The sequence below is a fragment of the Aquisalimonas sp. 2447 genome, assembly GCF_012044895.1.
GTDB lineage: Bacteria > Pseudomonadota > Gammaproteobacteria > Nitrococcales > Aquisalimonadaceae > Aquisalimonas.
Window position 1 is genome coordinate 3,066,961 of record NZ_CP050695.1, and the last position, 226,727, is coordinate 3,293,687.

Consider the following 226,727-nt stretch of genomic DNA (forward strand, 5'->3'; position numbering starts at 1 on the left):
AGCAGGTCGATGACCGAATCCAGAAAACGCTGCAGGGCATCGAGTTCGCCGTTCAGGGCGATCCGGATGGCCTGGAACGTCCGCGTGGCCGGGTGCTTGTGCCGGTCCGGGTACGGCACCGCCGCAGCCACCAGGGCGGCCAGCTCGCCGGTGGTCCCGGGCAAATCGCCGGCCTCCCGCGCCTTCACGAGGGCACGGGCAATGCGCTTGGCGAACCGCTCCTCACCGTAGATGCGCAGCACCCGCACCAGGTCCTTTTCCGCCACCCGCGCCAGCCACTCCCGGGCGGTTTCACCGGCGGAGGTATCCATACGCATATCCAGCGGGCCGTCATGGCGGAAGCTGAAGCCACGGTCGGCGTCGTCCAGCTGCGGCGACGACATACCGAGATCCAACAACACGCCATCCAGGGCGTGGACGCCGTCCTTCCGCAGGACGTCGACCGCGTCACCGAAGGAGGCGTGCCGGACACGAGCACGCCCATCGCCGGCAAAGCGCTGCTCGGCGGCATCAATGGCCTCCGGGTCGCGATCCAGGAGCCACAGCCGCCCCGCTGGGCCGAGCCGCTCCATGATCGCGGCGGCATGTCCGCCGCGCCCGAAGGTGCCATCCATGTAGACGCCGCTCTCCTGCACGTTGAGCGCCTCCACTGCTTCGGCCAGCAGTACCGGCCGGTGTTGGTCTTCGGCGATCATGGCCAGATCCGGATCACAGGGACAGCTGCTGCAGCTCGTCCGGCATCCCCTCCTTGTCCGCCGCCGACGACAGCCACTGATCGAACCGCTCGTTCCACGTGCCTTCGTCCCAGAGCTCGAACCGCTTGCCCTGACCCACCAGCACCACCCGCTTGTCCAGGCCGGCGAACTCCCGCAACGGCGGCGGCAGCAGCACCCGGCCACTGCCGTCCAGCTGTGCCTCGGTGGCATGACCGAGATACACGCGTTGCAGTGAGCGCGCGTGGGCGTTCAGAGACGGCAGTGACATGAGCTTCTCCTCGATCTCTTCCCACTCCGGCAGGGGATAGACCAGCAGACAGCGCTCGGGATCCGCGGTCACCACGATCTCGCCCTCGCAGAAACTCATGAGCTTGTCGCGGAAGCGACTGGGAAAGCTCATGCGCCCCTTGCCGTCGAGATTGAGATTGGCGACCCCCCGAACTCTAAACACGTTCTACCCCTGATGCCCCCGGATATTCCATTTTGTGCCACTTCATCCCACTTCGTCACACTATAGGGAGCCTGTCTCCCACCTGTCAAGGAAACGGACAGGGATTCTTTCTTGTGTGACAAGAACTTAAGAATCCCCGGGTGTCGCTGCCACGCGACGGCAGCAAGCGAATGGAATCGAGACTCAAATCAGCGCGTTAAGAAGTGTTTCTGGAATTGGCTGCAAGAAAGACCATCGGGCGGGGCCGACAAAAAGGGACAACCGACGGCGGGAGGAGACGGTCGACATTCACCCGTCGGCGCGGGATTGCGCCGACGGGTGATTCCGGAAAAGAGAAGGAGTCAGCCGGTAAGCCGGGTTCTGTCGATGGGCAACCATTCCTCTGGGACGCGCGTCACCGCGCGCCTCAAGCGACCTACCCGGGAGCGATGCGGGCCACATCATGGCTCCCCTATTTGGTCTTGCTCCGGGTGGGGTTTACCGTGCCGCGGCGTGTTGCCACCCGCGCGGTGCGCTCTTACCGCACCTTTTCACCCTTGCCTGTGCCCTGACGGGCCATCGGCGGTCTGTTTTCTGCGGCACTTTCCGTAGGCTCACGCCTCCCAGGTGTTACCTGGCACCCTGCCCTGTGGAGCCCGGACTTTCCTCCGCCGGTGGAAACACCGGCAGCGATTGCCTGGCCGACTCCACGAACAGGGTAACACGGTGACGGGCCGTCAATCGCGCTGCAGTTCCAGCAAGCGCTGATAACAGGCATTGCGGGGCAGCCCCAGGATACGGGCACCCAGCGCCGCGGCCTGCTTGACGGGCAGCTCCGCAAGAAGCACGCCGAGGACGCGGTCGCGCTCGGCGTCGTTCACCGTCGTCGGCGGCGCACCGGCAACCACCAGGACGAACTCGCCACGGCGCTGATCCGGATCGTCCCGGACCAGCGTCAGCAAATCAGCCAGGGAGCTGGCGCGGACGGTTTCATACGCCTTCGTCAACTCCCGGGCCATGACCGCCTGGCGCTCACCGCCCAGGGCAGCAACCATGGCCTCCAGGGTCGCCTCGATGCGGTGGGATGACTCCAGGAACACCAGTGTCCTGGCCTCGCCGGCCAGCCCCTCCAGCTGACGGGCCCGCGGCCCGGAGCGTGCCGACAGGAAGCCCTCGAAGCAGAAGCGATCCGTGGGCAGACCGGAGACCGACAGCGCGGCCACGGGGCTGCTCGCCCCGGGCACCGGAATCACGCGAATGCCCTCCCGGTGGGCCCGGCGCACCAGCTGATAGCCGGGATCACTCACCAGCGGCGTGCCGGCGTCACTGATCAGCGCCACACTCTCACCACCGAGGAGGCGCCGGATGATGACCTCTACCCGCTCGTCCTCGTTGTGCTCATGGAGGCTCAGCAAATCGCAGGCACGCACGCCAAAGTGTGCCAGAAGCCGGCCGCTGTGCCGGGTATCCTCCGCGGCCACGACGTCCACCGCCCCCAGGACCTCCAGCCCCCGCGGGGTCATGTCCCCGAGATTGCCGATGGGCGTCGCCACGATATGAAGTGTGCCTGCTGACGGCGACACGTTCCCCCCTGAATCCGGTACCTGCTAGACTCGTTCGACCTTTTCCAGGTTGTTGCGGGCGCCATGACGGCCCCACCCGACCTGGCGTTGAGACAGGCCGCCATAGTGACGGAATCCTCATGCCGATGCACCACCCGCTCCCGCGGCACCTGCGCCGCCTCCTGCTGATCGCCGCCATTGCCCTCACGGCGGCCTGTGCGCCCACACCTGAGGAACCGGAGCGCCACCCGGCGGTGGACACCGCCGAAGAGGCGCTTGCCGAGGGTGACTACGACAGCGCGGTGGACGCGTTCCTGGAGGCGGCGGAGGCAGAGGAACCGCCCTTGCGGCACGAATACGTGCTGCGCGCCAGCTCCGCGCTCGTCGACGCCGGGGATCTGGGGCGCGCGGAGCAACTCGCCGGGGACGTACCCATCGACGAGGACACACCCGCATCGCTGGTGGATTTCCGCACCGCGGTACTGGCCCGGATCGCCCTGGAACGGGGGGAGTACGAACGGGCGCTGGAACAGGTGAGTGATCGCCTGCCCAGCGATACGCGCCGTGCGGCGGACCTGATCGAAGTGCGTGCCGACGCCGAGTACCGCCTGGGGCGGCTGCTGGACAGTGCCGAAACCCGGGCAAGCCTGGAAGCCCTGCTCCCGGAGGGCCCACGACTGGACCGGAACCGGAATCAGTTACGGCAGAGCCTGGCCGAAGTCCCCATGCAGAGGCTGCGGGAAATCATGCCACCGGCCCCGGATATCTTCGGTGGCTGGGTGGAGCTGACCTTCCTGATCCGCAACTACCGGCTGGACCCGGCCGAAATGGAAGAAGCGGTGGCGCTCTGGCGGGACCGCTACCCCGATCACCCGGCAGTCGGCGAGATCGCCGACGACATCATGGCCCAGTATCGCGAGGAGGTTCTGCGCCCGGAAAAGGTGGCGTTACTGTTGCCGCTGTCCGGCTCGCTGGCGGATTCCGGCCGCGCCGTCCGTGATGGCTTTCTCGCGGCGAGGCTGAGCGCCGCGGACGACGGCACCGAGGTCACCATCCACGACATCGGCGAGGACGGTGACGATCCCTGGGCCGCATACATGACCGCCGTCCAGGCCGGTGCCGACCTGGTGGTGGGCCCGCTGACCCGTCCGGCGGTGTCCGTGTTTGCCGACACCGGCTCACTTCCGGTCCCCATGCTGGCCCTGAACAGTGCCTCCGCTGATGCCTCCCTGCCCGGCAACCTGTTCCGCTTCGGCCTGCTGCCAGAGCACGAGGCACGCCAGGCGGCTCGCCATGCCCTTGCCAGCGGCCAGCGGCACGCCGTGGTCCTCGTCCCGGGAAACGATTGGGGCGAGCGTGTCGCCACCGCGTTCCAGGAGCAGTATGAATCGGGTGGCGGGGCGGTGCTGGCCCGCGAGCGCTACCGCGACGATCAGAGTGACTTTTCCCTGCCCATCCGGCGAATGCTCGGTCTGGACCGCAGCAGCCAGCGTGAACAGCGCCTGCGTCGCACCATCAACCGGTCGGTGGAGTTCGAACCTCGCCGTCGCCAGGACGTGGACGTGGTGTTCGTCGGCGCTTTCCCGCGCCAGGCACGGCTGATCCGCCCGCAACTGCGTTTCCATCACGCCCTGGACCTCCCGGTCATGGCCACTTCTCACGCCTGGGGCGGCCGGGATGAGGTCGCGGCCGACAGGGACATGGCCGGCGTGGTCTTTTTCGACATGCCGTGGATGCTCGGCGAAGGGGACCGACTGGCACCGCGGCGCTCCGAACTCGCCACCATCTGGGATGGCGAACTCGACCGCAATGCGCCCTTGTATGCCCTCGGGGCCGATGCCTACCGGCTGATCCCCTATCTCGCCACCATGCGCACCAACGAGGGTGAGCGCCTGGAGGGCGCCACCGGACTACTGCGCATCGACGACACCGGTGCAGTGCAGCGGGAGGTTCTGCCGGCGCGCTTCCACCGTGGCCGCGTGGAACGACTGGAGCCCGACGAGGACCGGCAGCAACTGCCCGGACTGGACAGCGCGGCTGACGAGACGGAGGCGAACGAACGGTGACGGACAGCAGCCGCAGGGAACGCGGCCGGACTCAGGAAGAGCGGGCACGGCGATATCTGGAAGGCCAGGGCCTGCACCTGCGCGAACGCAATTTCCTCGCCCGCGGTGGTGAACTCGACCTGATCATGGACCACGGTGACACACTGGTGTTCGTCGAGGTGCGGTTTCGCGCCGACGCACGCCACGGGGGCGCCCTGGCCAGCATTGGCCGGGGCAAGCAGCAACGGATTATCCGTGCAGCGCTCGCCTACCTGCAGCAGCGACGCCTGGACCGACCGTGCCGCTTCGACGTGGTGGCCCTGGATGACGATAACCTGGAGTGGATTCGCGACGCGTTTCAGGCAGACTGAGCGTGGACGAGTGCGGGGCGGCGTGGCCCGCCGCCGACGGACCAGGCTCGTCCCAGTCATTCGACCCTAGCCCAGAGAGACAGGATGGACTCCCACGATCGCGTGATTCAGCACTTCCACGAGAGCATCCGCGCCAAGCAGATGGCCATGGACACCCTTGCCCCGGCCATCGTAGCCGCCGGGGAACGCATGGTGGCGTGCCTTGGTCGCGACGGCAAGATCCTGACCTGCGGTAACGGCGGCTCCGCTGCGGACGCGCAACACTTCTCCTCGGAGCTACTCAACCGCTTCGAAATGGAGCGCCCGGGGCTGCCGGCGGTCGCCCTGACCACGGACAGCTCCACCCTCACCTCCATCGCCAACGACTACAGCTACGAGGACGTGTTCTCCAAGCAGGTGCGAGCCCTGGGTCAGGCAGGGGACGTGCTGCTGGGCATCAGCACCAGTGGGCAGTCACCCAACGTGGTAGCGGCCATTCAGGCTGCTCACGATCGCGGCATGCATGTCGTGGCTTTCACCGGCAAGGATGGCGGCCCCATGGCGGCGATGCTCGGCGAGGACGACGTGGAGATTCGCGTTCCCGCCAACGTCACCGCGCGGATCCAGGAGATCCACCTGCTCCTGATCCACTGCCTCTGCGACCAGATCGACCGCTCGCTGTTCGGCATGGAGTAGGCGGTGGCGGCAAGAGCGCGTGACCTGGCCGTGACACTGGTGCTCGGACTCGCCCTGGGTGCATGTGCCGGGCCCACAGGCAACGGCGATGACAACGCGGCGTCCGCCCTGGAAAGCCGCTCCCTGAACGAGCGCCTGGCCGATCAGCGCATCCGTTCCGCGATCATGGCGGAACTGCTGAGTGACGAAGAACTGCGCCACGAGTCCAACATCTCCGTGACGGTCTTCGACGGCATCGTGCTGCTCACGGGGGAAGTGCCCGATCGCGAGGCGGGGCAACGCATGGCCCGCCTCGCACGCGACGAGAGCGACGCGCGCCACGTCTTCAACGAACTGGTGATCGCGCAACTGAGTTCCGTCTTCTCACGCACCCGGGACCGCATGCTCGTCGGCCGGGCCGCGACCCGGCTGCTACCGCTGGACGATCCGGAAACCCTGGATCGGGCGCGTTTCCACATCGTCGCCGAGCGGCAGCGGCTCTACCTCATGGGCCGGGTCACCCGGGAGGAGGCCGAAGCCATTACCGAAGAGGTCCGGCGCATCAGCGGTGTTCGCGAAGTGGTTCGGCTGTTCGAGTACCTGGAGTAGCAGGTCGCTGAAGCAGCAACCGGAGCGATCGTAGGGTGGACCTTCAGGTCCACCATTTCAGGCTCGACCAAGCCGCCTTGGCCTGCACAGCGGGGACGGCGGACCTGAAGGTCCGCCCTACGCCTGAAAAGTTAGTCACGTGGCTCCGTGCCCAGCGCCCCTCAGGACGCGAATTGTTCCGCCTACCCTACTTCACCACCCGGAGGTTCGGCCGGCGGGAGGTCTGCGCCTGGTTATCCGTGGACTGCTCACCATCTCCACCGGACGGCGGCGGATCATCGTCGGTGTCGTTGAACAGCATGCCCTGACCGTTTTCCCGGGCGTAGATGGCCATCACCGCACGCACGGGAACCTCCACATCCAGGGCGTTACCGCCGAACCGCCCACTGAAGGCGATGATGTCATTGCCCAGTTCCAGGGCACGCACCGCCCGCTGGGAGATGTTGAGCACCAGCCGCCCGTTGTCGGCATACTCCATGGGGGCGTAGATCCCCTCCTTGCTGACGTCCACCAGCAGATAAGGGGTCAGTCCGTTATCGATGATCCAGTCGTACAGTGCCCGGATGAGGTAGGGACGACTTGAGGTCATCGGGGCATCCATCACGCTCATAACTCCCCGGTGCAGCTCTGATTGAGTGTGTCACGGCTTCAGCCGCGCATGGTACGTTCCACGTCGGTGAGGCTCGCCTGAAAGGCGTCCAGGGCGAACAGCCGTTCGCTGTAGGACTGCAGCGCCGGAGCCTGTTCCCCGGGATCGGCGCCGAAACGGTTCAAGCGCCACAAAAGGGGACCGAGGGCGATATCCATCACCGTGCGCTCCTCGCTCAGGAACCACTGATCCTGGGCGAACAGTTCATCCGCGGCAATGAGTTCCTCCCGCAGGCGAGCACCGGCGGAGTCACGCACGCCGGGATCCCCGGCTTCCAGTTCCCCCAGCAGCCCGTACCAGTCACGCTCGATGCGATACTGGACCAGCCGCGCCTTGGCCCGGGACACCGGATCCACGGGCATCATGGGCGGATGCGGAAAACGCTCGTCCAGATACTCGACGATGATCTTCGGCTCGTACAGGCACAGATCCCGGTCCACCAGGGTCGGCACTCCGCCGTACGGATTGAGCTCCATCAAGTCTTCCGGGATGGCATCGGCATCCACGTTGTGGACTTCTGCCTGGATCCCCTTCTCGGCGAGAACAAAGCGTACCCGATGGCTGAAGGGGCAGTGCGCCCCGGAGAAAAGAGTCATGATGGAGCGCTTGTTCACTGAGGCCATTCGGCACTCCCGCTTGCAGCGGGTTGCCGGACAGCGCCCGGCAACCCGCGGATCAATGCACGTCCTTCCAGAACTCTTTCTTGAGGAAGTAGGCAAGCACCGTGAAGATGATGAAGAACAGAATCACCCACTTGCCAAGACGCTGCCTTTCGCCCTTGACGGGCTCTGCAACGTAATCGAGGAAATTGGTGAGATCCCGCGTCGCCGCCTGATACTCGCTCGGGCTCATGGTGCCGGTGCCTTCCTCGATCTCGAAGTCCACCAGCACCTGTTCGCCGTTGCGCTCCTCGTAGACCGGGTGCTGGCGCCCCTGCAGGACCTCCAGCACATGCGGCATAGCGGTCCCGCTGATCACCGTGTTATCGAACCCGGTGGCGGCGTCTTCGTCCACGTGGTAACGGTTCAGGAAGGTATAGATGTACTCGGGACCATGACGGCGCGCCGTGAGTGACAGATCCGGAACCGGCACCCCGAACCATTGTTCGGCATCGGCCTCGGTCATGGCATTGGTCATCGTCTCATGCACCTGGGTCTCGGGCTTGAAGATCAAGTACTCCTCGACCAGATCCTCATCGATACCCAGATCCTGAGCGATGCGGTTGTAGCGGATCAGCGATGCTTCGTGGCACGCCATGCAGTAATTGGCGAACAGTTGCGCACCACGTTGCAGCGAATTCTTGTCATGCGGATCCGTATCCACATCCATGCGATCCGGCAAACCGCTCCAGGCCACCGCCGGCAGAAGTGACAGCGCCAGTATCAGTGCAATTTTTCTCATCAGGACGTCACCCTCTCCGGAACCGGCTTGGTTCGCTCCAGCCCGAAAGCCGTGTAGACGAACAGGAAGATGAAGTAGCCGAAGTACAGCACGGAGCCAAGCCGCGACAGGATCACGTTCCAGTCCGTGGCCGGCTGCGTGCCCAGATACGTCAGCAGGACGAACCCGGCCGCGAACAGCCCCAGGGCGATCTTGAAGCTCAGCCCACGGTAGCGGATGGAGCGGACCTTGCCGCGGTCGAGCCACGGCAGGACGAACAGGATCATCACCGCCAGCCCCATCATCAGGACGCCGCCAAAGGTGTCAGGCACCGCCCGGAGGATGGCGTAGTAGGCCGCGAAGTACCACACCGGGGCAATGTGGTCCGGCGTCACCTGCGGGTTCGCTTCCTCGAAATTCGGGTGTTCGATGAACAGACCCCAGAAATCCGGAATGTAGAACACCACCACCGAGAACAGGATGAAGTAGACGCCGACACCGATGAGGTCCTTCACCGTGTAGTACGGGTGGAAGCGAATGCCATCCTTCGGCAGGCCATTGGCATCCTTGTTCTTCTTGATGTCGATGCCGTCGGGATTATTGGACCCCACCTCATGCAGCGCCAGGATGTGCGCCACCACCAGGAAGATGATCACCAGTGGCACCGCCACCACATGCAGGGCGAAGAACCGGTTCAGGGTCACCTCGGAGATGACGAAGTCACCGCGGATCCACAGCGCCAAATCCGGGCCGATCACAGGGATGGCGCCGAACAGCGAGATGATCACCTGGCCGCCCCAATAGGACATCTGCCCCCAGGGCAGCATGTAGCCCATGAAGGCCTCGGCCATGAGTGCGACGAAGATCAGGCAGCCGAAGATCCACAGCAGCTCCCGCGGCTTCTGGTAGGAGCCGTACATGAGCGCCCGGAACATGTGCAGATATACCACCACGAAGAACGCCGAGGCGCCGGTGGTGTGAATGTACCGGATCAGCCACCCCCAGTTGACGTCGCGCATGATGTACTCGACGGACTCGAACGCGCGATCCCCGGAGGGGATGTAGTTCATGGTGAGGAAAATTCCCGTCACCACCTGGATAACCAGTGTGAGCAGCGCCAGTGACCCGAAGTAGTACCAGAAGTTGAAATTCTTGGGCGCGTAGTACTCGCCGACGTGCTCATTCCACATCTTGGTGAGCGGGAAACGGTCATCGATCCAGCCGACCAGCCCCCCTGATCTGGTCTCGCTCATCAGGCTGCTCCTTCTTCGTCTTCGCCCACCAGGACGGTGTCGTCATCGATGAAGTAATAGGGCGGCACTTCCAGGTTCAGGTTGGCGGGCACCCCCTGATACACCCGGCCCGCGAGGTCGAAATACGACCCGTGACAGGGGCAGAAGAAGCCCCCGACCCATTCACCACCGAAACCCTGCGGCGTGCTGTCCGGCCGGAACAGCGGCGAGCAGCCCAGGTGGGTACAGATGCCGACCATGACCATGACCTCGGGCTTGATGGAGCGATGCCGGTTGCGGGCATACTCCGGCTGCTGCGGATCGCTGGAATCCGGATCGCGGAGACGGTCCTCGATGCGCTCCAGATCCTCCAGGTTCTCCTCCGTACGCCGGAACAGCCATACCGGGTTGCCGCGCCACTTGACGTTGATCAGCTGCCCTTCCTCAAGTCTGGATACGTCCACTTCCACCGGGGCGCCCGCCGCCTGGGCGCGGGCGCTGGGCCGCCAGTAGGAGATGAAAGGTACCGCCAGAAACGCGGCGCCAACACCGCCCACCACGGTGGTTGCCGCGGTCAGAAAGCGGCGCCTGCTGTTGTCCGCACCTTCCTGATTCATTCCTGCCCCCTGTTGGGTTACACCAACCGACTCGGTGATTTCCTGCGAATATGACGTGCCTGAGCGTCGTGGTCGGCGGCAACGCCTGATCAGGCGCACTCCGCGCATTACCGGAACCCGGCCCGGGGCAGCGTTTCCAGAATGCATCCCACCAACGCGCAGACATCGCGCACCCCGGCTGGCACGGCGCACAAGGATCGGACATCCGGCCGGTCAGGTCAAGGCCGAACCCCCTCGTGGCGCCGGGCTCCGGGGTCTGCCGACCACCCGGGCAATGTCGACACAATGTTGGACAACAAGCGTTTAGCAGAGTGTCACCACCCTGCACCGTTCCGGCTTCAGGCAGGGCTGTTGATATCGACGAACGTATGCTCCAGGCCGAACCGGTGGGCCAGGTGCTCACCAACGGCCTGAACGCCTCCGCGCTCGGTGGCATGATGACCGGCTGCGAGATAGTGCAGCCCGCACTCGCGGGCCGTGTGCACGGTGGGCTCGGAGATCTCGCCGGAGAAGTAGAGATCCACGCCCAGGGTGGCGACGTGATCGATGAACCCCTGGGCACCACCGCTGCACCACGCCAGGCGGCCCACGGCATGATCGCCCCCGGGCACCGTCACCGGTTCCCGCCCCAGCGCCACGCCCAGGCGGGTGGCGAACGCCTGCAGCGGCTCCGGCTCAGGCAACTCGCCCAGCATGCCCAGGGGGCGATGGGTCCCGGTCTCGAAACTGCCCGTCACGGCAATACCCAGCGCCCGCGCCAGGGCAGCGTTATTGCCCAGTTCCGGGTGAGCGTCCAGGGGCAGGTGGTAGGCAAACAGACTCATGTCGTGCCCCAGGAGCACCCGCAGCCGATCGGCCTTCATGCCGTCAATACGGGGATCCTCGTTCTTCCAGAAGTAACCGTGATGCACCAGTACGGCGTCGGCGTCACGGCGCACCGCCTCGTCCAGCAGCGCCCGGCAGGCAGTGACTCCGGTCACCAGCCGCCGGACCGGGCGCCGTCCGGCCACCTGCAGACCGTTGGGGGCATAGTCCGTAAATGCCGGGGATTCCAGCAGTTCATCCAGATATCGCCTCAGTTCCACGGGTTGCATGACTGTCGCCTCCGGCGAACGTGCGTAGAATGGGGTTTTCGGGCAGCATTCTACACGTGCGGAGATCACGACCGACATGCAGACACGACGCGCCCTGCGCTTCCTGCTGACGTACGCTCTCATCGGCGTCGCCGCGGCGGTGGCCATCATCTGGTTCTTCCCCGGTGTCCTTGGCATCGCCGACCAGGAACCCCGCGTGGTCACCATCGAACAGGCCCCGGAAAACGGCGCAGCGGGCGACGCTGCCGCGCCGGAGCGCGAGCATGGCCCGGTGTCCTACGCCGACGCCGTGGATGCGGCGGCGCCGGGCGTGGTGAACATTTTCACCGCGACCCGGGTCACCCGGGGCGAACACCCGCTGTACGACGACCCGTTCTTCCGGGACTTCTTCGGCGGCTCCGAGCGCGAGCGGGACCGTACCGAGACCAACCTGGGCAGCGGCGTAATCATCGCTGACGGCGGCTACGTGCTCACCAGCAACCACGTCATCGAAGGTGCCGACGCCATCCAGGTCTCTCTCAACGACGGGCGGGCAGGCGAGGCACAGGTGGTGGGGACGGATCCGGAAACCGATCTGGCTGTGCTGGAGATCGACATGGACGAGCTCCCCACCATCACCATCGGCCGCTCCGACCAGGTGCGCGTGGGCGATGTGGTCCTGGCCATCGGCAACCCCTTCGGCGTCGGCCAGACAGTGACCCAGGGCATCGTCAGCGCCACCGGACGCAGCCGCCTGGGGCTGACCACCTTCGAGAACTTCATCCAGACCGACGCCGCCATCAACCCGGGCAACTCCGGCGGCGCCCTGATCAACGCCCACGGCGACCTGATCGGCATCAACACCGCTATCTTCAGCCGCTCCGGCGGCTCCCACGGCATCGGCTTCGCCATCCCCGCGGTGCTGGCCCGCAGCGTCATGGAAAGCATCATCGAGGAAGGGCGGGTCATCCGGGGCTGGGCCGGAGTCGAGATCCAGGACATCACGCCATCACTGGCAGAGTCGTTCGACCTGGAGACCCGCGACGGCGTGCTGATCGCCGGCATCATGCGGGGTGGGCCCGCCGACGAGGCGGATCTGTCCCCGGGAGACGTGGTCCACGCGGTGGACGGCGAGCGGATCCGTAACAGCCAGGATCTGCTCATGCGCATCACGGAGCGGGAGCCCGGCTCCCGCGTCACCCTCTCCGGCGTCCGTGAGGGTTCGCCCTTCGAACGCGAACTCACCGTTCAGGAGCGCCCGGCTGCCGGGGAACTGGGACGGTGACGCCTAGACCGACGCCAGCGCGTTATCCAGGGCGTCCAGGAAACGGGTGTTCTCGTCCGGAGTGCCCACGGTGACCCGCAGGCAATCCCCCAGCATGGGGTGGCTGCCGTCCAGGCACTTGATCAGCACGCCCTGCTCCCGCAGCGAGGCGTGAATGGACCGCGCCCGTCCGGCGGGCGTCCGGAAGGTGATGAAGTTGGCATCGCTGGGCCAGACGGTGAGTCGGGAGCGCGCAATCAGGGCGTCGAACAGCCGGCCGCGCTCGGCCCGTAGTGCCTCGGTCTGCCGGTGTAGCAGGTCCGCGTGATCCAGGGCGAACGCCGCGCTGACCTGGGTGAGCACGTTGATGTTGTACGGCAGCCGGCACTTCTCGAACTGCTCCAGCCAGTCCGGGTGGCCGGCCAGGTACCCCAGCCGCAGGCCCGCCAGACCCATCTTGGAGACAGTCCGCATGACCAGCAGGTGGTCGTAGTCCGCCAGCGCGGCCATCCAGGTGCGGCCGCAGAAGGGCGCGTAGGCCTCGTCCACCACCACCAGCCCCGGCGCGGCCTCGATCACCGCGCGCACGGCGGCATCGTCAAAGGCGTTGCCGGTAGGGTTGTTGGGATAGGCCAGATAGATCAGCGCCGGCTCATGCTGCGCGATGGCCGCCAGCACGGCCCCCTCGTCCAGCGCGAAATCACCGTCCCGCAGCGGCACCTCGTGGAAGGCCATGCCGGTGAACCCGGCGATCAGGCGGTACATGACAAAGCCGGGTCCCGGCGCCAGCACGGTGCGGTCCGCCCCGCCCAGCGCCAGCCCCAGCAGCTGGATGAGTTCGTCCGAACCGTTGCCCAGCAGGAGTTCGGCCCCGTCCGGCACGTCCGCCTCCCGGCGCAGCCGCTCTTTCACCGCGCCGGCAGTCGGGTCCGGGTAACGGTTGGCATGGACGTCGCCCAGGCACTGCAGCCACGCTTCCCGCAGCTCGCCCGGCCAGGGATAGGGATTCTCCATGGCGTCCAGCTTGACCATGCCGCTGGCCGGCGGCACGTGGTAGGCCTGCATGGCCTGCACCGCCGGACGCACCAGACGCCGGATCAGCGCCTCGCGATCATCCGTCCTGGTCATGGTCGCGAATACGGTAGCTGGCCGACTCGGCATGGGCGGTGAGACCTTCGGCGTGGGCCATGGCGGCGGCGACACGGCCATGCCGCGCCGCACCCTCCGGCGTGGCATGGATCAGGCTGCTGCGCTTCTGGAAGTCGTACACCCCCAGCGGCGAGGCGAACCGGGCGGTTCGCGATGTCGGCAACACGTGATTGGGGCCGGCGCAGTAGTCACCCAGGACCTCGGGGGTGTGGCGGCCAAGGAAGATGGCCCCGGCATGGCGAATGCGTTCCGCCATCTTGCGCGGCTGCGCCACGGACAGCTCCAGGTGCTCGGGGGCGATGAAATTGGTCACCTCCTCCGCCTCCACCAGATCCCGCACGCAGATCAGGGCCCCGCGATTGGCCAAGGCGGCGCGGATGATCTCCGACCGCTCCATGCCGGGCAGCAGGCGCTCCATGGCCTGCTGCACCTGGTCCAGGTACATGGCATCGGGGCAGACCAGCATCGCCCGGGCAACTTCGTCATGCTCTGCCTGAGAGAACAGGTCCATGGCGATCCACTCGGGATCCGTCTGGCCGTCGCAGATCACCAGAATTTCCGAGGGGCCGGCAACCATGTCGATGCCCACCCGTCCGAACACCCGACGCTTGGCCGCGGCCACGTAGGCGTTGCCGGGACCGACGATCTTGTCCACCGCCTGGATGGTCCCGGTGCCGTAGGCCAGCGCAGCCACAGCCTGGGCGCCACCGATGGTGTAGACCCGGGTGACACCGGCCAGGTGCGCGGCCGCCAGCACCAGATCCGCCACTTCGCCGTCCGGTGCCGGCACCACCATGACAATGTCACTGACGCCGGCAACACTGGCCGGCACGGCGTTCATCAGCACCGATGATGGATACGCCGCCCGACCGCCGGGCACGTAAAGGCCCACCCGGTCCAGCGGCGTCACTTTCTGGCCCAGCACCGTGCCGTCGTCCTCGGTGTATTCCCAGGAGTCCATCCGCTGGCGCTCAGCATAAGCACGAATGCGTTTGGCAGAGTGCTCCAGGGCCTGGCGCTGCTCCGCGTCGAGGCCCTCGAAGGCGCTCCGCAGCCGCTCCGGCGGAATCTGCAGATCCGCGACACGGTCCGCCTGCAGCCGATCAAACTTCTGCGTATACCGCAGCACGGCGGCATCGCCCTCACGGCGTACGGCGCCGAGAATCTCGGTGACCGCCTGCTCCACGGCGGCATCGCCCTCGGTGTCGTCGCTGGTGAGCCGGTCCAGGTTCTCCCAGAAATCCGGCTGGGTGGTGCTCAATCGCGTAATTTCCAGCATGGCGCCTCCCGTCAGGCCGCCTTTCCGCCGACGGCGTCGGCGAGGTGTTCGGTGAATGCCTTGATCCGGCGGTGCTTCATCTTCATGGCCGCCTTGTTGACGATCAGCCGCGAGCTGATATCGGCGATGTGCTCCAGCGGCTCCAGGCCGTTGGCGCGCAGGGTGTTGCCGGTGTCCACCAGATCGACAATGAGATCCGACAGGCCGGCGATGGGTGCCAGTTCCATGGAGCCGTAGAGTTTCACGGTCTCCACCTGCCGGCCTTGCTCGGCGAAGTAGCGCCGGGCGATATTGACGAACTTGGTGGCCACGCGCACCTTGCCGCGCCCCTGGTTGGCACCGGGAAACCCGGCAACCATCATGCGGCAGCGCGCGATCCCCAGGTCCAGCGGCTCGTAGAGCCCGTCGCCGCCGTGCTCCAGCAGCACGTCCTTGCCGGCCACGCCGACGTCGGCGGCACCGTACTCCACGTAGGTGGGCACATCGGTGGCGCGCAGGATCACCAGCTTGACGCCGGGATCACTGGTGTCCAGCACCAGCTTGCGGCTCTTGTCCGGGTCGTCCACGGGCCGGATGCCCGCGGCGGCCAGCAGCGGCAGCGTGTCTTCGAGTATCCGCCCCTTGGACAGGGCTATGGTCAGGGTCTCGGCCATGAATGGTTTCCCGTCAGGCGGGCACGCGACGAATTCGCGCGCCCAGCTGTGCCAGTTTCTCTTCGATGCATTCGTACCCACGATCAATATGATAGATGCGATCGACTTCCGTTTCCCCGTCCGCCACCAGGCCAGCCAGCACCAGGCTCGCGGAGGCGCGCAGGTCCGTGGCCATCACCGGGGCCCCCTTGAGGGCATCCACGCCGCGGCAGAAGGCAGTATTGCCCTCCAGGCGGATATCCGCGCCCATGCGCTGCATCTCCAGCACGTGCATGAAGCGGTTCTCGAACACCGTCTCCGTCACCGTTGCGGCGCCGTCAGCCACCGCATTCAGGGCGCAGAACTGGGCCTGCATGTCTGTGGGGAAGGCGGGGTACGGCGCCGTGCGCAAGCTCACCGCCTGCGGCCGCCGGCCGTGCATGTCCAGGCTGATCCAGTCCTCGCCGATCTGCACATCGGCGCCACATTCACGCAATTTCTGCAAGACGGCGTCCAGCAGGCCGGCGCGGGTATCCCGTAGCAGCACCTTGCCGCCGGTCATCGCCGCTGCCACCAGGTAGGTCCCGGTTTCGATCCGGTCAGGCAGCACCTGGTATTCCGTGCCGTACAATTTTTCCACACCTTCAATGGTGATGGTATCCGTCCCTGCGCCACGCAGCTGTGCGCCCATGGCGTTGAGGCAGTCGGCCAGGTCCACCACTTCCGGCTCACGGGCGGCATTCTCGATCACGGTGGTGCCCTCTGCCAGGGCAGCGGCCATCATCAGGTTCTCGGTGCCGGTCACGGTGATCAGATCCATGACGATGCGCGCGCCCTTGAGACGGTTGGCCCGGGCACGGATGTAGCCACCCTCGACAGTGATATCCGCACCCATGGCGGTGAGCCCGTCAATGTGCAGGTTCACCGGTCGCGAACCGATGGCGCAGCCGCCGGGCAGGGACACGTCGGCCTGGCCGAAACGCGCCAGCAACGGCCCCAGCACCAGGATGGAGGCACGCATGGTGCGCACGAGTTCGTACGGCGCATAGAGACTGTCGATGGATGCGGTATCCACCTCGATGCTCATGCGTTCGTCCACGGTCAGCCGCACCCCCATGCGACCGAGCAGTTCCATGGTCGTGGTGATGTCGTGCAAATGCGGAATGTTGCCGATGGTCATGGGACCATTGGCCAGCAGGCTGGCGGAAAGAATGGGCAGCGCCGCATTCTTGGCGCCGGAGATCCGGATGGATCCATCCAGCGGGCCGCCACCGTTGATAATCAGTTTCTCCATGGACTCGCTATCCGGTCGCGGGCGGGGTCGCAGCCCCGGGGTTACGGGATCAGCCCTGTTCCTTCTGCCACTGCTCCGGGGTGAGCGTGCGCATGGACAGGGCGTGCAGTTCGCCGGAGTCGAAGCGCTCCTGGAGGACGCTGTTGACGAGGCGTTGGCGGGCGATGGGCAGTTTGCCCTCGAACGCGGGACTGACGATGACCGCCTGGAAATGGGCACCGTCACCTTCCACCTGCGCGTGGCATTCCGGAAGGCCTTGCTCGATCAGATCTTTAATGGCTTCGGGCTGCATCATGGCGGCCGTGACTCCTGGTTGACCAACACGGGCAACCACCGCCGCACTCTGCCACACCCCTACGATGGCCCGCTGTCGGCGCCGCCCGGGGAAACCAGTGGCAGGATGGCGTCAACACCACTGACGCCGGCGATGGCCTGCATTTGGGCGGGTATGTTAACAAACTCGATGCGTCCGCCGAGACGTTGCTGTTCTCTGGTCCAGTGAATCAGCAACGCCACACCGGCACTGTCGGCCCGGGTAACACCCGCCAGGTCAACAGAGACAGGATGGTTGCGCGGCAACAGTGACCCCGCCTGCTGCCAGAGAGCGCGTATGGAACCGAACCCCAACTCGCCCTCCAGGCGGAGCTGCCCGGCGCCGTTCGCGGCCGACAATCGCGCCTGCGTCACAGCTCGGTCTCGCCGCGGCGGTTGCGCTCCCGCAACCGCTCCAGCAGGCCGTCAACGCCGCTGCGGCGGATTTCGCTGCTGAAACCGTCACGGTAGTTGGTGACCAGGCTAACGCCCTCCACCACAACGTCGTAGACCTGCCAGCCGTCACGATCATGCTTGCGGAACTGGTAGGTCAGCGGAATGGCCGGGCCATCGCGCTGCTCCACTTCCACCCGCATCGAGGCCCGGCCACGGTCCTCGTCCACCCGCGCCGAGCGATAGGCCACTTCCTCGCCACCGTACTCCAGCAGTGGCTGGGAATAAGTGCGGATCAACAGCGTCGTGATTTCCTCGCGGATGTCCTCGCGCTGCTCCTCGCTGGCGTCGTTCCAGTGCCGCCCCAGGGCAAACCGGGTGACCAGCTGCATGTTGATCCGCGGCAGCACCTCGCGGCGCACCAGATCGTGGACAAAATCCGGATCATCGGCGATATCGCCGTCATAATCGCGCAACTCCTGCAGCACCGTCTCGGTGGTCTCCTTGACGATGGTCTCCGGATCCCGCTCCTCGGCACCGGGCACCGCCGGAACCAGCAGGAACGCCAGCAGGACTGTCGCGGCCAGGGCCTTGATGCTCATCGCGGTGCCTCCTCGGTATCTCAGTCGTCCCGGTCACCCATCTGATGCAGGAACTGGCCGATCAGCCGCTCCAGCACCAGTGCTGACTGGGTCAGGGTAATCTCGTCGCCTTCCTGGAGGTAGAAGTCCATGCCGCCGGGGTCCAGGGCAATGTACTGCTCGCCGAGCAGCCCGGAGGTGTAGATGGCGGCGCTGGTGTCCTCGGGGAGTTGGTACTGCTCGCTGATCCGCGCCTGGACCACTGCCTCGTAGGTATTGCCGTCCAGAGTGATCTCCGTAACGCGCCCCACGCGCACCCCGCCCACGGTGATCGGCGCCCGCGTCCGCAGACCCCCGATATTCTCGAAGCGCAGTTCGACCTCGTAGCCGTCGGCACGCTCGAACACGGGCACATTACTCACCTGGATGGCCAGGCCGAACAGGGCCGCAAAGCCCAGAGCCACGAACACGCCCACCCAGATCTCCGTCAATCGCCTGTTACGCATGCGGCTTCTCCGCCGGTTTTAAAAGACCCCGAACAGAACGCGCAGCGGTACGCGCGACCTGTCCGGCGCCGCCTTTATCCAAACATCAGTGCTGTCAGCACGAAATCAAGGCCGAGCACCGCCAGGGACGTGTTCACCACTGTACGGGTGGTGGCGCGACTGACCCCGGCCGAGGTGGGCTCGGCATCGTAGCCCTCGAACACCGCGATCCAGCCGGCGACGAAACCGAACGCCAGGCTCTTGATCACGCCGTTGAGGATATCCTCGCGGAATTCCACCGCGTCCTGCATCTGTCCCCAGAACGCACCGGCGTCCACGCCCAGCAGGCCGACCCCGATGAGATAGGAACCGAAGATGGCAACGAAACTGAAAATCGCTGCCAGCAGCGGCATGGCCAGGAAGGCGGCCAGCAGCCGCGGCGCGATCACCCGACGCATGGGATCCACCGCCATCATCTCCATGCCGGAGAGCTGCTCGGTGCTTTTCATCAACCCGATCTCGGCGGCCAGAGCCGAACCGGCGCGACCGCCGAAGAGCAGCGCGGTGACCACCGGCCCCAGTTCGCGGACCACCGACAGCGCCACCAGCACACCCAGGGACTGGTCGGCGCCGAAGTTCACCAGGGTGGTATAGCCCTGCAACCCCAGCACCATGCCCACGAACAGGCCGGAGACGAGGATGATCACCAGGGACAGCACACCCACGGAGAACAACTGCTGCACCACCAGCCCCGGTCGCAGCACCAGGGCGGGCATCCCCGCCAGCGCCCGCAACAGGAACATGAAGCCCCGCCCCAGGCGTGCCACCGAGTGCAGGGTCACGGCCCCGATCTGCTGCAGTCCCCCGAGCATCAGCGGCCGCCACTCCCCGTTGCCCCCAGGAGGTCCTCGGCGAAATCAGCCTTGGCCGGATAATGGAACGGCACAGGCCCGTCCGGCAGACCGTGCATGAACTGACGCACCCAGGCCGAACCGGACTCATACAGCGCCTGGGGCGCCCCCGACTCGACAATACGCCCGCCGGAGAGCACATGGATCCGGTCGGCAATGCGGGCCGTTTCCGCCACGTCGTGGGAGACGATGATACTGGTCAGCCCCAGGGCATCATTGAGCCGGCGAATGAGTTCCACCAGAACACCCATGGAGATGGGATCCTGGCCGGTGAACGGTTCGTCGTACATGACCATCATCGGGTCCAGGGCGATGGCGCGGGCCAGCGCGACCCGACGCGCCATACCCCCGGAGAGCTCCGCCGGCAGCAGATCCCGGGCACCCCGCAGCCCCACCGCCTGCAGTTTCAGCAGCACCAGGTCACGCAGCACCGGCTCCGGAAGGTCCGTGTGCTCGCGCAGAGGAAAGGCGACATTCTCGAACACGGTGAGATCGGTGAGCAGCGCGCCGCTCTGGAACAGCATCCCCATGCGCCGACGCAGCCGGTACAGCTCCCGGGTGGACACGGCGTGAACATTCTCGCCATCCACGTGTACCGTGCCGTGGTCGGGCTGAAGCTGGCCCCCGATCAGCTTCAGCAGCGTGGTCTTGCCGGTGCCGCTGGGCCCCATGATGGCCGTCACCTCGCCGCGACGGATGGACAGATCCACGCCGCTGAAGATCGGGCGCTCACCGCGGGCAAAGTGCAGATCGCGCACTTCCACCAGGCTGTCAGGGGCGGCGGACGCATCAGGCATGGTTTCGGGGGTCCGGGGAGTTGTGCATGGGCGCATGATCGACGCCGGATGAGTATCGAGCAACCCCCGCGGCGAGTCAATGACCGAGCGGTCAGCGCCCACGGTTGCTACCATGGCGGCCCCGAATCGACTGCGGAGTTGTCGTGACCCTGGCCCTCGCCGTCATCACCCTGGCAATCGGCTTTCCGGTCCTCGCCTGGAGCGCGGACCGGCTGGTGGCAACCGCCTCGGTGCTGACCCTGCGTCTCGGCCTTGCGCCCCTGCTGGTGGGCCTGTTCGTGGTGGGCTTCGGCACATCGACGCCGGAGCTGCTGGTGTCGGCCCTGGCGGCGATAGAGGGAAAACCGGAGCTTGCCCTGGGCAACGCCCTGGGCTCCAACATCGCCAATGCCGGCCTGATTCTCGGGCTCACCCTGCTGTTCATTCCCCTGGGCCGGCACCGGGAGCGGGAACGCGTCACCCTGGGCCTGCTGGTACTCGCCACCTTCGGCACTCTGCTGCTGCTGGGCGACTTGCGCCTCAGCCGCGGCGAAGGCATGGCCATGCTCGGTCTGCTGCTGGCGGCGATGCCGCTCATCGCCTGGGCCAACCGAGGCAATCCCGCCGCTACCGCGGCGCCTGGCCGTGCCGGGCAACCACTGCGGGGCACGGCCCTGGGTCTGGCCGGTAGCCTGGTGCTGTTGCTGATCAGCGCCCGCGCGCTGATCTGGGGAGCAGTGACCCTGGCCGAGGCCGCAGGGGTCAGCCAGTTGGTCATCGGCCTCAGCATTGTTGCCGTGGGCACCAGCCTGCCGGAACTGGCCACGGCCATCGCGGCCGCCCGCCGGCAGGAACGCGCCCTGCTCTACGGCAACCTGATCGGTTCCAACCTGTTCAACCTGTTGGCCGTGCTCGGCGTCACCGTCCTGATTCATCCCCTGGCGGTATCTTTGCCGGTGCTTCTGCGCGACGGCGTCATCATGGCGGGCCTCACGGTACCGCTGGTGCTACTGGCGCGGGGAGCCATCGGTGGGACACGCTCCCTGGGCGCAGCCTTGCTGGTTACCTTCGCGCTGTACCAGCTCGGCCTGTTCCTGTTCGCGCAGGGGTCACCGTGATGGCCTCTGGCCATCCGCCGCGGGCGACGGTGCCCCCACCGCGGGCAACTCAGGCATAATACGGGGGTTTCCGCCAGGAGCAGCCAGCATGTGTAGCAGCGAAACCGCTTCGGCCAGCCAGGTCACCGACGAACGCCTGCAGTCCCTGGGGCGTGCCGTGCTGGAGACGGAGGCCGCGGCCATCACGGACATGCTGGCGCGGGTGGACGCGGACTTCGTCCGCGCGTGTCACCTGATGCTGGCCTGTCAGGGACGCATCGTTGTGCTGGGCATGGGCAAGTCCGGCCATATCGGCGGCAAGCTGGCGGCCACCCTGGCCAGCACCGGCTCACCCGCCTTCTTTGTCCACCCCGGCGAAGCCAGCCACGGCGATCTCGGCATGATTACCGCCCGCGACGTGGTGGTGGCGCTGTCCAACTCCGGCGAGACGGACGAGCTGATCACCATCCTGCCGCTGATCAAGCGCCTGGGCGTGCCGCTAATCGCCCTCACCGGCAAGCCCGAGTCCACACTGGCGCGGGCAGCCTCGGTGAACATCCACGTTGGCGTTGCCCAGGAAGCCTGCCCGCTCAACCTGGCACCCACGTCCAGCACCACGGCAGCACTGGCCATGGGCGACGCCCTGGCGGTGTCTTTGCTGGAGGCGCGCGGCTTTACCCGCGAGGACTTCGCCCGCTCGCACCCCGGCGGCAAGCTGGGTCGGCGACTGCTGCTGCTCATCGATGACATCATGCACAGCGGCGAGGACATTCCCGTGGTGGCACCGGACGCGCCTCTACGGGATGCCCTGGTGGAGATGTCACGCAAGGGGCTCGGCATGACCACGGTGCTGGATGACCAGCAACGGTTGCTGGGGATCTTCACCGACGGCGACCTGCGCCGCAGCCTGGACCAGGGCATCGACCTGCACAGCATCTCGGTTCGCGAAATCATGACCGCCGGGGGCCGCACCATGCGCCAGGGCAGCCTCGCAGCGGAAGCGCTGCACACCATGGAGGAGCACAAGATCAATGCGTTGCTGGTGGTGGATCAGTCGGACCGCGTGGTGGGCGCACTGAACATGCACGACCTGCTACGCGCGGGGGTGGTATGAGCGCCGGCGGCGACAGCCTGGCACCGGAGCCCACCGGCGAACTCCGGGAACAGGCGGCGGCGATCCGGTTACTGGCCCTGGACGTGGACGGCGTCCTCACGGACGGCACCGTGTTCTACAGCGAACACGGAGAGACGCTGAAGGCCTTCAACATCCTTGACGGCCTCGGCCTGCGTCTGCTTCGCGAGGGCGGTCTGGCGACCGCCATTATCAGCGCCCGGGACTCGGCACCGCTGCGGCGCCGCGCCAGCGACCTGGCCATCGACCACGTTTTTCTCGGTTGCGATAACAAGATCACCGCCTGGGACGAGCTGCTGGCGCGCACCGGTTTGTCTGCGACGGAGGCGGCATTCGTGGGCGACGACCTGATCGACCTGCCGCTGCTGCGCAGGGCGGGATTCGCGGTGGCGGTGGCCAATGCGCACCCGGCGGTGCAGCGGCGCGCCCATTACGTCACCCGGCAGGCCGGCGGCGGCGGTGCGGTGCGCGAAATCGCCGATCTGCTGCTGAGCGCCCGGGGGACTCTCCAGGAGGCCATCGCCCGGTATGCTTCCGGATAGGAAATGGACGTTCCGCGTTGTCGCCCTGATCCTTCTGGTGGCAGTGGGCTGGTGGGTGCTGGACGAGGACACGCATGATCCAGTGCCAGCGGATCCCGAGGAAATGGCGGAGCGGCCGGACTACTTCATGGAAACCTTCACGCTGAATGCCACCGGCGACGACGGGATACGCCGCTACCGCCTGGAGTCTCCGCGCATGGAGCACTTCACCGGCGAGGATGTCTGGCTGCTGGAGAGACCCGAAATCACCTACTTCGTGGACTCCGGCGCCCCCTGGCACCTGCGCGCGGAGCGCGGGCGGGCGTGGAACGATGTCGAGGACGTTCATCTACAGGGTGATGTGGCCATTCGCCGCAGCCGCACCGACGACAACCTGCCGGCGAACGTGGACACCAGCGAAGTCTTTCTGCAACCGGAACAACGCTATGCCGAAACCGACGAACACGCGGTCTACTGGCGCGAGGATGCCCGCCTGGAGGGCGTGGGCCTGCGCGCATGGCTGGACCGGGAATACCTGGAACTGCTCTCCGAGGTCCGTGGCCGTTATGAAACACCTGACTGAACGCCCTGGCGGCCTTGGCGTCGGTCTGGCGTGCGTGCTGCTGCTCGCCACTTCGGTCGCCATGGCCGAGCCCATCGACCTGGACGCGGATCAGGCGGAGATCGACAACGCCCGCGGTGTCAGCGTGTACACCGGCAACGTCGTCCTCACCCGGGGTTTCCGCCGCATCACCGGTGACCGCATGACTGTGCATCTCAGCCGCGACGACGCGGGCGATCAGGCACTGGATCACGTGGTAGTCGAGGGCGAGCCGGCCGTCTACAACCAGCAGGCCACGGAGGATCGTCGCGCCGTGGAGGCGGAGGCGCCACGCATGGAGTATCACGCCGCCGGGCCGGAGCGCATCATTCTCCTGGAAGGAGCGCGCCTGGTGCAGGGGCGCAACACCTTCTCCGGCGAACGCATCGAGTACGAGGTCGCCGCCGACGTGGTGCAGGCCCGCGGCGAGCCCGATACCGGCCGCCGCGTGCAGATCACCCTTTTCCCGGACGACGAGGACGAGGAAGGAGACGACCAGTGAGCCTGCTGCGGGCGGAGGAGCTGACCAAGGTCTACCGGCGCAAGACGGTGGTCCACGGCGCGACCATCGACGTGGCCAGCGGCGAGGTCGTCGGGTTGCTCGGACCCAACGGCGCCGGCAAGACCACCTGCTTCTACATGGTGGTGGGGTTGGTCCAGGCCGACGGTGGCCGCATCCTGCTCGACGACAACGACATCACCGACCTGCCCATGCATGTGCGCGCCAGACGCGGCGTGGGGTATCTACCCCAGGAAGCATCCATTTTCCGCAAGCTCACGGTGATGGACAACCTGTTGGCGATCCTGGAGACGCGCCCGGAACTGGACCGCAAGCAGCGTCGCGAGCGCGCCCAGGAACTGCTCGAGGAGTTCAGTGTTGCCCACCTGCACGACCAGACCGGCATCAGTCTCTCCGGGGGTGAGCGCCGCCGGGTGGAAATCGCCCGCGCCCTTGCAGCCAACCCGCGCTTCATCCTGCTGGATGAACCCTTCGCCGGTGTCGACCCCATCTCGGTGCTGGATATCCAGGCCATCATCCGCCACCTGGCGGAGCGGGACATCGGCGTCCTGATTACCGATCACAACGTGCGTGAAACCCTGGGCATCTGTCAGCGCGCCTATATCCTCGCGCAGGGAGAAGTCATTGCCAGGGGCAGTTCCGAAGAGGTCCTTGCCAACCGCAAGGTGCGCGAAGTGTACCTGGGGGAGGAGTTCCGGCTGTAGACGCGACCCGGGTCCCGCTGAGACAACATGCCGTCACGCAAGTATCGCGCCAATGTTCTAACGCGGGCCTGAGTCGGTTACGATGGGAGACATGGATAACACCAGCATTCACCGAATCCGGTCCGAGCAGCTGCCCACGACGGCGGCGGGAGACCCGCGTTGTCGATGAAACAGTCGCTACAACTCAAGCTCGGACAGCAGCTCACCATGACCCCCCAACTGCAGCAGGCCATCAAGCTGCTGCAGCTCTCCACGCTTGAGCTACGCACGGAAATCCAGCAGGCGCTGGACTCCAACCTGATGCTGGAACCCGCCGACGATCTCGACGAGTCCGACGATGCCGAACTCGACAGCAGCGGCAACGCGGACGGCGAAGACAGCCAGAACAACGCCGAAGACGGCGGCGAGCGCACGGAGGCTGCCGAGAACCGGGAGCATGCGGAGTCCACAGAGGCTGCCGCAAGCGAGGCTACCGGCGCGGAGATAACCACCGACAGCGGCGAACCGGAGCTGAGCACGGAAAACCAGCAGAGCGATATCCCCGAAGACCTGCCGCTGGACTCCGACTGGAACGACATCTACGACGGCAGCACCTCGTACAGTGCCGCCGGCAGCGACGATGAACAGCGGGAAACCTGGGAAAACCGTACCGCCGGTGACGGTGGTGGCCTCCACGAGCACCTGTTGTGGCAGGCCCAGCTCTCCCATTTCAGTGATCGCGACATGGCCATTGCCGAGGCCATCATCGACGGCGTCCGCGACGACGGTTATCTCGGCGTCAGCATCGAGGACATCTGCGCCTCGGTGTCTTCGGACGAGCCGGTGGAGGCCGATGAAGTCGAGGCGGTGCGCCACCTGATCCAGCGCTTCGACCCGGTCGGCGTGGCCTCTTTGGACCCCCGCGAGGCGCTACTGGTCCAGCTGGACCAGTTTCCCGACGACACGCCCTGGCTGAACGAAGCACGGCTGCTCGTGGACCGCCACCTGGATCTGCTCGGCAGCCGTCAGGTCAGCCAGCTGACCCGCAAACTGAAGATCAGCGAGGGCGAGCTGGGCGAGGTGCTGGCCCTGGTTCGCTCGCTTGACCCGCGCCCCGGCTCGCAGATCAGTAGCGCACCGGCTGAGTACGTCATCCCCGACGTCTATGTGCGCAAGGAGCGTGGTGCCTGGCGGGTCGAGCTCAACCCCGAAGCCGCCCCCAAGATCCGGGTGAACAGCTACTACGCCGGGCTGGTGAAGCGCGGCGACCAGGGCAGCGACAACTCCACCATGCGCCAGCACCTGCAGGAGGCCCGCTGGTTCATCAAGAGTCTACAGAGCCGCAACGAGACCCTGCTCAAGGTCGCCACCTGCATCGTCAACCACCAGCAGGAGTTCCTGGAGCACGGCGAAGAGTCCATGAAACCTCTGGTGCTGCGGGAGGTGGCCGAAGAGGTGGAAATGCACGAATCCACCATCTCGCGCATCACCACCCAGAAGTACATGTACACCCCGCGGGGCACCTTCGAGTTCAAGTATTTCTTCTCCAGCCATGTGCACACCGTCGACGGTGACGAGTGCTCGGCGACCGCCATCCGTGCGCGCATTCGCCGCCTGATCGGCGACGAGGATCCGCGCAAGCCGCTCAGCGACAGCAAACTTGCGGAGATTCTCAAAAACGAGGGAATCGATGTGGCGCGACGGACCGTAGCCAAGTATCGTGAATCCATGTCCATTGCCTCGTCCAACGACAGGAAACGCATCGCCTGAGCTCCGGGATGCACGATATCCCGGCCCGAGCGGGCGCCATCAAGGAGGCCTTATGCAGATAGACGTCACCGGGCACCACATCGATCTCACCGACGCCCTGCGGGATTACGTGCAAGCGAAGATGGACAAACTGGAACGCCATTTCGACAATGTCGTGGATGTCCACGTCATCCTGACCGTGGAGAAGCTCGTCCAGAAGGCCGAGGCCACCATGAAGCTCAGTGGCGCCAAGCTGTACGCTGACGCCAGCGCCCAGGACATGTACGCTGCCATTGACGGTCTGGTGGAGAAGCTCGACCGCCAGGTGAAGAAGCACAAGGAAAAGGTCACCGATCACCGCCGCAACGAAGGGGCTCAGGCCAAGGCGGCGGGTGAAGGCGACGAGGACTGACACCCTGCGCCGGTGGCCTTTCCGGCCACCGGCGATAACGGACGCCGCAGCCATGACCCTGCGTGGAACAGCATGATCAAGATTGCCGACCTGATCACTCCGGACCGTGTCGCCTGTGACGTCGACGTCACCAGCAAGAAGCGCGGGCTTGAAGTCCTCAGTGACCTCGTTGCCGCCTCCGACCCCGCGCTGTCCGCTCAGACCATTTTCGACAAGCTCATCAACCGCGAGAAACTCGGCAGCACCGGTCTCGGGCACGGTGTTGCCCTGCCCCATGCGCGCATGGACGGCAACGAAGCGGCGGCAGCGGCATTCATCCGCACCGGCGATGCCATCGACTTCGACGCCTTCGATGGTGAACCGGTGGATCTCCTGTTCGCCCTTGTGGTGCCGGAGCACTTCACCGACGAACACCTGCAGATCCTGGCGCGGCTGGCGGAAATGTTCAGCGACGCGTCGTTCTGCAACCGGCTTCGGAATGCACCCGACGCCCAGGCCCTGTTCCAGTTGCTCACGGAGTGGGAGTCGGGCGCAGGACAGGCATGACCCGCACCGGGAACACCACCACCATTCCGGGCGTGCTGGTCGCCATCCATGGGGACGGCATCCTGCTGCAGGGCGACAGCGGCATCGGCAAGAGCGAACTGGCTCTGCAACTGCTGGACCGCGGCCACCAGCTGGTGGCGGACGACAGCGTCACCGTGGCCGTTCGCAACGGTGTCCTTAGCGGCCATGCACCGAGCAGCCTGGCGGGGATGCTGGAGATCCGCGGCCTGGGCCCCTGCCCGGCGGACGTTCTGTTCGGGCACAATGCCATCCGCCCGTCGGCGGCGATCACCCTGGTGGTCGGTCTCTGCCGACCCAAGGACTGGCTGGACTGGCCCCGGCTCGCCCCCGTCCGTGACGCCATCACCCTGGCCGGCATCCTGGTCCCCCGGGTCCGGCTGCCGGTGGCACCGGAACGGCCTCTGGCGCTGGTGGTCGAGGCCCTGGCCCGACTGCATGGCAGCGGCCATCTGCAGAGCGAGACCGAGCATGCATGAGCAGACACGCCTGATCATCGTCAGCGGCCTCTCGGGCTCAGGCAAGACCGTGGCGCTGCATACGCTGGAAGACAACGGCTGCTACTGCATCGACAACCTCCCCGTGACCATGCTCGCCGCCTTCGGCGACCATGTCACCAGCCTGGCACCGGAGGCTCTGGGCCATTACGCTGTGGGCGTTGACGCCCGCAACCGCATGAACGATCTGGAAGCGTTTCCGGAGATCCTTGCGAAGCTGAAGCGGGTCACCGGCATCCAGCCGGAGATCCTGTTCCTCACCGCCGACGAGAGCACGCTGATCAAGCGCTTCTCCGAGACCCGGCGCCGGCACCCGCTGAGCAGCGGTGACGTCCCCCTTGCCGACGCCATTGCCCGGGAGCGCGCCCTGCTGGTGCCGATTCAGTCGCAGGCGGATCTGGTCATCGACACCACGGAGACGACCCTGCATCAGCTCCGGGATCTGGTGCGCCAGCGGCTCACCCGCAACTCGCGCAAGCTGTCGTTGCTGTTCCAGTCCTTCGGCTTCAAGCACGGCGCCCCCACCGATGCGGATTTCGTCTTCGACGCCCGGGTCCTGCCCAATCCGCACTGGGAACCGGCGCTGCGCGCCCTGACCGGTCAGGACGAACCGGTGGCGCGGTACTTGTCCTCCCACGAGAGTGTGGAGACCATGTACACCGATATCCGCGATTTTCTCGACCGCTGGGTCCCGGCATTCAAGGTCGAGAACCGGAGTTACCTGACGGTGGCCATCGGCTGCACCGGAGGGCAGCATCGTTCGGTCTACCTGTGCGACCGGCTTGCCAGCCATTTCGACGACGGCACACAGGACGTGAGCGTACGACACAGGGAGCTTTCATGAGCGTCAGCATTCTGCTGGTCACTCACAACCGGATTGGTCACGAACTCCTGGAAACGGCCCGGGAGACGCTGGGATTCTGCCCGGTGCAGACACGCACCCTGGAAGTCACTCCCGACGGCGAGCCCGCCGAGCTGATCGAGCGGGCCATGGACCTGGTGGGACTCCTTGATGACGGCGACGGCGTGCTGGTGCTCACCGACTGCTACGGTTCCACGCCCAGCAACGTGTGCTCGCAGCTGGCCCGGGATCACCGCATCGTCGTCATTGCCGGGGTCAATCTGCCCATGCTGCTGCGGGTGTTCAACTACCCGGGGCTGACCCTGCCGGAACTGGCGGACAAGGCCCGCACTGGTGGCCGCGACGGCGTGATTCTCGTGGAGACGTTCCACGCCACAAGGGAGTGCTGACGGCGTGGCTCAACGGGATGTCACCATCATCAACAAGCTCGGCCTGCACGCCCGGGCCGCGGCGAAGTTCGTAGCCCTGGCCGGCCGCTTTCAGGCGGAGATCCAGGTTCACCGCGAGGGCAAGACCGTCAACGGCAAGAGCATCATGGGCATGATGATGCTGGCCGCCGGGCGTGGTACCACCATCACCGTGGAAGCCAACGGCGACGACGCGGAGGCCGCGCTGGACGCCCTGGAAGGGCTGGTGAATGAACGCTTCCAGGAGAGCGAATAGCCCGGCCCTCAGCCCCCACAATACCGCCGCCGGCGATGGTAGACTCGATGCAGGTTCCAGTGATCGGGAGGTGGGAGACCATGCAGGTAAAGAAACTGGTCGAGCTCTGGGAACAGAACGCCGCCGAAGTACGCACGGCGAAAACCTACGAGGTGCGCCTGCCCGTCCACGACGCGGCCAAGCTCGCGGCGCTGCGGGACATGTTCCCCGGCCGCTCGGAACAGGACCTGATCACCGATCTTCTCTCGGCGGCCCTGGACGACCTGGAAGCCTCGTTCCCCTACATTCAGGGCAAGCGCGTGGTCGCCGAGGACGAACAGGGCGACCCCATCTACGAGGACGTCGGCAGCACGCCGACATTCAACGAACTTACGCGTAAGCACCTGGAACGTATCAAGCGCGAGAGCGGGACGCCCTGACGTGGTCACCCCCGGCCGGCTCCGCCACCGGGGCTGGCGTCATGCGCCACTACTGTCCTGCAACGGTGACATCGTCCAGCAGCAGCGAGCCCGTACGGACGCTGCCACGGGTGTCCATGTCACTGCCCACGGCCCGCAGATTGCGGAACATGTCGCGGAGGTTGCCGGCGACGGTGATCTCCTCCACCGGTTCGCCCAACTCGCCGTTCGTCACCAGGAAGCCGGCCGCGCCCCGGGAATAGTCGCCGGTCACGGCGTTGACCCCCTGGCCCATGAGTTCCGTGACGACCAGCCCGTTGCCCATCTCCCGCAGCAGGCCCTCGAAGTCGTGCTCTCCGGGGTGGACGGTGAGGTTGTGTACGCCGCCTGCATTGCCGGTGGTGGTCATGCCCAGCTTGCGCGCCGAGTATGTGTCGAGCACGTAGCCCTGCAGTACCCCGGCGTCCACGAGCGTCCGGTCCCGGGTGGCCACGCCTTCATTGTCAAAGGCGGCGCTGCCTAGCGCCCGGGGCAGATGCGGATACTCGGTCATGGTCACGTGCTCCGGAAACACGCGCTCGCCCAGATGGTCCAGCAGGAAGGAGGCGTGCCGGTACAGACTCCCCCCGCGCACCGCACCCAGGAAATGACCGATCATGCCCCGGGCCATTTCCGGCACATAAAGCACGGGCATGCGCCCGGTGGCGATCTGGCGACCGCCCAGCCGCCGCACCGCCCGGGCCGCCGCCTTGCGGCCCACGGCCTCCGGCGCCTCCAGTTCATCCGCGTGGCGGCCCACCGTATACCAGAAATCCCGCTGCATGCCGGCACCCTCACCGGCCACAACGACACAGTTCACGCCGTGACGCGTCCCCTCCGTGGCGCCGATGAAACCGTGGCTGTTGCCGTAGACACGCACCGAGCGCCCCGTACTGACCCCGGCCCCTTCGGAATTGGAAATCCGGGAATCCGCATCCAGCGCCGCCGCCTCGCAGGCCAGCGCCAGATCAATGGCCGCATCCGGCTCCAGATCCCAGGGGTGATCCAGATCCAGCTCCGGGAACTCGGTGGCCATGAGCTCCGGGTCAGCCAGCCCCTGCGCCGGATCCTCCGAGGTGTAGCGGGCAATGCTGCACGCCGCGGACACCGTATCCCGCACCGATTGCGCGGAGAAATCCGCCGACGCTGCGGTCCCCTGCCGCTGGCCGAAATACACGGCCACCCCCAGGGAACGGTCCCGCTCGTGCTCCAGGGTGTCCACCTCGCCACGACGCACGTTGACGGATAACCCCGTGCCCACACTCACCGACGCCTCGGCCGCACTCGCCCCCTGCCGCTTCGCCTCGTCCAGCACCTGCTGGACGATCTTCGCCAGCTCATCCGTGGTGGGCAGCGCCGCACTGGCAGTGACGGTTGGTGTGGTCATGTTCTTCCTCCGGCGTTGTGTTCAAGACTGGTCAATGGCGGAACACCGTACTCCATGGCACCCGAACGGTCGCCGGTGCCATGAGCGGGGCGGAGGGAGTCCGATCCCGGACCGTCTCCAGCCATGGATGGCTGGAGACGAGCCTACAGGGATGTACCAGTGTCCTGTTACCGAAGTTCGTCGCATTTTGCCTGTTCTCAGGGCCGTTGAGGCAAGGCCATCGGGCCGAAGGCGTAGCGCCACTACGTCGAGGGCTGATAACGCCGCCTCAGCGGCCCTGAGAACAGGCCCTGCGGGAGCATCCGTGCGGCGCCAGGACTTCGTTGCGCCTCTTGCCAAGGGCGACAGCCATTGCCTGCGAGCCGCGCCTCGCCCTGACGCCGCACGGATGCTCAAAATGCGACGAAGTTCGGTAACAGGACACTCGGGCGTGTCCGGGATCGGACTCCCTCCGTCCCGCGCCCCGGATCGAAAGAACCGCTCTCCGGCAATGCCGTGCGAGTCAGCTCCGGAAGCGATAATCAATACCTCAGGCCTCTGTCCCGCCCACGGTCAGCGCATCCACCTTCAAGGTCGGCTGCCCGACACCCACCGGCACGCTCTGCCCCTCCTTGCCACAGACTCCGATGCCGGTATCGAGCTTCAGGTCAGTACCCACCATGCTCACCTGCTTGAGCACCTCCGGCCCGTTGCCGATCAGCGTCGCCCCCTTCACGGGACGGGTGACACGGCCGTTCTCGATGAGATACGCCTCGTTGGCCGAAAACACGAACCGCCCCGAGGTAATGTCCACCTGGCCACCACCAAAGTTCACCGCATAGATGCCGTGATCCACCGAACGGATGATCTCCTCCGGATCATGCGGCCCGGCCAGCATGTACGTGTTGGTCATGCGCGGCATGGGCAGATGCGCATAGGACTCCCGGCGCCCGTTGCCGGTGGGCTGCATGCCCATCAGGCGGGCATTCATCCGGTCCTGCATGTATCCCGAAAGACGACCGTTCTCGATCAGCACCGTGCTCTCCGCGGGCACGCCCTCGTCATCGACGTTCAGCGAGCCACGCCGCCCCGGCACCGTGCCGTCATCCACCACCGTGCACAGCTCCGAGGCCACCCGCTCGCCCATGCGGCCGGCAAACGCGGACGTGCCCTTACGGTTGAAATCCCCCTCCAGACCGTGCCCCACCGCTTCGTGCAACAGCACCCCGGGCCAGCCCGGACCCAGCACCACCGGCATGGTCCCCGCCGGCGCGTCCACCGCCTCCAGGTTCAGCAACGCCTGACGCACCGCCTCGCGGGCATACCCCAGGGCGCGGTCCTGCTCCAGGAAGAAGGCGTAACCGTGGCGACCACCACCGCCGGCCATGCCGTTCTCCCGGCGACCCCCCTGCTCCACCAGCACGGAGACATTGAGCCGCACCAGCGGGCGCACATCGGCATTCAGGCGGCCCTCGTGATCGGCCACCAGCACCACGTCGTGGAGCCCGGACAGGCTCACCATCACCTGCTCCACCCGCGGGTCCTGGCGCCGCGCCTCGGCATCGACGCGCCGCAGCAGATCCACCTTGTCCGCATCGGACAGACTCTCCAGCGGGTTGTCCGTGCCGTAGAGATCCAGCCCCCGGCCACGATGCCAGGCCTGGATGCGCCCGCCGACGCCGGACCGCGCAATGGCGCGGGCAGCTCCGGAGGCCTCCATGAGCGCCGGCATCACGATTTCATCGGAATAGGCGAAACCGGTCTTCTCGCCGCTGATGGCGCGCACGCCCACGCCCTGGTCGATGGCATAACCGCCCTGCTTGATGAGACCGTCCTCCAGCGCCCAGGTCTCGTGGCGACTGGCCTGGAAGTACAGGTCCGCTGCATCGATGCTCGGCCCCATGAGGCGGCCGAAGACATCCTCCAGCGCGGTCTCGCTGAGCCCTGCCGGGGCTAGCAGGCGTTCCGTGGCAATGGACAGACTCTGTTCCATGGTTGCAACCTTCTCCGGTAGCGAATCGATACGCCGGGGTGGACTCCCCGCGACGTCAGGTGTTCCGTGCCACGACGGCGTCAGCCGGCGCCGGCTGCACCGCGTCCGGGCAGCTTAGCCGCCGATGCGCCAGCGACGGAAAGCGCGCCCTGACATCGGCCAGCCGCACCGGGTCGAGCTCACCGATGACCACCCCGGAGCCCCGCGCAAGACTATCCTGCACGCTGCCCCACGGGTCCAGGATCAACGAGTCACCGTGGGTCTCGCGGCCGTTCATGTGATAACCACCCTGTCCGGCGGCGATGACGTAACTCTGGTTCTCGATGGCCCGCGCCTGCAGCAACGGTCGCCAGTGCACGGCGCCGGTGCGGGCGGTGAACGCTGAAGGCACCACGAAGAAGTCGGCACCGCGGTCCGCCATGACCCGGAACTGTTCCGGGAAACGCAGATCGTAACAGACAGCCACCCCCATACAGCCGAAGGGGGTGGCCACCGTCACCACCTGGTCACCGGGTTCCAGGGTGGCGGATTCCGCGTAGGCGGCATCACCGTCCACCTGGACATCGAACAAGTGCAGCTTGTCGTAACGGGCAACCCGTTGCCCCTGGTCGTCGAACACCAGGCAGGCGGCTCTGGCCCGCGCCGGGTCGCGACCGCACATGGGGATGGTCCCGGCCACCAGCCAGACACCATGGCGCGCCGCATGGCCGGCCAGCCGCTCCTGGATCGGGCCGCCGCTGTCCGGGTCCACATGGGCCAGCTTGTCGGTTTCGGCAAGGCCCATGATGGCCACGTTCTCCGGCAGCACCACCAGCCGCGCACCGGCGTTGGCGGCCATGCCGATCAACCGCCCCGCCTCGTAGAGATTGGCGTCCACACGAGGCCCCGAGGCCATCTGCACCGCAGCCACCCGCGCACCGCCATTACCGGATGCCGTCATACCGCCGCCCTCCGCTACCATTCACACAGCCATTGTACGCGGGGCCGGAAGGCGGCGCCCAGCGCTGCATTAACGCATGCCCGGGGAGTCCAGAACGTCACCATCCTCCTGCAGCACCGGCTCGAATTCCGGGTCCGCCCAGGAACCGGTGAGGTGGTAATGCATGCGGGCGACGCGGTCGAGCTGTGTACTGAACATCTGCTGCGCCAGGAACATCGCGGCGGCACCCGGCGGACCACCGAACACCCCGCCCAGAATCGGCAGCGCCGACGACGCCCGGGGCATCACGGTTATACGCTGATCGTAACTGCGGCCCGCCAGGTCGATGGTACCGGCGGCATCCACGCGGGCCGACGGCCCCACCAGGGTGAAGGTCCGCGTCTCGGCCACACCATCGGCAATACTGAAATCTGCGTCGATGCGGTCGAATGCGAACCCCTCCTCGTAGACGTCGGCGAAGTTCAGGGTCAGCCGGCGCGGCAGATTGGCCACGCTAAGCAGACCGAACACGCGCCCCGCACCAGGCTCCACCTGGGTGAGTGAACCGTCCCGTAGCGCCAGTTGCACCTCGCCTTCCAGGGTCTCCGGGGCCATGGGGAACGGCGCGGAGCGCGCCGTGACGGCCACACGCCCGTTGCCGTGCCCGCCGCGAATGACGTTACGGTAGCCAAGGCCCGCGAACAGCCCACCCATATCGTCGCTGCGCACGTCCAACTCCACTTCCGTGCGCTCGTCCGGGTGGCGCATCCATGCCGCACGCCCGGTGACACTGTGGTGGTCACCGCGGAGCAGAATGTTCTCTACCGCATAGCCGCCGCCCACGGACTCTCCCAGAACCTGCAGATTGCCCAGCGGACGGTCGTCCAGTTCCAGCTCCTGAATACGGACCCGGAGACCGGGCAATGCTGCCGGGTCCACATCCGCCAGCAGGTCCTCGTCCAGTGCCAGGTCCGCGTCCTCGTCCACCACCGCCGCCGGCAACGACAGCCGCAGATGCTCCAGATCCGCCTCCACGGCCATGTGGGATCCGGCCGGCCAGAACAGGTGGCCGGCTATGTCAGGACCGTCCAGGTCCACCGACCAGCCGGTGACATCGCGTGTGCCCCGGGCACGCTGTCCGGAGAATTCCAGGTCGCCCAGCAGGAGCCTGTCGACGGCCAGATCGAAGCCGTCCACGGTGGCTGCGCCGGTATCATCGGCGATCTCCGGGGCGTGCTCGCGGAACCACCGCTGCCATGCCACCAGGTCCAGCCGCTCGGCGTGGCCATCCAGGCGGATACTGCCGGAACCTGGCAGCACTGCCTGCTCGCCACCCAGACGCAGGCCGGCGCCGCGCAAACCGGTGTCCGGATGCAGGTCAAACAACGCATCCAGACGGTCACCATAGGTGACCCGCAACGGCTCCGGACCGCTTTCACCAATGCGCAGCCGGGCTGCCAGCGCCCGCTGCTGCGTCGACGCCTTGCCCATGGGTGCGGGCATGGCAATGCCAACACCCACCAGATCACTGTGCGCGCCGATATTCACGGCCATGTCGGCGGTGTCGGGCTCGGCGTCGAACACCGGGAAATCCGCCAGCACCTGCAGCCCCGCGCGCCCGTCCAGCACCGATCCACCACCACGCAGGGCCTCCTGCAGGGCAGCGGCGTCCAGTTCCGGGGCGTCAGCCCGCAGGCGAATCCGCGGTTCACCGTTATCCCTGTCGGAACCGGTATTCACGGCCAGCGTCACCGGCCCGTCCAGAAAGCGGGCGCTGACATCCTCTGCGGTGATGCCGTGGCGGTCGAAATCCACTGTGCCCTGCAACGCTTCCAGGGCCAGTACCGGTTGCCGCAGCTGCAACCGCCCCTCCCGCAGCTGCACCCGGCCATCCACATCCACCGGTGCGCCGTCGAAGGGAATGGTCAGTGCCAGTTGCAGGTCATGCTCGCCGTCCAGGCTCAGCGGCTCCAGCGGAGCCTCGAGCACCTCCCGGGCCAGCGGCATGGTCCGCAGGAAGTCGAGATAGGCATCCCCAGGTCCCTGCACGGACCCGGTGATGCGCAAGGGACTGCTCTGGAGATCCTCGATCCCGGCAGTGGCCTGCTGCACCCTGGCACCACTGATCTCGGCGCGGTCCGCCTCGATGCGCATGGAGCGGCCATGGAAGCGCAGACGCCCGTCCATGCCCGTCAGCGGCGCCCATTCCGGCTGATAGGCCAGGGTGACGCCGGTGACATCGGCACGCACGTCGAACTCGCCGGTGCCGTCATCGAAGGGGAAATCGTCGGTACGCCCGTGGAACACCACGTCCGCCCGCCGGGCGGTGCCGGCGATGATGCTCTCGTCCAGCCACTCCACCAGTTCCGGGAACATGATGCCCACCGGCAGGTAGCGGGACGTATTCACGGCATTCCCGGAGCGGCCATCGACGCTGGCGCGGATGTCCAGGAAAGGAGACTGATCGGGCTTCTTGTCCACTCTCACCCGGGCGTGGACTTCACCATCCTCGTTGTTCACCCGTGTCCGGTTGACGTTCACTACCCAGCCGTCGGGGCCGAAGCGCCACTCCCCCACCGCTTCAAGAGCAACGAACGGGATTTCCTCACGGAACAGATACGGCAGCGTGCCGGAGCCATCCCGGGCGCGCACCGCCATGTCGCCGTCGCGCTGCCGGCCGTCGGGCTGCGGCAGCCCCTCGGGGAAGTCCGCCCAGACATCCAGGGAGCCGGCCAGGGAGAGGTAGGGCGGCGCATCCGGCGCGCCCAGCAGACGCTCCATGATGCGCCCCCGGGCGTCCTCCGCCGAGGCATACAGTGACAGCGGACCCTCGCTGACCGGCTGCTCCGCATCCCGCGGCCAGCGTGCCGCGAATTCGGCACGGCCACCCCACTCCGTCGGCAACTGTCCGCTCCCGGCCAGACGGCGCCAGCCATCGTCGTCGTCCACGGCGGCATGGAGCCCCTGGAAGTGATACCGCTGGTCGTGAACCAGATCCAGCAGATCCATGCGCCCGTCCTCGACCCGCAGGCGGCCGGGCTGCGCCATGAGCAGATCCAGTTCCTCCAGGCCAGCGAAGCGCGGCTCACCGAACCCGACCACGCTCCAGGCACCATCCGATCCGCGCTGCACGGTCAGGGATGGTTCCACCAGCACGAGTTCACGTAAACGGGGCTCACGATCACGGACCGAGGCGTAGAGATCGAGATTCACCTCCAGCCGCGGCAGGCGCAGGCCGTCCTCGTCATCGCCCAGGCGCACGCCCTCCAGCACCACCCGCAGGTCGCGCCAGGCCCAGGCCGTCTCCAGCGCCTCGATGCGAATGGGCTGGCCCACCGCCTCACTCAAGCGCACCTCCACCTGGGCACGGTACTCCGGCAGGTAATGCACACCCAGCCGCACCAGCGACAGCGCCACTGCCAGCAGCACGATGGCCGCAGCCAGGCCACCCAGGGCGAGTCGTGCCAGGGAGCGCAGCACCGTCACCATGACCTCCCTCCCGGCACACGCCGGTGCGGCGACCGTGGCGGTCGCCCGGAGATAGCGAGATGGATGTCATGGCACATGGCGCGGAACTGTGAGCACTCGTACACCGCGGAGATTCACGGTGCATCGTTGACAGATTACATCAGAACGACGTCGTACTGGTCCTGGGCGTAGAGCGGTTCGGCCTGGAAGGTGATCGGGCGGCCAATGAATTCTTCGAGCTCCGCCACACTCCGGCTCTCATCCTCCACCATCAGGTCGACCACCGGCCGGGCGGCGATCACCAGCAGCTGGTCTGCCTCGAACTGTCGGGCTTCGCGGATCAGTTCCCGGAATATCTCGTAACACACCGTCTCCGGCGTCTTCATGAAGCCACGCCCTTCACAGGTAGGACACGGCGCGCACAGCACATGTTCCAGGGACTCCCGGGTGCGCTTGCGAGTCATCTCTACCAGGCCCAGAGCGGACACGCCGCTGATCTGGGTCTTGGCGTGATCCTTCTCCAGGCTCTTTTCCAGGGCACGCAGCACCTGGCGCTTGTGCTCGGCATCCTGCATGTCGATGAAGTCGATGATGATGATGCCGCCAAGGTTACGCAGCCGCACCTGCCGGGACAGTGCCTGGGTGGCTTCCAGGTTGGTCTTGAAGATGGTCTCTTCCAGGTTGCGCCGGCCCACGTAGCCGCCGGTGTTCACGTCCACGGTGGTCATGGCCTCGGTCTGGTCGATAATCAGGTAGCCGCCGGACTTCAGCTCCACCTTGCGTGACAGTGCCCGCTGGAGCTCCTCTTCCACGCCGTAGAAGTCGAACAGCGGTCGCTCTCCGGGATAGGCCTCCACCCGCGCGCTCATCTCCGGGAAGAACTGCTCGCAGAAGGCGTGCACCTTGAAATAGTTCTCCCGGGAGTCGACGCGAATGCGTTCCACCTCACTGCTCACGGTGTCGCGCAGCGAGCGCAGCACCAGCGGCAGATCCTCGTGCACGCAGGTGCCGGCCTTCGCCTCGCGGGCACCTGCGGCGATGGTCTCCCAGAGCTTGCACAGGAACCGGCGATCCGATTCCACGGCGGCTTCGCTGGCCCCTTCGGCGGCAGTGCGGATGATATAGCCACCGTCGTCACCCTCGTCCAGGAAGCGTTGCCCGATCACGCGCAGACGCTCCCGCTCGCCGGCATCCTCGATGCGTGCCGAGACGCCGAGGTTGCGGCTGCGGGGCAGCAGCACCAGATGGCGTGAGGGAATGGTCAGGTGGGTGGTCAGCCGCGCGCCCTTGCTGCCGATGGGGTCCTTGATCACCTGCACGATGACCTCCTGGCCATCATGCAGCAGCTCCTGGACGTCCGGGACCGGCCGGCGCGGACGCGTCTCGCCGGTCTCGCTGTCGGGGGCGACGGCAACGTCCGAGGCGTGCAGGAATGCGGTACGCTCCAGGCCGATCTCCACGAAAGCCGCCTGCATGCCGGGGAGCACCCGCTGCACACGCCCCTTGTAGATGTTGCCCACCAGGCCACGACGCCGGGCACGCTCCACGGCGATTTCCTGAAGCACGCCATTTTCCACCACTGCCACCCGCGTCTCCTGCGGCGTGCAGTTCATCAGGATTTCCTGGGCCATGGCGCTACCAGTGCCGGCGGTAGTCGATGCCGAACTCATCCAGCAGGTCGGTGGTCTCGAACAGCGGCAGGCCCATGACTCCGGAATAGCTGCCTTCCAGGTGTTCGGCGAACACGCCCCCGAGGCCCTGAATGGCGTAGGAACCCGCCTTGCCCTCCGGCTCGCCGGACTCCCAGTAGCGCTGCAGTTCGTAGTCGCTGAGCTCCCGGAACTGGACCCGGTTGACACTCAGCCGGGTGGATTCGCGGTCATCCACCAGGGCCACCCCGGTCAGCACGCGGTGCTCACTACCGGACAGGGCGCGCAGCATGGCCAGGGCATCGTCCCGGTCCCGGGGCTTGCCCAGCACGGTGCCGTCCTGCACGACCACTGTATCCGCCCCCAGGGTGGGCAGCGGGTTGGCATTGGCGACCTGTGCCCAGCCGGCCCGCGCCTTCTCCAGGGCAACCCGGATGACGAACACCTCGGGGCTTTCGTCCTCATCCCAGCTCTCGTCCACGCTCACGTCCAGGGGCGAGAACGGCAGGGCGATCTGGCCCAGCAGTTCCCGGCGGCGCGGGGAGTGCGAGGCCAGGTAGATATCCGGCTGCGTATCTCCAGGCATAGCGATGCACCTCGAAGGCTGTGAAAATTCTCGGCGCCACCCGATGCCCGCACTAGCGGTGGTACGGATGGCCGGCCAGCATGGTCCAGGCACGGTAGAGCTGCTCCGCGATCAGCACCCGCACCAGCATGTGCGGCAGCGTCAGCGGCGACAGCGACCAGCGTTGCTGCGCGGCGTCCAGACAGCCCCGATCCAGACCATCCGGCCCGCCCACCAGCAGGGCCACGTCCCGGCCCTCCTGCAGCCAGTCGCGCATGGCAGCGGCCAGCGCTTCGGTATCGACGCTGCGGCCCCCCTGATCCAGCGCGATCAACCGGGCATCCCGCGGCACGGCCTGCAGCAGCCGCTGCCCCTCGATTTCCCGGGCGCGCTCCGGGTTGCCACCACGGCCACGGTCGCCGGTGGGCAGCTCCCGCAGGTCCAGTCGCAGCTCGCGCGGCATGCGGCCAGCATATTCCCGGTAGCCGTCCGCCACCCAGCGGGGCATCTTCTGCCCCACGGCGGTGAGCTGAACCCGCATGCTCAGCCCGGCACGCCGCCGCTCCGGGAGGCCTCGTCTTCGGACTCGTCGAAGCCCCAGATGCGCTCCAGGCGATAGAGTTCCCGCATTTTCGGGATCATCACGTGGACGACCACGTCGCCCAGGTCCACCAGCACCCACTCGGCGCTGTCCTCGCCTTCGACACCCAGGGGCCGCATGTTGTGTTTCCTGGCATCCTCGCCGACGCGATCGGCAATGGCCTTGACGTGGCGACTGGAATTGCCCGAGGCCACCACCATGACATCGGTAATACCGGTCTTGCCGCGCACGTCCAGCACCACCGTATCCACGGCTTTCATGTCTTCCAGGGCGGCGAGGACCACGTCCCGCAGCTCCGCCCAGTCCAGCGTCTCGACGTTATCGGTCGCGCTGATGATCCACCTCCACGGCAGCTGCATGCCGCCGACTCGTCCCCGTTCAACCGACCTGCCGGCCGGCACCGTACAAACCATGCTCGCGTATATAGTCCCACACCGGGTCGGGCAACAGGTAGCGGGGCGATCGCCCCGCACGCATGCGCGCCCGGACATCCGTCGCCGACACCGCCATGGGCGTCACCGGCTGGAACAGCACCCGACCCGCCGGAGCCTCCCGCAGTTCCGTCCAGTTCTCCGCCCGCCGCCCCTGAAGCCAGGATTCCAGGGTCGACGGCATGTTCCCGACTGCGAAGGGGCGCTCCAGCACCACCACATGCGCCCACTCCACGAGTTCGCGCCACTGGTGCCAACGCGGCAGTGACAGGAAACTGTCGGTCCCCACCACCAGCACCAGGTGGACACCGGCGGCATCGGCATGCAGGGAGCGCAGGGTGTCCACGGTGTAGGAGGGGCCATCACGTTGTAGCTCGCGATCGTCCACCAGGAACCGTGGCTCGCCGGCGGCGGCCCGTTTCAGCATGGCCAGGCGGTGTTCCGCAGTGACGTCGGGGTCACCCCGGTGCGGCGGTACGTGACAGGGAATCAGGTGCAGACGCTCCAGGTCGCCTGCCTCGACAACATCCAGGGCCACCCGCAGATGGGCATTGTGAACCGGGTCGAAGGTACCACCGAACATGCCCACCAGGCGGGTCACAATGCAGCTCCCTGCCGCGCTGTCACCGGTTCAACCCCGGACATGCCCATCCCCGAGCACGATCCACTTCTGTGAGGTCAGCCCCTCGAGGCCCACGGGGCCGCGGGCATGGAGTTTGTCCGTGCTGATGCCGATTTCCGCGCCCAGGCCATACTCGAAGCCATCCGCAAAGCGGGTGGACGCGTTGACCATCACCGAACTCGAATCCACTTCGCGCAGGAAGCGCTGAGCGCGGCTCCAGTCCTGGCTGACGATGGACTCGGTGTGGCCGGAACTCCAGTGGGCGATATGCTCGATGGCCTCGTCCAGGCCGGCCACCACCCGCACGGCCAGCACCGGCGCCAGGTACTCAGCCGCCCAATCCTCGTCCGTGGCCGCGATCATCTCCGGCACCCAGCGGCGGCTCTGTTCACAGCCACGCAGTTCCACGCCGGCGTCGCGGAAGCGCTCGGCCAGCGGCGGCAGGAGCTGCGCCGCCACGCTTTCCGCCACCAGCAGCGTCTCCATGGTGTTGCAGGTGCCGTAACGCTGGGTCTTGGCGTTGAACGCCACCGCCAGAGCCTTTTCGGGGTCAGCAGCGTCGTCGATGTAGACGTGGCAGACCCCATCCAGGTGCTTGATCACCGGCACCGTGGCATCCCGGCTGATGCGCTCGATCAGGCCCTTGCCTCCCCGCGGGACGATGACGTCGACATTGTCGGTCATGGTGATCAGGTCACCCACAGCAGCGCGGTCGGTGGTGTCGACCACCTGCACCGCATCCATGGGCAGTCCGGCACTGTCCAGGCCGGCGCGGATGCACTCGGCGATGGCGCGGTTGGAGTGCAGTGCCTCGGAACCACCCCGCAGGATGGCGGCGTTGCCGGATTTCAGGCACAGGCCGGCGGCGTCCGCCGTGACGTTGGGCCGCGACTCGTAGATGATGCCAACCACGCCCAGGGGTACGCGCATGCGCCCCACCTGAATCCCGGAAGGCCGCATGCGCAGATCGTCCACCGCCCCCACCGGATCCGGCAGTGTGGCGATCTGGCGCAGGCCCTCGGCCATGGCGGCGATGCGCTCCGGCGTCAATTCCAGGCGGTCCAGCAGCGCAGCATCCAGCCCGGATTCGCGACCCGCCGCCATGTCGCGCCCGTTCTCCTCGGCGATGCGCGCCGACTGGGCGTCAATGGCGTCAGCCATGGCAGCCAGGGCCAGGTTCTTCTCCGCGGTTTCGGCACGGGCCATGGCGCGACCGGCCGACCGCGCCTTGCGGCCCACGCCGGCCATGTACTCGTGCACGTTGGCAATGTTGTCGGCAATGGCACTCATATCGAATCCCTGGGTTATCGATGGCAACGACGCCTCACTGGGCCGCCGTGGCGGCGCGACGCCCGGCTCGCCCGCCGGCGATGGCTACACTCAATTGTAACAACTCGTCCCACACCCTTCCCGGGGCAACCCCCTTGCTGACCCGGTCCACCCGCGCACAGCGAGCCAGCAGTGCCTGCCAGCGGCGCGCACTGCCACGCCGCATGGCCTTCTGCACCTGCGCCTTGCGCGGCCCGAAAACACCGTTGCGCCGCAGGAGCTGCTCCTCCTGGCCGCGGGCGGAATGGAGCTGACAGACCAGACGGACTTCCCGGGACAGCGCCCACAGCACCAGGGTGGGCTCGACACCCTCGTCGCGCAGGCCCTGGGTGATCCGCACGCAGCGGGCGACATTGCCCTCCAGGGCAGCGGCGGTGAGATCGAAGACATCGAACCGGGCGCTGTCGGCCACGGCGCGGCGCACGGCGTCGTCGTCCACCTGCCCGGCGGGCAGTAGCAGCCGCAGCTTCTCGATCTCCTGCACCGCGGCGAGGAGGTTGCCCTCGCTGCGCTCGGCGAGCAGGCGCACCGCATCCCGGGTGGGTTCCAGCCCGGCGGCGCGCATGCGCCGATCCAGCCACCCCGGCAGCTCACGCGACTCCAGCGGCCAGATCTGCACCACCGCGCCGGCCTTGTCCACGGCATTGACCCAGGCCGCCTTCCGGGTACTGCCGTCCAGGCGCGGGGCGGTAATGATCAGCACGGTATCGTCCGGCGCCGTCGCGCAGTAGTCGGTAATGGCCTTGCCGCCGGCCTGCCCCGGCTTGCCGGTGGGCAGGCGCAGTTCGACGATACGACGATCGCCGAACAGTGAGAGATTGTCGGCGGCGGCGGTGAGGCGTTGCCAGTCGAACTGGCCATCGGCTTCCAGCACCTCACGCTCGGTATGCCCGGCCTCACGGGCGGCGGCGCGCACGGCGTCCACGGTTTCGCCCACCAGCAACGGCTCGTCGCCGGTGATCAGCCAGACCAGAGGCAGGCCCTTGGCCAGTGTCTGCGTCACGTCGTCGGGTTTGAGCCGCATCCGCCTACTCGCCCAGGGTTGCCTGCACCCGCTCCGTGAGCAGGAAGGCGATGTCCCGGCGCAGCTCCTCCAGCAGGGCAGCCTCCCGGCTTTCGCCACCGAGGACCTGGCCCGGATCGCGCCGGTAGGTGCGCAATTGTTCGAAGGTATCCGGCCCGGCCACCGTGTCACCTTCGGCATCACGGATGGACCAGCGCACGCGGTAGCGCAGCTCGTACTCGTCCGGGCGGTCCCGGGAACCCACCACCAGCCGCTGGCGATCGGTGATTTCGTCCTCCAGCACCAGGCGCGGACCGTCGCCACCGTCACGCACATCCGCCCCGGCTGCGCCCAGGGCCCGACGCACTTCGCGCACCAGCTGACCCTCGCCCACGCGGGTATCCACCACCACGGCCATGCCGTCCAGCGATGCGGCGCCGGGCGCTGAACCGCGCAGGTGCCAGCCGCAGCCGGCCAGGGCAACAACGAGCATCAGAATCACGACCCGGCGCATTTGCGGCCTCCGCCGATCAGTTGGCCACCACGTTCACAAGCTTGCCGGGCACCACGATCACCTTGCGCACCGTCTTGTCGGCAAGAAACCGCTGCACATTGGGCTCCTCCAGTGCCGCCGCCTCGATGGCATCGCGATCGGCGTCGGCAGGCAGCTCGACGTTACCACGGAGCTTGCCGTTGACCTGCACCACCAGGCTGAGGGTGTCCTGCACCAGGGCGGTGTCATCCCAGCGTGGCCAGGCAGCGTCCACCACCGGCTGGTCATGCCCGAGTTCCCGCCACAGGCGATGGCAGACGTGGGGCACGATGGGGGCGAGAATCAACACCGCCGCCTCCAGCCCCTCCTGCAGCACGGCACGGCCGGCAGAGCTGTCGTCATCCGCCGCTTTGTAGAGGGTATTGAGCAGTTCCATCACCGAGGCCACGCCGGTGTTGAAAGTGTATCGCCGGCCGATGTCATCGGTGGCTTTGCGGATGGTCTCGTGAACCTTGCGCCGCACCTCGCGCTGGTCATCGTCTAGCGACGCCGCGTCCAGTGCCGGCGCAGCCCCCCGTTCCACATGGGCACGCACCAGGTGCCAGAGCCGCTTGAGAAAGCGGTAGGCCCCTTCGACGCCGGAATCGGACCACTCCAGGGACTGCTCCGGCGGCGCGGCGAACATCGTGAACAGGCGCACGGTATCGGCGCCGAAGCGGTCGACGAGGTCCTGCGGATCCACGGTGTTGCCCTTGGACTTGGACATCTTGGCCCCGTCCTTGAGCACCATGCCCTGGGTCAGCAGGTTGGCGAACGGCTCGTCCGTCGCGGTGAGCCCCTCGTCCCGCATGACCTTCTGGTAGAAGCGCGCATACAGCAGATGCAGGATGGCGTGCTCGATACCCCCGATGTACTGGTCCACCGGCAGCCAGTAGCCGGCGCGGTCATCCAGCATGGCACCGGCGTTGTCGGCGCAGGCGAAGCGCGCGAAGTACCAGGAGGACTCCATGAAGGTGTCGAAGGTGTCGGTTTCACGCTCGGCCTCGCCACCGCACTCAGGGCAGGTGGTGCGATACCACTCGGGCATCTGCTTGAGCGGCGAACCGGCACCATCGAACGCCACGTCCTCCGGCAGCTCCACCGGTAACTGGTGGTCCGGCACCGGCACCTGACCACACTTCGGGCAGTTGATGATGGGAATGGGGGCGCCCCAATAGCGCTGGCGCGAGACCCCCCAGTCACGCAGGCGATAGTTGGTCTGGCGCTCGCCAAGGCCCTGTTGCTGCAACCTGTCGGCAATGGCCTCGAAGGCCTGCTCGGAGGTCATGCCGGTGTAGTCACCGGAGTGGATCAGCACACCCTTGTCGGTGAATGCCTCCCGGGTGACATCCACGTCGCTGCCGTCCGCCGGTGCAATCACCGGCAGAATGGGCAGTTGGTACTTGGTGGCGAATTCCCAGTCGCGCTGGTCATGCGCCGGCACCGCCATGATGGCGCCGGAGCCGTACGTCATGAGCACAAAGTTGGCGATCCACACGGGAATCTCGTCGCCGGTCAGCGGGTGGATCGCGCGCAGCCCCGTATCCAGCCCCCGCTTCTCCATGGTGGCCACCGTGGCCTCGGCCACGCCGGCCTTGTTGCACTCTTCAACAAATGCGGCGATCTCGGAGTTGCTCTCCGCGAGCTCCCGGTTCAGCGGGTGCTCGGGCGCCAGACCCATGTAGCTGACCCCGAACAGCGTATCCGGACGGGTGGTGTAGACATTCAGGGCCTCGTCCCGCCCCTTGACGTCGAACCGCAGTTCCACACCTTCGGAGCGGCCGATCCAGTTGCGCTGCATGGCGCGCACCTGCTCCGGCCAGCCGGGCATGTTGTCCAGGGCCTCCAGCAGTTCATCGGCGTAGTCGGTGATGCGCAGGAACCACTGGGGAATCTCACGGCGCTCCACGGTGGCGCCGGAGCGCCAGCCCTTGCCGTCCACCACCTGCTCGTTGGCCAGCACGGTCTGGTCCACCGGATCCCAGTTCACCGTGGCGACAGCGCGGTAGGCCAGACCCTTGCGGTACAGCCGCGTGAATAGCCACTGCTCCCACTTGTAATAGGACGGGTCACAGGTGGCGAATTCCCGGGACCAGTCGTAGCCGAAACCGAGCTGCTTGAGCTGGCTGCGCATGGCAGCGATATTCTCGCGGGTCCAGCGCGCCGGCGGCACGTTGTTCTGCATGGCGGCATTCTCCGCCGGGAGACCGAAGGCATCCCAGCCCATGGGCTGGAGCACGTTGCGGCCTTGCATGCGCTGGTAGCGCGCCATGACGTCGCCGATGGTGTAGTTACGCACGTGCCCCATGTGCAGCTTGCCGCTGGGGTACGGAAACATGGACAGGCAGTAGAAGGTCTCCCGTCCGGGTTCCTCGGTCACGCGGAAGGTGTCGTTGTCGTCCCAGAAGCGCTGCGCTTCGGCCTCGATGACTTCGGGCTTGTAGGCGTGATCCATACTTGCTTGCTCGGCTTGTGCGGTTGTGCTGCGTCGCGTGAAAACCGCGCATTATACGGCAATTGGCGGCCCCGTGCCGATGCCTGCCGCACGGGGCTTGTGGGCTGGGCGGGCAAGGCTGCAATCTAACGCAAAGCCACGGTGAACGGGAGCGGGCATGAGCGACGATCAGGATCGCAAGGATCAGGAACAGCGGGAAGCCTACGAGAAGATGCTTCAGCGGGTGACCGAGTCACTGGAGCAGGCCGGCGGCGAGGCGCGTCCGCGGCTGCGTCAGGCCCTGGACTGGGCAAAGCAGAAGGCAGTGGAGTTCGAGGAGCTCACCGCGGAGGAGGCGGAGCGGATCAGTGAATACCTGCGCCGCGACGTGGAGGACGCCGCCCGCTTCCTGGATCGTGACAATGACCAGGATCTCCGCGGCTGGTTCCGCATGGACATGCAGCTGCTGGGCAACTGGCTGTTCGATCGCTTCAGCACCATCGCCGACCGCACCCGTCTGGAGTGGCTCGAGCTCAACCGCCAGTGGGACGAGGCGGCCCTGTATCACACCGGCGAGATGACGGGCCCGGGCGAGCTGCGCTGCCTCAGTTGCAGCAAGACCATGCACTTTGAGCGGGCGGGCCACATCCCGCCCTGCCCGAGTTGCCGGGCGACACGGTTCGAGCGGGTGACGGACTAACAGAACATCTTGGCAGTAGTCCGGCCTCAGTCGGCGACCTGAGGCCTTCGACTTCCGGTGAGGGTGTTGTGGATGGCCGGGATCCGGTGAACGCTCCGGCGCTTCGCCTAACTTTCTTTCTTGCGAAGGAAAGTTTCCTCCACTCCGGCCTGGCCGGCTTACAGCGCATCCCTGCGCTGGGCGCCGGTGGCCGCATCCATGCGGCCACCCCTTCGGGGCCGGGCGGCCTGCGTTCCGGAGCTCCGCGAGTCGCTTTCACCGAATCCCGGCCATCCACAACACTGGGGCGCTCCCGAGTTCGTTGCCTTCGGAAACGCAGGAAACCGCCCCGCCTCATCGCTTGGGCACAACCGAAGGGCGCCTACCGCCAAGATCGGCGATTGAAGGGCAACAACGGCACCAGCGAGCGGCCCTCGAAAACCAGAAGCCCCCGGAAGCCCTACTGACTAGAAATGCTCGTCAAGGAGCGGTGGTGGGGAGTTCGTGCGAGCGACTTGCGCAGCGCCGGAGCGCAGGGTAGGAAGCGCCAGCTTCCGTAAGCGAAGCGTGCGGAGCCTGCACGAACTCCCCACCCCCGCTCCTTGACCCAACCGTAAACCCCACAGACGAGGCATAAACGGCCTTAACGCGCCGCTGCCAATGCCTGATCGATGTCGGCGAGGATGTCGTCGGCGTGCTCCAGGCCCACGGACAGGCGGACCATGTCGCGGGTGACGCCGGCCTTCTCCAGCTCCTCGTCGTTGAGCTGACGGTGGGTGGTGGTGGCCGGGTGGCAGGCCAGGGATTTGGCATCTCCGATATTCACCAACCGCGTGATCAGCTGCAGGGCGTCGATGAACTTCGCCCCCGCCTCGGCACCACCCTTGACCCCGAAGCTGAGAATGCCCGCCGCGCGGCCGTTCATGTACTTCTGCGCCAGGCGGTGATCCGGGCTGCTCTCCAGGCCGGCGTACTTCACCCAGGTCACCTGGTCCTTGGCCTCCAGATGCTTCGCCACCTTCAGACCGTTCTCGCAGTGCCGGTCCATGCGCAGCGGCAGGGTCTCAATGCCCTGCAGGATCTGGAAGGCATTGAACGGCGACAACGCCGAGCCGGTGTTGCGCAGCGGGCCGACGCGGGCGCGGCCGATGAACGCCGCGGCACCCAGAGCCTCCGTGTAGACCACACCGTGGTACGACGGATCCGGCTCGTTCAACAGCCGGAACTTCTTCGGGTAATCCGCCCAGGGAAAATGGCCCGAGTCCACGATAACGCCGGCAACAGTGGTCCCGTGCCCGCCCATGTACTTCGTCAGCGAGTGGATGACGATGTCCGCACCGTGCTCGATGGGGCGCCACAGGTACGGGCTGGGCACTGTGTTGTCCACCATCAACGGCACCCCCCGTTCATGGGCGATCTGCGCCATGGCCTCGATATCGGCCACGTTACCGGAGGGATTGCCCACGGTTTCGCAGAACACCGCCTTGGTCCGGTCGTCGATCCGCGCCGCCATGCCACCCAGATCTTCATGGGAAACAAACCGCACCTCAATGCCGCGATTGGGCAGCGAATGGGCGAAAAAATTATAGGTGCCACCATAAAGCTGACTGGTGGTGACGATGTTGTCCCCGACCTCGCAGATGGTCTCGATGGCGTAGGTAATGGCCGCCATGCCCGAACTGGTGGCCAACCCGGCAATGCCGCCCTCCATCTGCGCGACCCGTTGCTCCAGCACCGCGTTGGTGGGATTCATGATGCGCGTGTAGATGTTGCCTTCCACCTTCAGATCGAACAGATCGGCGCCGTGCTGGGTGTCGTCAAAGGCGTAGGACGTTGTCTGATAGATCGGGACCGCCACCGCCTTGGTTGTGGGGTCCGGGGAATAACCGGCGTGGATGGCCTGGGTTTCCAGTTTCATGTCTCCTCCTTGGTCATTGGTCGTAGCAGCCGCCATCGGGGTGGAACCGCATGGTACGATTCGTCGCATTGTAGAATCCCGCCCCACGGCGGATCACGCAACCCGTCCGCACTGGAGCGCCCCATGCAGTTCCCGCTACCGGAGGAGCATGAGACTGAAGCCGGCGAACCGCGCCGGCTCGGCGTGGAGCTCGAGTTCGCGGGCCTCGACCTGCACACCATCTCGGCGAAAGTCGCGGCACTCTACGGTGGCACCGTAGTAGCGGACAGCCGCTTTGCGCACCGGGTCACCGGCACCCCGTGGGGCACGTTCAAGGCGGAGATCGACACTGCTCTGCTCAAGGACGGGGGCTACCTGGAGTTGCTGGAGAGCGTGGGGTTCAATGTGCGCGAAGCGCTCTACAGGGAGCGCATGGATGACCTGCTGGCCAGGGTGGCCGGTACCGTGGTTCCCCACGAGGTGGTCACACCACCCGTTCCCTTCGCGGACGCCCACCGCCTGGAAGAACTCCGCGCCGCATTGCAGGCGGAACAAGCCCAGGGCACACGGGTATCCCTGGTGTACGCCTTCGGGCTGCACCTCAATCCGGAGGCCGCATCCCTGCAGCCGGATGCCCTGGCCCGGATTCTGCGGGCATTTTTCCTGCTCTACGACTGGCTGCACGTTGAAGGCGAGATCGACTGGAGCCGGCGCGTCACCCCCTACATCAACGACTTCCCGCGCCCCTATCGCACCCTGGTGCTGAACCCGGACTACGCCCCGGATGAAGACCGCCTCGTCGACGACTACCTGCTCCATAACCCGACCCGGAACCGGGTTCTGGACATGCTGCCCATCCTCACCTACCTCGCTGGTGACCGGGCGCTGCGGGGCGTACCGGAAGCGCATCTGGTGAGCCCGCGGCCGGCGTTCCATTACCGGCTTCCGAACTGCCGCGTGGACGAACCGGAGTGGACCCTCGCCAGGGAATGGCAGGGATGGGTGTGGGTGGAGTGGCTGGCAGCCCGCCCCGAGCGGATGCGGCCCATGGCCGAGGCGTACCTGAGTCGCCGGCCGCCGAGTCTTGCCCGTATCGATCAGGAATGGGCCGTGCAGACGCGGAGCTGGCTGCGGGCATGAAACCGGTCATCGGCGTCACCGGGCCCAACCGGGGCGGCAGCGCGGCATGGCTGTGTGCGCGATTCGCCGTCTGGTGGGCCGGCGGACGGCCCGTGCACATCACCCCCGCCCGTCCACTCACCGCCGAGGCCCTGGACGGACTGATCATCGGCGGCGGCGCCGACGTTGCCCCCGAGTTATACGGCGAGGAACCGGCAACACCCAGCATGCGCTCCCTGCGGCGCAGCAGCCGCACTCTGCCGCGGTTCCTGGCCACGCTGCTCCTGTTCCCGCTGCTGTGGGTCCTGCGGCGGCTGCTCAGCACCAAGCGCTCCATGGGCGGCGATATCGACCGCGACGCTCTGGAGCAGCAACTCCTGCACACGGCCCTGGAGCGGGGGCTACCCGTGCTCGGGATCTGCCGTGGGGCACAGCTGCTCAACGTGGTCTGTGGCGGCACTCTGCACCAGGACCTGAGCGCCTTCTACGCCGAAGCGCCGAACCTGTGGACCATCTGGCCGCAAAAGTCGGTCCGCATTACGCCCGACAGCCGCCTCGCCACGGCACTGAACCGGACGTACTGCCACGTCAACTCGTTGCATCGGCAGGCCATCCGCACCCCGGCCGCCAACCTCCAGGCGGTCGCCCACGAGGACAACGGCGTGGTTCAGGCCATCGAAGACCCGCGCGCCGCCTGCATCATCGGCGTACAGTGGCACCCCGAGTATCTGCCGCAGAAGCGCGAGCAACGCGCGCTGTTCCGCTACCTGGTCACTACCGCAGGCGCTGCCTGAACACCTTGACCCCCACTGCCATTCCGGGGCCGACATCGGCACCACCGGCAGGAGAGTTGAGCATTACTCATGATTGAAATGATTAATGCTCAACTCTCTCTCAGCCCCCCTCAATGGCGGCTTCCCGGCCTGCCAGCCCCCGCATGGCGCGGGTTTCATCCACACACCCCTCGTACAAGTCTCAACAACCGTTATAATGGCGGGCTTTGATGAGCTTCCATCGCAACCACTTCGAGAACGAATGACTAACCGAACCGACGCACTCAAGAAGGCGATCAACGAACGCATTCTGTTCCTGGATTGCGGCATGGGGACCAGCATCCAGCAGTATCCCCTGACCGAGGAGGACTTCCGCGGTGACAGGTTCAAAGACTGGGCCAGCGACATCCAGGGCAACAACGACCTACTGTCGCTGACGCGGCCCGACATCATCCGCGAGATCCACGCGGACAACCTCGCGGCCGGCGCCGACATCGTCGAGACCAACACCTTCAGCTCCACCACCATCGCCCAGGCCGACTACGGCATGGAAGAGCTGGTCCACGAGCTGAACGTCGAATCCGCGCGGCTGGCCCGCGAGGCCTGCGACGCCGCGGAGGCCGAGCATCCCGGCTGGCCGCGGTTCGTGGCCGGTGCGCTCGGACCAACCAACCGCACCGCCTCGATCTCCCCGGACGTGAACAATCCCGGCTACCGCAACACCTCCTATGCCGAGCTGCGCCAGGCCTACCTGGAAGCGGCGCGCGGGCTGGTGGAGGGCGGTTCCGATCTCATCCTCATCGAGACCATCTTTGACACGCTGAACTCCAAGGCGGCCATCCACGCCACCGAAGACCTGTTCGACGAGCTGGGCTACCGCCTGCCGGTGATGATCTCCGGCACCATCACCGACGCCTCCGGCCGCACCCTGTCGGGGCAGACCACCGAGGCGTTCTGGAACTCCGTGCGCCACGCCAACCCGTTCACGGTGGGGCTGAACTGCGCCCTGGGCGCGGAGCAGATGCGGCCGTTCGTGGAGGAGATCTCCCGGGTAGCGGACACTTACGTCGCCATCTACCCCAACGCCGGCCTGCCCAACGAGTTCGGCGAGTACGACCAGTCGCCGGAAGAGATGGCGAAGTACGTCAAGGACTTCGCCGAGAGCGGCTTCGTCAACATCATCGGCGGCTGCTGTGGTACCACGCCGGAGCACATCAAGGCGCTGCGCGAGGCCACCAAGGATCTGCCGCCGCGCGAGGTGCCGGAGGTCGAGCCGGCCATGCGCCTGTCCGGCCTGGAGCCGTTCAACGCCGGCGACGACGCCTCGTTCATCAACATCGGCGAGCGCACCAACGTCACCGGCTCGGCGCGGTTCAAGCGCCTGATCAAGGAAGGCGACTACGACACCGCCCTGGAAGTGGCCAAGGACCAGGTGGAGGGCGGTGCGCAGGTCATCGACGTGAACATGGACGAAGGCATGATCGACGCCGTCCAGGCCATGCAGGATTTCCTCAACCTGGTGGCTGCGGAGCCGGACATCGCCAAGGTGCCGATCATGATCGACGCCTCCAACTGGGAAGTGCTGGAGGCCGGCCTGCAGTGCACCCAGGGCAAGGCGGTGGTCAACTCCATCTCCCTGAAGGAAGGTGAAGAGCCGTTCCTGGAACAGGCAGAGAAGCTCAAGCGCTACGGCGCCGCCGTGGTGGTCATGGCCTTTGACGAGGAAGGCCAGGCGGATACCCTGCCCCGGCGCATCGAGATCTGCGAGCGCGCCTACAAGCTGCTGGTGGAAAAGGCCGGGTTCCCCGCCGAGGACATCATCTTCGACCCCAACTGCTTCCCGGTGGCCACCGGCATCGCCGAGCACAACAACTACGGCGTGGACTTCATCGAGGCCACCCGCTGGATCAAGGAGAACCTGCCCTACGCCAAGGTCTCCTGCGGGCTGTCCAACCTGTCGTTCTCGTTCCGCGGCAACAATGCCGTGCGCGAGGCCATGCACTCGGCCTTTCTCTACCACGCCATCAAGGCCGGCCTGGACATGGCCATCGTCAACGCCGGGCAGATCGAGGTCTACGACGACATCGACAAGGAACTGCTCGAGCACGTCGAAGACGTCATCCTCAACCGCCGCGAAGACGCCACCGAGCGCCTGCTGGACCTGGCCGAGAGCTACAAGGATCAGGGCGGCAAGAAGAAGGAAGAGGACCTGGCCTGGCGCGAGCAGCCGGTGGAGAAACGGCTGGAACACGCGCTGGTGAAGGGCATTGTCGACTATGTCGAGGATGACACCGAGGAGGCCCGTCAGGCCTACGAGCGGCCCATCGAGGTGATCGAAGGCCCGCTCATGGACGGCATGAACGTGGTGGGCGACCTGTTCGGTGACGGCAAGATGTTTCTGCCGCAGGTGGTGAAATCCGCCCGGGTCATGAAAAAGGCCGTGGCGGTGCTGCTGCCCTACATCGAGGCCGAGAAGAAGGAGGGCGAGAAGCCCGCCGCGCACATCCTCATGGCCACGGTGAAGGGCGACGTCCACGACATCGGCAAGAACATCGTCGGCGTGGTACTCCAGTGCAACAACTTCAAGGTCACCGACATCGGCGTCATGCAGCCGGCCGAGGTGATCCTGGACACCGCCGAGAAGGAAGACGTGGACATCATCGGCCTCTCCGGGCTGATCACGCCGTCGCTGGAGCAGATGGTGCACGTGGCCAAGGAGATGGAGCGGCGCAAGATGAAGCAGCCCCTGCTCATCGGCGGCGCGACGACGTCGCGCGTGCACACGGCGGTGAAGATCGACCCGCAGTACTCCAACGAAGTCATCTACGTGAAGGACGCCTCCCGGGGCGTGGGCGTGGCCTCCAACCTGCTCAGTGAAACCCGGCGCAAGGAGTACGTGGGCAAGCTCAAGGAAGAGTACGACAAGGTCCGCGAGCAGCACGCCGCACGGCAGAAGAAGCAGAAGTGGGTCGCCATCGACAAGGCGCGGGAGAACCGTACGCCGGTGGACTGGGACGCCTTTGAACCGGTGGCGCCCAAGCAGCTCGGGGTGCAGGTCCTGGACGACTACCCGCTGGACAAGCTGGTCGAATACATCGACTGGACGCCCTTCTTCAAGAGCTGGGAGCTGGCCGGCAGTTACCCCAGGATCCTCGAGGACGAAGTGGTGGGCGAACACGCCACCAAGCTGTTCGAGGATGCCAAGGCCATGCTCAAGCAGATCATCGACGAGAAATGGCTCACGGCCCGGGCCGTGTTCGGCCTGTGGCCGGCCAATGCCGTGGGCGACGATACCGTGCTCTACACGGATGACTCACGCACCGAGGTGCTGACCACCCTGCACCACCTGCGTCAGCAGAACGAAAAGCCCGAGGGCCGCCCCAACCAGGCGCTGTCGGACTACGTGGCGCCGAAGGACAGCGGCAAACCCGACTACATGGGCGCCTTCGCCGTCACCGCCGGCATCGGCATCGACGAGCACATCAAGCGCTTCGAGGCGGACCATGACGACTACAACAGCATCATGGTCAAGGCCCTGGCCGACCGCCTCGCCGAGGCCTTCGCCGAGCATCTGCACGAGCGGGTACGCAAGGAGTACTGGGGCTACCAGCCGGACGAGAAGCTCGCCAACGAGGATCTCATCAAGGAGCGGTACCAGGGCATCCGGCCCGCCGCCGGCTATCCGGCCTGCCCGGACCACACGGAAAAGGATCTGTTGTGGGAGCTACTGGAGCCGGAACAGCGCATCGGCCTGACCCTCACCGAGAGCAAGGCCATGGTGCCGACGGCTGCCGTCAGCGGCATCTACATCGGCCATCCGGAAGCCCGCTACTTCGGCCTGGGCAACATCTACCAGGACCAGGTGGAGGACTACGCCAAGCGCAAGGGCATGTCCAAACGGGAGCTGGAAAGCTGGCTGGCGCCGAACCTCGGGTACGAGGCGGACGACTGAGGCGAGCGGATCAGTCGCCGTTTACAAGGGGGCTGCCGCTGCAGCCCCCTTTTTTTTGAAGGACCTTGGGTTACAGCACACTAGCGGTGCATCAAGATGCACCCTACGCCGGGCTAGGGTATCCGTAGGCTGCATCTTGATGCACCACGCCTAGAGCGCAGACGTTACGGCCCCCGGAAACGCCGCTCGGCGATGCGGTCGGCAACAACCTCCGGCGGCTCCCCCGAGGACTCGGCCTCCCGGAACACTTGGTCCAGCGTCTCCCCGATGGCAAGCACCCGCTCCCGCACCCGCGCGGCGTCATACTCCCCCCACTGGGCGCCGACATCAATGACGCCCCCGGCGTTGATTACGTAATCCGGCGCATAGAGGATGCCGCGGCGGTGCAACTCGCGCCCGTGATCCGGGCCCTGCAGCTGGTTGTTGGCAGCCCCGGCGACGATCCGGGCATGCAATTCCGGCAGGGTATGGTCGTTGATGGCGGCACCCAGGGCGCAGGGTGAGTAGACATCCGCCTTGGCCGCGTGAATGGCGTCGACACTGGCAATCTCCGCGCCGAAGGCATCTCTCGCCTGCTCCACCGGCGCCGGATTGATGTCACTCACCACCAGCCGGGCCCCCGCCTCGTGCAGGTGTGCGGCAAGCCGGTAACCAACGCTGCCCAGGCCCTGGATCGCCACCGTCAGGCCCTGCAGATCCTGCCGTTGCAGGGCGTGCCGCACCGCGGTACGAATACCGGTGAACACGCCCAGCGCCGTCGCCGGGGAGGGATCGCCGGTCAGCACTTCGCCGTCGGGGCCGCGATGCGCCTTCACACCGGTGACAAAGCGTGTGACCTCGGCCAGCGCCTGCAGGTCGTGGACACTGATGCCGGAGTCCTCCGCGGTGATGTAGCAGCCCGCCTGACGCTCGATGAACCGGCCCATGGCCCGCATCAGCTCCGGTGACTTGTGCCGACGCGGATCGCCGATGATCACGGCCTTGCCGCCGCCGTGGGCCAGACCGGCCATGGCGTTCTTGTAGGTCATGCCGCGGGACAGGCGCAGGACATCGGTGACCGCTTCCGCCTCGGAGCCATAGGGCCACATGCGCAGCCCTCCCAGCCCCGGGCCGAGTCGGGTGTTGTGCACGGCGATGATGGCACGCAGTCCGGTGACCGGATCATGGCCGAAACACACCTGTTCGTGACCGTCGTACTCCACGTGCTCGAAGATACTCAAGGCTTAATCGTCCACCAGTTCGTTGTGTACCCGGACTGCCATGTTACGCGGGATGACCCTGCCGCCTCGATGGAGCAACAGGGTCTTGGTGAACGCGGCACCGAACAACAGGATCAGGGACGAGTAATACACCCACAACAGGAGTAGCACCAGTGACCCGGCCGCGCCATAGGCGGAGGCAGGCGCCGCCATGGTCAGGTAGGTAGCGATGAGGTAGCGCCCGAACACGAACAGCAGTGCCGTGACCAGCGCACCCGGGATGACCTCCCGCCAGCTGAGCACCACGTCGGGGAGAATGCGGAAGACCATGGCGAACAACAGCGTAATCAGGGCGATGGACAGTGTGAGCTCGGTCAAACCGACCACGCTGGCGTGCACCGGCAGCCACTCCTCGGCGAACCGGATCACGGCGCGCAACATCACCGTCAGGAGCATCGAGACCAGCATGACGAACCCGATCACCAGCACCACGCTGAACGACAGCAGACGGTTCTTGAGCAGAATCAGCAGCCCGCTCCGGCTCGGGCGTGCCGCCACACCCCAGATGGCATTCAGCGACAGCTGCATCTGCGCAAAGACCGTGGTCGCGCCGATCAGGATGGCGCCGACACCGATGACCGTGGGCAGCCAGCCCGCCTGTTCAAGGCGCGATGCGGCCACCGCCCCTTCCACCGCCTCGGCGGCATCGGCACCGATGGCCCCTTCCAGCTGATCCACGATCTGCCCCTGGGCCGCCTCCGGCCCGAGGACAACACCGATGATGGTGATGGCGATGATCATCACCGGGGCCAGTGAGAACAGGGTGTAGAAAGCCAGCGCCCCCGCGTAGGCAAAGGCATTGCGGTCCAGCCAGAGCTGGACCGCCCCCTTGAACACCTGGAACCACGTCTTCGCTGCTGCTATGACCGGCATGTTGCCTCTTCGTCTCCAGCCACGGCGGCACCGGCGCCGCCGAGCAGCCACGCTTTCAGCCACTCCGCCGCGGCGCTCACCACCAGGTACAGGCAGGGTACCACCAGCAGGGTCAGCACCATGCCCATGAGCAAGCCGCCGATCACCGTCAGCGCCAGGGGCTGCATGATCTCGGTACCCGCCCCCATGCCCACGGCCAGCGGTGTCATGCCCAGCACGGTGGTCAGGGTGGTCATCAGAATGGGTCGGAGTCGCACGCCCCCGGCGGCGATCACCGACCGTGCAAGGCTCAATCCCTGACGACGGCGCCCGATCTCGATGTACTCCAGCAGCAGAATGGCATTGTTCACGACAATGCCGATGAGCAGGATCATGCCGATGAGCACCGGCGCCGAGATCACGGTGCCCGTAGCCCAGAGGATAGCGGTCACGCCGACCAGGGACAGCGGTGCGGCACTGATGATCACCAGCGGATTGCTGAGCCGTTCGTACTGCACCGCCAGCACCACGAACACCAGGAACACGGCCAGGGCGATGACCATGGCCAGCTCCCGGTTGGTCTCCTGGATGGTCTCCCACTGGCCACCGTAAAGCAGACTGTAGTGCTCCGGCAGTTCCAGGCCCTCCAGGCGATTGTCCACCGTCACCATGACGGTGCCTACATCGGTGAGCTCCTGGTTGATGTCGCCCACCACCCGCACGATGCGACTCTGGTTCTCCCGTTCGATGTGGGCGGGCCCCTCGCCCAGAGAGAACTCGGCCACGTCCCGCAGCTGCACGGGCTCGCCGTTGGGCCGGTAAAGCAGCATCTCGCCCAGAGTCTCCTGATCACCCACGGCGTCGTCGGGCAGGCGCACGCGGACGTCGTACTCCTGGTTGCGGGTCATGAACCGGGTGGGCACGGCACCATCCACCACCTGGCGGATGGCCTCGCCCACCTGCGACACCCGCAGCCCATAGTCGGCGGCGCGCTCCCGGTCGACGCGCACGCTCAGCAACGGCGTCGCGTCCTCACGGTTGATTTCCACGCCCTCGAGACCGTGGATGTCCTGGAGGCGGGAGACGATTTCCCGGGCCACCCCCTGCATGGTGTCCAGGTCCTCGCCGACCACCCCGATGGAGAGATCATCCCCACGGGTGGTGAACTGCAGGCCCTGAATGCCCGGCGGGCTCACGGTGATGCGCGCGCCCGGGATATCCAGGGCATCCAGTCGCGATTGCGCCTCGTCCACCCAGATCCCCGCCGGCATATCGGGACGCTGATCCGCCGGTGCCAGCTGTACCGAGCTCCGCGCCGTGCCCGGACGCTCGTTGATCACGCCGCCGCCCAGATGGCCGCCCACAATGGTGAAAACGCTCTCCACGTGGGGCATGTCCTGGATCACCGTTTCCACCCGGCGCTTGGCGGCATCGGTCTCCGACGGCGATGTCCCCGGGGGCAGGTGCAGGCGGACATTGATGTTGCCGTCGTCCACCTGGGGCAGGAACTCGTTGCCCAGGGTGCCGAACACCTGCGTTGCGCCGATGAACAGCGCAGCGGCCAGCCCCAGCACGCCCCAGCGCCAGCGCACGACCCGCGGCATGAACCGCCGGTATCGCCGGCGCAGCCACGCCACCAGGGCATTGAACCCACGCAGCAGGCGGGTCTCGTCCAGGTGGCTGCGGAAGCGAATGCCGCCCAGCAGCGCCGCCAGTGTCGGCACGAGGGTGAGCGCCGCCGCCAGGGTGGCCAGAATGGCGAAGGCAATGGTGAGAATCAGCTCCCGGAACACCAGCGCGGCCATCCCGGTAACGAGCAGGAACGGCAGCACGGCGGCCAGGTTGGTGGCCGTGCCCGCGGTAATGGCGGAGACCACTTCCCGGGCGCCGTCGTGGGCCGCCTGCCGGGGCGACTTGCCCAGCTGGTCGCGGTGCCGGTAGATGTTCTCCAGCATGACGATGCTGTTGTCCAGCAGCAGCCCCACACCCAGGGCGAGCCCGCCGAGGCTCATGAGGTTCAGGGTCAGGCCGCTCACGCCCATGAGGGCGAAGGTCGCCATCAGCGCAATGGGGATGGACAGGCCGATCACGAAGCCCTTGCGCAGACTCCCCAGGAACAGCAGCACCAGGAGCATGGCCAGCGTGCCCCCGAGCACTGCCGCGGTGCCCACGGCAGAGATGGCACCACGAACGAAGTAGGCGGGGTCGCGGGTGGCCTCGAACTCGATGTCCTCCGGCATGAACCCCGACCGGTCCAGGTGTCGCAGGGTGCTGTTGACGCTGTCCACCACGTCAACGGTATTGGCTTCGGGCAGCTTGAACACCGACAACTGCGCCGCGGAGGTGCCGTTCAGCCGCACCAGCACGCGCTGCTCACGATGGCCGTCGCGCACCTCCGCCACTTCGGTGACCGGGATCTGGCGTGCGGCATTGCCCGGCAACGGCAGCAGCACGTTGCGGATGTCATCGGCGGACGTGAACAGGCCGTCGGTCTTGGCCATGACGTCGAAGGTCTCGGAAGTCACCCAGCCGGCGGCGATGTCCACGTTTTCGCCGGCCAGGGCGTCGGCAACATGGCCGAGGCCCATGCCGTAGGAACGCAGCCGCTGCTGGTCGACGATCACCTCCATCTCGCGCACCAGCCCGCCGGCGGCCTCGACCCCGGAGACGCCGTGGATGGCCACGAGCTGGGGCGCCAGCTCGTTCTCCATCCAGTCGCGCACCTCCACCTCGCTGCGTACGGTGGAGCTGAAACCGGCCTGCCAGACCGGATCCTGGGACGGGTCGAACTTGTACAGCCGCGGCGGCTCGATGTCCGGCGGGAGTTGGGTGCGTGCCAGCTCCAGGTGGCGCGAGGCGTCCTGCAGGGCGAGATCCAGGTTGGTGCCGTACTCGAAGTGGAGATTGACGTTGGTGCGGCCCTGTGACGCACGGCTGTCGATGGTCACCAGGTTCTCGGTGGCCGCCAGGTTCTGCTCCAGCACCCGGGTCACCTGCTCCTCCATCACCTCCGGCGCGACCCCGGGATAGTTCACGGTCACGCGGATCTGCGGGTACTCGATGTGGGGCAGCAGGTCCACCGGCAGGCGGTCGATGAAGAACAGCCCCAGCACGAACACCACCGAGGCCAGGGCCAGCGTGCCCACCGGGCGCCGGATGGCGGTATTCGCCAGGCTCCGGCGCTGCGGTTGCCGCTCATCGCTCATGCGGCGTCACCCCCGCCAGCCCACGATGCGCACGGACTGGCCATCGGTCATGTCCAGCGGATTGGTGGCCAGCACCACCTCGCCCTGCTCCAGGCCATCGAGGATTTCCGTCCACTCGCCCCGGGTGACACCGGGCTCGACACCACGACGCCGCAGCTGTTCGTCCTCGACCACGTACACGTACCGGCCGTCGTCATCCTCGCCCAGCGCCCCCGCGGGCACCGCCAGGCTGTCCGGACGACGATCAATGGCCATGCGAACACGGCCCAGGTAGCCCGGCCGCACGCCGCGCTCCGCCGCATCATCCGGGAGGGCGATCTCCACCGTCACCAGCCGACTGTCACTGGCGGCCATGGGAAAGATCCGGCGGATATGCCCCTGGAGCGCCTCGCCGGGCATGGCATCCAGGCGCAGGGGCACCTCCATGCCCTCCTTCAGGTGGGCCACGTCCAGCTCGCTCACGCCGGGGCGCATGACCAGCTCATCCATGGCTGCCAGCTCGAACAGGGTCTGCCGGGCATCCACCGCCTCGCCCGGCTCCACATGACGTGCCGTGACCACCGCATCCCGGGGCGCTTCCACCGCGCCGAACGCGACCCGGCTCTGCCACAGGCGCCGCTCGCTCTCGGCCACCTGCAACAGGGCCTCGTCCCGCTGCAGGGCGGCGGCGCTGGCCACCCCCTGATCACGCAGCTCGCGGGTGCGCTGGTACTGCCGGCGGGCGTCGTCTTCCTGGGCGCGGGCGCGGTCGAGTTCGGCCTGTTCCTCCGAGACATCCAGGCGCGCCAGCACGTCGCCGGCACCCACGGCATCCCCCACCTCCGGTCGCACCTCGTCCAGGGTGCCATCGGCACGGCTCGCCAGGCGGATGCGAACCCGCGGCTCCACCGTGGCCGACACCGACAGCTGACGTGAGAGGTCCCGGGGCTGGATCTCCACGGCGGCAATGGCCGTGCCGTGGTCCTCCACGGCGCCGCCGCCGTCGTCGCCGTCACCTTCCACGCACGCAGCCAGAAGCAGCGCGAGCACAACGGCGGCGGGCCACAGAAACAATGCCGAACAGCGTCCCGGAAACATGCAGAGTGCGCTCTCCCGCGCGGTCAGATCATGAGGCCCGCCATGCCCGGGCAGGGCACGAATCCTCCCGTGGACGCCTAGGCCCGGCCTTCAGTCCAGCACATCCACGGGTTCATCCTCCAGCAACTGCTGCACGTCCACGCGGGTGAGCTCCGGCTGACCGAGCTCATGGAGATCGTTGACCCGGATCATGCTCTGGATCTCGTCCACGTAGGCCTGCCCGCGCTCGGAGTAGCGCTCCAGTCCCTCCGCCAGGCGCAGGCCCGACAATCCCTCGTTCCCGGCGCGCTGCTGCGCGCGCATCTGGCGGAGATCGCTGTAGGCGTTGCCGACGTTGATGGTGTAGAGGTAGTTGCGAACCGAGGCGCGCAGATTCGGGAACACGCGCACGAAGTGCGTAGCCCCGGCAGCCCGTTGCTCGGGCACGATGCCCCGTTCCTCGTGCCAGGTCCAGACGCCGAAGAGGTTGTTGGCCTCGCGGGTGAAGCGGGACTGCCCCCAGCCGCTCTCGTTGGCCGCCTGGGCCAGGGCCATGCTCGGGGGCACGGCGTCCACCCGCCGCAGCAGTTCCTCCCGGAACGCGGCATCGTTGACGTCTCCCTCCACCCGGAAGCGCGCGCCCAGGGTCTCCAGCAACCGCTCCTCGCGGGAGTCCTCTGCCACGGCGCCGTCGGCATAGGCCTCGCCAATGGCGGAGCGGGTCTCCAGCATGATCTGGTTCTCCGCCACGATCAGCGGCAGCAGGGTGCGGAAGAACAGGGACTTGCGCTCGTCCACGCTGAGCTCACCCAGGGGCGGGAAGGCGCCCACGGACAGTGCCGGCAGGCTGTCGCCCGGCGGCCAGTCGTAGTCGAACACGGCGAACACGCGCTGGAGCTCCGCTGCCGACTCGGCCCGAAGCTCCACCATGGGCGGCAGGATATCCTGGCGCTCGCCGTAGGTGATATCGGCGGGCAGCTCCGGAATGTCCTCGGGCAGTTCCTCGTCCCGGTCCACCAGCGCAGCGGGCGACGGGGTTTCCTCTGTCTGCAGCAACGCCCAGCCGGCAACGGCCAGCACCACTACCGCACCCACGCCCACCATTGCCACCAGCCGTAACCGCCGCGACTGCCATAGTGAAGCGCCGGTGGTCTCTGTCTCGCTCATGCGTGTCCACTCCTCTGTCTCTCGCCCCTCAGGGCAGGCGTCCCGCCGGAGTTCGTCGGCTACGACCGCCCGCCAAGGGTGACCATCACGTGCCGGCGCTCGCCGTCACGCAACACGATCAACTCGGCCCGGTCGCCGGGCCGGGTGGCCTCCAGGGTCGCCAGCAGTTCGGCGACATCGGTCACGGGCTGGCCGTTGACTTCCAGCAACACATCACCGCCCTGAGGCACCCGGTGCGGCCCGAAACGCACAGTGCGCCGGGCATCACCCCCACGCAGGCCGGCGGCTTCTGCATGACTGCCCGGGACGACATCGGTAATCAGAATGCCGCGATTGACCGGCACGCCGCCGGCTGCGGCAAGGCGCGGCGTCAGAGCCACACCCTGAATCGCAATCCATCCCCGGCGCACACCCCCCTCGGCGAGGATCTGCGACACAATGCGGTCGACCGCATCCGCCGGGATGGCCATGCCGATCCCCACGCTACCATGGGACGGTGAAATCATCATGGTATTGACCCCCACCACGCGGCCCCGGGAGTCCAGCAGCGGCCCGCCGGAGTTGCCCGGATTGATGGCTGCGTCGGTCTGGATCAGGTCACGCATGATGAAGCCGGACGGAATCCGTACCGGCCGGTTCAATGCGGAAACCACGCCGCTGGTGAGGGTGCCCTCCAGGCCGAAGGGATTGCCCAGGGCGAATACGTCCTGCCCCACCTGCAGGTGCGCGCTGTTGCCCCTGGGCAGCGCGGTCAGGCGGCGCCCCTGGGGATCAAAGCGAAGCACCGCCAGGTCCAGCTCGGGATCGGTTCCCACGACGGTGGCGCGATAGTGACTGCCATCATGGAGCGTCACGATCAGCCGCTGGCCACCCTGGACCACATGGTGATTGGTCACCACGGTGCCCTCCTGATCGATGATGAAACCACTGCCGGTGCCACCCCCTGGCAGCACACCGCCGAAGCGGGTGCGGAAGGCGCTGAGCGAGGTGATATTGACCACGCCGCGGATACTGTCGCGGTACAACCGCACCGCCCCGAGTTCCGCATCACCCAGGCCCTCGGTGCGCAACTCCGGCATGTCCGGCTCCACCGGCACACCCTCGGTGAACGGGATCCGCACCTGATCCAGCAGGTCGGGGGCCGGCGTGGTCTCCGGTCCGGACGCGCACCCGGCCACGGACAGCAGCACCAGGCAGCACGACAGCAATCGACAACGAGCGCGAACCGGCATGGGCACGACTTCCCTCCTGGTGTCCAGTCACCCTGATATACGGACGGCCTATGCAGGACCGCCGACGCTGCAGGGTTCGTTACAATGGCACGATAAAGCCATGAACAGTCACAAGGACAGCCCGATGACCCCCGAAAGCCCCACCGGTGACCTGATGCTGCGCACCCTTGCCATGCCGGCGGACACGAACCCCTCCGGGGACATCTTCGGCGGCTGGCTGCTGTCACAGATGGACGTGGGCGGCAGCCTGCTTGCAGCCGAGCACGCAGGCAGCAGGGTGGCCACCGTGGCCGTTGAATCCATGAAGTTCCACCTGCCCGTGTACGTGGGCGACGTGCTCTGCTGTTACGCCACCCTGCACCGGGTGGGACGCACTTCCATGACGGTGGAAGTGCAGGCCTGGGTACTGCGCGGCGGCGGCGCCAGGGAGCGGCTGCTGGTGACCGACGGGCTGTTTACCTACGTGGCCATGGACGATCAGGGGCTGCCACGGCCGGTTCCGCCATTGGCAACCAGACACCTCGAAACCTGAGGGGTTCCCGACCATGGCAGTCACCATTGACACCGTACGGCAGGCCGCAGCGGCGATCCGCGACGGCATCCAGCGGACTCGCTGCGATCGCTCGCACACACTTTCGAGCATGACCGGCTGCGAGCTCTATCTCAAGTTCGAGAACCACCAGTTCACCGCCGCGTTCAAGGAGCGCGGCGCGCTGAACCGGCTGCTGGCCCTGTCGCCGGAGGAGCGTGAACGCGGCGTGATCGCCATGTCGGCGGGCAATCACGCCCAGGCGCTGGCCTACCACGCCCAGCGCCTGGGGATTCGCGCCGTCATTGTCATGCCCCGCCACACACCGAACCTCAAGGTCACCAATACCCGGCGATTCGGCGCCGAGGTGCACCTGCACGGCAACGGTGTCGCCGAGGCGGGCAGCTACGCGGAGGAGCTTGCGGCAAAGCACGGCTACGTGTTCGTGCATCCCTACGACGACGAGCATGTCATCGCCGGCCAGGGCACCGTTGCCCTGGAGATGCTGACCGAGGTTCCCGGTCTGGACACGCTGGTGGTTCCGGTCGGCGGCGGCGGCCTGATCGGCGGCATGGCCGTGGCGGCACGCGCCATCAATCCCGACATCGAGATCGTCGGCGTGCAGACGGAGCGCTTTCCGGCCATGCAGCAGGCGATCGCCGGCGCGACCATCGCCACCGGGCCGCCCACCATCGCCGAAGGCATTGCCGTGAAGGTCCCGGGCACTCTTACCCTGCCGCTGGTGCGCGATCTGGTCTCCGAGATCCTGCTGGTGGACGAGCCGGACCTGGAACAGGCCATCCTGCTGCTGCTGGAAATCGAGAAAACGGTGGCGGAAGGTGCCGGCGCCGCCGGCCTGGCCGCCCTGCTCGCTCACCCGGAACGGTTCCGCGGGCGGCGGGTGGGCCTGGTCCTGTGCGGCGGGAACATCGACCTGCTGGCCCTGTCGTCGGTGATTCAGCGCGGTCTGGTGCGCACCCAGCGTGTCGTCCGCGTGCGCGTGGGCACCCCGGACGTGCCCGGTGCACTGGCCGACCTTACCCGCGTGCTGGCGGACCACAACGCCGGCATCATCCAGATCGCTCATCAGCGACAGTTCACCGACCTGCCCCTGCGGGCGGTGGAAGTGGAGGTCACCCTGGAAACCCTGGGCGACGACCATCTGGCAGAGGTGCTTGCCGCCCTGCGTGACAACGGCTACGACCCGGTACTCCCGGATGTCTCCGACCTGCACCCGGTGGAACGCCGGAGCACCACGTGAGTTCGTCGACGTTCCGGCACCGGGCGCGACGTGGCCGACTGCTGCCGAGACTTGCGGCGGTGCTGGCCATCTTCACCGCCATCTTCGCCAGCAACGTACCCACCCCCCTGTACGCCGTCTGGCAGGCGGAGTGGGGGTTCTCCGGCACGGCGCTCACGGCGGTGTTCTCGGTGTACGTCATCGGCGTGATCGGTGCTCTGCTCACCGTTGGGCCTCTGTCCGACCTGGCCGGCCGACGCCAGGTGCTGGTGCCCGGCCTGGTATGCATGGTGATCGCTGCGCTGCTGTTCGCGGTGGCCACGGACATCGCATGGCTCGGCACCGGCCGGCTGCTTACGGGGATCGGCACCGGCATCGTGACCGGCACCGCCACCGCGGCCCTGGTGGAACTGGACCCGGACAAGAACTGGGCGCACTCCGCGGCCATCTCCGCACTCACCCTCACCGCCGGCGCCACCGCCGGGCCATTGGTGAGTTCCGCCATGCTGCGACTGGACTTCTGGCCACTGGTAACCCCGTTCCTGCTGGTGGCAGCCCTGGCAGTCACCAGCATCGTGTTGCTGGTCAAGGTCCGCTGGCCACGCCGGGTGGGGCAGCGCAAGGCCGGCTTTCGCCTGCGTCACTGGCGGCCCGCACGCCTGTCGGTGCCGCGGGAGATCCTCGGGAGTTTCGCCCTGGCTGGCGGTGCCATGTGTCTGGCCTGGTCCACCGGCAGTCTGTACGCCTCGCTGGGGCCGTCCCTGGCCACCGAACTGGTGGGCATCGACGACCGCGCCCTGGCCGGCCTGTACGCCGCGGCATTCCAGTTCGTCGCCGGCGTGGGACAGTTCACGGCCCGCCGCCAGCACCCGGCACGGCTGCTGTTCACGGGGCCCTGGATCCTGGGCGCCGGCATGGTCATCTGTGTTGCCGGCATCGTACTCACCTCGCCCTGGATCTTTGCCCTGGGAACGGTGACCACCGCGTTCGGCGCCGGCGTCACCGCCATGGGGGCGGTGGCCACCATCAGTCGCGAGGCCCCCGCCGACCGGCGTGGCGAAGTGGTGTCGAGTTTCTACGTGCTGGCGTATCTGACCATGGCGACGGTGGTCCTGGGCGTCGGCTCCAGCAGCGACTGGATCGGCCTGGAGCCCACCATGATCACCCTTGGTGGCCTTACCCTGATCGCCGCGGGTATCGTGGTCATCGTCGGAGTACGCAGCGGGCGCGCGTGGTTCACCCCGAGTCCCCGCGATCCCGGCAACCGTTCCCGTTAACGCTGAACAGGCGAGGAGCCGCACATGCAATACCTGCACACCATGGTACGGGTCAGCGATCTGGACGAGTCCCTAGACTTCTACTGCAACAAACTCGGCCTGGTGGAAATCAGCCGCAGGGAGGTGGAAGCCGGACGTTTCACGCTGGTGTTCCTGGCGGCCCCGGAGGACGAGGAGCGGGCACGGCGGGACCGGGCGCCCATGGTGGAACTCACCTGGAACTGGGATCCGGAGGAGTACAGCGGCGGCCGCAATTTCGGCCACCTGGCCTACCGGGTCAAGGACATCTACGCGCTGTGCCGGTCCCTGATGGACGCCGGCATCACCATCAACCGCCCGCCCCGGGACGGCCGCATGGCGTTCATCCGTTCCCCGGACGGCATCTCCATCGAACTGCTGCAGGAAGGCGACCCGCTGCCGGAGCAGGAACCGTGGAAGTCCATGGAGAACACCGGGACCTGGTGATCGCCGCCCCCTGTAGCAGCGACGTCAGTCGCGACCGATTCCAGAGGTTCTGGAACGGGTCGCGGCTTGCGCCGCTCCTACAGGGGTTGCGGGTCAATCACTTGCGGGTGGGATCCTCACTGACCTGCACCAGCAGCTTGCCAAAGTTCTTGCCAGTGAGCAGGCCCTGGAACGCGGATACGGCGTTCTCCAGCCCGTCGACGATATCCTCGCGGTGGCGGATGGTGCCGTCCTTCACCAGGGGCGCGACGGTCTTGAAGAACTCGCGGCGGCGGTCGGCATGATCGAACTGGATAAAACCGCGGACGCTGAGGCGCTTGGTCAGTATCTGCCGCATGAACGCCGGCAGCAGGTTCGGACCCTCGGGCGTCTCCGTGTCGTTGTAGTGGGCAATGATGCCGCACACCGGCACCCGGGCGAACTCGTTGAACAGCGGCAGCACCGCCTGCTGCACCTTGCCGCCCACGTTTTCCCAGTACACGTCCACGCCGTTGGGACAGGCCGCGGCCAGGTCGTCCTCGAAGGTGGGCGAGCGGTGATCAACGCAGGCATCGAAGCCCATTTCCTCGGTCACGAAACGGCACTTCTCCGGGCCACCGGCAACACCCACGGCGCGACAACCCCAGTGGCGCGCCAGCTGACCGACCACCTGGCCCACGGCGCCGCTGGCGGCGGACACCACCACGGTCTCGCCGGCCTGGGGCCGGCCGTGCTCCACCATGCCCACGTAGGCGGTGAAGCCGGGCATGCCGAGCACACCCACGGCGGTACTGATCGGGGCATCCTCCGGGTTGAGGCGCTTGAGACCCTTCGGGTCCACGGCGGCATACGTCTGCCAGCCGGTGTGTGCCAGAGCGATATCGCCGGCCTGCCAGTCCGGGTGGCGTGACTCCACCACCTCGCAGACCGTACCGCCTTCCATGACGCTACCCACCTCCACGGACTGGGCGTAGGACTTGGCCGCACTCATGCGGCTGCGCATGTACGGATCCAGGGACAAGTAGATGGTGCGCAGCAGGACCTGGCCGTCCTGGGCCTCGGGCATGGATCCCTCCTCCAGGCGCAGATCGTTCTCGTCAGGCATGCCTTCCGGACGCTGCGCCAGGATGATGCGTTGATTACCGGCCATTCGATTCTCCTCCATTCGGGTTGGCGAACGTCCGCAAGGGTAACAGGCAGCGACGATTTGCGGGCGGCCGGAACACTGACCGCACGGATTGACATGGATCAAACCGGAACCGGGTGTTTCCGTGCTGTACTCGGTGTCCCTGACAGCCCTCCGAGGATGGACCATTGGACTACGGCATCGAGGACCTGATCATTCCCGTGGACGGCTCCGACCACGCGGAAGCGGCCGTACGATTCGCGGTACGACTCAGCCGGGCCACGGGCGCGGAGCTCCACCTGGCACACGCGTTCCCGGGTTCCGTGCAGGCGCTCATGGAGCGCATCGGCACCCAGCCGGGCCACACCAGCTCCGAGCGCATGACCGCGGAAGCCTTCGAGGCACTGCGCAACGGGAGCGCCCGCCGTGCGCTGCAGCGCGCGCGCCAGCAGCTCGAGCCGGACCAGACCGCCAGCGAACATGTCCTCGACGGCGATCCGGCAGAGGCAATCAGCGCGTTCGTCGGCGACGGTCATGGGGTTCAGGTGGTCATGGGCCGGCGCGGCCTCGGCCGCGTGCGCGAACTCCTGGTGGGCAGCGTCAGTGAACGCGTGATCCACCGCGTACCCGGCCCGGTCACCGTGGTCACCGCTGGCCATGACGGCGGCGAGACGGACGACGGTCACGCGGAACCCCTGGTGGTGCCGGTGGACGGTTCGGACTCCGCCTGCCGCGCCGCCGCCCATGCCGCCACCGTGGCCCGCTGCACCGGCGCCCGGATCCACCTTCTGCACGCATTCCCGGGCTCGCCCCAGGAAGTGCCGCTGCTCTCCGGTGACCTCGGCGGCAGTGCCGATGTCGGCCCCTTCGCCGAAGAAGCCTTTGCGCAATTGGGGGACGACTCCGCGCGGGAAGCGTTCGACTCAGCGAGGGACACCATGGCGGACACCGGCGCAACCGGCCTGGATATCGTCGAAGTGCGCCGTCGCGGCGAACCGGCGCATGCCGTACTGGACTACTTGCGGGAAATCGGCCCGGCGGAGATCATCATCGGCCGCCGCGGACTCGGACGCGTGCAGGAGCTGCTGGTGGGCAGCGTAAGCCAGAAACTCCTCCACGGCGCCCGCTGCCCGGTGACGGTGATCGGCTGACGGCGTTCGCCGGGACCTGGCAGCAGGCGGCGCTCTCCCCGGGAAGCAAGCAGCCGCGTCATCGCGGGATGCTTGCACAGCCCATGGATTCGAATCAGCATGCATCGACGGTGCTCAGCGGTTCGGTTGCCGTTGCGACCGGGACCGCCCTGGACTGGAGATCACGTGCTGCTGTACTACCTGGATCTCGCCGGAGTGGCCGTTTTTGCCGCCAGCGGCGTACTTGCCACCCGGGACCGCGACCTGGACCTGTTCGGGGTGATCATCGTCGCCACCTTCACCGCCATCGGTGGTGGCACCCTGCGGGACCTGCTGCTCGGACACCACCCGATCTTCTGGGTGGTCAATCACTGGTACCTGGTCACCATCGTCGCCTCCGCCCTGGCGACGGTGGTGTATCTTTCTCTCCGCCCGCCGCCGGGGGTGCTTTTCCTGGTGGCGGATGCCTTCGGGCTGGCCATATTCGCCATGTCCGGCGCCAAGCTGGCGCTGGAGGCGGGGCATTCCCCCCTGATCGTGATCATCATGGGCACCATGACCGGTGTCATGGGCGGCATGTTGCGGGATATGATCACGGCCCGTATCCCGCTTGTACTGCAGAAGGAGATCTACGCCACCGCAGCCATTACGGGGATCGTTACCTACCTGGTCCTGCACGCGCTCCAGGTTCCCGAGACGCTGGCATTCTCGTTGGGCGTGGTGGTAGTGATCGGGCTTCGCGTTCTGGCGATACGGTGGGGCCTGAATCTGCCATCCGTGCCGAGAGCGAGGCGATAATCCAGGCGGGACCCTGCCAGTAGGCATACGTAACGACATGGCGCCGCCGCTCGCGGACACGGGCGTTCATCCAGTGATCCTTCCGGGGAGCCGGGCGCCCACGCCAACCCGTCCCTACTGAGCATCATCCAGACGCCGCCACAGATACCGCCCGAACCACCAGGCTGCCAGCACCAGAAGCGCGGTGACCACCAGCGCCCAGAAAGCCTCGGCGGCGGTCGGCATACGCTCGAACTGCAGCAGGATCTGCGTGAGGATCATGATCACCAGCGTCGACGGAAAGAGTCCGGCGGCGGTGCCCAGCAGGAAATGATGCCAACGAAGCCGGCTGGCACCGGCCACAACATTGATCATGGTATGAGGAAGCACCGGGAACAAATTGACCACAATCACCCCGACCGCCCCTCGCTGCGCGAACGCGCGATCCAGTCGTTCCACCTTCGGGCTCGCGTACCTCTCCAGGATCTCGCGGCCGTAGAGCGTACCGACCAGATAACCGGGCAGGGAGCCCACGACCGTCGCCGCATAAGCCACGGCAAAACCCTGCAAAGCCCCTAGCAGGATCACCGTGAGAGCCACCAGAAGCAGGTAGGGCACGGCCAGTTGCTGCGCTATGACGACGATGACGAAGATCAGCCAGGGAAACCAGGCGGCGTCGGCGAAACGCTGACCCAGGGCCTGGAGACCTTCGGCCTGCCAGCCCTCCCCCGGGGACAGAAAGGTCCACAGGACGGCCAGCACCACAACGGCGCCCAGTAGCCCCAGCACCAGATATGGACGGTTACGCACACGCACGAGGACACCACCGACATTCAGGGGTCATAGGCCACCGAGGGCAGGGGATCGACACCTGCCCTGTCCTGATTCCCAGTATTGCATGCCTCACGCCATGGAAGCCCACCACCCCATCGATCTCCGCACGCAAGGCGTCACGGCAGCGCAGGCACCCCCAGTCCGCCGCCACTCACCAACCGGCCAGCGACGGACGCGGCAGGCGCGAACCCACAAAGCCGCCACCATTCCCGTTATACTCCCCGTCTTTCCACGGTGACCGGGGGTGGCATGTCCCACGACGTGATCCGCATCAAGGGCGCCCGCCAGAACAACCTCCGCAATCTCGACATCGACCTGCCCCTGGGCGAGCTGGTGGTGCTCACCGGGGTGTCCGGCTCGGGCAAGTCGTCCCTGGCCTTCGACACCGTGTACTCCGAGGGCCAGCGGCGTTACGTGGAGACCTTCTCGCCCTACGCGCGGCAGTTCCTGGACCGCATGGACAAGCCGGCGGTGGACGCCATCGAGGGCATCCCGCCCTCCATTGCCATCGACCAGAACAACCCGGTGCGCACGTCCCGCTCCACCGTGGGCACCATGACCGAGCTCAACGACCACCTGAAGCTGCTGTTCGCGCGCACGGCGCAGCTCTACTGCGGCGGCTGCGGCCAGCGCGTGCAGAAGGACGACCCGGAGAGCATTGCCGCGCGCCTGCTCGCCCGCGCCGAGGGGCAGCGGGCCATGGTGGTGGCCACGGTGGCCGTACCCAGGGGGCTCACCGCCAAGGAGCTGAAGGGGCTGCTGGAAAGCCAGGGCTACACCCGATTCCACAGGACGCTGAAGAACCGCGTGGAGGTGGTGGTGGACCGGGTGCGCCTGGCCGATGACCGGCGCGATCGCCTGGTGGAGGCGCTGGAATCCGGTCTGCACCTGGGCCGCGGCAACGTGGCCGTGCATCCGCTGGACGATGACCGCAAGCCGCTGGATCCCTGGCGCTTCTCCGCAGACTTCCACTGCGCCGACTGCGACATCCACTACCAGGCGCCCTCCTCCAGCCTGTTCTCGTTCAACTCGCCGGTGGGTGCCTGCGAGACCTGCCGCGGCTTCGGCCGGGTCATGGGCATCGACTACTCGCTGGTGATCCCGGACGAGAACAAGACTCTGGCCGAGGGCTGCATCCGCCCGTTCCAGTCCGGCCGCTCGGCGGAGTGCCAGACGGATCTCATGCGCTATGCGCGCCGGGCGGGCATTGCCACGGACATCCCCTGGAAGGACCTGCCTCAGCATCACCGCGACTGGGTGATCGAGGGCGAAGGCGGCTGGAACCAGCGCTGCTGGTACGGTGTGCGCCGCTACTTCGACTGGGTCGAGCGCAAGAGCTACAAGATGCACATGCGGGTGCTGCTCTCCCGCTACCGCAGCTACGACCGCTGCCCCGAGTGCGACGGCGCCCGCCTGAAACCAGAACCGCTGCTGTGGCGCGTGGGCGGACATGACGAGGTCGATCGCGTCGTGGCGCGGGACCATCGCTACCGGCCGCAGGGGGCGCGCCTGGAACACGAACGCTTCCTGGGTCTGCCGGGGCTCAACCTGCAGGACATGCTCAACCTGCCGCTGGGGCGCCTGCGAGAGTACTTCGATCACGTTCACCTGCCGGCGCCGCTGGACGAGGCCGCCGAACTCCTGCTCGACGGCATCCGCGGCCGCCTGCGGTATCTCACCCAGGTGGGGCTGGGCTATCTCACCCTGGACCGGCAGTCGCGCACGCTCTCCGGCGGCGAGGTCCAGCGCATCAACCTGACCACGGCGCTGGGCACGTCGCTGGTGAACACCCTGTTCGTGCTGGACGAGCCCAGCATCGGCCTGCACCCGCGCGACATGGGCCGCATCATCGAGGTGATGCATCGCCTGCGCGACGCCGGCAACTCGCTGCTGGTGGTGGAGCACGACCCGGACGTCATGCGCGCCGCCAACCGCATCCTCGACATCGGCCCCGGGCCGGGCGAGCGCGGCGGCAACATCGTCTGCTTCGACACCCCCGACACGGTGGCCGGCACCGAGGGCTCGCTCACCGGCGACTACCTGGCCGGCCGGCGCAGCGTCGCCGAGGCGCGACCAAGCGTCCGCCACGACCCGCCGGAACACTGGCTGCGCCTGCGGGGCGCCACCGAGCACAACCTGCAGGGGCTGGACGTGGACATCCCCCTGGAGCGGCTGGTGTGCGTCACCGGCGTCTCCGGTTCGGGCAAGTCGACCCTGGTCACCGACGTGCTCTTCGCCACCCTGGCCCGCCGCAAGGGCCACGCCACCAACCCGGCCGGCCACCTGGACTCACTGGAAGGCGACGAGCACCTGGACGATGTGGTGCTGGTGGACCAGTCCCCCATCGGCAAGACCACCCGCTCCAACCCGGCCAGCTACGTGGGCGCCTTCGAGGCGATCCGCAAGGCCTACGCCGCCGAGCCGCTGGCCAGGGAACGCGGCTACAAGCCCGGCACCTTCAGCTTCAACGGCGGCGCCGGACGTTGCCCCACCTGCGGCGGCAACGGCTTCGAGCACGTGGAGATGCAGTTCCTCTCCGACGTCTACATCCGCTGCCCGGACTGCGACGGCCGGCGCTACCGCGACGAGGTGCTGGAGGTGAAGCTGCCGCCGGCAGCCGGCGTGGACGACGCCCCCCGCTCCATCGCCGAGGCGCTGGAGCTCACGGTCACCGAGGCGGTGCGCTTTTTCGGCGACAGCCGCGAGATCCGCAACCGGCTGGAGCCGCTGGAGGCGGTGGGGCTCGGTTACATCAAGCTGGGCCAGCCCGTGCCGACGCTCTCCGGCGGCGAGGCCCAGCGGGTGAAGCTGGCCGGCCACCTGGGGGAAGCGGCCCGGCGGCGCAAGGGCCAGGGCCGCAACCTGTTTCTGTTCGACGAGCCCACCACCGGGCTGCACTTCGCGGACGTGGCGGTGCTGCTGCAGGCCTTCGAGCGGCTGCTGGAAGCGGGCCACTCGCTGATGGTGATCGAGCACAACCTGGACGTTATCGCCACGTCCGACTGGCTCATCGACCTGGGGCCGGAGGGCGGTGACCAGGGCGGTACCGTGGTGGCGGCGGGGACGCCGGATGCCGTGATGGCGGTGGAGGCGAGCCATACCGGCAAGGCGCTGCGGGATTACCGGGCAATCAACGGCCCTGTAGGAGCGGCGCAAGCCGCGACGCCGCCGGAGGCGGCGAATGGCGAGCTGACGGGCGACGGCGATGGGCAGCAGGCGATGGTCGCGGCTTGCGCCGCTCCTACAGAGGCATCTGCCGTCGCCGAGGCACCCGCCGCCTACCACCAGCCGAACGCCATCACCATTCACCACGCCCGGGAGCACAACCTCAAGAACATCGACATCCGCATTCCGCGCAACAAGCTCACGGTGATCACCGGCCTGTCCGGCTCCGGCAAGAGCACCGTGGCCTTCGACATCCTCTTCAACGAGGGGCAGCGGCGGTACCTGGAGTCGCTGAACGCCTACGCGCGGCAGATCGTGCAGCCCGCCAGCCGGCCGGACGTGGAGGCCATCTTCGGCATCCCGCCCACGGTGGCCATCGAGCAGCGCACCAGCCGCGGCGGGCGGAAGTCCACCGTGGCCACCATGACCGAGGTGCACCACTTCCTGCGGCTGCTATACGTGAAGCTGGGCACCCAGTACTGCCCGGACTGCGACGTGCCCATCCAGGCGCAGACGCCGGAGGCCATCTGCGCGCGCATCCTCTCGGACTACCGTGGCACGGAGATCACCCTGCTGGCGCCGCTCATCGCCGCACGCAAGGGCGTATACACGGATCTCGCCAAGTGGGCGGCCAACAAGGGGTTCGAACAGCTTCGGGTGGACAACGATTACCTGCCCACCGCCGACTGGCCGCGGCTGGACCGGTTCCGCGAGCACGATATCGACCTCCCGGTGGCCACGCTCACCGTGGACCCGGCCAACGAAAACGCCCTGCGCACCGCCGTTGAACACGCTCTCGAGTACGGCAAGCACACCCTGAAGCTCGCCGCGGGGGGCGCGACGGACGTGGTGTTCTCCAGCGAGCGCGCCTGCCCCTCCTGCGGCACCAGCTTCGAAGAACCGGACCCGCGGATGTTCTCCTACAACTCCAAGCACGGCTGGTGCCCGTCGTGCTTCGGCACCGGGCAGGTACTGCCGGGCTTCGACGCCGAGCAGACCGGCGAGGAGAACGCCTGGAACGAGGATGACGCCGAACCGGTGACCTGCCCCACCTGCGACGGCCAGCGGCTCAACCCGGTGGCGCTGGCGATGCGTTTCAAGGACCGCAACATCGCCGCCATTTCGGAACAGTCCGTGGCGAATGCCGCCGGGTGGGCCCAGCGCCTGACCCTGGAAGGCCGCGATGCGGCCGTCGCCCAGGACATCCTGCCGGAGCTGCGCAACCGGCTGGACTTCCTGCAGCAGGTGGGGCTGGGCTATCTCGCGCTGGACCGGGGCGCACCGACGCTCTCCGGCGGTGAGGCCCAGCGCATCCGCCTGGCCGCGCAGCTCGGCTCCAACCTCCAGGGGGTGTGCTACGTGCTGGACGAGCCCACCATCGGCCTGCACCCGCGGGACAACCGCATGTTGCTGGACACGCTCCAGCGCCTGGAGGGCAAGGGCAACACCATCGTGGTGGTGGAGCACGACGAAGACACCATCCGCCGCGCCGAACACGTCATCGACCTGGGCCCGGGAGCCGGGGTGAACGGCGGCCGCGTGGTGGCCGAGGGCACCGTGGACGCGCTGCTGAAGAACCCGGACTCCGTCACCGGCCGGGCACTGTCCAACCCGTTGCAGCACCCGCTGCGCGGCGAGCGGCGCGGCTTCCCGGCGGAGCAGACCCTGGCCGTGCGTCAGGCCAGCCTGCACAACCTGGCCGGGGTGGACGTGGACATCCCGCTGCAGCGGCTGGTGTGCGTCACCGGCGTGTCCGGCAGCGGCAAGTCGTCGCTGGTGCGGGGCGTGCTGCAGTCGGGGCTGAAGCGACTCACCGGCCGTCGCCCCAGCGACCCGGTGCCCACCCTCGACGGCTGCGCGGGCATCACCGGCGCGGGCTACGTGGACCGGGTGCTGGAAGTGGACCAGACCCCCATCGGCAAGACGCCGCGCTCCTGCCCGGCCACTTACATCGGCTTCTGGGACGACATCCGCCGGCTCTATGCCAATACCGAAGAGGCGCGGGTGCGCGGCTACAACGCCGGGCGGTTCTCGTTCAACACCAAGGACGGCCGCTGCCCCGGCTGCGACGGCCAGGGCGTGAAGAAGGTGGAAATGAGCTTTCTGCCGGACGTCACCGTGCCCTGCGAGCTGTGCTTTGGCCTGCGATTCACGCAGGAGACACTGGCGGTGACCTACAAGGACAAATCCATCGGCGACGTGCTCAAAATGAGCGTGGACGAGGCGGTGGAATTCTTCGGCGCCCACCCGAAAATCCACCATGCCCTGCAGCTCCTGCAGGCGGTGGGCCTGGGGTACCTCACCCTCGGGCAGCAGAGCCCGACACTGTCCGGCGGCGAAGCCCAGCGCATCAAGCTGGTCACCGAGCTGGCCAAGGCACGGCCGAACATGAAGGGTCGCCAGCAGCAGCACACGGTGTACGTGCTGGATGAACCCACCGTGGGCCTGCACATGGCCGACGTGGAGAAGCTCATCCACGTGCTCCACCGGCTGGTGGACGCCGGCAACACGGTGGTGCTCATCGAGCACAACCTGGACCTGATCGCCGAAGCGGACTGGCTCATCGATCTCGGACCGGAGGGCGGCGACGGCGGCGGCAATGTCGTCGCCCGGGGCGTCCCGGACGATGTCGCCGTCAAGGACGCCGGGCACTCCCATACAGCACGTATCCTGGCCGAGTTTCTCGGCGACGAAAGCGGCGACACTGTCGCCCCGACCCAACAGAAAAAATGAGAAAAAATTAGCTCAAACAGTCGGTTACCCAGAATCGTGAACGCCTTCACATAGCCCCTGAGACAGGGCGCACACCTCGCCTTTCCCCTGACCCATAGCATCGCAGGTCCTCTTTCCCTGTGGGCTAACGGGCCGTGTGGCCAGGAGTCGTGTGTGCTTGTCGACATTCTTTCCAGCAGATCTTCCCGGACTCGTTCCGGGCTTGCCGCGGTGGGCGTGAGCCTGTCGCTCATCCTTGGCGGTTGCATCGACAACGGCGGAGGCTTCGACAACCCCGGCAACGGCGATTCTGCCCATAGCTACGGCGGCGCGTCCGGCTCTGGTGACGGCGAAGTCACCCTGAGCTGGGAGCGGCCCACGTCGCGAGAGGACGGGACCACGTTCATGGCAAGCGAAGTGGACCACTACGAGATCGCCTACGGCAGCAGCAGTGATGACTACACGGAGACCTTCGAAACGGCGAACACGTCCGCCCGCATCAACTCGCTGCCCACTGGCGAAAGCTACTACTTCACGGTGCGTGTCCGCGACACCAGCGGCCTGATCAGTGAGTTTGCGCCGGAAATCTCTGCGACGGTCGACTAGTGTCCTGACCGCACCGGCTCATCGATACCGGACCGACCTCACGGATTCTGGCCGGGTTTCTCGGCGACGGGGCGACACCACTGTCCCCGAGACCCGACACTCTCGCCGAAAAGTGTGAACTCGAACAAGTTATTACCCAGGAGAGTGAACGGGTTCACACCCCCCCTGCGACGGCCAACACACTCCCTGCTCCTCCCGGTGCCTAGCATCACAGGCCTTCCTTCCCTGTGAGCGAACGGCCCCTGTGGCCAGGAGCAAGACGTGTTTCCAATCTTCAATATCAACAACTGCGCCCGAAGCCCGGCGCTGCTTACCGCCCTGGCCCTGAGCCTTGCCATGGGCCTCGCCGGCTGCGTCGAGGAAAGCGACGGTGGCGAAACGGACACCCTTATCGAGGATGGCCGCGAGACCGGGTCCGACAACGGCTCCGGTGAAACCGAGACGCCCCCGGAAGATGAGGACGATGACGACTCCGGCAGCACACCCCCGGACGATGCCACGGAAGAGGACGGGGACCAGGACGACGGCTCCGCCGGCGGCTCGGACGGTGCTCTTCCCCCGGAAGACGATACTGACGACGGCCAGAATGACGAAGAGGGCTCCGACGAGGGCTCTGATGAAGGCTCCGATGACGAGGGCGATGACGGCTCCAGCGACGACGAAGACGCCACCAGCGGCGAAGTCACACTCTCCTGGGAGCCCCCGACATCCCGGGAGGATGGATCGGATTTCATGGCCGCTGAAGTGGGCTACTACGAAGTGGCGTACGGCCCGGAGCCCGGCGAGTATGCACAGACCTTCGAAACCATCAACACATCGGCGAAGATCAACGCCCTGAACGCCGGTGCCACCTACTACTTCACCGTGCGCGTCCACGATGACGGCGGCCTGACCAGCGAGTACGCGACGGAGGTTTCAAAGACGATCAACTAAGCATCTCGAGCGCGCCAAGGCGCTGACCGGCCCGCGAAGATGATCCTTGACCCGACGTACTACACTGGACAGTGAGGTTCGCGGAAACGAAGAAAGGAGGAGAGCAACGATGAGTGCATACAAGATCGTTGAAATCATCGGCACCAGCCCGAAATCCTGGGAAGACGCAGCCAACAACGCCATACAGGTGGCTCGCAAGTCCATTCGCCACATGCGCGTTGCCGAGGTTCGGGAGTTCGATCTCAACCTCAATGATGACGGCAGTATTTCCGAGTACCGCGTGAAGGTGGACGTCTCCTTCAAGTACGAGGACTGACGGCCCGCCCGCACCGTGGCCAGGGCACACCGCCCGTGGCCATGGTGCGGTCGAGCAACCGCCGGGTGGATAGGGACATTCGCCCGATCCGGGTGATCACCCGCCCCTCATTCAAACCCGTTGTATCGAGGAAACCCGGCCGCATAGCAGGTCGGTGAAGAGTTCTCTCCGGACTGCACCTGCAACCGCTCCTGCAGCACCCGGGCCAGCACCACGGCATTATTCCGCTCGCGGTCCCGGGCTGCGAACAGAAGCGTCAGTGGCCCGTCACCGGCGCGGACCAGGAGGTTGTCCAGGGCGGCTGGCCGCTCCGCGAGTTCGCCGCGATAACGCTGCCGGAACAGCGGCCAGCGCTGCGGCTCGTGCCCGTACCACTTGCGCAGTTCCGTGGATGGCGCCAGCTCGGGTAACCAGACATCCAGCGCAGCGTCTGCCTTGCGGATGCCGCGGGGCCAGAGGCGATCCACCAGGACACGCATGCCATCACCCGGTTCCGGCGGATCGTGAATGCGTCGGACACGGATCTCCATGTCACCCTCCCGGCACGGACCCGTGCCGTTCAGTCCGGTGCGGTCGCCTCCTCGTAACCGTAGACCATGAGGATGAACGCGTAGCGATAGGCCACTTCCTCGAGGAAGTCGAACCGTCCGCCGGGGCCACCGTGCCCCGCACTCATGTTGGTGCGCAGGAGCAGCAGGTTGTTGTCCGTCTTCATCTCGCGGAGCCGCGCCACCCACTTGGCCGGTTCCCAGTAGGTGACCCGTGGATCGGACACCCCGGCGGTGACCAGCAGATGCGGGTAAGGCTGTTCACGAACGTTGTCGTACGGTGAATACGAGAGAATCGTACGGTAGGCGGTCTCGTCCTCGATGGGGTTGCCCCACTCCGGCCACTCCGGCGGCGTCAGGGGCAGCGTCGGGTCAAGCATGGTGTTGAGCACGTCCACGAAGGGCACGTCGGCCACAGCGGCGTGGAAGAGTTCCGGGCGCTGGTTGACCACCGCCCCCACCAGCATGCCCCCGGCACTGCCGCCGTGCGCCGTGATCCGCCCGGCACTGGTATAGCCGGCCTGGATCAGGCGCTCCGCGCAGGCAATGTAGTCACTGAAGGTATTGGGCTTGGCTTCCAGCTTGCCGTTCCGGTACCAGCGGTAGCCGCGATCCTTGCCGCCACGGACATGGGCCACGGCATAGACCAGACCGCGGTTGACCAGGCTCAGGCGCAGAGGCGAGAAACCGGGCAGATCGGTCATGCCGTAGGAGCCGTAGCCGTACAGGAGCAACGGCGTCGCCGGCCCCGGTGTGACGTCGCGATGGTGGAACAGGGAGATCGGGACCTGTTCGCCGTCCGGGGCGGTGGCGTACAGCCGCCGGATGACGTAGGCCTCCGGGTCGTGGCCGCTGGGGATTTCCTGCTCCTTGCGCAACAGGCGGCCGCGGGTGGCCATGTCGTAGTCGTACACCCGGGCCGGCGTGCCGAAGGAGCTATAGCTGAACCGCATGGTGGCCGTATCGAACTCGAATCCCGGGATCACTCCCAGGTCGTAGCATTCCTCATCCAGCGCCACCGTATGCTCCTCGCCGGTGGCGAACGCCCGTACCACAATGGCCGGCAGTGCATCGCCGATCTCCATGCGGACCAGGTAGTCCTGGTAGACCACCATACCCTGGATCAGTCGACCCCCGCGATGCGGGACCACATCCGTCCAGGCCTCCGGCTCCGGTGCGTCCAGCGGCGCACTGACAATCCGGAAGTCCTCGGCGCCGCGATTGGTGAGCACGAGCCAGCTGTCACCGTGATCCGAGGCTTCATACTCCACTCCCGGCTCCCGGGCCAGCAGCAGGCGCGGCTCGGCATCCGGCTTGTCCGCGGGAATGGCACGGACCTCGCTGGTCACATGGTCGTGGCTGGAAATGAGCACGAAACGACCGCTCTCGGTCCTGTCCACGCCGACGAAGAAGCCGTCGTCCGGCTCCTCGTAGATCATGGCGTCCTGTTGCGATGGCGTCCCGAGCCGATGCCGATAGATCCACTTGGGGCGGTGCTCCTCGTCCAGCACCGTGTACCAGAGGGTGCGCCCGTCCCCGGACCAGGCAAAGTCACCGCGGGCATCGGCGATACGTTCGTCCAGATCGTTACCGCTCGCCAGGTCGCGGAGACGGATGGTCCAGCTTTCCGCGCCGGACAGATCCACGGCGTATGCCAGGTAGCGGTGATCGGGGGAATGCTCGGCACCGCCAAGACGGAAGTAGCCGTGGCCGGACGCGGCCTCATCACCGTCCAGCAGAATCTCTTCCGGGGCGTCCTCGCTGCCATGCCGGCGGCACAGGATCGGGTGTTGCCCCCCTTCGCGGTAGCGACTGTAGTAGAAGAACGGTCCGTCCTTCGCCGGCACGGAGCTGTCATCCTCGCGGATACGGCCGCGCAGTTCACCGAACAATCGCTGCCGGAAGGCCTCCGTGGGCGCCATCACCGCCTCGGTGTAGGCGTTCTCCGCCTCCAGGTGGGCACGGATGGCACCCGACAGGCGCTGGGGATCGCGCATAGCCTCCCGCCAGTGGGGATCCCGCAGCCAGGCGTAGGGATCCTCGCGGCGATGACCGTGGTACTCCGTCACAACCGGTTGTCGGGCGGCCATGGGCGGTTGCGGCAGGGTGACTTGATTCATGCTGCGCGCCTCGCAGGGTGTTCAGGCATTGCCGGGCGTCATGTCGCCGGGGGATTCGTAGTACTCGCTGCTGCGGGCCAGCTCGTCCACCAGCTGCTGCAGCGCCTGCAGACGCCACTCGGGCGTACGCAAAGGGGCGCAATCCGGGCAGCGTGGGTCATCACAGGGCTCGCGGGTGTAGAGCCAGTAGTGGATGGCACCGGAGAGCAGACCGTCGGCGATGTCCTGGAGATTCGCCTGCTCGTTCTGCTCCGCAATCCGGTTACCGAGATCCACGGCACCCTGGGCCGCATGATCGACTATCTGCTCTTCGTCCTGCATGGGGGAACTCCGTGGCAAAACTCGAGTCCGGGACTCCGTGTGCGGGGGAGTTTAACAACTCCGCAGGCCTGTGGGCGGCGGATGTTGTGCACAATGCCGGCAGGAACCTGTCAACCCCTCGCCGACTTTCGGAATGGTGTCCAACGACACCTGATCAAAGCCTGGACAAATACTTATCTATTTGATTTTACAGCACTTAACCTGTGGTGCCGAAATGTTCATCAATCTGACACAAAGCCGGCAGTGATGGGGTCTGCAGCTCTGCTTGGACGTGTTGTCCACACTCTTATCCACAGGAAATGTGGACAAGCGTAAAGGAAACACTGAAGAATCCCCCTTGCCAGCACAGGAGAGGAGACCAGCATGGACACCATCACCTGGGATCAGTTCGCCGCCGTGGAGTTGCGCGCCGGCACCATAACGGCCGCGGACCCCTTCCCCGAGGCACGGCAGCCCGCATACAAGCTCCAGGTGGACTTCGGGCCAGACATCGGCACACTGCGCTCCAGCGCCCAGCTCACCGACCGCTACAGGGCGGAAGCCCTGGTGGGGCGGCAGATACTGGCGGTGGTCAACTTCCCCGCCAAGCAGATCGGGCCCATGCGCTCCGAGTGCCTGGTCACCGGCTTCTACGCCGACGACGGCAGTGTGGTCCTGGCCGTGCCGGACCAGCCCGTGCACAACGGCGCGCGCCTGGGGTAACCGCGGGCATGCCCCCGGGGCCAGCGGTGCCGGTACGGCCCCACGGACGCCATGACTGTGGAAATCCGCAAAAGCACATGGTCAGCGGGGAGTTTTTCTGCTTTAGGGAAACGCTGATTTATTCGCCTGCTGCCGTTCCGCGTGCAGGCCTGAGTTGAGATACTAAGCCCTGGTGCACAGCAGCGAGTCCGAGACCGATGCAGCGAAGCTTCTCTGATCTTGAGTACGCCGGGAAGAAGAAGGTCACCCGCCGGGAGCGATTCCTCAACGGCATCGACGCCGTCGTACCGTGGGCGGCGCTGGTTGCCGAGCTCGAAGCCTTCTACCCGAAGGGCGGCAAGCGCGGTCGACCGCCGATTGGCCTGGAGCGGATGCTGCGGATGTACATCGCGCAGCAGTGCTTCGGGCTCTCGGACGAAGGCATCGAGGACGCCATCTACGACAGCCAGGCGATCCGGCAGTTTGTTGGTATCGACCTGGCCCGAGAGGACGCCCCGGATGCGACCACGCTGCTCAAGTTCCGGCGTCTGTTGGAGCGCCACGGGCTCACCCGCACCATCTTCGAAGCCATCAACGCGCACCTTGCCGAACAGGGCCTGATGCTGCGCGAGGGCACCATTGTTGATGCCACGCTGATTGCCGCGCCGCCATCGACGAAGAACCGGGACAGCGCCCGGGATCCGGAGATGCACCAGACCAAGAAGGGCAACCAGTACTACTTTGGCATGAAGGCGCATGTGGGCAGCGATGCCCACACTGGTCTCGTTCACTCGTTGAAGAGCACGGCGGCCAACGTGGCCGACGTCACCCAGACGCATCACCTGCTCCACGGTGATGAAGCCGATGTCTTCGGCGACTCGGGCTACCAGGGCGCGGACAAGCGCGCCGAGACCGTGGGCACTGAGGTTGACTGGCACATTGCCATGAAGCGCGGTCAGCGCCGAGCACTCACCACCAGCAGTCTCGACCGGCTGCGGGACGCCACTGAGCAGGCCAAGGCGAAAGTACGGGCGCGTGGCGAGCATGCTTTCCATGTGGTCAAGAACCTCTTCGGGCATCGCAAGGTGCGCTATCGCGGCATTGCCAAGAACGAAGCGCAGCTCTTTGCGCTGTTCGGTCTTGCGAATCTGGTGCTCGCGCAGCGACGAATGCCGGCGCTCCAAGGGAGGACTCCGTCCTGAGGGCGGAAATCGAGGCGGGAAGACCGCCTCGATAGGTGAAATCAGGCCGAAATGGCCTCGGTTCCGGCCGATATCCGTCTTCGGCAACCAGTTTTGGGCGCTGAGAAGGCATTAGATCAGCGCTTCCTTAGTTGTCATGCATGGGGGCCACAACCACCGGACCCTCGTGTTCATGCGGTTGCCGTAGGCGAACCGCCCGAGCACCAACACCGCAGTTGTCGGAGGCATGCAGTGGGCAACGGAGCGCCGGATACCGGATGGGCGACGGCGGCACGGCAACCGGTCGCCAGGCAACACCCCCATCCCGAGCTGACGCCCGTCCTCGAGTGGCTGCGCCGGGACTGCGGGGCGGAATCGGCACTGGTTACGGAAACGTCCGGCGAACACCTGCAGCTTCTGGGAGCGGCAAACCCGCCGCAGTGGCTGAAGGCCCTGCTGGAGCGCCTGCCGCGCAGTTCGCCGGCGGCTTCGACAACGTCCACCACCGGTGAGCTGGGCCTGGTCCAGTACGAGCACCACGTGACGCTGATGCCCCTGGGTCGGCACGACGGTGCCTCCCAGATCCTGTGCCTGATCCATGCGGAAGGCAACAATCCGGGCACGACGACGGAACCCGACGCCACTGCCATTGCGGCCCTCAGGGAGCATCTGCATCGCCTGCTACGCGCGCGGGAAGAGGCGCGGGCACAGACGGCACATCTGGCCCGGGCGGAGCTCCTGCAGGACACCCTCAACGCCCTGGAAACGCCACTCTCTGCCTGCGACAGCAGGGGCCGGATCCTGGCCGTCAACGATGCCCTGTGCCATTTGCTGGAGGCGCGCCGCAGCGACGTGGTCGGCCATAGCGTGGACGAGTTCCTGGGCGGCGACGCCACGGCCCTGATGGAGCACCTGCATCAGCAGCCTGCCGGTGATGCGCTGGCTCGCCACCGCCGCTGGCGGGTGCGGGACAAGCAGGGGCGCGACCTGGACATCACCGTGCGGCCCTGCGGCCCGATCCGGGACGAGTCCGCGGACCGGCCCCCGGAGCGGCTCCTGCTGCGCTGGCGCTACGCGGCGGTAGGCAGGGGCGGAACCTTCCTGCGCGATGCCCGGGCCATGATCCTGGAACGGGTGGCGCGGCGGGAGCCGGTCACCACGACGCTGAGCGCCATTTGCGAGCTGGCGGCCGGCTACTGGCCGGAGACGCTGGCGATCATCTCGGTGCCCCGCCCCCAGGGCGGCCGGCTGCTGGTGGCACCGGACCTGCCCCCCCATTTCCGCCGGGGCCTGGAAGACCACCATGACTTCGAGCCGGGAGAGAGCCTGTGTGCCACCGTGGCGGCAACCGGCGAGCGCCATGTCTGTGCCGACGTCCGCTCGGAGGATCGCTGGCCGGACTACAGCTGGTTCGCCGTCGCCCACGGCATTCATGCCGTCTGGGGTGAACCACTGCGGATCCAGAGCGGCGCAACAGTCGGCGTGCTCACCCTGTTCCGTCGTCAACCGGGGCCACCGGACAGCGGTCAGCTCGACACCATGCGACGGCTTGCGGAGCTCGCCGCCGTGACCGTCAGCCACGCCGATTTCCTGGAGGAACTGGAATCCCAGGCCTTCCACGATGGCCTGACCGGCCTGCCCAACCGCCGGCTGCTCAGCGACCGTCTCGCGCATCAGATCAGGCAGGCCCGCCGCACCCGCCGCCCCGTTGGGGTGTTGCTACTTGACGTGGACGGCTTCAAGGCTGTCAATGACCAGTACGGTCACGAGGCCGGGGACGAACTGCTCTGCCGGCTGGCCGAGGCCTTTGCCTCGGTGCTGCGCCCCGGTGATACCCTGGCGCGGCTGGGCGGGGACGAGTTCGTGGTGGTCGCACCGCTGGGACGGCCCACGGATGCCACCTCCATCGCCGAAAAACTCATTGGCGCCAGCGAAACCGCGGGCGGGGACTACGACATTGGCCTCAGTGTCGGCATCAGCCTGTTTCCCGATCACGGCGACAGCGAGCGGCCGCTGCTGCATCGGGCCGATCGCGCCATGTACCAGGCCAAGCGCAAGGGCAAGCACCGCTGGTCCGTGTACGCAGAGCGCAAACGTCCCCGCTGACCATTCACCCGTCATTGACCCGGCACGGAGAACGTCCATGCACCGTTTCCTGACGGCCGCACTGCTGCTCGCCGTTGCCTCCGCGCAGGCTGCGGCAGAACGGCACGACAGCGAGGAACACAGCTTCCGCGTCACCACCGTTACCGATGGCCTGGAGCATCCCTGGGCGCTCGCCTTCCTGCCCGACAACCGCATGCTGATCACCGAACGGCCCGGTCGGCTGCTGGTACTCGACCCGGACAGCGGCGAGCGAACCCCGGTGGATGGCGTACCGGAGGTCTCCAGCATCAACCAGGGCGGGCTGCTGGATGTGGTGCTGCACCCCGACTACGACGACAACGGCTGGATCTATTTCAGCTACGCCGCCGGCGGCGACGACGGCCATGCCACCCAGGTCAGCCGGGCCCGCCTGGAGGATGCCCGCCTGGTGGATCGTGAGGATCTGTTTGTCGCCACGCCGTTCATGCCGGGCGGCCGTCACTTCGGCTCCCGACTCGCCTTCGACGAGGCCCGCCACCTCTACATCACCACCGGCGATCGCGGCGAGCGCGAGCACGCCCAACGCCTGGATGGCCACCTGGGCAAAGTGGTCCGCCTCACCGACGACGGCCAGATCCCCGACGACAACCCGTTTCTGGACCAGGACGCGCAACCCGGTCTCTACACCACCGGCCACCGTAATGCCCAGGGGCTGGCCCGCCACCCGGATACCGGCGTCATGTGGCTGCACGAGCACGGCCCCCGGGGCGGTGACGAGATCAACATCCTTCAGGGAGGCCTGAACTACGGCTGGCCGGAGACCACCTTCGGCCGTGAATACTTCGGCCCGCGTATCGGGCCGGAGCCGCCTGTGGAAGGGTTCGAACCTCCCGTCCACCACTGGACGCCTTCCATCGCCCCGTCCGGGATGGCGTTCTACACCGGCAATGCCTTCCCGGACTGGCAGGGTGACCTGTTCGTGGGTGCCCTGGCCCACACCCACCTGGCGCGGGTCGTGCTCGACGGCGAGGAGGTCGTCCACGAGGAGCGCCTGCTGGATGACCGCAACGACCGTATCCGCGACGTGCGCCAGGGCCCGGACGGCAATCTCTACGTGCTCGTGGACGCCGGCAGCGCCCCCCTGTTACGGATCGAACCGGCGGAGTGAGCCGCCGTTCACCGCGCACTGCCTCGCGCCGCCACTGCATGGCGCCGGCCCGAGGCGGTATCATCGGAGGCACCAATCCAACCAACCGGGGGGCGGATGCGGATTATCGTGATCGGCGCGGGGGTGCTGGGAGTCACCACCGCCTGGTACCTGGCCCGCGACGGACACGAAGTAACGGTCCTCGACCAGGCCGCACGGCCCGGCGAGGAAACCAGCTTCGCCAACGGCGGACTGCTCCACGCCAGCCACGCCGAGCCCTGGAATGCGCCCGGCGTGGTCTGGCAGCTGCTGCGCTGGATCGGTCGGGAGGACTCCCCTCTGCTGCTCCGGCCGGGGCAGATCCCGCGCCTTGTGGGTTGGGGCCTGGGCTTCCTGCGTAACAGCACGACGGCACGCTTCGAGCGACACACGGCGGTCAACGCCGCGCTGGCGGTCTACAGCCTGCAGCAGCTGCAGGAACTGCGCCGCAGTACGGGCATCCACTACGACGAAGCGCAACACGGGATCCTCAAGATCTTCCACGATCAGCAGGCCATGGACGGCACCCGGCATTCGTCGGAATTGATGGCCCCCCTGGGAGTACGCCACTCGGTACTGGACAGCCGCCAGACCATCGCCCTGGAGCCGTCGCTGGAGGAGTCCCGGGAGCAGATCCTCGGCGGCATCTATTACCCGGACGATGAAAGCGGCGATGCGCGGCTGTTCACGGAACGTCTCGCGGCCCTGGCGGAGCACGAAGGCGTCGGCTTCCGCTTCGGGACCACGGTGAAGAACATCGAGGTCAGGAACGGGCGCTGGCGCGCCGTGGAGATCGAGCATGAACGCCTGGAGGCGGACGCCTGCGTGATCGCGGCAGGCAACGGTGCCAAGGCGCTGGCCGCGCAGGCGGGCATGCGGCTGCCGATCTATCCCGTCAAGGGCTACTCCGTCACCCTGCCGCTGCAGGGCTGGCGCAATCCGCCCACCATTCCGCTGATCGACGATGCCCGCAAGGTGGTGATCACCCTGCTGGGGGACCGGATCCGCCTGGCCGGTACGGCGGAGTTTGCCGGCTACGACACCTCGCTGCATACCCGGCGCGCCGCCACGGTGCTGCGCCAGGCCGCCAGCGTATACCCCAGCCTGGGCGAACACGCCGAACAATGCGAACCCGCCTACTGGACCGGCCTGCGCCCCATGACCATGGACGGCCCGCCGATCCTGGGCCCCTCCCCGGTGGACGGCCTGTATCTCAATGCCGGCCCCGGTCATCTGGGCTGGACCTTCGCCTGCGGGTGCTCCCGGATCGTGGCGGATGTTGTTAGCGGCCGTGAGCCGGCGCTGAACCTGGACGGCATGGATCTGCAGCGCTTCCGGCGCTGAGCACCCTCGGCACATCGGCGACACGCACGGAAAAACGACCGGACCGCTGGGGCGCGGCCCGGCCGAAGTCGGGGGAGTCTGTCGCTGACGGTGACGGCAACCGATGGGTGGGATTGCCGCCCCGTCAGGGTCGAAATGGCGGCCGCGTGCCGCCATTTCAAGGGCCCGTTCAGGCGGCCTCGTTGGCCTTGCGGTCGAAGGTGAAGTGCTCGTCCCGGTAGTCCACCTCGATGAGGTCGCCCGGCACGAAACTGCCCTGCAGGATCTCCTGGGCGAGGCTGTTCTCCACCCGGGACTGAATCACCCGCTTCAGCGGCCGTGCGCCGTAGACCGGATCGAAGCCGGCCTCGGAGAGCTTGCTCAGCGCCGCCTCGGTGAAGCGGATACCCATGTCCTTCTCCGCCAGCCGGTCCGACAGGTACTCGGTCTGGATCCGGGCAATGGCCTTGAGCTGCTCCTGCTCCAGCGGGTGGAACACCACCACGTCGTCCACCCGGTTGATGAACTCCGGCCGGAAGTGGGTGCCGACGATGTCCATCACCGAGTTGCGCATCTGGGTGTAGTTCTCCTCGCCGGCCATGGCCTGGATCACCTCGGAGCCCAGATTGGAGGTCATGACGATCACCGTGTTCTTGAAGTCCACGGTCCGCCCCTGACCGTCGGTGAGGCGGCCGTCGTCCAGCACCTGCAACAGGATGTTGAAGACGTCCGCGTGGGCCTTCTCCACCTCGTCCAGCAGGATCACCGAATACGGCTTGCGGCGCACGGCCTCGGTCAGGTAACCACCCTCCTCGTAGCCCACGTACCCCGGAGGCGCACCCACCAGCCGCGCCACGGAGTGCTTCTCCATGAACTCCGACATGTCGATGCGGACCATGGCCTCCTCGGTGTCGAACAGGAACCAGGCCAGGGACTTGCAGAGCTCGGTCTTGCCGACCCCCGTGGGCCCCAGGAACAGGAACGAACCGTTGGGCCGGTTGGGGTCGGACAGGCCGGCGCGCGAGCGGCGGATGGCGTCGGACACCACCTTGACCGCCTCTTCCTGGCCGATGACCCGCTCGCCCAGGGCCTCTTCCATGCGCAGCAGCTTCTCCTTCTCGCCCTCGAGCATCTTGGCCACCGGGATGCCGGTCCACTTGGAGACCACCTCGGCGATCTCTTCCTCGCCCACGTCGCTGCGCAGCAGCCGCTTCTCGGTGGTCATGTCCGCCTGGGACGCCATGTCCAGCTTGCGCTCCAGCTCCGGGATGGTGCCGTACTGCAGCTCCGACATGCGGGTCAGATCACCGGCACGCCGGGCCGTCTCCATCTCCTGACGGGCGCGCTCCAGCTGCTCCTTGATGGTGGTCGTGCCTTCCACCGAGGCCTTCTCGGAGTTCCAGATCTCCTCGAGCTCCCGGTACTCGGTCTCCAGCCGCTGGACCTCTTCGTCCAGGGTCTCCAGGCGCTTCTTGGAGGCGTCGTCGGACTCCTTCTTCAGCGCCTCGCGTTCGATCTTGAGCTGGATCAGCCGCCGCTCCAGACGGTCCATCTCCTCCGGCTTGGAGTCGATCTCCATGCGAATGCGCGAGGCCGCCTCGTCCACCAGGTCGATGGCCTTGTCCGGCAGCTGCCGGTCGGTGATGTAGCGGTGCGACAGGGTCGCCGCCGCGACGATGGCCGGGTCGGTGATCTCCACCTTGTGGTGGACCTCGTAGCGCTCCTTGAGCCCGCGCAGGATGGCAATGGTGTCCTCCACGGTGGGCTCGTCCACCAGCACCTTCTGGAAGCGGCGTTCCAGGGCGGCATCCTTCTCGATGTTCTTGCGGTACTCATCCAGCGTGGTGGCACCGATGCAGTGCAACTCACCACGGGCCAGCGCGGGTTTCAGCATGTTGCCCGCGTCCATGGAACCTTCGGCCTTGCCGGCGCCGACGATGGTGTGAATCTCGTCGATGAACAGGATGATCTGCCCCTCCTGCTTGGAGAGGTCGTTGAGCACGCCCTTCAGACGCTCCTCGAATTCACCGCGGTACTTGGCGCCGGCCACCAGCGCGCCCATGTCCAGGGACAGCACGCGCTTGCTCACCAGCCCCTCCGGCACCTCGGCGTTCACGATCCGCTGCGCCAGCCCCTCGACAATGGCGGTCTTGCCGACACCGGGCTCGCCGATGAGCACCGGGTTGTTCTTGGTCCGGCGCTGCAGCACCTGCACGGTGCGGCGGATCTCGTCATCGCGGCCGATCACCGGGTCCAGCTTGCCCTGTTCGGCCCGCTCGGTGAGATCGATGGTGTACTTCTCCAGCGCCTGGCGCTGGTCCTCGGCATTGGGGTCGTTCACCGACTCGCCACCGCGCACCGCCTCGATGGCCTGCTCCACCTTGTCTTTCGTGGCGCCGGCCTTGCGCAGCAGCTCACCCAGGTTGCCCTTGTCCTCGGCGGCGGCCAGCACGAACAGCTCGCTGGAGATGTACTGGTCCTTGCGTTTCTGCGCCAGCTTGTCGGTCTGGTTCAGCAACCGGCCCAGGTCATTGGAGAGCTGCACCTGCCCGTCGCCGCCTTCCACGGACGCCAGGCGCTCCATGGCCTCGCCCAGCTGGGAACGCAGATAGTTGACGTTCACCTGGGCCTGGTTCAGGAGATGCCGGACCGTGCCGCCCTCCTGATCCAGCAGGGCCACCATCAGGTGCACCGGTTCGATGAACTGGTTATCCCGCCCCACGGCCAGGGATTGCGCATCCTGGAGGGCGGTCTGGAATTTCGTGGTCAGTTTGTCCATTCGCATGGGTCAAATCCCTCATCAAAAGCCTGTCAATCTCTCTGCAAGAGTAGATGGGGACGGTTGGCCAGAAAGGAAAGGTTCTCGAACGAGATGTTCAGCGAAGCCGGAGCCGCTAAAGGGTGGCACAGGCTCCGGGCGGGTGGTCCGCTCACGGACCGTCTCCAGCCATGGACGGCTGGAGACGAGCTTACAGGGATGTACTTGCAGCGTGTCCGTGAGCGGACCACCCGCTCGGAGCCCCCGGACGAAGACTCAAAGACTCATCAGCGACAGAACCCGTCTACTACCGCACGAACGTCACCGCATCGGCGATCCCGGCGCGATCGGTGCGATACCGGTTCACCGGATCCCGCTCGTCGGCGTAACCGAAGGAGCACCCGAACAGCAGATGGCGATCCGCCGGCACGTCCAGGTGTTCCCGCAACAGATCCGGATAGGCCGCCAGCGACGCCTGCGCCACCGAGTGCACGCCCTGATCCAGGGCAGCCAGCATGAACGCCTGAATGTACAGCCCGCAGTCCACGCCGCCGTAGAAACCCAGGCTTTCATGACAGAACACCAGCAACGCATGCGGCGCACCAAACAGCTGGTAGTTGCGCAGCATCTGCCGCTGTCGCGCCTCGCGATCCTCCCTGGCAATCTCCAGGGCATTGTAAAGCGCCGCCCCGCACTCCTTGCGCCGCGTGTCGTGAACGCCCACGTACTCCCGGGGGAAGGGCCGATCCGGGTGCGGCTCCCCGCCGCCGGCCGCATGCGCATGGAGCTTCTGCCGCAACGCATCGGTGGCTTCCGGGGTCTCCGTGACACAGACCTCCCAGGGCTGGGTGTTGCACCAGGACGGCGTCTTCTGAGCCACATCCAGAATGTGCCGGATAATCCCCGGTGGCACCGGATCCTTGAGGAAGGCGCGGGCGCTGTAGCGCTGCCGCATGAGGTTCTCGAAATTCATGCAACACTCCTTTGCCGGGCGGATGCCCAGTGCGTCTGTACCGTTCGACGCGGCGCCCCGGCCGGGGTACCCTCATCGCACATAACGGTCGTTATTTCTGGAGGAGGAGCACCATGCTGGATGCCAGTGAAGTTGAGCTGTTCCGGGACACCGTCGGTCGCTTTCTCGACAACGAGGTGGCGCCGCACTACGAGGCCTGGGAACACGAGAAGCTTTTCCCGCGGGAGTTGTGGAACCGGCTCGGCGAGAACGGGTTCCTCTGCGTCGATGTTCCCGAGGAGTACGGCGGTTTCGGAGGCGACTTCGCCCTTTCCGCGGTGGTGGTCGAGGAGGTCGCCCGCCGGGGCTATGGCGCACTGGCGACCAACCTGTCGGTCCATTCGGACATTGTCGCCCCCTATGTGCTGCACCTGGGCACGGAGGAGCAGAAACAGACCTGGCTGCCGCGCATGGTCACCGGTGAGGCGGTGGGGTCCATCGGCATGACGGAGCCCGGCGCCGGTTCGGACCTGCAGGGCATGAAGACCCGCGCCGAGCGCGACGGTGACGCTTTCGTGCTCAACGGGCAGAAGACGTTCATCACCAACGGTTACCATGCGGATCTCCACATCGTCTCGGCGAAGACGGATCCCAAGGCGGGCGCGAAAGGGGTGACGCTGTTCACCGTGGATACGTCCCTGCCCGGCTTCGACAGGGGACGCAAGCTGGACAAGATCGGCCAGCACGGTTCGGATACGGCGGAGCTGTTCTTCTCGGATCTGCGCGTGGGCGCGGACCAGGTGCTGGGCGGCGAGGGCAAGGGGTTTGCCAATCTGATGAACGAGCTGCCGCGGGAGCGGTTGATCCTGGGTATCGGCGCCATCGCCGCCTGCGAGGGCATGCTGGAGCGCACGATCCAGTACGTGCAGGAGCGCAAGGCCTTCGGCCAGGCCATCGGCAGCATGCAGAACACGCGCTTTGCGCTGGCGGATCTGAAGGCCCAGATCGAGGTGAACAAGGCGTTCATTCGCCAGTGCACGGCGGAATACAACAAGGGTGAACTCACCACGACCAATGCCTCCGTTGCCAAGCTCACGACCACTGATCTGCAGTTCAAGGTGGCGGATCAGTGTCTGCAGTTGTTCGGCGGGTACGGCTACATGCGCGAGTATCCGATCTCCCGTGACTTCGTGGATGCGCGGGTGCAGCGCATCTACGGTGGCAGCAACGAGATCATGAAAGAGCTCATTGCGCGTTCGATTCTCGGGCGCTAATGCACCCTTCCCCGGTGCCGGTCCCTCGAACGGCCTTTCCGGCATTCGTCCGGGGGCGGGAAATCGGGTACGCCGGTCATGGACACGCCGCAAGTACATCCATGTAGGCTCGTCTCCAGCCGTCCATGGCTGGAGACGGTCCATGACCGGCGCACCCGATCCCCCGCCTGTGCCTCATTCACGGGTGCACCCGAAACTCCGCCTTCCCCGCCGTCAGCCCCGGGCCGTCCCGATGTGGCGCCGGGGCTGTTCACTTGAATCGCTCCACTACTTCGGCTGCATGCGGATGGCGCCGTCCAGGCGGATGCATTCGCCGTTGAGCATGGTGTTGCCGACGATGGCCTCCACCAGCTGCGCATACTCCGCGGGACGGCCCAGGCGCGGCGGGAACGGCACGCTGGCGCCCAGGGAGTCCTGCACGTCCTGGGGGAGGCCAAGCAGCATGGGCGTCTCGAACAGGCCGGGAGCGATGGTCATGACACGGATGCCGTGCCTCGCGAATTCCCGGGCGATGGGCAGGGTCATGCCCACCACGCCGGCCTTGGAGGCGGAGTAGGCGGCCTGGCCGATCTGGCCGTCGAAGGCGGCCACTGAGGCAGTGTTGATGATGACGCCCCGCTCGCCTTCCCTGTCCGGGTTGTTCTGGGTCATGGCCTGGGCGGCCAGGCGGGTCATGTTGAAGGTGCCCACCAGGTTGATCTGGACCACCTTGTTGAAGCGCTCCAGGTCGTGGGGCCCTTCCTTGCCCAGGGTCTTCTCCGGGGTGCCGACGCCGGCACAGTTCACCAGGCCGTGCACGGCACCGAAGGTTTCGTGGGCGGCATCCACGGCGTGCTGGGCGTCGGACTCCCGGGTAACGTCACAGCGCACGCTGTGCACGGCCCCGCTGAACTCGTGGGCGAGCTTGGCACCACCCTCCTCGTTCATGTCGGCGACCACCACCCGGGCACCGCCTTCCACCAGCCGCCGGGTGGTGGCTTCGCCCAGCCCGGAGGCGCCACCGGTGACAATGAATACGCGTTCGTCGATCTGCATGATGACCTCCTGTAACTTCGTTATTTATCGAATGCGAGTCACTTGACCCGCGTTGAATAACACTGGAATGTTGCCTGCACGACGGCCACCGGACGCGGCCGCCAGGCAACAACCAGAAACCGGAGGAGACCTATGGGCCCCCTGCAGGGAATTCGTGTCATCGAAATGGCCGGCATCGGCCCCGGCCCCTTCTGCGCCATGATGCTGGCGGACATGGGCGCCGACGTGCTGCGCGTCGACCGCAAGACCGCCAATGCACTGCCGGTGGACGACCCGGTCACCGCCCGCGGCCGCCGCTCGGTCACCGTGGACCTGAAACAGGCCGACGGCGTGGAGACCGTGCTCAAGCTGGTGGACAGCGCCGACGCCCTGATCGAGGGCTTCCGCCCCGGCGTCATGGAGCGCCTGGGCCTGGGTCCGGACACCTGTCTGGAACGCAACCCGAGTCTCGTCTACGGCCGCATGACCGGCTGGGGCCAGGACGGTCCCCTGGCCCACGCCGCCGGACATGACCTGAACTACATCGCGCTGTCCGGCGTTCTGCACAGCATCGGCCGCACCGGCCACAAGCCCACACCGCCGCTGAACCTGGTGGGCGACTACGGCGGCGGTGCGCTGATGCTGGCCTTCGGCACCGTCTGCGCCCTGCTGGAAGCGCGTCAGTCCGGCCAGGGGCAGGTGGTGGACGCCGCCATGACCGACGGCTCCGCCCTGCTCATGAGCCTGTTCCACGGCCTCAAGGCCCAGGGCCTGTGGTCCAGCAACCGCGGCACCAACCTCCTCGACGGCGGCGCGCCCTTCTACGACACCTACACCTGCGCCGACGGCCGGTACATCAGCATCGGCGCCCTGGAACCCCAGTTCTACGCCGAGCTCCTGGAGCGCCTCGGCCTCACCGACGACCCCGACTGCGCCCGGCAGATGAACGCCAAGGCCTGGCCCGCCATGCGCGAGCGCTTCGAAACCGTGTTCGCCACCCGCACCCGCGATGAATGGTGCGAGCTGCTGGAAGGCACCGACGTCTGCTTCGCCCCGGTGCTGGACATGAACGAAGCCGCGGACCACCCCCACAACCAGGCCCGCGGCACCTTCGTCCACCACGACGGCATGACCCAGGCCGCACCGGCGCCGCGCTTCTCCCGCACCCGCCCGGAACTCACCACCGGCGCCCGCGAACCCGGCGCGGACACCGACACCGCCCTGGCGGACTGGGGCATCGACGCGGTCACCATTAAAGAATTGCGGGACAAGGGCATCTGCTGATCCCGTACCATCACCAGAATCTGGACGACCGGCCAGGGACGGCCGAGAATCCTGAACTGGAGGACACGGCGGCAACCGGGGTAATCGGAGGCAAGGCGCGGTCAGGGGGCGGGGATGTTGGTCACGGACCGTCTGCGGCCAGGACGGCCGCAGTCGAGCGCCCATGGATGGGTTCACAGCGTGTCCGTGACCAACATCCCCGGCCCCTGACCGCGCCCCCGGACAAGCCGTAACCACTATCGAAGGGTCCGAAACAACGACGACTGAACTGCGAGGAGTACAGCCATGCAAGACGATCCCATTGTCATCGTCGGCGCCGCCCGCACCCCCATGGGTGGCCTCATGGGCGACGTCGCCAACCTGAGCGCCACCGAACTGGGCAGCTACAGCATCAGCGCCGCCCTGGAACGTGCCGGCGTCCCCGCCGACGACGTCAACGAAGTCTTCATGGGCAACGTCCTGCCCGCCGGCCTCGGCCAGGCCCCGGCCCGGCAGGCCGCCATGGGCGCCGGCCTGCCCAAGTCCGTGCCCTGCAACACCATCAGCAAAGTGTGCGGCTCCGGCATGCGCGCCACCATGTTCGCCCACGACGTGCTCGCCCTGAGACGCGGCCGCATCACCGTCGCCGGCGGCATGGAAAGCATGTCCCGGGCACCGTACCTGCTGGAGAAAGCCCGCGGCGGCTACCGCCTCGGGCATGGCAAACTCACCGACCACATGTTCTTCGACGGCCTCGAGGACGCCTACGAAAAGGGCGAACTCATGGGCAAGTTCGCCGAACGCTGCGCCAGCCACTTCCAGTTCAGCCGCGAGGCCCAGGACGACTTCGCCGAAGCCTCCCTGCGCCGTGCCCGCCAGGCCGCCGACGACGGCACCTTCGACGCCGAGATTGCGCCCATCACCATCAAGGAGCGCAAGGGCGAGCGCACCGTCAGCCGCGACGAACAGCCCTGGAACGCCGATCCCGACAAACTGCGGACCCTCAAGCCCGCATTCGATCCCCAGGGCACCGTCACCGCCGCCAACGCCAGCTCCATCTCCGACGGCGCCGCCGCGCTGGTGCTCATGCCACTGAGCGAAGCCGAGAAGCGCGGCCTGACCCCGCTGGCGGCTATCCGCGGCCAGGCCAGCCACGCCCGCGAGCCGCAGTGGTTCACCACCGCCCCCGTGGGCGCCACGCAGAATCTGCTGGAACAGGTGGGCTGGTCCGCCGGCGAGGTGGACCTCTACGAGATCAACGAAGCCTTCGCCGTGGTGGTCATGGCCGCCATGAAAGAGCTGGGCCTTCCCCACGACAAGGTCAACGTCCACGGCGGCGCCTGCGCCCTGGGGCACCCCATCGGCGCCTCCGGGGCGCGGATCATCGTGACCCTGCTGAATGCGCTGCAGAGACACGACCTGAAGCGGGGTGTGGCATCCATCTGCATCGGGGGTGGCGAGGCGACGGCAGTGGCTGTGGAGAGGCTGACCTGACCTGAAGTTGCCTTGAGGAGCGGCGCGGGTCGCGGCTCGCGCCGCTCCTACAACGCGATGGTGAGGAGCGATCATGGAGCTTGGCACCGCACTCCATGGATGCCGTGCAGGCACGCGCCGGGTGGTTCGGTCACGGACCGTCTGCGGCCAGGACGGCCGCAGTCGAGCGCCCATGGATGGGTTCACAGCGTGTCCGTGACCGAACCACCCGGCGTGGGCCGCCCCGGATAACCGGGAAAGGCCCTGGCGGTGAGGATGCCTGTACCCGTCGGTTGCCATGCCCGCTCAAAGGTCTCCGAAGTCGCCGTGGCGACCATGGCCGGAGGCGAAGCGGCTGGCGCCGGCAACGCCTTCCTCGCGCAACGCGCGCAGCCCCCGCTGGTATTCGCCGCGCAGGGACTCCGCCAGCGGCTGACCATGCTGGGCATAGGCCGACGCCCGGTCCATGCGCATGCACAGCTGCGGGAAACGGGTCAGTTCCCGGGCCAGCTCCTCGGCCGCGGCGCGGGCCTCGCCGTCCGGCACCACGCGGTTGCACAGCCCCATGGCGTGGGCCTCGTCGGCCGCCACCGTGCGTCCGGTGAGTATCAGATCCAGGGCGCGCCCCAGGCCGATGATCTGCGGCAGACGGACCGTGCCGCCGTCGATCAGGGGGACACCCCAGCGCCGGCAGTACACGCCGAACTTCGCGCTCGCCTCCATCACCCGCAGATCGCACCACAGCGCCAGCTCCATGCCGCCGGCCACGGCATGCCCGGAGACGGCGGCGATCACCGGTTTGGTGAGTAGCAGCCGGGACGGCCCCATGGGCGCCGGCGACTGCGTCACCCCGTCCGGGTCGGCCGGCGGATCCAGTTCACCCAGGTAGCTTTCCAGATCACCGGACGACACCGCCTTGAGATCCGCCCCGGCGCAGAATGTGCCGTGGTCGCCGCAGAACACGGCGACGCTGGCGTCGTCGTCCGCCTCGAACTCCAGGAACGCCCGGTGCAGCGCCCGGGCCGTGTCCGGGTCCACCGCGTTGCGGGCGTGCTGACGATCCAGGATCACCGTGGTGACGGCACCATCCTTCTCCACCCGGATCCCGCTCATTGCGACGACGACCCCCCGCCGTGCTGCAGGAACTCGATGACACTGGAGAAGTCCTTGCCGCCGTTGCCGGCGGCGGCGTGCAGCGCGTAGATGTTACGGGCGGTGGATCCCAGCGGCGTGGCCTTGCCGTCCTTCAGTGCGGCATCCATGGCCAGCCCCAGATCCTTGAGCATAAGCGCCGTGCCGAAGCCACCGGTGTAGCCGCGGGAGGCCGGTGTGCCGTCCATGACCCCGGGGTAGGGATTGTAGACGTTCAGCACCCAGTTGCCGCCGGAGGCCTGCTGCATGATGTCCGACAGGGCCTTGGGATCCAGCCCCTCGGCCACGCCCAGGTTGATGGCCTCGGACGTGCCGATCATGCTGATGGCGAGCAGCATGTTGTTGCACATCTTCGCCACCTGGCCGGCGCCGGCGGGGCCGGCGTGGAACACCGCCCTGCCCATGACGTCGAGCACCGGGCGGGCCTGCTCCACGGGGCCGGTTTCACCGCCCACCATGAACACCAGCTTGCCCGCCTCGGCGCCAGCGACGCCGCCCGAGACGGGGGCATCGATCATGGGACAGCCGGTATTCTCGGCCTCGGCTGCCACCGCGCGGGCGGTGTCGGCATCAATGGTGCTGCAGTCGATGAGCAGCGTGCCCTTGGCCACCTTGTCCAGCAGGCCGCCCTCGCCCAGATACAGCTCACGCACGTGCCGGCCCGCAGGCAGCATGGTGATGACCATGTCAACGCCGTCCGCCGCCTCGCCCGGGCCGGCACAGGCGGTGGCACCGGCGTCCACAAGACGCTGCACCGCCTCCTGCGAGAGGTCGAACACCCGCAGCGCGTGGCCGGCGCTGACCAGGTTGCTGGCCATGGGGCCGCCCATGTTCCCCAGTCCGATGAATCCGATGCTCGCCATGGCGTTCTCCTCCAGGCTCTGAGTCGACGGGGCATCCGCCCCGCGCGGGTGCTACAGGTCCGCCAGCGGGTGGCTGGTGTAATCCGATGGCAGACGGAAGTGGGCCTCCACCGTCGCCTCCGCGACCTCACTCAGCGACGGCACCGACCAGTTCGGGTTGCGGTCCTTATCCACCAGCAGCGCCCGGACCCCCTCGCGGAAGTCCGGGTGGCGGGAGGCCTGCACGGCCATGCACAGCTCCCGCCGGAAGCACTCGGCCAGGGACAGGTGCCGGCCTCCCCGGTACTGGCGATCGAACACCGCCTGGGACACGGGGCAGGCGCGGGTCAGACCCTTGGCCACGGACTGCAGGGCCTCGTCCGTCTCCGCCGCCCGGTGGATGGCGTCCACCACGGCGCCGGGCGTGGCATGGTCGGTCAGCGCCTGGATGGCGGCGAAGCGATCCATGAGCGGCGTCGGGCCGGAGGCGTCGTGGGCCTGCCAGACTGTGCCGAGCGCCTGGCTGGCGGCCTCGTGGCGCTCGCGCTCGGTGCGGCCCCAGCGGGCCGCCTTCAGGGCCTCCACCATGGTCTCGCGCTGGTCCGAAGCGATCATGTAGTCGCCCAGCCCCAGTTCGAAGATGTCGGAGCCAAACACGTGCTCGCCGGTGATGCCCAGGTAATAGCCCGTGCGGCCGGGCATGCGGGTCAGGAAGAAAGTGCCGCCTACGTCCGGGAACAACCCCAGGGGCATCTCCGGCATGGCCAGGCGCGAGCGCTCCGTGAGAATGCCGTGACTGGTGCCCGCCAGCAGGCCCACACCGCCGCCCATGACGATCCCGTCCGCCCAGCAGACGATGGGTTTGGGATAGGTGTGCACCGTGTAGTCCAGCCGGTACTCCGTGGTGAAGAACCGCTCCGCCACCGGCGCCGGCTCCCCCGGGGCGTGCTGCTTCATGTCGTGGTACAGGCTCACCACGTCCCCGCCGGCGCAGAACGCCTTCTCGCCGGTGCCCTCCAGGAACACGCCGGCCACGGAATCATCCGCGGCCCACTCGTCCAGGGCCGGCTGCAGGGCATCGATCATGGCCTGGCTGAGCGAGTTCAGCGATTTCTCGGCATTCAGCCGCACCCGCTTCAACTGCTGCCCATCGGCAGTCTCCAGGCTCTCGATGACGACCGGAGTATCACTCATTACCGGTGCCTCCACTGCGGTTCACGCTTCTCCACGAAGGCGGCCATGCCTTCCTTCTGGTCCTCGGTGGCGAAGATGGAGTGGAACACCCGCCGCTCGAACAGCACGCCCTCGGAGAGGGTGGTCTCGTAGGAGCGGTTCACCGATTCCTTGCACATGCTCACGGCCATGCGGGACAGCCCGGCGATCTGGCCGGCGGTCTTCATGGCCTCGTCCAGCAGCTGGTCCGCCGGCACCACCCGGCTCACCAGCCCGGAGCGCTCGGCCTCGTCGGCGTCCATCATGCGGCCGGTGAGGCACATCTCCATGGCCTTGGACTTGCCGACGAAACGGGTCAGTCGCTGGGTGCCGCCGGAGCCGGGGATGGCGCCGATCTTGATTTCCGGCTGGCCGAACTTGGCGGTGTCCGCCGCCAGGATGAAATCGCACATCATCGCCAGCTCACAGCCGCCGCCCAGGGCGTAGCCGCCCACGGCGGCAATCACGGGCTTGCGGCAGCGCAGGATCTGCTCCCACTCGCTGGTGATGAAGTCTTCCTTGTAGACATCGGCGAAGCCTTTGCTCTGCATCTCGCTGATGTCCGCCCCCGCGGCGAACGCCTTCTCGCTGCCGGTAATCACCATGACGGCCACGTCCTCGTCGCCGTCGAAGGCGGTCAGGGCCTCGCCCAGTTCGCGCATCAGGGCGCTGTTGAGGGCGTTCAGCACCTTGGGGCGGTTGAGGGTGATCACGCCGATGCCGTCGCGTTTCTCGGTGATGAGGTTGTCAAAAGCCATGGTGTCCCCGATCTCTTCAGTTGGTGGGCCGACCCGGCGGAGCGCTCAGGCCAGCAGGTTCTCGCTGCCCGGCGCCAGCAGGCGGCGGGCGATGATCACGCGCATGATCTCGTTGGTGCCCTCCAGGATCTGGTGCACGCGCACGTCGCGGACGTGGCGCTCCAGCGGATATTCCCGGATGTAGCCGTAGCCACCGTGGACCTGCAGGGCCTCGTTGCAGATGCGAAAGCCCAGGTCCGTGGCCAGGCACTTGGCCATGGCGCAGTAGGTGGTGGCCTCCGGGTGTTTCGCATCCAGCCGGGCGGCACCCAGGCGCACCATCTGACGGGCCGCCACCAGTTCCGTGGCCATGTCCGCCAGCTTGAACTGCACGCCCTGGAACTCGCTGATGGCCTGGCCGAACTGCTTGCGCTCGCCGGCATAGCGGCGGGCAGTATCCAGGGCGGCGGCGGCGGTGCCCACGGAGCAGGTGGCCACGTTCAGGCGACCGCCATCCAGCCCCTTCATGGCGATCCGGAAGCCCTCGCCCTCGGCGCCCAGGCGATTGGCCTCGGGCACGAACACGTCCTCGAAGGTGATGCCGCGGGTGGGCTGACTGTTCCAGCCCATCTTGCCTTCCTTGCGTCCGTAGGTGATGCCCTCGGCGTCCGCCGGCACGGCAAAGGCCGAGACGCCGCCGGCGCCTTCCCTGCCAGTGCGCGCCATGACCACCAGCAGGTCGGTCTCGCCGGCACCGGAGATGAACACCTTGCTGCCGGTGAGCCGGTAGCCGTCACCGTCACGCACCGCTTTCGTGCGCAGGGACGCCGCATCGGAGCCGGCACCCGGCTCGGTGAGGCAGTAGGAGGCCAGCTTCTCGCCGGCGGTGAGCTGCGGGCACCAGGCCTCGCGCACCGCGTCCTGACCAAAGGCGGCCACCATCCACGTGGCCATGTTGTGAATGGTGATGTAGGCCGTGGTCGAGGTGCAGCCGCCGGCCAGGGCCTCGAAGATGATGGTGGCATCCAGGCGGGACAGGCCCAGCCCGCCCACGTCCTCGGGGCAGTAGACACCGCAGAAGCCCAGCTCGCCGGCGAGACGCAGAGTCTCCACCGGAAAGATGCACTCCTCGTCCCAGCGGGCGGCGTTGGGGGCGAGCTCGCGATCAGCGAACTCGCGTGCCGTCTCCTGGAACGCGATCTGATCGTCGTTCAGTTCGAAATCCATGCGGACTCTCCGGTACGGGGGTGGCGCAGCGCCGCCCCCGGCATTGCTACCGCATACTGATGGTCATGTTCGGCCCGGACGGCAGGTCCGACTCCGGCCAGCGACTGATCACGGTCCGGGTCTCGGTGTAGAACCGGAACGCCTGCTTGCCGTAGGGGTGGAGATCCCCGAAGAAGGAGTGCTTGCCGCCGGTGAACGAGAAGAACGGCGCCGGCACCGGAATGGGGATATTCACCCCTACCTGGCCCACCTCGGTCTCATGCTGGTACTTGCGTGCCGCCGCCCCGGACCGGGTGAAGATGGACGTGCCATTGCCATAGGGATTGCTGTTCACCAGCTCGATGGCCTCGTCCAGGGTATCCACGTGCATCACCAGCAGGGCCGGGCCGAAGATTTCTTCCCGGTAGACGGTCATATCGGAGCGCACGTTGTCGATCAGCGTCGGTCCCACCCAGTTGCCGTCGGGATAGCCGTCCACGGTGTAGCCGCGGCCATCCAGGAGCAGATCAGCGCCTTCACCCTCTGCGGTGCCGATGAGCTGCTCGACTCGCTCCTTGGCGGCCGGGCTGATCAGTGGCCCGTAGGCGGCGTCGGCATCGTCGGACGGACCCGGGCGGATGCCGGCCACCGCCTCGCGCAGGTCGTCCATCCAGGCGCGGGTCTCCTCGCCCACCAGTACGGCCACCGAGATGGCCATGCAGCGTTGGCCGGCCGCACCGCAGGACGCGCCCACCAGGTGGTTGATCACCTGGTCCTTGTTGGCATCGGGCATGACCACCATGTGGTTCTTGGCCCCGCCCATGCACTGCACACGCTTGAGGTTGTGGGTGGCCGTGCGGTAGACATGGGTGGCGACGGGCACCGAGCCGACGAAGGACACCGCCTTGATGGCCGGATCCTCCAGCAGGTAGTCCACCTGTTCCTTGCGGCCGTGGACCACCTGTAGCGTGCCCGCCGGGAAGCCCGCCTCGTGCCAGAGCTCTGCCAGGCGGGTCGGGGTCAGCGGATCCTGTTCCGAGGGCTTGAGCACGAAGGTGTTGCCGCAGACCACGGCCAGCGGGAACATCCACAGGGGGATCATGGCCGGGAAGTTGAACGGGGTGATGCCGGCACACACGCCGATGGGATGGACGATACTGTGGGTATCGATACCGTTGGCGACGTTCTCGGTCATCTCGCCCTGGGTCAGGGTCGGCGCACTGCAGCCGTGCTCCACCACCTCGATCCCGCGCCAGACGTCGCCCTTGGCGTCCGCGAAGGTCTTGCCCGTCTCCCGCGCCAGGATGCCCGCCAGTTCGTCGTGGTGCTCCTTGAGCAGGGCCTGGTAGCGCAGCAGGCAGCGCATGCGCTCCTGCACGGGGACATTGCGCCAGGACTTGAACGCCTCCTGGGCGGCGGCAATGGCCCGTGCCATCTCCTGGTCAGTGGTCACGGGTGCGCGGCCGATCACGTCCTGGGTGGCCGGATTGGTCACGTCGATCCAGTCGCCGGTGGTGCTCTGGACGAATTCGCCGTTGATGAGCAGCGGCACGTTGGGAGCAGTCTGGTTCAGTACGGTACTCATCACTTCTCCTCCACCCCGCGGTTGCAGGGAGCTGGTTTCACGGCGGGCGCGTCGCGACCGTATCAGTCGTACGAGCGCTCGTCCGCAATGACCTTACCGTCGTTGGGCAGCTCGCCCTCGCCGGCCAGCTTCACGTCACCGCGCATCTTGGTGACCGCCTGCAGGGACTCGGCGACCTTGTCGGCGAAGGCGGCATCGCTGGTACCGGCCTCCACATGCAGGGTCATGGCGTCCTTTTCCTGTTCACGGGTCACCACCAGGCGGGCGCGCTGGATCTCCGCGTGGCGGGCCATGATGGCGTTGATCTGCTCGGGGGTGACAAACATGCCCTTGACCTTGGTGGTCTGGTTGGCCCGCCCCATCCAGCCCTTGATCCGCGGCGCAGTGCGCCCGCAGGGACTGGCACCCGGGAGGAAGGCGGTCAAATCACCGGTGGCGAAGCGGATCACCGGGAAGGCGCCGGCGCGCAGCACGGTGACCACCATCTCGCCCACTTCACCCTCGGCCACCGGTTCGCCGCTGCCGGGGCGCACTACTTCCAGCAGTACGTCCTCGTCGGTGATCAACCCATCCAGGGCCTCGCTCTCGTAGGCCACCAGCCCGAGTTCGGCGGTGGCGAAGGCCTGCAGCACCTGCACGCCGCGCTGCCCCATCTCGTCGCGCAGGCTGCCGCTCAGTGGCTCACCGCCCACCAGCGCGTGGGCAATGGAGGAGACGTCACGGCCGAGCTCGTCGCCCTTGTCCAGTAGCGCCTTCAGAAATGATGGCGTACCACCGTAGACCGGCGGACGCAGCCGCTCGATGGCTTCCACCTGCACGTCGGTATTGCCGATGCCGGCAGGAAACACGGGGCAGCCCACGGCCCGGGCGCCGCTGTCCATCATCATGCCGGCCGGGGTGAGATGGTAGGAAAAGGTGTTGTGCACCAGTTGCCCCGGCCGCAGCCCGGCGGCCCAGAAGGCGCGACCGAACCGCCAGTAATCGCCCTTGGTCTCGGCGGCCTCGAAGATCGGCCCCGGCGACTGGAATACATGGGCCAGCTCCTCCATCGGCGCTGCCTCCATGCCGCCGAAGGGCGCATCCGCTGCCTGGCGCCCGGGAATATCCGCCTTGCGGGTCAGGGGCAGCTGGGCCAGGTCGCCGCGCTCGCGGATGGCCTGGGGATCCACGTCCGCCAGCAACTCGCCCCAGTAGCGCGATCGGCTCCTGGCATGCGCGACCACGTCCCGGACTCTTTGCAGCTGCTCGGCCTCGCGCTCCTCGGGGGAACGCACCTCGCGATCATCGAAGTAGCGGTTGTGACTCAACGGTGGACTCCTCTCCTGTCCTCAGCCGATCCCGCGGACGCTCATGCGAGCCAGCGTTTGCGGCGGCGGTAATGTTTCACGTCGCGGAAGCTCTTGCGCGCTTCCCCGGAGCCGACGCCGAGGTAGAATTCCTTCACGTCGGCGTTGTCCCGCAGTTCGCTGCCGGTGCCGTAGAGCACCACCCGGCCGTTCTCCAGGATGTAACCGAAGTCGGCATGCTGCAGGGCCACATTAGTATTCTGCTCGGCCACCAGGAAGGTGACCTTCTGTTCGCGGCGCAGCCGCGAGACGATCTCGAAAATCTCTTCCACCAGCTGCGGCGCCAGCCCCATGGAGGGCTCATCCAGCAGGATCATGCGCGGACTGGCCATCAGGGCCCGCCCCAGCGCCAGCATCTGCTGCTCACCACCCGAGGTATAGCCGGCGGTGGACTTCCGGCGCTCCTTGAGGCGCGGGAAATACTCGTACAGCCGTTCCATCTCCTGCTCCGCCTCGCCGCGGGAGATGCTGCGCGCGTAGGCGCCCACCAGCAGGTTTTCCTCCACGGTGAGGTGCTCGAACACCCGGCGGCCTTCCATGACGTGCACCAGTCCGCGCTCCACCCGCTCGGGCGCCGGCGTATGGCTGATGTCCATGCCGTCGTAGGTCAGCGAGCCGCGGGTGATTTCGCCCCGCTCACCGGTGAGGAGTCCGGAGATGGACTTGAGGGTCGTACTCTTGCCGGCGCCGTTGCCGCCGAGAAGCGCGACGATGTCGCCCTCCTTGACGTCCAGGGAGACGCCCTTGAGCACCAGCACCACGTGGTTATAGACCACCTCCACGTTCTGCATGCTCAGAAGAGCATCCTGATGTGCGGTCTGTTCCGCCATTGAACCTGCCTCCGCTTGCAACGCGGGCCGGGACGCAAACGGCGCCCCGGCCCGCCGGACGTCACTCAGTCACACTCACGAATCTCGATGCCTTCGCTCTCGGCGAAGCTCTCTGCGGATTCGCGGTACATCGGGAAAACGCGTTCCAGGTCCGGCTCCATGAACTCGGTAAGCGCGTTCCACTGCTCGCCGTCCCACTGCTGGATCCGGGCAAGACCGCCACCCTCGTGGTCCTCACAGGTGACGTTCACCGGCGGCATCAGCCCGCCCATGCCGAGCTCCTGCGTGCGTTCCTCGGAGATGGTGAGCTGGTTCCAGGCCCACTTGGTCTCGTCACGGCCCATGACTTCACCCTCGCCGAACTCTTCCTGGGCCTGACGCCAGGCCTCGGTAATGTAGGCGGCGTTGATCAGGCCACGGTTGTAGGCGATGTTGCCGATCTGGTCGCCGTCGCCGGCCTCATCACCGGGGCCGTAGACGTACTCTTCCAGATCGTCATAGATGGGATAGTCCCGCCCGGGGCCGTGGAAGGTCACTGCCTTGTAGCCCTCGGCCGCCGACCCTGCCGGCTCCACTGCGTCATCCTGCGCTGCATAGATCCCGCCGATCATCCGGTCGCGGTCGATGCCCACGGACGCCGCCGTACGGATGGCCGTCGGGTTCATGACACCCCAGCCGTACAGGGACACCCAGTCCGGCCGCATGCGGCGGATCTGGGTCCACACGGAGCGCTGTTCCACACCGGGCGGAGAAATGGCCATCTCCTCCAGGGTGAAGCCGTATTCCTCGGCATAGCCACGCAACAGGTTCAGGGGTTCACGGCCGTAAGCGGAATCGTGGTAGGCATGAACGATGGTCTTGCCTTCCAGGTTCTCCCAGCCGCCTTCCTGATCCGCGATGTACTGCATGGTCACCGTGGAGCTGGACCAATAGGTGGTGGGCACCATGAACACCCAATCCATGACGCGACCGTCAGCGGCGTCGGCCCGACCATAGCCCATGGAATGGACAATAATATTGTCCCGGCGGGCACGCGGGATCAGCGCATAGGTGATACCGGTGGACAGCGGTGCCACCACGGTGGCGCCGTTGCCACGGTCCTTCAGGCGTTCGTAGCATTCCACGCCACGGTCATTGGAGTACGCGGTCTCGCACTCCTCGAGTCGGATGCGCACGCCGTTGATGCCGCCGTCACGCTCGTTGATCAGACGGACGTAATCGGCAAAACCATCGGCGAAACCGACGCCGCTGGGGGCAAACGGTCCGGTCCGGTAGACCAGGCTGGGCAGATACTGCTCTTCGGCCTGGGCCTGGGCGGCAAAGAGACTGGTCATGCCAATCACCGCCCCCAGCCCCACCATGCCGAGCTTTTTCGTAATGGATGTTGTCATTGCTTTCTCCTCCATGCGGGCCTTGGGCCCGCTTCATGCTACGAATGCCACGACCGCCAACGCCGTGGACATACCCTCCAGAAAGACCGTGCGCCCTGGACGCCCCAGATTAGTACGGGAACGGCCAGAGCCGCAGCTTCTGTTTCATGATGCTCCAGAGTCGAGCCAGACCGTGGGGTTCGACGATCAGGAAGAAGATGATCAGCGAACCGAAGATGAAGATCTCGACGTAGCTGATCATTGCCGTGCCCATGGGCAGGCCGATGGCGCTGGGCACCGTATTCAGGAAGATCGGCACCAGCACCACGAAGGCTGCGCCCAGGAAACTCCCGAGTATCGAGCCCAGGCCACCGATGATGACCATGAACAGCACGTCGAAGGAGGTGTAGATGTCGAACGCCTCCGCTTCCAGCTGCCCCAGGTAGAGATAGGCCCAGAGCACCCCGGCAATGCCGACGAAGAACGAGCTCACCGCAAACGCCTTGAGTTTCGTGATCATGGGCCGGATGCCGATGATCTCCGCGGCCACGTCCATGTCCCGTATGGCCATCCATTTTCGCCCGGTCATGCTACTGACCAGATTCTTGGCGATCAGCGCCATGATGATCACCACCGCCAGGGCGAACAGGTATCGGTCCACGGGCGAGTCGACGCGCCAGCCGAAAATCTCGATGGTCTGCGCGGAAATCACCCCGGTGGGGCTGTAGCCGACGAACCAGGGCCGCTGGAACAGCCAGATCAGGAAGAACTGTGCCGCCAGGGTGGTCACCGCCAGGTAGAACCCCTTGATCCGCAGCGCCGGGAGCCCGAACAGCACCCCGGCACCCGCGGCAATCAGCCCGGCCAGGACGAATGCCACCAGGATGGGCATGTCCGGTATGCGTGCCAGCAGGTTCCAGGCCGCGAAGGCCCCCACTGCCATGAACCCGCCTGTCCCCAGCGATATCTGGCCGCAGTACCCCACCAGGATGTTCAGCCCGATGGCCGCCAGGGAATAGATCAGGAACGGCAGCAGCAGCGCCTGGATCACGTAGTTGGAGACGAAGAACGGCAGTGCCAGAGCCACGACGATGATCAGGGCGATGAACACCCGATCCTGGACGATGGGCAGCATGCGCTGGTCGGCCGCGTATGTCGTTTTGAATTGTCCGGATTCGCGATAAAGCATGCTATTAGATCCTTTCGATGATCTTTTCGCCGAACATGCCCTCGGGGCGGTACACCATGAAGGCCATGGCGATCACGTAGGCGAACCAGTTATCGATACCGCCCCCGATGATGGGGCCCAGATACACCTCGGCGAGGGCCTCCCCGGCACCGATGATGAGGCCGGCAATGATCGCCCCCGGGATGGAAGTGAGCCCGCCGAGCAACAGCACCGGCAGCGCCTTGAAGGCGACATCCACCATCACCGGTTGCACCCCCAGGTTGCCACCCCAGACCACACCAGCGACCACCGCCACGAAACCGGCAATGGCCCAGACCACCACCCAGACGGTGTTCAGGCGGATGCCGATGGACTGGGCAGCCTGGTGATCATCCGCCACTGCCCGGAGCACACGCCCCATGCGCGTTCGCTGAGCGAACAGCGCCAGCAGCAGCACCAGGACAATCGCAATGATGCCGGACACCAGATCGTAGCTCTGGAACAGCATGTCGCCGACGAAGATCGGGTCCGTGGGAATGCCGATGTCCAGGGACCGGGAGCGGCTACCCCAGATGATCTCGGCGAACCCGATCAGGGCGAAGAAGATGCCGATGGTGGACATGAACATGATGATGGGCTCCTGGTTCACCAGGGGCCGCAGCACCACCCGCTCAATAATCCAGGCCACACCGATCATGAGCACGATGGTGATGGGAATGCCCAGCCAGAACGGCACGCCGTAGCGCTGGTTCATGCCGGCGATGAACATGGCCGCGAACAGCACCATGGCGGCCTGGGCGAAGTTGAAGATCCCCGAGGCCTTGAAGATCAGCACGAAGCCCAGAGCCACCAGGGAGTACATGGACCCCGCCAGCAGGCCGCCGACCAGCACCTCGATGAAATACTGCAATTCCACCATGAAATCCATGGTCAGCCCTCCTCGTCCTGCTTGGTGCCCAGATACGCCTCGATGACACGCGGATCTGAACTGACCTCGTCCGGCGAGCCGTCACCGATCTTCTCGCCGTGATCCAGCACGACGACGTGGTCGGAGAGGTCCATGACCACCGCCATGTCGTGCTCGATCAGGCAGATGGTCATGCCGAACTGGTCGTTGACGTCGAGGATGAAGCGGGCCATGTCCTGCTTCTCTTCCAGGTTCATGCCCGCCATGGGCTCGTCGAGCAGCAGCAGCTCCGGCTCCGAGGCCAGGGCGCGACCCAGCTCCACGCGCTTCTGCAGCCCGTAGGGCAGTGTGCCCACCGGCGTCTTGCGGTACTGCTGAATCTCCAGGAAATCGATGATTCCCTCGCAGAACTTCCGGTGCTCGATCTCCTCCCTGGGCGCGCGGCCGAGCCAGAACGCGTTCTCCAGCAGCGAGGCCTTCGCCCGGAGGTGCCGCCCGGTCATGATGTTGTCCAGCGTACTCATGCCCTTGAACAGGGCGATGTTCTGGAACGTGCGGGCGATCCCCTGACTGGCCGCCTTGAAGGGCCGCATGTGCTTGCGGGGCTCACCCTTGTAGGCAATGGTGCCCGCGGTGGGATGATAGAAGCCGTTGATGCAGTTGAGCATCGACGACTTGCCGGCGCCGTTGGGGCCAATGATGGAGAAGATCTGCCGCCGGCGGACCTCGAAGCTCACGTTGCGCAGCGCGTGCACGCCACCGAACGAGAGCTGCACGTCCTCCACCTTCAGCAACGTCTCCCCCGCATTGCGCCCCGGCGCGTCATGTTGTGGTTGTGCTGACATGGGGGCTTATCCTGCCTTCTTCATGGGTTCGTAGGTGGTGGCGTCACTGATCCGCAGCGTGCCCTCCAGCACGCCGGTGCCACCGTCCTCGTACGTCACCGGCACCGCGACGTGGGCACTCTCATCACCCCGGTACAGGGCCTCGATGAGCTCGTGGTAACGCTCATTGATGATGCGCCGGCGCACCTTGCGGGTTCGGGTGATCTCGCCATCGTCCGGATCCAGCTCCTTGTGCAGGATCACGAAGCGGGTGACCTGGATGGGCGCCAGTTCCGGATCCGACGCCAGATCCTGATTCACCGCCTCCACTTCCCTGCGGATCAGATCGTAGACCTCCGGCCGGCCGGCCAGGTCCACGTAACCGGTAAAGGTGATGTTCTCCCGCTCGGCCCAGTTGCTCAGGGCCTCGAAGTCGATGTTGATGAAGGCCATCACCGATTCGCGCTCGTGCCCGAAGGCGACCGCTTCCATGATGTGCGGGTGGAACTTGAGTTTGTTCTCCACGAACTTGGGGCTGAACATGGTGCCATCGTGCAGGCGGCCCACGTCCTTGGCGCGATCGATGATGCGCAGATGCCCGTCCTCGGTGAACATGCCGGCGTCGCCGCTGTGCACCCAGCCATCGGCCGTCTTGGTTTTCTGCGTCTCTTCGTCGTTCTTGTAGTAGCCCATGAACACGCCCGGACTGCGGTAGAGCACCTCGCCGTTGTCGGCAAGCTGGATCTCCACGCCCTCGCCGGGGGGCCCCACGGTATCCGGCCGCACGTCGTCATCCTTTTGCAGGCACAGGTAGACGGCGCACTCGGTCTGGCCGTAGAGCTGTTTGAGGTTGACGCCGATGGAGCGGAAGAAATCGAAGATGTCCGGACCGATGGCCTCGCCGGCGGTATAGGCCAGGCGGATGCGGGTGAACCCGAGCACGTTGCGCAGCGGGCCGTAGACCAGCAGGTTGCCGATGGCGTAGTTGATCCGGTCCCAGGTCCCCACCGGCTTGCCTTCGAGCAGATCCACGCCCACGCGCCGCGCCAGCGCCATGTAGTAGTGGAACATCTTCTGCTTGATGCGGCTGGCGTTCTCCATGCGCACCATGACGCTGGTAATCAGGTTCTCCCACACCCGCGGCGGCGCGAAGTAGTAGGTGGGACCGATCTCGCGGAGGTCCGTGACCACGGTGTCCGGGGACTCCGGGCAGTTCAGGCAGAAGCCCTTGAGAAAGCCCTGGCAGTAGGTAATGAAGTGGTCACCGACCCAGGCCATGGGCAGGTAGGCCAGGGTCTCGTCACTCTCGGTGACACCGTCGAACGCGGTGGCGAACTCCGCGGACTTGAGCAGGTTGTCATAGCTCAGCATCACGCCCTTGGGGCGGCCGGTGGTGCCGGAGGTGTACACGATGACGGACAGTTCTTCGCCCTTGCCCTTGGCCACCTCAGTCTCGTAGAAGCCCTGGTGCTGGCGGGCGTACTCGCGACCCTGCTCCTGGATGCTCTCCAGGGAGTGCAGGTAGGGCTCATCGTAGTTCTGAAGGCCCCGGGGATCCTCGTAGATGATGGCCTCCAGCTTGGGCAGCTGATCCTTCACCGAGAGCACCTTGTCCACCTGCTCCTGGTCCTCGACAACGCAGAAGCGCACGTCGCCGTGGTCGAGCACGTACTGCATCTCGTCGGCGCCCGAGTCCTGGTAAACGGGCACCGGCACCGCGCCCATGGACTGGGCCGCAGCCACCGCCCAGTAGAGCTGCGGCCGGTTGTTGCCGATGGTGGCGACCTTGTCATCACGCTGGAGCCCCAGGGACATGAGGCCGCCGGCAAGCGCCTGCACCTCATCGAGCACCTGCGACCAGCTCCAGGTCTGCCAGATACCCAGATCCTTTTCGCGCATGGCGGCCCGCTGCGGCCGCTCCCGAGCGTTGCGTATCAGAAGTTTCGGAAACGTGTCATTGCGATCGATGCTGCTGTCCGCCATTACATCGGCCCCTTGCGACTGTCAGCACGGTTACACCAGGCGCGGCAACACGCCGGACTGGTTTCACTCGTGGTCCGGAGAACGGAAAAGGAACGACTGGAAAGCGGATGATAGGCAACAACAGCCAAATGCAGCGCTCATACTGGCACGCAAGGCGTAATGCCACATCGTCTGCTCTCCTCCAGTTTATGCAACCGGTTCTTTTGTATTGGTTGCACTTATAATGATTATTACGACCCCAGATTACTCAGTCTCACGGCAAATGCAAGCAGTTCTCGCCACTCGGTTGCCAAAAACAGAAAACCCGCCGGAGGGCGGGTTCTCGAGTACCAGGGATGCGCCGCATGCGCGCTAAAACGGGATGTCGTCGTCGAAATCGTCGGCAGGTGCGGGCGAGGACTGGGACGAGGGCTGTCCCTGGCTGCGGCTGTCGCCGCTCTCGCCCATGGGGGCGCCACCGCCGCTACCGCCACCGCGCCCATCCAGCATCTGCATGTCGTTGGCGACCACTTCGGTGGTGTAGCGGTCCTGGCCGTCCTGCCCCTGCCATTTGCGGGTCTGCAGACGCCCCTCGAGGTAGACCTTGGACCCTTTGCGCAGGTATTCACCAGCGATCTCGGCGAGCTTGCCGAAGAACACCACCCGGTGCCATTCGGTTCGCTCCTGCTGTTCGCCGGTCTGCCGGTCGCGCCAGGAATCCGTCGTCGCCAGACGCAAATTCGCCACTGCGGAACCGTTGGGGCTGTAACGTACTTCCGGATCGGCCCCCAGATTGCCGATCAGGATCACCTTGTTCACTCCACGGGCCATGTCGCGCCTCCTTCGTTGTTTCAATGTGGCCCGGGTACCGCTGCTCCCTGCGGCGACCCGAACCGGCAATTTAGCTGTTTTGCCGCCCGAAGGAAACGATGGACCATCCCCCGCTCGCGCGACAGTGTTTCCTTGCTCACCTTCCAGGAAATATGGTCAGGCCTCTTCCGCCGCGGCTCCCCGCAGATCCGGCACCTGACTCATGCCCCGCAGGGTAACCAGCCATAGCAGCGTGGCCCCAGCACACAACACGAACACCCAGGCGTTACCACCCAGGCCGAACGCGACCCCGCCAGTGACGCCGCCCAGGAACGCACCGGCGAACTGGCTGGTGGCGTAGACGCCCAGCGCCGTGCCTCGGGCTTCCGTCGGCGCATACCTGGAGATCAGCGACGGCAGGGTCGCCTCGAGAACGTTGAAGCCGGCAAACCAGAGCCACAGCATCACGACCACCGCCCAGCCCGAGCCACCCAGCACGGCCATGCCAAGCTGCGCCAGTGTCAGGGCCACCACCGACAGAAACATCACCTGGCGATGCCAGTGGCGCCGCTCACTGAGCAGGATCGCTGGCACCAGCGCCAGCACCGACAGTAACAGCACCGGCACGTAGACACGCCAGTGCTCCGCCACTGCAAGCCCCAGAGAATTCTGCAGTACCAGGGGCAGCACCACGAAGGCGGCGGTCAGCACGAAGTGCAACACGAAAATGCCCGCATCCAGACGCAACAGATCGCGGTTGCGGAGCACGGGGACCAGCTTGCTCAGCACCGGCTCGGCGTCGGCGTGAACCGTCTCCCGGGCGGGAACCGGCACGCAGCGAAACAGCACGCCGATGGCCAGCACCGCCAGCACCGCGGACAACCAGAAGATCGCCTCCAGGCCGCCCACTCCGGCGACCACGGGCCCGAGTACCATGGCCAGCAGAAAGGATGCGCCCACACTCATGCCGATGATGGCCATGACCTTGGTCCGCTGGCGTGGCTCGATGACGTCCGCGGCCAGAGCCATGACCGCGGCAGCGATGGCGCCGGCACCCTGCAGGGCGCGCCCGAGGATCACTCCGGCGATGTGATCGGAAACCGCGGCCACCACACTTCCCGCCAGGAACAGCAGGAGCCCGCCGACAATCACTGGCCGCCGCCCGATGCGATCCGATGCGATCCCCATGGGGATCTGCAGCAGTGCCTGGGTCAGGCCGTAGATGCCGATGGCGAGACCCACCAACGCAGGGGTGGCTCCCGCCAGATCCGGCCCGTAGACGGCAAACACCGGCAGCACCAGGAACAACCCGAACATGCGCAGGCCGAAAATGCCCGCAAGCCCTGCGGCGGCGCCTCGTTCCTTCGGTATCATCGAGTGTCCTTCAACCCAGGTTCGCCGCATTACGAGCGCCTGTACGGCGCCATGGCGGTGGAAAACGTGAAAAGCGCACATGGTACCACCGGCGCAGCGGTCTTTGGGTTCGTGCCGCCGCTGCGCGATGGCGTAGAATGGTGCGTTTACCAACGGCGCCGAGGCAGCCCATGGAACACATCCGGATCCGCGGCGCGCGGACCCACAACCTGCAGAACATCGACCTGGATCTGCCCCGCAACCGCCTGGTGGTCATCACCGGCCTTTCGGGGTCCGGGAAGTCGTCGCTGGCCTTCGATACCATCTATGCCGAAGGGCAGCGCCGTTATGTGGAATCCTTGTCGGCCTATGCGCGTCAGTTTCTGTCCATGATGGACAAGCCCGACGTGGACGAGATCCAGGGGCTTTCGCCGGCAATTTCCATCGAGCAGAAGTCCACTTCTCACAACCCCCGCTCCACCGTGGGCACGGTCACCGAGATCCACGATTATCTGCGACTGCTGTTTGCCCGCGCCGGAACGCCACGCTGTCCCGACCACCATGTGGAGCTGAACGCCCGCACCGTCACCGAGATGGTGGACCAGGTTCTGGCCCAGCCGGAGGGCTCCCGCCTGCTGCTGCTCGCCCCGGTCATCAGCGAGCGCAAGGGCGAGCACCTGCACGCCCTGCAGGAGCTGAAATCCCAGGGCTTCATCCGCGCCCGCATCGACGGCATCGTCGTGGATCTCGACGAAGCGCCGGCCCTGGACGCGAAGAAGGTGCACACCATCGAGGCGGTGGTGGACCGGTTCAAGGTGCGCCCGGACCTGGCCGGGCGGCTGGCGGATTCCTTCGAGACGGCTCTGGGGCTCGGCGACGGCATCGCGCGGGTGGCCTGGATGGATGCCCCGGACACCGAGGACCTGGTATTCTCGGCACGCTACGCGTGCCCGGAGTGCGGCTACTCTCTGGAAGAGCTGGAACCGCGGCTGTTCTCGTTCAACAATCCCCGCGGGGCCTGCCCCAGCTGTGATGGCCTGGGTGTCCAGGATGTCTTCGATCCCGACCTGGTGGTGGCAAACCCGACCCTGAGCCTGGCGGGCGGGGCCATCCGTGGCTGGGACCGTCGCAACGCCTACTACAGTCAGCTCATCCACTCGCTGGCGGATCATTACGGCTTCGCCACGGACACTCCCTGGCAGGCGCTTCCGGAGCACATCCGGCAGATCGTGCTCCACGGCAGCGGCGAGGAATCCGTGGCCTTCCGCTATATGACACCCCAGGGCGGCACGAAAACCCGGGAACACCCTTTCGAGGGTGTCATCCCCAACATGGCGCGGCGTTACCGGGAGACCGACTCAGGCATCGTGCGGGAGGAGCTCGCCCGCTATCGTGCCAGCCGGACCTGCCCCGACTGCGGCGGCAGCCGGCTCAATCGCGCCGCCCGCAACGTGCTGGTGGCCGGTAACAGCCTGCCGGAACTGGCGGCGCTGTCCATCAGCGACTGCCTGGCCTTCTTCAAGACCTTCAGCCTGGAGGGGGCCCGCGGCGAAATCGCGGCGCCGGTGCGCCGGGAAATCGCCGAGCGGCTGTCCTTTCTCACCAAGGTGGGGCTGGACTACCTGACCCTGGACCGGGGCGCCGACAGTCTCTCCGGGGGCGAGGCACAGCGCATCCGCCTGGCAAGCCAGATCGGCGCCGGTCTGGTGGGGGTAATGTACGTGCTGGACGAACCCTCCATCGGCCTGCACCAGCGGGACAATGCGCGACTGCTGGAGACGCTTTGCCGGCTCCGCGACCTCGGCAACACGGTGATCGTCGTCGAACACGACGAGGACGCCATCCGGCACGCCGACCACGTGGTGGATATCGGCCCGGGCCCCGGCGTCCACGGTGGCCGCGTGGTTGCCGAAGGGACCCCGCAGTCCATCGCCGCGCACTCGGAATCCCTCACCGGGCAGTACCTGGCCGGTCAGCGCCGGATCCGCACCCCGGGCCGGCGTACGGTGCCGGACCCGGCGCGGCAGATCCGCGTCCGCGGGGCGCGCGGCAACAATCTCGCCAATGTCGACGTGGCCGTGCCCATCGGCCTGATGACCTGTATTACCGGCGTCTCCGGTTCCGGCAAATCCACCCTGATCAACGGCACCCTCTACCCACAGGCGGCGCAGCAGCTCAACGGCGCGGCCATGCACCCTGCCGAGTGCGACGGCGTGGACGGCCTGGAGCACCTGGAAAAGGTGGTGGACATCGACCAGAGCCCCATCGGCCGCACGCCCCGCTCCAACCCGGCCACTTACACCGGGCTGTTCACGCCCATCCGCGAGCTGTTCTCCGGCACGCCCGAGGCGCGGGCCCGGGGTTACCAGCCCGGGCGCTTCAGCTTCAACGTCAAGGGTGGCCGTTGCGAGGCGTGCCAGGGCGAGGGCATCACCCGGGTGGAAATGCACTTTCTCCCGGATATTCATGTGCCCTGCGATGTCTGCAGGGGCCGGCGCTACAATCGCGAAACCCTGGAGATCCGCTACCGCGGCCTGAACATCCACGAGGCCCTGGAGCTCACCGTGGAGCAGGCGCTGGACGTGTTCCACGCCATTCCGGTGATCCGGCGCAAGCTGGAGACACTGATGGAAGTGGGGCTCTCCTACGTGCGGCTGGGCCAGAGTGCCACGACCCTCTCCGGGGGTGAGGCGCAACGGGTGAAGCTCGCCCGGGAGCTGTCGAAACCGCAGGGTGGCCAGAACCTGTACATCCTGGACGAACCCACCACCGGCCTGCATTTCCAGGACATCGACCAGCTACTTGGGGTGCTGCACCGGCTGCGGGACCAGGGCAACACGGTGATCGTCATCGAGCACAATCTGGACGTGATCAAGACCGCGGACTGGATCGTGGATCTGGGCCCGGAGGGCGGGGCCGGCGGCGGACGCGTGGTTGCCGAGGGCACCCCGGAAGCGGTGGCGGCCGTGGAAGCGTCGCACACGGGGCGGTTTCTGGGGCCGATGCTGGGTGTGGGTTCCGGCGGACGGGCCGAAACCAGTGGGGGCGTCGGCTAACCCTGGACAGAAATCGGGGCTGAAGCCCCTCCCACCAGTCTATCCCGGGTGGGAGGGGCTTCAGCCCCGAAGGTTCAGTCCAAGGCGTTGAGCCCCGTCAGGGGAATCAATTCGGGAACAGGTGCTTCACCGCGTCCCGTTCATCCACCAGTTCCTGCTCGGTGGCCTGCATCTTCTCACGGCTGAAGGCGTCCAGTTCCAGACCCTGAACGATCTCGTACTTGCCGTTGCTGCAGGTCACCGGGAAGGAATAGATGATGCCTTCGGTGATGCCGTAGCTGCCGTCGGACGGAATGCCCATGCTGGTCCAGTCGCCGTCGGCGGTACCCAGCGCCCAGGTCCGCATGTGGTCCACCGCGGAGCTGGCGGCGGACGCCGCACTGGAGGCGCCACGCGCCTTGATGATGGCCGCTCCACGCTGCTGCACCGTCGGGATGAACTCGTTTTCGTACCACTGACGATCGACCTTGTCGGCTGCCGGCTCGCCCTTGATCAGCGTATGGCTGATATCCGGGTACTGGGTGGACGAGTGATTGCCCCAGATGGTCATGCGGGTAATGTCCTGGGTGTGAACACTGCTCTGGTTCGCCAGCTGCGCCAGTGCCCGGTTATGGTCCAGGCGGGTCATGGCCGTGAACTGGCCCGGGTCCAGATCAGGGGCGTTCTGCTGGGCAATCAGCGAGTTGGTGTTGGCTGGGTTACCCACCACCAGCACCTTCACGTCGCGACTGGCGACGTCGTTCAGCGCCTTGCCCTGCACGGAGAAGATGGCGGCGTTGGCTTCCAGCAGATCCTTGCGTTCCATACCCGGGCCGCGCGGCCGCGCACCCACCAGAAGCGCGTAATCGGCGTCCTTGAACACCTCTTCCGCCTTGTCGCTGGTCTCGATGCCGGCGACCAGCGGGAATGCGCAGTCCTCGATCTCCATGACCACGCCTCCCAGGGCCTCCAGCGCCGGGGTGATTTCCAGCAGCTGCAGGATGACCGGCTGGTCCTTGCCGAGCATGTCGCCCGATGCAATCCGGAACAGCAGACTGTAGCCGATCTGACCCGCGGCCCCGGTGACCGCAACGCGTACGGGTGCTTTCATGGTGTACTCCTGTCGGTTACCCCTGTTCAGACGGGAGGGTACCGTCCTGATGGAACGCCCCCTGCCCCGCCTGCTCGACTCGCCGCCGTCACCAATGTTGCAGCGCAGCGGTTCTGCGGTGGGCGATTATACCAGACGACACCCCGGCACCGAACAGCTGCTGTCGCCGCACTATTTCCTGTCCTGCTCGCCGCCGCTCCCGTGGCCACCACCGTAACCACCGGCAAAGGCGTCCCAGAACGCGCGCTGAAAGCCCTCCATGTTCTGCATCTGCGACGGCATGAACGAGGCCATCAGGCTGAGCGGGTCATACCCCTCGCTGCCGGCCTGCATCCGATCGCGGATCATCTTGAGCATTTCGTCGTGCAGTGGCTGCACGTCCGGCCACCCCAGGAAGCGCCGCAGCTCTTCCGGCGTCGCATCAACTTCCACGTTGACCTTCATCGTTGTCACTCCTGTCGTAAGCGGGCATCTGTCAGGGTCGAATGAGGCGTACGCGGCTCCCGGGGGCCAGGCCCAGCGTGTCCGCGGCACGACCGCCGTTGATTGCGATTTCCACCAGACCGCTACTGTTGCGGTACCAGAACGGCTGGTCGACAGGGCTGTCCGCAAACGTACGCGCACCCCGGAAACGCAGCTCTCCGGCCTCCAGGATCGCCTGGTCCGACACCATGCTCCCGCGAATGCCGGTCATGGCGTTCCCGTAGTGATCCAGATACAGCACCCGGGGCACGTCATCCGGCCATTCTTCCCCGGGCCGCTCGTCCAGGCGCTGCGACAGTGCCGAGCGATCGCCCTGCAGCAACGAGGCGGCGGCCGGAGCAAACACGTCGCGCCCATGGAAGGTGGGTGCCGCCTCTGCCGGAGCGTCGGGAAGGCGCCACGTAGCCCAGTCGCTGGCCCGCCTCACCACGAACTCGAACAGCCCGTTTACCGGCCCAACGTACCAGCGTTCATCGGCATGAATCACGCAGCCCGCCCGGTCCGTGCCAACCCCCGGATCCACCACAGCCACCGTCACTGTTCCCTCGGGGAGCTCACGACTGAACGGCTCCAGGAGATACGCCGCGGCCCGCGGATCCATGGCCGGCGCGTCGTGCAACAGATCGACAACCGGGATACCCGGCGCCCGCTGCCAAAGCGCCGCCTTGAGTTGCCCCACGTACGGACCCTGCCAGCCGAAATCCGTGAACAGCGCGAACATTCACCGCCTCCCGCTTTTGCCTTGCCGCACATCGGCACAACCAGTCAACGCCCGCTGGCCGCCCTGGATCGCTCCCGCGGTGACCCGACCCGCTGCAACTCGTCCGCCATTGTCGCCCGCCGCGGCCTTCCGGCCAAAAAAAACCGGGCGTCAGGCCCGGTTTTCAGTGCGACGGCAGATTGGCGGCGCCTTACTCGGCCGCCGCCTCCTGATTGTCCTGCGGCTCTTCCACCGGCTGCGGACGGTCCACCAGCTCGACGTACGCCATGGGCGCATTGTCCCCGGGGCGGAAGCCGCACTTGAGGATCCGCACGTAGCCGCCGGGACGCGCCTTGTAACGCGGTCCCAGTTCGCTGAACAGCTTGCCCACGGCCGCCTTGTCACGCAGCCGTGAGAAGGCCAGACGACGCTTGGAAACGCCGTCTTCCTTCGCCAGCGTAATCAGCGGCTCGGCCACCCGGCGAAGCTCCTTCGCCTTCGGCAGTGTCGTCTTGATGGCCTCATGCTCGAACAGCGACACCGCCATGTTACGGAACATGGCCTGTCGATGGCTGCTGTTGCGGTTCAGTTGACGCCCGGCTTTGCGATGACGCATGTCCTATACCCTTCTGATTCGTCGGTGCGCGCCAGCGGCGCGATCAGCCCGTGGCCTGTTCCCGGTTGCCCAGGCCGGCGGGCGGCCATTCTTCCAGGCGCATGCCCAGGGACAGCCCGTGCGAGGCCAGGACTTCCTTAATTTCCGTGAGCGACTTCTTGCCCAGGTTCGGCGTCTTGAGCAGCTCCACCTCTGTGCGCTGCACCAGATCACCCACGTAATGGATGCTTTCGGCCTTGAGGCAGTTGGCCGACCGCACAGTGAGTTCCAGGTCGTCGATGGGCCGCAGCAGCACCGGATCCACCTCCGGCGACTTGCGCGTGGGCTCGGCGAAATCTTCCCCGCCTTCCAGCGCCACGAATACCGACAACTGATTCTGCAGCAGCCCGGCGGCGAACTTCATCGCCTCCTCGGGCTCGATGACACCGTTGGTCTCGATTTCCATGACCAGTTTGTCCAGGTCGGTCCGCTGCTCCACACGCGCGCTCTCGATGCTGTAGGCAACCCGCCGGATGGGCGAGAAACTGGCATCCAGCTGCAGACGCCCAATGGGACGCTCTTCATCGTCCTCCCGCTGGGTCACTGCCTCGTAACCACGGCCCCGGGCCACCTTGATGGTCATGTTCAGCTCGCCGGCCTTGGTGAGGTGCGCGATGACCAGGTCGGGGTTCTTGATCTCCACGTCGTGGCCGACTTCAATGTCCCCGGCAGTCACTACGCCAGGCCCCTTCTTCGACAGCTTCAGCGACGCCTCTTCCTTCGCATGCAGGCGCACCGCCAGCTGCTTCAGGTTCAACAGAACATCGACCACATCTTCCTGCACGCCCTCAATGGCCGTGTACTCGTGAAGCACCCCTTCAATCTCGGCTTCCACCACGGCAAACCCGGGCATGGACGACAACAGGATGCGCCGCAGGGCGTTCCCCAGGGTGTGACCAAACCCGCGCTCCAGGGGTTCGATAACGACCCGGGCGGCGGTGTCACTCTGGGCCTCTACGTCGACGACGCGCGGCTTGAGAAAATCTTGGAACTGGGCCTGCATCGGCTTGCCCTCTTTGACTCTGGGAATCACCGGTGGCCTCTACCCTTACTTGGAGTAGAGCTCGACCACCAGATGCTCATTGATTTCGGCCGGCAGATCACCACGGTCCGGGCGTGCCTTGAACGTACCCTCGAACTTGCTCGGATCGACATCGATCCAGTCCGCGAAGCCCGACTGCTGGGCGAGTTCCAGTGCTGCCTGGATGCGGGACTGCTTGCGCGCCTTCTCCCGCACGGTGATCACGTCGCCCGGCGACACCTGGAACGACGGCACGTTCACCGTGCGACCGTTGACCATCACCGCACGGTGGCTCACCAGCTGCCGCGCTTCCTGCCGCGTTGAGCCGAAGCCCATGCGCCAGACCACGTTGTCCAGGCGGCCCTCGAGAAGCCGCAGCAGCTCTTCACCAGTGGCGCCCTTGCGGCGCGCGGCTTCCTTGTAGTAATTGCGGAACTGTTTCTCCAGCACCCCGTACATGCGGCGCACCTTCTGCTTCTCACGCAGCTGCAGACCGTAGTCGGACAGGCGCGTACGCCGCTGGCCATGCTGGCCCGGAGGCGTGTCCAGCTTGCACTTGCTGTCGAGGGCTCGCACGCCGCTCTTCAGGGAAAGATCTGTCCCCTCCCGGCGGGAGAGCTTGCACTTGGGACCGAGATACCTTGCCATGCTTTGCTCCAGTCGGTCAGACGCGACGCTTCTTCGGAGGCCGGCACCCGTTGTGCGGGATCGGCGTCACGTCGGCAATGTTGGTAATCTTGAAGCCCGCGTTGTTCAGCGCGCGCACGGCGGACTCACGCCCCGGGCCCGGACCCTTCACCCGAACTTCGAGGTTCTTCAGGCCGTATTCCTTGGCGGCGTTGCCCGCGCGGTCCGACGCCACCTGCGCGGCGAACGGCGTGCTCTTCCGCGAACCGCGAAAGCCACTGCCACCGGCGCTCGCCCAGCTCAGGGCGTTGCCCTGACGGTCGGTGATCATGATCATGGTGTTGTTGAATGTCGCGTTGATGTGCGCGATGCCGTCAACAACGGTTTTCGTGACGCGTTTCCGCGTTCGGGTTGCACCTTTCGCCATAGCGATGAATCCCAGCTCCTGGACGCCGGCGACGCCGGCCTCGAACGTTGTTTACTTCCGCACCGCCCGACGCGGCCCCTTGCGGGTGCGGGCGTTGGTCTGTGTCTGCTGGCCACGCACCGGCATGCCCCGGCGATGCCGGATGCCCCGGTAACAGCCCAGGTCCATCAGTCGCTTGATGTCCATGGCGATCTTGCGCCGCAGATCACCCTCAACCAGCAGCTGGTTGCTGCCGATGGCACTGCGCAGCGCTTCGATCTCGTGCTCGGCCAGATCCCGGATCTTGCGATCCTCGGCAATCCCGGTCTCCTTGCAGATCCCGGCAGCGGTCGAACGACCGACACCGTAGATATACGTCAGAGCAATGACAGCATGCTTGTTGTCCGGGATGTTGACGCCAGCAATACGCGCCATGGATGACACTCCTGATTTGTGCGGAAAACCCGCAATGTTAGCGAATGAATCAGCCTGCCTTCAAGCGCGGGCTTAACCCTGCCGCTGCTTGTGCCGCGGCTCCGTGCAGATGACCCGCACCGTGCCGCCGCGACGAATGATCTTGCAGTTCCTGCAGATCTTCTTGACCGAAGCGCGTACCTTCATGATCGTTCTCCAAAAATCACACCGCCCAGACGCGAAGGGCGCGTACTATATCAGATTCGTCGCGAGAATGCGTCCCCTGATCGCCCCGACTCCGACACCCGGATCAGCGGGGGGCCCCGGAGCGACCGAACGACTTCAGGTTCGACTTCTTCATCAGCGGCTCATACTGGTGCGACACCAGATGGGACTGCAGCTGCGCCATGAAGTCCATGACCACGATGACGATAATCAGCAGCGAGGTCCCGCCGAAGTAGAACGGCACGTTCCAGTAAAGGATGAGGAACTCCGGCAACAGGCAGACCGCGGTGATGTAGACCGCACCGGCCGCCGTCAGCCGCGTCATGACACCGTCAATGTACTTCGCCGTCTGCTGGCCCGGCCGAATCCCCGGAATGAACGCCCCGGACTTCTTCAGGTTGTCGGCGGTATCCCGCGAATTGAACACGAGGGCCGTGTAGAAGAAGCAGAAGAACACGATCGCCGTGGCGTAGAACACCACGTACAACGGTTCACCCGGGCGCAGGGTCTGCGCCAGCTGGGCGATCAGTCCCTGGCCTTCCGGATCACTGAACCAGGTCCCCAGCGTCGCCGGAAACAGGATGATGCTGGAGGCGAAAATGGGCGGGATCACCCCGGCCATGTTCAGCTTCAGCGGCAGGTGTGTACTCTGCCCCTGCACCATCTTGCGACCCTGCTGCCGTTTCGCGTAATTCACGGTGATGCGCCGCTGGCCCCGCTCGATGAACACCACGAACGCCGTGATCAAGAGCACGCCCACCAGCAGGACCAACACCAGCAGCATGCTCATTTCGCCGGTTCGGGCGAGTTCCAGAGTGCCACCGATCGCCCCGGGCAGCCCGGCAACGATGCCGCCGAAAATGATAATCGAAATACCGTTACCAATGCCCCGCTCGGTGATCTGCTCACCCAGCCACATCAGGAACATGGTCCCGGTGGCCAGCGTCACCGTCGCCGTGAAGGCGAACGCCGGATCGAAGCCCGCCGCGGCACCCGCGTGGGTCACACCCTGATTCTGCAGGGCGACGGACACCCCGAAACCCTGCACCGTGGCCAGCCCCAGCGCGCCGTAGCGCGTATACTGGGTGATCTTCCGCCGACCGGCTTCACCTTCCTTTTTCAGCTGTTCAAGGTACGGCACCACCGCCGTCAGCAGCTGCATGATAATCGCCGACGAGATGTACGGCATGATGCCGATGGCAAAGATCGACAACCGCTCCAGCGCGCCCCCGGAGAACATGTTGAACATGTCCAGGATGGTCCCGGCCTGCTGATCGAACATCTGCTGCATCGACTCCTGGTCGATGCCCGGGATGGTCAGGTGTGTACCGATACGAAAGACCACCAGCGCCATGAGTACGAACATGAGGCGCTGGCGGACTTCGGTCAGTTTGGTGATTCCACCGAGTGACGACATTGGGGTTCAGCCTGCCGGAATGCGGTAATCGGGCGTCAGTCCTGGACCGTGCCGCCCGCCTTTTCGATTGCCTCGCGGGCCCCCTTGGTCACGCCAACGCCCTGGATGGTCAACGCCTTCTCGACACTGCCGGAGGCAATGATCTTGGCATTGCGCGTCTGCGCAGGCACCACATCAGCCGCCTTCAGCGTTGCCAGATCCACGGTGTCGCCGGCGACATACTTGAGCTCCGACAAGCGCACTTCGGCAGTGACCAGGGACTTGCGGGAGCGGAAGCCGCTTTTCGGCACCCGACGCTGGAGCGGCATCTGCCCGCCTTCGAAGCCCACCTTGGTGTAACCACCGGAGCGCGCGTGCTGCCCTTTGTGACCGCGGCCGGCCGTTTTGCCATGGCCTGCGGACAGGCCGCGACCGACGCGGATCCGATCCTTGCGGCTGCCGGGTGCGGGTTTGAGACTGTTCAGGCGCATGTCAGGCTTCCTCGACTTCAAGCAGGTACGCGACTTTGTTGATCATGCCGCGATTCTCGGGGGTGTCCGTCACCGTCACCGTGTGGTGCATGCGGCGCAGGCCCAGGCCCGAGACGCAGGCGCGATGCCTGGCGGTGCGACCATTGACGCTGCGGCGCAGCGTTACCTTGAGCTGTTTTTCCTTGGCCATGATCAACCCTGAATCTCTTCAACGGTCTTGCCGCGCTTGGCGGCAACCTCTTCGGGCGCCCGCAGGGCGGAAAGACCATTCACCGTCGCCCGCACCACGTTGATGGGATTGCGGGAACCAAGACTCTTCGCCAGGACGTTGTGCACGCCCATGACCTCGAACACCGCGCGCATGGCGCCCCCGGCAATGATCCCGGTACCTTCCGAGGCCGGCTGCATGAACACCTTGCTGGCGCCGTGGCGGGCGGTGATGGGATATTGCAGCGTGCCGCCGTCGAGCTTGACGGTCACCATGTTCACACGGGCCTTCTCCATCGCCTTCTGGATGGCCGCCGGCACTTCACGCGCCTTGCCATAACCGAAGCCCACGCGTCCCTCGCCGTCGCCGACCACCGTCAAGGCGGTGAAGCCGAACTGCCGGCCGCCCTTCACGACCTTCGCAACACGGTTCACCGTGATGAGCTTTTCCTGGAGGCCGTCGGTATTGCTGTCGTTCATCGCCATCGGTTGATGCCTCCGTTAGAACTGCAGTCCGCCTTCACGGGCGGCGTCGGCCAGCGCACGCACGCGGCCGTGGTAGCGAAACCCCGAGCGGTCGAACGCGACGCGTTCGACGCCTGCGGCCTTGGCGCGCTCGGCAATGAGCTTGCCCACTGCCTCCGCCGCACTGGTGTTGCCGGTGGCGGAGACGGAGCTGCGCAGCTCCTTGTCCAGCGTGCTGGCAGTGGCCACGGTGCGGCTGCCATCGGCCTCCAGCACCTGGGCATAGATGTGCCGCGGCGTCCGGTGGACGCTCAGCCGGTAGGTTCCCAGCTCGCGGATCTTCATCCGCGCTTTGCGGGCGCGGCGCAGACGTGATGTCTTCTTGTCCATGATCCCTACCTGCTCTACTTCTTCTTGGCTTCTTTCATGACGACGCGCTCCCCGGCATACCGCACACCTTTACCCTTGTAGGGCTCCGGCGGGCGGTAGGCACGGATCTGCGCCGCCACCTCACCCACGCGCTGCTTGTCGATGCCCTTGACGACAACTTCCGTCTGCGACGGCGTCTCCACCGTCACGCCGTCCGGCACCGCATAGTTCACCGGGTGGGAGAAACCAAGCGTGAGATTCAGATTGTTGCCCTGACTCTGGGCCCGGTAACCGACCCCGCGCAGCTCGAGCTTGCGCTCGAAACCTTCGGACACCCCGTGCACCATGTTGTTAAGGATGGCACGCGTGGTTCCGGCGAGAGCGATCGTGCCCTGGCGGTCCTTCAGGGGCCTGCAGCGCAGCTCACCCTCCTCCTGGACGACGTCGACGTCCTGGTGGATGCGGAACTGCAATTCGCCTTTGCTGCCCTTCACCGTCACGTCCTTGCCGTCGAGTTTCACCTCGACACCGGACGGGATATTGATCGGCTGCTTCGCTACTCTGGACATGCCAATAATCCTGTCTTTAGAAGACCTCACAAAGGACTTCGCCGCCGATACCCGTCGTGCGGGCCTTATGGTCGGTCATCACGCCCCGCGAGGTGGAAATGATGGCGACCCCGAGGCCGCCGTTAACCTTGGGCAGCGATGCCTTGTCCTTGAAAATGCGCAGTCCCGGCCGGCTCACCCGCTGGATCCGCTCGATGACCGGCTCGCCGTGGAAGTACTTCAGGCCGATGACCAGCTGGGGCTTCTTATCGTCGCCTTCAACCCGGAAGTCCTCGATATAACCCTCTTCCTTCAGCACGCCGACAACGGCCTGCTTGAGCTTGGAAGAGGGCAAGGTCACCTCGGCCTTGTTGGCGGTCTGCGCGTTGCGGATCCGCGTCAGCAGATCCGCAATGGGATCGGTCATGCTCATGATGTACGTTCCTGCTCTGTCATTGTTCCGGGAATGTGGACGGCGATTACCAGCTCGACTTGGTCAGCCCCGGAATCATGCCGCTCATCGCGGCTTCCCGCAGTTTATTGCGCGACAGCCCGAACTTGCGGTAATAGCCCCGCGGCCGGCCAGTGACCTGGCACCGGTTACGTTGCCTCACCGGGCTGGCATTGCGCGGCATGTTCTGCAGTTTCTCCTGGGCCTCCAGCTTCTCTTCCGGACTTGATTCCGGATTCTGGATCACGGCCTTGAGCGCCTTGCGCTTCGCTGCGTACTTCCGCACCAGCCGTGTGCGCTTGTCTTCACGCGCCACCATGGACTTTTTCGCCATATCGCCCTCGTCTATTTCCGGAAGGGAAAGCCGAACGCTTCCAGCAGCGCCTGGCCTTCCGCGTCTGTATTCGCGGTGGTCGTGATCGTGATATCCATGCCCCGGATGCGGTCGACCTTGTCGAATTCCAGTTCCGGGAAGATGATCTGCTCACGCACGCCCAGGTTATAGTTCCCCCGGCCGTCGAACGACTTCGGCGAAAAGCCCCGGAAGTCGCGGATGCGCGGCGCCGCCACATGAATGAACCGGTCCAGGAACTCCCACATGCGGTCCCGCCGCAGCGTCACCTTGCAGCCGATGGGCCAGCCGTCCCGGATCTTGAACCCGGCGATGGACTTCCGCGTATAGGTGATGGTCGGCTGCTGGCCGGCCAGCGCCGCCAGATCGGACATGGCGTGATCAACGATCTTCTTGTCCTTGACCGCCTCGCCCAGCCCCATGTTGATGGTCACCTTGGTAATCCGAGGCACCTGCATCACGTTCCGGTACTCGAACTGAGACCGCAGCTGCGGCATCACCTCGTTCCTGTATTGCTCCTGCAACCTCACCATGGGACACCTACACGTCGACGAATTCGTTATTGGATTTGAAGTAACGCGCCTTGCGGCCGTCCTCCATCACCTTGATGCCAACACGGTCGCCCTTGCCTGCCTTGTGGTTGTAAAGCTGCACGTTGGACAGATCCACCGGCGCTTCCTTCTCCTGGATCCCACCGGACTCGCCACGCTGCGGGTTGCCCCGCATGTGACGCTTGACCATGTTGACGTTCTCGACCACCACCTTGTTGTCGTCGCGCATCACGCGCACGACAGTGCCGCGGCGGCCCTTGTCCTTGCCGGCGACCACGATGACTTCGTCGCCCTTCTTGATCTTCTGCATGACCGTCTCTCCGCTCAAAGCACTTCAGGTGCCAGCGAAATGATTCGCATGAACTGCGTCGTCCGCAGTTCGCGGGTGACCGGCCCGAACACGCGGGTGCCGACCGGGTTGAACTGGGCGTTCAGCAGCACCGCAGCGTTGCCGTCGAAACGGATCACCGAACCATCCGGCCGGCGGACCCCCTTGCGACTGCGAACCACAACGGCGTTGTACACCTCGCCCTTCTTCACCCGCCCCCGCGGGATGGCGTCCTTGACGCTCACCTTGATGATGTCGCCAATGCCGGCGTACCGGCGCTTGGAGCCGCCGAGGACCTTGATACACTGGACCTGTCGCGCACCGCTGTTGTCGGCCGCATCCAGCAGGGTCTGCATCTGAATCATCGCGTTCTACCCGATTCCGTTGTTCCTGGGGCTACCGCCGCAGCCGTATCCTGCGCCGCATTCAGCGCCGGGCCCGCTCCACAATTTCCACCAGCCGCCAGGACTTGGTCTTCGACAACGGCCGGCATTCCTCGATGGATACCCAGTCGCCCTCGCGGCATTCGTTGTTCTCGTCGTGCGCGTGCAGCTTGGTCGAGCGGCGAATGAACTTGCCGTACAACGGATGCTTCACCATCCGCTCGAGGTACACCGTCACGGTGCGGTCCATCCGGGCACTGACCACACGGCCGACCTGGGTGCGTCGTGTCTTCTGTCCGTCACTCATGACTGCTCACTCGCCTTGCGCTTTTCGTTCAGCACCGTCTTGATCCTCGCCACGTCACGGCGCGCACTCTTCACCAGATCGGGCCGTCCAAGCTGACCGGTGGCCGATTGCATGCGCAGGTTGAACTGCTCCTTGCGCTTTTCCAGCAGCTCCTTCTCGAGCTCGCCGACCTCTTTCTGCCGCAGTTCGCTTGCTTTCATCACAGCACCGTCCGGGAAACAAATCGCGTCTTGACCGGGAGCTTCGCCGACGCCAGGCGGAACGCCTCGCGGGCCACTTCCTCGGACACGCCTTCGATCTCGTAGAGCACGCGACCGGGCTGCACACGCGCCGCCCAGTGATCGACGTTACCCTTGCCCTTGCCCTGGCGGACTTCCAGGGGCTTCGCAGTTACCGGGTAATCCGGGAACACGCGGATCCAGATCTTGCCGCCACGACGCACGTAACGGTTGATGGCGCGTCGCGCCGCCTCAATCTGCCGCGCCGTCACCGGCCCGCGGGTGGTGGCCTTCATGCCGAACTCGCCGAAGCTGACCTTGTCGCCCCGGTTCGCGAGTCCGTAATTCCGGCCCTTCTGCTGCTTGCGAAATTTCGTCCGCTTCGGTTGCAACATGGCTATTGATCCTTACTTGGTGGCGCCGGCGCGTTCGGCCTTGCCTTCGCCCTTCTGGAAGAACTCCGGCTCCAGAATCTCGCCCTTGAACACCCAGACCTTCACACCGATAACCCCGTAGGTGGTGTGCGCTTCAGCGAAGCCGTAATCGATATTGGCGCGCAGCGTGTGCAGCGGCACCCGGCCTTCGCGATACCATTCGGTCCGTGCGATCTCGGCGCCGTTGAGCCGACCGGAGACGTTCAGCTTGATGCCTTGGGCACCCAGCCGCATGGCGTTGCCCACGGCCCGCTTGGTCGCGCGGCGGAACATCACCCGCCGCTCCAGCTGCTGGGCCACGTTCTCGGCGACCAGCTGCGCATCCAGCTCCGGCTTGCGCACTTCCTCGATGTTGATGTGCACCGGCACACCCATGAGGCGGCTGACTTCCTGACGCAGGACTTCGATGTCCTCGCCCTTCTTGCCGATGACCATCCCCGGGCGCGCCGTATGGATGGTGACCAGGGCGTTCTTCGCCGGGCGCTCGATCCGAATGGTGCTCACCGAGGCATGCGAGAGCTTCTTCTTGATGAACGCCCGCACCTTCAGGTCGGTATTCAGGAACTCGCCGAAATCAGAGTTCTTGGCATACCACATGGAACGCCAGTCTTCTGTGACGCCCAGACGAAATCCGGTCGGGTGAACTTTATGACCCATGACTGCTCCCGTTACTCCTCAGCCACCTTGACGGTGATGTGGCTGGTGCGCTTGAGGATCCGGTTCGCGCGGCCCTTGGCGCGCGCCTGGATCCGCTTGTACATCGGCCCTTCATCAACGTAGATGGACGACACCAGAAGCTCGTCGATGTCCGCACCCTCGTTGTGCTCGGCGTTGGCGATGGCCGACATGAGCACCTTCCGCACCACGGCGGAGGCCTTCTTGGGGCTGAACTCAAGGGTCTGCAAAGCCTTGCCTACTGACTGACCCCGGATCTGATCGGCGACCAGCCGCACCTTCTGCGGCGAGATCAGGGCATACCTGTGCTTCGCTGCGACTTCCATGGGTCACCCCTACCGTTTGGACTTCTTGTCGGCCATGTGGCCCCGGTAAGTCCGCGTTGCCGCGAACTCCCCGAGCTTGTGACCAACCATGTTCTCGTTGATAAGCACCGGCACATGCTGGCGCCCGTTATGCACGGCAATGGTGAGACCCACCATGTCCGGCAGCACCATGGACCGGCGCGACCAGGTCTTGATCGGCCGCTTCGAGTTCGCTTCCACCGCCTGATCGACCTTCTTAAGCAGGTGGGTGTCAACGAACGGGCCCTTCTTGATTGAACGTGGCACGAATACGACCTCTCGCTACTAGTTGCGCTTTTTCTTGCCGCGCGCACGGACGATGAACTTGTCCGTCCGCTTGTTGCTGCGCGTCTTGTATCCCTTGGTGGGGATGCCCCAGGGCGTCACCGGGTGACGGCCGCCGGAGGTTCGCCCTTCACCACCGCCGTGCGGATGGTCCACCGGGTTCATGACCACGCCGCGAACATGAGGGCGACGACCGCGCCACCGCGTGGCGCCCGCCTTGCCAAGAGAGCGCAGGCTGTGTTCCTGGTTGCCTACCTCGCCCACCGTGGCCCGGCAGTCCGCCGGAACCTTGCGCATCTCGCCGGAGCGCAGGCGGATGGTGGCGTAATTGCCTTCGCGGGCCACCAGCTGCGCCGCCGTCCCGGCCGCGCGGGCCAGCTGTGCACCCTTGCCCGGCCGCATTTCCACGCAGTGCACCTGGGTGCCCAGCGGGATGCTGCGCAGGGCCAGCGTGTTGCCCGGCTTGATCGGCGCCTGGTTCCCGGAGCTGATCTCCGCGCCGGCCCGGAGGCCGCGAGGCGCGATAATATACCGTCTCTCGCCGTCCGCATAAAGTACCAGCGCGATATTCGCGCTGCGGTTCGGGTCATACTCCAGGCGCTCCACCTTGGCGGGGATCCCGTCCTTGTCGCGCTTGAAGTCAATGACCCGATACCGCTGCTTGTGACCACCGCCTCGGTGCCGCGTGGTCATCCGGCCGGCGTTATTACGGCCACCGGTGCGGGACTTCTTCTCCACCAGCGGCGCATAGGGAGCACCCTTGTGAAGTTCGTCGTTACGCACCTGGACGACAAAGCGGCGCCCCGGAGATGTCGGTTTCGCCTTGAGCAGTGCCATGGTCTTACATCCGTCGCTAAGCGTTCGTTATTCGCCGCCCAGGAAATCGATATCCTGGCCGGCCTCCAGGGCCACGTAGGCCTTCTTCCAGTCCGGGCGCTTGCCCTTGATACGGCCGAAGCCCTTTTCCTTGCCTTTGATCAGCGCCGTGCGCACCTGCCGGACCTTGACGTCGAACAGCTGTTCCACTGCGGTCTTGATCTCGGCCTTGTTGGCGTCCCGCTTGACCCGGAACACCACCTGGTTGCCGTCTTCGGCGACGATGGTGCTCTTCTCCGAGACGTGCGGCGCCAGCAGGATGTTGTACATGCGTTCCTGATTCATGACAGCCACTCCTCGACCCGCTTGAGGGCATCCACCGTAATCACCACCTTCTCGGCACCCACCAGGCTGACCGGATCCAGCGCCGCCGGGTCGGTGACGCCGACGCCCGCCAGGTTCCGGGACGCCAGCAGCAGATTTTCGGACGGCTGCTCGGTGACGATGAGCACATTGTCCACACCGTGGTCGCCCAGCTTCGCAATCAGGCCCTTGGTCTTCGGCGCGTCCACGTCGAAGCTGTCCACCACCACCAACCGGTCCTGCCGAGCGAGCTCGGAGAAGATGCTGCTAATGGCCGCACGGTAGGCCTTGCGATTGACCTTCTGCGAGAAGTCCCGCGGACGCGCCGCGAAGGTCTTGCCGCCGCTGCGCCAGATGGGGCTGCGGATGGTCCCGGCGCGGGCACGCCCGGTGCCCTTCTGCCGCCAGGGCTTGGAACCGCCGCCGCTGACGTCCGAACGACTCTTCTGCGCCTTGGTGCCGGCACGGCCGCCCGCCATGTAGGCGACCACCACCTGGTGCACCAGGCCCTCGTTGAATTCGCGGTCAAAGGCGTGGTCGGAGACCGTGACCTTGCTGCCGCTCTGGGTCTGAAGATCCATCAGCTGTCCCTCCCGCTGCCGGCCTTGACCGTCGGCTGCACGATGACATCGGCACCCGTGGGGCCCGGAACCGCGCCCTTGACCAGCAGCAGGTTCCGTTCGGCGTCCACGCGCACGATTTCCAGATTCGGCTGCGTGGCGCTCTTGTTCCCCATCTGGCCCGCCATCTTCTTGCCCTTGAAGACGCGACCAGGCGACTGGTTCTGCCCGATGGAGCCAGGCGCACGGTGGGATTTCGAGTTCCCGTGGGTGGCGTCCTGGGTGGCGAAGTTATGACGCTTCACCCCCCCCTGGAACCCCTTGCCCTTGCTCACGCCGCGCACGTCCACATGCTGGCCGGCCTCGAACAGGTCCACCTTGATTTCGCCACCCACCTCGAATGCCGGCTCCTCGCCGTCGCCGAGGCGGAATTCCCACAGGCCGCGTCCGGCGTCGACGCCGGCCTTGGCGAAGTGCCCCGCTTCCGGCTTGGTCACCCGGTTCGGGCGGCGCGTGCCAGTAGTCACCTGCACGGCAGAGTAACCGTCCACGTCCTGAGTCTTCAGTTGCGTGACACGGTTCGGCGTCGCCTCGATCACGGTGACCGGCACTGCTGCCCCGGATTCCGTGAAAATGCGCGTCATGCCGCGTTTACGACCGACGATTCCGATAGCCATCGTTACCTCTTCCAGAGACAAAGAGCCCTCACCATGCCGATGGGCACGGCCGGGCCCTGCTTAGCGTAACGCTTCAGTACAGCTTGATCTGGACATCCACCCCGGCGGCCAGGTCGAGCTTCATCAGCGCGTCGACCGTCTTGTCCGTGGGGTCAATGATGTCCATCAGCCGCTTGTGCGTCCGGATCTCGTACTGATCCCGCGCGTCCTTGTTGACGTGCGGGGAGATCAGCAGCGTGTAGCGTTCCTTCTTCGTCGGCAGCGGAATCGGCCCACGCACCTGCGCGCCGGTCCGCTTGGCGGTTTCCACGATCTCGCCGGCGGAAACGTCGATGAGTCGGTGGTCGAACGCCTTGAGACGAATACGGATTTTCTGATTCGTAGCCATAATCGGTTCAGTCCAGGATCTTGGAGACGACGCCGGCACCCACGGTGCGGCCGCCTTCACGGATGGCAAAACGCAGACCGTCTTCCATCGCAATCGGCGCAATCAGCGACACCGTCATCTGCACGTTGTCACCCGGCATCACCATCTCCGTGCCAGACGGCAGCTCGCAGGAGCCGGTGACGTCCGTGGTGCGGAAGTAGAACTGCGGGCGATAGCCATTGAAAAACGGCGTGTGACGTCCACCCTCGTCCTTCGACAGAATGTACACCTCGCACTCGAACTTCGTGTGCGGCGTGATCGAGCCCGGCTTGCACAGCACCTGACCGCGCTCGACATCATCACGCTTGGTACCACGCAGCAGCGCACCGATGTTGTCGCCCGCCTCGCCCTGGTCCAGCAGCTTGCGGAACATCTCCACACCCGTGACCGTCGTCTTCTGCGTATCACGCAGACCGACGATCTCCACCGAGTCGCCCGTGTTCACCACACCACGCTCAACACGACCCGTGACCACCGTGCCGCGACCCGAAATCGAGAACACGTCCTCAATCGGCATCAGGAACGGCTGGTCCACCGGACGCTCCGGCGTCGGGATGAAATCGTCCATCGCCTCGACCAGCTTCACGATCGACGGCGTCCCAATATCCGACTCGTCGCCTTCCAGCGCCTTCAGTGCCGAACCCGTGATGATCGGCGTGTCGTCGCCCGGGAAGTCGTACTGGCTCAGCAGATCACGCACCTCCATCTCCACGAGCTCCAGCAGCTCCGCATCATCCACCATGTCCGCCTTGTTCAGGTACACCACAATGTGCGGCACACCCACCTGGCGGCTGAGCAGAATGTGCTCCCGCGTCTGCGGCATGGGACCATCAGCTGCAGAGACCACCAGAATGGCACCGTCCATCTGCGCCGCACCCGTGATCATGTTCTTCACATAGTCCGCGTGACCCGGGCAGTCAACGTGCGCATAGTGGCGCTGCGTGGACTCGTACTCCACGTGCGCCGTGGCAATCGTGATCCCGCGCGCCTTCTCTTCCGGCGCATTGTCAATCTGATCAAACGCGCGCACGTCACCGCCCCACTGCTCGCCCATCACCTTCGTCATGGCTGCAGTCAGCGTCGTCTTACCATGGTCAACGTGACCAATCGTACCCACGTTGCAGTGCGGCTTCTTACGCTCAAACTTGCTCTTGGACACGACTCATCCCCTTGTACTGTTCCGCCGGGCGCCTGTGCGCCGGCATCCTACTGTTGAACTGGCTGGCCGCATCGCAGCGGCCCGAGGCACCCGGTTCAGGACGCCTTCTGAACCTCTGCTGCAACGCTCGCGGGCGCTTCCGCATAATGATCAAAGGACATGACGTAGCTGGCACGTCCCTGGGTCGCGGAGCGCAGATCCGTGGAATACCCGAACATTTCCTTCAGCGGCACGTCGGCACGGATGTTCCGCCCCATGGGGGACTCTTCCATGCCCTTGATGGTGCCGCGCCGGCGGTTGAGGTCGCCGACCACGTCACCCATGTAGTCTTCCGGAGTGACTACTTCCACCGCCATCATGGGCTCGAGAAGCACCGGGTCGGCCTTGGCCACGGCTTCCTTGAACGCCATGGAGCCCGCAATCTTAAACGCCATTTCCGAAGAGTCAACATCGTGATAGGAGCCATCGAACAGGGTGACCTTGAAATCGACCACCGGATAACCGGCGATGACCCCGTTTTCGGCCTGCTCACGGATGCCCTTGTCCACGGACGGGATGTATTCCTTGGGAATCACGCCGCCGACGATCTTGTTCTCGAATTCGTAGCCACCGCTGCGCTCCAGGGGCGCCATGCGGATCCACACGTGACCGTACTGACCGCGGCCGCCGGACTGGCGCACGAACTTGCCTTCCTGCTCCACTTCCTTGCGGATGGATTCGCGGTACGCCACCTGCGGGTTACCCACGTTGGCTTCGACCTTGAACTCCCGCTTGAGCCGGTCAACGATGATCTCCAGATGCAGCTCGCCCATGCCCGAAATGATGGTCTGGCCGGACTCCTCGTCGGTGCGCACCTGGAAGGACGGGTCTTCCTGGGCCAGCTTGCCCAGGGCCATACCCATCTTCTCCTGGTCGGCCTTGGACTTGGGTTCCACGGCCACCGAGATCACGGGCTCCGGGAATTCCATGCGCTCCAGGGTGATGTGCTTGTCCGCCGCGCACAGCGTATCGCCGGTGGTCACATCCTTCAGACCGACCGCCGCGGCGATATCGCCCGCGCGCACTTCCTTGATCTCCTGGCGATCGTTGGAGTGCATCTGCACCAGGCGCCCGACCCGTTCCTTCTTGCCCTTGACCGGGTTGTAGATCTGGTCGCCGGAGTTGATCACACCGGAATACACACGGAAGAAGGTGAGCGTACCCACATAAGGATCCGTGGCAATCTTGAAAGCCAGCGCCGCGAACGGTTCTTCGTCATCCGGGTGACGTTCGGCAATGGTGCCGTCGTCCAGCTCACCCTCGATGGCGGGCACGTCCCACGGGTTCGGCATGAACTCGATGACGGCATCCAGCAACGCCTGCACGCCCTTGTTCTTGAACGCGCTACCGCAGGTCACCACGACAATCTCGTTGGCAATGGTGCGCTTGCGCAGCCCCGCCCGGATGTCGTCATTGGTGAGCTCGCCGTCGAGGTACTTGTTCATGAGCTCTTCATCGGCCTCGGCAGCCGCCTCGACCATCTGCTCACGATAGGACTCGGCCGACTCCTTCAGGTCGTCGGGAATCTCCTTCGACTCATAGGTAGTGCCGGCGTCATCCATGTTCCAGTAAATGGCGCGCATGCCGATGAGGTCCACCACCCCGGCGAACTGATCCTCGGCACCGATGGGCAGCTGGATCGGCACGGCATGCGTTGCCAGGCGCGAACCCAGCATTTCCACGCAGCGGTAGTAGTCGGCGCCCATCTTGTCCATCTTGTTGACGAACACCATGCGCGGGACTTCGTACTTGTTGGCCTGCCGCCACACGGTCTCGGTCTGCGGCTCAACCCCGGCGTTGGCGTCCAGCACGCATACCGCGCCGTCGAGCACCCGCAGGGAGCGCTCCACCTCGATGGTGAAATCCACGTGACCCGGGGTGTCGATGATGTTGATGCGCGTCTCTGGGTACTGCTGATCCATCCCCCGCCAGAAGGTCGTCGTAGCGGCAGAGGTGATCGTGATGCCACGCTCCTGCTCCTGGCTCATCCAGTCCATCACGGCAGCACCATCGTGCACCTCGCCCATCTTGTGGGAGATGCCCGTATAGAACAGGATGCGCTCTGTGACGGTGGTCTTGCCGGCATCAATGTGCGCCATGATGCCGATGTTGCGATAGCGCTCGATTGGAGTCTTGCGTGGCACGATCAAATACCCTTGCTGTTACCAGCGATAATGAGAAAACGCCTTGTTGGCCTCGGCCATGCGGTGCGTGTCTTCCCGCTTCTTCACGGCGGTGCCGCGGCTTTCCGCCGCCTCGCGGACCTCGCCGGCGAGCCGCTGCGCCATGGTCTTTTCGCTGCGCTTGCGCGAAGCGTCAATGAGCCAGCGCATGGCCAGCGTGTTGCGCCGCTCGGGCCGCACTTCCACCGGCACCTGGTAGGTGGCACCCCCCACGCGGCGGGACTTGACCTCCACCGCCGGACGGATGTTCTCCAGCGCCTGCTCCATGACACCCACTGGCTCGTCATTGCCCTTGGCCTGGATCTGGTCCAGGGCGTCGTAGACGATCCGCTCGGCAACGGACTTCTTGCCGTCACGCATGAGCATGTTCACGAACTTGGCCAGCAGATCACTGCCGAATTTGGGATCCGGCAAAACCTTGCGTTTCGGGACTTCTCTTCTTCTCGGCATGTCTGTATCCGAAGCCTGTCAGAGTGCTGAAACGGAACCCGCTAGCCCTTGGGGCGCTTGGTACCGTACTTGGAACGGCCCTGGCGACGCTTGTCGACACCGGCGGTGTCCAGCGCGCCGCGAACCGTGTGATAGCGCACACCCGGAAGGTCCTTGACACGACCACCGCGGATGAGCACCACCGAGTGCTCCTGGAGGTTATGACCCTCACCACCGATGTAGGAGGCCACTTCATAACCATTGGTCAGCCGCACGCGTGCGACCTTGCGCAGAGCCGAGTTCGGCTTCTTGGGCGTGGTCGTATACACGCGGGTGCACACGCCCCGCTTCTGGGGCGATGCCTCCAGTGCCGGCACGCTGCTTTTTTCCGGTTTGCTACGGCGTCCTTTGCGGACGAGCTGATTCACAGTAGCCATGAACTCGCTTACTCCAAGCTAGAAACAAACGACAGGCCGAACGGGCCGGCCTGTCGAAGGTGCGCAATTGTAGGCAGACGGCCCTGGCATGTCAACCAAGGCCTTGTCTGACGGGACTTTCGGCGAACGTTACTCGTCCGGCGAGGTATCCGGCGCCTGCGGCTCCCCGCCCCCGACGTCGCTCTCGGCGAGTTCGGACGCAAGTTCCGCCTCGGCGTCGGCCACCGAGGTGGGCATGCCCACCTGCCGCTGGCGGCGGCGTTCCTCGTGATAGGCGTACCCCGTGCCGGCCGGGATCAGGCGGCCGACGATCACGTTCTCCTTGAGACCGCGGAGGTCGTCCCTGCCACCGCGGACGGAGGCTTCGGTGAGCACCCGGGTGGTCTCCTGGAACGATGCCGCGGAGATAAAGGATTCCGTGGACAGCGACGCCTTGGTGATCCCCAGCAGCAGCGGCTGGTAATACACCGGTTGCTTGTCGCCGATCCGCAGTTCGTCGTTGATCTCCTCGATGGTAGCGCGATCCACCTGTTCGCCGCGGAGCAAGGTGCTGTCGCCCGGATCGGTGACCTCGGCCTTGCGCAGCATCTGGCGGATGATCACCTCGATGTGCTTGTCGTTGATCTTCACGCCCTGGAGACGATAGACGTCCTGGATTTCCTTGACCACGTAGGCGGCCAGCGCAGGCACGCCCAGCAGCCGCAGGATGTCATGGGGGCTCGGCTCGCCGTCAGCGACCACTTCGCCCTTCTCCACATGCTCACCCTCGAAGACGTTGATGTTGCGCCACTTGGGAATGAGCTCCTCGTGGTTGTCGCCTTCCTGGGGCGTGATGATCAGGCGCTGCTTGCCCTTGGTTTCCTTGCCGAAGGACACGGTGCCGGAGATCTCCGCCAGGATCGCCGGCTCCTTGGGCTTGCGAGCCTCGAACAGGTCGGCAACCCGGGGCAGACCGCCGGTGATGTCGCGGGTCTTGGACGACTCCTGGGGAATGCGGGCAAGCACGTCACCCACGTCCACCTCGGCGTTGTCCTCGACACTGATGATGGCGCCGGCGGGCAGGTAGTACTGCGCCGGAATATCCGTGCCGGGGATCATGATGTCCTTGCCGTTGTCATCCACCAGCTTGATCATCGGCCGCATGTCCTTGGCGGCAATGCGCTCACCCTCCTTGGCCCCCGGCAGCTGACTGGCGTACTCCTGATTGCCGCGGGTCTTGGGGTCGGTGATCTCCAGGCTGGACAGACCGGTGATCTCGTCCACCTGCCGGTTCACCGTCACGCCCTCGATGAAGTCGAAGAAGCGCAGGTGACCGCGCACCTCGGTGACGATGGGGTGGGTATGCGGATCCCAGGAGGCGACCACCTGGTTGGCCTCCACCGGATCGCCCTCGTTGACCATCACGGTGGCACCGTAGGGCACCTTGTACCGCTCACGCTCGCGACCCTGCTCGTCCATGACCGTGATCTCGCCGGAACGGGAGGTCACAACCAGGTTGCCGGAGTGGTGATCGATGGTGTTGAGGCGGTGGAAGCGCACCCGCCCGGCAGACTTGACCTCCACGTCGCTGATGGCCGCGGCCCGCGAGGCCGCACCGCCGATGTGGAAGGTGCGCATGGTTAGCTGGGTGCCCGGCTCGCCGATGGACTGGGCGCCGATGACCCCCACGGACTCGCCCACGTTCACCTGATGGCCGCGCGCCAGGTCACGCCCGTAGCACAGGGAGCACACGCCATGACGGGTGTCGCAGGTGATCGGCGAGCGCACCTTGATCTCGTCCACACCCAGCTGCTCCAGCTTCTCCACAAGGGCCTCGTCCAGCATGGTGCCGGATGCGATGGCAACTTCCTGGGTCTCACTGTCCAGCACGTCGTGGCAGAGCACGCGACCGAGCACCCGCTCGCTGAGCGCCTCCACCACGTCGCCGCCCTCGATGATCGGGGCCATGTAGACGCCGTTCTCGGTGCCGCAGTCCTGTTCGGTGACCACCAGGTCCTGGGCAACATCCACCAGACGCCGGGTGAGATAGCCGGAGTTGGCCGTCTTCAGCGCCGTGTCCGCCAGACCCTTCCGGGCCCCGTGGGTGGAGATAAAGTACTGCAGCACGTTCAGCCCCTCACGGAAGTTGGCCGTGATGGGGGTTTCGATGATGGAGCCGTCCGGCTTGGCCATCAGACCACGCATGCCGGAGAGCTGCCGGATCTGGGCTGCGGAACCACGGGCACCGGAGTCGGCCATCATGAAGATGGAGTTGAACGAGGTCTGGCGGACCTCGTTCCCCTCGGCATCCACCACGGCCTCGCTGCCGAGCTTTTCCATCATGGCGCCGGCGACGGCGTCATTGGTCCGGGACCAGATATCCACCACCTTGTTGTAGCGCTCGCCGTTGGTTACCAGACCCGAGGCGTACTGCTCCTCGATGTCTTTCACTTCCTCCTCGGCACGACCGAGGATCTCCCCCTTCTCTTCCGGGATGACCATGTCGTTGACGCCGATGGACACCGCCGCGCGGGTGGAGAAGTGGAAGCCCATGTACATGAGCTGGTCGGCGAAGATCACCGACTCCTTCAGTCCCACGTCACGGTAGCAGGCGTTCATGGTCGCGGAGATGGCCTTCTTGTTCATCTCCCGATTGACCAGTTCAAAGGGCAGGCCGTCCGGCATGATGCGGTAGATCAGCGCTCGGCCCACGGTGGTGTCGTAACGGGTGATCACCGTTTCCTTGCTGCCGTCCTCGGCCACCCGCACCTCGGGGATGCGCACGCGGACCTTGGCTTGCAGGTCCACGGTGCCACTGTCGTAGGCGCGGTGCACCTCGTTGAGATCGGTGAACGCCATGCCCTCGCCGCGGGCATTCACCCGCTCGCGGGACATGTAGTAGAGGCCCAGCACCACGTCCTGGGACGGCACGATGATGGGGTCACCGCTGGCCGGGGAGAGGACGTTGTTGGTGGACATCATCAGTGCCCGGGATTCCAGCTGCGCCTCCAGGGACAGGGGCACGTGCACGGCCATCTGGTCGCCGTCGAAGTCGGCGTTATAGGCGGTGCACACCAGCGGATGCAGCTGGATGGCCTTGCCCTCGATGAGCACCGGCTCGAACGCCTGGATGCCCAGACGGTGCAGCGTGGGGGCGCGGTTGAGCAGCACCGGGTGTTCGCGGATCACCTCTTCGAGGATATCCCAGACCTCCGGCACCTCGCGCTCCACCATCTTCTTGGCCGCCTTGATGGTGGTGGCCAGACCGAGACGCTGCAGCTTGGAGAAGATGAACGGCTTGAACAGCTCCAGGGCCATGCGCTTGGGCAGGCCGCACTGGTGCAGGCGCAGGGTCGGGCCCACCACGATCACGGAACGGCCGGAGTAGTCCACGCGCTTGCCCAGCAGGTTCTGCCGGAAACGGCCCTGCTTGCCCTTGATCATGTCCGCCAGGGATTTCAGCGGCCGCTTGTTGGTGCCGGTGATCGCCCGGCCGCGGCGGCCGTTGTCCAGCAGTGCGTCCACGGACTCCTGCAGCATGCGCTTCTCGTTGCGCACGATGATGTCCGGAGCATTGAGTTCCAGCAGACGCTTGAGCCGGTTGTTGCGGTTGATCACCCGCCGGTAGAGATCGTTCAGATCACTGGTGGCGAAGCGGCCACCGTCCAGGGGCACCAGCGGACGCAAATCCGGCGGCAGCACCGGCAGCACGTCCAGCACCATCCACTCGGGCTTGTTGCCGGAGTCGATAAACGCTTCGACAATCTTCAGCCGCTTGGACAGACGCTTGATCTTGGTGTCGGAGTTGGTGGCGTTGAGCTCCTCGCGCAGCTTCTGCTGCTCCTCCTGCAGCTCGACGCTGCGGAGCAGTTCTTTCACCGCTTCGGCACCCATGCGGGCGTCGAACTCGTCGCCGTACTGCTCGACGGCGTCCAGGTAGCCCTCGTCGGTGAGCAGCTGGCCCCGCTCCAGCGGCGTCATGCCCGGATCGATGACGATGAACGCCTCGAAGTACAGGACCCGCTCGATGTCGCGCAGGGTCATGTCCAGCAGCAGGCCGATGCGACTGGGCAGCGACTTCAGGTACCAGATGTGCGCCACCGGGCTGGCCAGGTCGATGTGGGCCATGCGCTCGCGGCGCACCTTGGCCAGCGTGACTTCCACGCCGCACTTCTCGCAGACCACGCCGCGGTGCTTGAGGCGCTTGTACTTGCCGCACAGGCACTCGTAGTCCTTCACCGGGCCGAAGATCTTGGCGCAGAACAGGCCATCGCGCTCCGGCTTGAAGGTACGGTAGTTGATGGTCTCCGGTTTTTTCACTTCACCGAAGGACCAGGACCGGATCATCTCCGGCGAGGCCAGCCGGATCCGGAGGGCATCGAAATCGTCCGGCTGTCCGCCGGTCTGCTTGAACAGATTGAGAAGGTCTTTCATAGCTGTTCGTCCGCCAACCTTGTTGGTGAATGCTGACGCGGCCGCCGGCGACGCCAGCGGCCATAGTCTCCGGTGATCAGTCCTGTTCCAGCTCGATGTTGATACCGAGGGAGCGGATTTCCTTGATCAGCACGTTGAAGGACTCGGGCATGCCCGCCTTCATCTCGTGCTCGCCGTCCACGATGTTCTTGTACATCTGTGTGCGGCCGTTCACGTCGTCCGATTTCACCGTCAGCATCTCCTGCAGCGTGTACGCCGCGCCATAGGCCTCCAGCGCCCAGACTTCCATCTCGCCGAAGCGCTGGCCGCCGAACTGCGCCTTGCCGCCCAGCGGTTGCTGGGTGACCAGGGAGTACGGCCCCGTGGAGCGGGCATGCACCTTGTCGTCGATGAGGTGGTTGAGCTTGAGCATGTACATGTAGCCCACGGTCACCGGACGATCGAAGGCATCACCGGTGCGCCCGTCGTAGAGCGTGGTCTGTCCGGATTCCGGCAGGCCAGCCTGGCGCAGCATGTACTTGATCTCTTCCTCGCGGGCGCCATCGAACACCGGCGTGGCCATGGGCACCCCGCCCCGGAGGTTGCTGCAGAGGCGCACCACCTCCTCGTCGGAGAGATCCGCCAGGTCCACGGTCTGGCCGCTGTGGTTGTAGATGGCGTCCAGCTCCTGGCGCAGTTCATCCGCCTTGGCCTTGGCATCGAGCATGTTGGCGAGTTTTCGCCCCAGCTCCTTGGCCGCCCAGCCCAGGTGGACCTCCAGCACCTGCCCCACGTTCATGCGCGAGGGCACGCCCAACGGTGACAGCACCACATCAACGGGGCGGCCGTCGGAGTCGAAGGGCATGTCCTCCTGGGGCACGATCATGGAGATCACGCCCTTGTTGCCGTGGCGACCGGCCATCTTGTCACCGGCCTGGAAGCGGCGCTTCACTGCAAGGTAGACCTTGACCATCTTGAGCACGCCGGGCGCGAGGTCATCGCCCTGGGTGATCTTGGCCTTCTTCTCCTCGAAGTGCTGCTCGAAGGCCTCCTGCTGGGATTTGAGCTGCTGCTGCACGCGCTCCAGGAGCTCGTTGGCAGACTCGTCCTTCAGCCGGATCTCGAACCACTTCTCGCGATCCAGGGTCTCCAGGTACTTTTCGGTGACCTTGGTGCCGGCCTTCAAGCCGTTGGGCCCGCCCTCGGCCTCCAGACCGACAATGGTGGCCTGGATGCGCTGGAAGGCGTCGTCCTCGAAGATGCGGTACTGGTCATCCAGATCCTTGCGGATCTTGGCCATGGCCTCGCGTTCGATGGACAGCGCACGGGAGTCCTTCTCCACGCCGTCCCGGGTGAACACCTGCACGTCGATGACCGTGCCGTCCATGCCGGAAGAGACCCGTGACGAGGTGTCCTTCACGTCCGAGGCCTTCTCGCCGAAGATGGCGCGCAGGAGCTTTTCCTCCGGCGTGAGCTGGCTCTCGCCCTTGGGCGTGACCTTGCCCACCAGGATGTCCCCGGCCTTGACCTCGGCGCCGATGTACACCACCCCGGCCTCGTCCAGCTTGGACAGGGCCGACTCGCCCACATTGGGGATGTCGGCGGTAATCTCTTCGGGGCCCAGCTTGGTGTCCCGGGCGACGCAGGTCAGCTCCTCGATGTGGATGGTGGTGTACCGATCTTCCTGGACCACCCGCTCGGAGATGAGGATGGAGTCCTCGAAGTTGTAGCCGTTCCACGGCATGAAGGCGACCAGCATGTTCTGGCCCAGCGCCAGCTCGCCCATGTCCGTGCTCGGGCCGTCGGCAAGGACGTCGCCGGTGGCCACCACATCACCCACGTTCACCAGCGATTTCTGGTTCACGCAGGTGTTCTGGTTGGAGCGCGTGTACTTGGTGAGGTTGTAGATATCCACACCCGGCTCGCCCGGGGCCGTCTCGTCGTCGTTGACGCGGATGACGGCCCGCGCGGCGTCCACGGATTCCACTACGCCACCACGCCGCGCCACCACGGTGACGCCGGAGTCGGTGGCCACGGCACGCTCCATGCCCGTACCCACCAGCGGCTTCTCACCGCGCAGGGTCGGCACCGCCTGACGCTGCATGTTGGCGCCCATCAGCGCGCGGTTGGCGTCGTCGTGCTCCAGGAACGGCACCAGCGCCGCCGCCACGGACACGGTCTGCTTGGGCGAGACGTCCATGTACTGGATCTTGTCCGGCGTGGACATGCCGAACTCGTTCTGGTGCCGGATGGAAATCAGGTCATCCGCCAGGCGGCCTTCCTCGTCCAGGCGCGCATTGGCCTGGGCGATGATGTAGCGGGACTCCTCGATGGCCGAGAGGTAGTCCACCTGCGCCGTGACCTTGCCATCCACCACGCGCCGATACGGCGTCTCCAGGAAACCGTAGCGGTTGGTCCGCGCGTAGCAGGCCAGCGAATTGATCAGGCCGATGTTCGGCCCTTCCGGCGTTTCGATGGGGCAGACGCGGCCGTAGTGGGTCGGGTGCACGTCCCGCACCTCGAAGCCGGCCCGCTCGCGGGTCAGACCACCGGGCCCAAGGGCGGATACGCGCCGCTTGTGAGTGACCTCGGACAGCGGGTTGTTCTGGTCCATGAACTGGGACAGCTGGGAGGAGCCGAAGAACTCCTTCACCGCCGCCGCCACGGGCTTGGCGTTGATCAGCTCCTGCGGCATCAGGCCTTCACTCTCGGCGAGGCTCAGGCGCTCGCGCACGGCACGTTCCACACGCACCAGGCCGACGCGGAAGACGTTCTCCGCCATCTCGCCCACGGAGCGGATACGGCGGTTGCCCAGATGGTCGATGTCGTCAACGGTATCCTTGCCGTTGCGAATGTCGATCATCGCCTTGAGCACGTCGAAAATGTCGTCGTTGGTCAGCGTGCCGGAGCCGGTGACCTCGTCACGGCCCACGCGCAGGTTGAACTTCATGCGACCCACTGCCGACAGGTCGTAGCGGTCCTCGGAGAAGAACAGGTTCTGGAACAGGTTCTCCGCAGCGTCCTTGGTGGGCGGCTCGCCGGGACGCATCATGCGATAGATCTCCACCAGCGCCTCGAGCTGCGTGCGGGTGGTGTCGATGCGCAGGGTGTTGGAGATGTACGGGCCCTGATCCAGATCGTTGACGAACAGGGTATCGATCTTCTTGATACCCGCGTCGCGGATGGCCTGAATCACGTCCGGGGTCAGCTCGGCGTTGGTCTCGGCGATGATCTCGCCGGTGGAGCTGTCCACCACGTCATGGGCCAGGATGCGGCCTTCCAGGTACTCCTCCGGCACCGTGAGCTGTTTGAGCTCCGCCTTTTCCATCTGCCGGATATGACGCGCGGTAATCCGCCGCCCCTGTTCTACCAGAGCCTCGCCGTTGACCTCGATGGGGAACTGGGCCGTCTCGCCACGCAGGCGCTCCGGCACCAGGTCCATGACCACGCCCTTCTTCTGCAGATGAAAGGTGTTCTTCTCGAAGAACAGGTCAAGAATCTCTTCCGGCCCGTAGCCGAGCGCGCGCAGCAGGATGGTCGCCGGCAGCTTCCGGCGCCGGTCAATGCGCACGAAGATGTTGTCCTTGGGGTCGAACTCGAAATCCAGCCAGGAGCCCCGGTAGGGGATCACCCGCGCCGTAAACAGCAGTTTGCCCGAGGAGTGGGTCTTGCCCTTGTCGTGGTCGAAGAACACGCCGGGGGAGCGGTGAAGCTGGTTCACGATCACCCGCTCGGTGCCGTTGACGACGAAGGTCCCGTTCTCGGTCATGAGCGGCAGTTCGCCCATGTAGACTTCCTGCTCCTTGACGTCCTTCACCGTCTTGGCGTCCTTGTCATAAATGACCAGACGCACCAGCGCGCGCAGCGGCGCGGCATAGGTCATGCCGCGCAACTGACACTCCTTGACGTCGAACACCGGCGTGCCGATACGATAGTTCACGTATTCCAGCGCCGCCGTTCCGGAGTAGCTGGTGATCGGGAACACGGAACGGAAGGCGGCATGCAGGCCGGCCTCGTCACGGTCATCCGGGCCCTGGTGGGGCTGCAGGAAATGCTCGTAGGAGTCCAGCTGCGTCGCTAGCAGATAGGGGACCTCCAGAATGTTGGGGATCTTGCCGAAATCCTTGCGGATACGCTTCTTTTCGGTGAAAGAATAGGCCATCGAGGTTCCTCACCCATGTTCGTCCGGGGAACGAGACAGTTGTTCAAACTTCCGTACTCAGGGCGGCGCCGGAGCACGTAACTTTGAACCCGCCTCCGTTTCCGGTCAGTCCGGAAACGGGAAAAGGCCGGCGGCCCCAGGGCCACCAGCCGGTTCCCGATACAGCAGCTTGCAGACGTCCGCCGTCAAGTCTTACTTGATCTCGACGGAGGCGCCGGCCTCTTCCAGCTTGCTCTTCATGTCGTCGGCTTCGTCCTTCGACACACCCTCCTTCAGCGGCGACGGCGCACCTTCCACCACTTCCTTCGCCTCCTTCAGGCCCAGGCCAGTGATGCCGCGCACGGCCTTGATGACGCCCACCTTGTTGTCACCAAAGCTGCTCAGGATGACGTCGAACTCGGTCTGCTCTTCGGCAGCCTCGGCCTCGCCACCACCGGCGGCAGCCGGGGCGGCCGCCACGGCGGCAGCGGCGGTGACGCCGAACTTCTCTTCCATCGCCTCGATGAGATCCACGATCTCGAGGACGCTCATGTTACCGATTGTCTCGAGGATGTCCTCTTTGGAAACGGCCATTGCTCTAACTCCTGCGTTGAACTGTCAGATCAGCCCTGTGGGGCGTCTGCTGCGTTAATGAAACAATCCAGGCAATACCCGAAAGTCGTTCAGCCCGCCTGCTTGGCGTCGCGAACGGCGGCCAGGGTCCGCACCAGCTTGCCGGGCACCTCGTTAAGCGTGGTGGCCAGCTTCTGGGTCGGCGCCTTCATGGTCGCCATCAGCTTGCTCAGGGCTTCGTCGCGGGTGGGCAGGCTTGCCAGGCGCTCCAGTTCGGAGGCCTCGTAAACCGCACCGCTGATCGCAACGAACTTCGGCACCAGCTTGGCGTTCTCCTTGGAATAGGATTTCACCAGCCGGGCCGCTGCACCCGGGTCCTCCTGGGAGAACGCGAGCATCAGCGGACCTTCGAAGCGCTCGGTCATGCATTCGAAGTCCGTGCCCTCGACCGCCCGACGCGCAATGGAGTTCTTGACTACCCGCAGGTAGACCCGCTCCTTGCGTGCCTGGGCGCGCAGGCTGTCCATCTGGGTCGCCTTGATACCGCGATATTCCGCGGCGACGGCCGAATGGGCCGACTGGGCGACCGCGTTGACTTCCGCGGTCATCGCCTTTTTCTGTTCCAGACTCATTGGCATTGGTAATGTCCTCCTGGAACTGGCCATGACCCCCGACAACCAGTGTTGCCGGGGCGCGTTCGAGCCGGACCGGAGTCCGGCTCTCCCCTTGCGGGGTCAAACGGTCGCCTTCCGCAGCATGATTCTGCCCGGGGCTGCACCGTCTGCGCCGGCTGACCATGCACATGGTCAATTAAGTGGCCTGGGCCACGCCGTGCGGTCTCTGACGGCTGCCGCTGTCCGACAGCCTCAAGACACCGCGCGGACACCGGCAAAGCGCCGGTGTCCGATGCGGATTCTTCAGTACTTCATCGACGCCAGGTCCACGTTCACGCCGGGCCCCATGGTCGACGATACCGTGACCTTCTTGAAATAGATCCCCTTGGCCGCCGCCGGCTTGGCCTTCCACAGGTCGGCCACCAGCGCCTCCAGGTTCTCCCGAAGCTGATCCGGGGTGAAATCCACCTTGCCGATACCGGCATGGATCACGCCCTTCTTGTCCGTGCGATACCGCACCTGGCCGGCCTTGGCGTTCTTCACCGCCGTGGCCACGTCCTGCGTCACCGTGCCGACCTTCGGATTCGGCATGAGACCACGGGGACCGAGAATCGTTCCCAGCTTGCCCACTGTGCCCATGGTATCAGGGCTGGCAATGACCACGTTGAAGGCCAGGTCGCCGCCCTTGATCTGCTCGGCGAGGTCGTCCATGCCGACCACATCGGCGCCGGCCTCCTTCGCGGCCTCGGCCTTGTCGCCCTGGGCGAACACGGCCACGCGCACGCTCTTGCCGGTGCCATTGGGCAGCACGGTGGAGCCGCGCACCATCTGGTCGGACTTGCGCGGATCCACGCCCAGATTCACCGCCACTTCAACGGTTTCCTTGAACTTGGGCGCCGGCAGGGACTGCAGCAGGCTGAAGGCCTCTTCCACCGGATAGAACTTGTTGCGCTCCACCTTCTCGGCGAACACCTTCTGGCGTTTGGTGAGCTTTGCCATGATCACACCCCCTCCACGTCGAGACCCATACTCCTGGCGCTGCCGGCGATGGTCCGCACGGCGGCGTCCATGTCGGCAGCCGAGAGATCCGGCTCCTTGGTCCGGGCAATCTCTTCCAGCTGCTCGCGGGTCACCTTGCCAACCTTGTTGACGTGGGGCTGACCGGAGCCACTCTTGATACCCGCTGCCTTCTTCAGCAGGATCGCCGCCGGCGGGGTCTTGGTGATGAAGGTGAAGCTGCGATCGGAGTAGACCGTGATCACCACCGGAATGGGCAGGCCCGGCTCCATCTCCTGGGTCTGGGCGTTGAACGCCTTACAGAATTCCATGATGTTCACGCCGTGCTGACCCAGCGCCGGGCCCACGGGCGGCGAGGGGTTGGCCTGACCGGCCTTCACCTGCAGTTTGATGTACGCTGCGACTTTCTTGGCCATGACAGCCTCCTTCAGTGGGTACGAACGCCTTTCGGCTCCCCGTTACGACCGGGCGCCGGCACAACGGGCAACCCCGCTTCGCCGGCGCCATCGAATTCAGCGATCAGGTCTTCTCCACCTGATCGAAGCCCAGTTCCACGGGCGTCGACCGGCCGAAGATCAGCACGGCCACCCGCAGACGGCTCTTTTCGTAGTTGACCTCTTCCACCGCGCCATTGAAATCGGTGAAGGGCCCGTCGATGACGCGCACTACCTCACCCACCTCGAACAGGACCTTCGGCCGCGGCTTCTCAACGCCCTCCTGGACGCGATTGAGAATCTGCTCGGCCTCGCGGTCCGAAATCGGCGCCGGGCGATCGCTGCGCCCGCCGATGAAGCCCATCACCCGCGGCACCTCTTTCACCAGGTGCCAGGTGTCATCGTCCATCTCCATACGCACGAGCACATAGCCGGGGAAGAACTTGCGCTCGCTGCGCCGCTTCTGGCCACCACGGATCTCGACCACCTCTTCGGTGGGCACGAGAATCTCGCCGAATTTCTCTTCCATCCCGGCGCGCCGGATGCGCTCTTCCAGGGACTGCTTGACCTTGTTCTCGAAACCCGAGTAGGCGTGAACCACGTACCAACGCATCGTCATGCCGTCAGCCTCCCGGAAGGACGATCTGCTGGAAGCCCCAGGACAGGAGCATGTCCAGCAACCAGAGGAAGATTGCCACCAGGATGACCACGATCAGAACGATAATGGTGGTCTGCACGGTCTCCTGGCGCGTAGGCCAGACGACCTTGCGCACCTCCGTGCGGGAATCCTGCATGAAATGCCACAGCCTGAGGCCCGGGTTCGTCGACACGGCGATACCGACGGCGACTGCACCCACGGCCAGGATGCCGAGCACGCGGTAGAGCTGCGGCTGGTCTTCGTAGACGTAAAAGCCGAAGATGCCGGCGCCCAGTATCACAAGCGCGGACACCAGCTTGATGGTATCAACTGGTGAGCTTTCGGTATTCTGCCTGGACTTCATCGGTTCCGCAGGACTCCGAACGGGATGGGCCGCCTGAGGCGGCAGACCCTGCCATCAAGTTGAGTGGCAGGCCAGGAGGGACTCGAACCCCCAACCTGCGGTTTTGGAGACCGCTGCTCTGCCAATTGAGCTACTGGCCTGTTGCTTGTCGCGCCGCGGAACCGGAGCGGCGAAGACGCGGAACGGGGTCCAGCCCGCACCGCGCCTTTCAGTGTACCGCATTGTTCCCCGTCGCGCAGACCCTGACTTCAGTCCAGGATCTTGGAGACGACGCCGGCACCCACGGTGCGGCCGCCTTCACGGATGGCAAAACGCAGACCGTCTTCCATCGCAATCGGCGCAATCAGCGACACCGTCATCTGCACGTTGTCGCCAGGCATCACCATCTCCGTGCCAGACGGCAGCTCGCAGGAGCCGGTGACGTCCGTGGTGCGGAAGTAGAACTGCGGGCGATAGCCATTGAAGAACGGCGTGTGACGTCCACCCTCGTCCTTCGACAGAATGTACACCTCGCACTCGAACTTCGTGTGCGGCGTGATCGAGCCCGGCTTGCACAGCACCTGACCGCGCTCGACATCATCACGCTTGGTACCACGCAGCAGCGCACCGATGTTGTCGCCCGCCTCGCCCTGGTCCAGCAGCTTGCGGAACATCTCCACACCCGTGACCGTCGTCTTCTGCGTATCACGCAGACCCACGATCTCCACCGAGTCGCCCGTGTTCACCACACCACGCTCAACACGACCCGTGACCACAGTGCCACGACCCGAAATCGAGAACACGTCCTCGATCGGCATCAGGAACGGCTGGTCCACCGGACGCTCCGGCGTCGGGATGAAATCGTCCATCGCCTCGACCAGCTTCACGATCGACGGCGTCCCAATATCCGACTCGTCGCCTTCCAGCGCCTTCAGCGCCGAACCCGTGATGATCGGCGTGTCGTCGCCCGGGAAGTCGTACTGGCTCAGCAGATCACGCACCTCCATCTCCACGAGCTCCAGCAGCTCCGCATCATCCACCATGTCCGCCTTGTTCAGGTACACCACAATGTGCGGCACACCCACCTGACGGCTGAGCAGAATGTGCTCACGCGTCTGCGGCATGGGACCATCAGCTGCAGAGACCACCAGAATGGCACCGTCCATCTGCGCCGCACCCGTGATCATGTTCTTCACATAGTCCGCGTGACCCGGGCAGTCAACGTGCGCATAGTGGCGCTGCGTGGACTCGTACTCCACGTGCGCCGTGGCAATCGTGATCCCGCGCGCCTTCTCTTCCGGCGCATTGTCAATCTGATCAAACGCGCGCACGTCACCGCCCCACTGCTCGCCCATCACCTTCGTCATGGCTGCAGTCAGCGTCGTCTTACCATGGTCAACGTGACCAATCGTACCCACGTTGCAGTGCGGCTTCTTACGCTCAAACTTGCTCTTGGACATGAAATTCTCCCGGCCTTTCCCTTATTTCACGCTCGGAACCGCAGCCACGGTTCGACCTTTCTCGTGCAACACTGAACTATGGAGCCCATAGGCGGATTTGAACCGCCGACCTCTCCCTTACCAAGGGAGTGCTCTACCTCTGAGCTATATGGGCCCTGAAAACCCTTTCATCCGGCCAACCCCGGCCTTCAGTCTGGAGCGGGTGATGGGAATCGAACCCACATCATCAGCTTGGAAGGCTGAGGTTCTACCGTTGAACTACACCCGCGGAATCCCCGGGCGGGCGCGTGTCGCTGCCTCGGCCCCATAATCCCGGTACTACGAGCAATAGGCGCCAGCCGAAGGCGGGCGCCCCGTTTGCCACCCGCGGGTGGCAAGCTTGCTCTGCCGACGCCAAAACGCCGGTTCATTGTCTCGAACCTCTGTTCGGTTCGAACCTCCCCCTGGGAGGCTTCGCTTCCTGCCGTGCCGGCGCCCGGCGCCCTGCACTCGCATTATTCGGTGGAGGGGGGAGGATTCGAACCTCCGAAGGCTGTGCCAGCAGATTTACAGTCTGCCCCCTTTGGCCGCTCGGGAACCCCTCCGTTTTGGAGCGCGATACTTTGCGCCAGCCGGCGCTCTCCTGTCAACCGCCTTGGGGAAATTGCCGCGGTGTGCATCCGGGGATGCAATGGAGCCCGGCTATTCGGTGGCCCGGCGAAGGGCGTCCAGGAGATCCTCGCGGGCAATCACGCCCACCAGGGAGCCGTTGTCGGTCACGGGCATGCTCTTGACCCCCATCTCCACCAGTCGCTGCAGCACGCGGGTCAGGGGGTAGTCCGGGGGCACGCACACCGGCTCCCGGGTCATGACCCGCTCCACCGGATCACGCATGATCTCGCTGTACGGGGGAACCATGTACTCCGGACGCAGGGTGAACGCCCGCAGGACATCCATCTTGGTCACAAAACCCACCAGAGCGCCCTGCTCATTCACCACCGGCATGCCATTGAAACCGCGCTTCTCGAACAACGCCTGGGCGTCTGCCAGGGGGGTCTCCGGGGTTACGGTCACCGGCTGCCGGGTCATGACGTCTGCGCTGGTGTACTGGACGAATTCGTACATGGGCCCCTCCTGGAGTCGTCATCGCTTGTCGACGCGCATTGTAGCGAATGCGCGTCGACTCTGCGTGGCCACCATGCGGAGGGCGGGCGCCAGCACCGGGCGCCGGACTACGAGCGCAGACGATTGACGGCCTCCTGCAGCCGCTCGGCCATGGCACCGAGATCGTCTGCGCCGCCGCGAGCCCGATCCATTGCCTCGCCGCTGCGTACCGCCGCATCGCGGATGCCACTGACGCGCCGGTTGATCTCGTCCGCGGTCGCCGACTGCTCCTCGGCGGCGCTTGCGATCTGGGTGTTCATCCCACTGATGCCGTCAACGGCCTCGGCGATGGTGCCCAGCGCCGTCTCCGTGTCGTTGGATCGCTCCACCGTCTGCCGCGCGCTCTCGGTGCGCGCCTCGATGGATTCCGCGGCCTGCCGCGAGCCGCGCTGGAGGCGCTCCAGGATTTCCCGGATCTCCTGGGTGGACTGCTGCGTGCGCTGCGCCAGCGTGCGCACCTCGTCGGCCACCACGGAGAACCCGCGCCCGTGCTCTCCGGCTCGAGCCGCCTCGATGGCGGCATTCAGTGCCAGCAGATTGGTCTGCTCGGCGACCCCGTTGATAACCTCCAGCACGGTTTCAACGTTGTTGGACTCACTGGCCAGCTGGTTCACCGCTTCCCGCGTTTCCTCCAACTCCGAAGCGAGTCTGTTGATGGCGTCGCGGGTCTGGGTCACCGCCTCGGCACCGGACTGGGTTTCGGCCTGGGCCTGCCCCGCGGCGTCGGCGGCGGAGCTGGCGTTGCGGGCCACCTCCTGGACCGTGGCCGCCATTTCATTCATGGAGCTGGCCAGTTCGTCAATGTCTTCCCGCTGCTGACGGGAATCCTTGTCCGCACTGCCGGTCAACTCGCGTAACTGCGCCGCCGAGCTCACAAGGGTGTCACTGCTGTCACGCACGTTCTGCACCACCCCCTGGAGAATCTCGAAGAGACCATTGAAAGAGCGGGATAGATCGGCGAGCTCATCGCGGCCGGATTCATCCAGCCGGGCCGACAGGTTCACGGGCTCCTGGGCCGCCTCGCGAATACCGCCGATGGTGCGGTTCAGAGGTGAGACAATGCTGGCGATGACCGCCCAGCCCACGCCGAGCATCAACAGGAGCCCCAGGGTATTGGTGACCACCGCTCCCATGAGCTCGCGATTGACGGCGGCGTTGACGTCGGCCATGTAGACGCCGCTGGCAATCACATACCCCCAGGGCTCGAACACCTGCGCCTCGGAGACCTTCTCGATGGCCTCTTCTTCGCCGGGACGCGGCCACAGGTAGTCGACCCGATAACGCCCGTCGTCGGCTGCCATGACACCACGGGTCATGTCCGCCACAAAGTAGTTGCCCGTACCATCGTCCAGTTCGGTGAGATCGTCGCCCTCAAGCCCGGGGCTGATGGGGTGCATAAGCATGGTGTTGTCCGCATCGTGCACCCAGAGATATTCCTCACCCAGATAACGGACACCACGCAGTGTCTCCAGGGCCTGCTCCCGGGCGGTGTCCTCGTCGATGGCGCCCTGCTCGGCAAGCTCGTGGAAGTGCGCCATCACGGTCATGGCACTGTCCAGGACCGCCGACGCCTGGGCAAGCCGCTCCTCCTGCAGCGAGGCTCGGGTCGACCCCAGGGTCCACAGGGCATTGGCGGCGAACACCAGGGCGGCGAGGGCGAGAATCAGCCAGATGCGGTGACTGACGCGCATGCGACGGAAGAACGTGGTCATGACTGTCCCCAGATGGATACGTGAAATACGAACGCGCGGAGTATGGACGTCATCGGCGCCGCTGTGCCGGACTTGAGTCACGGATCGGAGGGTGCGACGGGGAGTCGGAGACAGAAACGAAATAATGGTGGCTACGGGTGGATTTGAACCACCGACCCTCGCATTATGAGTGCGATGCTCTGACCAACTGAGCTACGTAGCCACGGACTCTTGCGGGAAGCGGGATTGTCCAACCGGAGGCCCGGCCTGTCAAGCGGGCCTGGCGTCGCCGCCGTCAGACATTGAAGCGGTAGTGGACCACGTCACCCTCCTGGACCACGTACTCCTTGCCTTCCAGGCGCATGCGCCCGGCGTTCTTGGCACCGGCCTCGCCCGCGCAGGCGATGTAGTCGTCGAAGCCGATCACCTCGGCGCGGATAAAGCCACGCTCGAAATCCGTGTGAATGCGACCCGCAGCCTGGGGGGCGGTATCCCCCTTGCGGATGGTCCAGGCACGCACCTCCTTGGGACCGGCGGTAAAGTAGGTGCGCAGGCCCAGCAGGTCGTAGCCGGCGCGGATCAGCACATGCAGGCCCGGTTCTTCCAGCCCGTACTCGCCGAGGAAGGCGTCCCGCTCGTCTTCTTCCAGCAGGGACAGCTCCGCCTCGATGGCGGCGCACAGCACCACGACACCGGCACCTTCGGATTCGGCATGGGCACGCAGCTGCTCCAGGTAGGGATTGGCCTCGAAACCACCCTCGTCGACGTTGGCCACGTAGAGCACCGGCTTGGCCGTGAGCAGGTGGAATTCCCGCAGTGTGGTCTGCTCGTCATCGCTCAGCGCCAGCGTCCGCGCCGGCAGCCCCTCGCCCAGATGATCGCGCAGCCGCCGCAGCACGTCACGGCGACGGATGGCTTCCTTGTCGTTGGACTTGGCCTGGCGCTCCGTTTTCTGTAACGCCTTCTCGGCACTGTCCAGGTCCGCCAGCACCAGCTCGGTGTTGATGGTCTCCACGTCATCCACCGGGTCCACCCGGCCGGCGACGTGGTGGACATCATCGTCCTCGAAGCAACGAACGACGTGGGCAATGGCGTCCGTCTCGCGGATGTTGGCCAGGAACTGGTTGCCCAATCCCTCGCCTTTGGACGCCCCGGCCACGAGGCCCGCGATATCCACGAACTCCATGGTGGTGGGGATCACCTTCTCGGGCTTGACGATGGCGGCAAGCTGATCGAGCCGGGGGTCCGGCACCGGCACGATCCCGACGTTGGGATCAATGGTGCAGAACGGGTAGTTCTCCGCGGGGATCTCGTTGCGGGTCAGGGCGTTGAACAAGGTGGACTTGCCCACGTTGGGCAACCCGACAATACCGCATTTGAAACCCATGATGCCTCGCTGCGCTGGTTGGTGATGCGAATGTCAGCGGGTGTGCAGCCGCTGCATGGCCTTGTCCATCTCGCCGGCAAGAATCAGGTCCATGGCGGCCACCGATTCGTCCACGGCACCGTCGATGGCGCGGCGATCCTCCGGCGAGGGCTTGCTGAGGACGTAGGAAACCACGTCATCGGCGTGCCCGGGATGCCCGATCCCCAGGCGCAGACGATAGAACTCCCGGGAACCCAGGGCGCGGATGGTGTCCCGCAGACCATTATGGCCGCCGTGGCCACCGCCACGCTTGACCTTCACTGCACCCGGCGGCAGGTCCAGCTCATCGTGGGCGACCAGCACGCTCTCGGGGGGAATCTTGTAGAAGGCGGCCACGGCGCCGATGGCCTGGCCACTGCGGTTCATGAACGTCAGCGGCTTGAGCACGTACACGGCTTCCCCCGCGACTTCCAGGCGGGCGGCTTCACTGCGGATCCGCGTCTCCGGGCGCAGCGACCCGCCGTGCCGGCGCACCAGTTCGTCCACGAACCAGAAGCCGGCATTGTGGCGGGTGCCCGTGTACTTGTCCCCGGGATTGCCAAGGCCGACGATCAGCCGGATCGGCGCATGATCACCGGCCATGGCACTCCCCCGAGCTGCCGAGGACGATCATTCCTTGCCTTCGTCGCCCTCGTCACCGGCATCGGACTCGTCGCCGGAAGCGCTGTCGTCGCCGGCAGCCTCTTCACCGGCCTCGCCCTCGTCTTCCTCGTCGGCGTCATCCGCCTTGGCAGCACGGGGCTGGACAATGCTGACCACCGCCTGGTCGTGGTCGTGCTCGTCGCCGCCGTGGGCAAAGGCCTCGAGCTCTACGCCCTTGGGAATGTCCAGCTGGGTCAAGTGCACGGAGTCGCCGACATCCAGGTTTTCCAGATCCACCTCGAGGTACTCGGGGATATCCCTGGGCAGGCAGTTGATGGCGATCTCGATGAGGTCCTTATGGATCACGCCACCGGCCTTGACGCCCTTGCAGGTTTCCTCGTTGAGGAAGTGCACCGGCACGCTGGTGGTGAGCTTCTCGTTGGCCCGGATGCGCATGAAGTCCATGTGCATGACCATGTCCTTGAAGGGATGGCGCTGCATATCCTTCAGCACGGTCTGCTCGTTCTTGCCCTCGACGTCGACATTGACGATCTGGGAGAAGAAGGCTTCCCGTTCCATGAGCTTGCTCAGCTCGAACACGCTGACCTGCACCATGGTCGGCTCCTTGCCGGTGCCGTAGATGATGGCCGGGACCTTCTTTTGCTTACGCAGGCGGCGGCTCGCACCTTTCCCCGCGTCAGTGCGCTTCTCGGCACTCAGTTTCAGTTCAACAGACATGGTTTCGTCTCCATAACGAATGAAACCCGAACCTCCCCGCGACCAGGGAGTGATCGGGTGTAACAGAAGCTGCTTTTCCGTGGGAGCGGCTTCAGCCGCCACAACCCCGCTCGCTGAATCGCGGCTAAAGCCGCTCCCACAGTGCTTGACTCACTCCACGAACAGTTCGCTCACCGACTCGTCGTTGCTGATGCGCCGGATACTCTCCGCCAGCAACTCGGCGATGCTCACCTGCCGGATCTGCGGGCACGCCGCGGCATCCTCACCCAGCGGGATGGAGTCGGTCACCACCAGTTCATCCAGGGCCGAGGCGCTGATCTTGTCGATGGCCTTGCCGGAGAGCACCGGATGCGTGATGTACGCCAGCACCCGTTCGGCACCGTGCTCCTTCAGCGCGCCGGCAGCCTGGCAGAGTGTGCCGGCGGTGTCGACGATGTCGTCTACGATGATCGCGGTCTTGCCGCGAACGTCGCCGATAATGTGCATCACCTGGGACTCGTTGGCCTTGGGCCGACGCTTGTCGATGATGGCCAGATCCGCATCCCCGAGCCGCTTGGCCAGGGCGCGGGCGCGCACCACGCCGCCCACGTCCGGGCTGACCACCACCTTGTTCGGGTACACCTGGCGCCAGATGTCGCCCAGCAGGATCGGCGAGGCGTAGATGTTGTCCACCGGGATATTGAAGAACCCCTGGATCTGATCCGCGTGCAGATCCACCGTCAGCACCCGGTTGATGCCGGCGGTCTGGATCATGTCCGCCACCAGCTTGGCCGAGATGGGCACCCGCTGCGAGCGCGGCCGGCGGTCCTGGCGCGCGTACCCGTAGTACGGGATCACCGCGGTGATGCGCGAGGCCGATGACCGGCGCAACGCATCGGCAATGATCAGCAGCTCCATCAGATTGTCGTTGGTGGGCTGGCAGGTGGGCTGGCAGATGAAAACATCCTTGCCGCGCACGTGCTCGTCGATCTCGACGTTCACTTCACCATCGCTGAACTGGCTGACCACGGCGTAGCCGGGGCGAATCTTCAGGTGTTCGTTGATCGCAGCGGCGAGTTGCGGGTTGGCATTCCCCGCAAACACCATCATGTGTCCGTTTTCAGTCACGCTGAAACCCGTTCGTGGCCACTACAGGAGAAATGGCTGGGGTGCCAGGATTCGAACCTGGGAATGCTGGGATCAAAACCCAGTGCCTTACCGCTTGGCGACACCCCAGTGGTCGTGGAAACCCTTTCGCTTAGCCGTCCGCCTCTGCCATCCGTTGATGCAGCGGCGACCGGTTGACGCCGCGAGCGACAAACCCCTGCCAGCCTTCCGCCTGACAACGGTGCAACGTCTGCTCGGCCTCATTCCGGCCGGCACGCGGCAGAAACACGCAGCCGCCGGAACCGCTCATGCGCGGCTTTCCATCCGCGGTCAAGGCACGCAGCGCCCGGTCCACGGCTGAATACCGCGCCCGCGCCACGGGTTCGAATGCATTCACTCCGCCCCCGGCGCAGAAGTCGCGTATTGTGATGGGGGGCGAATTCCTTGTCAATTCGGGTGCCTGAAACAGTTCCGCGGTGCTCACGGTGCACTCCGGCGCCAGCACCACGTACCAGGGGCAATCCAGCTCCAACGGCTGCAACCGCTCCCCCACCCCCTCCGCCCAGGCACTGCGGCCGCGCACGAACACGGGGACGTCGGCGCCCAGTGCCAGGCCCAGTTCCGCCAGGGCATCCTCTCCAAGCCCGCAGCCCCAGAGGTGGTTCAGCGCCACCAGCACGGTGGCTGCATCGGAGCTACCCCCACCCAGACCGCCACCGGCCGGCAGGCGCTTGGTAACCCGCAGTACGGCACCCAGCGACGTGCCGCTGGCCCGTTGCAGGGCGTGCGCCGCCCGCAGGGTCAGGTCGGCCTCAGCCGCCACGCCCACGGGGTCCGCCGCCCGGCGAATGTCACCATCGCCGGTGACCCGCAGATGAACAGTGTCACCGTAGTCCAGGAACTGGAACACCGTCTGCAGCAGGTGGTAGCCGTCATCCCGCCGGCCGACGATGTGCAGGAACCGGTTGATCTTGGCCGGCGCCGGCCACGCCGTCTCGCCCTCAGATTTCCGGGCCATCGGTGTCCCAGGAGCGGATGTGTGCCCGCAGCGAGATCCCCGGCCCCTGCAGGTCCAGGCGCACGGGCAGATCCACCGAACCACCGCGGGCATCATAGCCGTCGTAGGTCACGTCCCAGCCCGCCTGCTCCAGGCGCTGCACGCGGCCCTGTTCGTCCAGTTCCATGGCAGCCACCTCCGGGCCGGGAGCGGGCAGCCCCCGGAGCCACCAGGGCAGCACCTCCACCGGCAGATCCAGGCCGGTGAAGCGCCGCAGCAGCTCGCCGGCATCGGCAGCGGTCTCGGTGCCGCCATCCGAGGTCCGCAGGATCACCCCCTGGTCGTCACCCTGCAGGCGAAAACTGCCGGCACCCATGGGGCCCCGCATGTCCAGGCGGTAGGCATCGTCCACCTGACTCCACTCCATGCTCAGAGCAACGCTCTCGTCAGGGGTGGTAATTCCCGCCCGCCCCGAAGCGCGCCAGGTGGTCATGGCCTCAAGCGCGGCACGACGCTCCTCGAACGCCTCCTCGCGCCGGTCGGTCTCGGGCTCGGGTACGGCAGCGCACCCCGCAAGCCCGAGCGCCAGGCAGATGGTCACTACACGCAGGAAAGTCATTGGTCCAGTACCTCCGGGGCGAGGCGACGGATGGTTTCCAGCAGCACGTCGTGGTCGGGTTCCCGCTCCAGGGCGTCCCGCCAGACCTCCCGCGCCTGCTCCCGCTCGTCCTGCACCCAGAGCACTTCGCCGAGGTGCGCGGAAATCTCGCCATCGGGCTGCTTGTCGTGGGCGCGCTGCAGGTACTCCAGTGCCCGCTGGTGGTCGCCCAGGCGGTAGTAGCCCCAGCCCATGCTGTCGAGGATCGCCGGGTCGTCCGGTTCCTGCTCGTAGGCCCGCCGGATCAGCTCCATGCCTTCCTCGTGGCGGTCGGTGCCATCGACCAGGGTGTAACCCAGCGCGTTGAGGGCGTGTGTATGGTCCGGATTCTGTTCGAGAATCCGGCGAAGATCCCGCTCGGCACGGTCCACGTCACCCGCCCCGGCATACAGCAGGGCCCGGCTGTAGAGAAGGTCCGCCTGCTCCGGGTGCTCCTCCAGTGCCTCGTCGTAAACCTCCAGCGCCGCATCCGGCCGATCGGTGCGCCGGAGCATGTCCCCTTCCACCATATAGGCGCGGATGGCGTGTTCGGGAAACCGTGCGCGGTAATCGTCAAAGGCTTCCCGGGCGCGGGCCAGCCGGCCCTGCTCACCGAGGATCACTGCACGCCGCAGCGCGCCCTGCACCCGATACTCGCCGTCGACCATGCCGTACCAGTGCAACGCTTCGGTCATGTCGCCGCCGTCCTCGGCAATACGCCCGAGGAAGTAATGGGCGGCGCCCAGCCGTTCGCCCAGATCCACCAGCGAGAGGAAATACGTGCGCGCCTCCTGGTCATAACCCGCTTCCAGTGTCAGCAGGGCCATGGCGTAGAGGGCATCGGCATTGTCCGGCCGTTCATTGTGCACCCGCTCGAACTGCGCCAGGGCTTCGGTCTCGGCGCCGGCATCCAGCAGGCGGCGGGCATAGTCCAGGCGCAGGCGCCAGTCGTCAGGGTGGCGTTCGACGAGTTCGTCCAGCCCCTCCAGGGCCGCCTCCCGCTCCCCCATGGCGAGCAGGGCCTCGGCGCGGTACAGGGTCAGGTCGCGATCACCCGGCTCCAGGGCCAGACCGTCCTCGGCGGCATCCCGCGCCAGGGACGGCTCGCCCGCCTCCAGAGCCAGGCGCGCCAGCAGCCGGTAGCCGCCCGGCTGCTGCGGATGCTCCGCCACCAGATCCCGCACTACCTCCAGTGCGGCCTGCCGGTCACGCGCCGTGCCGAGTGCCGACTCCAGCCGGTCGAAAAGATCGTCCGCGGGCTGAACATCCCCGGTGAGCACCCGGGTCAGATGGTAGCGGGCAGGCTCCGTTTGACCATCCCGGAGATAGAGAAAGCCCAGAATCTGGTGCATCTGCTGGCCCGGGCTGTCCACCAGCGATTCCCAGCGCTGCGCGGCCTCCAGGGCCACGTCCTCGCGCTCGGCGTAGAGCGCCAGGCGGGTGGCACGCTCCGCCATTCGCGGATCATTGGTCAGCCCCATGGCGCGCCGCCAGGCCGCCAGCGACTGCTCCACGTCACCTCCGGTGCCCGCTAGCTCGGCCACCATGACCTGGTAGATCAGGTCCTCGTCCGCCGGCGGCGGCTCCTCGGGCTCGGCGATGCGGGTGTCGTTCTCCCGGGGCGGCTCCTCGCTGGGCGCCGTCGCGCATGCACCCAGCAACAGCGCCAGGAGCGGCAGTATCATCCGCCATGCCTGGCGACCCGGTTTCGTCTCTACGGACGCCATTGGCACCCATCCGTTGCAGAAAGACCGTGAAAACCGGCACGCCCAGAGCGTACCGAGCCAGGCCACCACTATACCCGCGGGACAGGGACGGAGACAGCCGACCCGGCCCCGCGGGCGCTGCGACCCACCGCTCAGAAAGTGCATCCTGGCGGATGTGACTTGTTTTCCACCGGTCGATTCCCGACAATCGGCCGCCTGGCGTCGGGTGCCGCGCTTAGCGTCTGCGGCATGCCCCCGGCGACGGGACCGGTTGGCGCATCCGGCAGGGAAACACACCGGAACTTGAGATGCGTCATGCGCTGAGCCGTCGTGACTGCGGTATCATGACGCCATCAGCTCGAGAGGAGCCGCCGCCGTCCATGCACGCGCACATGTCCGGACCATCCATGCCACTGTTCACCCTTGGCCTCAACCACAAGAGCGCACCGCTGACGGTGCGCGAGCGCGTGGTGTTCGACGCCCAGCGCGTGGTTCCGGCGCTGGAACAGCTCAAGGAGCGCGACGGGGTCCGGGAGGCGGCACTGATTTCCACCTGCAACCGCACCGAGGTGTACACCGTCCTCGAGGACTCGGTGGCGGCGAACTCCGTCCTGCACTGGCTGGCGGAGTCCCACCAGGTGGATCCGGGCTGGCTGCGCCCCTACATGTACATCCACCAGGACGCGGACATGGTGCGCCACCTGCTCCGCGTCACCCCCGGGCTGGATTCCCTGGTCCTGGGCGAGCCGCAGATCGGCGGTCAGGCGAAGACCGCCTACCAGGAGGCCCTGAATGCCGGCACCCTGGGACGCGTCCTGGATCGCCTGTTCCAGTACGCCTTCTCGGTATCGAAACAGATCCGCACCGAGACCGGCATCGGCTCCAACCCGGTCTCGGTGGCCTTTGCCGCCGTCACCCTTGCCCGGCAGATCTTCGGCAATCTGGACGGCTACACCGGCCTGCTGATCGGCGCCGGGGAAACCATCGAGCTCACCGCCCGTCACCTGCACGAGCAGGGCATGCGCCGGTTCATCGTCGCCAACCGCAGCCGCGAGCGGGCCCGGGAGCTGGCCGAGCAGTATGGCGGTCAAGCCATTGATCTGGGTGCCCTGCCCGACCATGTGGCCGAGGCGGACGTGATCATCTCGTCCACCGGCAGCCAGCTTCCGCTGCTGGGCAAGGGCAGCGTCGAGCGCGCCGTGCGCCGGCGCAAGCACAAGCCGATATTCATGGTGGATATCGCCGTGCCACGGGATATCGAACCGGAAGTGGGCCAGCTTGACGACGTATACCTCTACACGGTGGACGACCTGCAAGAGGTCATCGCCGACAATATGCGGTCCCGCCAGGAGGCCGCGCGGCAGGCCGAGGAGATCATCGACCTGCAGGTGGAGCGTTTCCAGCAATGGCTGCGCAGCCTGGATTCCGTGCCGGCGATCCGGCGCTACCGCGAACAGGGCGAAGCCCACCGCGACGAGATCCTCGCCCGGGCGCAGCGCCGGCTGAACCGGGGCGACGACCCCGCCGAGGTCATGGAGTACCTGGCCCATACCCTGGCCAACCGCCTCATGCACCAGCCAACGGCACGGCTGCGGGAGGCCAGTGAAAACGGCCGTGCTGACCTGCTGGAATCGGGCCGCTTCCTTCTCGGCATCGACGATCAGCAATAGGGAGCGCGGCTAGTGTCCTGTCCCCGAAGTGCGAGGACAGGCAAAATACAACGTACTTCGGGGACACGGGGACAGGACACTAGCGGTGAAGGCATCCATCCACGACCGGCTGGAGCAGTTGCAGGAGCGTTTCGAGGAAATCTCGGGGCTCATGGCGCAGCCGGAGGTCATCCAAGACCAGCGACAGTTCCGGGAACTGTCCCGGGAATACGCGCGCCTGGAAACGCTGGTGGAGACGTTCCGCCGCTACCACCAGACGGAGGAGCAACTGGCCGCGGCCCGCGCCATGCAGGATGACGGCGATGCGGAGGTCCGCGCCATGGCCGAAGAGGAAACCGCGGACGCCGAACAGCGCCTGCAGGCACTGGAGCGGCAACTGGAAGTCCTGCTGCTGCCCACCGACCCCAATGACGAGGCCAACACCTACTTGGAGATCCGTGCGGGCACCGGCGGCGACGAGGCTGCCCTGTTCGCCGGCGATCTTTACCGCATGTACGCCCGCTACGCCGAGGCCCGGAGCTGGCGGCTGGAGGTCATCAGCGAGAGCCACGGCGAGCAGGGGGGTTACAAGGAGATTATCGTCAAGCTGGTGGGCGACGCCGTGTACTCCCGGCTCAAGTTCGAGTCCGGCGCCCACCGGGTTCAGCGGGTGCCGCAAACCGAGTCCCAGGGACGCATCCACACCTCTGCGTGCACCGTGGCGGTCATGCCCGAAGCGGACCAGCTGGAAGAGATCGAGATCAATGCCAACGATCTCAAGGTGGACACGTTCCGCGCCTCCGGTGCCGGTGGCCAGCACGTCAACAAGACGGACTCCGCCATCCGCATGACGCATCTGCCCACGGGCATCGTGGTGGAGTGCCAGGAAGAGCGATCGCAGCACAAGAACCGCGCCAAGGCGCTGGCCTTCCTTCAGGCACGGCTCATGAACGACCAGCGCGCCCGGCAGGCGGCCGAGCAGAGCGAGCAGAGACGCTCCCTGGTGGGCAGCGGTGACCGCTCGGAACGCATCCGCACCTACAACTTCCCCCAGGGGCGGGTGACGGACCACCGCATCAATCTCACGTTGTACAAGCTGGAAGACGTCATGGAGGGTGACCTGGACCCGGTGATCGGCCCGCTGATCCAGGAGCACCAGGCGAATCAGCTCGCGGCCATTGCCGGCGGCGAACAACCGCAGTGAGAATACTCCAGGCGACAGCGGCCCCGGGAAAGGGCGCCCCCTACTCCTGGTGACCCGCGGTCTGTCCGCGGCCTCCACCGGTGGCTTCCCACGTCATCCGGCGCAGCCACAACCGCTCACGCAGCCAGACCGCACCGCGCACCAGCACCACCAGCGCAATGCCGAACAACACGATGGCCGGCCCGGAGGGCATATCCAGCCAGTACGACCCCAGCAGCCCGCCAGTGGACGTCACCAGCCCGGCACCCACGGCGACCAGCAGCACGGCAAGGAAACGGTTCGCGAGCATCAGGGCGATCAGGGGCGGGATGGTGAACAGCGCAATCAGCAGAATGATGCCAACCACCTGGATCAGCATGATCACGGACAGCGCCATGAGCACCAGCAGCAGCGTGGTCATGCGCCGCACCGGCACCCCCTGTACGGCGGCAAAGGTTTCGTCGAAAGCGACCGCCACCAGCGAGCGATAGAACAACGCCAGCACACTCACCACCGCGATGGTCAGCGCCGCCAGCAGCTGCACGTCTCCGCGGCTGACAGTCAGAATGTCACCGAACAGGTAGGTCATGAGACTGGGGGCGTAGCCCGGCGTCATGTGGATGAACACGATTCCGGTGGCCATGCCGCCAGCCCAAAGCAACCCGATCATGGCGTCCTGTGAGCGTGCCCGGCTCTCGCCCAGCCAGCCCAGCAGCAGGGCGGCCAGCACCGCCACAACCACGGCGCCGATGAGCGGATTCGCGCCCAGCCAGTAGCAGAAACCAAGACCGGCAAAGGCTGCATGACTGACCCCGCCGGCAATGAACACCAGGCGCTTGACCACCACGAAGGTGCCCACGGTGCCCGCCAGGATGCTGGCGAATACCGCCGCCAGCATTGCATTGCGCGCGAACTCGTAGCTGAACAGGCCGATCAGGTCACTCATGAACGTGGGCGTGCTGGTAGTCATGGTCGTGGAGGATACGGTGGGGGACGCCGTGGGCGATGAGCTCCACGGGGCAGCCATAGGCCTCGGCCAGATCGGCGTGACTGAGCTTCCCCGAACCGTGATAGAAGAGCTGGCGATTGACGCAGGCGATCTGCTTGACCTGGGAGGCAAAACCGGTGATGTCGTGGGTAATCACCACCACTGGAATCCGCCGGTTGAGCTCTGCCAGCACGCCTTCCAGCACCTGGCGCGTTTCCGCATCCACCGAGGCGGTGGGTTCATCCAGGAACAGGATCGCCGGATCACCCACCAGCGCCCGGGCGATCAACGCCCGCTGCAGCTGGCCACCGGAGAGTTCAGCGATGGGCATGGCGGCGATCCGGTCCAGCTGCAGTCGCTCCAGCACCTGGTCCACGGCCCGGTAATCGGCATGGCGGTAGCGGCCCAGCAACCCGCCCCGACCCAGCCTCCCCATGAGGACGGCATCGCGCACTTGCACCGGGAAATTCTTGTCGAACGTGGAAAACTGCGGCACATAGCCGACGGCACCCGGCACCAACGTCCGCGACCAGCGCACTGAACCCCGCCAGGGTGTCTCGAGCCCCAGGATCAGGCGCAGGAGTGTCGTCTTGCCGCCGCCGTTGGGGCCGATGACGGCCAGGAAGTCATCTCCGCCGACGCGCAGATTCACATCGCGCAGGATCGGCTCACGCTCATAGCCGAAACTCAGGTCGCGGACCTCCAGGACGGTATTCGCGTCCATCGCCTCGCTCACGGGGCCAGCGCCTCGTGAATCGCCGCGGCCACCTCGTCCAGATTCTGGATCCAGTCCCGGGCCAGCGGATCGGCGGTGCGCACCACGGCGTCGATCTCCCCGGCGATGACGCGCGCACTGCGCTCGGAAAATCCCTGCTGCACGAACACCACGCGCACGCCCTCGTCCTTCGCCTGCTCGATGAAGCGGGCCAGCTGCGCCGGCGACGGATCCCGCCCACCCGACTCGATGGCCACCTGTTCCAGATCGTACTCCCGGGCGAAGTATCCCCACGCCGGGTGATTGACCACGAAGCGCCGCTGCTCCAGCCCCTGGAAACGATCTCGGATAGAGGCGTCCAGCGCGTCCAGATCGTCCAGAAAGGCCTCCAGGCGCTGCCGGTACTCCTCTTCGCCCTCCGGGTCCACGGCGACCAGGGCCTCCGTCAGGGGCTCGGCTGCCCGGCGCATGATGGCTGGTGACACCCACAGGTGTGGATCGGTCTCGCCATGATCGTGGGCGTCGCCATCACCATGATGGTCGTGATCGTGGTCATGGTCCTCCATGGCCATCAACTCGACACCGGAAGAGAGATCCACGATTTCCACCGACCGATCCTGCTCTTCGACATGCCGCAGGAAGCGATGCTCGAAGGCCAGATCCGGATGCCCCACCTTGAAATAGATACGGCCGTCATCCAGTGCCATGAGCTGCCGTGGAGACAGCGAAAAGGTGTGCGGCGACTGCCCTGGCTGGATCATCACCGAGACATCCACCCGGTCACCACCGATGGCCTCGACCAGCTGCGCCTGAGGCGGCACGCTGACCGTGACCGGCACTTTCGCCACCGCTACGGCGGGGAACAGAAAAAGTACAGCGAGCCAGAAGCCTTGCAGATTGGGGAGAGCGTTGCGCATGGGCGATCAGCCGACATCATAGCAATGGATGATGTGCAACATGATAACATTTTGGGTTGTCGCTGACACGCCCCCGCCCAACGCAAGAGCGGGCTGGCGCGCACGCGCCAACCCGCTCTTGTAGTCCGCGTGACCCAGCTGTGGCGTCAGGCCACCCGCTGCTTCTCGCGGTGCTCTTCCAGCGTCTTGCAGTCGATGCACAGGGTGGCGGTCGGCCGCGCTTCCAGGCGCCGCAGGCCGATCTCGACCCCGCACTGCTCGCAGTAGCCGTAGTCCTCCTTGCGGATGGCCTCCAGTGTCTGGTCGATCTTGCGAATCAGCTTGCGCTCACGGTCCCGGGTACGCAGCTCCAGGGCGAATTCTTCTTCCTGGGTGGCGCGATCCGCAGGATCCGCGTAGTTGGTGGCATCATCGCGCATGTGATGCACCGTGCGTTCCACCTCTTCCTGGAGCTGACGCTTCCAGGCGAGCAGCAGTTGCCGGAAGTGCTCCAGCTGCTCGGCGCTCATGTATTCCTCGCCCTCCGCCTGCTGGTAGGGGGCAATATCTTCAACCGGCATTCTGTTCTTCTGGTTCATGACCTTGGTCCTCCGTTGTTCGGTCCCGCCGGGACCACCCTGGCTGGCTGTCCCTGCCCCGTCACCCAGGGGTCCGGGTCGTGCAGAGTGACCGCCCTGCGGACGGCTCCTTTATATCAGTGCCGCACGGGCAGCGCAAAGGCCGCTCAGCACTCCATGCGGCGACTCAGCACGGGCTGCAGGCGTTCCGCCATGTCGCGCACGGCCTGCTCGGTGGTCTCCCAGTCGATGCACGGATCAGTGACGGAAACGCCGTACTCCAGCGTCGAGACATCGTCGCCGAGCTTCTGGTTCCCCCAGCCGATATTGCTCTCCACCATCATGCCCACGAGGGAGCGGTTGCCTTCCGTGATCTGGTTCACGAGATTGTCCAGCACCAGCGGCTGCAGGGCGGGGTCCTTGTTGCAGTTGGCATGACTGCAGTCCACTGCAATGTTCGCCGGCAGACCGGCCTCGGCCAGCTCCTTTTCGCACACGGAGACGCTGACAGAGTCGTAGTTGGGCTTGCCGCCGCCCCCTCGCAGGACCAGGTGACCGTAAGCGTTGCCCCGGGTACGGATGATGGAGCACTGTCCCTGGTAGTTAATGCCCAGGAAGCTATGCGGATTGGCCACCGAATGCAGGGCGTTGATGGCGGTGGTCAGGTTGCCGTCGGTGCCGTTCTTGAAGCCCACCGGCGTCGACAGCCCGCTGGCCATCTCGCGATGCGTCTGGGATTCGGTGGTGCGTGCACCGATGGCCGTCCACGTAATCAGGTCCGAGATGTACTGCGGCGTGATCGGGTCCAGCGCCTCGGTGGCGGTGGGCAGCCCCATTTCGGCGAACTCCAGCAGCAGCTGTCGGGCGTTGTAGAGGCCCTCATCGATACGAAAGGAGTCGTCCATGTGCGGGTCGTTGATGAAGCCCTTCCAGCCCACCGTGGTCCGCGGCTTCTCGAAGTACACCCGCATGATCACGAACACCGAGTCGCTGACCTCGTCGGCCAGGCGCTTGAGACGACGCGCATAGTCACGCGCCGCCGCGGTGTCGTGAATGGAGCAGGGCCCCACCACCAGGAACACGCGGGGATCACGGCGATCGAGAATCTGCTCTACCTGCCGGCGCCCGGCCAGCACGGTCTCCCGCGCCTGGTCGGTCAGGGGCAACCTGGCATGGATTTCCTCGGGGGTGGGCAGCAGTTCCTGCGCCAGGACGTTGACGTTGTCAATCGAGCCGTTGACGGCAGCTGGATCAACCATAGGGGATTCACCTGGTTCCGATTGAGAACCGCTCATGGTAGCGACACGAAGTCCGCTTGGCTATGCCGCGGAGGCGTCGACGAAACGGCCGTCACCCGCTGCCTGCAATGAAACGCGGACACCACCACCGTCAGCATCCACCAGCACCCGCCCCACCTCGGGCCGCGCCGGCACCTGGAACAGGGCATCCAGCAGCAGCCACTCCACTTCGGCCCGCAGGCCGCGGGCGCCACAGCCCCGCCGTGCGGCGGCGGCTGCAATGGTCTCCAGGGCCGCCGGCGTTACCTGCAAGTCACAGTCATCCATGGCCAGCAGTGCCTGCATCTGCCGCAACGGCGCATCCGGCGGCTCGCTGAGCAGGCGGCAAAGCTCTGTCCGGTCCAGCGCACGCAGTGGCACATGCACCGGAAAACGCCCGATGAACTCCGGAATCAGCCCCTGCTCCAGCAACCAGTCCTCCACCGACTGTGGGTCGGCGACGTCTCTCCCGGACAACGGTGACGCCCCGCGGAACGCCCCGCCGGCGACAAACAGCAACTCGCTGGTGTCCACCACCAGCGTGCGACCTCCCGGTGCGGCGACGCTGACGCGACGCCCCTCGAGCACCTGCAGCAGGGCCTGCTGGACCGCCCGCCCCCGGCCGTCGGCGTCATCGCCGCCGAGCTTGTCCACCTCGTCAATGTAAACAATGCCCCGCGCGGCGCAGGCGGGATCCCAGTCGCAATCACGCAGCACGGACTGGAGAACACTCTCCGTCCCTGCGCCCTGGAACCCGTTGGGTGTCAGCACGGTGGCGTCCACGACCCCGAAAGGCACATCCAGACAGCGTGCCAGGGTCTCCAGAAGGTGGGTCTTGCCGCTCCCCGGGGGGCCGCTCAGCAGCAGATTGGTCTTGCCCGGCGCCTCATCCAGGCCGTGCATGCTACGCCAGGCCAGACGCTTGTAGTGGTTGTGGACCTGTACCGCCAGCACCCGCTTGGCATGATCCTGCCCCAGAACCCGCTGATCCAGCCAGGCGCGAATGCACGCCGGTGACGGCAACTCGCGCACCCGGTCACGCAACCACTGGCTGCGATGGAGCTCCAGCTCGTCGCGGAGTACGGCAGCGCAATCATTGCACATGGCCGCCTCATGGCCGGCCACGAAACCATCCACGGTTTCTGCATCCCGGCGGCAGAACGCGCAGATCTCCAGACGCGACAGGAAGTCATGTGCGCGCAGCGCAGACAGATCCATGGGTATCCTCCCGGCTCACCAACGACCAAGCCCCGCCCCGGGACCGACGTCTCTGGCTGAGTTGAACGGCAGCTGCGCGGGTTTCTTTAATTCGCCGGCAGTGACATACCGGCGACAGCCGGCGGCGGCGCGCGGTATCATGGCGGCCTGCCCACAACGCAACGAGAGCCCCATGTCCATCGATCGCAAGCTACTGGAGATTCTCTGCTGTCCGGTGACCAAGATCCCGGTGGAGCCCCTGCCACGGGAGCGGCTCGAGGCGCTCAATGCCCTCATCAAGGAGGGCCAGGCGCACTACCAGGACGGCACCCAGGTCACCGGTGCGGTCCGCGAAGCGCTGATCACCGAGAACGGCGAACGCATCTACCTGGTGGATGACGGCATCCCGGTCATGCTGGAGGAGCGTGCCCTGACCGCCCGCGGTCTCGGCTGGATCTGATGACCTTCGGGGAACTGCTGCAGGAAGGTCGGGCGCAACTGCCCCACCGCGAGGCCCACTGGCTTCTGGAGCATGCTGCAGGCCTTTCGGCGGCGGCCCTGCGCGCCCGCACGGATCAATCGGTGGATGACACCGTCACCACCGGCTTCCGGGACTTGATACGGCGTCGCGCATCGGGCGTTCCCCTGGCCCACCTGGTCGGCACACAGCCTTTCCGTCACCTGGAACTGATTGTGGATGCCAGCGTGCTCATCCCGCGCGCCGAGACCGAAGAACTCGTGACCCACGCGCTCGAGCTCATGCCCGCCGACACGCGCTGCTCCGCCCTGGACCTCGGCACCGGCAGCGGCGCCATCGCGCTGGCGCTGGCAGCGGATCGGCCGCACTGGTCCATCACGGCGGTGGAACGCAGCACGCCGGCGCTGACGGTGGCCCGCGCCAACGGCGAGCGCCTCGGGCTCCAGGTGGAGTGGCTGACAGGTGACTGGTTCCAGCCCGTGGATGGTCGCCGCTTTGACCTCATCGTCAGCAACCCGCCGTACGTCAACAATGACGACCCGGAACTGGCCCCGGAAGTGGCCGCCCACGAACCGGCGGAGGCCCTGCTTGCCGGGCCGGACGGGCTGGACGCGATCCGTACCGTCACCGCTGAGGCGCCGGGTTACCTTATTGACGGCGGCTGGTTGATCGTCGAGCACGGCTACCGTCAGGCCGAGGCGGTGCGCGGACTCATGAGCAGCGCCGGCCTGGCGCGGATCACGAGCTTCCGCGACCACGCCGGGCGCGACCGTTTCACCGCGGCACGACGGTAGTATCCTCGAACCCGAGTTCGTCGCATTTTGAGCGCCTGTACGGCGCCAGGAGATTCCCAGTGGATGATGCCGGATTGCTACGCTACAGCCGCCAGATCATGCTGCCGGAAGTGGACATGGCGGGGCAGGAGGCCATCGCCGGAGCGCGTGTGCTCATCGTCGGCATGGGCGGGCTGGGCTCACCGGCGGCCCTCTACCTGGCGGCGGCCGGGGTCGGCCAGCTGACCCTGGCCGATCATGACCATGTCGACCTCACCAACCTGCAGCGCCAGATCCTGCACGGCACGGCAGACCTGGACCGCCCGAAGACCGAATCAGCCCAGGACCGGCTGCGGGCGCTGAATCCGGAACCACGCCTGTATACCATCAGCGAACGGCTGGAGGGTGAGCGCCTGGAGCGTGCCGTGGCGGACGCCGACCTGGTGCTGGACGGCACCGACAACTTCGCCACCCGCTTCGCTGTCAATGCCGCCTGCGTGGCGCAACGCAAGCCGCTGGTCTCCGGCGCCGCCATTCGCCTGGAGGGCCAGCTCGGCATCTTCCGGCCGGACCTGGAGTACGGCCCCTGCTACGGCTGCCTGTTCCCTCCGGACGCCGCAGAGGCCCCCCGGGAGACCTGCAGCGAGACGGGGGTTCTGGGGCCGGTGGTGGGGGTCATTGGCAGCATGATGGCGCTGGAGGCGCTGCGCATTATTGCCGGTTTCGGCGAGCCGGCGACCGGGCGCTTCAGCGCCTGGGATGCCCGCAGCGGCGAGTGGCAGGGATTCCGGGTGGCGCGGGACCCGGATTGCCGGGTGTGCGGGGGTCGATCAAACGCCTGACCGGTTGCGGCTCCCGCCGCCCCGGCGGCAGTTCGCCGCGGCGTAGCCGCGTAGGGCGGACCTTCAGGTCCGCCGTCCAAGCCCTACGACCCAAGGCGGCTTATCGAGGCCCGTCCGGCGGACGTAAACGTCCGCACTACAGGTCTGCACAGGCCCACACGGATGCTGCAAACGGATCGCCCGCGTCAATGCTGCGTCGGCCGCGGCGGCTCGATGCCGCCCTCGCTGAAGAGCTGTTCCACGTCCACCGGGTCGAAGCGGTAGGTGGTGCCGCAGAACTCGCAGGTGGCCTCGATCTGACCCTGCTCGTCCAGCACATCCTTTGCTTCCGCGTAGCCCAGCCCCTGCAGCACGCCGGCCAGGCGCTCGCGGGAGCAGTGACAATGGAAACGCACCCCGGACGGCTCGAACAGGCGGATATCCTCCTCGTGGAACAGCCGGCCGATGATCTCCCGGGCACCGAGCCGCAGGAGTTCATCCTCAGTGATGGTGCTGGCCAGGTGCTCGGCCCTGTTCCAGGCATCGGCATCCTCGCCGGCATCACCGGGCAGGCGCTGCATCAGCAGCCCCGCGGCCCGTTCACCGTCACAGGCCAGCCACACCCGGGTGGGAAGCTGCTCGGACTGATCGAAGTAGGCCTCCACTGCGGCGTTCAGCCGCTCCGCCTCCAGGGGCACGATGCCCTGGTAGCGGTCGTCACTATCCTCCGGGTCGATGGTGATGGCCAGGTAGCCGTTGTCGCAGAGTTCCCGTAGCGGCGCATCGGTGATCTCCTCCTCCCCAAGCCGGGCCACGGCACGCACGTCCTGCTCGTGGCTGGCGCTGGCCACCAGCATGCGCAGCGCGCCCTGCCCCTGGATCTGCAGGATCAGGGAGCCCTTGAACTTGAGGATGGACGACAGCAGCCCCGCCGCCGCCAGGGCCTCACCGACCAGGCGCGCGACGGGATCCGGGTAGGTACGCCGGCCCAGGACTTCCGACAGGGTACTGTCCAGCTGGATCAGCTCCCCGCGGACATTGGCGTGCTCGAAGACGAAGCGGTGAAGAGAGTCAGATTCTGGCTGCATGAATATCGATCCGTTTCCTGATGTGGGGCCCCGGCGCACAGCCTACCGCGACAGGGCGATGACAACATCGTAATCGTAGAAGGGGCTTCAGCCTGGACGCGTCCGGCAGGTACCGCAGACTGACGAGAGCGTGATCCTGCGTTACGGTCTGGCCTCGATTACAACAGCGGGCGTGCCGGTAGCTTTGATCGTGGAGCACCGATCGGGTACTCCGGTCACGACACGTTGTGACTTCAGGGTAACCAGGGATTGAGGCCGTTGCCTTACGGCCGGGGCTGCTGCGTGGAGCCGGGCCCCGGTGAGCGCTCCGGCGCTCCGCCTAACTTTCCTTCTAGCGAAGGAAAGTTTCCTCCACTCCGGCCTGGCCGGCTTACAGCGCATCCCTGCGCTGGGCGCCGGTGGCCGCATCCATGCGGCCACCCCTTCGGGGCCGGGCGGCCTGCGTTCCGGAGCTTCGCGAGTCGCTTTCACCGGGGCCCGGCTCCACGCAGCACCGAGGCTGAATTAACCGTTGCGACTTCCGGTTGCCTCGACCTGTGGCTTTCGGCAACCGCGTTCCAGAGCGGTTGGGCGAGGAGGTTACTCCCCCAGTGCTCTACCAGATGCCGCAGGCGCTGGTCGGGTGCTCCGGTCCCGGACCGTCACTGGCCATGGATGGCCAGTGCCGAGCGTACACGGACGTATTCACAGCGTGTCCGGGACCGGAGTACCCGATCGGCGCCCCACGATCGAAGCCAACGGCAGAGGCATGCTCAAAGGCGTGCGGTGCATCAAGATGCACCCTACGCGGCCACGCGTCGTCGCGACTGACGTCGCTCCCACAGGGGGTGGTGCGTCAGCCGAGCTTCTGCTTGAGCAGTTCGTTGACCTGTTCCGGGTTGGCCTTGCCTTTGGAGGCCTTCATGACCTGGCCGACGAAAAAGCCCAGCAGCTTGTCCTTGCCGCCCTGGTACTGTTCCACCTGCTGCGGATTGGCGGCGATCACCTCGTCGATCATGGCCTCGATGGCGCCGGTGTCGGTGACCTGCTTGAGCCCGTGCTTCTCGATCACCGTGTCGGCATCGCCCTCGCCGTTCCACATGGCCTCGAAGACCTGCTTGGCGATCTTGCCGGAGATGGTCTGATCGCTGATGCGCTGGAGCATGCCACCGAGCTGCGCCGGTGAGACCGGGCTCTCGGTGATGTCCAGGCCGGCCTTGTTCAGCGCACCGGAAAGCTCGCCCATCACCCAGTTGGCGGCCAGTTTGCCCTCGCCGCCGGCGGCCTCGGCCACCGCCTCGAAGTAGTCGGCCAGCTCGCGACTGCCGGTAAGCATCGAGGCGTCATGGGCAGTCAGGGCATACTCGTCCATGAACCGCTGCTTCTTGGCATCCGGGAGTTCCGGCAGCTCACCAAGGGCCTCCTCCACCAGCGCGGCGTCGACCTCCAGCGGCAGCAGGTCCGGATCCGGGAAATAGCGGTAGTCGTTGGCCTCCTCCTTAGTGCGCATGGAGCGGGTCTCGCCCTTGGCCGCATCGAACAGGCGCGTCTCCTGGACCACCGTGCCGCCGGACTCGATCACGTCGATCTGGCGTTCCACCTCGTAATCGATGGCCTGCTGCACGAAGCGGAAGGAGTTGACGTTCTTGATCTCGGCACGGGTGCCGAAGTCGCTGCTGCCCTTCGGCCGCACCGAGACGTTGGCATCACAGCGGAACGAGCCCTCCTGCATGTTGCCGTCGCAGATGCCGAGATAGCGCACCAGCGAGTGCAGCTTCTTCATGTAGGCCACGGCCTCCTCCGAGGAGCGGATGTCCGGCTCGGAGACGATCTCCAGCAGCGGCGTACCGGCGCGGTTGAGATCAATGCCGGTGACACCCTCGAAGCCCTCGTGCAGGGACTTGCCGGCGTCCTCCTCCAGATGCGCCCGGGTGACACCAATGCGTTTGGTGGAGCCGTCTTCCAGTTCGATCAGCAACTCGCCATCGTGCACCACCGGCAGTTCGTACTGGCTGATCTGGTAGCCCTTGGGCAGATCCGGGTAGAAGTAGTTCTTGCGTGCGAACACCGAGCGCGGCGCGATGGTGCAACCCGTGGCCAGCCCCAGCTTCACCGCCATTTTCACCGCGCCCTTGTTCAGCACCGGCAGCACCCCGGGCAGGCCCAGGTCCACGGCGCAGGCCTGAGTGTTGGGATCGGCACCGTAGGCAGTGGAAGCGCCGGAAAAGATCTTGCTGCGGGTGGCGAGCTGGGCGTGGATCTCCAGCCCGATGACCGTTTCCCATTCCATCGTTGTCATACCCTCTTACGCGAACGCCGCCGGCGCGCGGGTGTGCCAGTCCGTCACCTGCTGGTAACGGTGGGCGGCATTGAGCAGCAGGCCCTCGTCGAAATAGTTGCCGATCAACTGCAGCCCCACCGGGCGGCCGTTGCTGAACCCGGCGGGCAGGGACATCCCGGGCAGCCCGGCCAGGTTCACGGCAATGGTGTAGAGATCCGACAGGTACATCTTCACCGGATCATCCGTGCGCTCACCGATGTTGAACGCGGCCGTGGGCGAGGTGGGACCCAGGATCAGATCCACGTCCTCGAAGGCGGCCATGAAGTCGTTCTTGATCAACCGCCGCATCTGCTGCGCCTTGAGGTAATAGGCGTCGAAATAGCCGGCGGACAGGGCGTAGGTGCCCACCATGACGCGGCGCTTCACCTCGGCGCCGAAGCCTTCGCCGCGGGAGCGCTTGTACAGGTCCTCCAGATCCCGCGGGTTCTCGCAGCGGTAGCCGAAGCGCACGCCGTCGAAACGGGAGAGGTTGGAGGAGCACTCCGCCGGGGCGATCACGTAGTAGGCCGGCACCGCCAGTTCCGTATTGGCCAGGCTGATCTCGCGGAACTTCACCCCGAGCCTGCGGTACTCGTCGATGGCCGCGTCGACGACCCGGGCCACATCCGGGTCCAGGCCATCACCGAAGTACTCTTTCGGCAGCCCAACCCGCACGCCCTCCAGGCTGCCGGTGAGCTCCTGGCTGTAGCGGGGCACGGCGCGATCCACGCTGGTGGAGTCCCGCTCGTCAAAGCCGGCCATGGCCTCCAGCAGCAGGGCGCAGTCCTCGGCGCTGGTGGTCATGGGACCGGCCTGGTCCAGGCTGGACGCGAAGGCGATCATGCCGTAGCGCGACACCCGGCCGTAGGTGGGCTTCAGGCCGGTGATGCCGCAAAGCGCCGCCGGCTGACGGATGGAACCGCCGGTGTCGGTGCCGGTGGCCGCCGGGGTCAGTCGGGCCGCCACGGCAGCCGCCGATCCCCCGGACGAGCCGCCCGGCACGGCGGCGGTATCCCAGGGATTCTTAACCGGCCCGTAGTAGCTGGTCTCGTTGGACGACCCCATGGCGAACTCGTCCATGTTGGTCTTGCCCAGGCAGACCATGCCGGCGGCACCCATCCGTTCCACCACGTGGGCACTGTAGGGAGCGACGAAGTTGTCCAGCATCCGCGAGCCGCAGCTGGTGCGCACGTCCCGGGTGCAGAAGATATCCTTGTGTGCCAGGGGCACACCGGTGAGCGGGCCGGCTTCACCCTTGCTGCGCTGCTGGTCGGCGACGCGCGCGGCGGCCAGGGCCTGCTCCTCGGTGACGGTAATGAACGCGTTGAGCTCGGCCCCGGCGCCGCGGATGCGCTGCAGGTAGGCGCGCGTGAGCTCCTCGCTGGAATAGCTCCCCGCCTCCAGGCCGGCTGCCAGTTCGGCAACGGTCTTGCTGGTGTCAGACACGATGGCTTACCCGTTTTCTCAGGAAGTCGCTGAAAGGATTGCGGACGGCGCGGACGCCAGGACTCATTCGATGACCCGCGGTACCAGATAGAGCCCGGCTTCCACCTGGGGCGCAATGGCCTGGAAACGCTCGCGCTGGTTCTCCTCGGTGACCGCATCCTCGCGCAGGCGCTGGGGCATCTCCAATGGATGCGCCAGCGGTTCCACCCCGCTGGTGTCCACCGCACTCATGGTCTCCACGAAGGAGAGGATATCGGAGAGGTTCCGCGCGTAGTCGGGCACCGCGTCGCCATCCACCTGCAGCCGCGCCAGATGGGCAATTTCATTGACCTGCTCGTCACTGAGTGACATGGCGTCCTCGAACAGCTTGCGGGAAAACCGGAATTGTCGGCCAATCAACGTTGCAGCGCAAACGTGACCGCATCCACAAAAGCGTGCAAACGGCACCGCACGTCGCTTGCCGCGATGCAGGTGCACTGATAGATTAGCGAGCTTCTTGCGGAGCAAGCACCCGTCGTCTGTCGGCCGTTGCTTCCTCTAATTCTTGTACGCCGGCAACAACAATCATCGTCACGGCCTATCCGGGCGTGAGCGGGCGTCTCATCGGGACAGGATACCGGACCCAGCCATGTTCAAGGGCATTCGCGGACTCTTCTCCAATGATCTTTCCATCGACCTCGGCACTGCTAACACTCTGATCTACCTCCGTGGCCAGGGCATCGTCCTGAATGAACCCTCTGTGGTAGCCATCCGGCAGGATCGCGACGGCGGTCCGAAGAGCATCGCCGCGGTAGGCGCCGAGGCCAAGAGCATGCTCGGGCGCACGCCGGGGAATATCCGTGCCATCCGGCCGCTCAAGGACGGGGTGATCGCGGACTTCACCGTCACCGAAAAAATGCTTCAGCACTTCATCAAGAAGGTGCACGAGGCGCGTTTCTTCAAGCCCAGCCCCCGGGTGCTGGTGTGCGTGCCCTGCGGCTCCACACAGGTCGAGCGTCGCGCCATCAAGGAATCCGCGGTCGGTGCCGGTGCCCGTGAGACCTATCTGATCGAGGAACCCCGGGCGGCGGCCATTGGCGCCAACATGCCCGTGGACGAGGCCCGCGGTTCCATGGTGCTGGACATCGGCGGCGGCACCTCGGAAGTGGCCGTGCTGTCCCTGAACGGCATCGTCTATTCGGCATCGGTACGTATCGGCGGCGACCGCTTTGACGAGGCCATCATCAACTACGTCCGCCGGAACTACGGCATCCTCATCGGCGAATCCACCGCCGAACGGATCAAGCACGAGATCGGTACCGCCTTCCCGGGCACCGAGGTGCGGGAGCTGGACGTCAAGGGGCGCAACCTGGCCCAGGGCGTGCCGCGCAGTTTTACCCTGAACAGCAACGAAATCCTGGAAGCGCTGCAGGAGCCGCTCTCCGGGATTGTCGGCGCGGTGAAAACGGCACTGGAGCAGACACCGCCGGAGTTGGGTGCCGACGTGGCCGACCGCGGCATTGTCATCACCGGCGGCGGCGCATTGCTGCGCAATGTCGACCGCCTGCTCATGGAGGAGACCGGCCTGCCGGTGGTGGTGGCCGACGACCCCCTGACCTGTGTGGCCCGGGGCGGCGGTCGCGCACTGGAACTGATGGACGAGCAGGGGCTGGACCTGTTCACCGTGGAGTGATCCCGACCGGCCCGGCGGCGTCGCCCCGGGCCGTGTCCGGTCCAGGCCTTCATATCCGGCCCCCACTTTTCCCGGTAGTGACCTGATTCACGGACGATTCTCCGTTACAGTAGGACACTGGCAACGGCGCCCCTGCTGTGGGGCCAGCACCGCCGCCTGCTGCGGCAACGCTGAAGCATGATCATGATGGACGGGGAACACCATTAAACCACTATTCGCCCAGGGGCCATCGGCAACCACCCGCCTCATCCTGCTGGTGCTCGTATCGGCAGGACTCATGACGCTCGACCAACGGGAGCATCTTGGTGAACCGGTGCGCACTGCAGTGCAGACCGCGATCCATCCGGTTCACTATGCGGTGAACCTGCCCTTCGATCTGGCCGGCTATGCCTCGGAGCGTCTGGCCAGCCGCTCCGCGCTGATCGAGGAAAACGCCCGGTTGCGCGACCAGCATCTGCTCTACGAGGCGCGCCTGCAGCGCCTGGACCAGCTGGAACGGGAGAACATTCGCCTTCAGGGGTTGCTGGGCTCCGCCTACGAAGTGGAGGAATCGGTCCTCATCGCCGAACTGATGCGGGTGGACCTTGATCCGTATCGCCACATCATCCGCGTGGACAAGGGCTCGCGCCACGGGGTCTTTGCCGGACAACCGGTAATCGACGCCGACGGCGTCATGGGGCAGGTCGACAGCGTCAGCCGCTCCAGCGCCGTGGTCCGCCTGATCACCGACCCGAGTCACGCCGTGCCGGTGCAGGTCAATCGCAACGGCCTGCGCGCCATTGCCTTCGGCGGCGGCAACCTGCGGGAACTGGACATCCCGCACCTGCCGAACAATGCCGACATCGAAGAGGGTGACCTGCTGGTGACCTCCGGGCTTGGCGGTCGCTTCCCCCGCGGCTATCCGGTGGCCGAAGTGACAAGTGTCGAACGCCAGCCGGGTGAGTCCTTTGCCCGCATCACCGCAAGCCCGCTGGCACAACTGGACCGCAGCCGGGAAATGCTGCTGGTCCGCGCGCGCGAGCAGCGCGACGAGGACGAACTCGACGACGACACCATGGACCAACTCCAGAGCGTCGAAGATCTCGCGCGGGAGGACGACCAGCGATGACTCTGGCGCTGCAGCGCGGCGGCTGGATCATCTTCGTGAGCATCCTGGTCGCCTACATGCTGACCGTGATGCCGCTGCCGGAATGGGCGCGTCTGGCACGGCCGGAATGGGCGGCACTGGTGCTGATCTACTGGTGCATGGCGGTTCCCCACCGGGTCGGCGTGGTGATCGCCTGGCTGGTTGGGCTGGGACAGGACGCGGTGCAGTCGACCCTGCTGGGGCAGCACGCCCTGGCCTACGCGCTGGTGGCCTACCTGGTGCTGCGCCTGCATCAGCGCATCCGGGTCTATCCGTTGCCACAGCAGGCCCTCATCGTCCTGCTGCTGCTACTCCTGATCAACCTGATCCAGGCCTGGATCAGCGGTCTTGCCAATCAACCGGTGCCGGGTGTGGCTTACTGGCTGCCGCCCCTGGTGGGCACGCTGCTGTGGCCCTGGATATTCGTCATCATGCGCGGCGTACGCCGCCGCTTCAGTGTGCAGTAATCATGGCCGGCGACCACCACAACCAGCTTCACGACAGAACCCAGGAGAAGCGCCAGTTCACCCGGCGCACGTTCCTCGCCGGGGCGGGCGTGCTGGTCATCATGGGACTGCTGGGTGGACGTATGGGCCAGCTCCAGGTTGCCGGCCATCAACGCTACGCGACCCTGTCGCAGGCCAACCGCGTGAAACTGGTACCGATCCCGCCGAACCGCGGTCTCATCCATGACCGCAACGGTATGGTCCTGGCCGAGAACCGACCCAACTTCCAGCTGCTGCTGACGCCGGAACAGGTGCCGGACATGGACACCACCCTGGCGGGGCTCGGCGAGATCCTCGATATCGGCGACGCCGAGATGGACCGTTTCCAGGGGCTGCGCGCGCGCTCCCGGCACTTCGAGGCGCTGCCGCTCAAGGTACGCCTCACGGACCGCGAAGTCGCGGCCTTCGCCGCCAACCGGCATCGCTTCCCCGGCGTCGAGGTGGAAGCACGACTGAGTCGCCACTACCCCCATGGCCCCCACGCCGCCCACGCCATCGGTTACGTGGGCCGTATCAACGAACGCGAGCTCCGGCGGGTGGACCGGCGCCGCTATGGCGGCAGCAGCCACATTGGCAAGACCGGTACCGAGTTGCAGTTCGAGGAACGTCTGCACGGCCACGCCGGCCTGGAGCAGGTGGAGACCAACGCCCTGGGCCGGGTCATCCAGCCCCTGGGACGGCGTGCGCCGGAACCCGGCGACGACATGGTACTCACCCTGGACAGCCGCCTGCAGCGCGTGGCCGAGGTGGCCATGGGGGACGAATCCGGGTCCATCGTCGCCATGGACGTGCGCACCGGCGACATCCTGGCCCTGGCCAGCATGCCCTCCTTCGATCCGAACATCTTCGTCAACGGCGTCGACCGCGCCACCTACGCCGCCCTGCAGGAGGACCCGGAACGGCCGCTGTTCAATCGCGCCGTGCGTGGGCAATATCCGCCGGGCTCCACCATCAAGCCGTTCATCGGCCTTGCCGGGCTCGAGCACGGCATCTTCGATCCGGACGACACGGTGTTCTGTCCGGGTCACTTCAGCATCGACAATGTCGACCACCGCTGGCGCTGCTGGCGCCGTCGTGGTCATGGCGACATGGACTTCCTGGACGCCATGATCCAGTCCTGCGACGTCTACTACTACAAGCTGGGCTATGAGCTTGGCATCGACCGCATGGCGGCATTCCTGGAGCGCTTCGGCTTCGGTCGTGCCCCCGGCGTCGGCATTCCGGGCGAGCGCGGCGGCATCCTGCCGTCGCGGGACTGGAAGCGCCAGGCCCGCGGCGAGGGCTGGTTCCATGGCGAGACCATCATCACCTCCATCGGTCAGGGGTATTTCCTCAGCACGCCGCTGCAACTGGCCCACGCCACCGCCATCATCGCCAACCGGGGTGTCTCCGTCGGCCCGCGCATCCTCCGCGCGGTCCACGACGCCACCAACGGCGAAACCCTCGCCACCGAAGACGCCCAGCGCAAACGGGTGGTGGAACTGGACGACGAGTCCCTCTGGGACGTGGTATTCAAGTCCATGGAAGAGTCGGTTCACGGGAGCCGGGGCACTGCTCGCAGCATCAGCTCGGACCTGAACTATCGCATTGCCGGCAAGACCGGCACCTCCCAGGTATTCAGCCTGGGACAGGACGAAGAGTACGACGAAGAGGAACTGGAGCGCCGCTTCCGCGACCATGCCCTGTTCACCGCATTTGCACCCGCGGACAATCCGCGGATCGCCGTGGCGGCGCTGGTGGAGCATGGCGGCAGCGGCGGTGGCGTGGCCGCACCCAAGGTCCGTCAGGTGCTGGATGCCTTCATGCAGGGCATCGATGGAGAGGTGGACCATGGCTGAACTCTCCGATCGCGTCACCTCGCCGCGCCACATCTCGGTGCTGCAGCGGGTGCTGCATCTGGACGTGCAGCTGGTCACCGCATTACTGCTGCTCTCCTGCGCCGGCATTGCAGTCCTCTACAGCGCCACCAATCAATCCATGGACGCGGTGCAGAACCAGGTCATCCGTCTGTCGGCGGCCTTCACCGGCATGGTGGTGATGGCGCAGATCCCGCCGGACACCCTGCGTCGCTGGACACCCTGGGTGTTCCTGGGAGGTCTGGTCATGCTGGTCCTGGTGCTGCTGGTAGGCACCGTGGGCCAGGGGGCACAGCGCTGGCTCGACCTGGGGCTGTTCCGGTTCCAGCCCGCGGAGCTGATGAAACTCGCCATCCCCATGGCTGTGGCGTGGTACCTGAGCATGCGGCCGCTGCCACCCAGTCTGCCCAGCGTCCTGCTGGCCACCGTAGCCATCGCGGTACCCACCGGGCTCATCATCCTGCAGCCCGACCTCGGCACCGCATTGCTGGTGAGCGCATCGGGCTTTTTCGCACTGTTCCTGGCGGGCTTGCGATGGCGTGTCATGGTCACGGTACTGATGGCGATTCTGGCCATGATCCCCGTGTTCTGGCTGTTCCTGATGCGGGAGTACCAGAAGCAGCGGGTGCTGACGCTGTTCGATCCGGAGCGCGACCCGCTGGGCGCGGGGTATCACATCATCCAGTCCACCATTGCCATCGGCTCCGGCGGCGTGTTCGGCAAAGGGTGGCTGAACGGCACCCAGTCACAACTGGATTTCCTGCCCGAGCGCCACACCGACTTTATCTTCGCCGTGTTCGCCGAGGAGTTCGGTCTCATCGGCGTGTTGCAATTGCTGGCGCTGTACCTGTTCATCATCGGCCGCGGACTGTACATCGCCGTGAACGCCCAGGACACGTATGGGCGGTTGCTCGCCGGCAGCCTGACCCTGACCTTTTTCGTCTACGTGTTCGTCAACATCGGCATGGTCTCCGGCCTGATGCCCGTGGTGGGGCTGCCACTGCCGCTGGTGTCCTATGGCGGCACGTCCATGGTGACGCTGATGGCGGCGTTCGGTATTCTCATGTCAATCCGCACCCACCGGAAACTCTGGGCGTCCTGACGAATCAAACGGAGCTGTGGCGCGGGACCCGCGCTGCAGGTGGACGTTGTACCAACACTGCGAGAAGAGCCTGCTCATGCCCATTCGATGGTCCCGCTGCCTGCCACTGGCCCTGGCTTTCGGCCTCGCTGCTCAACCGGTCGCTGCCAACCCTCTGGAGGAACAACAGGAGGCGCTGTCGGCCTTCTCCACCCACATGGCCGAAGAGCACGGCCTGGACCGGGATCAGGTGAACACGCTGCTGGCCGACGCCCGCCACCAGCAGGACATCATCGACGCCATCACCTCGCCGGCGGAGGCCCTGCCCTGGCATCGCTATCGGCGCATCTTCCTCCAAGACGATCGCATTGCCGAGGGCGCGGCCTTCATGGACGAGCACCGGGAGCTGCTGGACGATATCGCTGACGACTACGGCGTCGACCCGGCCGTTCTGGTGGCCATCGTCGGTGTGGAGACTCGCTACGGACAGCATCCCGGCCAGCACCGGGTACTGGACGCCCTGGTGACCCTGGCGTTCGACTATCCGCCCCGGGCCGACTTCTTCCGCAGCGAACTGGAGCACTTCCTGCTGCTGGTGGACGAAGAGGACCTGGACGTCAGCGGTATCCGGGGCTCCTACGCCGGGGCCATGGGGATTCCGCAGTTCATCTCCAGCAGTTACCGCCACTACGCCGTGGACGGCTCCGGAGACGGCCGCCGGGATCTCATGAACAGCGTCCCGGACGCCCTGGCCAGCGTGGCCAACTACTTTACCGAGCATCGCTGGCGGGAAGGTGAGCCCGTGGTCGCACCGGCACGGGTGGACAACACCGACCGGGTGGACGAGTTCCTGGACGACGGCATGCGCCTCAACACCACTGTGGGAGAGCTGCGCGCCGCCGGCATCGAGCCCGAGGGGGACTTCGACGACGATGCCGCCGCGCTGCTACTGGCGCTGGACAGCGACAATGAGACGGAATACTGGGTCGGCCTGCATAATTTCCGCGTCATCACTCGTTACAACCACAGCCCACTGTACGCACTGGCCGCCTATCAGCTGGCCGGCGCCATCCGGAACCAGGACGAGCACAACCAATGAACCGACTGCTCCTGCTGCTGTGCCTGACACTGCTGCTCACCGCCTGTGCCACTGCACCGCGCGAGGAACCTGACACGCCGGGCCAGCTGGATGAAGAGCAGGACCGCGGCCCCGACGTCGCGCCGGACCTCAGCGACCTGGAGGAGCCGGAACCCAGGGACGAGCCTCTGAGCCGTTACGGCAACCCGGCCACCTACGAGGTGTTCGGCCAGCAGTACCAGGTCATGGACCTGGAGGACGCCCGGGACTTCTCCGAGGAAGGCGTTGCCTCCTGGTACGGCAAGAAGTTCCACGGCCGCCGCACGTCCAGCGGCGAGCCCTACGACATGTACACCCTGACCGCGGCCCACACCAGTCTGCCGCTGCCCACGTACGTGCAGGTCACCAACCTCGACAACGGCAAGTCCGTCGTCGTCCGGGTCAACGACCGCGGGCCCTTCGCCGACAACCGCGTCATCGATCTCTCCTACGCGGCCGCCCAGCGCATCGACATGCTGGACGCAGGCACGGCGCCCGTGCGCATCGAGGCCCTGAGCCTGGCCTACGACCCGGAGACGGGTCCGCAACCCAGCGGCGGCGACGCAGCGGACTCGGCCCCGACCGAGTCCGACAACGCGGAGGCCACCTCCGGCCAGCAGGTCACCGCCAATGCGAGGCGGGTGGCGGAGCGCATTGAAGACCAGGGCGACCCGGATGCACCCGTGCAGAGCAGCGCCAACGGTGGTGGGCTGCAACTCCAGGTCGGCGCCTTCTCCGGCGCGGACAATGCCCAGCGCCTGCGCCAGCGCCTGGAAGACGAAGGCCTCGGGCCAGTGGAGGTGACCGAACAGGACGGCATCCATCGCGTGCGCGTCGGCCCCGTGGCGGACCGCGACGAACTGGACAGCCTTTCGGCACGGCTCAACGAGAACGGCTTCGGCGACGATCACGTCGTCGTCGGCAACTGACGGCGCTGCCGCCGCGAAACCCTGATTGCGCAACCCGCGTGCTATGCTCGCGCGCCGGGTCTTGCCTGAGACTGCGAACCAGACCTATTGACGAGAGACACGATGCGCCGATTCCTTCCCCTGCTGTTACTGCTCACCCTGACCCTGACGGGCGGTCAGGCCCTTGCCGAACGCCCCTCGGTGCCCACGCCGGCACCGCCGTCCATCAATGCCCCCAGCTACATCCTTGTCGACTACCACAGCGGCCATGTGCTCTCGGACCGGGAACCGGACATGCAACGGGAGCCGGCCAGCCTGGTGAAGCTGATGACCGCGTATGTGGTCTTCAATGAGCTGCGCGACGGCCATCTGGACCTGGACGAGGAGGTCACCATCAGCGAGCGCGCCTGGCGCATGGGCGGCTCGCGCATGTTCGTTGAAGTGGGCAAGCAGGTCGAGGTGGAAGATCTCCTCCGGGGCATGATCATCCAGTCCGGTAACGATGCCAGCGTCGCGCTGGCCGAGCACATCGCGGGCAACGAGGAGACCTTCGCCCAGTTGATGAACCAGGAAGCGGAACGCCTGGGCATGACCGATACCAACTTTGTCAACGCCACTGGCTGGCCGGACCCGGAACAGCAAACCAGCGCGCGGGATATCGCCACCCTGGCCAAGGCCATGATCCGGGACTTTCCCGAGTTCTACCAGTACTACTCCCAGCGCGAGTTCAGCTACGCCGGCATTACCCAGCGCAACCGCAACCGCCTGCTGTGGCGCGACGACAGTGTTGACGGCCTGAAGACGGGGCACACCTCCGGGGCGGGCTACAACCTGGTGAGTTCCGCCCAGCGTGACGACATGCGCCTGATCTCCGTGGTCATGGGCACCGACAGCGCCAATGCCCGCATGGAACAGAGTCAGGCCCTGTTCGGCTACGGTTTCCGCTTCTTCGGCACCTACCAGCTCTACGGCGAGAACGAGGCGCTGGCAGAACCGAAGTTGTGGAAAGGTGCATCGGACACCCTGCGGGTGGGCCTGCAGGAACCGCTGTACGTGACGGTGCCGCGACGGGAATACGACAACCTTGAAGCAACGATGAATCTGCGCTCCACCATCGTCGCCCCCATCGGCGCCGGCGAGGAGCTGGGCAGTGTGGAGGTGCGCATCGGTGACGCCGTGGTGGCCGAAGTGCCCCTGGTGGCGCTGGAAGACGGCGAGGAGGCGGGCTTCTTTGGCGGCCTCGTGGACAGCATCATGCTGCGCTTCCAGTAGCCCTGCCGTGCACCCGGCAATGCGGGCGCGTAAACTGGGGCCGTCAGCGCCAGTGAACGCGCCCACTGTCCTGCGGAGACACCACATGGGTACACCGGACGACGAAACACTGCTGGAATTCCCCTGCGAGTTCCCCATCAAGGCCATGGGACCGGCGGAGCCGGATTTCGTGCTGCATGTACTGGCCCTGGTCCGGGAACACGCCCCGGAGGTCGGCGATGACAGTGTTGCCACCAGCGCCAGCCGCCGCGGTACCTATGTCTCGGTCACCGTCAACGTGACCGCGTCCAGCAAGGCCCAGCTGGACGCCATCTACCGCAGTCTCAACGCCGACCGGCGGGTGGTCATGACCCTGTGACCGACCCGACGGCGATCATCCGGCACGAACTCGGCCGCGTTCCCTACGAGCCGACCTGGCGTGCCATGCAGGCCTTCACCGACACCCGTGACGCCGCCACACCCGACGAACTCTGGGCCCTGGAGCACCCGCCGGTGTTCACCCAGGGCATGAACGGGCGCCCGGAGCATTTGCTGGCGCCGGGGGACATCCCCGTGGTGCCCGTGGACCGGGGCGGCCAGGTCACCTACCACGGCCCCGGCCAGGCGGTGGTCTACGTTCTGGTGGATGTGCGCCGGCGGAAGCTCGGCATCCGCACGTTGATTACCCTGCTGGAGACCGTCACCATCGATCTTCTGGCGGAGCACGGCGTCACCGCCGCAGCGCAGCCCGACGCCCCCGGCGTCTACGTGGACGACGCCAAGATCGCTTCGGTGGGTCTGCGTGTGCGACGCGGCGCGAGCTATCACGGCGTTGCCCTGAACGTGGACATGGACCTGACACCGTTCCAGCGCATCAACCCCTGCGGCTACCAGGGGCTGCAGGTGACCCAGATGCGCGACCTGGGCATCAGCGCAGCCCCCGCGGACGTGGGCCGGGCAGTGATGCAGCGTCTCCATGATGAACTGCTACCGTCTGACCCGCAGAGCGTCCCGCGGACCTCAGACCCTGTGGGGCGCTGAGTCGAATCGCTGGCGGGCATGGCAAAAATAGCACTGTTATCGTTAGACTCCGGGAAAACAACGACAACAGGGATAAAGCATGGCAAAACTGGACCCAGCGGAACTGCAGGCGCTGCTCGCGGAGGCGTTCCCGGACATGCGCGAGGACACCTGGCGCGTGGAGGCCTCCGAGCATCGTTTCGTGCGCGTGCGCATGCCCTTCCACCGATCCAACCTGCGCCCCGGCAACACCATCTCCGGGCCATCACTGATGACCCTGGCGGACACGGCCATGTACTGCGCCGTGCTGGCCTCCATCGGCCCGGTGATGATGGCGGTGACCACCACCCTGAACATCAACTTCATGCGCAAGCCCGCCGCCGGCGACATCATCGCCGAGTGCCGGCTGCTCAAGTTGGGCAATCGCCTGGCCGTCGGCGAAGTGGAGATGGTTGCCGACGGCGAAGAGGAGATGTGCGCCCACGCCACCTGCACCTACTCCATCCCGCCCCACGACCAGCGGCCGAACTAGGCGGGGAAGGTGGACCTGAAGGTCCACCCTACGAGATCCGCCCTACGCGTTTACGGCGCAGCCCGCCCCTTGCGGCCATCCACCCGCGTAGGGCGCACCTTCAGGTGCGCCGGATGCGTCCTGCGTCATCGGGACCCTCACGGACATCCACGCAGCTCCACATCCAGCGCCTGCAACCGCTCCGGCGTGCCGACATCACACCAGCGTCCCCGGTGGCACTCTCCTGTGACCTGGCCGGCGGCAATGGCCCGGCGCAGCAGGGGTGCAAGGCGAAACGCCCCGCCCGGATGACCGGCGAACAGATCCGGATGGAATACGCCGATGCCGCTGTAGGTCAACGGCTCGCCGCCCTCCGGCACCACGGCGTCACCCAGCAGGCCGAAGTCACCGTCCCGGTTGTGCTCCGGGTTCGGCACCAGCACCAGGTGCGCAAGACCGGCCGGCGGGCGGAGCAGCGGCGCTGGGTCGAGGTTGCACCAGACATCACCGTTCATCACCACAAAGGGCCCGTCGCCGAGCAGCGGCAAGGCGCGAGCGATACCGCCCCCGGTTTCCAGTCCGCGCTCACCCTCCCGGGAGTAGCTCACCTCCAGGCCCCAGCGCGAGCCGTCGCCGACATGCTCTGCAATCTGCTCGCCCAGCCACGCCAGGTTAATCACCACTCGACTGCAGCCGGCCCCGGCCAGCCGAAGCAGGTGCCAGTCGATCAGCGGCCGCCCGCCGGCGGCCAGCAGCGGCTTCGGTGTGTGATCCGTGAGCGGGCGCATGCGTTCACCACGCCCGGCTGCCAGGATCATGGCGGGGATCCCGTGCATGGCCGTCATCCTCCCCGTGCCCGGGCGTGCCAGGTATCCATCAGCGCCAGCAGCTCGCCAAGCTCCGGCTCGTCCTCGGCGGCCCGGCGCAGATACTCCAGGAAGCGCGGCGCGTCTTCCAGGTAGCGCGGCTTGCCGTCGCGATAGCGGATGCGGGCAAAGATGCCCAGCACCTTGAGATGGCGCTGCACACCCATCCAGGTGCAATCGGACCAGAACGCCTTCAGGCGCTCCGGCACCGGTACCCCGGCAGCCCGCGCCGCCTGGTGGTAGTAGCAGAACCAGCGCCACTCGGTACTGCGGGGCCAGCTGATGAAGGCATCCCGCAGCAGGCAGATCAGGTCGTAGCTCACCGGGCCTTCAACGGCATCCTGGAAATCCAGAATGCCCGGCTGTGGCTGGCCGGGCATCAGGTTGCGGGGCATGTAATCCCGGTGGACCCAGACGCGGGGCTGTTCCAGGGCGCGATCCACCAGTGCGCGAAACATGCGCTCCAGCGCCGCGCTCTCGCTGGCCGAGGGCTCGACCCCCAGGTGGTGCGCCAGATACCAGTCCGGGAACAGCTGCAGCTCCCGGTGCAGAAGAGCGGCATCATAGGACGGCAGCACCCCTGGCCGGGATGCCGCCTGCCAACGCACCAGCGCATCCAGCGCCGGCTCCATCAGGGCATCGGCGTTGTCCTCGTCCAGCACCTCCAGGTAAGTGCGCTCACCGAGATCGGACAGCAACAGGAAGCCGCGGTCCAGATCCCGCGCCACGATCTCCGGCACATTGAGACCGGCACCAACCATGAGCTCCGCCACCTGGACGAACGGACCGCAATCCTCGTGTTCCGGCGGCGCATCCATGGCCACCAGGGAGCGCCCCGCCGCCTCCAGGCGGAAGTAGCGCCGGAAGCTGGCGTCCGACGACGCCGGAGTCATCGGCCCATGATGCACACCCTGGTCCCGCAACCACGCCTTCAGCTCCTGCAGCCGAAGGTCATCCGCAACGCTTTCTGCCATCCGGGACTCCTGCTCCGTCCTGACTCGAGTTCGTTGGATTGTGCCGCAGTGCCGCCGCGGTGTCTCGGGAACTGCCGAAGTCAGTCCCGGGGTCACGATGCTGCCTAGGCGGTGCCATTGCCCATCGGGGTTTGCCGCAATCACCCGAGTGTGCCAATTTACCCACCTTCCCGACCCGCGCTGCCGCCGGACGGTGTGCCGCCGGCATCCCGGGATGGACTCGCCGCCGCCAGGAAGCCACCAGCGTGCCGATGCGCCCGACCATCAGCGACAGCAGAATCGCCGCAGCCGCACTCGCCGCGACGGTGGCCCTGCCATGGAGCGCGGCAGCTGACGACGGCCAGCGCTGGCCGCTGCTCAGTGGCGACAATGGACGCTGGGCAGGCTGCATTGCACCGGTGGAAGGCGCCCAGGTCCAGCCCACGCGCACCCCGCCTCCACGGGAAGGGGCCGAGGTGGCCATCGATGCGGACACCATGCATTCCGACACCGCCAGCGGCGTCCACAGCCTGCGCGGCGATGTGCGCCTGCAACGGGCCGACCAGCAGCTGGATGCCGACGAACTGCGCTACGAGCAGCGTGAAAGCCGCGTCGACGCCCGGGGGAATCTGCGGTACCAGGAAACCGGGCTGCTGCTGGGCGCCGACCAGGGGTATCTGCGTCTGGACCGCGACCAGGGGGAAGTGGACGGTGCCCGCTACCTGATCCCGGAGACGCTGACCCAGGGCGAGGCGCGACGCATGGAGCTGGAAAACGCCAGCGTCACCGTCGGCCACGGCACCACCTACTCCACCTGCGAGCCCGGCAACGAGGCGTGGATGCTGCGCGCCGACCGGGTCCGCCTGGACCGCGACACCGGCACCGGCGAAGCCTGGCACGCCCGGCTCATGGTGCGGGACATGCCCGTGGCCTATGCGCCGTATGTCAACTTCCCCATCGACGACCGCCGCAAGAGCGGTCTGCTGCCGCCCACCCTGCGCCAGTCCGACCGCAGCGGCACCGACCTGACGGTGCCCTATTACTGGAACATCGCCCCCAACTACGACGCCACCATCGCGCCGCGCTACCTGAGCCGCCGAGGCGCCATGCTGGGCGGTGAGTTCCGCTACCTGCAGCGCTCCTTCCAGGGTGAGATGGACGGGGGCTACCTGCCGGATGACGACCGCTTCGGTGACGACCGCTGGCAGGCAAGCCTTGACCATCGCCACCGCTTCACCAGCAACCTCCGTGGCGATCTCGACCTCGCCCGGGTCAGCGACGACCAGTATTTCCGCGACTTCGGCGACAGTCTGCGCACGTCCAGCACCCGCCACCTCCGCTCCCGGGGGCGCCTGCGTTACAACACCCGCGCCGTCTCCAGCGAGCTCTCCGGCGAGGTCTACCAGACCGTGGACCCGGACATCGCCAGTGGCCGTGAGCCCTACCGCCGCCTGCCGCGGCTGACCCTGGAGCACCACCCGGAGGACGGCCCCCTGGGCCTGCGCTGGGACATGCACAGCGAGTTGGTGCGCTTCGACCACCCGGAGGCCAACCAACGCATCACCGGCGCCCGCGCCGATGTCTCGCCGCGCCTGTCCCGGCCCACAGTGGGGTTGGGCGGTTTCTTCACACCGGCGGTGACCCTACGCCACACCCAGTACGATCTGGACAGCGCCACCGATCCGTTCAACGCCCAGCTCGACACCACCGAGGACGAAAATCCGAGCCGCACCGTGCCGGTGGCCAGCCTGGACACCGGGCTGTTCTTCGAGCGCCACTTCGAGGCCTTCGGCCGGCCCTTGCGGCAAACCCTGGAACCCCGGCTGTTCTACCTCTACGTGCCGGAGCGGGACCAGTCCGACCTACCCCTGTTCGATACCGACGAGTCCATTCCGGGGCTGTTCCAGTTCTTCTCCGAGAACCGCTTCAGCGGCCCAGACCGCATCGGCGACGCCAATCAGGTCACTGTCGGCCTCACCAGCCGCTTCCTCAGCCGCGAGACCGGCGCCGAATTCTTCCGTCTGGCGGCGGGGCAGATTCAGTATTTCGATGATCGCACGGTGGTTCTCGACCCGGACGACCCTCCTCCGGGCCTGGAACGTAATCGCTCGGACGTCATCGGCGAGGCACGCCTGACCCTCCCCGCCGGCCTGCAGGCCAGCACCGAGGTCCAGTACAATCCGGACACTGATCGCACCACTCTCGGCGATGCGCGGCTGAACTACCGGCCGCGACCGGATGCGGTGTTCTCCGCCGGTTACCGGGCACGACGGGACATGGCCGGCGACCTGGAGCTGGAGCAGCGTGATTTCAGCCTGGCCTGGCCGGTGCACCCGCGCTGGCATGTCCTGGGCGGCTGGAGCTATTCCATGCTGGAGGATCGAACACTGGAGAGCTTTGGCGGTCTACAATATCGCGACTGTTGCTGGAGCGTGCGGCTGCTCGGGCGCTACTACCGCGAGGAGCAGGACATCGAACCGGAGCGCTCGGTGATGCTGCAGTTCGAGCTGCGCGGCCTGGGCTCCATCGGCGACGACGTCCAGGATTTCCTGGAAGACACCATCTACGGATACGGCAGGCGGAGGTAACCGCATTGATCGGCACGCAGCACCAACTTTCCCGACTGGGAGGCCAGATCGCAGCGACAGCCATGGCGCTCGCTCTGGCCGTGTTCGCCACAACCGCGACGGCGGGTCAGACACTGGAGCGCATCGTGGCGCTGGTGGATGACAACGTCATCCTGCAGTCCGAACTGGAAGCCGAACTCGACGAGGTGGAGCAGCGTATGCGCGCCCAGGGTCAACGGCCGCCGGCGCGGGATGACCTGGTGGACCAGGTCATGGAGCAGCTCATCATGGAGCGGCTGCAGCTGGCACGGGCAGACCGCATGGGCATCAGCGTCGATGACAACACTCTCAACGCCGCGCTGCAGCGCATCGCCCAGCAGAACAACATGAATCTGCAGCAGTTCCGGCAGGCGGTGAGCCGGGAAGGCATCGACTTCGGCCGCTTCCGCGAGGATATCCGGACCGACATCAAGCTGCAGCGGCTGCACCAGCAGCAGGTGCAGCGGCGCATCGAGGTGACTTCACGGGACATCGAGGAATTCCTGGAGAGCCGCGCCGGGCGGGAGGACGATACCGAGTTCCAGGTATCGCATATCCTGATCGGCGTGCCCGAGGCCGCCGACCCGGAGGAGGCGGAGGAAGCCGAGCAGCGCGCCCGCGAGGTGTTGCAGCGCCTGCGGGATGGCGACGAGGATTTCGCCACGGTGGCCGCCGAAGTCTCCGACGCTCAGGATGCCCTGGAAGGCGGCGATCTCGGGTGGCGCCGCCCCGGCGAACTGCCCTCGATGTTCCAGGACGAGGTCATGGGCATGAGCGTCGGCGATCTGGCGGGGCCGATGCGCAGTCCCAGTGGCTTCCACATCGTCCAGCTGCGGGACACGCGCGCCACTGACCAGGAGTTGGTGCAGCAGACCCGTGCCCGCCACATCCTCATCCAGCCCAGCGAGGTGGTCACGCCGGAGGATGCGCGCACCCGGCTGGAGAACCTCCACGCCCGCATCGACGACGGCGAATCCTTTGAGGAGCTGGCCCGCGCCCACTCCGACGACGGCGGCAGTGCCTCCGAGGGCGGCGATCTCGGTTGGATCAGTCCGGGGCAGCTGGTGCCCGATTTCGAGGAAGTCATGGACGGCCTGGAGCCCGGCGAAGTCAGCCGCCCGTTCGAGACCCAGTTCGGCTGGCACATCGTCGAGGTTCTGGATCGCCGCGAACATGACAGCACGGATGAACGGCGCCGTGCCCAGGCGGTCCAGCAGATCCGCGAGCGCAAGAGCGAGGAGACGCTGGAGAACTGGCTGCGGGAACTCCGCGACGACGCGTACGTGGAACTACGGCTGGACCGGTGATGGCGGAGCACCGCCCGCCGCTGCTGGCACTCACCGTCGGCGAGCCGGCCGGAATCGGCCCGGATCTGGCGGTGACGCTGGCGGCACGGGGGGCACTGGCAGACACGGTGCTTATCGGGGATCCCGATGTCCTCGCGGCCCGGGCCCGTCAGCTGGGCCTGTCCCTGCCCGCCATCCGCGAGTGTGCGCGGCATGAAGCAATGCCCGGGACGGAGCACCTGCAGGTGCTGCCCGCGCCCACCGCGCAGCCAGTGATCCCCGGCACCCTGGATCCGGCCAACGCCTCCGCAGTGATGGACATGCTGCGCCTGGCCGGACAGGGGGCACAGTCCGGCGTCTTCGATGCCATCGTCACCGCGCCGGTACACAAAGGCGTCATCAACGACGCCGGCATCCCCTTTTCCGGCCACACCGAGTACTTCGCGGAACTGACCGGCACCGCCCTGCCGGTGATGATGCTGGTCGCCGACGCACTCCGGGTCGCCCTGGTCACCACCCACCTGCCCCTGCGGCAGGTCGCGGACGCCATCACGGCGGAACGGCTGGAGCAGGTCATCCGTATCCTGGTCCGCGACCTTCAGGTCAAGTTCGGCCTACCCCGGCCGCGGGTGCTGGTGAGCGGCCTCAACCCCCACGCCGGCGAGGGCGGTCACCTGGGACGCGAGGAACTGGAGATCATCCAACCGGTACTGGAGCGCCTTCGGCGTGAGGGGGTCTGCCTGGACGGTCCGCTGCCGGCGGACACCCTGTTCACGCCGGACAACCTCACCCAGGGTGACGCCGTCCTGGCCATGTACCACGACCAGGGCCTGCCGGTGCTCAAGCACGCCGGCTTCGGTCAGGCGGTCAACGTCACTCTGGGCCTGCCCATCATCCGTACCTCCGTGGACCACGGCACGGCCCTGGACCTGGCCGGTGGCGGCCATGCCCGCAGCGGCAGTCTGGAGGCGGCACTGGAGCTGGCACGGCAGCTGGTTCACCGCTCGCGCCAGGCCGGTGGTGCACCGCAGGCACGGGCATGACCAGCGGTCACCGCCCGCGCCGGCGCTTCGGTCAGAATTTCCTCCACGACCGCCACGTCATCGGGCGCATCCTGCGCGCGGTTGCCCCCCGGCCCGGCGAGGCGCTGGTGGAGATCGGCCCCGGCGAGGGCGCGCTCACCGGGGACCTGCTTCAGGCCGCCGGCCGGCTCGAGGCAGTGGAAATGGACCGTGACCTGGTGCCGCCGCTGATGGAGAAGCTCGGCAACCTGGGGGAGCTGACCGTGCACCGGGCAGACGCGCTGAACTTCGATTTCCGCACCTGCCACGACGGCACCGACCTGCGCCTGGTGGGCAACCTGCCCTACAACATCTCCACGCCGTTGCTGTTCCATCTGCTGGGCCAGGCCGGCTGCATCCGGGACATGCATTTCATGCTGCAGCGGGAGGTGGTGGACCGCATGGTGGCGGGACCGGGAAGCCGTACCTACGGCCGGCTGTCGGTGATGGTGCAGTACCAGTGCGAAGTACAGCGCCTGTTCACGGTGCCGCCGGGAGCGTTTCGACCGGCACCGGCGGTGGATTCGGCGGTGGTGCGGCTGCTGCCCCGGGACGGCATGGCGGCGCGCCACGACGAGGCGGACCGCCTCGGCCAGGTGGTCACCGCAGCCTTCGCCCAGCGTCGCAAGACCCTGCGGAACACTCTGCGCGGCCTGCTCGGCGAGGAGGATCTCCGCGCCTGCGATGTGGACCCGGGTAGCCGCGCCGAACAACTGGACCTGCCGGCGTTCCTGCGACTTGCCGGGCGTGTCACCAATCCGCGAGACTGAGGCACCAACACTTCGCACACCGGCAGGAGCGCCCGTGACGCCTTACAACACCATTCTTCTGGCCGTGGATTTCACTCCGGACGCCAGCCGCATCGCCGCCCGCGCCCGCCAGCTCGCCCACGCCAGTGAAGCATGCCTGCACCTGGTGCACGTGGTGGAACACATCCCCATCGACGCCGCCGGCGAGTTCCCCGCTCCACCGCAGGCGGACCTGCACGCGGAAATGGTCACCACCGCGCGGGAACGACTCCGGGAATACGCCCACGCGGAAGGGCTCGACGACGCCGAGCAACACGTGACGTCGGGTTACACCAAACAGGAGATACTGGACCATGCGGACGCCATCGGTGCCGACCTGATCGTGGTCGGCAGCCACGGCCGGCATGGCCTGGCCCTGCTGCTGGGCTCCACCGCCAACGCGGTGCTCCACGGCGCCCCGTGCGACGTACTGGCAGTGCGGTTGTAGCGGCCCTTTCTGGGAACTGGCTGAGCCGTTACACTGTCGCATTCGGGCAGGCATGGCCACCTGTCGTGGCCCCATGCCGGCTCCTGCGAACGAATCGAGGCGAGAGCGTCCCCATGAGCACGAATCCCCTGAAGGCCCTGGGCCAACTCGGCCAGAGCGTCTGGTATGACAACATCCATCGGGACATGCTGGACGGCGGCGAGCTGGCGCGGCTGGTCACCGACGACGACCTGCGTGGCGTCACCTCGAACCCGACCATCTTCGACAAGGCCATCTCCGGCGGCGACACCTACGACAATGCCATCGCCGCGGCCCTGCGGGAGAACGCCGAGCTGAGCTCCGCGGAACTGTTCAACCACCTGGCGGTGGCGGACATCCGCGACGCCGCCGATGTGCTTGACCCGGTGTACCAGCGCACCGGCGGTGAGGACGGCATGGTCAGCATGGAGGTCTCCCCCGCCCTGGCCCACGACACCGACGGCACCATCGCCGAAGCACGGCGTCTGTGGGCGTGGATGGACCGGCCCAACGTCATGGTCAAGGTGCCCGCCACCGCCGAGGGGGTGCCGGCCATCGAAACGCTGATCGCCGACGGCATCAACGTCAACGTGACACTGCTGTTCTCCCTGCGGCGCTACGCCGAAGTGGTGGACGCTTACCTGGCCGGGCTGCAGCAGCGCGCCCGCCGCGGCGAAGCGGTGGACCACGTACGCTCGGTGGCCAGCTTCTTCGTCAGCCGCGTGGACAGCGCCATCGATCCGCGCCTGGACGGTGAACTGGCCACGCTGCGCGGCACCGCCGCCATTGCCAACGCCCAGTGTGCCTATCGCCACTTCGAGGAGGTCTTCGACGGCGGCCGCTTCGACGACCTGCGCGCACTCGGGGCCCGGGAACAGCGGCTGCTGTGGGCCAGCACCGGCACCAAGAACCCGGATTACAGCGATGTCATGTACGTCGAGGCGTTGATCGGCGACCGCACGGTGAACACCCTGCCGCCGGCCACCTATGACGCCTACAGGGATCACGGTGATCCCAAGCCGCGCATCCACGATGGCATGGACACCGCGGCCGCGACCCTGAGCCGGCTGGAGCAGGCCGGTATCGATCTCGCCGAGGTCACCGCGACCCTGGAGCGGGATGGTGTACAGGCGTTCCTAGATTCCTACAACAACCTGCTGCGCAGCCTGGATGACAAGGCGAGCGCCCTCGCGGCCTGAACCACATGCCAATGACAGAGAACGAGCGCTACAACATCGAAGTGGACGTGGAACCCGCGTACCTGGACGACGAATCGGAGCCGGAGCAGGATCGATTCGTGTTCAGTTACACGGTCACCATCCGCAACACCGGCGATGTGCCCGCGCGGGTCATCAGCCGCCACTGGATCATCACCGATGCCAACGGCGACGAGCGCGAGGTACGCGGTGAAGGCGTGGTCGGCGAACAGCCCCACCTGGAACCCGGCAAGGGCTTCCGCTACACCAGCGGCGCCATGCTGGAGACGCCGGTGGGCAGCATGCACGGCACCTACGAGCTTCTGGCCGATGACGGGGTCACCTTTACCGCCGAGATCCCGCCGTTCACCCTGGCCGGCCCGCGCACCCTTCACTGAACCGGATCGATTCCAGCAGTGGCCATCTACTGTATCGGCGACATCCAGGGCTGCAACAGCGAGCTTCAGCGGCTGCTGGAGCAGCTGCGGTTCGATCCGGCGCTGGACCGCATATGGTTCGTGGGCGATATCGTCAACCGCGGCCCGGAATCCCTGGATGCCCTGCGTTTCGTCCACGCCCTGGGCGACAGCGCCATCACCATCCTGGGCAACCACGACATCCATCTGCTGGCCTGCTGGCGCGGCTACGCTTCCCCGAAGCCGGCGGACACCATCCAGGAGATCCTGGATGCCCCCGATTGCGACGAACTGCTCCACTGGCTGCGCCACCAGCCGCTGATGCACGAGGACGCGGCGCTGGGCTACGCCATGCTCCATGCGGGCCTTTACCCGGGCTGGACGCTGGCTGACGCCCGCCGTCTGGCGCCGGAAGGAGAGGCCGCCCTGCGGGCGCCGGAGGACGACTTCGACGCCTTCATGGCCAATCTCTATGGCGACCGGCCCGACCGCTGGTCACCGCAACTGGAAGGCTGGGACCGGTTGCGGTTCATCATCAACGCCTTTACCCGCATGCGCTACTGCGACGCCGAAAAGCGCATGCTCATGGACTACAAGGGCGCGCCGGAGACCCGGCCAGAGGGCCATTACCCCTGGTTCGAAACCCCCGGGCGCAAGCCCGTGGACGAACCGCTGAAAGTGGTCAGCGGGCACTGGTCCACCCTTGGGTTCGAGGAGGGCGAGGACTTCGTCACCATCGACACCGGGTGTCTCTGGGGCGGCACCCTCACCGCCATCCGCCTTGACGGCGTGCGCGAGCGGGTTGCCTGCAGGTGCAAGGGCGCCCGCAAGCCGGGGCAATGATCCGGGCGATCCACCGGAACCCGGGATGGTGGACCTGAAGGTCCACCCTACCAACTTGTCCAATGCCGCAGGCGGCGGTCGGGTGCTCCGGTCCCGGACCGTCACTGGCCATGGATGGCCCGTGTCGAGCGTACAGGGACGTATTCACAGCGTGTCCGGGACCGGAGTACCCGATCGGCGCCCCCGATCGAAGCCACCGGCAGAGCCACGGCGCCATCAGCTGATCCACCCGGCCAGGGTCAATACCGCCACAACCACCAGCCACACCACTAGGGTGCGGAACAGCAGCTGCCGCGCCTCCTGTACCCAGGTTTCCAGGTCCGGGCCGAGGTCGGCGTCGTCTGCCGGCATTCGCAGGGCACCCAGGCCAGCCCCCTGGAGCACCGCCCTGTGATGGTCGGCCTCCTTCGTGCGCAGTTGCTGCCAGCCCCGCCAGGCATCGCCCAGGCTCCCGGCGACGCCGAAGGCCAGCGCAGTGAGCCGCGCCGGTATCCAGGCCAGCACCAGAAACAGCAACTGCGCATGACGGCGGAACCCGGCCCCGGGCGCCGCCGCCCGGGCGCTGAAACGCCAGAGCAGATAACTCACCCGGTAGAGCACAATGCCCACGGGCCCCAGCAGCAGAAACCAGAAGATCGCCGCAAACACCGTATCACCGCCGCGCTGGAATGCCCCGCCGAGGGTGACCCGCACCTGTGCCCGGAGATCCTCCGGCAGCACCACCCCGGGGGCCAGACGCCGCGCCTGCTCCGTGGCTGCGGCCACGTCCCCGACGGCGATGGCCCGATCCAGACGGTCCAGCGTGCGGTCGATGCGACCCTCGCCCAGCGCCCAGACCAGCAGCACCAGCCCCAGACCGAGCTCGATGATTCCCAGCATCCAGCCGCCCAGCAACCACTGCACCAGCCCCACCAGCAACAGCGGCGGCAACAGCACCACCAGTACGCCCAGGGGACCGCTCCACAGGCCCGATCCAGCCACGGCCCGCTGGACGCGTTCCAGGGCGCGGAGCTGCCGCTGCTCGTCACGCCAGGGCAGATACCCGTCCAGGCGGCCGTGCAGCCACAGGGCGACAATGATGGCGATCAGATGCATGCGTTACTCCTCGCTGGCCAGCCGCTGGCGCAACAGTGACCAGTCGAATGCCGGCCCGGGGTCGGTCTTGCGCCCGGGTGCGATGTCACTGTGCCCGACGATCCGCTCCGGACCAATGGCAGGATAGGCGCGCATGATCGCCAGGCACAACGGCGCCAGCACCGCGTACTGGGCAGCCGTGTACGGTGTGGTGTCGGTGCCCTCGAGCTCGATGCCGATGGCGAAATCGTTGCAGGCTTCACGTCCGCCCCAACTGGAACGTCCGGCGTGCCAGGCGCGGCGATGCAGCGGCACATACTGGATCAGTTCACCGCCCCGGCGCAGCAACAGATGTGCACTCACCCGCAGCTCAGCGAGGCCGGCATAGTAGGGGTGCGCGTTCGGGTCCAGGGTATTGGTGAACAGGGCATGAACGCCGTCCCCGCCAAACTCGCCCGGGGGCAGACTGATGCCGTGGAGCACCAGCAGTTCCGGCTGCATGCCCGGCGGTCGCGCATCCTGATTGGGGGAATGTGCCTGCCGTGCAGGCACCACCAGGCCGCTCTCGGGCTCGATCCGTGGCTGCGATTCCAATTCCGTCGCTCCTCGGCAGCTGCAGCGGGAATGGTACCATCCACCCAGCGCAGCGAGATCACGCCGGCAACCCGCACGAGAGCACCATGAGCAGCAACCGCCTGGCCGAGGCCACCAGCCCGTACCTGCAACAGCACGCCGCCAACCCCGTGGACTGGCACCCCTGGGGCGAAGAGGCCCTGCAACTGGCGCGGGACAGCGACAGGCCGATCCTGCTGTCCGTCGGCTACGCCGCCTGCCACTGGTGCCACGTCATGGCCCACGAGTCCTTCGAGGACCCGGAGGTGGCGGCGGCGATGAACCGCCTGTTCGTCAACATCAAGGTCGACCGCGAACAACGGCCGGACCTGGACCGTATCTACCAGATCGCCCATCAGCTGCTCACCGGCCGCGGCGGTGGCTGGCCACTGACCGTATTCCTGACCCCGGACGACCGTGTGCCGTTTTTTGCCGGCACCTATTTTCCGCGGCAGGCACGCCACGGCATGCCGGCGTTCCCGGATCTCCTGGAGCGCATCGCGGGACTCTACCGGGAGCGCAGCGAGGACATACGGGCGCAGAACGGCGAGGTGCTGTCGGCGTTCCAGCGGCTCAACGCCGCACCCGGGGACGGCACCGAGGCCATCGACGCCACGCCCCTGAAACAGGCGCGGGAGACCCTTGCGGAGCAGTTCGACAGCCGCCATGGCGGCTTCGGCGGCGCGCCGAAATTCCCGCAGCCAACGCTGATCGAACGGCTGCTGCGGGACTACGCCCACGCCCCCGGTCAGCGGCGCGACTCCCTGCACATGGCCTGTACCACGCTGCGGCGCATGGCGCTGGGCGGTATCAACGACCAGGTCGGCGGCGGCTTCGCCCGCTATTCAGTGGACGAGCACTGGATGATCCCGCACTTCGAGAAGATGCTCAGCGACAACGGCCTGCTGCTTGCGCTCTACACCGACGCCTGGCAGGCCACGGGGGATCACCTGTTCCGGCGCATCGCCCGGGAAACCGCCGAGTGGGCACTCACCGAGATGCGCAGCGCCGAGGGCGGCTTCTACAGCGCCCTGGACGCCGACTCCGAGGGTAGCGAAGGCACCTTTTACCTGTGGACGCCGGAGCAGGCCCGCGCCCTGCTCACGGACAACGAGTACGCCGTGACCGCCGCCCGTTTCGGTCTGGACAACCCCGCCAACTTCGAGGGCCGCTGGCATCTGCACGTCCAGGCCTCCCTGTCGGAGCTGGCCAAGGAGTTGCACGCGCCGGCGGACACCATCGCGGAACGCCTGGAAGACGCCCGGCGCAAACTCTACCAGGCCCGGTGGCAACGCCAGTGGCCGCTCCGCGACGAGAAGATCCTCACCAGCTGGAACGCGCTCATGATCCGCGGCCTGGCCCGTGCCGGCCGCCTGCTCGAGCGTCAGGACTTCGTCCAGGCGGCCCGGGACGCGCTGGCGTTCATCCGCCGGGAGCTGTGGACCGGCCGGCGTCTGCTGGCTTCCTGGCGGGGCGGGAAGGCGGAATTGCCCGCCTACCTTGACGACCACGCGTTCCTCCTGGACGCCTGCCTGGAACTGCTGCAGTGCCGCTGGGACGACGACACGGCGGCGTTCGCCGGCCACCTGGCGGACCGGCTGCTGGATGGCTTCGAGGACCGCAAACACGGCGGCTTCTTCTTCACCGCCAGTGACCACGAGGCCCTGGTGACCCGCAGCCGCCCGCTCACCGACGACGCCCTGCCGGCGGGCAACGGTGTCGCCGCCCGGGCACTGCTGCAGCTCGGACACCTGAAGGGTGAACCGCGCTATCTGCAGAGCGGCGAACGGGCGGTGCGCAGCGCCTGGCCTGCCATGGCCCGCCTGCCCCACGCCCACGCCAGCCTGCTGACGGCGCTGGAGACGGTACTGACGCCGCCGCGACTGGTCACCATCCGCGGCAACCCGGACAGCTCTCATGAATGGCAGCAGGACCTGGAGCGCTACTATGCGCCGGATCGCCTGGTCTTCGTGCGGGACGACGACGCCGGCCCGGACACCGGCGCCCGGGTATGCACGGGCAGCACCTGCCTGGCCCCGGTCACCACCCTGCAGGCGCTGCGCGAGCAACTTCAGCGCGACAATGGCGGCGACTGACGCCTATACTCGGCGAGAGCGCCGCCCCGAAACGAGGAATCCATGACACCCGACGCCCTGGTCAGTCGACTGGACAACCTGATTTCCCTGCCGGATGCGTACTACCGGGTGGAAACCCTGATTGCCGACCCATATGCCACGGTCAACGAAATCAGCGCGGCCCTCGGCGGTGATCCGGCCATGGCCAGTCGCGTCCTCGGGGTGGTCAACAGTGCCTTTTACGGCTTTCCCAGCCGGATCGATTCCATTCCCATGGCAATCACCATTCTGGGCTCCCGCAGCCTCCGGGATCTGATGCTGGGCATGGCGGTCTCCCGCGCTTTCCGGGGCATCAACACCGATTTGGTGGACGTGGAGCGTTTCTGGGAACACTCCATCTACTGCGGCCTCATGGCCCGTGCACTGGGTCGCGAAAGCGGTCGGCGGGAGACGGAGCGACTGTTCCTCGCCGGGCTGTTTCACGATCTGGGCAAGCTGGTGATCTACCAGGTGGCCCCGCGGGAAGCCGAAGCGGTACTTCAGCACTACGGCGCGCAGGACAAGCCGCTACAGGAGGTGGAGCGCCAGCATCTGGGCTGTGATCACGCCCAGGTGGGGCGGGAACTGCTGCAACGATGGAACCTGCCCACACTGCTGCAGGAAGCCGCCGGCTGCCATCATGAACCGGATACGGCAAGGGAATATCCGGAGTCGGTGGCGCTGGTCCACGTCGCCAACGTGCTTGCCGGCCGCGTGGAACCGGGAGAGCGCGTGCACGCCGGGGATCAGCGCGACCAGGCCATCCACCCCGCCACCAGCGACCACATGCCCGCCGATGAGCAGACACTGGAACGCCTGCGGCTCACGGTGGACCTGGAAACGGTGGAGCTCTACGAACTGCTGTTCGCCGAACCCTGACCCAGCAGCACCGACCCGCCGCTGCTGTCAGTCCCTGCCGATGGCGCGGTAACCGATATCCCGGCGGAAGTAGACGTCATCCCAGTGAATGGACTCCGCCAGGGCATAGGCATTGTTCCGGGCCTCGGCCACAGTGTCCCCCAGAGCGCAGGCGCACAGCACCCGGCCGCCACCGGTGACCACGTTGCCCGTCTCGTCCCGGGCAGTGCCGGCGTGGAAGAGCTTGCGATCGGTACCCTCATGCTCCGGCAGCCCGCGGATCACGTCGCCCTTGCGATAACTGCCGGGATAGCCCCCGGCGGCCAGGACCACACCCAGGGCTGCCTGTCCGGTCCATTGGGCGGTGACGGTATCCAGACGGCCGTCAATGGCGGCGTCACAAAGCTCCGTGAGGTCGGACTGCAGTCGCATCAACAGTGGCTGGGCCTCCGGATCGCCCAACCGGCAGTTGAACTCCAGCACCCGGGCGGCACCGTCCGGGGTAATCATCAAACCGGCGTAGAGAAACCCCTGGTAGGGATTCCCGTCGGCGGCCATGCCGCGCACCGTGGGCTCGATGATCTCGCGCATGACCCGGTCATGCACCGCTGCGGTCAGCACCGGCGCCGGCGAGTAGGCACCCATGCCGCCGGTATTGGGGCCGGTGTCGCCCTCGTCCCGGGGTTTGTGATCCTGGGAACTGGCCAGGGGAAGCACGTGCTCGCCGTCCACCATGACGATGAAGCTCGCCTCCTCGCCCTCGAGGAAGTCCTCCACCACCACCCGGGCACCCGCGTCGCCGAAGGCGTTGGCCTCCAGCATGCTGTCCACCGCAGCCAGGGCCTCGTCCACCGTTTGCGCCACAACCACGCCCTTGCCGGCAGCCAGCCCGTCGGCCTTCACCACCAGTGGCGCACCGCGCTCAGTGATGTAGTGATACGCCTCGGTGGTGTCGGTGAAGGTGGCGTACGCGGCGGTGGGAATGCCGTGACGGGCCAGGAAGTCCTTGCTGAACGCCTTGGAGCCCTCCAGCTGCGCCGCCGCCATGGTGGGCCCGAAACAGCGCAGACCGGCGCTGCGGAAGGCATCCACGATGCCCACTACCAGGGGCGCCTCGGGGCCGACGATAGTGAGATCGATGGCGTAGTCCCGCGCCAGGGCCACCAGGGCGGGGACGTCCTCCGCCCCCACCTGGACGTTCATGCAACCGGGCTCGTCCGCCGTCCCGGCGTTGCCCGGGGCGACGTAGACCTTTTCCACCCGGGGCGAGCGCAGCGCCGCCCAGGCCAGGGCATGCTCGCGGCCACCGCCGCCGACGATGAGTACGTTCATTGCTCGTGTCCTCAGTGCCGGAAATGCCGCATGCCGGTGAACACCATCGCCATGCCATGTTCGTCCGCGGCGGCGATCACCTCGTCATCGCGCACCGAACCGCCGGGCTGGATGACTGCCCGGATACCCGCCTCCGCGGCCTGATCGATGCCGTCACGGAACGGGAAGAAGGCGTCGGAGGCCATCACTGCGCCCGCCACCTCGAGCCCCGCATCCAGCGCCTTGTCCCGCGCCAGCCGGGCGCTCCACACCCGTGACATCTGGCCGGCGCCGATACCGATGGTACGGCCATCGCGGCCATAGACAATGGCATTGGACTTGACGAAACGCACCACCTCCCAGACGAAGCGCAGGTCCCGCAGGGTGGCCGCGTCCGGGCTCACCCGGGTCACCACCCGCAGATCGCCGTCGGGGACGCTGGCGATATCACTGTCCTGCACCAGCAGCCCGCCGGCGACGCGCTTGTAATCCTGCTGGGCATGGCGCTGCGCGGACCACTGGCCAGTGACCAGCAGACGCACGTTCTTCCGCGCCGCAACAATCTCCGGCACGCCGTCGGCCACCTCCGGGGCGATGATCACCTCCACGAACTGGCGGTCGACAATGGCACGGGCAGTGCCGGCATCCAGAGTGCGGTTGAAGGCGATGATGCCGCCAAAGGCCGAGGTGGGGTCGCAGGCGAAGGCGTGATCGTAGGCAACCGCAAGATCGTCCGCCTCCGCGACCCCACAGGGGTTGGCGTGCTTGACGATGACGCAGCCGGGGCGCTGCAGGCGCTTGACACACTCCAGCGCGGCGTCGGTATCGGCGACATTGTTGAACGACAGTTCCTTGCCCTGGAGCTGGCGGGCGGTGGCAATACACGGCTCCGCAGGGCTGGCCTCACGGTAGAAGGCGGCACTCTGGTGGGGGTTCTCGCCGTAGCGCATGCCCTGGACCCGGCGGAACTGCAGATTGAGCGTCTCCGGGTAGCCCTCGGGCTGCTGCGACGCGTTCAACCGGCCCAGGTACGATGCAATGGCACCGTCGTAGGCGGCCGTGTGCTCGAAGGCGCGGGTGGCCAGCTCCAGGCGCAGGGGGAAATCCAGACCGTCCTGCTGCTCCAGGCGCTGCAGTACGCGTCCATAGTCCGCCGGATTGGTCACCACGGCCACACCGTCGTGGTTCTTGGCCGCCGCGCGCACCATGGCCGGCCCGCCGATGTCGATATTCTCCACCGCGTCGGCGAAGGTGCAGTCCGGCGTCGCCACGGTCTGCTCGAAGGGGTACAGATTCACCACCAGCAGATCGATGGGCGCAATCCCCTGCTCGGCCATGACGTCGTCATCGGTGCCGCGCCGCCCCAGCAGCCCGCCGTGGACCAACGGGTGCAGTGTCTTTACGCGGCCCGCCATGATCTCGGGAAAGCCGGTGATGTCGGCAACATCCTGCACCGGCAGGCCGGCCTCGCGCAGGGCGCGGGCGGTGCCGCCCGTGGAGATCAGGGCCACGCCACGGTCAGCCAGGGCGCGGGCGAAGTCTTCGATACCGGTCTTGTCGGAGACGCTGATGAGTGCACGACGCACGGGACGCAGGGCTGCGGTAGCAGTCATGACGAACACGATCCTCGGTTGGTTGACGGCGGCGCCGGCCCGCTGGCTGCTGCAGGACGATCAGCTGCGGATGTCGTACTGCAGCAGCTTCTTGCGCAGGGTTCCGCGGTTGAGCCCCAGCAGTCGCGCCGCCCGGGTCTGGTTCCCCTGGCAGTGGTCCAGCACCGAGCGCAGCAGCGGCGGCTCCACCTCTGCCAGCACCAGGGCATGGAGATCCCGGCACTCGTGATCACCCAACTGGTGCAGGTACTGACGCACGGCATCGTCGACACAGGCTCGAATCGGTCCGACCCCGCCATCCTCGTCGTCCTGCGGGGCGGTGTACTGAAGTCGACTGGCCTGCTCGTTCATTCCGTCCATCATCCTGAAACGCGAAGCGAAGCCGGCGGGGCGCGCCGAATGGAAAGGGTCCGCATGATACCCCAAAGCCGGGCCATGAAAAACGCCGCCACGCGCATCGGGAGTGCATCCTGCGTGAACGGTCCGCCCGTTCAGCGAAGATCGAAGATGTACTGCTGCGCGCCGCTGCCCGGATCCTCCAGCACCAGTCGAACGCGAACCCCCAGGCCCGGTGGCATCCCCGCGGCCCATTCCTGCCGTTGCGCCAGGTCGCCGAGATAGTCCTCGGGATGGAACCAGCGCTCCCCCGAAATATTCTGGTTATTATCCAGAAGTGACAACCGAAGCAAAGGGTAAGGTTGCCGGAATTCGGCCTCGTTGACCAGCGACGCGGTGGCCACCAGGGTGTCGTCCAGTTCCGGGTGATCGCTCACCTGCCCCCGCACCAGGCGCACCGACGCCAGATCCCGCTGCAACGGCAGCTCACAGCCCGCCACTGTGCACAGCGTCTCCAGCCAGGGTCGCCAGCGCGGATCCTGCGCCAGATCATCGCGCACGATGTAGGCCGATTGCACCCCCAGGCTCAGCACCATCAACACCACACCGGCAAACCACAGATAGGGCGCCCGGGAGCGCGGTTGCGGCTGCGCGGCGCGCTCGATCTCCAGCCGCGAGAGCTCCTGCCAGTGCTCTTCCAGGTCAACGGCCACCGGAGGCTCATCGGCATGTCCGGGCACGGCGGCGGAATTCGCGGCGTCGGCGACATCGGGCGGTGGATCCGCTTGCGGCGCCGCCGGCTCCGGCGGTTCATCACCGGGGCGGCTCCGGACCGGGGCGGCCTGGCCGGGCCGCGGGGCCGCGGGCGTGTCCTCGGGCGGGGCGAACGCCGTCGCGGGCGCATCCGTGCCGCTGCCGGTGCGGGACCGCGCCTGGCGCCCCGGCACAACAGGCACCGGCCCCGATAGCCAATCGATCTGCCGCCCCCGCTTCGGCGGCTCTGGTTCCGGCTCTGGTTCCGGCTCTGGTTCCGGCTCTGGTTCCGGCTCTGGTTCCGGCTCTGGTTCCGGCTCTGGTTCCGGCTCTGGTTCCGGCTCTGGTTCCGGCTCTGGTTCCGGCTCTGGTTCCGGCTCTGGTTCCGGCTCTGGTTCCGGCTCTGGTTCCGGCTCTGGTTCCGGCTCTGGTTCCGGCTCTGGTTCCGGCTCTGGTTCCGGCTCTGGTTCCGGCTCTGGTTCCGGCTCTGGTTCCGGCTCTGGTTCCGGTTCCGGTTCCGGTTCCGGTTCCGGTTCCGGTTCCGGTTCCGGTTCCGGTTCCGGTTCCGTCAGCCAGGGTGTGAAGGCTTCGGGGAGGTCGTCCACCAGGCGTCGACGCGCGTCGAACACCTGCCTGCAGCAGCCGCACTGGGCCAGACCGCCGGTGCCGGCGAGCTGCTCGCCGGCAATCCGGAACACGGTGGCGCATGTGGGGCACTGGGTGTACATGACGGTGATGGCGGCAGTGGTGGCCGCAACGTTCCCTGGTTTCCTCTCCGGGAGCATTGTCGGGAGCCCCGACCGGGGTGTAAAGGAAACGTCTTCGCTAGTGTCAGCCGGCGGGTTCAGTCACCGCGACGGATACCGGTGAGCAGCGTCCAGCCATCCTGAAACCGCGGCCGGTCGAAGGAGACGTACGCGTCGAAGGCCTCCACAACGGTTCCCGCCTGGTCTTCCATGATCCCGGACAGGGCCACAGGCCCACCGGGGCGGACCAGGCCCATGAGCTGCGGGGCCAGCTCAATGAGGATGCCCGAGAGAATGTTGGCAACCAGCACATCCGCCACCGGCGGGTCCGGCTCCTCGTTGGTGCGCAGGAACAGTCGGTCCTCCACGCCGTTGCGGCGCGCGTTCTCCTCGCTGGCAGTCAGGGCCTGGCGGTCGTTGTCGACCCCGTGGGCCTCATCGCTCCCCAGCAGCAGTGCGGCAATGGCAAGGATGCCCGAGCCGCAGCCGTAGTCCAGCACGCGGGTGCCGGCCAGCTGCTGGCGATCCAGCCACCCCAGACAGAGGGCCGTGGTGGGATGGGTGCCGGTACCGAAGGCCAGGCCGGGATCAAGACTGATGTTGACCCCCCGCGGGTCGGGGGGCTGGTGGGTGCTGGGGCACACCCAGAGCCGCTCGCCGAAGCGCATGGGCTCAAAGGCGTCCATCCAGGCACGCTCCCAGTCCTGGTCCGGGATGGTTTCCTCGTGCCAGGTATCCAGCACATCCGGCCCCAGGGACTGCTCCAGCACGGTGCGAATGCCGGGCACGTCGACGTCGCCGTCAAACAGTGCCACCAGCACCACTTCGGCCCACAGCGGATTGGTGCCCAGATCGGGTTCGAGGATGGGCTCGCCGCCGGGATCCTGCAGGGTCACGGCATAGGCGCCCTGCTCCACCAGCACGGACTCGGCACGCGTGCAGGCACCTGCCGGCAGCGTGCAGCGGATCTGACGATGATGCATGGGGATTCCTATTCGCTGCGGGCGACCACATCCGCAGCCTGAGCGCGGGTGTAGAACTCGCCTTCGAGTTCGAAACCGGCTTCCAGGGTGGACTTGACGCAGGTGACCTGCCCGCTGGCACCACGCTCGGTCACCACTTCCGCGGGGAGACCGTCCAGGCAGTGAAACGGACACGGCGTGCCGCCGGCGTTCAGAGACGGGTACACAGTGCCTGTCTCGGCGTCGCGGAAAGCCGGCCTGAAACCGAAGCACCGGTTGTTCTGGCTGACTCCGCCAGTGGCACCGTACGTCCGGTTCTCGTACTCAAGACGCCGCTTGCCCATGAGCCCTGCCGTCGCCATGAAGCCAACTCCGTCTGCCCGCTGGTCGCATGCGTGAACCGTCTGTCACCGGCGATCACCCGCAAATGGTGCACCGCACAGCTTCCGATTATAGGCCTGTTACAGGCAGTGTCCACCCTTGCAAAACAGCGTTTCGCAGATCGGTCATCAAAGACGCGTTTCCTTGATGGCAACACAGCCTGCAACAGAATGCACGCGGCAATCGCGTCAGCCCTGGCGCTCGTGCCGCGCCACGGCGTCGGTCAACTCCTTGCGGGCAGCCTCGGCGCCTTTCCAGCCCTCGACTTTCACCCACTTGCCCTTCTCCAGATCCTTGTAGTGCTCGAAGAAGTGGCCGATCTGCTCCAGCAGCAGCGGCGGCAGGTCGGATGGCTCGTGGACGTGATCGTAGAGGGGCGTGAGCTTGCTCACCGGCACGGCGACGATCTTGGCGTCCTCGCCGGCCTCGTCGCTCATCTCCAGCACGCCCACCGGCCGGCAGCGCACCACGGAGCCGGGCACCAGGCCGAACGGGGCCACCACCAGCACGTCCGCCGGATCGCCGTCCCCGCACAGGGTGTGGGGCACGAAACCGTAGTTGCAGGGGTAGTGCATGGCCGTGAACATGAACCGGTCCACCAGCAGCGCACCGCTATCCTTGTCCACCTCGTACTTCACGGGATCGGCGTTCTGCGGGATCTCGATGATGACATTGATGTCGTCCGGAACCGACTTGCCAGCCGGGATGTTGTCGACGTTCATGGAAGCTCTCCCTCGTGTTGCCAGTCGCTAGATGGTGGACGCCCGAACTGCGAATGCCGCTGCAAGGCGGCGGCGTCAGACCTGAAACTCCGTCCCCAGCACGCGCGGGACGGAAACATTCTTGAGTGTAATGTAACTGGGCAGCCCGTCACGGTAAGGCGGGTAGTCCTCGCCCTGGATCAACGGCCGCAGGTAGCGCCGGCAATCGTCGGTGATGCCGAAACCGCACTCGGTGATGTACTCCCGGGGCATCTTGCGCTCGATATTGGCCACTTCGCTCAGGGCCACGGAACCGATTTCCCACTGGTACGGCTCATCGGCCTTGCGCACGATGGTGGGCATGATCGCGTTCTCCCCGGCAAGCGCCTTCTCGACGGCGGCGCGGCCGACGGCGTAGGCCTGATCCACATCGGTCTTGGAGGACAGGTGCCGTGCGGCCCGCTGGAGGTAGTCCGCCACCGCACAGTGGTGCTTGAGGCCCAGGTCGGTCTTGCACATCTGCGCGATCACCGGCCCCACGCCGCCGAGCTGGGTATGGCCGAACGCGTCCTTGCTGCCGCCGTCGGAGAGGAAATTGCCGTCATCGTCCCGCAGCCCCTCGGAGACCACCACCACGCAGTAGCCGTGGCGATCCACGCAATCCTGGACCCGCGCGAGAAAGGCCTGGCGATCGAAAGGCACCTCGGGGAACAGGATCACCAGCGGCGGTTCACCCTCATGCTCTTCGCACAGCCCGGCGGCGGCGGCAATCCAGCCGGCATGCCGACCCATGACCTCCAGCACGAAGACCTTGGTGGACGACTCGGCCATGGAACGCACGTCCATGGCCGCCTCGCGGGTGGACACCGCCACGTACTTGGCGGTGGAGCCGAACCCGGGGCAGCAGTCGGTAACCGCCAGGTCGTTGTCCACTGTCTTGGGGATGCCGATGCAGGTGATGGGATAGCCCATGCGCTCGCCGAGTTGGGCGACCTTCATGGCGGTATCCTGGGAATCGCCGCCGCCGTTGTAGAAGAAGTAGCCGATATCGTGGGCGGCGAAGACCTCGATCAGCCGCTGGTACTCGGCCTGGTTCTCTTCCAGCCCCTTGAGCTTGTAGCGGCAGGAGCCGAAGGCGCCGGCGGGCGTGTGACGCAGCGCGGCGATGGCCTCGGCGGACTCCTGCCCGGTATCGATCATGTCCTCGCGCAGCGCGCCGATGATGCCGTTGCGGCCGGCATAGACGTGGCCGATGCGATCACCGTGCTGCCGCGCGGCCTCGATAACACCGCAGGCACTGGCATTAATGACGGAAGTCACGCCACCTGACTGGGCGTAAAAGGCATTCTTCGGGGGCATGGCCATCCTCGCTGGGCTTGGTGCTCGTTCCGGAACGTCATTCCGGCCTGTTCACGGGCGCGCTGGGCACTCTCGAGCGTCCCGGCGCCAAAAAGCGCCGCAAGGATAGCTCAAACCACCCCATCGCTGAAATACCGCCGGGCAAATCAACGGCTTTCCTCGCGCTGCCCCTTCGGCCTGATGTCGCTGCGTCGCGCGTCGCTGGCAGGTAGTATGGCGGCAGATTCGCAACCGGAGTTCCCATGAGCCGCCTGCCCGTCACCCTCGTTCGCATCTGCCTGTTCCAGGACGGCCCGCAGGATATGCCGGCGAACGGCACCGTCCTGGTGGTGCTGGTGGCCATTGGCTGGGCGGCCAGCACCCTGCTGGTGGGCCAGCTCATCGAGGAAGGCTCGGCGGCGCTGGAAGTCAGTCTGGCCACTGCCTTCGGCCTGCTGTTTACCTGGCTCGCGCTGACCATGCGCGGCGGCAGCAACCGCTTCCTGCAGACCGCCAGCGCCCTGTTCGGCACCGACCTGGTGCTGCTGCTGCCGGTCACACCGCTGCTGCTCATGACCCAGAACGGCGACGGCGGCGGTAACCTGCAGTTGCTGTTGCTGCTGCTCTGGATCTGGAGCATCGCCATCAAGGGCCACATTTTCCGCCACGCCCTGGACCTGCCCGTGGCCGGGGGCGTGCTCGTGGCCATCGGCTATACCATACTGTCGCTGTTCATCACCGGCGCCTGAACAGGAGTCATCGCGCCCATGCACGTGCACATCCTCGGCATCTGCGGAACCTTCATGGGCAGCCTGGCGTTGCTCGCCCGGGAAGCCGGCCATGAAGTCACCGGCTCCGACCGCGGCATCTACCCGCCCATGAGCGAGCTGCTCGCCGCCCAGGGCATCGCCGTGGGCGCCGACGACGACCCGGCACAACTGGAGCCGGCGCCGGACTGCGTCATCATCGGCAACGCCCTGTCCCGCGGCCATGCGCTGGTGGAGGCGGTGCTGGACCGGCGCATCCCCTACACCTCCGGCCCGCAGTGGCTGGCGGACAACCTTCTGCGCGACCGCTGGGTACTGGCCGTGAGCGGCACCCACGGCAAGACCACCACCGCCGGCATCCTGGCCTGGCTGCTGGAAGATGCCGGCCTGGCGCCGGGCTTTCTCATCGGCGGCGTACCGGGGAATTTCCCGGTATCGGCCCGGCTGGGTCGTAATCCCTTTTTCGTCATCGAGGCGGACGAGTACGACAGCGCCTTCTTCGACAAGCGCTCCAAGTTCGTGCACTTCCGCCCGGACACGCTGGTGGTGAACAACCTGGAATTCGACCACGCGGACATCTTCCCGGACCTGGCCGCCATTCAGCGGCAGTTCCACCACCTGGTGCGCACCGTGCCGGGCCGCGGGCGGATCATCGCACCGCTGGCCGAGCCGGCGGTGCGCGAGATGCTGGAGATGGGCTGCTGGAGCGAACTGGAGGCCGTGGACGCCCCCTCCGGCTGGCACCTGGAAGCCGGGGCCGGCGGCTTCACGGTTGCCGAAGGCACCACCCGTCACGGCTCCCTGGACTGGCACCTGCACGGCGAACACAACGCCCGCAACGCGCTGGCCGCACTGCTGGCCGCCCGCCACGCCGGCGTGCCGGTCAGCCAGGGCCTGGCGTCCCTGCCCCGGTTCCGCGGCATGCGCCGGCGCCAGGAACTGCGGGGCACCGTCAACGGCATCCGCGTCATCGACGACTTCGCCCACCACCCCACCGCCATCCGCGCCACTCTGGATGCGCTGACCCCCGGCGGGCGCGTGCTGGCGGTGCTGGAGCCACGCTCCAACACCATGCGCCTGGGCACCCAGCGCGCCGCGCTGCCCAACGCCCTGGCGCCGGCGAACCGCAGCTACCTGTACCAGCCTCCCGGGCTGGACTGGTCGGTATCGGAACTCATCCCTGCCGTGGGCGAGTGCGCCGTCTGGGCTGACGACATCGACACCCTGGTGGCACACGTCGCCACGGACGCCCGCGCCGGCGACCAGGTCGTGATCATGAGCAACGGCGGCTTCGACGGCATCCACCAGCGCCTGCTGGACGCCCTGGCGGAACAGCACCAGAGCGTCATCGAGGTCCCGGCATGAATCTGCGCGACGACGGCATCACCCTGGCGCTGACCGGGGCCTCCGGCGCCCAGTACGGCCTGCGCCTGCTGGAGTGCCTGCTGGCCGCCGAACGCCCGGTGCAGATGCTCATCTCCGAGCCCGCCCGCGTGGTCATCGGCATGGAGACCAATGAGCAGCTCCCCGGCCGCAACGGCGACGCCCAGCGCCATCTGGCCACCCGTTACGGTGCCGCCGAGGGCCAGCTCCGCCTGCTGGGCCAGAGCGAGTGGACCGCCGCCTGCGCCTCCGGCTCCGGCGCGCCGCGGAACATGGTCATCTGCCCCTGTACCACCGGCACCCTGGCCGGGCTTGCCGCCGGCACCAGCAACAACCTCATCGAACGGGCCGCCGACGTGGTGATGAAAGAGCGCGGCCAGCTCATTCTCGTGCCCCGGGAGATGCCCTTCTCTACCCTGCACCTGGAAAACATGCTGCGCCTGAGCCGCGCCGGCGCCGTGATCATGCCGCCCAGCCCCGGCTTCTATCACCACCCGCAGCGCATCGAGGACATGGTGGACTTCGTCGTCGCCCGCATCCTCGACCACCTGAGCATCCCCCAGGAGCTCATGCCCCGCTGGGGCCATGAACGGGAGCACAGAACCCCATGAACCTGGCTCCGCAGATCATGGAAGAGATCCCCGTTTTCCCCCTGCGCACCGTGCTCTTCCCCGGCGGCCCCCTGCCGCTGCGCATCTTCGAGACCCGCTACGTGGACATGGTCAGCCGCTGCCTGCGCCGGGACGAACCCTTCGGCGTCTGCCTGATCCGTGAGGGCCGGGAGATCGGCGAAGCCGCCACGCCCCACGCGCTGGGTACCCTGGCGTCCATTATTGACTGGGAGCAGCATCAGGACGGCCTGCTGGGCATCACCGCCATGGGCGGGAGCCGTTTCCGCATCCGCGACAGCTGGCTTGCCCCGGACAGACTCCGCCTGGCCAACGTCGATCTGCTCCCGACTCCGGAACCGGCAACCCTGCCCGACCAGCCCGACGATATCCGCCAGCTCCTGGATCGCATCCTCGGCATGCAGAGCCTGGGCTACCACCACTGCGAACGTCAGGACACCGACGCCGAGTGGCTCAGTGCCCGCCTCGCCGAAGTCCTGCCCCTGAGCCTGGAGCGGAAACAGCAGCTGCTGGCCATGGATGACCCCATGGAGCGCCTGGAATCCCTGCGGGAGATGGTTCCGCAGCTGCGGCTGCGGTGAATCCGAGGCCCGGCGAACGTCGCAACGGTGGGGTGGATCTGGCAGACCGGAAGCGCACATCAACGCCGCGCCGGGAGGAGCGGGCGCCCCGGTCCCGGACCGTCTGCGGCCAGGACGGCCGCAGTCGAGCCTACATGGACGTATTTACGGCGTGTCCGGGACCGGGGTGCGCGCTCCTCCCGGCCCCCGGGAAGGCAGCCACCGCACAACAAACAGGCCAAAGGAGCCAACATGCCCCAACACACCGAAGCACGCGATCACGACGTCACTCCAGCCGCTGGAACACCTTCCCGGCCATATCCAGGGTCAACTCGATAACCGCATCGTCATGCGCCGTGGACACGAAACTCGCCTCGAAGGCCGCCGGCGCGAAGTACACGCCACTCTCCAGCATGCCGTGGAAAAACCGCCCGTACCGATCCGTGTTGCTGTCCACCACCTGCTGGTAGGTGCGTACCGGCCCGTCCTCGGTGAAGAACAGGCCCATCATGCTGCCCATCTGGTTGACCTGCACCGGCACACCCGCCTTCCAGGCGCGCTCCCGCAGACCCTCCGCCAGCGTCGTCGTGGTCGCCTCCAGCCGCTCGAACGTCCCCGGCCGCGAGAGCACCTCCAGGGTCTTCAGGCCGGCGGCCATGGCCACCGGATTCCCCGACAACGTACCCGCCTGATAGACCGCACCCAGGGGCGAGAGCTGTTCCATGATCTCCCGGCGACCACCGAAGGCCCCCACCGGCATGCCGCCGCCGACCACCTTGCCCAGGCAGGTCAGGTCCGGCGTTACCCCGTAGCGTGCCTGCGCCCCGCCCAGGTGCACCCGGAATCCCGACATCACCTCGTCGAAGATCAGCACGCTGCCGTGGTTGGTACACAGATCACGCAGCCCCTGGAGGAACTCCGCATCCGCCGGCACCAGATTCATGTTGCCGGCCACCGGCTCCAGCATCACTGCAGCGATCTCGTCACCGTACTCCGAGAACGCCTGCTTCACGCCATCCAGGTCGTTGTAGGTGAGCGTGATGGTGTCCGCCACCACCGCCTCCGGCACGCCCGGGGAGGTGGGGTTGCCCAGGGTCAGGGCACCGGACCCCGCCTTTACCAGCAGGGCGTCCACGTGGCCGTGGTAGTTGCCCTGGAACTTGATGATCTTGTTCCGCCCGGTGTAGCCGCGGGCCAGCCGCAGCGCGCTCATGGTCGCCTCGGTGCCGGAGCTGACCATGCGCAGCATCTCCATGGACGGGAAATGCGTCTTGATCTGCACGGCCATGCGCGTTTCGGCTTCCGTGGGCGCACCGAAGCTCAGCCCCTGGGCCGCCGCCTGCTGCACCGCCTCCACCACCTCCGGATAGGCATGCCCCAGCACCATCGGGCCCCAGGAGCAGACGTAGTCCACATAGCGCTGGTAGTCCTCGTCGTAGAGATACGGCCCCTGGGCGCGGCGCATGAACACCGGCGTGCCGCCGACGCCACGGAAGGCCCGTACCGGCGAGTTCACGCCCCCGGGAATGTGCTGACAGGCCGCCTCGAAGAGCGTCTCGGAGTGTTTCATGGGTTGGGCTTCCTCCTGCAGGTTCGTGACCGGTGTTCCGAGTCTATCAGGCACCGCCAGCGGCACCGGAATCGAACAGGTCCGCAATCCGGGCCGCGGCCAGACGTGGATCGGGGGCAGCGAAGACGCCGCTGATCACCGCCACCGCATCCACGCCGGCAGCCACCACCGGCCCGGCATTGTCCGGCGTGATACCACCGATGGCCACCAGCGGCTGACGGTAGCGTTCCGCGGCGACGGCGAGCGTCGCCAGCGGCAGGGGCACCGCCTCCGGCTTGGTCGGCGACGGAAAGACGCTGCCAAAGGCGAGATAATCCGCACCCGCCGCCGCCAGCTGGTCCGCGCGCTCCAGGGAACCGTAACAGGAGACGCCGATGACAACATGGCTGCCCAGTCGTGCTCGCGCCCGTGCCGGATCATCGTCGTCACGACCCAGATGGACCGCCGGCGCGCCGATGGCGGCGGCGAGTTCCACGTCGTCGTTGATCACGAACAGGGCACGGTACTGACGACACAGTGCCAGCAACGCCTCCGCCTCCCGGCGTCGGCGCTCATGGGCGTCGCTCTTGTCACGATACTGGACCACCGCGGCGCCGCCTTCCAGCGCCTGGCGGACCATGGACAACAGCTCGTCATCGTGGTTCACGGTGGTATCGGTGATGACGTACAGGCCGCGAACCGCGGATGCGTCCACCATGCTGCGCCTCCCCTTGGAGCCCCTGGAACGAGTCGGTAGAGTACCGCCTTTGTTCAGACGTCAGGGTGACACGAATGGAATACAAGTCTTACATGTGCGTGGTGTGCGGGTGGATCTACGAAGAAGAGGACGGCCTGCCCGACGAGGGCATCGCGCCGGGCACGCGGTGGGACGACATTCCGGACAGTTTCACCTGCCCGGAATGCGGTGCCGGCAAGGAAGACTTCGAGATGATCGAAATCTGAACGCGCCCCGGCCTACTAACCTTCACGGAAGGTTAGTAGCCGAACCCGCCCAGGAACCAGGTCACCGCACCGCCGACCACACCCAGCAACACCGCCAGGGCCACTGCCGCCGGCCATCGACGAGGCTGCGTATCCGGCTCCGGCGTCTGTGGTGGTGCCGTGGTGACGCCGGCCGGTTCCGCCGCAGCGGCAGCGCGGTGGCCTGACGGGCTCTCGCCGAACAGCGGCGCCTGGCGCTGCTGCTGCGCCTCCGCCCGCTGCCTGTCACGCTCTGCCTGCCGCTGATCCTCCTTGGCCACCTGCTGTTCCAGGCGCTCCAGCTTGTTCCTGTCCAGGGACGTGTCTGCCTGGATGAGCTGGAACTCGTCCGCCAACTCCGCTCCCAGTGATGTGGCGGCCGTGTCGTCGGCAGAGGTCCCGGCCTCGTTGCCATGGGCCGCGCGGAGCACCGCGTTGGCCTCGGTGAGATCCACCTGGACCGGATTCCCGGCACCTGCCCCCCTTGGCGTACTGCGGGTCTCCTGAACGTGCACGGCATCGGCGGGAGTGCTGCGCTCCTGCTCGGCCTGGAGGCCGACCAGCTTCTCTGCCAGGCGCACCGCTCTCTGGTTGGCCTGACCACGTCCGCGCTCGGAGAGATTGAGGGCCTTGCGCAGCGCGGTCACCTCCTCCAGCAGGGCGGCTTCGCGGTCCTCGTCGCTGGCAGCTTCCAGCCCCTGCAGGCTGCCCAGCGTCTCTTCCAGCTGTCGGTTGCGCTCCTGCTCAGCGGCGACCTGACGCCTTGCCTCGTTGAGCTCCGCCTCCATGGCAGCAAGCTCCTCTTCGGCGCTCTGCCAGGCCGCCCGCGCCGCTTCGCGGGTCTGCGTGACCTGTTCCTCGGCGCTGAGCCGGGCGGACTCTTCCTGTTTCAGGTACTGCCGGTTGAGTTCGTCGTAGCGGCGCTGCAACCGATCCGAATGCTCCTGGATTTCCTGGAGCTGCCGCTTGACCCGCGCAAGTTCGTCCTCCACCTCGCGGCGGCGGGCGACCTCCTGGGCGTGGATGCGCAGCTGCTCTGCCTCCACCCGCTGTCGCGTGGTCTCGGTCTCGGCCTGATAATAGGCCACTTCGTCCTGCAACCGCTGACGCAGCGCAGCCAGTTCCTTTTTCAGGCGCTCCACCTCGGACTGTCCCGCGGCTTCCTGGCGCCTCGCTTCCTGTGCTGACATAGGCCCTCCGTTTCCTGCGTCCTGCGACCCTTCTCACGGGGCCGTCTCGTGCCTCCGGCGGCAGGCGCGTCGCTAGCGCACGCTGCAGAGCCGAAAACACCCGCAGGTCACTGTAGCCGTCAGGGTCGAAAAGGTCACCCCGAAGGCGTTTCTAGTATCCGGCGATGCCGACATCCAGCCCGGCCGGCAACTCGGTCAGACGCTCGACGCCGGTACGCACACGTCCGTCAGGCTGCAGTTCCAGCCAGCGGTACCCGGGCGGCCGGGGGTCGATACGGAACGTCGGGCTGGCCGGGTCGAACTGGACACAGGTACTGGGGCTCGCCAACAGGCGGATGTCGCCGTGCCAGCCATCGAACTCCTGGTGAACATGCCCCCATACCACCGCGCGCACCGCATCGTGACGGTCCAGCACATCGAACAGGTCGCGGCCGTTGTCCAGACCAATGCGGTCAATCCACCGACAGCCCACCGGCACCGGATGATGATGGAGCCCAACCAGCACGTGCCTGCCGTCGTTGGCCCCCAGACAATCATCCAGCCACTGCAGTTGAGTGGCCGACAGATGCCCGTGGGTGGCGCCCGGCACGGTGGAGTCGAGGGTGATGAACAGCCAGTCGGCGGCGACCAGGTGACCCACCAGCCGCACCGGGCCGGTGTGGAACACGCGTTCCATGGCACCGGCATCGTCGTGGTTGCCCGGCACCACCAGCCCCGGCAGCCCCAGCCCCTGAAGCTGACGTCTGGCCTCGCAGTAGGCGGCGTCCGTATCCAGGGCGCCGTCATGGATGACGTCACCGGTGTGCAGCAGCAGGTCGCACCGCTGTTCCTTGCCGCGCAACGCCGCGACAACGGCCTCCCAGGCCGCTTCGGTATCGACACCGGCCAGCTGTCCACCGTCGCCGTACAGGTGCGTATCCGTGATCTGCAGCACCCGGAGCGGGCGGCCACGCGGCAAATCGGTCAATTGCATTACGTCCCAAGCCTCTCGATAGGGGCAGCCGCCGGCACGGTCGCCACGGACGGCCATCAGCTTCCGAGTCTTGCCCGAATGCCGCAACGTTTCTGTTGCGGTCGTCACAAATCACCGTCTTCGCGTCGACCCTGAGGACAGGACACTCGTTTCATCCACCAGAACGCGCGGAGGCACACGGGAATGATTCCGCTTTTCCCTAAGGTAGACTGTGCCATCGAATCGTCCACAAGGACGCAGGGGCCTGAACCCGGCGCACCCGCCCGCAGGACTTGCCGCAGCCAGGGCTTGTCGGTACGTTCGACACCTCCGTGATCGACGGAGATAGGGTCATGACCGGCCGGGCAACGGCCGTGAGGAGACACGGATGCATCACAGGATCGCGACACTGACGGTGGCCATGGCGCTGCTGGCCGGCTGCGCCGGTAGCGGCTCACCCGGCGATGAGGCGCGCTTCGCGGAAGGCCGCGCAGCCTACCAGGCCGGAGACTTCGGCGAGGCATTCGAGCGACTGATCGTGGAAGCCGAGGCCGGCAATCCGGACGCCCAGTACACCATCGGCTACATGTACTTCGAGGGCCAGGGTGTCAGCCGCGACGAGGACCGGGCACTGCGGTGGATTCAACGCGCGGCGGAAAACGGCAGCCGGCAGGCGGTGACCGCCCTGGGCGAGCTGGCCGGCATGGGCAGTAGCCGCCCCGGCGTCAGCGACGAGCAGGCGACGACACCGGAACCCCAGGCCGACGAGGACGCGCCACGGCTGACCCCGGACAGCGATGCCATGGAACGCGAGATTCGCGACGAGCTGCCTGCGGAGCTCACGGACGATCAGTGACCGGATCCGCATGGCGGTGCATCAAGATGCACCCTACGGGTCCTGAGCGAACCGACATCATGGTGCTTTATATCGTAGGGCGGACCTTCAGGTCCGCCCTACGGTCCGCCCTACACCTGTCGCCTACGGGTGTTGCCGACACCCCGTGCGGCAGTCCTACGCACCCCGGCCGATGGGCTTGATGAAGACTTGGGAGCGCCGCTGCAGATTGTAGAGGGCCTGGCGCTCCATGGGCAGGTCCTCCAGCCGCGCCGGCTCGAAACCGCGCTCACGGAACCAGTGCGCGGTGCGGGTGGTGAGCACGAACAGCCGCTCCAGACCGTGCGCCCGCGCCTCCCGCTCCACATGGCGCAGCAGCATGTCGCCCCGCTGGCCGCCGCGATACTCCGGATGGATGACGAAGCATTCGAGTTCCGCCATGCCGGCGCTATGGTGGGGTGAGAGCGCGGCGGTGGCGATGACCATGCCGTCGCGCTCCACGACCACGTAGTCGTCGATCCGCGTCTCCAGCTCCTCGCGCGAGCGGCGCACCAGCACGCCGTCGCGCTCCAGCGGCTCGATCAGCTCGAGGATACCGCCGACATCGTCCACCGTGGCGGCCCGCAGGGACTCGAACGGGTTTCCCGCCACCAGGGTGCCGATGCCATCCCGGGTGAACAGCTCCAGCAACAGGCCACCATCGCGTCCGTCGTCCACCAGGTGCACCCGGCGGACACCGTGCCGGCAGGCGCGCACCGCCGCATCCAGCAGCCGCAGCCCTGTTTCGCCGTGGGGCTGGCCGTGCAGCGCCTGCAACCGTTGCGACGCCTCGTGCAGATCCAGCTCACGGATCAGCTCGCCGCGTTCGTCCAGCAGGGCGTTCCCCTCGGTGAGGTAGATCAGCTTGTCGGCGCCCAACGCAGTGGCCACGCCCAGCGCCACGTCCTCGGCCACCATGTTGAACACCTCTCCGGTGGGCGAGTAGCCCAGCGGCGAGACCAGCACCACGTTGCCGTCCGCCAGGCGCTCCTGGATGCCGGCAACATCCACCCGGCGCACCTCGCCGGTGTGCTGGTAATCCACGCCATCCCGCACACCCAGGGGTTTTGCGGTAACGAAATTGCCCGAGGCCACACGCAAACGGAAGCCCGCCATGGGAGAGTTGGCAACGCCCATGGAGAGCAGCGCCTCGATCTCCACCCGCAGCGCGCCCACGGCCTCTTTCAGGCATTCCAGCGCCAGCGCGTCGGTGATGCGGTAGCCGCCTTCATAGCGCACATCGCCGCCGCGCTCCCGCAGGCGGCGCTCCACCTGTGGCCGCGCCCCGGGCACCAGCACCACGCGCACGCCGAGGCTGTTCAGCAGGGCGACGTCGTGCAACAGGGCCGGCGCCTGATCACCTCCCAGGGCCTCGCCGCCGACGCTGACCACCACGGTGCGGCCCCGGTGGGCGTTGATGTACGGCGCACTGCGCCGGAACCAGGCCACATAGGCGCCGTCGTCATGGGCCATGATGCGCTCCCCCGCCATCCACGCAGAACTGCCGCACCAGCCGCTTGAGCAGATCCACCGTGGGCTCCAGGCGCTCCACCGCCAGGAACTCGTCCGGCTGGTGCGCCTGGGCGATGTCCCCCGGCCCCATGATCACCACATCCATGCCCAGATCACGCAGGTAGGGCCCCTCCGTGCCGAAGGGCACCGCCCGGGCCTCCGAGCCGGTCAGCGCCTCGGCGGCGCGCACGATGGCCGTGTCCCGGGGCGTTTCCATGGCGGGCAACCCGGGAAACAGGGACTCCATGCTCAACTCCAGGCCGGTCTCGCCGAGCACCCGCGGTAGCCGCTGGGCAAGCACGCCGCGAAGATCGTCCAGACTCATGCCCGGCAGCGGCCGGATGTCGATATGCAGCTCACAGTGGGCGCAGATGCGGTTCGGATTGTCGCCGCCGTGGATGTACCCCAGGTTCATGGTGGGTACCGGCACATCGAAGCGCTTGTCCACGTTGCGGGACTGCAGCTGCTGCCGCCAGGCCAGCAGATCGCTGAGCACCCGGTGCATGCCCTCCAGGGCATTGTTGCCGAAGGCCGGGTCGCTGGAGTGGCCGGAGCGACCCCGCACACGGATGGCCTCCATCATCACGCCCTTGTGCACGTGCACCGGCTGCAGGTTGGTGGGTTCACCGATAACCGCGTGCCGGCCGAGCCGCCGTTCCGCCTCCACCAGCGCCTTGGCACCACCCATGCCGCTCTCCTCGTCGGCGGTGGCGAGCACCACCAGCGGCGCCTTGAGATCGCTTGCCCGAAACGCCCGGACCGCTTCAACAACAAGGGCCAGAAACGATTTCATGTCGCTGGTGCCCAGCCCGTACAGCCGGCCATCGCGCTGCGACAGCACGAACGGGTCGGAGGACCAGCCGGTGTCATCGAAGGGCACCGTATCCGTATGGCCGGCCAGCACCAGCCCACCCTCGCCGCGCCCCAGGGTGGCGATGAGGTTGGCCTTGTCATCGGTGCCCGGCACCGGCTGGATTTCGGTGGCAAAACCCAGCCCGTCCAGCCATTCCGCCAGCCGTTCCACCACGGCGCGGTTCCCCTGGTCCAGCGCCGGATTGACGCTGCTCACCGAGGGGATCGCGATCAGCTCCTCGATCATCTGCATGAGCCGCGGGGGCTGCTGGGTCATGGCGCTACTCCTGAGATTCGCGCGAGAACAACGGACGGGCGACGCCGCGAGCGGCGTCGCCCCCTGGTACGGGTGGATTCTGGATAAACGCAGTCGATTGGGCAACTCACCCCGAGCGGCAAGCCAGGGGGAAGCGCTGCCGGGCAACACCGATGGCGGCATGCGCGTGCCCCACGGATGCGCCGCGGGGCGGCATGCGGTCAGAGTCCGCCGCTGCCCCAGCTGGAGCGGCGTCGCCAGCGAATCCGCGGCAGGATCAACCCGGCGAGAATACCGGCACCAAGCACCGAGGCACCGACGATGAACCAGCGCTGGTCGTCGCGTTCCTGCAGGCGCTCCCGTTCATTCTCAAGATCCTGGATGGTGCGCTGGAGATCGATGACCTCCTTCTTGAGCTCTTCGTTCTCCTCGTAGAGATCCAGGCCCTGTTCGGCGCGCTCCATGCGCTGCTCCATGGTCTCGCGCTGACTCTCGCTTTCGTTCAGGCGTGCTTCCAGCTCTTCCACCCGCGCCTGCGCCTGCTCCAGGTCCCCGGACAGCTCCCGGTTCTCCTGCTGAACGCTCTCCAGGGCGCTCTGCGCCCGGGTCAGACGTGCCCGCGCACTGGGCTGATCCGAGAGCAGACGGGTCAGCACCCAGCCCTCCAGGCCGTCGGGGAGGCGCACCTGCGACCAGCCACTGTCCTGGTCAAGCACCTGCACCCGGGTCCCCGCCGGTGCCATACGCTCGATGCGGAACTGGTTGCCCGGCCCGGAGCGCACATCCAGCGCCAGCTCGTCGCTGATGAACCGCTCCTGCTGCGCCAGGGCCGCGGCGGGCAGCAGGCACAGCAGCAGAACAATGATGGCGCACACTCTCGCGACAGCAGCCAAGAACAGATCTCCAGATTATCCAAGGGCCCGGGAGGCCAAGAAAGGCCGGAAAGGGGCGAGTATTCTAGCGGCGGCACCTACGGCAACAATCTGACGCCAACCGGCGACACCCGACAAACGCCAGCTGAACCGGGTTCAACCCAGCCCGGACCATCCGCCCACAACGCCTACAGTGTACCAGTGTCCCCCATGCCTGCATCGAAACAGGCGCCGGACTGGTAGAATCCCGCGCCCGACTCATCTCAACGGACTGCCCCGGAGACACGCCATGGCGGACACACGCCCCTCCCTCTTCCTCAAGCGCGGCGAAGAGCGCCGCCTGCGCGCCGGCCATCTCTGGGTTTTCAGCAACGAGGTGGACACCCAGCGCTCGCCGCTGAAGGACTTCACCCCCGGCCAGGATGCCATCCTGCGGGACCACGGCGGCCAGGCCATCGGCAGCGTCTACGTCAACCCACACTCCCTGATCAGCGCCCGGCTGGTCAGCCGCGACGCCGAACGCGCCCTGGACGAATCCCTGCTGGTGCACCGGTTGAACCTGGCCCTGGCCCTGCGCCAGGCCCATTTCGACGCACCCTACTACCGGCTGGTCCACGGTGACGGCGACGGCCTCTCCGGGCTGGTCATCGACCGCTACGGCGACACCTGCGTGGTCCAGCCCAACACCGCGGGCATGGACCTGCACCTGGACAACATCCTCCAGGCCCTGTCGCGGGTGGTGGAGCCCGAGCATATTCTGGTCCGCCCCGACGGCGCCATGCGGGAACTCGAAGGGCTGCCCCGGGACGAGCCGCGGTGGCTGGGCGACGCCAGCCCGGAGCACCTGGAAATCCGCGAGAACGGCCTCACCTTCCAGGTGCCCGCACTCAGCGGCCAGAAGACGGGCTGGTATTTCGATCACCGCGCCAACCGTGCCCGCCTGGCCCCCTACGTGCGCGGCCTGCGGGTCCTGGACGTGTTCAGCTACGCCGGTGCCTGGGGCCTCCAGGCCCTGGCCCAGGGGGCGGAGTCCGTGACCGCCGTGGACAGCTCCGAACAGGCCCTGGACTCCCTGGACGCCAACGCCGCCCACAACGGGTTGAGTGATCGTGTCACCACCATCGAGGGGGACGCCTTCGAGGTCCTCCAGGCCCTGCGGCAGGAACGCCACCGTTTCGACGTGGTCATTCTGGATCCGCCCGCCTTCGTCAAGCGCAAGAAGGACCTCAAGGCCGGCCTGGGCGGCTATCGCCGGCTCAACCAGCTGGCACTGCAGGTGCTGGAGAAGAACGGCAGCCTGATCACCGCCTCCTGCTCCTCCCACGTGGACGACCAGGCACTGCTGGGCGAGGCTGTCGCCGCCGCCCGCCATGTGGACCGTTCTCTGCAACTGGTGGAGCGTGGCGGCCAGGCGCCGGACCACCCGGAACACCCGGCGATCCCGGAAACCCGGTACCTGAAGGCGCTGTTCACGCGGGTGGCGCCGGCGTGGAGTACGCCGTGAGGAAGTAAAGGTAGGGCGGACCTTCAGGTCCGCCGTCTCCCGAGAGGTCAGTCCAAGGGGGCTTGTCAAAGCCGGATCGGCGGACCTGAAGGTCCGCCCTACACCTCTGAATAGGAGCCACCCCGGAAAGCCGGCACGAAGCCGGACTCCTCGACCCGGCGGCCCCGGATAACGGCGCAAACGCCAAGATGGCTGGATCATTGAAGACACTCAGGTAAGATCATCACCCATGTTGACCTACCCCGACATCGACCCGGTCGCCATCCAGCTCGGGCCCATCGCCCTGCACTGGTATGGCCTGATGTACCTCATCGGCTTCGGCGCCGCCTGGCTTCTCGGACGCTGGCGCGCCGCGCGCGACGACAGCCCCATCCGCCCGCAGCAGATGGAAGACGTCCTCGTCTTCGGCGCCATCGGCGCCATCCTCGGCGGGCGTATCGGCTACGTCATCTTCTACGAACCGGCCCTGCTCACCGTCGACCCGCTGGCCATCATCCGCATCTGGGAAGGCGGCATGAGCTTCCACGGCGGCTTCCTGGGCGTGCTGGCGGCGCTGTGGCTGTTCGGCAAACGCACCGGCTGCGGCTTCTTCCGCCTGACCGATTTCGCCGCACCGCTGGTGCCCATCGGCCTCGGCGCCGGGCGTATCGGCAACTTCATCAACGGCGAACTCTGGGGGCGGGTGAGCGAGGCCCCCTGGGCCATGGTCTACCCGCCCATGGGCCCCGACCCGCGCCACCCCAGCCAGCTCTACCAGTTCCTGCTGGAAGGCGTGGTGCTGTTCATCGCCCTGTGGCTGTTCACCCGCAAGCCGCGCCCCACCATGGCCGCCTCCGGGCTGTTCCTGGTGCTCTATGGCGGCTTCCGGTTCATCGTCGAGTTCGTGCGTCTGCCTGATGAACAACTCGGCTACCTGGCCTTCGACTGGCTCACCATGGGGCAGGTCCTGTCGACACCGATGATCCTGCTCGGTGCCGCGCTGATGGTCCTGGCCTACCGCCGCCCGGCGGCCAACTGAACGGAGCGCGCCATGCGGCAGTATCTCGACCTCATGCGCCATGTCCGCGACCACGGCCACCGCAAGGACGACCGCACAGGCACCGGCACCCTGTCC

General features: G+C 66.4%; 221 protein-coding genes, 6 tRNA genes and 1 other RNA gene (2 of these 228 only partly in view). 77 read left to right on the forward strand and 151 right to left on the reverse strand.

Going from position 1 to position 226,727, the window contains the following annotated elements:
- The 4 genes from rsmH to rsmI all read right to left on the reverse strand — a co-directional run.
- Positions 1–695: the 5' portion of a 16S rRNA (cytosine(1402)-N(4))-methyltransferase RsmH gene (gene rsmH, locus KU884_RS14480; protein ID WP_167783291.1), read on the reverse strand. 241 nt of this gene lie to the left of the window's left edge; only the first 695 of its 936 coding nucleotides appear in the window; its start codon is at positions 693–695; its stop codon lies off the left edge, out of view.
- 13 nt (positions 696–708) lie between these two features.
- A complete protein-coding gene (mraZ, locus tag KU884_RS14485; RefSeq protein WP_167784274.1) occupies positions 709–1,116 on the reverse strand; it encodes a division/cell wall cluster transcriptional repressor MraZ in 408 nt (135 codons plus the stop codon).
- A gap of 384 nt (positions 1,117–1,500) precedes the next feature.
- Positions 1,501–1,855: RNase P RNA component class A (gene rnpB / locus KU884_RS14490), an RNA gene on the reverse strand.
- A gap of 28 nt (positions 1,856–1,883) precedes the next feature.
- Positions 1,884–2,729 carry a 16S rRNA (cytidine(1402)-2'-O)-methyltransferase gene (gene rsmI / locus KU884_RS14495; protein WP_167783292.1) on the reverse strand — a complete coding sequence of 282 codons (846 nt, stop codon included), beginning with the start codon at positions 2,727–2,729 and terminating at the stop codon, positions 1,884–1,886.
- 119 nt (positions 2,730–2,848) lie between these two features.
- Here rsmI and KU884_RS14500 point away from each other — a divergent pair, with 119 nt between their 5' ends.
- The 4 genes from KU884_RS14500 (at position 2,849) to KU884_RS14515 (ending at position 6,387) form a co-directional block, all read left to right on the forward strand.
- Positions 2,849–4,774 carry a penicillin-binding protein activator gene (locus KU884_RS14500; RefSeq protein WP_167783293.1) on the forward strand — a complete coding sequence of 642 codons (1,926 nt, stop codon included), beginning with the start codon at positions 2,849–2,851 and terminating at the stop codon, positions 4,772–4,774.
- Positions 4,771–5,124 carry a YraN family protein gene (locus KU884_RS14505; RefSeq protein WP_167783294.1) on the forward strand — a complete coding sequence of 118 codons (354 nt, stop codon included), beginning with the start codon at positions 4,771–4,773 and terminating at the stop codon, positions 5,122–5,124. Before KU884_RS14500 ends, KU884_RS14505 begins: the two co-directional genes overlap by 4 nt.
- A gap of 84 nt (positions 5,125–5,208) precedes the next feature.
- A complete protein-coding gene (locus KU884_RS14510) occupies positions 5,209–5,799 on the forward strand; it encodes a phosphoheptose isomerase (RefSeq protein ID WP_167783295.1) in 591 nt (196 codons plus the stop codon).
- 3 nt (positions 5,800–5,802) lie between these two features.
- Positions 5,803–6,387: a BON domain-containing protein gene (locus KU884_RS14515; RefSeq protein ID WP_167783296.1), complete on the forward strand. Its 585-nt coding sequence runs from the start codon at positions 5,803–5,805 to the stop codon at positions 6,385–6,387.
- Between the two features lie 187 nt (positions 6,388–6,574).
- Here the strand turns inward: KU884_RS14515 and KU884_RS14520 are convergent, their stop codons facing one another.
- The 6 genes from KU884_RS14520 to KU884_RS14545 form a co-directional block, all read right to left on the reverse strand.
- Positions 6,575–6,976: a ClpXP protease specificity-enhancing factor gene (locus KU884_RS14520; RefSeq protein WP_174813745.1), complete on the reverse strand. Its 402-nt coding sequence runs from the start codon at positions 6,974–6,976 to the stop codon at positions 6,575–6,577.
- Positions 6,977–7,035: 59 nt separating this feature from the next.
- Positions 7,036–7,659, reverse strand: coding sequence for a glutathione S-transferase N-terminal domain-containing protein (locus KU884_RS14525; protein ID WP_167783298.1), 624 nt, complete (start codon positions 7,657–7,659; stop codon positions 7,036–7,038).
- A gap of 52 nt (positions 7,660–7,711) precedes the next feature.
- Positions 7,712–8,437, reverse strand: coding sequence for a cytochrome c1 (locus KU884_RS14530; RefSeq protein WP_167783299.1), 726 nt, complete (start codon positions 8,435–8,437; stop codon positions 7,712–7,714).
- A complete protein-coding gene (locus KU884_RS14535; RefSeq protein WP_167783300.1) occupies positions 8,437–9,669 on the reverse strand; it encodes a cytochrome bc complex cytochrome b subunit in 1,233 nt (410 codons plus the stop codon). Before KU884_RS14535 ends, KU884_RS14530 begins: the two co-directional genes overlap by 1 nt.
- Positions 9,669–10,265, reverse strand: a complete 597-nt coding sequence (gene petA, locus KU884_RS14540) for a ubiquinol-cytochrome c reductase iron-sulfur subunit (RefSeq protein ID WP_167783301.1) — start codon at positions 10,263–10,265, stop codon at positions 9,669–9,671. The genes KU884_RS14535 and petA overlap by 1 nt, the downstream gene beginning before the upstream one ends.
- Before the next feature lie 338 nt (positions 10,266–10,603).
- Entirely contained in the window at positions 10,604–11,359 is a 756-nt protein-coding gene (locus KU884_RS14545) for a Nif3-like dinuclear metal center hexameric protein (RefSeq protein WP_167783302.1), read from the reverse strand.
- 76 nt (positions 11,360–11,435) lie between these two features.
- On the opposite strand from KU884_RS14545, the gene KU884_RS14550 reads away from it, so the two are divergent.
- The gene (locus tag KU884_RS14550; protein WP_167783303.1) at positions 11,436–12,623 is read left to right on the forward strand and encodes a trypsin-like peptidase domain-containing protein; all 1,188 of its coding nucleotides are present in this window, start codon (positions 11,436–11,438) and stop codon (positions 12,621–12,623) included.
- Positions 12,624–12,626: 3 nt separating this feature from the next.
- Here KU884_RS14550 and hisC read toward each other — a convergent pair whose 3' ends face one another.
- The 10 genes from hisC to KU884_RS14600 form a co-directional block, all read right to left on the reverse strand.
- Entirely contained in the window at positions 12,627–13,730 is a 1,104-nt protein-coding gene (gene hisC / locus KU884_RS14555; protein ID WP_167783304.1) for a histidinol-phosphate transaminase, read from the reverse strand.
- On the reverse strand, positions 13,714–15,030 hold the full coding sequence (gene hisD, locus KU884_RS14560; RefSeq protein ID WP_167783305.1) for a histidinol dehydrogenase: 1,317 nt from the start codon (positions 15,028–15,030) through the stop codon (positions 13,714–13,716). Before hisD ends, hisC begins: the two co-directional genes overlap by 17 nt.
- Before the next feature lie 11 nt (positions 15,031–15,041).
- Entirely contained in the window at positions 15,042–15,683 is a 642-nt protein-coding gene (gene hisG / locus KU884_RS14565) for an ATP phosphoribosyltransferase (protein ID WP_167783306.1), read from the reverse strand.
- Between the two features lie 13 nt (positions 15,684–15,696).
- Complete coding sequence (gene murA / locus KU884_RS14570; protein WP_167783307.1) at positions 15,697–16,956, reverse strand: UDP-N-acetylglucosamine 1-carboxyvinyltransferase; 1,260 nt, start codon at positions 16,954–16,956, stop codon at positions 15,697–15,699.
- Between the two features lie 49 nt (positions 16,957–17,005).
- On the reverse strand, positions 17,006–17,251 hold the full coding sequence (locus KU884_RS14575; protein WP_371807940.1) for a BolA family protein: 246 nt from the start codon (positions 17,249–17,251) through the stop codon (positions 17,006–17,008).
- A gap of 59 nt (positions 17,252–17,310) precedes the next feature.
- A complete protein-coding gene (locus KU884_RS14580) occupies positions 17,311–17,628 on the reverse strand; it encodes a lipid asymmetry maintenance protein MlaB (RefSeq protein ID WP_167783308.1) in 318 nt (105 codons plus the stop codon).
- Positions 17,629–17,639: 11 nt separating this feature from the next.
- On the reverse strand, positions 17,640–18,263 hold the full coding sequence (locus KU884_RS14585; protein ID WP_167783309.1) for a phospholipid-binding protein MlaC: 624 nt from the start codon (positions 18,261–18,263) through the stop codon (positions 17,640–17,642).
- Between the two features lie 20 nt (positions 18,264–18,283).
- Entirely contained in the window at positions 18,284–18,748 is a 465-nt protein-coding gene (gene mlaD, locus KU884_RS14590; RefSeq protein ID WP_167783310.1) for an outer membrane lipid asymmetry maintenance protein MlaD, read from the reverse strand.
- Positions 18,749–18,822: 74 nt separating this feature from the next.
- Positions 18,823–19,599 carry a lipid asymmetry maintenance ABC transporter permease subunit MlaE gene (gene mlaE, locus KU884_RS14595; RefSeq protein WP_167783311.1) on the reverse strand — a complete coding sequence of 259 codons (777 nt, stop codon included), beginning with the start codon at positions 19,597–19,599 and terminating at the stop codon, positions 18,823–18,825.
- Entirely contained in the window at positions 19,599–20,435 is an 837-nt protein-coding gene (locus KU884_RS14600) for an ABC transporter ATP-binding protein (protein ID WP_167783312.1), read from the reverse strand. Before KU884_RS14600 ends, mlaE begins: the two co-directional genes overlap by 1 nt.
- 149 nt (positions 20,436–20,584) lie before the next feature.
- On the opposite strand from KU884_RS14600, the gene KU884_RS14605 reads away from it, so the two are divergent.
- The 14 genes from KU884_RS14605 (at position 20,585) to KU884_RS14670 (ending at position 30,134) form a co-directional block, all read left to right on the forward strand.
- A complete protein-coding gene (locus tag KU884_RS14605) occupies positions 20,585–21,532 on the forward strand; it encodes a sodium:calcium antiporter (protein WP_167784276.1) in 948 nt (315 codons plus the stop codon).
- An 88-nt stretch (positions 21,533–21,620) separates the two neighbouring features.
- Positions 21,621–22,625 carry a KpsF/GutQ family sugar-phosphate isomerase gene (locus KU884_RS14610; RefSeq protein ID WP_167783313.1) on the forward strand — a complete coding sequence of 335 codons (1,005 nt, stop codon included), beginning with the start codon at positions 21,621–21,623 and terminating at the stop codon, positions 22,623–22,625.
- Complete coding sequence (locus KU884_RS14615; RefSeq protein WP_167783314.1) at positions 22,622–23,185, forward strand: HAD family hydrolase; 564 nt, start codon at positions 22,622–22,624, stop codon at positions 23,183–23,185. The genes KU884_RS14610 and KU884_RS14615 overlap by 4 nt, the downstream gene beginning before the upstream one ends.
- A complete protein-coding gene (gene lptC / locus KU884_RS14620) occupies positions 23,172–23,747 on the forward strand; it encodes an LPS export ABC transporter periplasmic protein LptC (RefSeq protein WP_167783315.1) in 576 nt (191 codons plus the stop codon). Before KU884_RS14615 ends, lptC begins: the two co-directional genes overlap by 14 nt.
- Entirely contained in the window at positions 23,731–24,267 is a 537-nt protein-coding gene (gene lptA / locus KU884_RS14625; protein WP_167783316.1) for a lipopolysaccharide transport periplasmic protein LptA, read from the forward strand. The genes lptC and lptA overlap by 17 nt, the downstream gene beginning before the upstream one ends.
- The gene (gene lptB / locus KU884_RS14630; protein ID WP_167783317.1) at positions 24,264–24,989 is read left to right on the forward strand and encodes an LPS export ABC transporter ATP-binding protein; all 726 of its coding nucleotides are present in this window, start codon (positions 24,264–24,266) and stop codon (positions 24,987–24,989) included. Before lptA ends, lptB begins: the two co-directional genes overlap by 4 nt.
- 165 nt (positions 24,990–25,154) lie before the next feature.
- Positions 25,155–26,738 carry an RNA polymerase factor sigma-54 gene (locus KU884_RS14635; protein WP_167783318.1) on the forward strand — a complete coding sequence of 528 codons (1,584 nt, stop codon included), beginning with the start codon at positions 25,155–25,157 and terminating at the stop codon, positions 26,736–26,738.
- A gap of 52 nt (positions 26,739–26,790) precedes the next feature.
- Entirely contained in the window at positions 26,791–27,129 is a 339-nt protein-coding gene (hpf, locus tag KU884_RS14640) for a ribosome hibernation-promoting factor, HPF/YfiA family (protein ID WP_167783319.1), read from the forward strand.
- Between the two features lie 72 nt (positions 27,130–27,201).
- Positions 27,202–27,675 (forward strand): PTS IIA-like nitrogen regulatory protein PtsN, encoded by a 474-nt coding sequence (ptsN, locus tag KU884_RS14645; RefSeq protein ID WP_371807941.1) that lies wholly within the window; start codon positions 27,202–27,204, stop codon positions 27,673–27,675.
- Positions 27,672–28,172, forward strand: coding sequence for an HPr kinase/phosphorylase (locus tag KU884_RS14650; protein ID WP_167783320.1), 501 nt, complete (start codon positions 27,672–27,674; stop codon positions 28,170–28,172). Before ptsN ends, KU884_RS14650 begins: the two co-directional genes overlap by 4 nt.
- Positions 28,165–29,034, forward strand: a complete 870-nt coding sequence (gene rapZ, locus KU884_RS14655; protein ID WP_167783321.1) for an RNase adapter RapZ — start codon at positions 28,165–28,167, stop codon at positions 29,032–29,034. Before KU884_RS14650 ends, rapZ begins: the two co-directional genes overlap by 8 nt.
- Positions 29,031–29,441: a PTS sugar transporter subunit IIA gene (locus KU884_RS14660; RefSeq protein ID WP_167783322.1), complete on the forward strand. Its 411-nt coding sequence runs from the start codon at positions 29,031–29,033 to the stop codon at positions 29,439–29,441. Before rapZ ends, KU884_RS14660 begins: the two co-directional genes overlap by 4 nt.
- 4 nt (positions 29,442–29,445) lie before the next feature.
- On the forward strand, positions 29,446–29,715 hold the full coding sequence (locus KU884_RS14665; protein ID WP_167783323.1) for an HPr family phosphocarrier protein: 270 nt from the start codon (positions 29,446–29,448) through the stop codon (positions 29,713–29,715).
- Between the two features lie 80 nt (positions 29,716–29,795).
- Positions 29,796–30,134, forward strand: a complete 339-nt coding sequence (locus KU884_RS14670) for a type 1 pili tip component (RefSeq protein ID WP_167783324.1) — start codon at positions 29,796–29,798, stop codon at positions 30,132–30,134.
- A gap of 49 nt (positions 30,135–30,183) precedes the next feature.
- On the opposite strand, the gene pmbA is transcribed toward KU884_RS14670, so the two are convergent.
- From pmbA to leuS, 13 genes are all read right to left on the reverse strand, one after another.
- On the reverse strand, positions 30,184–31,539 hold the full coding sequence (pmbA, locus tag KU884_RS14675) for a metalloprotease PmbA (protein ID WP_174813746.1): 1,356 nt from the start codon (positions 31,537–31,539) through the stop codon (positions 30,184–30,186).
- A gap of 529 nt (positions 31,540–32,068) precedes the next feature.
- Complete coding sequence (gene tldD / locus KU884_RS14680; RefSeq protein WP_167783325.1) at positions 32,069–33,511, reverse strand: metalloprotease TldD; 1,443 nt, start codon at positions 33,509–33,511, stop codon at positions 32,069–32,071.
- A gap of 55 nt (positions 33,512–33,566) precedes the next feature.
- Positions 33,567–34,451: a carbon-nitrogen hydrolase family protein gene (locus KU884_RS14685; protein ID WP_167783326.1), complete on the reverse strand. Its 885-nt coding sequence runs from the start codon at positions 34,449–34,451 to the stop codon at positions 33,567–33,569.
- 69 nt (positions 34,452–34,520) lie between these two features.
- Positions 34,521–37,919, reverse strand: coding sequence for a YhdP family protein (locus KU884_RS14690; RefSeq protein WP_167783327.1), 3,399 nt, complete (start codon positions 37,917–37,919; stop codon positions 34,521–34,523).
- 134 nt (positions 37,920–38,053) lie between these two features.
- Complete coding sequence (gene rng, locus KU884_RS14695; protein ID WP_167783328.1) at positions 38,054–39,529, reverse strand: ribonuclease G; 1,476 nt, start codon at positions 39,527–39,529, stop codon at positions 38,054–38,056.
- 4 nt (positions 39,530–39,533) lie between these two features.
- Complete coding sequence (locus KU884_RS14700; RefSeq protein ID WP_167783329.1) at positions 39,534–40,133, reverse strand: nucleoside triphosphate pyrophosphatase; 600 nt, start codon at positions 40,131–40,133, stop codon at positions 39,534–39,536.
- A 52-nt stretch (positions 40,134–40,185) separates the two neighbouring features.
- Positions 40,186–40,653 carry a 23S rRNA (pseudouridine(1915)-N(3))-methyltransferase RlmH gene (gene rlmH, locus KU884_RS14705; protein ID WP_167783330.1) on the reverse strand — a complete coding sequence of 156 codons (468 nt, stop codon included), beginning with the start codon at positions 40,651–40,653 and terminating at the stop codon, positions 40,186–40,188.
- A gap of 2 nt (positions 40,654–40,655) precedes the next feature.
- Positions 40,656–41,072, reverse strand: a complete 417-nt coding sequence (gene rsfS, locus KU884_RS14710; RefSeq protein WP_174813747.1) for a ribosome silencing factor — start codon at positions 41,070–41,072, stop codon at positions 40,656–40,658.
- A gap of 19 nt (positions 41,073–41,091) precedes the next feature.
- Positions 41,092–41,736, reverse strand: coding sequence for a nicotinate-nucleotide adenylyltransferase (gene nadD / locus KU884_RS14715; RefSeq protein ID WP_167784280.1), 645 nt, complete (start codon positions 41,734–41,736; stop codon positions 41,092–41,094).
- Between the two features lie 39 nt (positions 41,737–41,775).
- Positions 41,776–43,056: a glutamate-5-semialdehyde dehydrogenase gene (locus KU884_RS14720; protein ID WP_167783331.1), complete on the reverse strand. Its 1,281-nt coding sequence runs from the start codon at positions 43,054–43,056 to the stop codon at positions 41,776–41,778.
- 34 nt (positions 43,057–43,090) lie between these two features.
- Positions 43,091–44,119, reverse strand: a complete 1,029-nt coding sequence (gene holA / locus KU884_RS14725) for a DNA polymerase III subunit delta (protein ID WP_167783332.1) — start codon at positions 44,117–44,119, stop codon at positions 43,091–43,093.
- A gap of 4 nt (positions 44,120–44,123) precedes the next feature.
- On the reverse strand, positions 44,124–44,612 hold the full coding sequence (lptE, locus tag KU884_RS14730; protein WP_167783333.1) for an LPS assembly lipoprotein LptE: 489 nt from the start codon (positions 44,610–44,612) through the stop codon (positions 44,124–44,126).
- Positions 44,613–44,628: 16 nt separating this feature from the next.
- Positions 44,629–47,085 carry a leucine--tRNA ligase gene (gene leuS, locus KU884_RS14735; RefSeq protein WP_167783334.1) on the reverse strand — a complete coding sequence of 819 codons (2,457 nt, stop codon included), beginning with the start codon at positions 47,083–47,085 and terminating at the stop codon, positions 44,629–44,631.
- Positions 47,086–47,242: 157 nt separating this feature from the next.
- On the opposite strand from leuS, the gene KU884_RS14740 reads away from it, so the two are divergent.
- Complete coding sequence (locus tag KU884_RS14740) at positions 47,243–47,764, forward strand: zinc ribbon-containing protein (RefSeq protein WP_167783335.1); 522 nt, start codon at positions 47,243–47,245, stop codon at positions 47,762–47,764.
- Between the two features lie 622 nt (positions 47,765–48,386).
- Here KU884_RS14740 and KU884_RS14745 read toward each other — a convergent pair.
- Positions 48,387–49,661 carry an O-acetylhomoserine aminocarboxypropyltransferase/cysteine synthase family protein gene (locus KU884_RS14745; RefSeq protein ID WP_167783336.1) on the reverse strand — a complete coding sequence of 425 codons (1,275 nt, stop codon included), beginning with the start codon at positions 49,659–49,661 and terminating at the stop codon, positions 48,387–48,389.
- Between the two features lie 123 nt (positions 49,662–49,784).
- Between KU884_RS14745 and KU884_RS14750 the strand changes: the two genes are divergently transcribed.
- The 3 genes from KU884_RS14750 (at position 49,785) to metH (ending at position 55,484) form a co-directional block, all read left to right on the forward strand.
- Positions 49,785–50,780 (forward strand): amidoligase family protein, encoded by a 996-nt coding sequence (locus tag KU884_RS14750; RefSeq protein ID WP_167783337.1) that lies wholly within the window; start codon positions 49,785–49,787, stop codon positions 50,778–50,780.
- The gene (locus tag KU884_RS14755; protein ID WP_254432071.1) at positions 50,777–51,553 is read left to right on the forward strand and encodes a gamma-glutamyl-gamma-aminobutyrate hydrolase family protein; all 777 of its coding nucleotides are present in this window, start codon (positions 50,777–50,779) and stop codon (positions 51,551–51,553) included. Before KU884_RS14750 ends, KU884_RS14755 begins: the two co-directional genes overlap by 4 nt.
- Positions 51,554–51,794: 241 nt before the next feature.
- Positions 51,795–55,484 carry a methionine synthase gene (metH, locus tag KU884_RS14760; protein WP_167783339.1) on the forward strand — a complete coding sequence of 1,230 codons (3,690 nt, stop codon included), beginning with the start codon at positions 51,795–51,797 and terminating at the stop codon, positions 55,482–55,484.
- A gap of 164 nt (positions 55,485–55,648) precedes the next feature.
- Here the strand turns inward: metH and KU884_RS14765 are convergent, their stop codons facing one another.
- From KU884_RS14765 to KU884_RS14790, 6 genes are all read right to left on the reverse strand, one after another.
- Positions 55,649–56,704, reverse strand: coding sequence for a Glu/Leu/Phe/Val dehydrogenase (locus tag KU884_RS14765; protein WP_167783340.1), 1,056 nt, complete (start codon positions 56,702–56,704; stop codon positions 55,649–55,651).
- Between the two features lie 3 nt (positions 56,705–56,707).
- Positions 56,708–57,616 carry a YihY/virulence factor BrkB family protein gene (locus KU884_RS14770; RefSeq protein WP_167783341.1) on the reverse strand — a complete coding sequence of 303 codons (909 nt, stop codon included), beginning with the start codon at positions 57,614–57,616 and terminating at the stop codon, positions 56,708–56,710.
- Entirely contained in the window at positions 57,604–60,801 is a 3,198-nt protein-coding gene (locus KU884_RS14775) for an efflux RND transporter permease subunit (RefSeq protein ID WP_167783342.1), read from the reverse strand. The genes KU884_RS14770 and KU884_RS14775 overlap by 13 nt, the downstream gene beginning before the upstream one ends.
- A gap of 6 nt (positions 60,802–60,807) precedes the next feature.
- Positions 60,808–61,878 carry an efflux RND transporter periplasmic adaptor subunit gene (locus KU884_RS14780; protein WP_167783343.1) on the reverse strand — a complete coding sequence of 357 codons (1,071 nt, stop codon included), beginning with the start codon at positions 61,876–61,878 and terminating at the stop codon, positions 60,808–60,810.
- A 90-nt stretch (positions 61,879–61,968) separates the two neighbouring features.
- On the reverse strand, positions 61,969–63,024 hold the full coding sequence (locus tag KU884_RS14785; protein WP_167783344.1) for a glucosaminidase domain-containing protein: 1,056 nt from the start codon (positions 63,022–63,024) through the stop codon (positions 61,969–61,971).
- Positions 63,025–63,083: 59 nt separating this feature from the next.
- Positions 63,084–64,256: a S1C family serine protease gene (locus KU884_RS14790; protein WP_254432269.1), complete on the reverse strand. Its 1,173-nt coding sequence runs from the start codon at positions 64,254–64,256 to the stop codon at positions 63,084–63,086.
- A gap of 100 nt (positions 64,257–64,356) precedes the next feature.
- Between KU884_RS14790 and KU884_RS14795 the strand changes: the two genes are divergently transcribed.
- Genes KU884_RS14795 through KU884_RS14810 form a run of 4 tightly spaced genes read left to right on the forward strand, consistent with a single transcriptional unit; the run spans position 64,357 to position 67,767 of the window.
- Positions 64,357–64,788, forward strand: a complete 432-nt coding sequence (locus tag KU884_RS14795) for an acyl-CoA thioesterase (RefSeq protein WP_167783346.1) — start codon at positions 64,357–64,359, stop codon at positions 64,786–64,788.
- A gap of 13 nt (positions 64,789–64,801) precedes the next feature.
- The gene (locus KU884_RS14800; protein WP_167783347.1) at positions 64,802–66,046 is read left to right on the forward strand and encodes a threonine ammonia-lyase; all 1,245 of its coding nucleotides are present in this window, start codon (positions 64,802–64,804) and stop codon (positions 66,044–66,046) included.
- Complete coding sequence (locus KU884_RS14805) at positions 66,043–67,302, forward strand: MFS transporter (RefSeq protein ID WP_167783348.1); 1,260 nt, start codon at positions 66,043–66,045, stop codon at positions 67,300–67,302. The genes KU884_RS14800 and KU884_RS14805 overlap by 4 nt, the downstream gene beginning before the upstream one ends.
- 24 nt (positions 67,303–67,326) lie before the next feature.
- Positions 67,327–67,767 (forward strand): VOC family protein, encoded by a 441-nt coding sequence (locus KU884_RS14810; protein ID WP_167783349.1) that lies wholly within the window; start codon positions 67,327–67,329, stop codon positions 67,765–67,767.
- A 97-nt stretch (positions 67,768–67,864) separates the two neighbouring features.
- Here KU884_RS14810 and KU884_RS14815 read toward each other — a convergent pair whose 3' ends face one another.
- Positions 67,865–68,896 carry an NADP-dependent oxidoreductase gene (locus KU884_RS14815; protein WP_254432072.1) on the reverse strand — a complete coding sequence of 344 codons (1,032 nt, stop codon included), beginning with the start codon at positions 68,894–68,896 and terminating at the stop codon, positions 67,865–67,867.
- Between the two features lie 164 nt (positions 68,897–69,060).
- On the opposite strand from KU884_RS14815, the gene KU884_RS14820 reads away from it, so the two are divergent.
- Both KU884_RS14820 and KU884_RS14825 read left to right on the forward strand, forming a co-directional pair.
- Complete coding sequence (locus KU884_RS14820; protein ID WP_167783351.1) at positions 69,061–70,023, forward strand: universal stress protein; 963 nt, start codon at positions 69,061–69,063, stop codon at positions 70,021–70,023.
- 165 nt (positions 70,024–70,188) lie between these two features.
- Complete coding sequence (locus KU884_RS14825) at positions 70,189–70,800, forward strand: trimeric intracellular cation channel family protein (protein WP_167783352.1); 612 nt, start codon at positions 70,189–70,191, stop codon at positions 70,798–70,800.
- Between the two features lie 114 nt (positions 70,801–70,914).
- On the opposite strand, the gene KU884_RS14830 is transcribed toward KU884_RS14825, so the two are convergent.
- Positions 70,915–71,589: a TVP38/TMEM64 family protein gene (locus KU884_RS14830; protein WP_167783353.1), complete on the reverse strand. Its 675-nt coding sequence runs from the start codon at positions 71,587–71,589 to the stop codon at positions 70,915–70,917.
- Positions 71,590–71,862: 273 nt separating this feature from the next.
- On the opposite strand from KU884_RS14830, the gene uvrA (KU884_RS14835) reads away from it, so the two are divergent.
- The 4 genes from uvrA (KU884_RS14835) to KU884_RS14850 all read left to right on the forward strand — a co-directional run bounded on the left by uvrA (KU884_RS14835) (position 71,863) and on the right by KU884_RS14850 (position 79,345).
- Positions 71,863–77,511 (forward strand): excinuclease ABC subunit UvrA, encoded by a 5,649-nt coding sequence (gene uvrA, locus KU884_RS14835; RefSeq protein ID WP_167783354.1) that lies wholly within the window; start codon positions 71,863–71,865, stop codon positions 77,509–77,511.
- 153 nt (positions 77,512–77,664) lie between these two features.
- A complete protein-coding gene (locus KU884_RS14840) occupies positions 77,665–78,096 on the forward strand; it encodes a fibronectin type III domain-containing protein (protein ID WP_167783355.1) in 432 nt (143 codons plus the stop codon).
- Between the two features lie 261 nt (positions 78,097–78,357).
- Positions 78,358–79,029, forward strand: a complete 672-nt coding sequence (locus tag KU884_RS14845) for a fibronectin type III domain-containing protein (protein WP_167783356.1) — start codon at positions 78,358–78,360, stop codon at positions 79,027–79,029.
- Positions 79,030–79,138: 109 nt separating this feature from the next.
- Positions 79,139–79,345 (forward strand): dodecin family protein, encoded by a 207-nt coding sequence (locus tag KU884_RS14850; protein ID WP_167783357.1) that lies wholly within the window; start codon positions 79,139–79,141, stop codon positions 79,343–79,345.
- 107 nt (positions 79,346–79,452) lie between these two features.
- Here KU884_RS14850 and KU884_RS14855 read toward each other — a convergent pair whose 3' ends face one another.
- The 3 genes from KU884_RS14855 to KU884_RS14865 are packed head-to-tail and all read right to left on the reverse strand — an operon-like array spanning position 79,453 to position 82,334.
- The gene (locus KU884_RS14855) at positions 79,453–79,875 is read right to left on the reverse strand and encodes a DUF488 domain-containing protein (protein ID WP_167783358.1); all 423 of its coding nucleotides are present in this window, start codon (positions 79,873–79,875) and stop codon (positions 79,453–79,455) included.
- A 29-nt stretch (positions 79,876–79,904) separates the two neighbouring features.
- Positions 79,905–82,013 carry a S9 family peptidase gene (locus tag KU884_RS14860; protein ID WP_167783359.1) on the reverse strand — a complete coding sequence of 703 codons (2,109 nt, stop codon included), beginning with the start codon at positions 82,011–82,013 and terminating at the stop codon, positions 79,905–79,907.
- Between the two features lie 21 nt (positions 82,014–82,034).
- Complete coding sequence (locus KU884_RS14865; protein ID WP_167783360.1) at positions 82,035–82,334, reverse strand: hypothetical protein; 300 nt, start codon at positions 82,332–82,334, stop codon at positions 82,035–82,037.
- A 363-nt stretch (positions 82,335–82,697) separates the two neighbouring features.
- Between KU884_RS14865 and KU884_RS14870 the strand changes: the two genes are divergently transcribed.
- The 5 genes from KU884_RS14870 to KU884_RS14890 all read left to right on the forward strand — a co-directional run bounded on the left by KU884_RS14870 (position 82,698) and on the right by KU884_RS14890 (position 88,811).
- Positions 82,698–83,036: a tRNA-binding protein gene (locus tag KU884_RS14870; protein ID WP_167783361.1), complete on the forward strand. Its 339-nt coding sequence runs from the start codon at positions 82,698–82,700 to the stop codon at positions 83,034–83,036.
- 197 nt (positions 83,037–83,233) lie between these two features.
- Positions 83,234–84,217 (forward strand): IS5 family transposase, encoded by a 984-nt coding sequence (locus KU884_RS14875; protein WP_167781994.1) that lies wholly within the window; start codon positions 83,234–83,236, stop codon positions 84,215–84,217.
- 231 nt (positions 84,218–84,448) lie between these two features.
- Complete coding sequence (locus KU884_RS14880) at positions 84,449–86,302, forward strand: diguanylate cyclase domain-containing protein (protein WP_167783362.1); 1,854 nt, start codon at positions 84,449–84,451, stop codon at positions 86,300–86,302.
- A 37-nt stretch (positions 86,303–86,339) separates the two neighbouring features.
- The gene (locus KU884_RS14885; RefSeq protein WP_167783363.1) at positions 86,340–87,449 is read left to right on the forward strand and encodes a PQQ-dependent sugar dehydrogenase; all 1,110 of its coding nucleotides are present in this window, start codon (positions 86,340–86,342) and stop codon (positions 87,447–87,449) included.
- Positions 87,450–87,545: 96 nt separating this feature from the next.
- A complete protein-coding gene (locus tag KU884_RS14890) occupies positions 87,546–88,811 on the forward strand; it encodes a D-amino acid dehydrogenase (RefSeq protein WP_167783364.1) in 1,266 nt (421 codons plus the stop codon).
- 169 nt (positions 88,812–88,980) lie between these two features.
- Here KU884_RS14890 and clpB read toward each other — a convergent pair whose 3' ends face one another.
- Together clpB and KU884_RS14900 are read right to left on the reverse strand one after the other, a co-directional pair.
- Positions 88,981–91,575: an ATP-dependent chaperone ClpB gene (gene clpB, locus KU884_RS14895; RefSeq protein WP_174813748.1), complete on the reverse strand. Its 2,595-nt coding sequence runs from the start codon at positions 91,573–91,575 to the stop codon at positions 88,981–88,983.
- A gap of 280 nt (positions 91,576–91,855) precedes the next feature.
- On the reverse strand, positions 91,856–92,521 hold the full coding sequence (locus tag KU884_RS14900; protein ID WP_167783365.1) for a nitroreductase: 666 nt from the start codon (positions 92,519–92,521) through the stop codon (positions 91,856–91,858).
- A 113-nt stretch (positions 92,522–92,634) separates the two neighbouring features.
- On the opposite strand from KU884_RS14900, the gene KU884_RS14905 reads away from it, so the two are divergent.
- Entirely contained in the window at positions 92,635–93,774 is a 1,140-nt protein-coding gene (locus tag KU884_RS14905; RefSeq protein WP_167783366.1) for an acyl-CoA dehydrogenase family protein, read from the forward strand.
- Between the two features lie 267 nt (positions 93,775–94,041).
- Here KU884_RS14905 and KU884_RS14910 read toward each other — a convergent pair whose 3' ends face one another.
- Positions 94,042–94,809, reverse strand: a complete 768-nt coding sequence (locus tag KU884_RS14910) for a 3-hydroxyacyl-CoA dehydrogenase (protein WP_167783367.1) — start codon at positions 94,807–94,809, stop codon at positions 94,042–94,044.
- Positions 94,810–94,941: 132 nt separating this feature from the next.
- On the opposite strand from KU884_RS14910, the gene KU884_RS14915 reads away from it, so the two are divergent.
- Together KU884_RS14915 and KU884_RS14920 are read left to right on the forward strand one after the other, a co-directional pair.
- A complete protein-coding gene (locus tag KU884_RS14915) occupies positions 94,942–96,072 on the forward strand; it encodes a CaiB/BaiF CoA-transferase family protein (protein WP_167783368.1) in 1,131 nt (376 codons plus the stop codon).
- Between the two features lie 285 nt (positions 96,073–96,357).
- Positions 96,358–97,545: an acetyl-CoA C-acyltransferase gene (locus tag KU884_RS14920; protein WP_167783369.1), complete on the forward strand. Its 1,188-nt coding sequence runs from the start codon at positions 96,358–96,360 to the stop codon at positions 97,543–97,545.
- 285 nt (positions 97,546–97,830) lie between these two features.
- On the opposite strand, the gene KU884_RS14925 is transcribed toward KU884_RS14920, so the two are convergent.
- The 15 genes from KU884_RS14925 to KU884_RS14995 form a co-directional block, all read right to left on the reverse strand.
- A complete protein-coding gene (locus KU884_RS14925; protein ID WP_167783370.1) occupies positions 97,831–98,637 on the reverse strand; it encodes a crotonase/enoyl-CoA hydratase family protein in 807 nt (268 codons plus the stop codon).
- Complete coding sequence (gene mmsB, locus KU884_RS14930; RefSeq protein ID WP_167783371.1) at positions 98,634–99,539, reverse strand: 3-hydroxyisobutyrate dehydrogenase; 906 nt, start codon at positions 99,537–99,539, stop codon at positions 98,634–98,636. Before mmsB ends, KU884_RS14925 begins: the two co-directional genes overlap by 4 nt.
- Positions 99,540–99,590: 51 nt before the next feature.
- Complete coding sequence (locus tag KU884_RS14935) at positions 99,591–100,712, reverse strand: enoyl-CoA hydratase/isomerase family protein (protein WP_167783372.1); 1,122 nt, start codon at positions 100,710–100,712, stop codon at positions 99,591–99,593.
- Complete coding sequence (locus tag KU884_RS14940; protein WP_167783373.1) at positions 100,712–101,488, reverse strand: enoyl-CoA hydratase; 777 nt, start codon at positions 101,486–101,488, stop codon at positions 100,712–100,714. The genes KU884_RS14935 and KU884_RS14940 overlap by 1 nt, the downstream gene beginning before the upstream one ends.
- Before the next feature lie 45 nt (positions 101,489–101,533).
- On the reverse strand, positions 101,534–102,694 hold the full coding sequence (locus tag KU884_RS14945) for an acyl-CoA dehydrogenase family protein (protein WP_167783374.1): 1,161 nt from the start codon (positions 102,692–102,694) through the stop codon (positions 101,534–101,536).
- 46 nt (positions 102,695–102,740) lie between these two features.
- A complete protein-coding gene (locus tag KU884_RS14950) occupies positions 102,741–104,258 on the reverse strand; it encodes a CoA-acylating methylmalonate-semialdehyde dehydrogenase (RefSeq protein WP_167783375.1) in 1,518 nt (505 codons plus the stop codon).
- 62 nt (positions 104,259–104,320) lie between these two features.
- Positions 104,321–105,565, reverse strand: a complete 1,245-nt coding sequence (locus KU884_RS14955; RefSeq protein WP_167783376.1) for a phenylacetate--CoA ligase family protein — start codon at positions 105,563–105,565, stop codon at positions 104,321–104,323.
- A gap of 41 nt (positions 105,566–105,606) precedes the next feature.
- Positions 105,607–106,434 (reverse strand): ABC transporter ATP-binding protein, encoded by an 828-nt coding sequence (locus tag KU884_RS14960; RefSeq protein ID WP_167783377.1) that lies wholly within the window; start codon positions 106,432–106,434, stop codon positions 105,607–105,609.
- Between the two features lie 65 nt (positions 106,435–106,499).
- On the reverse strand, positions 106,500–107,825 hold the full coding sequence (locus KU884_RS14965; protein WP_167783378.1) for an ABC transporter substrate-binding protein: 1,326 nt from the start codon (positions 107,823–107,825) through the stop codon (positions 106,500–106,502).
- A gap of 109 nt (positions 107,826–107,934) precedes the next feature.
- Positions 107,935–108,993: a branched-chain amino acid ABC transporter permease gene (locus KU884_RS14970; protein WP_167783379.1), complete on the reverse strand. Its 1,059-nt coding sequence runs from the start codon at positions 108,991–108,993 to the stop codon at positions 107,935–107,937.
- A gap of 4 nt (positions 108,994–108,997) precedes the next feature.
- A complete protein-coding gene (locus KU884_RS14975; protein WP_217351379.1) occupies positions 108,998–109,900 on the reverse strand; it encodes a branched-chain amino acid ABC transporter permease in 903 nt (300 codons plus the stop codon).
- 2 nt (positions 109,901–109,902) lie between these two features.
- Positions 109,903–110,724 (reverse strand): ABC transporter ATP-binding protein, encoded by an 822-nt coding sequence (locus KU884_RS14980; RefSeq protein ID WP_167783380.1) that lies wholly within the window; start codon positions 110,722–110,724, stop codon positions 109,903–109,905.
- Positions 110,725–110,730: 6 nt separating this feature from the next.
- The gene (locus KU884_RS14985; RefSeq protein ID WP_167783381.1) at positions 110,731–112,686 is read right to left on the reverse strand and encodes an AMP-binding protein; all 1,956 of its coding nucleotides are present in this window, start codon (positions 112,684–112,686) and stop codon (positions 110,731–110,733) included.
- 351 nt (positions 112,687–113,037) lie between these two features.
- Positions 113,038–113,496 (reverse strand): single-stranded DNA-binding protein, encoded by a 459-nt coding sequence (gene ssb, locus KU884_RS14990; protein WP_167783382.1) that lies wholly within the window; start codon positions 113,494–113,496, stop codon positions 113,038–113,040.
- Positions 113,497–113,652: 156 nt separating this feature from the next.
- Complete coding sequence (locus tag KU884_RS14995; protein WP_167783383.1) at positions 113,653–114,849, reverse strand: MFS transporter; 1,197 nt, start codon at positions 114,847–114,849, stop codon at positions 113,653–113,655.
- Positions 114,850–115,019: 170 nt separating this feature from the next.
- Between KU884_RS14995 and uvrA (KU884_RS15000) the strand changes: the two genes are divergently transcribed.
- Positions 115,020–117,884: an excinuclease ABC subunit UvrA gene (gene uvrA / locus KU884_RS15000; RefSeq protein ID WP_167783384.1), complete on the forward strand. Its 2,865-nt coding sequence runs from the start codon at positions 115,020–115,022 to the stop codon at positions 117,882–117,884.
- A 106-nt stretch (positions 117,885–117,990) separates the two neighbouring features.
- Here uvrA (KU884_RS15000) and KU884_RS15005 read toward each other — a convergent pair whose 3' ends face one another.
- From KU884_RS15005 to KU884_RS15295, 59 genes are all read right to left on the reverse strand, one after another.
- Positions 117,991–118,974, reverse strand: coding sequence for a malate dehydrogenase (locus KU884_RS15005; protein WP_167783385.1), 984 nt, complete (start codon positions 118,972–118,974; stop codon positions 117,991–117,993).
- A gap of 171 nt (positions 118,975–119,145) precedes the next feature.
- The gene (locus KU884_RS15010) at positions 119,146–119,418 is read right to left on the reverse strand and encodes a DUF6489 family protein (RefSeq protein ID WP_167783386.1); all 273 of its coding nucleotides are present in this window, start codon (positions 119,416–119,418) and stop codon (positions 119,146–119,148) included.
- A 31-nt stretch (positions 119,419–119,449) separates the two neighbouring features.
- On the reverse strand, positions 119,450–120,178 hold the full coding sequence (locus tag KU884_RS15015; protein ID WP_167783387.1) for an S-adenosyl-l-methionine hydroxide adenosyltransferase family protein: 729 nt from the start codon (positions 120,176–120,178) through the stop codon (positions 119,450–119,452).
- A gap of 190 nt (positions 120,179–120,368) precedes the next feature.
- On the reverse strand, positions 120,369–120,773 hold the full coding sequence (gene rplQ, locus KU884_RS15020; RefSeq protein ID WP_167783388.1) for a 50S ribosomal protein L17: 405 nt from the start codon (positions 120,771–120,773) through the stop codon (positions 120,369–120,371).
- 43 nt (positions 120,774–120,816) lie between these two features.
- Complete coding sequence (gene rpoA / locus KU884_RS15025) at positions 120,817–121,815, reverse strand: DNA-directed RNA polymerase subunit alpha (protein ID WP_167784283.1); 999 nt, start codon at positions 121,813–121,815, stop codon at positions 120,817–120,819.
- Positions 121,816–121,860: 45 nt separating this feature from the next.
- The gene (gene rpsD, locus KU884_RS15030) at positions 121,861–122,481 is read right to left on the reverse strand and encodes a 30S ribosomal protein S4 (RefSeq protein WP_167783389.1); all 621 of its coding nucleotides are present in this window, start codon (positions 122,479–122,481) and stop codon (positions 121,861–121,863) included.
- A 16-nt stretch (positions 122,482–122,497) separates the two neighbouring features.
- Positions 122,498–122,887, reverse strand: coding sequence for a 30S ribosomal protein S11 (gene rpsK / locus KU884_RS15035; RefSeq protein ID WP_167783390.1), 390 nt, complete (start codon positions 122,885–122,887; stop codon positions 122,498–122,500).
- Between the two features lie 51 nt (positions 122,888–122,938).
- Positions 122,939–123,301 (reverse strand): 30S ribosomal protein S13, encoded by a 363-nt coding sequence (gene rpsM, locus KU884_RS15040; protein ID WP_167783391.1) that lies wholly within the window; start codon positions 123,299–123,301, stop codon positions 122,939–122,941.
- A gap of 72 nt (positions 123,302–123,373) precedes the next feature.
- Positions 123,374–123,487, reverse strand: coding sequence for a 50S ribosomal protein L36 (gene rpmJ / locus KU884_RS15045; protein WP_167783392.1), 114 nt, complete (start codon positions 123,485–123,487; stop codon positions 123,374–123,376).
- Positions 123,488–123,590: 103 nt separating this feature from the next.
- A complete protein-coding gene (gene secY / locus KU884_RS15050; protein WP_167783393.1) occupies positions 123,591–124,922 on the reverse strand; it encodes a preprotein translocase subunit SecY in 1,332 nt (443 codons plus the stop codon).
- A gap of 35 nt (positions 124,923–124,957) precedes the next feature.
- Entirely contained in the window at positions 124,958–125,392 is a 435-nt protein-coding gene (gene rplO / locus KU884_RS15055; protein ID WP_167783394.1) for a 50S ribosomal protein L15, read from the reverse strand.
- A gap of 1 nt (position 125,393) precedes the next feature.
- Positions 125,394–125,582: a 50S ribosomal protein L30 gene (gene rpmD, locus KU884_RS15060; RefSeq protein ID WP_167783395.1), complete on the reverse strand. Its 189-nt coding sequence runs from the start codon at positions 125,580–125,582 to the stop codon at positions 125,394–125,396.
- 2 nt (positions 125,583–125,584) lie between these two features.
- A complete protein-coding gene (gene rpsE / locus KU884_RS15065) occupies positions 125,585–126,085 on the reverse strand; it encodes a 30S ribosomal protein S5 (RefSeq protein ID WP_167783396.1) in 501 nt (166 codons plus the stop codon).
- Between the two features lie 15 nt (positions 126,086–126,100).
- Positions 126,101–126,454 (reverse strand): 50S ribosomal protein L18, encoded by a 354-nt coding sequence (gene rplR / locus KU884_RS15070; protein ID WP_167783397.1) that lies wholly within the window; start codon positions 126,452–126,454, stop codon positions 126,101–126,103.
- A gap of 14 nt (positions 126,455–126,468) precedes the next feature.
- A complete protein-coding gene (rplF, locus tag KU884_RS15075) occupies positions 126,469–127,002 on the reverse strand; it encodes a 50S ribosomal protein L6 (protein ID WP_167783398.1) in 534 nt (177 codons plus the stop codon).
- A gap of 16 nt (positions 127,003–127,018) precedes the next feature.
- Complete coding sequence (rpsH, locus tag KU884_RS15080; RefSeq protein WP_167783399.1) at positions 127,019–127,414, reverse strand: 30S ribosomal protein S8; 396 nt, start codon at positions 127,412–127,414, stop codon at positions 127,019–127,021.
- Positions 127,415–127,460: 46 nt separating this feature from the next.
- A complete protein-coding gene (gene rpsN / locus KU884_RS15085) occupies positions 127,461–127,766 on the reverse strand; it encodes a 30S ribosomal protein S14 (protein ID WP_167783400.1) in 306 nt (101 codons plus the stop codon).
- An 11-nt stretch (positions 127,767–127,777) separates the two neighbouring features.
- Positions 127,778–128,317, reverse strand: coding sequence for a 50S ribosomal protein L5 (gene rplE / locus KU884_RS15090; RefSeq protein WP_167783401.1), 540 nt, complete (start codon positions 128,315–128,317; stop codon positions 127,778–127,780).
- Between the two features lie 7 nt (positions 128,318–128,324).
- Positions 128,325–128,645, reverse strand: a complete 321-nt coding sequence (rplX, locus tag KU884_RS15095) for a 50S ribosomal protein L24 (protein ID WP_167783402.1) — start codon at positions 128,643–128,645, stop codon at positions 128,325–128,327.
- 14 nt (positions 128,646–128,659) lie between these two features.
- Positions 128,660–129,028: a 50S ribosomal protein L14 gene (gene rplN, locus KU884_RS15100; RefSeq protein ID WP_167783403.1), complete on the reverse strand. Its 369-nt coding sequence runs from the start codon at positions 129,026–129,028 to the stop codon at positions 128,660–128,662.
- A gap of 61 nt (positions 129,029–129,089) precedes the next feature.
- Positions 129,090–129,353 carry a 30S ribosomal protein S17 gene (gene rpsQ, locus KU884_RS15105; protein ID WP_167783404.1) on the reverse strand — a complete coding sequence of 88 codons (264 nt, stop codon included), beginning with the start codon at positions 129,351–129,353 and terminating at the stop codon, positions 129,090–129,092.
- Positions 129,350–129,553, reverse strand: coding sequence for a 50S ribosomal protein L29 (rpmC, locus tag KU884_RS15110; RefSeq protein ID WP_167783405.1), 204 nt, complete (start codon positions 129,551–129,553; stop codon positions 129,350–129,352). The genes rpsQ and rpmC overlap by 4 nt, the downstream gene beginning before the upstream one ends.
- Positions 129,553–129,966, reverse strand: a complete 414-nt coding sequence (gene rplP, locus KU884_RS15115; protein WP_167783406.1) for a 50S ribosomal protein L16 — start codon at positions 129,964–129,966, stop codon at positions 129,553–129,555. Before rplP ends, rpmC begins: the two co-directional genes overlap by 1 nt.
- Before the next feature lie 12 nt (positions 129,967–129,978).
- On the reverse strand, positions 129,979–130,662 hold the full coding sequence (gene rpsC, locus KU884_RS15120) for a 30S ribosomal protein S3 (RefSeq protein WP_167783407.1): 684 nt from the start codon (positions 130,660–130,662) through the stop codon (positions 129,979–129,981).
- A gap of 11 nt (positions 130,663–130,673) precedes the next feature.
- Positions 130,674–131,006 (reverse strand): 50S ribosomal protein L22, encoded by a 333-nt coding sequence (rplV, locus tag KU884_RS15125; protein WP_167783408.1) that lies wholly within the window; start codon positions 131,004–131,006, stop codon positions 130,674–130,676.
- Positions 131,007–131,015: 9 nt separating this feature from the next.
- Entirely contained in the window at positions 131,016–131,291 is a 276-nt protein-coding gene (gene rpsS, locus KU884_RS15130) for a 30S ribosomal protein S19 (RefSeq protein ID WP_167783409.1), read from the reverse strand.
- A gap of 18 nt (positions 131,292–131,309) precedes the next feature.
- Positions 131,310–132,146 (reverse strand): 50S ribosomal protein L2, encoded by an 837-nt coding sequence (gene rplB / locus KU884_RS15135; protein ID WP_167783410.1) that lies wholly within the window; start codon positions 132,144–132,146, stop codon positions 131,310–131,312.
- A gap of 27 nt (positions 132,147–132,173) precedes the next feature.
- Positions 132,174–132,470, reverse strand: coding sequence for a 50S ribosomal protein L23 (gene rplW, locus KU884_RS15140; RefSeq protein WP_167783411.1), 297 nt, complete (start codon positions 132,468–132,470; stop codon positions 132,174–132,176).
- Entirely contained in the window at positions 132,467–133,069 is a 603-nt protein-coding gene (gene rplD, locus KU884_RS15145) for a 50S ribosomal protein L4 (RefSeq protein ID WP_167783412.1), read from the reverse strand. The genes rplW and rplD overlap by 4 nt, the downstream gene beginning before the upstream one ends.
- Positions 133,069–133,725: a 50S ribosomal protein L3 gene (gene rplC, locus KU884_RS15150; protein ID WP_167783413.1), complete on the reverse strand. Its 657-nt coding sequence runs from the start codon at positions 133,723–133,725 to the stop codon at positions 133,069–133,071. The genes rplD and rplC overlap by 1 nt, the downstream gene beginning before the upstream one ends.
- 73 nt (positions 133,726–133,798) lie before the next feature.
- Positions 133,799–134,113 carry a 30S ribosomal protein S10 gene (gene rpsJ / locus KU884_RS15155; RefSeq protein ID WP_167783414.1) on the reverse strand — a complete coding sequence of 105 codons (315 nt, stop codon included), beginning with the start codon at positions 134,111–134,113 and terminating at the stop codon, positions 133,799–133,801.
- 7 nt (positions 134,114–134,120) lie between these two features.
- Positions 134,121–135,311, reverse strand: coding sequence for an elongation factor Tu (gene tuf, locus KU884_RS15160; protein ID WP_167783415.1), 1,191 nt, complete (start codon positions 135,309–135,311; stop codon positions 134,121–134,123).
- A 95-nt stretch (positions 135,312–135,406) separates the two neighbouring features.
- On the reverse strand, positions 135,407–137,494 hold the full coding sequence (fusA, locus tag KU884_RS15165; RefSeq protein ID WP_167783416.1) for an elongation factor G: 2,088 nt from the start codon (positions 137,492–137,494) through the stop codon (positions 135,407–135,409).
- 18 nt (positions 137,495–137,512) lie between these two features.
- Entirely contained in the window at positions 137,513–137,983 is a 471-nt protein-coding gene (rpsG, locus tag KU884_RS15170) for a 30S ribosomal protein S7 (protein WP_167783417.1), read from the reverse strand.
- 41 nt (positions 137,984–138,024) lie between these two features.
- Positions 138,025–138,399: a 30S ribosomal protein S12 gene (rpsL, locus tag KU884_RS15175; protein ID WP_167783418.1), complete on the reverse strand. Its 375-nt coding sequence runs from the start codon at positions 138,397–138,399 to the stop codon at positions 138,025–138,027.
- A 129-nt stretch (positions 138,400–138,528) separates the two neighbouring features.
- Complete coding sequence (gene rpoC / locus KU884_RS15180) at positions 138,529–142,812, reverse strand: DNA-directed RNA polymerase subunit beta' (protein ID WP_167783419.1); 4,284 nt, start codon at positions 142,810–142,812, stop codon at positions 138,529–138,531.
- Positions 142,813–142,888: 76 nt separating this feature from the next.
- Positions 142,889–146,953: a DNA-directed RNA polymerase subunit beta gene (gene rpoB, locus KU884_RS15185; RefSeq protein WP_167783420.1), complete on the reverse strand. Its 4,065-nt coding sequence runs from the start codon at positions 146,951–146,953 to the stop codon at positions 142,889–142,891.
- Positions 146,954–147,145: 192 nt separating this feature from the next.
- Positions 147,146–147,526: a 50S ribosomal protein L7/L12 gene (gene rplL / locus KU884_RS15190; RefSeq protein WP_167783421.1), complete on the reverse strand. Its 381-nt coding sequence runs from the start codon at positions 147,524–147,526 to the stop codon at positions 147,146–147,148.
- An 89-nt stretch (positions 147,527–147,615) separates the two neighbouring features.
- Entirely contained in the window at positions 147,616–148,143 is a 528-nt protein-coding gene (gene rplJ / locus KU884_RS15195; protein ID WP_167783422.1) for a 50S ribosomal protein L10, read from the reverse strand.
- 279 nt (positions 148,144–148,422) lie between these two features.
- Positions 148,423–149,118 carry a 50S ribosomal protein L1 gene (gene rplA, locus KU884_RS15200; protein ID WP_167783423.1) on the reverse strand — a complete coding sequence of 232 codons (696 nt, stop codon included), beginning with the start codon at positions 149,116–149,118 and terminating at the stop codon, positions 148,423–148,425.
- Positions 149,119–149,120: 2 nt separating this feature from the next.
- On the reverse strand, positions 149,121–149,552 hold the full coding sequence (rplK, locus tag KU884_RS15205; RefSeq protein ID WP_167783424.1) for a 50S ribosomal protein L11: 432 nt from the start codon (positions 149,550–149,552) through the stop codon (positions 149,121–149,123).
- A gap of 103 nt (positions 149,553–149,655) precedes the next feature.
- Positions 149,656–150,189: a transcription termination/antitermination protein NusG gene (gene nusG, locus KU884_RS15210; RefSeq protein WP_167783425.1), complete on the reverse strand. Its 534-nt coding sequence runs from the start codon at positions 150,187–150,189 to the stop codon at positions 149,656–149,658.
- A gap of 4 nt (positions 150,190–150,193) precedes the next feature.
- On the reverse strand, positions 150,194–150,571 hold the full coding sequence (secE, locus tag KU884_RS15215; RefSeq protein ID WP_167783426.1) for a preprotein translocase subunit SecE: 378 nt from the start codon (positions 150,569–150,571) through the stop codon (positions 150,194–150,196).
- A 64-nt stretch (positions 150,572–150,635) separates the two neighbouring features.
- Positions 150,636–150,711: transfer RNA gene (locus KU884_RS15220), tRNA-Trp, on the reverse strand.
- Between the two features lie 108 nt (positions 150,712–150,819).
- A complete protein-coding gene (gene tuf / locus KU884_RS15225) occupies positions 150,820–152,010 on the reverse strand; it encodes an elongation factor Tu (RefSeq protein ID WP_167783415.1) in 1,191 nt (396 codons plus the stop codon).
- Positions 152,011–152,089: 79 nt separating this feature from the next.
- Positions 152,090–152,164 (reverse strand) — tRNA-Thr (locus KU884_RS15230).
- 40 nt (positions 152,165–152,204) lie between these two features.
- Positions 152,205–152,278: transfer RNA gene (locus KU884_RS15235), tRNA-Gly, on the reverse strand.
- Positions 152,279–152,512: 234 nt separating this feature from the next.
- Positions 152,513–152,594: transfer RNA gene (locus KU884_RS15240), tRNA-Tyr, on the reverse strand.
- 97 nt (positions 152,595–152,691) lie between these two features.
- Positions 152,692–153,114, reverse strand: coding sequence for an HPP family protein (locus KU884_RS15245; RefSeq protein WP_167783427.1), 423 nt, complete (start codon positions 153,112–153,114; stop codon positions 152,692–152,694).
- Between the two features lie 107 nt (positions 153,115–153,221).
- Positions 153,222–154,865, reverse strand: coding sequence for a methyl-accepting chemotaxis protein (locus KU884_RS15250; protein ID WP_167783428.1), 1,644 nt, complete (start codon positions 154,863–154,865; stop codon positions 153,222–153,224).
- Positions 154,866–154,990: 125 nt separating this feature from the next.
- Positions 154,991–155,067 (reverse strand) — tRNA-Met (locus KU884_RS15255).
- 72 nt (positions 155,068–155,139) lie between these two features.
- Positions 155,140–156,231, reverse strand: coding sequence for a redox-regulated ATPase YchF (gene ychF / locus KU884_RS15260; protein ID WP_167783429.1), 1,092 nt, complete (start codon positions 156,229–156,231; stop codon positions 155,140–155,142).
- 33 nt (positions 156,232–156,264) lie between these two features.
- Positions 156,265–156,852, reverse strand: coding sequence for an aminoacyl-tRNA hydrolase (pth, locus tag KU884_RS15265; RefSeq protein ID WP_167783430.1), 588 nt, complete (start codon positions 156,850–156,852; stop codon positions 156,265–156,267).
- A 27-nt stretch (positions 156,853–156,879) separates the two neighbouring features.
- Positions 156,880–157,590 (reverse strand): 50S ribosomal protein L25/general stress protein Ctc, encoded by a 711-nt coding sequence (locus KU884_RS15270; RefSeq protein WP_167783431.1) that lies wholly within the window; start codon positions 157,588–157,590, stop codon positions 156,880–156,882.
- 150 nt (positions 157,591–157,740) lie between these two features.
- Positions 157,741–158,679, reverse strand: coding sequence for a ribose-phosphate diphosphokinase (locus tag KU884_RS15275; RefSeq protein WP_167784284.1), 939 nt, complete (start codon positions 158,677–158,679; stop codon positions 157,741–157,743).
- Between the two features lie 51 nt (positions 158,680–158,730).
- Positions 158,731–158,805: transfer RNA gene (locus KU884_RS15280), tRNA-Gln, on the reverse strand.
- 22 nt (positions 158,806–158,827) lie between these two features.
- Positions 158,828–159,694: a 4-(cytidine 5'-diphospho)-2-C-methyl-D-erythritol kinase gene (gene ispE / locus KU884_RS15285; RefSeq protein WP_217351380.1), complete on the reverse strand. Its 867-nt coding sequence runs from the start codon at positions 159,692–159,694 to the stop codon at positions 158,828–158,830.
- Positions 159,678–160,292 carry a lipoprotein insertase outer membrane protein LolB gene (lolB, locus tag KU884_RS15290; RefSeq protein WP_167783433.1) on the reverse strand — a complete coding sequence of 205 codons (615 nt, stop codon included), beginning with the start codon at positions 160,290–160,292 and terminating at the stop codon, positions 159,678–159,680. The genes ispE and lolB overlap by 17 nt, the downstream gene beginning before the upstream one ends.
- On the reverse strand, positions 160,289–161,995 hold the full coding sequence (locus KU884_RS15295; protein WP_167783434.1) for a tetratricopeptide repeat protein: 1,707 nt from the start codon (positions 161,993–161,995) through the stop codon (positions 160,289–160,291). The genes lolB and KU884_RS15295 overlap by 4 nt, the downstream gene beginning before the upstream one ends.
- A gap of 428 nt (positions 161,996–162,423) precedes the next feature.
- Between KU884_RS15295 and hemA the strand changes: the two genes are divergently transcribed.
- Together hemA and prfA are read left to right on the forward strand one after the other, a co-directional pair.
- Positions 162,424–163,686: a glutamyl-tRNA reductase gene (gene hemA, locus KU884_RS15300; RefSeq protein ID WP_167784285.1), complete on the forward strand. Its 1,263-nt coding sequence runs from the start codon at positions 162,424–162,426 to the stop codon at positions 163,684–163,686.
- 85 nt (positions 163,687–163,771) lie between these two features.
- Complete coding sequence (gene prfA / locus KU884_RS15305) at positions 163,772–164,869, forward strand: peptide chain release factor 1 (RefSeq protein WP_167783435.1); 1,098 nt, start codon at positions 163,772–163,774, stop codon at positions 164,867–164,869.
- A gap of 40 nt (positions 164,870–164,909) precedes the next feature.
- Here the strand turns inward: prfA and KU884_RS15310 are convergent, their stop codons facing one another.
- The 6 genes from KU884_RS15310 to KU884_RS15335 form a co-directional block, all read right to left on the reverse strand.
- Positions 164,910–165,794 carry a metal ABC transporter permease gene (locus tag KU884_RS15310; RefSeq protein WP_217351381.1) on the reverse strand — a complete coding sequence of 295 codons (885 nt, stop codon included), beginning with the start codon at positions 165,792–165,794 and terminating at the stop codon, positions 164,910–164,912.
- Positions 165,787–166,572, reverse strand: coding sequence for a metal ABC transporter ATP-binding protein (locus tag KU884_RS15315; protein ID WP_217351382.1), 786 nt, complete (start codon positions 166,570–166,572; stop codon positions 165,787–165,789). The genes KU884_RS15310 and KU884_RS15315 overlap by 8 nt, the downstream gene beginning before the upstream one ends.
- A complete protein-coding gene (locus KU884_RS15320) occupies positions 166,569–167,468 on the reverse strand; it encodes a metal ABC transporter solute-binding protein, Zn/Mn family (RefSeq protein WP_167783436.1) in 900 nt (299 codons plus the stop codon). The genes KU884_RS15315 and KU884_RS15320 overlap by 4 nt, the downstream gene beginning before the upstream one ends.
- Before the next feature lie 146 nt (positions 167,469–167,614).
- Positions 167,615–168,046, reverse strand: a complete 432-nt coding sequence (dksA, locus tag KU884_RS15325; RefSeq protein WP_167783437.1) for an RNA polymerase-binding protein DksA — start codon at positions 168,044–168,046, stop codon at positions 167,615–167,617.
- A gap of 146 nt (positions 168,047–168,192) precedes the next feature.
- Positions 168,193–169,284 carry a 3-deoxy-7-phosphoheptulonate synthase gene (locus KU884_RS15330; protein ID WP_167783438.1) on the reverse strand — a complete coding sequence of 364 codons (1,092 nt, stop codon included), beginning with the start codon at positions 169,282–169,284 and terminating at the stop codon, positions 168,193–168,195.
- Positions 169,285–169,344: 60 nt separating this feature from the next.
- Positions 169,345–170,520, reverse strand: a complete 1,176-nt coding sequence (locus KU884_RS15335) for an AAA family ATPase (protein WP_167783439.1) — start codon at positions 170,518–170,520, stop codon at positions 169,345–169,347.
- 172 nt (positions 170,521–170,692) lie between these two features.
- Here KU884_RS15335 and KU884_RS15340 point away from each other — a divergent pair, with 172 nt between their 5' ends.
- Genes KU884_RS15340 through KU884_RS15350 form a run of 3 tightly spaced genes read left to right on the forward strand, consistent with a single transcriptional unit; the run spans position 170,693 to position 172,592 of the window.
- Positions 170,693–170,959, forward strand: a complete 267-nt coding sequence (locus KU884_RS15340; protein WP_217351383.1) for a Trm112 family protein — start codon at positions 170,693–170,695, stop codon at positions 170,957–170,959.
- Positions 170,959–171,771 carry a peptide chain release factor N(5)-glutamine methyltransferase gene (gene prmC / locus KU884_RS15345; RefSeq protein ID WP_167783440.1) on the forward strand — a complete coding sequence of 271 codons (813 nt, stop codon included), beginning with the start codon at positions 170,959–170,961 and terminating at the stop codon, positions 171,769–171,771. Before KU884_RS15340 ends, prmC begins: the two co-directional genes overlap by 1 nt.
- Before the next feature lie 59 nt (positions 171,772–171,830).
- Positions 171,831–172,592, forward strand: coding sequence for a molybdopterin-synthase adenylyltransferase MoeB (locus KU884_RS15350; RefSeq protein ID WP_167783441.1), 762 nt, complete (start codon positions 171,831–171,833; stop codon positions 172,590–172,592).
- Positions 172,593–172,777: 185 nt separating this feature from the next.
- On the opposite strand, the gene hslO is transcribed toward KU884_RS15350, so the two are convergent.
- The 4 genes from hslO to gatC form a co-directional block, all read right to left on the reverse strand.
- On the reverse strand, positions 172,778–173,659 hold the full coding sequence (gene hslO, locus KU884_RS15355; RefSeq protein ID WP_167783442.1) for an Hsp33 family molecular chaperone HslO: 882 nt from the start codon (positions 173,657–173,659) through the stop codon (positions 172,778–172,780).
- A gap of 835 nt (positions 173,660–174,494) precedes the next feature.
- Positions 174,495–175,928: an Asp-tRNA(Asn)/Glu-tRNA(Gln) amidotransferase subunit GatB gene (gene gatB / locus KU884_RS15360; protein ID WP_167783443.1), complete on the reverse strand. Its 1,434-nt coding sequence runs from the start codon at positions 175,926–175,928 to the stop codon at positions 174,495–174,497.
- A 15-nt stretch (positions 175,929–175,943) separates the two neighbouring features.
- Entirely contained in the window at positions 175,944–177,404 is a 1,461-nt protein-coding gene (gene gatA, locus KU884_RS15365) for an Asp-tRNA(Asn)/Glu-tRNA(Gln) amidotransferase subunit GatA (protein WP_167783444.1), read from the reverse strand.
- Between the two features lie 63 nt (positions 177,405–177,467).
- A complete protein-coding gene (gatC, locus tag KU884_RS15370) occupies positions 177,468–177,755 on the reverse strand; it encodes an Asp-tRNA(Asn)/Glu-tRNA(Gln) amidotransferase subunit GatC (RefSeq protein WP_167783445.1) in 288 nt (95 codons plus the stop codon).
- A gap of 277 nt (positions 177,756–178,032) precedes the next feature.
- On the opposite strand from gatC, the gene KU884_RS15375 reads away from it, so the two are divergent.
- The 11 genes from KU884_RS15375 to KU884_RS15425 all read left to right on the forward strand — a co-directional run bounded on the left by KU884_RS15375 (position 178,033) and on the right by KU884_RS15425 (position 188,473).
- Complete coding sequence (locus tag KU884_RS15375) at positions 178,033–179,076, forward strand: rod shape-determining protein (protein WP_167783446.1); 1,044 nt, start codon at positions 178,033–178,035, stop codon at positions 179,074–179,076.
- A 256-nt stretch (positions 179,077–179,332) separates the two neighbouring features.
- Positions 179,333–180,184: a rod shape-determining protein MreC gene (gene mreC, locus KU884_RS15380; protein ID WP_254432073.1), complete on the forward strand. Its 852-nt coding sequence runs from the start codon at positions 179,333–179,335 to the stop codon at positions 180,182–180,184.
- Positions 180,181–180,669 (forward strand): rod shape-determining protein MreD, encoded by a 489-nt coding sequence (gene mreD / locus KU884_RS15385; RefSeq protein WP_167783447.1) that lies wholly within the window; start codon positions 180,181–180,183, stop codon positions 180,667–180,669. Before mreC ends, mreD begins: the two co-directional genes overlap by 4 nt.
- Before the next feature lie 2 nt (positions 180,670–180,671).
- Positions 180,672–182,546: a penicillin-binding protein 2 gene (gene mrdA / locus KU884_RS15390; protein WP_167783448.1), complete on the forward strand. Its 1,875-nt coding sequence runs from the start codon at positions 180,672–180,674 to the stop codon at positions 182,544–182,546.
- Positions 182,539–183,666, forward strand: coding sequence for a rod shape-determining protein RodA (gene rodA, locus KU884_RS15395; protein WP_167783449.1), 1,128 nt, complete (start codon positions 182,539–182,541; stop codon positions 183,664–183,666). Before mrdA ends, rodA begins: the two co-directional genes overlap by 8 nt.
- A gap of 76 nt (positions 183,667–183,742) precedes the next feature.
- Positions 183,743–184,744: a lytic murein transglycosylase B gene (gene mltB, locus KU884_RS15400; protein ID WP_217351384.1), complete on the forward strand. Its 1,002-nt coding sequence runs from the start codon at positions 183,743–183,745 to the stop codon at positions 184,742–184,744.
- On the forward strand, positions 184,741–185,691 hold the full coding sequence (locus KU884_RS15405) for a septal ring lytic transglycosylase RlpA family protein (RefSeq protein WP_167783450.1): 951 nt from the start codon (positions 184,741–184,743) through the stop codon (positions 185,689–185,691). The genes mltB and KU884_RS15405 overlap by 4 nt, the downstream gene beginning before the upstream one ends.
- Before the next feature lie 102 nt (positions 185,692–185,793).
- The gene (locus tag KU884_RS15410) at positions 185,794–186,942 is read left to right on the forward strand and encodes a D-alanyl-D-alanine carboxypeptidase family protein (protein WP_167783451.1); all 1,149 of its coding nucleotides are present in this window, start codon (positions 185,794–185,796) and stop codon (positions 186,940–186,942) included.
- A gap of 85 nt (positions 186,943–187,027) precedes the next feature.
- Positions 187,028–187,300 carry a YbeD family protein gene (locus tag KU884_RS15415; protein ID WP_167783452.1) on the forward strand — a complete coding sequence of 91 codons (273 nt, stop codon included), beginning with the start codon at positions 187,028–187,030 and terminating at the stop codon, positions 187,298–187,300.
- 65 nt (positions 187,301–187,365) lie between these two features.
- Positions 187,366–187,962: a lipoyl(octanoyl) transferase LipB gene (lipB, locus tag KU884_RS15420; RefSeq protein ID WP_254432270.1), complete on the forward strand. Its 597-nt coding sequence runs from the start codon at positions 187,366–187,368 to the stop codon at positions 187,960–187,962.
- A 79-nt stretch (positions 187,963–188,041) separates the two neighbouring features.
- Positions 188,042–188,473 carry a PaaI family thioesterase gene (locus KU884_RS15425; RefSeq protein ID WP_167783454.1) on the forward strand — a complete coding sequence of 144 codons (432 nt, stop codon included), beginning with the start codon at positions 188,042–188,044 and terminating at the stop codon, positions 188,471–188,473.
- Between the two features lie 137 nt (positions 188,474–188,610).
- Here the strand turns inward: KU884_RS15425 and murU are convergent, their stop codons facing one another.
- Both murU and KU884_RS15435 read right to left on the reverse strand, forming a co-directional pair.
- Positions 188,611–189,279: an N-acetylmuramate alpha-1-phosphate uridylyltransferase MurU gene (gene murU, locus KU884_RS15430; RefSeq protein WP_254432271.1), complete on the reverse strand. Its 669-nt coding sequence runs from the start codon at positions 189,277–189,279 to the stop codon at positions 188,611–188,613.
- A gap of 14 nt (positions 189,280–189,293) precedes the next feature.
- A complete protein-coding gene (locus tag KU884_RS15435) occupies positions 189,294–190,292 on the reverse strand; it encodes an aminoglycoside phosphotransferase family protein (RefSeq protein ID WP_167783456.1) in 999 nt (332 codons plus the stop codon).
- A 251-nt stretch (positions 190,293–190,543) separates the two neighbouring features.
- On the opposite strand from KU884_RS15435, the gene KU884_RS15440 reads away from it, so the two are divergent.
- From KU884_RS15440 to KU884_RS15475, 8 genes are all read left to right on the forward strand, one after another.
- On the forward strand, positions 190,544–192,859 hold the full coding sequence (locus KU884_RS15440; RefSeq protein ID WP_254432272.1) for an LPS-assembly protein LptD: 2,316 nt from the start codon (positions 190,544–190,546) through the stop codon (positions 192,857–192,859).
- Between the two features lie 62 nt (positions 192,860–192,921).
- Entirely contained in the window at positions 192,922–194,184 is a 1,263-nt protein-coding gene (locus KU884_RS15445) for a peptidylprolyl isomerase (RefSeq protein WP_167783458.1), read from the forward strand.
- Positions 194,184–195,206, forward strand: a complete 1,023-nt coding sequence (pdxA, locus tag KU884_RS15450; protein ID WP_167783459.1) for a 4-hydroxythreonine-4-phosphate dehydrogenase PdxA — start codon at positions 194,184–194,186, stop codon at positions 195,204–195,206. Before KU884_RS15445 ends, pdxA begins: the two co-directional genes overlap by 1 nt.
- A complete protein-coding gene (gene rsmA / locus KU884_RS15455; RefSeq protein WP_167783460.1) occupies positions 195,203–195,994 on the forward strand; it encodes a 16S rRNA (adenine(1518)-N(6)/adenine(1519)-N(6))-dimethyltransferase RsmA in 792 nt (263 codons plus the stop codon). Before pdxA ends, rsmA begins: the two co-directional genes overlap by 4 nt.
- 34 nt (positions 195,995–196,028) lie before the next feature.
- Positions 196,029–196,460 (forward strand): universal stress protein, encoded by a 432-nt coding sequence (locus tag KU884_RS15460; protein WP_254432074.1) that lies wholly within the window; start codon positions 196,029–196,031, stop codon positions 196,458–196,460.
- Positions 196,461–196,573: 113 nt separating this feature from the next.
- Entirely contained in the window at positions 196,574–197,677 is a 1,104-nt protein-coding gene (gene tal / locus KU884_RS15465) for a transaldolase (RefSeq protein ID WP_167783462.1), read from the forward strand.
- Between the two features lie 11 nt (positions 197,678–197,688).
- The gene (apaG, locus tag KU884_RS15470; RefSeq protein ID WP_167783463.1) at positions 197,689–198,072 is read left to right on the forward strand and encodes a Co2+/Mg2+ efflux protein ApaG; all 384 of its coding nucleotides are present in this window, start codon (positions 197,689–197,691) and stop codon (positions 198,070–198,072) included.
- Positions 198,073–198,090: 18 nt separating this feature from the next.
- Positions 198,091–198,933 carry a symmetrical bis(5'-nucleosyl)-tetraphosphatase gene (locus tag KU884_RS15475; RefSeq protein WP_167783464.1) on the forward strand — a complete coding sequence of 281 codons (843 nt, stop codon included), beginning with the start codon at positions 198,091–198,093 and terminating at the stop codon, positions 198,931–198,933.
- Positions 198,934–199,149: 216 nt separating this feature from the next.
- Here the strand turns inward: KU884_RS15475 and ampE are convergent, their stop codons facing one another.
- Complete coding sequence (gene ampE / locus KU884_RS15480; protein WP_167783465.1) at positions 199,150–200,028, reverse strand: regulatory signaling modulator protein AmpE; 879 nt, start codon at positions 200,026–200,028, stop codon at positions 199,150–199,152.
- A gap of 3 nt (positions 200,029–200,031) precedes the next feature.
- On the reverse strand, positions 200,032–200,601 hold the full coding sequence (ampD, locus tag KU884_RS15485; protein WP_167783466.1) for a 1,6-anhydro-N-acetylmuramyl-L-alanine amidase AmpD: 570 nt from the start codon (positions 200,599–200,601) through the stop codon (positions 200,032–200,034).
- Between the two features lie 86 nt (positions 200,602–200,687).
- On the opposite strand from ampD, the gene KU884_RS15490 reads away from it, so the two are divergent.
- Complete coding sequence (locus KU884_RS15490) at positions 200,688–202,715, forward strand: thioredoxin domain-containing protein (protein WP_167783467.1); 2,028 nt, start codon at positions 200,688–200,690, stop codon at positions 202,713–202,715.
- A 42-nt stretch (positions 202,716–202,757) separates the two neighbouring features.
- Positions 202,758–203,612 (forward strand): HDOD domain-containing protein, encoded by an 855-nt coding sequence (locus tag KU884_RS15495; RefSeq protein ID WP_167783468.1) that lies wholly within the window; start codon positions 202,758–202,760, stop codon positions 203,610–203,612.
- A 27-nt stretch (positions 203,613–203,639) separates the two neighbouring features.
- Here the strand turns inward: KU884_RS15495 and purD are convergent, their stop codons facing one another.
- From purD to KU884_RS15535, 8 genes are all read right to left on the reverse strand, one after another.
- Positions 203,640–204,923 carry a phosphoribosylamine--glycine ligase gene (gene purD, locus KU884_RS15500; protein ID WP_167783469.1) on the reverse strand — a complete coding sequence of 428 codons (1,284 nt, stop codon included), beginning with the start codon at positions 204,921–204,923 and terminating at the stop codon, positions 203,640–203,642.
- An 11-nt stretch (positions 204,924–204,934) separates the two neighbouring features.
- Positions 204,935–206,515, reverse strand: a complete 1,581-nt coding sequence (gene purH / locus KU884_RS15505; RefSeq protein WP_167783470.1) for a bifunctional phosphoribosylaminoimidazolecarboxamide formyltransferase/IMP cyclohydrolase — start codon at positions 206,513–206,515, stop codon at positions 204,935–204,937.
- Positions 206,516–206,575: 60 nt separating this feature from the next.
- The gene (locus KU884_RS15510; protein WP_167783471.1) at positions 206,576–206,866 is read right to left on the reverse strand and encodes a helix-turn-helix domain-containing protein; all 291 of its coding nucleotides are present in this window, start codon (positions 206,864–206,866) and stop codon (positions 206,576–206,578) included.
- A 140-nt stretch (positions 206,867–207,006) separates the two neighbouring features.
- Positions 207,007–208,389, reverse strand: a complete 1,383-nt coding sequence (locus tag KU884_RS15515; protein ID WP_167783472.1) for a DUF3426 domain-containing protein — start codon at positions 208,387–208,389, stop codon at positions 207,007–207,009.
- 59 nt (positions 208,390–208,448) lie between these two features.
- Positions 208,449–209,333: a 50S ribosomal protein L11 methyltransferase gene (prmA, locus tag KU884_RS15520; RefSeq protein ID WP_167783473.1), complete on the reverse strand. Its 885-nt coding sequence runs from the start codon at positions 209,331–209,333 to the stop codon at positions 208,449–208,451.
- Between the two features lie 8 nt (positions 209,334–209,341).
- Positions 209,342–209,674 (reverse strand): hypothetical protein, encoded by a 333-nt coding sequence (locus KU884_RS15525; RefSeq protein ID WP_254432075.1) that lies wholly within the window; start codon positions 209,672–209,674, stop codon positions 209,342–209,344.
- A gap of 207 nt (positions 209,675–209,881) precedes the next feature.
- Positions 209,882–210,415, reverse strand: a complete 534-nt coding sequence (gene ppa, locus KU884_RS15530) for an inorganic diphosphatase (RefSeq protein WP_167783474.1) — start codon at positions 210,413–210,415, stop codon at positions 209,882–209,884.
- Between the two features lie 75 nt (positions 210,416–210,490).
- Positions 210,491–211,753, reverse strand: coding sequence for a 6-phosphofructokinase (locus tag KU884_RS15535; RefSeq protein WP_167783475.1), 1,263 nt, complete (start codon positions 211,751–211,753; stop codon positions 210,491–210,493).
- Positions 211,754–211,995: 242 nt separating this feature from the next.
- Here KU884_RS15535 and KU884_RS15540 point away from each other — a divergent pair, with 242 nt between their 5' ends.
- Genes KU884_RS15540 through KU884_RS15555 form a run of 4 tightly spaced genes read left to right on the forward strand, consistent with a single transcriptional unit; the run spans position 211,996 to position 215,092 of the window.
- A complete protein-coding gene (locus tag KU884_RS15540) occupies positions 211,996–212,481 on the forward strand; it encodes a hypothetical protein (RefSeq protein ID WP_167783476.1) in 486 nt (161 codons plus the stop codon).
- A gap of 18 nt (positions 212,482–212,499) precedes the next feature.
- Positions 212,500–213,864, forward strand: a complete 1,365-nt coding sequence (gene mpl / locus KU884_RS15545; protein WP_174813749.1) for a UDP-N-acetylmuramate:L-alanyl-gamma-D-glutamyl-meso-diaminopimelate ligase — start codon at positions 212,500–212,502, stop codon at positions 213,862–213,864.
- A complete protein-coding gene (locus KU884_RS15550; RefSeq protein ID WP_167783477.1) occupies positions 213,861–214,493 on the forward strand; it encodes a flavin prenyltransferase UbiX in 633 nt (210 codons plus the stop codon). The genes mpl and KU884_RS15550 overlap by 4 nt, the downstream gene beginning before the upstream one ends.
- On the forward strand, positions 214,490–215,092 hold the full coding sequence (locus tag KU884_RS15555; protein WP_254432076.1) for an LON peptidase substrate-binding domain-containing protein: 603 nt from the start codon (positions 214,490–214,492) through the stop codon (positions 215,090–215,092). The genes KU884_RS15550 and KU884_RS15555 overlap by 4 nt, the downstream gene beginning before the upstream one ends.
- 265 nt (positions 215,093–215,357) lie before the next feature.
- On the opposite strand, the gene hemL is transcribed toward KU884_RS15555, so the two are convergent.
- Complete coding sequence (gene hemL / locus KU884_RS15560) at positions 215,358–216,641, reverse strand: glutamate-1-semialdehyde 2,1-aminomutase (RefSeq protein WP_167783478.1); 1,284 nt, start codon at positions 216,639–216,641, stop codon at positions 215,358–215,360.
- A 46-nt stretch (positions 216,642–216,687) separates the two neighbouring features.
- Positions 216,688–217,338 carry a thiamine phosphate synthase gene (gene thiE, locus KU884_RS15565; protein WP_167783479.1) on the reverse strand — a complete coding sequence of 217 codons (651 nt, stop codon included), beginning with the start codon at positions 217,336–217,338 and terminating at the stop codon, positions 216,688–216,690.
- A gap of 74 nt (positions 217,339–217,412) precedes the next feature.
- Here thiE and KU884_RS15570 point away from each other — a divergent pair, with 74 nt between their 5' ends.
- A complete protein-coding gene (locus KU884_RS15570; protein WP_167783480.1) occupies positions 217,413–217,583 on the forward strand; it encodes a rubredoxin in 171 nt (56 codons plus the stop codon).
- A 32-nt stretch (positions 217,584–217,615) separates the two neighbouring features.
- Here the strand turns inward: KU884_RS15570 and KU884_RS15575 are convergent, their stop codons facing one another.
- Together KU884_RS15575 and cpdA are read right to left on the reverse strand one after the other, a co-directional pair.
- Positions 217,616–218,791: a hypothetical protein gene (locus KU884_RS15575; protein ID WP_167783481.1), complete on the reverse strand. Its 1,176-nt coding sequence runs from the start codon at positions 218,789–218,791 to the stop codon at positions 217,616–217,618.
- Positions 218,792–218,942: 151 nt separating this feature from the next.
- Positions 218,943–219,764 carry a 3',5'-cyclic-AMP phosphodiesterase gene (gene cpdA, locus KU884_RS15580; RefSeq protein WP_167783482.1) on the reverse strand — a complete coding sequence of 274 codons (822 nt, stop codon included), beginning with the start codon at positions 219,762–219,764 and terminating at the stop codon, positions 218,943–218,945.
- Positions 219,765–220,131: 367 nt separating this feature from the next.
- On the opposite strand from cpdA, the gene KU884_RS15585 reads away from it, so the two are divergent.
- Positions 220,132–220,599 carry an SEL1-like repeat protein gene (locus KU884_RS15585; protein ID WP_217351385.1) on the forward strand — a complete coding sequence of 156 codons (468 nt, stop codon included), beginning with the start codon at positions 220,132–220,134 and terminating at the stop codon, positions 220,597–220,599.
- 156 nt (positions 220,600–220,755) lie between these two features.
- On the opposite strand, the gene argA is transcribed toward KU884_RS15585, so the two are convergent.
- The 3 genes from argA to KU884_RS15600 form a co-directional block, all read right to left on the reverse strand.
- Positions 220,756–222,090: an amino-acid N-acetyltransferase gene (gene argA / locus KU884_RS15590; RefSeq protein WP_167783483.1), complete on the reverse strand. Its 1,335-nt coding sequence runs from the start codon at positions 222,088–222,090 to the stop codon at positions 220,756–220,758.
- On the reverse strand, positions 222,080–223,258 hold the full coding sequence (gene argE / locus KU884_RS15595; RefSeq protein WP_167783484.1) for an acetylornithine deacetylase: 1,179 nt from the start codon (positions 223,256–223,258) through the stop codon (positions 222,080–222,082). The genes argA and argE overlap by 11 nt, the downstream gene beginning before the upstream one ends.
- Before the next feature lie 200 nt (positions 223,259–223,458).
- Positions 223,459–224,130 (reverse strand): TIGR04211 family SH3 domain-containing protein, encoded by a 672-nt coding sequence (locus tag KU884_RS15600; RefSeq protein WP_167783485.1) that lies wholly within the window; start codon positions 224,128–224,130, stop codon positions 223,459–223,461.
- A gap of 268 nt (positions 224,131–224,398) precedes the next feature.
- On the opposite strand from KU884_RS15600, the gene KU884_RS15605 reads away from it, so the two are divergent.
- The 3 genes from KU884_RS15605 to KU884_RS15615 all read left to right on the forward strand — a co-directional run.
- Positions 224,399–225,613, forward strand: coding sequence for a class I SAM-dependent rRNA methyltransferase (locus KU884_RS15605; protein WP_167783486.1), 1,215 nt, complete (start codon positions 224,399–224,401; stop codon positions 225,611–225,613).
- A 229-nt stretch (positions 225,614–225,842) separates the two neighbouring features.
- Complete coding sequence (gene lgt, locus KU884_RS15610; protein ID WP_167783487.1) at positions 225,843–226,631, forward strand: prolipoprotein diacylglyceryl transferase; 789 nt, start codon at positions 225,843–225,845, stop codon at positions 226,629–226,631.
- Positions 226,632–226,643: 12 nt separating this feature from the next.
- Positions 226,644–226,727: the 5' end (the start) of a thymidylate synthase gene (locus tag KU884_RS15615; protein ID WP_167783488.1), read on the forward strand. Its footprint extends 711 nt past the window's final position; only the first 84 of its 795 coding nucleotides appear in the window; the start codon lies at positions 226,644–226,646; the stop codon falls past the right edge of the window.

Excerpts from the sequence above, each read along its gene's own strand:
- apaG (WP_167783463.1), top strand. The coding sequence starts at position 197,689 with ATGACAGAGAACGAGCGCTACAACATCGAAGTGGACGTGGAACCCGCG.
- uvrA (WP_167783354.1), top strand. The coding sequence starts at position 71,863 with ATGTCCCACGACGTGATCCGCATCAAGGGCGCCCGCCAGAACAACCTC.
- KU884_RS14995 (WP_167783383.1), bottom strand. The coding sequence starts at position 114,849 with ATGATACCGAAGGAACGAGGCGCCGCCGCAGGGCTTGCGGGCATTTTC.
- lgt (WP_167783487.1), top strand. The coding sequence starts at position 225,843 with ATGTTGACCTACCCCGACATCGACCCGGTCGCCATCCAGCTCGGGCCC.
- KU884_RS14965 (WP_167783378.1), bottom strand. The coding sequence starts at position 107,825 with ATGACAACATCCATTACGAAAAAGCTCGGCATGGTGGGGCTGGGGGCG.
- hemL (WP_167783478.1), bottom strand. The coding sequence starts at position 216,641 with ATGAAACACTCCGAGACGCTCTTCGAGGCGGCCTGTCAGCACATTCCC.
- KU884_RS15575 (WP_167783481.1), bottom strand. The coding sequence starts at position 218,791 with ATGTCAGCACAGGAAGCGAGGCGCCAGGAAGCCGCGGGACAGTCCGAG.
- KU884_RS14755 (WP_254432071.1), top strand. The coding sequence starts at position 50,777 with ATGAAACCGGTCATCGGCGTCACCGGGCCCAACCGGGGCGGCAGCGCG.
- rplB (WP_167783410.1), bottom strand. The coding sequence starts at position 132,146 with ATGGCACTGCTCAAGGCGAAACCGACATCTCCGGGGCGCCGCTTTGTC.
- rng (WP_167783328.1), bottom strand. The coding sequence starts at position 39,529 with ATGGCCCAGGAAATCCTGATGAACTGCACGCCGCAGGAGACGCGGGTG.
- KU884_RS15515 (WP_167783472.1), bottom strand. The coding sequence starts at position 208,389 with ATGCTCCCGGAGAGGAAACCAGGGAACGTTGCGGCCACCACTGCCGCC.
- mlaE (WP_167783311.1), bottom strand. The coding sequence starts at position 19,599 with ATGCTCGGGGGACTGCAGCAGATCGGGGCCGTGACCCTGCACTCGGTG.
- rpmJ (WP_167783392.1), bottom strand. The coding sequence starts at position 123,487 with ATGAAGGTACGCGCTTCGGTCAAGAAGATCTGCAGGAACTGCAAGATC.
- KU884_RS15295 (WP_167783434.1), bottom strand. The coding sequence starts at position 161,995 with ATGATACTGCCGCTCCTGGCGCTGTTGCTGGGTGCATGCGCGACGGCG.
- rpsM (WP_167783391.1), bottom strand. The coding sequence starts at position 123,301 with ATGGCGCGTATTGCTGGCGTCAACATCCCGGACAACAAGCATGCTGTC.
- purD (WP_167783469.1), bottom strand. The coding sequence starts at position 204,923 with ATGAACGTACTCATCGTCGGCGGCGGTGGCCGCGAGCATGCCCTGGCC.
- rpmD (WP_167783395.1), bottom strand. The coding sequence starts at position 125,582 with ATGGCCAAGGAAAAACAGCTCAAGGTAACGCTGCGCCGCAGCGTCAAT.
- rplQ (WP_167783388.1), bottom strand. The coding sequence starts at position 120,773 with ATGCGTCATCGCAAAGCCGGGCGTCAACTGAACCGCAACAGCAGCCAT.
- rplK (WP_167783424.1), bottom strand. The coding sequence starts at position 149,552 with ATGGCCAAGAAAGTCGCAGCGTACATCAAACTGCAGGTGAAGGCCGGT.
- KU884_RS15010 (WP_167783386.1), bottom strand. The coding sequence starts at position 119,418 with ATGAAGGTCAACGTGGAAGTTGATGCGACGCCGGAAGAGCTGCGGCGC.
- KU884_RS15275 (WP_167784284.1), bottom strand. The coding sequence starts at position 158,679 with ATGATGGTGTTTGCGGGGAATGCCAACCCGCAACTCGCCGCTGCGATC.
- KU884_RS14810 (WP_167783349.1), top strand. The coding sequence starts at position 67,327 with ATGCAATACCTGCACACCATGGTACGGGTCAGCGATCTGGACGAGTCC.
- KU884_RS15415 (WP_167783452.1), top strand. The coding sequence starts at position 187,028 with ATGGGTACACCGGACGACGAAACACTGCTGGAATTCCCCTGCGAGTTC.
- purH (WP_167783470.1), bottom strand. The coding sequence starts at position 206,515 with ATGACTGCTACCGCAGCCCTGCGTCCCGTGCGTCGTGCACTCATCAGC.
- petA (WP_167783301.1), bottom strand. The coding sequence starts at position 10,265 with ATGAATCAGGAAGGTGCGGACAACAGCAGGCGCCGCTTTCTGACCGCG.
- secE (WP_167783426.1), bottom strand. The coding sequence starts at position 150,571 with ATGAAGTCCAGGCAGAATACCGAAAGCTCACCAGTTGATACCATCAAG.
- holA (WP_167783332.1), bottom strand. The coding sequence starts at position 44,119 with ATGCGGCTCAAACCCGACGACGTGACGCAGACACTGGCCAAGGGCCTG.
- KU884_RS15425 (WP_167783454.1), top strand. The coding sequence starts at position 188,042 with ATGGCAAAACTGGACCCAGCGGAACTGCAGGCGCTGCTCGCGGAGGCG.
- tal (WP_167783462.1), top strand. The coding sequence starts at position 196,574 with ATGAGCACGAATCCCCTGAAGGCCCTGGGCCAACTCGGCCAGAGCGTC.
- rapZ (WP_167783321.1), top strand. The coding sequence starts at position 28,165 with ATGCATGAGCAGACACGCCTGATCATCGTCAGCGGCCTCTCGGGCTCA.
- KU884_RS14910 (WP_167783367.1), bottom strand. The coding sequence starts at position 94,809 with ATGCAGATCGACGAACGCGTATTCATTGTCACCGGTGGCGCCTCCGGG.
- rplO (WP_167783394.1), bottom strand. The coding sequence starts at position 125,392 with ATGCGCCTGAACAGTCTCAAACCCGCACCCGGCAGCCGCAAGGATCGG.
- KU884_RS14650 (WP_167783320.1), top strand. The coding sequence starts at position 27,672 with ATGACCCGCACCGGGAACACCACCACCATTCCGGGCGTGCTGGTCGCC.
- KU884_RS14785 (WP_167783344.1), bottom strand. The coding sequence starts at position 63,024 with ATGAGCGAGACAGAGACCACCGGCGCTTCACTATGGCAGTCGCGGCGG.
- KU884_RS14960 (WP_167783377.1), bottom strand. The coding sequence starts at position 106,434 with ATGGCGGAACAGACCGCACATCAGGATGCTCTTCTGAGCATGCAGAAC.
- rsfS (WP_174813747.1), bottom strand. The coding sequence starts at position 41,072 with ATGCAGCTGCCGTGGAGGTGGATCATCAGCGCGACCGATAACGTCGAG.
- KU884_RS15525 (WP_254432075.1), bottom strand. The coding sequence starts at position 209,674 with ATGGCGACGGCAGGGCTCATGGGCAAGCGGCGTCTTGAGTACGAGAAC.
- cpdA (WP_167783482.1), bottom strand. The coding sequence starts at position 219,764 with ATGCAATTGACCGATTTGCCGCGTGGCCGCCCGCTCCGGGTGCTGCAG.
- KU884_RS14615 (WP_167783314.1), top strand. The coding sequence starts at position 22,622 with ATGAGCGCCGGCGGCGACAGCCTGGCACCGGAGCCCACCGGCGAACTC.
- KU884_RS14530 (WP_167783299.1), bottom strand. The coding sequence starts at position 8,437 with ATGAGAAAAATTGCACTGATACTGGCGCTGTCACTTCTGCCGGCGGTG.
- mltB (WP_217351384.1), top strand. The coding sequence starts at position 183,743 with ATGCCCATTCGATGGTCCCGCTGCCTGCCACTGGCCCTGGCTTTCGGC.
- KU884_RS14550 (WP_167783303.1), top strand. The coding sequence starts at position 11,436 with ATGCAGACACGACGCGCCCTGCGCTTCCTGCTGACGTACGCTCTCATC.
- rpsK (WP_167783390.1), bottom strand. The coding sequence starts at position 122,887 with ATGGCGAAAGGTGCAACCCGAACGCGGAAACGCGTCACGAAAACCGTT.
- rpsL (WP_167783418.1), bottom strand. The coding sequence starts at position 138,399 with ATGGCTACTGTGAATCAGCTCGTCCGCAAAGGACGCCGTAGCAAACCG.
- KU884_RS14925 (WP_167783370.1), bottom strand. The coding sequence starts at position 98,637 with ATGAGCGGGATCCGGGTGGAGAAGGATGGTGCCGTCACCACGGTGATC.
- clpB (WP_174813748.1), bottom strand. The coding sequence starts at position 91,575 with ATGCGAATGGACAAACTGACCACGAAATTCCAGACCGCCCTCCAGGAT.
- KU884_RS15495 (WP_167783468.1), top strand. The coding sequence starts at position 202,758 with ATGACACCCGACGCCCTGGTCAGTCGACTGGACAACCTGATTTCCCTG.
- KU884_RS14940 (WP_167783373.1), bottom strand. The coding sequence starts at position 101,488 with ATGGCTTTTGACAACCTCATCACCGAGAAACGCGACGGCATCGGCGTG.
- KU884_RS15570 (WP_167783480.1), top strand. The coding sequence starts at position 217,413 with ATGGAATACAAGTCTTACATGTGCGTGGTGTGCGGGTGGATCTACGAA.
- KU884_RS15245 (WP_167783427.1), bottom strand. The coding sequence starts at position 153,114 with ATGTACGAATTCGTCCAGTACACCAGCGCAGACGTCATGACCCGGCAG.
- rplV (WP_167783408.1), bottom strand. The coding sequence starts at position 131,006 with ATGGAAGTCGCAGCGAAGCACAGGTATGCCCTGATCTCGCCGCAGAAG.
- KU884_RS15490 (WP_167783467.1), top strand. The coding sequence starts at position 200,688 with ATGAGCAGCAACCGCCTGGCCGAGGCCACCAGCCCGTACCTGCAACAG.
- KU884_RS14870 (WP_167783361.1), top strand. The coding sequence starts at position 82,698 with ATGGACACCATCACCTGGGATCAGTTCGCCGCCGTGGAGTTGCGCGCC.
- KU884_RS14950 (WP_167783375.1), bottom strand. The coding sequence starts at position 104,258 with ATGAGTACCGTACTGAACCAGACTGCTCCCAACGTGCCGCTGCTCATC.
- hemA (WP_167784285.1), top strand. The coding sequence starts at position 162,424 with ATGCCACTGTTCACCCTTGGCCTCAACCACAAGAGCGCACCGCTGACG.
- rplL (WP_167783421.1), bottom strand. The coding sequence starts at position 147,526 with ATGGCCGTTTCCAAAGAGGACATCCTCGAGACAATCGGTAACATGAGC.
- gatB (WP_167783443.1), bottom strand. The coding sequence starts at position 175,928 with ATGGAATGGGAAACGGTCATCGGGCTGGAGATCCACGCCCAGCTCGCC.
- KU884_RS14855 (WP_167783358.1), bottom strand. The coding sequence starts at position 79,875 with ATGGAGATCCGTGTCCGACGCATTCACGATCCGCCGGAACCGGGTGAT.
- KU884_RS14520 (WP_174813745.1), bottom strand. The coding sequence starts at position 6,976 with ATGACCTCAAGTCGTCCCTACCTCATCCGGGCACTGTACGACTGGATC.
- hslO (WP_167783442.1), bottom strand. The coding sequence starts at position 173,659 with ATGCAGCCAGAATCTGACTCTCTTCACCGCTTCGTCTTCGAGCACGCC.
- KU884_RS14770 (WP_167783341.1), bottom strand. The coding sequence starts at position 57,616 with ATGCCGGTCATAGCAGCAGCGAAGACGTGGTTCCAGGTGTTCAAGGGG.
- argE (WP_167783484.1), bottom strand. The coding sequence starts at position 223,258 with ATGACCCAGCAGCCCCCGCGGCTCATGCAGATGATCGAGGAGCTGATC.
- KU884_RS15015 (WP_167783387.1), bottom strand. The coding sequence starts at position 120,178 with ATGTTCGCGCTGTTCACGGATTTCGGCTGGCAGGGTCCGTACGTGGGG.
- rpsN (WP_167783400.1), bottom strand. The coding sequence starts at position 127,766 with ATGGCGAAAAAGTCCATGGTGGCGCGTGAAGACAAGCGCACACGGCTG.
- rpsE (WP_167783396.1), bottom strand. The coding sequence starts at position 126,085 with ATGGCGATGAACGACAGCAATACCGACGGCCTCCAGGAAAAGCTCATC.
- KU884_RS15270 (WP_167783431.1), bottom strand. The coding sequence starts at position 157,590 with ATGTCTGTTGAACTGAAACTGAGTGCCGAGAAGCGCACTGACGCGGGG.
- KU884_RS14525 (WP_167783298.1), bottom strand. The coding sequence starts at position 7,659 with ATGGCCTCAGTGAACAAGCGCTCCATCATGACTCTTTTCTCCGGGGCG.
- KU884_RS14915 (WP_167783368.1), top strand. The coding sequence starts at position 94,942 with ATGGGCCCCCTGCAGGGAATTCGTGTCATCGAAATGGCCGGCATCGGC.
- lipB (WP_254432270.1), top strand. The coding sequence starts at position 187,366 with ATGCAGGCCTTCACCGACACCCGTGACGCCGCCACACCCGACGAACTC.
- KU884_RS15510 (WP_167783471.1), bottom strand. The coding sequence starts at position 206,866 with ATGAACGAGCAGGCCAGTCGACTTCAGTACACCGCCCCGCAGGACGAC.
- KU884_RS14740 (WP_167783335.1), top strand. The coding sequence starts at position 47,243 with ATGAGCGACGATCAGGATCGCAAGGATCAGGAACAGCGGGAAGCCTAC.
- rpsC (WP_167783407.1), bottom strand. The coding sequence starts at position 130,662 with ATGGGTCATAAAGTTCACCCGACCGGATTTCGTCTGGGCGTCACAGAA.
- KU884_RS15375 (WP_167783446.1), top strand. The coding sequence starts at position 178,033 with ATGTTCAAGGGCATTCGCGGACTCTTCTCCAATGATCTTTCCATCGAC.
- mreD (WP_167783447.1), top strand. The coding sequence starts at position 180,181 with ATGACTCTGGCGCTGCAGCGCGGCGGCTGGATCATCTTCGTGAGCATC.
- KU884_RS14795 (WP_167783346.1), top strand. The coding sequence starts at position 64,357 with ATGAACAGTCACAAGGACAGCCCGATGACCCCCGAAAGCCCCACCGGT.
- ampE (WP_167783465.1), bottom strand. The coding sequence starts at position 200,028 with ATGCATCTGATCGCCATCATTGTCGCCCTGTGGCTGCACGGCCGCCTG.
- KU884_RS14585 (WP_167783309.1), bottom strand. The coding sequence starts at position 18,263 with ATGAGCATCAAGGCCCTGGCCGCGACAGTCCTGCTGGCGTTCCTGCTG.
- KU884_RS15335 (WP_167783439.1), bottom strand. The coding sequence starts at position 170,520 with ATGGATCTGTCTGCGCTGCGCGCACATGACTTCCTGTCGCGTCTGGAG.
- KU884_RS15585 (WP_217351385.1), top strand. The coding sequence starts at position 220,132 with ATGCATCACAGGATCGCGACACTGACGGTGGCCATGGCGCTGCTGGCC.
- rplN (WP_167783403.1), bottom strand. The coding sequence starts at position 129,028 with ATGATTCAGATGCAGACCCTGCTGGATGCGGCCGACAACAGCGGTGCG.
- KU884_RS14745 (WP_167783336.1), bottom strand. The coding sequence starts at position 49,661 with ATGAAACTGGAAACCCAGGCCATCCACGCCGGTTATTCCCCGGACCCC.
- rpsD (WP_167783389.1), bottom strand. The coding sequence starts at position 122,481 with ATGGCAAGGTATCTCGGTCCCAAGTGCAAGCTCTCCCGCCGGGAGGGG.
- KU884_RS15535 (WP_167783475.1), bottom strand. The coding sequence starts at position 211,753 with ATGCCCCCGAAGAATGCCTTTTACGCCCAGTCAGGTGGCGTGACTTCC.
- KU884_RS15550 (WP_167783477.1), top strand. The coding sequence starts at position 213,861 with ATGAATCTGCGCGACGACGGCATCACCCTGGCGCTGACCGGGGCCTCC.
- KU884_RS14535 (WP_167783300.1), bottom strand. The coding sequence starts at position 9,669 with ATGAGCGAGACCAGATCAGGGGGGCTGGTCGGCTGGATCGATGACCGT.
- KU884_RS14815 (WP_254432072.1), bottom strand. The coding sequence starts at position 68,896 with ATGGCCGGTAATCAACGCATCATCCTGGCGCAGCGTCCGGAAGGCATG.
- KU884_RS14970 (WP_167783379.1), bottom strand. The coding sequence starts at position 108,993 with ATGCTTTATCGCGAATCCGGACAATTCAAAACGACATACGCGGCCGAC.
- mraZ (WP_167784274.1), bottom strand. The coding sequence starts at position 1,116 with ATGAGCTTTCCCAGTCGCTTCCGCGACAAGCTCATGAGTTTCTGCGAG.
- KU884_RS14860 (WP_167783359.1), bottom strand. The coding sequence starts at position 82,013 with ATGAATCAAGTCACCCTGCCGCAACCGCCCATGGCCGCCCGACAACCG.
- KU884_RS14545 (WP_167783302.1), bottom strand. The coding sequence starts at position 11,359 with ATGCAACCCGTGGAACTGAGGCGATATCTGGATGAACTGCTGGAATCC.
- KU884_RS14780 (WP_167783343.1), bottom strand. The coding sequence starts at position 61,878 with ATGTTTCCGGGACGCTGTTCGGCATTGTTTCTGTGGCCCGCCGCCGTT.
- rplD (WP_167783412.1), bottom strand. The coding sequence starts at position 133,069 with ATGGATCTTCAGACCCAGAGCGGCAGCAAGGTCACGGTCTCCGACCAC.
- KU884_RS14905 (WP_167783366.1), top strand. The coding sequence starts at position 92,635 with ATGCTGGATGCCAGTGAAGTTGAGCTGTTCCGGGACACCGTCGGTCGC.
- rpoC (WP_167783419.1), bottom strand. The coding sequence starts at position 142,812 with ATGAAAGACCTTCTCAATCTGTTCAAGCAGACCGGCGGACAGCCGGAC.
- KU884_RS14685 (WP_167783326.1), bottom strand. The coding sequence starts at position 34,451 with ATGACGGCATCCGGTAATGGCGGTGCGCGGGTGGCTGCGGTGCAGATG.
- rpsG (WP_167783417.1), bottom strand. The coding sequence starts at position 137,983 with ATGCCGAGAAGAAGAGAAGTCCCGAAACGCAAGGTTTTGCCGGATCCC.
- nusG (WP_167783425.1), bottom strand. The coding sequence starts at position 150,189 with ATGACGATGCGTTGGTACGTGGTTCACGCCTACTCGGGTTTCGAGAAC.
- hisC (WP_167783304.1), bottom strand. The coding sequence starts at position 13,730 with ATGACCAGGACGGATGATCGCGAGGCGCTGATCCGGCGTCTGGTGCGT.
- rplJ (WP_167783422.1), bottom strand. The coding sequence starts at position 148,143 with ATGCCAATGAGTCTGGAACAGAAAAAGGCGATGACCGCGGAAGTCAAC.
- tuf (WP_167783415.1), bottom strand. The coding sequence starts at position 152,010 with ATGTCCAAGAGCAAGTTTGAGCGTAAGAAGCCGCACTGCAACGTGGGT.
- KU884_RS14945 (WP_167783374.1), bottom strand. The coding sequence starts at position 102,694 with ATGGATTTCGAACTGAACGACGATCAGATCGCGTTCCAGGAGACGGCA.
- KU884_RS14920 (WP_167783369.1), top strand. The coding sequence starts at position 96,358 with ATGCAAGACGATCCCATTGTCATCGTCGGCGCCGCCCGCACCCCCATG.
- rplE (WP_167783401.1), bottom strand. The coding sequence starts at position 128,317 with ATGGTGAGGTTGCAGGAGCAATACAGGAACGAGGTGATGCCGCAGCTG.
- mrdA (WP_167783448.1), top strand. The coding sequence starts at position 180,672 with ATGGCCGGCGACCACCACAACCAGCTTCACGACAGAACCCAGGAGAAG.
- KU884_RS14660 (WP_167783322.1), top strand. The coding sequence starts at position 29,031 with ATGAGCGTCAGCATTCTGCTGGTCACTCACAACCGGATTGGTCACGAA.
- KU884_RS14500 (WP_167783293.1), top strand. The coding sequence starts at position 2,849 with ATGCCGATGCACCACCCGCTCCCGCGGCACCTGCGCCGCCTCCTGCTG.
- KU884_RS15605 (WP_167783486.1), top strand. The coding sequence starts at position 224,399 with ATGGCGGACACACGCCCCTCCCTCTTCCTCAAGCGCGGCGAAGAGCGC.
- KU884_RS14635 (WP_167783318.1), top strand. The coding sequence starts at position 25,155 with ATGAAACAGTCGCTACAACTCAAGCTCGGACAGCAGCTCACCATGACC.
- mmsB (WP_167783371.1), bottom strand. The coding sequence starts at position 99,539 with ATGGCGAGCATCGGATTCATCGGACTGGGGAACATGGGCGGCCCCATG.
- argA (WP_167783483.1), bottom strand. The coding sequence starts at position 222,090 with ATGGCCCATGACGACGGCGCCTATGTGGCCTGGTTCCGGCGCAGTGCG.
- KU884_RS14610 (WP_167783313.1), top strand. The coding sequence starts at position 21,621 with ATGTGTAGCAGCGAAACCGCTTCGGCCAGCCAGGTCACCGACGAACGC.
- KU884_RS15440 (WP_254432272.1), top strand. The coding sequence starts at position 190,544 with ATGCGCCCGACCATCAGCGACAGCAGAATCGCCGCAGCCGCACTCGCC.
- metH (WP_167783339.1), top strand. The coding sequence starts at position 51,795 with ATGACTAACCGAACCGACGCACTCAAGAAGGCGATCAACGAACGCATT.
- prmC (WP_167783440.1), top strand. The coding sequence starts at position 170,959 with ATGACCTTCGGGGAACTGCTGCAGGAAGGTCGGGCGCAACTGCCCCAC.
- KU884_RS14600 (WP_167783312.1), bottom strand. The coding sequence starts at position 20,435 with ATGCCTGATGCGTCCGCCGCCCCTGACAGCCTGGTGGAAGTGCGCGAT.
- KU884_RS14510 (WP_167783295.1), top strand. The coding sequence starts at position 5,209 with ATGGACTCCCACGATCGCGTGATTCAGCACTTCCACGAGAGCATCCGC.
- rpsH (WP_167783399.1), bottom strand. The coding sequence starts at position 127,414 with ATGAGCATGACCGATCCCATTGCGGATCTGCTGACGCGGATCCGCAAC.
- KU884_RS14885 (WP_167783363.1), top strand. The coding sequence starts at position 86,340 with ATGCACCGTTTCCTGACGGCCGCACTGCTGCTCGCCGTTGCCTCCGCG.
- KU884_RS14670 (WP_167783324.1), top strand. The coding sequence starts at position 29,796 with ATGCAGGTAAAGAAACTGGTCGAGCTCTGGGAACAGAACGCCGCCGAA.
- rplR (WP_167783397.1), bottom strand. The coding sequence starts at position 126,454 with ATGGACAAGAAGACATCACGTCTGCGCCGCGCCCGCAAAGCGCGGATG.
- thiE (WP_167783479.1), bottom strand. The coding sequence starts at position 217,338 with ATGGTGGACGCATCCGCGGTTCGCGGCCTGTACGTCATCACCGATACC.
- KU884_RS14865 (WP_167783360.1), bottom strand. The coding sequence starts at position 82,334 with ATGCAGGACGAAGAGCAGATAGTCGATCATGCGGCCCAGGGTGCCGTG.
- prmA (WP_167783473.1), bottom strand. The coding sequence starts at position 209,333 with ATGCATCATCGTCAGATCCGCTGCACGCTGCCGGCAGGTGCCTGCACG.
- KU884_RS15435 (WP_167783456.1), bottom strand. The coding sequence starts at position 190,292 with ATGGCAGAAAGCGTTGCGGATGACCTTCGGCTGCAGGAGCTGAAGGCG.
- hisG (WP_167783306.1), bottom strand. The coding sequence starts at position 15,683 with ATGGCCGAGACCCTGACCATAGCCCTGTCCAAGGGGCGGATACTCGAA.
- KU884_RS15320 (WP_167783436.1), bottom strand. The coding sequence starts at position 167,468 with ATGCGCAACGCTCTCCCCAATCTGCAAGGCTTCTGGCTCGCTGTACTT.
- tldD (WP_167783325.1), bottom strand. The coding sequence starts at position 33,511 with ATGGAACAGAGTCTGTCCATTGCCACGGAACGCCTGCTAGCCCCGGCA.
- KU884_RS15540 (WP_167783476.1), top strand. The coding sequence starts at position 211,996 with ATGAGCCGCCTGCCCGTCACCCTCGTTCGCATCTGCCTGTTCCAGGAC.
- KU884_RS14985 (WP_167783381.1), bottom strand. The coding sequence starts at position 112,686 with ATGGCGGACAGCAGCATCGATCGCAATGACACGTTTCCGAAACTTCTG.
- ispE (WP_217351380.1), bottom strand. The coding sequence starts at position 159,694 with ATGGCCCGGAAATCTGAGGGCGAGACGGCGTGGCCGGCGCCGGCCAAG.
- rplP (WP_167783406.1), bottom strand. The coding sequence starts at position 129,966 with ATGTTGCAACCGAAGCGGACGAAATTTCGCAAGCAGCAGAAGGGCCGG.
- KU884_RS14720 (WP_167783331.1), bottom strand. The coding sequence starts at position 43,056 with ATGAGTGCCATTGCCGACAACATTGCCAACGTGCACGAGTACATGGCC.
- rpsQ (WP_167783404.1), bottom strand. The coding sequence starts at position 129,353 with ATGAGTGACGGACAGAAGACACGACGCACCCAGGTCGGCCGTGTGGTC.
- KU884_RS14935 (WP_167783372.1), bottom strand. The coding sequence starts at position 100,712 with ATGAGTGATACTCCGGTCGTCATCGAGAGCCTGGAGACTGCCGATGGG.
- KU884_RS14890 (WP_167783364.1), top strand. The coding sequence starts at position 87,546 with ATGCGGATTATCGTGATCGGCGCGGGGGTGCTGGGAGTCACCACCGCC.
- mlaD (WP_167783310.1), bottom strand. The coding sequence starts at position 18,748 with ATGCGTAACAGGCGATTGACGGAGATCTGGGTGGGCGTGTTCGTGGCT.
- dksA (WP_167783437.1), bottom strand. The coding sequence starts at position 168,046 with ATGAACCAGAAGAACAGAATGCCGGTTGAAGATATTGCCCCCTACCAG.
- secY (WP_167783393.1), bottom strand. The coding sequence starts at position 124,922 with ATGTCGTCACTCGGTGGAATCACCAAACTGACCGAAGTCCGCCAGCGC.
- hpf (WP_167783319.1), top strand. The coding sequence starts at position 26,791 with ATGCAGATAGACGTCACCGGGCACCACATCGATCTCACCGACGCCCTG.
- KU884_RS14700 (WP_167783329.1), bottom strand. The coding sequence starts at position 40,133 with ATGCCTGGAGATACGCAGCCGGATATCTACCTGGCCTCGCACTCCCCG.
- KU884_RS14900 (WP_167783365.1), bottom strand. The coding sequence starts at position 92,521 with ATGAATTTCGAGAACCTCATGCGGCAGCGCTACAGCGCCCGCGCCTTC.
- hisD (WP_167783305.1), bottom strand. The coding sequence starts at position 15,030 with ATGCTGGAAATTACGCGATTGAGCACCACCCAGCCGGATTTCTGGGAG.
- rlmH (WP_167783330.1), bottom strand. The coding sequence starts at position 40,653 with ATGCGGGTTCAGCTCACCGCCGTGGGGCAGAAGATGCCCCGCTGGGTG.
- KU884_RS15410 (WP_167783451.1), top strand. The coding sequence starts at position 185,794 with ATGCGCCGATTCCTTCCCCTGCTGTTACTGCTCACCCTGACCCTGACG.
- rplX (WP_167783402.1), bottom strand. The coding sequence starts at position 128,645 with ATGCAGAAGATCAAGAAGGGCGACGAAGTCATCGTGGTCGCCGGCAAG.
- rpoB (WP_167783420.1), bottom strand. The coding sequence starts at position 146,953 with ATGGCCTATTCTTTCACCGAAAAGAAGCGTATCCGCAAGGATTTCGGC.
- rodA (WP_167783449.1), top strand. The coding sequence starts at position 182,539 with ATGGCTGAACTCTCCGATCGCGTCACCTCGCCGCGCCACATCTCGGTG.
- rplC (WP_167783413.1), bottom strand. The coding sequence starts at position 133,725 with ATGGCTATCGGAATCGTCGGTCGTAAACGCGGCATGACGCGCATTTTC.
- rpsJ (WP_167783414.1), bottom strand. The coding sequence starts at position 134,113 with ATGGCTACGAATCAGAAAATCCGTATTCGTCTCAAGGCGTTCGACCAC.
- KU884_RS14775 (WP_167783342.1), bottom strand. The coding sequence starts at position 60,801 with ATGAGCGATGAGCGGCAACCGCAGCGCCGGAGCCTGGCGAATACCGCC.
- KU884_RS14975 (WP_217351379.1), bottom strand. The coding sequence starts at position 109,900 with ATGGATTTCATGGTGGAATTGCAGTATTTCATCGAGGTGCTGGTCGGC.
- KU884_RS14850 (WP_167783357.1), top strand. The coding sequence starts at position 79,139 with ATGAGTGCATACAAGATCGTTGAAATCATCGGCACCAGCCCGAAATCC.
- KU884_RS15310 (WP_217351381.1), bottom strand. The coding sequence starts at position 165,794 with ATGAGTGACCTGATCGGCCTGTTCAGCTACGAGTTCGCGCGCAATGCA.
- KU884_RS14800 (WP_167783347.1), top strand. The coding sequence starts at position 64,802 with ATGGCAGTCACCATTGACACCGTACGGCAGGCCGCAGCGGCGATCCGC.
- rsmA (WP_167783460.1), top strand. The coding sequence starts at position 195,203 with ATGACCAGCGGTCACCGCCCGCGCCGGCGCTTCGGTCAGAATTTCCTC.
- lolB (WP_167783433.1), bottom strand. The coding sequence starts at position 160,292 with ATGACTTTCCTGCGTGTAGTGACCATCTGCCTGGCGCTCGGGCTTGCG.
- ychF (WP_167783429.1), bottom strand. The coding sequence starts at position 156,231 with ATGGGTTTCAAATGCGGTATTGTCGGGTTGCCCAACGTGGGCAAGTCC.
- KU884_RS15405 (WP_167783450.1), top strand. The coding sequence starts at position 184,741 with ATGAACCGACTGCTCCTGCTGCTGTGCCTGACACTGCTGCTCACCGCC.
- KU884_RS14980 (WP_167783380.1), bottom strand. The coding sequence starts at position 110,724 with ATGTCAGCACAACCACAACATGACGCGCCGGGGCGCAATGCGGGGGAG.
- KU884_RS15555 (WP_254432076.1), top strand. The coding sequence starts at position 214,490 with ATGAACCTGGCTCCGCAGATCATGGAAGAGATCCCCGTTTTCCCCCTG.
- KU884_RS15250 (WP_167783428.1), bottom strand. The coding sequence starts at position 154,865 with ATGACCACGTTCTTCCGTCGCATGCGCGTCAGTCACCGCATCTGGCTG.
- KU884_RS14790 (WP_254432269.1), bottom strand. The coding sequence starts at position 64,256 with ATGCCGGTTCGCGCTCGTTGTCGATTGCTGTCGTGCTGCCTGGTGCTG.
- ssb (WP_167783382.1), bottom strand. The coding sequence starts at position 113,496 with ATGGCCCGTGGAGTGAACAAGGTGATCCTGATCGGCAATCTGGGGGCC.
- gatC (WP_167783445.1), bottom strand. The coding sequence starts at position 177,755 with ATGTCACTCAGTGACGAGCAGGTCAATGAAATTGCCCATCTGGCGCGG.
- ppa (WP_167783474.1), bottom strand. The coding sequence starts at position 210,415 with ATGAACGTCGACAACATCCCGGCTGGCAAGTCGGTTCCGGACGACATC.
- pth (WP_167783430.1), bottom strand. The coding sequence starts at position 156,852 with ATGGCCGGTGATCATGCGCCGATCCGGCTGATCGTCGGCCTTGGCAAT.
- KU884_RS15445 (WP_167783458.1), top strand. The coding sequence starts at position 192,922 with ATGGCGCTCGCTCTGGCCGTGTTCGCCACAACCGCGACGGCGGGTCAG.
- rplW (WP_167783411.1), bottom strand. The coding sequence starts at position 132,470 with ATGAATCAGGAACGCATGTACAACATCCTGCTGGCGCCGCACGTCTCG.
- lptA (WP_167783316.1), top strand. The coding sequence starts at position 23,731 with ATGAAACACCTGACTGAACGCCCTGGCGGCCTTGGCGTCGGTCTGGCG.
- pmbA (WP_174813746.1), bottom strand. The coding sequence starts at position 31,539 with ATGACCACACCAACCGTCACTGCCAGTGCGGCGCTGCCCACCACGGAT.
- KU884_RS15340 (WP_217351383.1), top strand. The coding sequence starts at position 170,693 with ATGTCCATCGATCGCAAGCTACTGGAGATTCTCTGCTGTCCGGTGACC.
- uvrA (WP_167783384.1), top strand. The coding sequence starts at position 115,020 with ATGGAACACATCCGGATCCGCGGCGCGCGGACCCACAACCTGCAGAAC.
- KU884_RS14690 (WP_167783327.1), bottom strand. The coding sequence starts at position 37,919 with ATGGTGACGGTGCTGCGCTCCCTGGCACGACTCGCCCTGGGTGGCCTG.
- lptC (WP_167783315.1), top strand. The coding sequence starts at position 23,172 with ATGCTTCCGGATAGGAAATGGACGTTCCGCGTTGTCGCCCTGATCCTT.
- rplA (WP_167783423.1), bottom strand. The coding sequence starts at position 149,118 with ATGGCAAAGCTCACCAAACGCCAGAAGGTGTTCGCCGAGAAGGTGGAG.
- mpl (WP_174813749.1), top strand. The coding sequence starts at position 212,500 with ATGCACGTGCACATCCTCGGCATCTGCGGAACCTTCATGGGCAGCCTG.
- rplF (WP_167783398.1), bottom strand. The coding sequence starts at position 127,002 with ATGTCCAGAGTAGCGAAGCAGCCGATCAATATCCCGTCCGGTGTCGAG.
- rpmC (WP_167783405.1), bottom strand. The coding sequence starts at position 129,553 with ATGAAAGCAAGCGAACTGCGGCAGAAAGAGGTCGGCGAGCTCGAGAAG.
- rpoA (WP_167784283.1), bottom strand. The coding sequence starts at position 121,815 with ATGCAGGCCCAGTTCCAAGATTTTCTCAAGCCGCGCGTCGTCGACGTA.
- KU884_RS14750 (WP_167783337.1), top strand. The coding sequence starts at position 49,785 with ATGCAGTTCCCGCTACCGGAGGAGCATGAGACTGAAGCCGGCGAACCG.
- ptsN (WP_371807941.1), top strand. The coding sequence starts at position 27,202 with ATGATCAAGATTGCCGACCTGATCACTCCGGACCGTGTCGCCTGTGAC.
- pdxA (WP_167783459.1), top strand. The coding sequence starts at position 194,184 with ATGGCGGAGCACCGCCCGCCGCTGCTGGCACTCACCGTCGGCGAGCCG.
- KU884_RS15330 (WP_167783438.1), bottom strand. The coding sequence starts at position 169,284 with ATGGTTGATCCAGCTGCCGTCAACGGCTCGATTGACAACGTCAACGTC.
- lptE (WP_167783333.1), bottom strand. The coding sequence starts at position 44,612 with ATGCGCCGGGTCGTGATTCTGATGCTCGTTGTTGCCCTGGCCGGCTGC.
- leuS (WP_167783334.1), bottom strand. The coding sequence starts at position 47,085 with ATGGATCACGCCTACAAGCCCGAAGTCATCGAGGCCGAAGCGCAGCGC.
- KU884_RS14875 (WP_167781994.1), top strand. The coding sequence starts at position 83,234 with ATGCAGCGAAGCTTCTCTGATCTTGAGTACGCCGGGAAGAAGAAGGTC.
- murA (WP_167783307.1), bottom strand. The coding sequence starts at position 16,956 with ATGGAGAAACTGATTATCAACGGTGGCGGCCCGCTGGATGGATCCATC.
- KU884_RS15005 (WP_167783385.1), bottom strand. The coding sequence starts at position 118,974 with ATGAAAGCACCCGTACGCGTTGCGGTCACCGGGGCCGCGGGTCAGATC.
- KU884_RS14575 (WP_371807940.1), bottom strand. The coding sequence starts at position 17,251 with ATGATGCAGCCCGAAGCCATTAAAGATCTGATCGAGCAAGGCCTTCCG.